At 69.8% G+C, this 230,686-nt stretch carries 199 protein-coding genes and 1 riboswitch (2 of these 200 only partly in view); of the genes, 127 read left to right on the top strand and 72 right to left on the bottom strand.

All coding sequences use genetic code 11. From position 1 onward, the window contains the following. Window positions 1-361, bottom strand: the 5' portion of a protein-coding gene (locus AB0O65_RS09555) for an HhH-GPD-type base excision DNA repair protein (RefSeq protein ID WP_313479478.1). It extends 215 nt beyond the left edge of the window; only the first 361 of its 576 coding nucleotides appear in the window; it begins with the start codon at window positions 359-361; its stop codon lies off the left edge, out of view. 107 nt (window positions 362-468) lie between these two features. Between AB0O65_RS09555 and AB0O65_RS09560 the strand changes: the two genes are divergently transcribed. Next, window positions 469-1,131 (top strand): hypothetical protein, encoded by a 663-nt coding sequence (locus AB0O65_RS09560; protein ID WP_191712536.1) that lies wholly within the window; start codon window positions 469-471, stop codon window positions 1,129-1,131. On the opposite strand, the gene AB0O65_RS09565 is transcribed toward AB0O65_RS09560, so the two are convergent. Together AB0O65_RS09565 and AB0O65_RS09570 are read right to left on the bottom strand one after the other, a co-directional pair. Then, entirely contained in the window at window positions 1,128-2,039 is a 912-nt protein-coding gene (locus AB0O65_RS09565) for an oxygenase MpaB family protein (protein WP_363384480.1), read from the bottom strand. The two genes, AB0O65_RS09560 and AB0O65_RS09565, sit on opposite strands and share 4 nt — an antisense overlap. A 39-nt stretch (window positions 2,040-2,078) precedes the next feature. Beyond that, a complete protein-coding gene (locus AB0O65_RS09570) occupies window positions 2,079-3,341 on the bottom strand; it encodes a glutamyl-tRNA reductase (protein WP_363384483.1) in 1,263 nt (420 codons plus the stop codon). Between the two features lie 102 nt (window positions 3,342-3,443). On the opposite strand from AB0O65_RS09570, the gene hemE reads away from it, so the two are divergent. The 11 genes from hemE (at window position 3,444) to AB0O65_RS09625 (ending at window position 12,851) form a co-directional block, all read left to right on the top strand. Continuing rightward, entirely contained in the window at window positions 3,444-4,457 is a 1,014-nt protein-coding gene (hemE, locus tag AB0O65_RS09575; protein ID WP_363384486.1) for a uroporphyrinogen decarboxylase, read from the top strand. A 189-nt stretch (window positions 4,458-4,646) separates the two neighbouring features. Next, complete coding sequence (hemG, locus tag AB0O65_RS09580) at window positions 4,647-6,113, top strand: protoporphyrinogen oxidase (RefSeq protein WP_363384489.1); 1,467 nt, start codon at window positions 4,647-4,649, stop codon at window positions 6,111-6,113. Between the two features lie 128 nt (window positions 6,114-6,241). Continuing rightward, window positions 6,242-6,637 (top strand): hypothetical protein, encoded by a 396-nt coding sequence (locus AB0O65_RS09585; RefSeq protein ID WP_313479494.1) that lies wholly within the window; start codon window positions 6,242-6,244, stop codon window positions 6,635-6,637. A 3-nt stretch (window positions 6,638-6,640) separates the two neighbouring features. Next, the gene (locus AB0O65_RS09590; protein WP_071642080.1) at window positions 6,641-7,051 is read left to right on the top strand and encodes a phage holin family protein; all 411 of its coding nucleotides are present in this window, start codon (window positions 6,641-6,643) and stop codon (window positions 7,049-7,051) included. Next, complete coding sequence (locus AB0O65_RS09595) at window positions 7,038-7,346, top strand: hypothetical protein (protein WP_313479498.1); 309 nt, start codon at window positions 7,038-7,040, stop codon at window positions 7,344-7,346. The genes AB0O65_RS09590 and AB0O65_RS09595 overlap by 14 nt, the downstream gene beginning before the upstream one ends. A gap of 60 nt (window positions 7,347-7,406) precedes the next feature. Further along, window positions 7,407-8,084, top strand: coding sequence for a hydrogen peroxide-dependent heme synthase (hemQ, locus tag AB0O65_RS09600; RefSeq protein WP_071642084.1), 678 nt, complete (start codon window positions 7,407-7,409; stop codon window positions 8,082-8,084). Then, entirely contained in the window at window positions 8,081-9,067 is a 987-nt protein-coding gene (gene hemC / locus AB0O65_RS09605) for a hydroxymethylbilane synthase (RefSeq protein WP_313479502.1), read from the top strand. The genes hemQ and hemC overlap by 4 nt, the downstream gene beginning before the upstream one ends. A gap of 11 nt (window positions 9,068-9,078) precedes the next feature. Then, on the top strand, window positions 9,079-9,876 hold the full coding sequence (locus AB0O65_RS09610; protein WP_071642103.1) for a uroporphyrinogen-III synthase: 798 nt from the start codon (window positions 9,079-9,081) through the stop codon (window positions 9,874-9,876). Continuing rightward, window positions 9,873-10,856, top strand: coding sequence for a porphobilinogen synthase (gene hemB / locus AB0O65_RS09615; RefSeq protein ID WP_071642088.1), 984 nt, complete (start codon window positions 9,873-9,875; stop codon window positions 10,854-10,856). The genes AB0O65_RS09610 and hemB overlap by 4 nt, the downstream gene beginning before the upstream one ends. A 106-nt stretch (window positions 10,857-10,962) precedes the next feature. Beyond that, window positions 10,963-12,279 (top strand): glutamate-1-semialdehyde 2,1-aminomutase, encoded by a 1,317-nt coding sequence (locus AB0O65_RS09620; protein WP_363384497.1) that lies wholly within the window; start codon window positions 10,963-10,965, stop codon window positions 12,277-12,279. Window positions 12,280-12,398: 119 nt separating this feature from the next. Continuing rightward, complete coding sequence (locus AB0O65_RS09625; protein ID WP_191712545.1) at window positions 12,399-12,851, top strand: hypothetical protein; 453 nt, start codon at window positions 12,399-12,401, stop codon at window positions 12,849-12,851. Window positions 12,852-12,916: 65 nt separating this feature from the next. Here AB0O65_RS09625 and AB0O65_RS09630 read toward each other — a convergent pair whose 3' ends face one another. Beyond that, window positions 12,917-15,175, bottom strand: coding sequence for an ATP-binding cassette domain-containing protein (locus tag AB0O65_RS09630; protein WP_363384501.1), 2,259 nt, complete (start codon window positions 15,173-15,175; stop codon window positions 12,917-12,919). Window positions 15,176-15,338: 163 nt separating this feature from the next. Between AB0O65_RS09630 and AB0O65_RS09635 the strand changes: the two genes are divergently transcribed. Then, window positions 15,339-16,397, top strand: a complete 1,059-nt coding sequence (locus tag AB0O65_RS09635; RefSeq protein ID WP_363384504.1) for an enoyl-CoA hydratase/isomerase family protein — start codon at window positions 15,339-15,341, stop codon at window positions 16,395-16,397. A 149-nt stretch (window positions 16,398-16,546) separates the two neighbouring features. On the opposite strand, the gene AB0O65_RS09640 is transcribed toward AB0O65_RS09635, so the two are convergent. Beyond that, entirely contained in the window at window positions 16,547-17,710 is a 1,164-nt protein-coding gene (locus AB0O65_RS09640; RefSeq protein WP_313479516.1) for a glycosyltransferase family 4 protein, read from the bottom strand. A gap of 70 nt (window positions 17,711-17,780) precedes the next feature. Between AB0O65_RS09640 and AB0O65_RS09645 the strand changes: the two genes are divergently transcribed. From AB0O65_RS09645 to AB0O65_RS09655, 3 genes are all read left to right on the top strand, one after another. Then, window positions 17,781-18,062, top strand: a complete 282-nt coding sequence (locus AB0O65_RS09645; protein ID WP_363384507.1) for a hypothetical protein — start codon at window positions 17,781-17,783, stop codon at window positions 18,060-18,062. A gap of 140 nt (window positions 18,063-18,202) precedes the next feature. After that, a complete protein-coding gene (locus AB0O65_RS09650) occupies window positions 18,203-19,930 on the top strand; it encodes an ABC transporter ATP-binding protein (RefSeq protein ID WP_363384510.1) in 1,728 nt (575 codons plus the stop codon). Between the two features lie 26 nt (window positions 19,931-19,956). Next, on the top strand, window positions 19,957-22,119 hold the full coding sequence (locus tag AB0O65_RS09655; RefSeq protein WP_083428818.1) for an ABC transporter ATP-binding protein: 2,163 nt from the start codon (window positions 19,957-19,959) through the stop codon (window positions 22,117-22,119). Window positions 22,120-22,166: 47 nt separating this feature from the next. On the opposite strand, the gene AB0O65_RS09660 is transcribed toward AB0O65_RS09655, so the two are convergent. After that, window positions 22,167-23,774, bottom strand: a complete 1,608-nt coding sequence (locus AB0O65_RS09660) for a D-alanyl-D-alanine carboxypeptidase (protein ID WP_363384513.1) — start codon at window positions 23,772-23,774, stop codon at window positions 22,167-22,169. 74 nt (window positions 23,775-23,848) lie between these two features. Next, window positions 23,849-23,958, top strand: a riboswitch (TPP riboswitch). Window positions 23,959-23,962: 4 nt separating this feature from the next. Between AB0O65_RS09660 and AB0O65_RS09665 the strand changes: the two genes are divergently transcribed. The 5 genes from AB0O65_RS09665 (at window position 23,963) to AB0O65_RS09685 (ending at window position 28,790) form a co-directional block, all read left to right on the top strand. Beyond that, entirely contained in the window at window positions 23,963-24,595 is a 633-nt protein-coding gene (locus tag AB0O65_RS09665; protein ID WP_071644823.1) for an ECF transporter S component, read from the top strand. Window positions 24,596-24,597: 2 nt separating this feature from the next. After that, entirely contained in the window at window positions 24,598-26,097 is a 1,500-nt protein-coding gene (locus AB0O65_RS09670) for an ABC transporter ATP-binding protein (RefSeq protein ID WP_363384516.1), read from the top strand. Further along, window positions 26,094-26,912, top strand: coding sequence for an energy-coupling factor transporter transmembrane component T (locus AB0O65_RS09675; protein ID WP_363384519.1), 819 nt, complete (start codon window positions 26,094-26,096; stop codon window positions 26,910-26,912). The genes AB0O65_RS09670 and AB0O65_RS09675 overlap by 4 nt, the downstream gene beginning before the upstream one ends. A 184-nt stretch (window positions 26,913-27,096) precedes the next feature. Beyond that, complete coding sequence (locus AB0O65_RS09680; protein ID WP_363384522.1) at window positions 27,097-27,858, top strand: 3-hydroxyacyl-CoA dehydrogenase; 762 nt, start codon at window positions 27,097-27,099, stop codon at window positions 27,856-27,858. 101 nt (window positions 27,859-27,959) lie between these two features. After that, on the top strand, window positions 27,960-28,790 hold the full coding sequence (locus AB0O65_RS09685; RefSeq protein ID WP_363384525.1) for an NAD(P)-dependent oxidoreductase: 831 nt from the start codon (window positions 27,960-27,962) through the stop codon (window positions 28,788-28,790). A 55-nt stretch (window positions 28,791-28,845) separates the two neighbouring features. Here the strand turns inward: AB0O65_RS09685 and AB0O65_RS09690 are convergent, their stop codons facing one another. Next, window positions 28,846-29,607 (bottom strand): sulfite exporter TauE/SafE family protein, encoded by a 762-nt coding sequence (locus tag AB0O65_RS09690; RefSeq protein ID WP_363384528.1) that lies wholly within the window; start codon window positions 29,605-29,607, stop codon window positions 28,846-28,848. 24 nt (window positions 29,608-29,631) lie between these two features. Further along, entirely contained in the window at window positions 29,632-30,282 is a 651-nt protein-coding gene (locus AB0O65_RS09695) for a bifunctional 4-hydroxy-2-oxoglutarate aldolase/2-dehydro-3-deoxy-phosphogluconate aldolase (protein WP_191712557.1), read from the bottom strand. A 127-nt stretch (window positions 30,283-30,409) separates the two neighbouring features. On the opposite strand from AB0O65_RS09695, the gene rlmN reads away from it, so the two are divergent. Beyond that, entirely contained in the window at window positions 30,410-31,681 is a 1,272-nt protein-coding gene (gene rlmN / locus AB0O65_RS09700; RefSeq protein WP_071644808.1) for a 23S rRNA (adenine(2503)-C(2))-methyltransferase RlmN, read from the top strand. Window positions 31,682-31,707: 26 nt separating this feature from the next. On the opposite strand, the gene AB0O65_RS09705 is transcribed toward rlmN, so the two are convergent. Further along, a complete protein-coding gene (locus tag AB0O65_RS09705; protein ID WP_363384533.1) occupies window positions 31,708-32,181 on the bottom strand; it encodes a histidine phosphatase family protein in 474 nt (157 codons plus the stop codon). A gap of 104 nt (window positions 32,182-32,285) precedes the next feature. Here AB0O65_RS09705 and AB0O65_RS09710 point away from each other — a divergent pair, with 104 nt between their 5' ends. Both AB0O65_RS09710 and AB0O65_RS09715 read left to right on the top strand, forming a co-directional pair. Beyond that, window positions 32,286-33,878, top strand: coding sequence for a DUF4407 domain-containing protein (locus AB0O65_RS09710; protein ID WP_363384536.1), 1,593 nt, complete (start codon window positions 32,286-32,288; stop codon window positions 33,876-33,878). Window positions 33,879-34,030: 152 nt separating this feature from the next. Then, window positions 34,031-35,044 (top strand): aldo/keto reductase family protein, encoded by a 1,014-nt coding sequence (locus AB0O65_RS09715; RefSeq protein WP_071644806.1) that lies wholly within the window; start codon window positions 34,031-34,033, stop codon window positions 35,042-35,044. 79 nt (window positions 35,045-35,123) lie between these two features. Here AB0O65_RS09715 and AB0O65_RS09720 read toward each other — a convergent pair whose 3' ends face one another. The 4 genes from AB0O65_RS09720 to AB0O65_RS09735 are packed head-to-tail and all read right to left on the bottom strand — an operon-like array spanning window position 35,124 to window position 39,593. Then, window positions 35,124-36,047, bottom strand: a complete 924-nt coding sequence (locus tag AB0O65_RS09720; protein WP_256221165.1) for a carbohydrate ABC transporter permease — start codon at window positions 36,045-36,047, stop codon at window positions 35,124-35,126. Beyond that, the gene (locus AB0O65_RS09725; protein ID WP_363384540.1) at window positions 36,044-36,997 is read right to left on the bottom strand and encodes a sugar ABC transporter permease; all 954 of its coding nucleotides are present in this window, start codon (window positions 36,995-36,997) and stop codon (window positions 36,044-36,046) included. Before AB0O65_RS09725 ends, AB0O65_RS09720 begins: the two co-directional genes overlap by 4 nt. Window positions 36,998-37,002: 5 nt before the next feature. Further along, complete coding sequence (locus tag AB0O65_RS09730; protein WP_071644805.1) at window positions 37,003-38,310, bottom strand: sugar ABC transporter substrate-binding protein; 1,308 nt, start codon at window positions 38,308-38,310, stop codon at window positions 37,003-37,005. Between the two features lie 47 nt (window positions 38,311-38,357). Further along, a complete protein-coding gene (locus AB0O65_RS09735) occupies window positions 38,358-39,593 on the bottom strand; it encodes an aminotransferase class V-fold PLP-dependent enzyme (RefSeq protein ID WP_071644804.1) in 1,236 nt (411 codons plus the stop codon). Window positions 39,594-39,764: 171 nt separating this feature from the next. Here AB0O65_RS09735 and AB0O65_RS09740 point away from each other — a divergent pair, with 171 nt between their 5' ends. Next, a complete protein-coding gene (locus AB0O65_RS09740; protein WP_071644803.1) occupies window positions 39,765-40,460 on the top strand; it encodes an FCD domain-containing protein in 696 nt (231 codons plus the stop codon). Window positions 40,461-40,477: 17 nt separating this feature from the next. Here AB0O65_RS09740 and AB0O65_RS09745 read toward each other — a convergent pair whose 3' ends face one another. The 5 genes from AB0O65_RS09745 to AB0O65_RS09765 are packed head-to-tail and all read right to left on the bottom strand — an operon-like array spanning window position 40,478 to window position 44,316. Continuing rightward, window positions 40,478-40,987, bottom strand: a complete 510-nt coding sequence (locus AB0O65_RS09745; protein WP_071644802.1) for an ACT domain-containing protein — start codon at window positions 40,985-40,987, stop codon at window positions 40,478-40,480. An 18-nt stretch (window positions 40,988-41,005) separates the two neighbouring features. Next, window positions 41,006-42,055 carry a PLP-dependent cysteine synthase family protein gene (locus AB0O65_RS09750; RefSeq protein ID WP_363384546.1) on the bottom strand — a complete coding sequence of 350 codons (1,050 nt, stop codon included), beginning with the start codon at window positions 42,053-42,055 and terminating at the stop codon, window positions 41,006-41,008. Window positions 42,056-42,105: 50 nt separating this feature from the next. Further along, the gene (locus AB0O65_RS09755) at window positions 42,106-42,909 is read right to left on the bottom strand and encodes a GntR family transcriptional regulator (RefSeq protein ID WP_363384549.1); all 804 of its coding nucleotides are present in this window, start codon (window positions 42,907-42,909) and stop codon (window positions 42,106-42,108) included. Between the two features lie 7 nt (window positions 42,910-42,916). Beyond that, window positions 42,917-43,315, bottom strand: a complete 399-nt coding sequence (rbsD, locus tag AB0O65_RS09760) for a D-ribose pyranase (RefSeq protein WP_071644799.1) — start codon at window positions 43,313-43,315, stop codon at window positions 42,917-42,919. A gap of 26 nt (window positions 43,316-43,341) precedes the next feature. Continuing rightward, complete coding sequence (locus tag AB0O65_RS09765) at window positions 43,342-44,316, bottom strand: ribokinase (protein WP_363384553.1); 975 nt, start codon at window positions 44,314-44,316, stop codon at window positions 43,342-43,344. A gap of 113 nt (window positions 44,317-44,429) precedes the next feature. Between AB0O65_RS09765 and AB0O65_RS09770 the strand changes: the two genes are divergently transcribed. Then, window positions 44,430-45,086, top strand: coding sequence for a transaldolase family protein (locus tag AB0O65_RS09770; RefSeq protein WP_071644797.1), 657 nt, complete (start codon window positions 44,430-44,432; stop codon window positions 45,084-45,086). Window positions 45,087-45,301: 215 nt separating this feature from the next. Here the strand turns inward: AB0O65_RS09770 and AB0O65_RS09775 are convergent, their stop codons facing one another. Beyond that, window positions 45,302-45,982, bottom strand: a complete 681-nt coding sequence (locus tag AB0O65_RS09775) for a FadR/GntR family transcriptional regulator (RefSeq protein ID WP_191712564.1) — start codon at window positions 45,980-45,982, stop codon at window positions 45,302-45,304. Window positions 45,983-46,037: 55 nt separating this feature from the next. On the opposite strand from AB0O65_RS09775, the gene AB0O65_RS09780 reads away from it, so the two are divergent. Then, a complete protein-coding gene (locus AB0O65_RS09780; RefSeq protein WP_363384558.1) occupies window positions 46,038-46,916 on the top strand; it encodes an amidohydrolase family protein in 879 nt (292 codons plus the stop codon). A gap of 105 nt (window positions 46,917-47,021) precedes the next feature. Here the strand turns inward: AB0O65_RS09780 and AB0O65_RS09785 are convergent, their stop codons facing one another. From AB0O65_RS09785 to AB0O65_RS09795, 3 genes are all read right to left on the bottom strand, one after another. Beyond that, window positions 47,022-48,062, bottom strand: coding sequence for a hypothetical protein (locus AB0O65_RS09785; protein ID WP_363384561.1), 1,041 nt, complete (start codon window positions 48,060-48,062; stop codon window positions 47,022-47,024). Window positions 48,063-48,212: 150 nt separating this feature from the next. Next, entirely contained in the window at window positions 48,213-48,965 is a 753-nt protein-coding gene (locus tag AB0O65_RS09790; RefSeq protein WP_363384564.1) for an SDR family oxidoreductase, read from the bottom strand. Further along, window positions 48,962-49,822, bottom strand: a complete 861-nt coding sequence (locus tag AB0O65_RS09795; protein WP_363384567.1) for a fumarylacetoacetate hydrolase family protein — start codon at window positions 49,820-49,822, stop codon at window positions 48,962-48,964. The genes AB0O65_RS09790 and AB0O65_RS09795 overlap by 4 nt, the downstream gene beginning before the upstream one ends. Window positions 49,823-49,944: 122 nt before the next feature. Here AB0O65_RS09795 and AB0O65_RS09800 point away from each other — a divergent pair, with 122 nt between their 5' ends. Genes AB0O65_RS09800 through AB0O65_RS09810 form a run of 3 tightly spaced genes read left to right on the top strand, consistent with a single transcriptional unit; the run spans window position 49,945 to window position 52,630 of the window. Continuing rightward, a complete protein-coding gene (locus tag AB0O65_RS09800) occupies window positions 49,945-51,240 on the top strand; it encodes an L-fuconate dehydratase (RefSeq protein WP_191712569.1) in 1,296 nt (431 codons plus the stop codon). Beyond that, window positions 51,227-52,192 (top strand): aldo/keto reductase, encoded by a 966-nt coding sequence (locus tag AB0O65_RS09805; RefSeq protein WP_363384571.1) that lies wholly within the window; start codon window positions 51,227-51,229, stop codon window positions 52,190-52,192. Before AB0O65_RS09800 ends, AB0O65_RS09805 begins: the two co-directional genes overlap by 14 nt. Before the next feature lie 18 nt (window positions 52,193-52,210). After that, the gene (locus AB0O65_RS09810; RefSeq protein WP_363384574.1) at window positions 52,211-52,630 is read left to right on the top strand and encodes an RbsD/FucU domain-containing protein; all 420 of its coding nucleotides are present in this window, start codon (window positions 52,211-52,213) and stop codon (window positions 52,628-52,630) included. 187 nt (window positions 52,631-52,817) lie between these two features. On the opposite strand, the gene AB0O65_RS09815 is transcribed toward AB0O65_RS09810, so the two are convergent. Then, on the bottom strand, window positions 52,818-53,693 hold the full coding sequence (locus AB0O65_RS09815) for a sugar phosphate isomerase/epimerase family protein (RefSeq protein WP_363384577.1): 876 nt from the start codon (window positions 53,691-53,693) through the stop codon (window positions 52,818-52,820). A gap of 217 nt (window positions 53,694-53,910) precedes the next feature. On the opposite strand from AB0O65_RS09815, the gene AB0O65_RS09820 reads away from it, so the two are divergent. The 3 genes from AB0O65_RS09820 to AB0O65_RS09830 all read left to right on the top strand — a co-directional run bounded on the left by AB0O65_RS09820 (window position 53,911) and on the right by AB0O65_RS09830 (window position 57,518). Beyond that, the gene (locus tag AB0O65_RS09820; RefSeq protein ID WP_363384580.1) at window positions 53,911-55,416 is read left to right on the top strand and encodes a sugar ABC transporter ATP-binding protein; all 1,506 of its coding nucleotides are present in this window, start codon (window positions 53,911-53,913) and stop codon (window positions 55,414-55,416) included. After that, window positions 55,413-56,444 (top strand): ABC transporter permease, encoded by a 1,032-nt coding sequence (locus AB0O65_RS09825; RefSeq protein WP_363384583.1) that lies wholly within the window; start codon window positions 55,413-55,415, stop codon window positions 56,442-56,444. Before AB0O65_RS09820 ends, AB0O65_RS09825 begins: the two co-directional genes overlap by 4 nt. 72 nt (window positions 56,445-56,516) lie before the next feature. Then, window positions 56,517-57,518, top strand: a complete 1,002-nt coding sequence (locus AB0O65_RS09830; protein WP_071641892.1) for an ABC transporter substrate-binding protein — start codon at window positions 56,517-56,519, stop codon at window positions 57,516-57,518. A 195-nt stretch (window positions 57,519-57,713) separates the two neighbouring features. On the opposite strand, the gene AB0O65_RS09835 is transcribed toward AB0O65_RS09830, so the two are convergent. Genes AB0O65_RS09835 through xylB (AB0O65_RS09850) form a run of 4 tightly spaced genes read right to left on the bottom strand, consistent with a single transcriptional unit; the run spans window position 57,714 to window position 62,189 of the window. Then, entirely contained in the window at window positions 57,714-58,811 is a 1,098-nt protein-coding gene (locus AB0O65_RS09835; protein WP_363384586.1) for an aryldialkylphosphatase, read from the bottom strand. Further along, window positions 58,811-59,740 carry a shikimate dehydrogenase gene (locus AB0O65_RS09840; protein ID WP_071640531.1) on the bottom strand — a complete coding sequence of 310 codons (930 nt, stop codon included), beginning with the start codon at window positions 59,738-59,740 and terminating at the stop codon, window positions 58,811-58,813. Before AB0O65_RS09840 ends, AB0O65_RS09835 begins: the two co-directional genes overlap by 1 nt. A gap of 8 nt (window positions 59,741-59,748) precedes the next feature. Further along, complete coding sequence (locus AB0O65_RS09845; protein WP_363384589.1) at window positions 59,749-60,723, bottom strand: phosphoglycerate dehydrogenase; 975 nt, start codon at window positions 60,721-60,723, stop codon at window positions 59,749-59,751. After that, the gene (xylB, locus tag AB0O65_RS09850) at window positions 60,699-62,189 is read right to left on the bottom strand and encodes a xylulokinase (protein ID WP_363384592.1); all 1,491 of its coding nucleotides are present in this window, start codon (window positions 62,187-62,189) and stop codon (window positions 60,699-60,701) included. Before xylB (AB0O65_RS09850) ends, AB0O65_RS09845 begins: the two co-directional genes overlap by 25 nt. A gap of 77 nt (window positions 62,190-62,266) precedes the next feature. On the opposite strand from xylB (AB0O65_RS09850), the gene AB0O65_RS09855 reads away from it, so the two are divergent. Next, window positions 62,267-62,884: a glucose-6-phosphate isomerase family protein gene (locus AB0O65_RS09855; protein WP_363384595.1), complete on the top strand. Its 618-nt coding sequence runs from the start codon at window positions 62,267-62,269 to the stop codon at window positions 62,882-62,884. Between the two features lie 103 nt (window positions 62,885-62,987). Here the strand turns inward: AB0O65_RS09855 and AB0O65_RS09860 are convergent, their stop codons facing one another. Continuing rightward, window positions 62,988-64,952 carry a DUF2264 domain-containing protein gene (locus AB0O65_RS09860; protein ID WP_363384598.1) on the bottom strand — a complete coding sequence of 655 codons (1,965 nt, stop codon included), beginning with the start codon at window positions 64,950-64,952 and terminating at the stop codon, window positions 62,988-62,990. Window positions 64,953-65,033: 81 nt separating this feature from the next. On the opposite strand from AB0O65_RS09860, the gene AB0O65_RS09865 reads away from it, so the two are divergent. Further along, on the top strand, window positions 65,034-66,455 hold the full coding sequence (locus AB0O65_RS09865; RefSeq protein WP_363384601.1) for a sulfatase: 1,422 nt from the start codon (window positions 65,034-65,036) through the stop codon (window positions 66,453-66,455). Here AB0O65_RS09865 and AB0O65_RS09870 read toward each other — a convergent pair. Next, on the bottom strand, window positions 66,439-67,884 hold the full coding sequence (locus tag AB0O65_RS09870) for a sulfatase-like hydrolase/transferase (RefSeq protein ID WP_363384604.1): 1,446 nt from the start codon (window positions 67,882-67,884) through the stop codon (window positions 66,439-66,441). The genes AB0O65_RS09865 and AB0O65_RS09870 overlap by 17 nt on opposite strands. Further along, complete coding sequence (locus AB0O65_RS09875) at window positions 67,881-69,296, bottom strand: sulfatase-like hydrolase/transferase (RefSeq protein ID WP_363384607.1); 1,416 nt, start codon at window positions 69,294-69,296, stop codon at window positions 67,881-67,883. Before AB0O65_RS09875 ends, AB0O65_RS09870 begins: the two co-directional genes overlap by 4 nt. A 169-nt stretch (window positions 69,297-69,465) precedes the next feature. Here AB0O65_RS09875 and AB0O65_RS09880 point away from each other — a divergent pair, with 169 nt between their 5' ends. The 9 genes from AB0O65_RS09880 (at window position 69,466) to AB0O65_RS09920 (ending at window position 78,619) form a co-directional block, all read left to right on the top strand. After that, the gene (locus AB0O65_RS09880) at window positions 69,466-70,275 is read left to right on the top strand and encodes a sugar ABC transporter permease (protein WP_363384610.1); all 810 of its coding nucleotides are present in this window, start codon (window positions 69,466-69,468) and stop codon (window positions 70,273-70,275) included. Between the two features lie 8 nt (window positions 70,276-70,283). Next, window positions 70,284-71,207, top strand: a complete 924-nt coding sequence (locus AB0O65_RS09885) for a carbohydrate ABC transporter permease (protein ID WP_363384613.1) — start codon at window positions 70,284-70,286, stop codon at window positions 71,205-71,207. Further along, window positions 71,207-72,595 carry a sulfatase-like hydrolase/transferase gene (locus AB0O65_RS09890; RefSeq protein WP_363384616.1) on the top strand — a complete coding sequence of 463 codons (1,389 nt, stop codon included), beginning with the start codon at window positions 71,207-71,209 and terminating at the stop codon, window positions 72,593-72,595. Before AB0O65_RS09885 ends, AB0O65_RS09890 begins: the two co-directional genes overlap by 1 nt. Before the next feature lie 107 nt (window positions 72,596-72,702). Beyond that, window positions 72,703-73,059: a VOC family protein gene (locus AB0O65_RS09895; RefSeq protein ID WP_363384619.1), complete on the top strand. Its 357-nt coding sequence runs from the start codon at window positions 72,703-72,705 to the stop codon at window positions 73,057-73,059. A 127-nt stretch (window positions 73,060-73,186) separates the two neighbouring features. Next, entirely contained in the window at window positions 73,187-74,152 is a 966-nt protein-coding gene (locus AB0O65_RS09900) for an EamA family transporter (protein ID WP_363384622.1), read from the top strand. Window positions 74,153-74,245: 93 nt separating this feature from the next. Beyond that, entirely contained in the window at window positions 74,246-74,905 is a 660-nt protein-coding gene (locus AB0O65_RS09905; RefSeq protein ID WP_191712583.1) for a GntR family transcriptional regulator, read from the top strand. After that, a complete protein-coding gene (locus AB0O65_RS09910) occupies window positions 74,902-76,428 on the top strand; it encodes an MmgE/PrpD family protein (RefSeq protein ID WP_363384626.1) in 1,527 nt (508 codons plus the stop codon). Before AB0O65_RS09905 ends, AB0O65_RS09910 begins: the two co-directional genes overlap by 4 nt. 92 nt (window positions 76,429-76,520) lie before the next feature. Further along, window positions 76,521-77,432, top strand: coding sequence for a methylisocitrate lyase (gene prpB, locus AB0O65_RS09915; protein ID WP_363384629.1), 912 nt, complete (start codon window positions 76,521-76,523; stop codon window positions 77,430-77,432). Beyond that, window positions 77,429-78,619 (top strand): bifunctional 2-methylcitrate synthase/citrate synthase, encoded by a 1,191-nt coding sequence (locus AB0O65_RS09920; protein WP_363384632.1) that lies wholly within the window; start codon window positions 77,429-77,431, stop codon window positions 78,617-78,619. The genes prpB and AB0O65_RS09920 overlap by 4 nt, the downstream gene beginning before the upstream one ends. Window positions 78,620-78,659: 40 nt before the next feature. On the opposite strand, the gene AB0O65_RS09925 is transcribed toward AB0O65_RS09920, so the two are convergent. Both AB0O65_RS09925 and AB0O65_RS09930 read right to left on the bottom strand, forming a co-directional pair. Next, window positions 78,660-79,505: an NAD(P)-dependent oxidoreductase gene (locus tag AB0O65_RS09925; RefSeq protein ID WP_363384635.1), complete on the bottom strand. Its 846-nt coding sequence runs from the start codon at window positions 79,503-79,505 to the stop codon at window positions 78,660-78,662. A 79-nt stretch (window positions 79,506-79,584) separates the two neighbouring features. Continuing rightward, on the bottom strand, window positions 79,585-80,403 hold the full coding sequence (locus tag AB0O65_RS09930) for an aldo/keto reductase (RefSeq protein ID WP_313479609.1): 819 nt from the start codon (window positions 80,401-80,403) through the stop codon (window positions 79,585-79,587). A 189-nt stretch (window positions 80,404-80,592) separates the two neighbouring features. On the opposite strand from AB0O65_RS09930, the gene AB0O65_RS09935 reads away from it, so the two are divergent. From AB0O65_RS09935 to AB0O65_RS10030, 20 genes are all read left to right on the top strand, one after another. Then, entirely contained in the window at window positions 80,593-81,603 is a 1,011-nt protein-coding gene (locus AB0O65_RS09935; RefSeq protein WP_071642180.1) for a LacI family DNA-binding transcriptional regulator, read from the top strand. A gap of 130 nt (window positions 81,604-81,733) precedes the next feature. Continuing rightward, window positions 81,734-83,053 (top strand): sugar ABC transporter substrate-binding protein, encoded by a 1,320-nt coding sequence (locus tag AB0O65_RS09940; RefSeq protein WP_313356757.1) that lies wholly within the window; start codon window positions 81,734-81,736, stop codon window positions 83,051-83,053. A gap of 67 nt (window positions 83,054-83,120) precedes the next feature. After that, a complete protein-coding gene (locus AB0O65_RS09945; protein ID WP_313479613.1) occupies window positions 83,121-84,026 on the top strand; it encodes a sugar ABC transporter permease in 906 nt (301 codons plus the stop codon). Between the two features lie 7 nt (window positions 84,027-84,033). After that, complete coding sequence (locus tag AB0O65_RS09950; protein ID WP_363384640.1) at window positions 84,034-84,999, top strand: carbohydrate ABC transporter permease; 966 nt, start codon at window positions 84,034-84,036, stop codon at window positions 84,997-84,999. 2 nt (window positions 85,000-85,001) lie between these two features. Beyond that, window positions 85,002-86,375, top strand: a complete 1,374-nt coding sequence (locus AB0O65_RS09955; protein WP_363384643.1) for an arabinan endo-1,5-alpha-L-arabinosidase — start codon at window positions 85,002-85,004, stop codon at window positions 86,373-86,375. Next, window positions 86,372-87,052 (top strand): DUF624 domain-containing protein, encoded by a 681-nt coding sequence (locus AB0O65_RS09960; protein ID WP_071644661.1) that lies wholly within the window; start codon window positions 86,372-86,374, stop codon window positions 87,050-87,052. Before AB0O65_RS09955 ends, AB0O65_RS09960 begins: the two co-directional genes overlap by 4 nt. Next, window positions 87,049-88,548: an alpha-N-arabinofuranosidase gene (locus AB0O65_RS09965; RefSeq protein WP_071644660.1), complete on the top strand. Its 1,500-nt coding sequence runs from the start codon at window positions 87,049-87,051 to the stop codon at window positions 88,546-88,548. The genes AB0O65_RS09960 and AB0O65_RS09965 overlap by 4 nt, the downstream gene beginning before the upstream one ends. Beyond that, complete coding sequence (locus AB0O65_RS09970; RefSeq protein ID WP_313355941.1) at window positions 88,545-89,531, top strand: arabinan endo-1,5-alpha-L-arabinosidase; 987 nt, start codon at window positions 88,545-88,547, stop codon at window positions 89,529-89,531. The genes AB0O65_RS09965 and AB0O65_RS09970 overlap by 4 nt, the downstream gene beginning before the upstream one ends. Window positions 89,532-89,596: 65 nt before the next feature. Beyond that, window positions 89,597-90,856 carry an FAD-binding protein gene (locus AB0O65_RS09975; protein WP_363384648.1) on the top strand — a complete coding sequence of 420 codons (1,260 nt, stop codon included), beginning with the start codon at window positions 89,597-89,599 and terminating at the stop codon, window positions 90,854-90,856. Window positions 90,857-90,971: 115 nt separating this feature from the next. Then, window positions 90,972-91,991: a LacI family DNA-binding transcriptional regulator gene (locus AB0O65_RS09980; protein ID WP_071644658.1), complete on the top strand. Its 1,020-nt coding sequence runs from the start codon at window positions 90,972-90,974 to the stop codon at window positions 91,989-91,991. Beyond that, window positions 91,988-93,529: a sugar ABC transporter ATP-binding protein gene (locus tag AB0O65_RS09985; RefSeq protein WP_071644657.1), complete on the top strand. Its 1,542-nt coding sequence runs from the start codon at window positions 91,988-91,990 to the stop codon at window positions 93,527-93,529. The genes AB0O65_RS09980 and AB0O65_RS09985 overlap by 4 nt, the downstream gene beginning before the upstream one ends. Before the next feature lie 214 nt (window positions 93,530-93,743). Then, window positions 93,744-94,745, top strand: a complete 1,002-nt coding sequence (locus tag AB0O65_RS09990; protein ID WP_363384653.1) for a substrate-binding domain-containing protein — start codon at window positions 93,744-93,746, stop codon at window positions 94,743-94,745. A 64-nt stretch (window positions 94,746-94,809) separates the two neighbouring features. After that, window positions 94,810-96,417 (top strand): sugar ABC transporter ATP-binding protein, encoded by a 1,608-nt coding sequence (locus AB0O65_RS09995; RefSeq protein ID WP_363384656.1) that lies wholly within the window; start codon window positions 94,810-94,812, stop codon window positions 96,415-96,417. Continuing rightward, on the top strand, window positions 96,414-97,484 hold the full coding sequence (locus AB0O65_RS10000; RefSeq protein WP_191712613.1) for an ABC transporter permease: 1,071 nt from the start codon (window positions 96,414-96,416) through the stop codon (window positions 97,482-97,484). The genes AB0O65_RS09995 and AB0O65_RS10000 overlap by 4 nt, the downstream gene beginning before the upstream one ends. Continuing rightward, window positions 97,481-98,518: a sugar ABC transporter permease gene (locus AB0O65_RS10005; RefSeq protein ID WP_363384659.1), complete on the top strand. Its 1,038-nt coding sequence runs from the start codon at window positions 97,481-97,483 to the stop codon at window positions 98,516-98,518. The genes AB0O65_RS10000 and AB0O65_RS10005 overlap by 4 nt, the downstream gene beginning before the upstream one ends. A 151-nt stretch (window positions 98,519-98,669) precedes the next feature. Then, window positions 98,670-99,686, top strand: a complete 1,017-nt coding sequence (locus AB0O65_RS10010) for a LacI family DNA-binding transcriptional regulator (protein WP_313479637.1) — start codon at window positions 98,670-98,672, stop codon at window positions 99,684-99,686. 108 nt (window positions 99,687-99,794) lie between these two features. Beyond that, entirely contained in the window at window positions 99,795-100,511 is a 717-nt protein-coding gene (locus AB0O65_RS10015) for an L-ribulose-5-phosphate 4-epimerase (protein WP_313479639.1), read from the top strand. Further along, window positions 100,508-102,076, top strand: a complete 1,569-nt coding sequence (locus tag AB0O65_RS10020; protein WP_313479642.1) for an FGGY-family carbohydrate kinase — start codon at window positions 100,508-100,510, stop codon at window positions 102,074-102,076. Before AB0O65_RS10015 ends, AB0O65_RS10020 begins: the two co-directional genes overlap by 4 nt. Window positions 102,077-102,127: 51 nt before the next feature. Continuing rightward, complete coding sequence (gene araA, locus AB0O65_RS10025) at window positions 102,128-103,651, top strand: L-arabinose isomerase (RefSeq protein ID WP_313357853.1); 1,524 nt, start codon at window positions 102,128-102,130, stop codon at window positions 103,649-103,651. Beyond that, window positions 103,651-104,574 (top strand): aldose 1-epimerase family protein, encoded by a 924-nt coding sequence (locus AB0O65_RS10030; protein WP_191712618.1) that lies wholly within the window; start codon window positions 103,651-103,653, stop codon window positions 104,572-104,574. The genes araA and AB0O65_RS10030 overlap by 1 nt, the downstream gene beginning before the upstream one ends. Before the next feature lie 158 nt (window positions 104,575-104,732). Here AB0O65_RS10030 and xylB (AB0O65_RS10035) read toward each other — a convergent pair whose 3' ends face one another. The 3 genes from xylB (AB0O65_RS10035) to AB0O65_RS10045 all read right to left on the bottom strand — a co-directional run bounded on the left by xylB (AB0O65_RS10035) (window position 104,733) and on the right by AB0O65_RS10045 (window position 108,467). Next, complete coding sequence (gene xylB, locus AB0O65_RS10035) at window positions 104,733-106,130, bottom strand: xylulokinase (protein WP_363384665.1); 1,398 nt, start codon at window positions 106,128-106,130, stop codon at window positions 104,733-104,735. Window positions 106,131-106,176: 46 nt separating this feature from the next. Beyond that, window positions 106,177-107,367, bottom strand: coding sequence for a xylose isomerase (gene xylA / locus AB0O65_RS10040; protein WP_363384668.1), 1,191 nt, complete (start codon window positions 107,365-107,367; stop codon window positions 106,177-106,179). 101 nt (window positions 107,368-107,468) lie between these two features. Continuing rightward, window positions 107,469-108,467: a LacI family DNA-binding transcriptional regulator gene (locus AB0O65_RS10045; RefSeq protein ID WP_363384671.1), complete on the bottom strand. Its 999-nt coding sequence runs from the start codon at window positions 108,465-108,467 to the stop codon at window positions 107,469-107,471. 139 nt (window positions 108,468-108,606) lie between these two features. On the opposite strand from AB0O65_RS10045, the gene AB0O65_RS10050 reads away from it, so the two are divergent. The 9 genes from AB0O65_RS10050 to pulA all read left to right on the top strand — a co-directional run bounded on the left by AB0O65_RS10050 (window position 108,607) and on the right by pulA (window position 125,788). Continuing rightward, window positions 108,607-109,893, top strand: coding sequence for an extracellular solute-binding protein (locus tag AB0O65_RS10050; RefSeq protein ID WP_363384674.1), 1,287 nt, complete (start codon window positions 108,607-108,609; stop codon window positions 109,891-109,893). Window positions 109,894-109,900: 7 nt separating this feature from the next. Further along, on the top strand, window positions 109,901-110,914 hold the full coding sequence (locus AB0O65_RS10055; RefSeq protein WP_099196162.1) for a sugar ABC transporter permease: 1,014 nt from the start codon (window positions 109,901-109,903) through the stop codon (window positions 110,912-110,914). A gap of 29 nt (window positions 110,915-110,943) precedes the next feature. Further along, window positions 110,944-111,807, top strand: coding sequence for a carbohydrate ABC transporter permease (locus tag AB0O65_RS10060; RefSeq protein ID WP_363384965.1), 864 nt, complete (start codon window positions 110,944-110,946; stop codon window positions 111,805-111,807). Between the two features lies 1 nt (window position 111,808). Beyond that, a complete protein-coding gene (locus AB0O65_RS10065) occupies window positions 111,809-114,235 on the top strand; it encodes a glycoside hydrolase family 3 N-terminal domain-containing protein (RefSeq protein ID WP_363384677.1) in 2,427 nt (808 codons plus the stop codon). Next, window positions 114,232-115,788: a family 43 glycosylhydrolase gene (locus AB0O65_RS10070; protein ID WP_363384680.1), complete on the top strand. Its 1,557-nt coding sequence runs from the start codon at window positions 114,232-114,234 to the stop codon at window positions 115,786-115,788. The genes AB0O65_RS10065 and AB0O65_RS10070 overlap by 4 nt, the downstream gene beginning before the upstream one ends. A gap of 58 nt (window positions 115,789-115,846) precedes the next feature. Next, a complete protein-coding gene (locus AB0O65_RS10075; RefSeq protein ID WP_099196159.1) occupies window positions 115,847-117,025 on the top strand; it encodes an ROK family transcriptional regulator in 1,179 nt (392 codons plus the stop codon). A gap of 47 nt (window positions 117,026-117,072) precedes the next feature. Continuing rightward, window positions 117,073-118,251: a thiolase family protein gene (locus AB0O65_RS10080; protein ID WP_363384685.1), complete on the top strand. Its 1,179-nt coding sequence runs from the start codon at window positions 117,073-117,075 to the stop codon at window positions 118,249-118,251. Between the two features lie 162 nt (window positions 118,252-118,413). Continuing rightward, window positions 118,414-119,490, top strand: coding sequence for a ScyD/ScyE family protein (locus tag AB0O65_RS10085; protein ID WP_363384688.1), 1,077 nt, complete (start codon window positions 118,414-118,416; stop codon window positions 119,488-119,490). A gap of 571 nt (window positions 119,491-120,061) precedes the next feature. Then, entirely contained in the window at window positions 120,062-125,788 is a 5,727-nt protein-coding gene (pulA, locus tag AB0O65_RS10090; protein ID WP_363384691.1) for a pullulanase-type alpha-1,6-glucosidase, read from the top strand. A gap of 314 nt (window positions 125,789-126,102) precedes the next feature. On the opposite strand, the gene AB0O65_RS10095 is transcribed toward pulA, so the two are convergent. Then, on the bottom strand, window positions 126,103-128,880 hold the full coding sequence (locus AB0O65_RS10095) for an immune inhibitor A domain-containing protein (RefSeq protein WP_363384694.1): 2,778 nt from the start codon (window positions 128,878-128,880) through the stop codon (window positions 126,103-126,105). A gap of 284 nt (window positions 128,881-129,164) precedes the next feature. Here AB0O65_RS10095 and AB0O65_RS10100 point away from each other — a divergent pair, with 284 nt between their 5' ends. From AB0O65_RS10100 to AB0O65_RS10120, 5 genes are all read left to right on the top strand, one after another. Further along, entirely contained in the window at window positions 129,165-130,667 is a 1,503-nt protein-coding gene (locus AB0O65_RS10100) for a CoA-acylating methylmalonate-semialdehyde dehydrogenase (protein ID WP_363384697.1), read from the top strand. Window positions 130,668-130,678: 11 nt separating this feature from the next. Beyond that, window positions 130,679-131,869 carry an acyl-CoA dehydrogenase family protein gene (locus AB0O65_RS10105; RefSeq protein WP_363384700.1) on the top strand — a complete coding sequence of 397 codons (1,191 nt, stop codon included), beginning with the start codon at window positions 130,679-130,681 and terminating at the stop codon, window positions 131,867-131,869. Further along, a complete protein-coding gene (mmsB, locus tag AB0O65_RS10110; protein ID WP_363384703.1) occupies window positions 131,866-132,753 on the top strand; it encodes a 3-hydroxyisobutyrate dehydrogenase in 888 nt (295 codons plus the stop codon). Before AB0O65_RS10105 ends, mmsB begins: the two co-directional genes overlap by 4 nt. A 245-nt stretch (window positions 132,754-132,998) precedes the next feature. Beyond that, complete coding sequence (locus tag AB0O65_RS10115) at window positions 132,999-133,775, top strand: enoyl-CoA hydratase-related protein (protein ID WP_099195541.1); 777 nt, start codon at window positions 132,999-133,001, stop codon at window positions 133,773-133,775. Beyond that, window positions 133,772-134,221 (top strand): putative immunity protein, encoded by a 450-nt coding sequence (locus AB0O65_RS10120; protein WP_363384706.1) that lies wholly within the window; start codon window positions 133,772-133,774, stop codon window positions 134,219-134,221. Before AB0O65_RS10115 ends, AB0O65_RS10120 begins: the two co-directional genes overlap by 4 nt. A gap of 141 nt (window positions 134,222-134,362) precedes the next feature. On the opposite strand, the gene AB0O65_RS10125 is transcribed toward AB0O65_RS10120, so the two are convergent. From AB0O65_RS10125 to AB0O65_RS10135, 3 genes are read right to left on the bottom strand one after another with little or no spacing between them, the layout of a single operon-like run. Next, window positions 134,363-134,812: a YdeI/OmpD-associated family protein gene (locus AB0O65_RS10125; protein WP_363384709.1), complete on the bottom strand. Its 450-nt coding sequence runs from the start codon at window positions 134,810-134,812 to the stop codon at window positions 134,363-134,365. Window positions 134,813-134,838: 26 nt separating this feature from the next. Continuing rightward, window positions 134,839-135,285 (bottom strand): SRPBCC family protein, encoded by a 447-nt coding sequence (locus AB0O65_RS10130; protein ID WP_340085982.1) that lies wholly within the window; start codon window positions 135,283-135,285, stop codon window positions 134,839-134,841. After that, window positions 135,285-135,821 carry a MarR family transcriptional regulator gene (locus tag AB0O65_RS10135; RefSeq protein ID WP_099195537.1) on the bottom strand — a complete coding sequence of 179 codons (537 nt, stop codon included), beginning with the start codon at window positions 135,819-135,821 and terminating at the stop codon, window positions 135,285-135,287. Before AB0O65_RS10135 ends, AB0O65_RS10130 begins: the two co-directional genes overlap by 1 nt. A 117-nt stretch (window positions 135,822-135,938) precedes the next feature. On the opposite strand from AB0O65_RS10135, the gene AB0O65_RS10140 reads away from it, so the two are divergent. Genes AB0O65_RS10140 through AB0O65_RS10150 form a run of 3 tightly spaced genes read left to right on the top strand, consistent with a single transcriptional unit; the run spans window position 135,939 to window position 139,424 of the window. Then, window positions 135,939-136,715, top strand: coding sequence for an electron transfer flavoprotein subunit beta/FixA family protein (locus AB0O65_RS10140; RefSeq protein WP_099195536.1), 777 nt, complete (start codon window positions 135,939-135,941; stop codon window positions 136,713-136,715). A 1-nt stretch (window position 136,716) separates the two neighbouring features. Continuing rightward, window positions 136,717-137,688, top strand: a complete 972-nt coding sequence (locus AB0O65_RS10145; protein WP_363384714.1) for an electron transfer flavoprotein subunit alpha/FixB family protein — start codon at window positions 136,717-136,719, stop codon at window positions 137,686-137,688. A 2-nt stretch (window positions 137,689-137,690) separates the two neighbouring features. Continuing rightward, complete coding sequence (locus AB0O65_RS10150; protein ID WP_363384717.1) at window positions 137,691-139,424, top strand: cytochrome b/b6 domain-containing protein; 1,734 nt, start codon at window positions 137,691-137,693, stop codon at window positions 139,422-139,424. A 73-nt stretch (window positions 139,425-139,497) separates the two neighbouring features. Here AB0O65_RS10150 and AB0O65_RS10155 read toward each other — a convergent pair whose 3' ends face one another. Next, complete coding sequence (locus AB0O65_RS10155; RefSeq protein WP_071643576.1) at window positions 139,498-140,007, bottom strand: GNAT family N-acetyltransferase; 510 nt, start codon at window positions 140,005-140,007, stop codon at window positions 139,498-139,500. Between the two features lie 120 nt (window positions 140,008-140,127). On the opposite strand from AB0O65_RS10155, the gene AB0O65_RS10160 reads away from it, so the two are divergent. The 3 genes from AB0O65_RS10160 to rocD all read left to right on the top strand — a co-directional run bounded on the left by AB0O65_RS10160 (window position 140,128) and on the right by rocD (window position 142,987). Further along, window positions 140,128-140,688: an acyl-CoA thioesterase gene (locus AB0O65_RS10160; protein WP_363384720.1), complete on the top strand. Its 561-nt coding sequence runs from the start codon at window positions 140,128-140,130 to the stop codon at window positions 140,686-140,688. Between the two features lie 185 nt (window positions 140,689-140,873). Then, window positions 140,874-141,770, top strand: a complete 897-nt coding sequence (gene ddaH, locus AB0O65_RS10165) for a dimethylargininase (RefSeq protein ID WP_363384723.1) — start codon at window positions 140,874-140,876, stop codon at window positions 141,768-141,770. Further along, window positions 141,770-142,987 carry an ornithine--oxo-acid transaminase gene (rocD, locus tag AB0O65_RS10170; RefSeq protein ID WP_071643568.1) on the top strand — a complete coding sequence of 406 codons (1,218 nt, stop codon included), beginning with the start codon at window positions 141,770-141,772 and terminating at the stop codon, window positions 142,985-142,987. Before ddaH ends, rocD begins: the two co-directional genes overlap by 1 nt. A gap of 95 nt (window positions 142,988-143,082) precedes the next feature. On the opposite strand, the gene AB0O65_RS10175 is transcribed toward rocD, so the two are convergent. The 5 genes from AB0O65_RS10175 to AB0O65_RS10195 all read right to left on the bottom strand — a co-directional run bounded on the left by AB0O65_RS10175 (window position 143,083) and on the right by AB0O65_RS10195 (window position 148,773). Beyond that, complete coding sequence (locus AB0O65_RS10175) at window positions 143,083-144,660, bottom strand: molybdopterin-dependent oxidoreductase (RefSeq protein ID WP_071640502.1); 1,578 nt, start codon at window positions 144,658-144,660, stop codon at window positions 143,083-143,085. A 94-nt stretch (window positions 144,661-144,754) separates the two neighbouring features. After that, the gene (locus AB0O65_RS10180) at window positions 144,755-146,614 is read right to left on the bottom strand and encodes a BCCT family transporter (protein WP_363384726.1); all 1,860 of its coding nucleotides are present in this window, start codon (window positions 146,612-146,614) and stop codon (window positions 144,755-144,757) included. Window positions 146,615-146,643: 29 nt separating this feature from the next. Next, the gene (locus AB0O65_RS10185; RefSeq protein ID WP_363384729.1) at window positions 146,644-146,910 is read right to left on the bottom strand and encodes a hypothetical protein; all 267 of its coding nucleotides are present in this window, start codon (window positions 146,908-146,910) and stop codon (window positions 146,644-146,646) included. Between the two features lie 79 nt (window positions 146,911-146,989). Continuing rightward, entirely contained in the window at window positions 146,990-148,345 is a 1,356-nt protein-coding gene (locus tag AB0O65_RS10190; RefSeq protein ID WP_363384732.1) for an MFS transporter, read from the bottom strand. After that, window positions 148,342-148,773 carry a MarR family transcriptional regulator gene (locus AB0O65_RS10195; protein WP_271639345.1) on the bottom strand — a complete coding sequence of 144 codons (432 nt, stop codon included), beginning with the start codon at window positions 148,771-148,773 and terminating at the stop codon, window positions 148,342-148,344. Before AB0O65_RS10195 ends, AB0O65_RS10190 begins: the two co-directional genes overlap by 4 nt. Window positions 148,774-148,872: 99 nt before the next feature. Between AB0O65_RS10195 and AB0O65_RS10200 the strand changes: the two genes are divergently transcribed. Genes AB0O65_RS10200 through AB0O65_RS10215 form a run of 4 tightly spaced genes read left to right on the top strand, consistent with a single transcriptional unit; the run spans window position 148,873 to window position 152,530 of the window. Continuing rightward, window positions 148,873-149,616 carry a copper homeostasis protein CutC gene (locus AB0O65_RS10200; RefSeq protein WP_363384736.1) on the top strand — a complete coding sequence of 248 codons (744 nt, stop codon included), beginning with the start codon at window positions 148,873-148,875 and terminating at the stop codon, window positions 149,614-149,616. Between the two features lie 47 nt (window positions 149,617-149,663). Beyond that, entirely contained in the window at window positions 149,664-150,545 is an 882-nt protein-coding gene (locus tag AB0O65_RS10205; protein WP_363384739.1) for an alpha/beta hydrolase, read from the top strand. A gap of 45 nt (window positions 150,546-150,590) precedes the next feature. Continuing rightward, a complete protein-coding gene (locus AB0O65_RS10210) occupies window positions 150,591-151,640 on the top strand; it encodes a biotin/lipoate A/B protein ligase family protein (RefSeq protein ID WP_363384742.1) in 1,050 nt (349 codons plus the stop codon). Then, window positions 151,619-152,530 (top strand): site-specific DNA-methyltransferase, encoded by a 912-nt coding sequence (locus AB0O65_RS10215; RefSeq protein ID WP_363384744.1) that lies wholly within the window; start codon window positions 151,619-151,621, stop codon window positions 152,528-152,530. The genes AB0O65_RS10210 and AB0O65_RS10215 overlap by 22 nt, the downstream gene beginning before the upstream one ends. A 1-nt stretch (window position 152,531) precedes the next feature. Here the strand turns inward: AB0O65_RS10215 and AB0O65_RS10220 are convergent, their stop codons facing one another. Both AB0O65_RS10220 and AB0O65_RS10225 read right to left on the bottom strand, forming a co-directional pair. After that, window positions 152,532-153,176 (bottom strand): DUF6226 family protein, encoded by a 645-nt coding sequence (locus AB0O65_RS10220; RefSeq protein ID WP_363384747.1) that lies wholly within the window; start codon window positions 153,174-153,176, stop codon window positions 152,532-152,534. A 32-nt stretch (window positions 153,177-153,208) separates the two neighbouring features. Continuing rightward, window positions 153,209-154,102 carry a LysR family transcriptional regulator gene (locus AB0O65_RS10225; RefSeq protein WP_363384749.1) on the bottom strand — a complete coding sequence of 298 codons (894 nt, stop codon included), beginning with the start codon at window positions 154,100-154,102 and terminating at the stop codon, window positions 153,209-153,211. A 311-nt stretch (window positions 154,103-154,413) separates the two neighbouring features. Between AB0O65_RS10225 and AB0O65_RS10230 the strand changes: the two genes are divergently transcribed. The 4 genes from AB0O65_RS10230 (at window position 154,414) to AB0O65_RS10245 (ending at window position 159,042) form a co-directional block, all read left to right on the top strand. After that, a complete protein-coding gene (locus AB0O65_RS10230; RefSeq protein WP_363384752.1) occupies window positions 154,414-154,800 on the top strand; it encodes a hypothetical protein in 387 nt (128 codons plus the stop codon). Between the two features lie 10 nt (window positions 154,801-154,810). Next, entirely contained in the window at window positions 154,811-155,113 is a 303-nt protein-coding gene (locus AB0O65_RS10235) for a hypothetical protein (RefSeq protein ID WP_363384755.1), read from the top strand. Between the two features lie 48 nt (window positions 155,114-155,161). Next, window positions 155,162-155,458, top strand: a complete 297-nt coding sequence (locus AB0O65_RS10240) for a hypothetical protein (RefSeq protein ID WP_363384758.1) — start codon at window positions 155,162-155,164, stop codon at window positions 155,456-155,458. A gap of 116 nt (window positions 155,459-155,574) precedes the next feature. Next, the gene (locus AB0O65_RS10245; RefSeq protein ID WP_363384761.1) at window positions 155,575-159,042 is read left to right on the top strand and encodes a bifunctional proline dehydrogenase/L-glutamate gamma-semialdehyde dehydrogenase; all 3,468 of its coding nucleotides are present in this window, start codon (window positions 155,575-155,577) and stop codon (window positions 159,040-159,042) included. 319 nt (window positions 159,043-159,361) lie between these two features. Here the strand turns inward: AB0O65_RS10245 and AB0O65_RS10250 are convergent, their stop codons facing one another. The 4 genes from AB0O65_RS10250 to AB0O65_RS10265 all read right to left on the bottom strand — a co-directional run bounded on the left by AB0O65_RS10250 (window position 159,362) and on the right by AB0O65_RS10265 (window position 166,574). Continuing rightward, window positions 159,362-161,776 carry a polysaccharide lyase 8 family protein gene (locus tag AB0O65_RS10250; RefSeq protein ID WP_363384764.1) on the bottom strand — a complete coding sequence of 805 codons (2,415 nt, stop codon included), beginning with the start codon at window positions 161,774-161,776 and terminating at the stop codon, window positions 159,362-159,364. Window positions 161,777-162,076: 300 nt separating this feature from the next. Next, a complete protein-coding gene (locus tag AB0O65_RS10255) occupies window positions 162,077-163,549 on the bottom strand; it encodes a carboxylesterase family protein (RefSeq protein ID WP_363384767.1) in 1,473 nt (490 codons plus the stop codon). Window positions 163,550-163,666: 117 nt separating this feature from the next. After that, a complete protein-coding gene (locus AB0O65_RS10260; RefSeq protein ID WP_363384770.1) occupies window positions 163,667-165,052 on the bottom strand; it encodes an aspartate aminotransferase family protein in 1,386 nt (461 codons plus the stop codon). A gap of 37 nt (window positions 165,053-165,089) precedes the next feature. Further along, on the bottom strand, window positions 165,090-166,574 hold the full coding sequence (locus AB0O65_RS10265) for a CoA-acylating methylmalonate-semialdehyde dehydrogenase (RefSeq protein ID WP_363384773.1): 1,485 nt from the start codon (window positions 166,572-166,574) through the stop codon (window positions 165,090-165,092). Between the two features lie 98 nt (window positions 166,575-166,672). Between AB0O65_RS10265 and AB0O65_RS10270 the strand changes: the two genes are divergently transcribed. Continuing rightward, a complete protein-coding gene (locus AB0O65_RS10270) occupies window positions 166,673-168,226 on the top strand; it encodes a PucR family transcriptional regulator ligand-binding domain-containing protein (RefSeq protein WP_363384776.1) in 1,554 nt (517 codons plus the stop codon). 35 nt (window positions 168,227-168,261) lie between these two features. Here AB0O65_RS10270 and AB0O65_RS10275 read toward each other — a convergent pair whose 3' ends face one another. The 3 genes from AB0O65_RS10275 to AB0O65_RS10285 are packed head-to-tail and all read right to left on the bottom strand — an operon-like array spanning window position 168,262 to window position 170,521. Next, the gene (locus tag AB0O65_RS10275; RefSeq protein WP_363384779.1) at window positions 168,262-168,615 is read right to left on the bottom strand and encodes a cupin domain-containing protein; all 354 of its coding nucleotides are present in this window, start codon (window positions 168,613-168,615) and stop codon (window positions 168,262-168,264) included. Further along, window positions 168,612-170,009 (bottom strand): FAD-dependent oxidoreductase, encoded by a 1,398-nt coding sequence (locus AB0O65_RS10280; protein WP_363384782.1) that lies wholly within the window; start codon window positions 170,007-170,009, stop codon window positions 168,612-168,614. Before AB0O65_RS10280 ends, AB0O65_RS10275 begins: the two co-directional genes overlap by 4 nt. Window positions 170,010-170,053: 44 nt before the next feature. Then, window positions 170,054-170,521: an Lrp/AsnC family transcriptional regulator gene (locus tag AB0O65_RS10285; RefSeq protein WP_071644783.1), complete on the bottom strand. Its 468-nt coding sequence runs from the start codon at window positions 170,519-170,521 to the stop codon at window positions 170,054-170,056. A 100-nt stretch (window positions 170,522-170,621) separates the two neighbouring features. On the opposite strand from AB0O65_RS10285, the gene AB0O65_RS10290 reads away from it, so the two are divergent. Continuing rightward, the gene (locus tag AB0O65_RS10290; protein WP_363384786.1) at window positions 170,622-172,055 is read left to right on the top strand and encodes a gamma-aminobutyraldehyde dehydrogenase; all 1,434 of its coding nucleotides are present in this window, start codon (window positions 170,622-170,624) and stop codon (window positions 172,053-172,055) included. Window positions 172,056-172,299: 244 nt separating this feature from the next. On the opposite strand, the gene galK is transcribed toward AB0O65_RS10290, so the two are convergent. Further along, a complete protein-coding gene (galK, locus tag AB0O65_RS10295; RefSeq protein WP_363384789.1) occupies window positions 172,300-173,481 on the bottom strand; it encodes a galactokinase in 1,182 nt (393 codons plus the stop codon). Then, window positions 173,478-174,656 (bottom strand): galactose-1-phosphate uridylyltransferase, encoded by a 1,179-nt coding sequence (gene galT / locus AB0O65_RS10300; protein ID WP_363384968.1) that lies wholly within the window; start codon window positions 174,654-174,656, stop codon window positions 173,478-173,480. The genes galK and galT overlap by 4 nt, the downstream gene beginning before the upstream one ends. Window positions 174,657-174,734: 78 nt before the next feature. Here galT and AB0O65_RS10305 point away from each other — a divergent pair, with 78 nt between their 5' ends. After that, window positions 174,735-175,709, top strand: coding sequence for a LacI family DNA-binding transcriptional regulator (locus AB0O65_RS10305; RefSeq protein ID WP_256220982.1), 975 nt, complete (start codon window positions 174,735-174,737; stop codon window positions 175,707-175,709). 7 nt (window positions 175,710-175,716) lie between these two features. Here the strand turns inward: AB0O65_RS10305 and AB0O65_RS10310 are convergent, their stop codons facing one another. After that, on the bottom strand, window positions 175,717-176,739 hold the full coding sequence (locus AB0O65_RS10310) for a zinc-dependent alcohol dehydrogenase family protein (protein ID WP_191712668.1): 1,023 nt from the start codon (window positions 176,737-176,739) through the stop codon (window positions 175,717-175,719). Window positions 176,740-176,801: 62 nt separating this feature from the next. On the opposite strand from AB0O65_RS10310, the gene AB0O65_RS10315 reads away from it, so the two are divergent. Together AB0O65_RS10315 and AB0O65_RS10320 are read left to right on the top strand one after the other, a co-directional pair. Next, entirely contained in the window at window positions 176,802-177,170 is a 369-nt protein-coding gene (locus AB0O65_RS10315; RefSeq protein WP_071641806.1) for a DUF202 domain-containing protein, read from the top strand. Further along, complete coding sequence (locus AB0O65_RS10320) at window positions 177,167-177,544, top strand: DUF202 domain-containing protein (RefSeq protein WP_363384794.1); 378 nt, start codon at window positions 177,167-177,169, stop codon at window positions 177,542-177,544. The genes AB0O65_RS10315 and AB0O65_RS10320 overlap by 4 nt, the downstream gene beginning before the upstream one ends. A gap of 9 nt (window positions 177,545-177,553) precedes the next feature. Here AB0O65_RS10320 and AB0O65_RS10325 read toward each other — a convergent pair whose 3' ends face one another. After that, window positions 177,554-178,444, bottom strand: a complete 891-nt coding sequence (locus tag AB0O65_RS10325; protein ID WP_225211313.1) for a formylglycine-generating enzyme family protein — start codon at window positions 178,442-178,444, stop codon at window positions 177,554-177,556. 230 nt (window positions 178,445-178,674) lie between these two features. Between AB0O65_RS10325 and AB0O65_RS10330 the strand changes: the two genes are divergently transcribed. The 9 genes from AB0O65_RS10330 to AB0O65_RS10370 all read left to right on the top strand — a co-directional run bounded on the left by AB0O65_RS10330 (window position 178,675) and on the right by AB0O65_RS10370 (window position 187,822). Then, complete coding sequence (locus tag AB0O65_RS10330; RefSeq protein ID WP_313479755.1) at window positions 178,675-180,342, top strand: MDR family MFS transporter; 1,668 nt, start codon at window positions 178,675-178,677, stop codon at window positions 180,340-180,342. 1 nt (window position 180,343) lies between these two features. Further along, window positions 180,344-180,781, top strand: a complete 438-nt coding sequence (locus AB0O65_RS10335) for a MarR family transcriptional regulator (protein ID WP_071641798.1) — start codon at window positions 180,344-180,346, stop codon at window positions 180,779-180,781. A 266-nt stretch (window positions 180,782-181,047) separates the two neighbouring features. Next, window positions 181,048-181,521 (top strand): MarR family transcriptional regulator, encoded by a 474-nt coding sequence (locus AB0O65_RS10340; RefSeq protein ID WP_363384798.1) that lies wholly within the window; start codon window positions 181,048-181,050, stop codon window positions 181,519-181,521. A 111-nt stretch (window positions 181,522-181,632) separates the two neighbouring features. Further along, window positions 181,633-182,787 (top strand): Gfo/Idh/MocA family oxidoreductase, encoded by a 1,155-nt coding sequence (locus AB0O65_RS10345; RefSeq protein ID WP_071641793.1) that lies wholly within the window; start codon window positions 181,633-181,635, stop codon window positions 182,785-182,787. Then, the gene (locus AB0O65_RS10350) at window positions 182,784-183,977 is read left to right on the top strand and encodes a dihydrodipicolinate synthase family protein (RefSeq protein ID WP_071641791.1); all 1,194 of its coding nucleotides are present in this window, start codon (window positions 182,784-182,786) and stop codon (window positions 183,975-183,977) included. Before AB0O65_RS10345 ends, AB0O65_RS10350 begins: the two co-directional genes overlap by 4 nt. Continuing rightward, window positions 183,974-184,837: a sugar phosphate isomerase/epimerase family protein gene (locus AB0O65_RS10355; RefSeq protein WP_363384803.1), complete on the top strand. Its 864-nt coding sequence runs from the start codon at window positions 183,974-183,976 to the stop codon at window positions 184,835-184,837. The genes AB0O65_RS10350 and AB0O65_RS10355 overlap by 4 nt, the downstream gene beginning before the upstream one ends. A gap of 22 nt (window positions 184,838-184,859) precedes the next feature. Continuing rightward, window positions 184,860-185,660, top strand: coding sequence for a TIM barrel protein (locus AB0O65_RS10360; RefSeq protein WP_313479769.1), 801 nt, complete (start codon window positions 184,860-184,862; stop codon window positions 185,658-185,660). A gap of 9 nt (window positions 185,661-185,669) precedes the next feature. After that, window positions 185,670-186,695, top strand: a complete 1,026-nt coding sequence (locus AB0O65_RS10365; protein WP_363384806.1) for a LacI family DNA-binding transcriptional regulator — start codon at window positions 185,670-185,672, stop codon at window positions 186,693-186,695. After that, window positions 186,692-187,822 carry a glycerate kinase gene (locus tag AB0O65_RS10370; RefSeq protein WP_363384809.1) on the top strand — a complete coding sequence of 377 codons (1,131 nt, stop codon included), beginning with the start codon at window positions 186,692-186,694 and terminating at the stop codon, window positions 187,820-187,822. Before AB0O65_RS10365 ends, AB0O65_RS10370 begins: the two co-directional genes overlap by 4 nt. Before the next feature lie 69 nt (window positions 187,823-187,891). On the opposite strand, the gene pgm is transcribed toward AB0O65_RS10370, so the two are convergent. Beyond that, window positions 187,892-189,535, bottom strand: coding sequence for a phosphoglucomutase (alpha-D-glucose-1,6-bisphosphate-dependent) (gene pgm / locus AB0O65_RS10375; RefSeq protein ID WP_363384812.1), 1,644 nt, complete (start codon window positions 189,533-189,535; stop codon window positions 187,892-187,894). Window positions 189,536-189,659: 124 nt separating this feature from the next. Between pgm and pheA the strand changes: the two genes are divergently transcribed. Next, the gene (gene pheA, locus AB0O65_RS10380; RefSeq protein ID WP_313479778.1) at window positions 189,660-190,601 is read left to right on the top strand and encodes a prephenate dehydratase; all 942 of its coding nucleotides are present in this window, start codon (window positions 189,660-189,662) and stop codon (window positions 190,599-190,601) included. A gap of 395 nt (window positions 190,602-190,996) precedes the next feature. Here the strand turns inward: pheA and AB0O65_RS10385 are convergent, their stop codons facing one another. Continuing rightward, a complete protein-coding gene (locus AB0O65_RS10385) occupies window positions 190,997-192,037 on the bottom strand; it encodes a DUF559 domain-containing protein (protein WP_363384815.1) in 1,041 nt (346 codons plus the stop codon). Window positions 192,038-192,144: 107 nt separating this feature from the next. Next, complete coding sequence (locus AB0O65_RS10390) at window positions 192,145-193,188, bottom strand: LLM class flavin-dependent oxidoreductase (protein ID WP_177243794.1); 1,044 nt, start codon at window positions 193,186-193,188, stop codon at window positions 192,145-192,147. 71 nt (window positions 193,189-193,259) lie between these two features. On the opposite strand from AB0O65_RS10390, the gene AB0O65_RS10395 reads away from it, so the two are divergent. Next, window positions 193,260-194,969, top strand: a complete 1,710-nt coding sequence (locus AB0O65_RS10395; protein ID WP_363384819.1) for a cation:proton antiporter — start codon at window positions 193,260-193,262, stop codon at window positions 194,967-194,969. Window positions 194,970-195,018: 49 nt separating this feature from the next. Here the strand turns inward: AB0O65_RS10395 and AB0O65_RS10400 are convergent, their stop codons facing one another. Beyond that, window positions 195,019-195,234, bottom strand: a complete 216-nt coding sequence (locus AB0O65_RS10400) for a DUF2795 domain-containing protein (protein WP_191712682.1) — start codon at window positions 195,232-195,234, stop codon at window positions 195,019-195,021. Window positions 195,235-195,293: 59 nt separating this feature from the next. Continuing rightward, on the bottom strand, window positions 195,294-195,716 hold the full coding sequence (locus AB0O65_RS10405; RefSeq protein ID WP_071641774.1) for an Hsp20/alpha crystallin family protein: 423 nt from the start codon (window positions 195,714-195,716) through the stop codon (window positions 195,294-195,296). Window positions 195,717-195,841: 125 nt separating this feature from the next. On the opposite strand from AB0O65_RS10405, the gene AB0O65_RS10410 reads away from it, so the two are divergent. Next, window positions 195,842-196,132, top strand: a complete 291-nt coding sequence (locus AB0O65_RS10410; RefSeq protein ID WP_071641773.1) for a MerR family transcriptional regulator — start codon at window positions 195,842-195,844, stop codon at window positions 196,130-196,132. 48 nt (window positions 196,133-196,180) lie between these two features. On the opposite strand, the gene AB0O65_RS10415 is transcribed toward AB0O65_RS10410, so the two are convergent. Together AB0O65_RS10415 and AB0O65_RS10420 are read right to left on the bottom strand one after the other, a co-directional pair. Further along, on the bottom strand, window positions 196,181-197,608 hold the full coding sequence (locus AB0O65_RS10415) for a dicarboxylate/amino acid:cation symporter (protein WP_313479792.1): 1,428 nt from the start codon (window positions 197,606-197,608) through the stop codon (window positions 196,181-196,183). A gap of 185 nt (window positions 197,609-197,793) precedes the next feature. Beyond that, window positions 197,794-198,066: a helix-turn-helix transcriptional regulator gene (locus tag AB0O65_RS10420; RefSeq protein WP_071641771.1), complete on the bottom strand. Its 273-nt coding sequence runs from the start codon at window positions 198,064-198,066 to the stop codon at window positions 197,794-197,796. Between the two features lie 96 nt (window positions 198,067-198,162). Between AB0O65_RS10420 and AB0O65_RS10425 the strand changes: the two genes are divergently transcribed. The 9 genes from AB0O65_RS10425 to AB0O65_RS10465 all read left to right on the top strand — a co-directional run bounded on the left by AB0O65_RS10425 (window position 198,163) and on the right by AB0O65_RS10465 (window position 212,740). Then, on the top strand, window positions 198,163-198,792 hold the full coding sequence (locus tag AB0O65_RS10425; RefSeq protein ID WP_313479796.1) for an N-6 DNA methylase: 630 nt from the start codon (window positions 198,163-198,165) through the stop codon (window positions 198,790-198,792). Beyond that, the gene (locus AB0O65_RS10430) at window positions 198,789-200,465 is read left to right on the top strand and encodes an Eco57I restriction-modification methylase domain-containing protein (protein ID WP_313479799.1); all 1,677 of its coding nucleotides are present in this window, start codon (window positions 198,789-198,791) and stop codon (window positions 200,463-200,465) included. The genes AB0O65_RS10425 and AB0O65_RS10430 overlap by 4 nt, the downstream gene beginning before the upstream one ends. Next, on the top strand, window positions 200,458-203,010 hold the full coding sequence (locus tag AB0O65_RS10435) for a GIY-YIG nuclease family protein (RefSeq protein WP_363384826.1): 2,553 nt from the start codon (window positions 200,458-200,460) through the stop codon (window positions 203,008-203,010). Before AB0O65_RS10430 ends, AB0O65_RS10435 begins: the two co-directional genes overlap by 8 nt. Before the next feature lie 235 nt (window positions 203,011-203,245). Continuing rightward, complete coding sequence (locus AB0O65_RS10440; RefSeq protein WP_071641763.1) at window positions 203,246-204,475, top strand: hypothetical protein; 1,230 nt, start codon at window positions 203,246-203,248, stop codon at window positions 204,473-204,475. A gap of 116 nt (window positions 204,476-204,591) precedes the next feature. Then, complete coding sequence (locus AB0O65_RS10445) at window positions 204,592-206,040, top strand: DUF3375 domain-containing protein (protein WP_071641761.1); 1,449 nt, start codon at window positions 204,592-204,594, stop codon at window positions 206,038-206,040. Further along, window positions 206,037-206,735 (top strand): DUF4194 domain-containing protein, encoded by a 699-nt coding sequence (locus AB0O65_RS10450; protein WP_256221020.1) that lies wholly within the window; start codon window positions 206,037-206,039, stop codon window positions 206,733-206,735. Before AB0O65_RS10445 ends, AB0O65_RS10450 begins: the two co-directional genes overlap by 4 nt. Further along, a complete protein-coding gene (locus AB0O65_RS10455) occupies window positions 206,722-210,045 on the top strand; it encodes an SbcC/MukB-like Walker B domain-containing protein (RefSeq protein WP_071641759.1) in 3,324 nt (1,107 codons plus the stop codon). The genes AB0O65_RS10450 and AB0O65_RS10455 overlap by 14 nt, the downstream gene beginning before the upstream one ends. Beyond that, window positions 210,045-211,193 carry a Wadjet anti-phage system protein JetD domain-containing protein gene (locus AB0O65_RS10460; protein ID WP_071641757.1) on the top strand — a complete coding sequence of 383 codons (1,149 nt, stop codon included), beginning with the start codon at window positions 210,045-210,047 and terminating at the stop codon, window positions 211,191-211,193. Before AB0O65_RS10455 ends, AB0O65_RS10460 begins: the two co-directional genes overlap by 1 nt. Window positions 211,194-211,228: 35 nt before the next feature. Next, window positions 211,229-212,740: an HNH endonuclease signature motif containing protein gene (locus tag AB0O65_RS10465; protein WP_363384832.1), complete on the top strand. Its 1,512-nt coding sequence runs from the start codon at window positions 211,229-211,231 to the stop codon at window positions 212,738-212,740. A 59-nt stretch (window positions 212,741-212,799) separates the two neighbouring features. Here the strand turns inward: AB0O65_RS10465 and AB0O65_RS10470 are convergent, their stop codons facing one another. Genes AB0O65_RS10470 through AB0O65_RS10480 form a run of 3 tightly spaced genes read right to left on the bottom strand, consistent with a single transcriptional unit; the run spans window position 212,800 to window position 214,411 of the window. Beyond that, window positions 212,800-213,039 carry a helix-turn-helix transcriptional regulator gene (locus tag AB0O65_RS10470; protein ID WP_313479807.1) on the bottom strand — a complete coding sequence of 80 codons (240 nt, stop codon included), beginning with the start codon at window positions 213,037-213,039 and terminating at the stop codon, window positions 212,800-212,802. Further along, window positions 213,036-213,788: a hypothetical protein gene (locus AB0O65_RS10475; protein WP_363384835.1), complete on the bottom strand. Its 753-nt coding sequence runs from the start codon at window positions 213,786-213,788 to the stop codon at window positions 213,036-213,038. The genes AB0O65_RS10470 and AB0O65_RS10475 overlap by 4 nt, the downstream gene beginning before the upstream one ends. After that, window positions 213,788-214,411, bottom strand: a complete 624-nt coding sequence (locus tag AB0O65_RS10480; protein ID WP_313479811.1) for a DUF2975 domain-containing protein — start codon at window positions 214,409-214,411, stop codon at window positions 213,788-213,790. Before AB0O65_RS10480 ends, AB0O65_RS10475 begins: the two co-directional genes overlap by 1 nt. Window positions 214,412-214,627: 216 nt before the next feature. Here AB0O65_RS10480 and AB0O65_RS10485 point away from each other — a divergent pair, with 216 nt between their 5' ends. After that, window positions 214,628-217,147 carry an ATP-dependent Clp protease ATP-binding subunit gene (locus AB0O65_RS10485; RefSeq protein WP_071641747.1) on the top strand — a complete coding sequence of 840 codons (2,520 nt, stop codon included), beginning with the start codon at window positions 214,628-214,630 and terminating at the stop codon, window positions 217,145-217,147. A gap of 70 nt (window positions 217,148-217,217) precedes the next feature. On the opposite strand, the gene AB0O65_RS10490 is transcribed toward AB0O65_RS10485, so the two are convergent. Together AB0O65_RS10490 and AB0O65_RS10495 are read right to left on the bottom strand one after the other, a co-directional pair. Continuing rightward, window positions 217,218-218,018: an SDR family oxidoreductase gene (locus AB0O65_RS10490; protein ID WP_363384839.1), complete on the bottom strand. Its 801-nt coding sequence runs from the start codon at window positions 218,016-218,018 to the stop codon at window positions 217,218-217,220. After that, the gene (locus AB0O65_RS10495; RefSeq protein ID WP_363384842.1) at window positions 218,015-218,539 is read right to left on the bottom strand and encodes a MarR family transcriptional regulator; all 525 of its coding nucleotides are present in this window, start codon (window positions 218,537-218,539) and stop codon (window positions 218,015-218,017) included. The genes AB0O65_RS10490 and AB0O65_RS10495 overlap by 4 nt, the downstream gene beginning before the upstream one ends. 101 nt (window positions 218,540-218,640) lie before the next feature. Between AB0O65_RS10495 and AB0O65_RS10500 the strand changes: the two genes are divergently transcribed. The 3 genes from AB0O65_RS10500 to AB0O65_RS10510 all read left to right on the top strand — a co-directional run bounded on the left by AB0O65_RS10500 (window position 218,641) and on the right by AB0O65_RS10510 (window position 220,435). Further along, window positions 218,641-219,144: an amino-acid N-acetyltransferase gene (locus AB0O65_RS10500; protein WP_363384845.1), complete on the top strand. Its 504-nt coding sequence runs from the start codon at window positions 218,641-218,643 to the stop codon at window positions 219,142-219,144. A gap of 9 nt (window positions 219,145-219,153) precedes the next feature. After that, a complete protein-coding gene (locus AB0O65_RS10505; protein ID WP_363384848.1) occupies window positions 219,154-219,789 on the top strand; it encodes a hypothetical protein in 636 nt (211 codons plus the stop codon). A gap of 235 nt (window positions 219,790-220,024) precedes the next feature. Continuing rightward, complete coding sequence (locus tag AB0O65_RS10510; protein WP_071641737.1) at window positions 220,025-220,435, top strand: dehydrogenase; 411 nt, start codon at window positions 220,025-220,027, stop codon at window positions 220,433-220,435. Window positions 220,436-220,441: 6 nt separating this feature from the next. Here AB0O65_RS10510 and radA read toward each other — a convergent pair whose 3' ends face one another. Beyond that, window positions 220,442-221,809 (bottom strand): DNA repair protein RadA, encoded by a 1,368-nt coding sequence (gene radA / locus AB0O65_RS10515; RefSeq protein WP_071641735.1) that lies wholly within the window; start codon window positions 221,807-221,809, stop codon window positions 220,442-220,444. A gap of 115 nt (window positions 221,810-221,924) precedes the next feature. Between radA and AB0O65_RS10520 the strand changes: the two genes are divergently transcribed. Continuing rightward, complete coding sequence (locus AB0O65_RS10520; RefSeq protein WP_363384853.1) at window positions 221,925-222,995, top strand: cytochrome P450; 1,071 nt, start codon at window positions 221,925-221,927, stop codon at window positions 222,993-222,995. 15 nt (window positions 222,996-223,010) lie between these two features. Here the strand turns inward: AB0O65_RS10520 and AB0O65_RS10525 are convergent, their stop codons facing one another. Beyond that, complete coding sequence (locus AB0O65_RS10525) at window positions 223,011-224,237, bottom strand: MFS transporter (RefSeq protein WP_083428628.1); 1,227 nt, start codon at window positions 224,235-224,237, stop codon at window positions 223,011-223,013. Window positions 224,238-224,418: 181 nt separating this feature from the next. Between AB0O65_RS10525 and AB0O65_RS10530 the strand changes: the two genes are divergently transcribed. The 4 genes in view from AB0O65_RS10530 to narI are tightly spaced (at most 2 nt apart) and all read left to right on the top strand, a layout consistent with a single transcriptional unit that may run on beyond the window. Next, window positions 224,419-228,141 carry a nitrate reductase subunit alpha gene (locus tag AB0O65_RS10530; protein ID WP_071641731.1) on the top strand — a complete coding sequence of 1,241 codons (3,723 nt, stop codon included), beginning with the start codon at window positions 224,419-224,421 and terminating at the stop codon, window positions 228,139-228,141. Next, a complete protein-coding gene (gene narH / locus AB0O65_RS10535) occupies window positions 228,138-229,811 on the top strand; it encodes a nitrate reductase subunit beta (protein WP_363384857.1) in 1,674 nt (557 codons plus the stop codon). The genes AB0O65_RS10530 and narH overlap by 4 nt, the downstream gene beginning before the upstream one ends. After that, window positions 229,808-230,497: a nitrate reductase molybdenum cofactor assembly chaperone gene (gene narJ / locus AB0O65_RS10540; RefSeq protein WP_071641727.1), complete on the top strand. Its 690-nt coding sequence runs from the start codon at window positions 229,808-229,810 to the stop codon at window positions 230,495-230,497. The genes narH and narJ overlap by 4 nt, the downstream gene beginning before the upstream one ends. 2 nt (window positions 230,498-230,499) lie before the next feature. Next, window positions 230,500-230,686, top strand: the 5' end (the start) of a protein-coding gene (narI, locus tag AB0O65_RS10545) for a respiratory nitrate reductase subunit gamma (RefSeq protein ID WP_071641725.1). The gene runs 572 nt beyond the window's last position; 187 of the gene's 759 nt are visible here — the first part of the coding sequence; its start codon is at window positions 230,500-230,502; its stop codon lies off the right edge, out of view.

Raw genomic sequence — 230,686 nt, forward strand, 5'->3', positions numbered from 1 at the left:
GCTTCTTGAGCCGCTTGAGCACCTCGGGCCCGTCGGGGTCGCCGTCGGTCCAGAGCGCCGAGGCGTCTCCGCCCCACTCGTCCACGAGCGTCTGGCAGAGCGCCTGCACGCGCGCGGCCATGGAGCCCGGGAAACGGTGCACGGCCGGCGTCTGCTTGAACGCCTCGAGGAAGGCATCCGGATCCATCCCCGCGATCGCGGCGGCGTCGGCGGCTCCGGTGCGCTGCTCTATCTTCAGCGGCCCGGCGAATGCCGTTTCCATCGGCACCTGCTGGTCGAGCAGCATCCCGACCAGCAGCGCCAGCGGGTTGTTCGTGAGCAGATCGTCGGCGGCGGTGTCTCCGGTGATGTGAAGGGCCATGCCCCCAGTGTTGCATCCCCGCACTGCCCGCATGGATCGGCTGTCCCAGCCTTGCGCATGTAAACCATAGGTTGACGCGCATGCGAACTGTCTCTATGGTCTGAGAGATGGCCGATCAGTCCCCGGGTGATGAGATTCCGTTGTCCGCACTCGCGGCAACGGTCGAGGAGGCACGAGCGGTTGGCGTCCCGGTCGATGACGCCGCTGCGATCCGGCAAGCCGATCAACTGGTGCGTCGGTCGCAGGCACGGCTGGTCGATCTCGTCGTCGCGACGCGTGCCGCCGGGGTCTCGTGGCAGGCGATCGGCGATGCGCTCGGCGTGAGCCGACAAGCCGCGTTCAAGCGGTTCGGAGGTGCGGTTGCGCGCCCCCAGAAGGAGATGGAGATGGGTGAGCAGATGATCGACCTCATGGATCGAACTCGCGCGGTGTTCGAACGCCTGGATGCGGGCGACTACGAAGCAGTGCGAACGCAGATGACCTACACCTGCGCCCGCACGCTCAGCAAGCGGAAGATCCAGGGAGTGTGGAATCAGGTCGTCGCCGAGACAGGACGGCTCGAGTCGCCCAGTGACCTCACGGTGCAGACTCCCGACGGCGCGAACGCGCTCAGCAAGTTCGCCAACAGGGTGCTCGCGAGCGGCGCGATCGTACAGGCGACGCTGCGTCACGAGGCGGGCGAATGGATCGGCCGGGTCGCCTACAACGGTTCTGGCAAGATCACTGGTCTCTTGATCGCCCCTCCGGGATCCCGCAACCTGCCGTTCTAGGCGGCCTCGCCGGCACGGCGCGAGGCAGCGAGGCCGGCGAGCCGGCGCCGCGCGAAATCCTGCGCACGAGGTCCGGAGCCTAGCGATCTCTCGGCCACGGCGAGCACGATTCGAGTCGCGGTCACAACCGGGAGAACACTGCGACGAACACCCAGCATGCGGCGGTAGTGACGGGGGATCGTGGCCACGGCCGCGGCGAACAGCACGCGGTAGGCGATGCCCATGGTGCCGGTGAACGGCGGGCGTCGCAGGAACGCCACGATGTCGCGGGTGCGTTCGTCTGCGCGCAGCTCGCCGCGCTCGAGGAATCCGCGCAGTCGCTTCCGCAGCTCCGCCTCGCTCGTGGGCGGATCGGGCACCCGCATCAGGCGCCCGGCGATCGCCCATTCGGCGACATACGCGTCTGCCCCGCCCGGAATCGGCCCTCCCCACACCTCATGCGCCGTGAGGAACGCGTCGGCGAAAGCGAGGTGCACCCATTCGACGAGGTCCGCGGAGGAGGCGCTGTACTCTCGCTCCGTGCCGTCTCCCGCGGTGTACTCGCCGGTGACTCTGCGGTGCAGTCGAGCCACCCGTCCCGTCTCGCGCTCCGCCTGCTCGCGCGACCCGTAGGTCACGCTCAGCACCCACCGCACCGTGCCGTTGAGGCGGGAGATGGGGTCTTCACGGTAGCGCGAGAAGTCGTGGACCCCCGCCATCGCGCCGGGATGCAGAGCTTGGATCAGCAGCGCCCGGATGCCGGCGACGAGCGTTCCCATGCCCGCGTGCACCGTCCACGCGGCACCGCCGTCGGCGAACCAGCCCTCGTCATCGCCTTCGGCGAGCTCGCGGACCCACCTCGGGGTCCCGTCCGGGTCACCGCTGAGCGCGGTGAGCAGTCGCGCTCGCAGGGGTGTGCGCTGCGTCATGCTCTCAGCGTCGCACGTCTCAGGCGGTGAGGCGCGCGATCAGGCGGTGGCCGATGCCGATGCCGCGTCGGAATCGGCGCTCAGCCCGTACAGCGTCTCGAGCGCCGCGTGGAACTCGTCGGCACGGCCCTCGGCGGCGAGCTCGTGAGCGCGCGTGGTCGGGGTGTGCAGCAGCACACCGGCGAGGTGGCGCATGGCCTGTTCGACGCGGCCGTTCTCGTCGCCGCGGCGTCGGGCACGGTCGATCTCCGCCTCGAGCAGACCGAAGATGTGGGTGCGCAGCGCCACGACCGCGGGGGTCACGCTCTGACGCGAGCCGTCGAGGTGGAAGCTCTCCGCAGCCTCGCGCACGACGTGACGCGCGGCATCGGTCGCGTGCAGCTCCTCGAGCGGGGCGTGCAGGCGGATGGTCTCGAGGTCGAGCAGCGCGACGCCTTCGAGCTGCGCGACGGCGGGGTCGACGTTGCGCGGCATGCCGAGGTCGATGACGAGCTGCGAGTGGGTGCCGACCGGGCATCCGGCAGCGGCATCCGGGCGACGCTCGAACTGCGCAGGCCCCAGCACCATCTCGGCGGAGGTGCAGGTGATCAGCAGCGACGCGTGCTGCGCGACGCTCGCGTAATCGGCGATGGCGACCGGACGGATGCCGTGCTTCTGGGCGAACGGCACAGCGCGGCCCGACGGCGAGTAGACCGAGATGTCGACGGCGCCGCGCTCGCGCAGCGAGGCGAGCGTGACGGCGGCGTACGAACCGGTGCCGACGAGCAGCACGCGCTGGGTGCTCCAGTCGGCGATGCGGCTGTCGGCGAGTTCGAGCGAAAGGCGCACGAGCGAGCGGCCGGCACGGTGCAGAGCGGTGACGTTCTTCACCTTGCGCTGGGCCTGGCTGGCCCGCTGGAACAGACGCTCGAGCTGGGGGGAGGTGGTGCCCTGCTCACGCGCACCGCTGAGGGCGCGGCGCACCTGACCGGCGATCTCACCCTCGCCCGACACGACCGACTCGAGACCGGAGGCGACGGCGAACAGGTGCTCTGCCACGTGGGAGTCTTCGACCACCTGGTACGAGCCGTCGAGGTCTGCCGAGGGGATGCCGGTGGCCTGCGCGACCGTCTCGATGACCGCCTCCGAGTCCACCTCCTCGGCCTCGACGTAGGCTTCGAATCGGTTGCAGGTGGCGAGCACGACGGCTCCCTGCACACCCGCAGCCATCAGGCTGGGGGCGACGGTCTCGGGCTGGCGGCTGAGGCGTTCGAGCAGTTCGAAAGAGGCGGTCTTGTGACTCGCCGTCACGCAGAGCAGCACCCGACAAGTCTACGTCGCGTTGCTGTGGGAGGCATCCAAGGGCGACCTAACCCGACATCCGACCCCACCGCACGCATAGGCACGCGGTGCGAGGATGGCGGCATGAGTGATCTGCTGCGCGCGCTCGCCGACGAGGCCCCCGAGCGCACCCCCGTCTGGTTCATGCGTCAGGCCGGGCGGTCGCTGCCCGAGTACCGCGAGCTGCGGGTCGGCACCCGGATGCTGGATGCCTGCCTCACCCCCGACCTGGCATCCGAGATCACCCTGCAGCCGGTGCGCCGGCACAAGGTGGACGCCGCGGTGTTCTTCAGCGACATCGTGATCCCGCTGCGCCTGGCAGGAGTCGAGGTCGAGATCGAACCCGGCCGCGGTCCGGTGTTCGCCAACCCGGTGCGCACCGCTGACGATGTCGCACGCATCACGCAGATCGACCCCGCCGACCTCGACGGCACCGCCGTGGCCGAGGCCGTGCGCCTGACCGTCGCCGAGCTGGGCGACACCCCGCTGATCGGCTTCGCCGGTGCGCCGTTCACCCTCGCCGCGTACCTGATCGAGGGCGGTCCCTCGAAGGAGCACCTGCGCGCTCGCGCCATGATGCACGCCGACCCCGAGGCGTGGAACGCGCTGGCCGGATGGCTCTCGCGCATCTCGCGTCGCTTCCTCGAGATCCAGCGCGACGCGGGCGCCTCGGTCGTGCAGCTGTTCGACTCGTGGGCCGGCTCGCTGAGCACGGCCGACTACCGCGCGCACATCGCCCCTCATTCGAAGGCGGCACTCGAGGGGATCGGGCTGCCGAGCATCCACTTCGGCGTCGGCACCGGCCCCTTCCTCGCCGACATGCGGCTGGACGGCGTTGCGGATGCCGTGGGCGTCGACTGGCGGATGCCGCTCGACGAGGCGATCCGCATCGTCGGCCCCGACACGGCTGTGCAGGGCAACATCGATCCCGCGATGCTGCAGGCGCCGTGGCCGGTGCTCGAGGCACACGTCCGCGATGTCGTCGCTCGCGGACGCGGGGCGAAGGGGCACATCCTGAACCTCGGACACGGTGTCCCGCCCGAGACCGACCCCGATCAGCTCACCCGCATCGTGCAGCTCGCGCACGGCGAGCTCTGACCCGGATCGAGTCCGACCCGCCGGGCCCGCTCGGTCCCGCCGGTGCCGCCGGTCCCGCCGGTCTCGCCGGGGCCCGGTCGGGTGCTCGCAAGCCCTCCGGCCCGGCCTTCGCAGCCCGCGCGGCTCCCTCGGGTCATGCACGGCGGCGTCGGGCATCCGGTGCATAGCCCCCGGTGGAAGAATCGGGGCATGACCTCCGAGCATTCCCCCGAACTCGCCGCGCGAGCGGCGCAGCAGCACGTCGTCGTCGTCGGCGGCGGGATCGGCGGCCTGGTCGCCGCCCGCGAATGCGCGAAGGTCGGCATGCGCGTGACCCTGCTGGAAGCCGCTGACGCGCTGGGCGGCAGCATCCGCACCGCCGATCTCGACGGCATCCTCGTCGACGCCGGTGCCGAGAGCTTCGCCACCCGCGGTGGACACGTGAAGGCGCTGGTCGACGAGCTCGGCCTCGCCGACCAGGTCGTGCCGCCGCAAGGCGGCGGAGCATGGCTGAGCGGCATCCCGGATGCCCCGGACGCACCCCTTCCCAAGGGGAGCCTGCTCGGCATCCCGGCGAACCCCTTCCAGGACGACGTGCGTCGCATCATCGGGTGGCGCGGCGCGTGGCGGGCATACGTCGACCGGTTGCGGCCGCCGCTGACCATCGGGCACGAGCGCAGCCTCGGCAAGCTGGTCAGCACGCGGATGGGCGATCGGGTCCGCGACCGTCTCGTCGCCCCGGTGACGGCGGGCGTGTACTCGGCCGATCCCGACGAGGTCGACACCGACGTCGCGGCGCCCGGTCTCAACGCCGCGCTCACCCGCATCGGGTCGCTGACCGGAGCGGTCGGCCTGCTCGCGGCCGAGCGCAAGGGCACCGCGCCGGGGTCTGCGGTGCTCGGGCTGGTCGGTGGCATGGGCCGTCTGGTCGAGGCGCTGCGCGCCGACCTCGTCGCGTACGGGGCCGACATCCGCACCGGCACAAGCGTGATTCGCCTCGAGCGCGACGGCGCGGACTGGACGGTCGCGATCGAGTCGGCGCAGGGCGAGCATCCGGATGCCGAGGGTGAGGCGTCGCTGCGCGCCACCGGCGTCATCGTGGCCACCGCCGAGCCCTCCGCGCGTGAGCTCGTCGACACGCACGTCGCCGGCCTCGGCGATGCCGGCGACGCTCCGGAGATCGAGATCGTCACGCTGCTGCTGGACGCCCCCGAGCTCGACTCCGCCCCCCGCGGCAGCGGTGTGCTCACCGTGCCGGGCAGTCACACGGCCAAGGCGCTCACTCACTCCACCGCGAAGTGGGGCTGGCTGCGCGAGGCCGCCGCGGGCCGCCACCTCGTGCGGGTGTCGTTCGGCAGCCAGGGCGAGCCGGCGGCGACGGCCGACCTCGACGACGACGCGGCCGCCGCGCTGGCGCTGTCCGAGGCATCCGCTCTGCTCGGCGTCACTCTGCACCCCACCCAGCTGCTCGCCGCTCACCGCGCACGGTACGTGCAGGCTCAGCCGACTTCGCTGATCGGGGCCACCGAGCGGCGAGCGGCGGTCCGCCAGGCGGTGACCGCCACACGCGGCCTGGGAGTGGTGGGTGCGTGGGTGGCCGGCACCGGGCTCGCGCAGGTGGTTCCGGATGCCGTGGCCGAGGCCGATCGGCTGCGCGCGAGCCTGCTCTGGGACTGATCGGATGCCCGCTCCGCGGCCGACCCGTTACATCCAACCCGCCTTCGGCGCAAGGGTAGATGCCGAACGAGGAATATGTGGTTACCCTGGAACGCGAAAGAGGCCGTAACCAACGTCAGGAGGCCCTCATGAAGGGAAAGATCGGACTCGTCATCGGACTCGGCGCGGGCTACGTCCTCGGCAGCCGAGCAGGACGCGAGCGCTACGAGCAGATCCGGACGCAGTGGATGAAGGTCTGGAACCTCGATCCCGTGCAGGAGCAGGTCTCCCGCGTGCAGGACTTCGCGAAGTCGCAGGCCGCTGCTGTTCCCGGTGCTGTCTGGACCGGTGCGGTGAAGGTCGTCAAGGCCGTCTCTAAGTCGGGCACTCCCGGCGAGAAGCTCGACGGCGCGATCGACGCGACGAAGGACGCGGCCGAGAAGGTGGCCGACGCCAAGGAGTCGCACGATTCCACCTCGGGCGGCACGATGGCGCCCGCCAAGCCGGTCGGCTCCGAGGGCGTCGCGCCGAAGAACAAGGGCTGACGCATGCTCCGCGGATACCGCGACCGCGCTGACGACAGCCTGCTGACCCTGCTCGGGGACCTCCCCGAGCTGGTGCGCAACCTCGTCACCGCCGAGATCAACGCTGCCAAGGCGTGGGTCTCGCGCACGGCGAAGGATGCCGGCATGGGCGGGCTGTGGTTCGTCATCGTGCTGTTCCTGCTGTTCTGGGCGATCCCGGTGCTGCTGGCTTTCGGCATCATCGGGTTGAGCTCGTGGTGGCCCGCCTGGCTCTCGGCCCTCGCCGTGTTCGGCTTGCTGCTCGTGTTCATCGTGATCTTCGCTCTGCTCGGTCTGGCGCGGTTCCGCAAGGTGATGAAGCGCCAGAACCCGGGTCAGGCCGTCGCCACCGATGTGCGCATCATCAAGGGAGACTCCGCCAATGACCGATCTTGAGAAGACGGCGCTGCCCAACGCCGCCCTGACCACCACCGAGGTTCCCCGCACGGTCGTGCCGGCGGGGATCACCGATCCCGTCGCCTCGGCTCGCGCCGAACTGCGTGCGGCGCTCGCGGCGATCGAGGTGCGGGGCAACTTCCCTCGTCGCATCGAGAAGGCGACCGCGCGGGGTGTCGTGCGCGCCCGCGCGTTCGCCCATCGCAATCCGCCCGCGGCAGCTGCGGCCGTGGTCGTGGCCGCAGCTGCCGTCGGCGGCCTCGTGTGGGTGCTCGCGCGCGCGATCTCGCGCTGACGACGCCGACGGCCCGCCGTCGAGTTCGCCGCCTTCGCTGAGAAGGGGCAGACTGGAAGCATGTCCGAAACGCGCGATGACAACCCGTCCGGATTCACCCTGTGGGCCGTCTGGCGTCGAAACCCCGACGCGCCGACGATCGAGACCGACGAGAGCGAGCTCGAGGTGCTCGTCGGCCACATCGAGAGCTCTGGGGTGAGCGTCCGCGGCTTCTACGACGTCAGCGGCCTGAAGGCCGACGCCGACCTGATGGTGTGGCTGCACGGCGACACCGTCGAGGAGCTGCAGCGTGCGCTGCGCCGCCTGCGCCGCACCGAGCTGCTGCGCAACCTGCTGCCCGTGTGGAACGTGATGGGCGTGCACCGCGACGCGGAGTTCAACCGCGCGCACGTCCCCGGCTTCCTGCGCGGCGTCGAGCCCAAGCAGTGGCTCTGCCTCTACCCGTTCGTGCGCACCCCCGAGTGGTACCTGATCGAGGAGTCCGAGCGCCGCAAGATGCTCGCCGATCACGGACGCAAGGGCGCAGCCTTCACCGGGGTGATCGCCAACACCGTCGCGGCCTTCGCACTCGGCGACTACGAGTGGCTGCTGCCTCTCGAGTCCGATTCGCCGACCGAACTCGTCGATCTGATGCGCGATCTGCGCTACACCGAGGCCCGTCGCTACGTGAAGGAGGAGGTGCCCTTCTATACGGGGCGCCGCCTGCGTCTCGACGAGATCGCCGAAGTGCTTCAGTGACCGCGCTCGCCCCGATCCGTCTCGGCACCCGCCGCAGCGCGCTCGCACAGGCGCAGTCCGGGCACGTCGCCGACGCGCTCGCCGCGATCGCCGGGCGTCCGGTCGAACTCGTTCCGATCGTCTCGGAGGGAGACACGAACCGGGCATCCCTGTCGGAGATCGGCGGCACCGGCATCTTCGCGAACCGTCTGCGGGAGGCGCTGATCGGGGGCGAGTGCGACATCCTCGTGCACTCCCTGAAGGATCTGCCGACCGCCGTGCCCGCCGAGCTGGTCATCGCGGCGACCCCGCGGCGAGCGGATGCCAGGGACGTCGTCATCACGCGGGGCGGCACACCCCTGCACGAGCTGCGTCACGGCAGCACGGTGGGCACCGGCTCGCCGCGCCGCATCGCGCAGGTGCGCCGCCGCGCGCCGCACGCCCAGGTGGTCGACATCCGCGGCAACGTGGACTCCCGCCTCGAGCGCGTGTCGTCGGGTGAGCTGGATGCCGTGATCCTCGCCGCCGCGGGTCTCACGCGTCTCGGCTCGGAGACGACCCTGCGCCGCGAAGAGCTGGGTCTCACCGAATGGCCGACAGCGCCGGGGCAGGGCGCACTCGCCGTGGAGACGACGGCGGATGCACCGGCGGAGCTGCTCGATGCGCTCAGCCGCCTCGACGACCTCGACACCCGCATCGCGGTGACGGTGGAGCGAGCCGTGCTGGCGGGACTCGAGGCCGGCTGCCAGGCTCCGATGGGGGCACACGCGGTCGTCACGGGAGACAGCATCCGTCTGCGAGCCGTCGTGTACGAGCCCGGTGGCGGCCGCCGAATCGGACTCGACGTCTCCGAGCCCCTGAACAGGGGGTATATTCGACGGAACGGCAGCGGCAACGGAGCGGATGCTGCCGATGGTGCAGACCCGGTGCGCACGGCTCGTGAGCTCGGCGACTCTGCGGCCCATCGGCTGCTCGAACAGGGAGCGGCCGACCTCCTCCCCTGAGAGTGATCGAGATGACTGCTTCCGAAACCAAGACCGCCAGGCCGCTCGACGGCTGGCGCGTTCTCGTGCCGCGGGGTGGCCCCTGGGGTGATAGCGTCGCCGCCAGTCTTCGCGCGATGGGTGCGGTGCCGGTGGTGGCGCCTCTCATCAACTTCGCCCCGACCACCGACCAGGACGCCCTCGACGCGGCGCTCGCTCGTCTGCAGGCCGGCGAGTACGACTGGCTGACCATCACCAGCGCCACGACGGTCGACGTGCTGTACGCGCATCGCGTCGCGATACCGTCGAAGACGAAGGTCGCCGCCGTCGGTGAGACGACCGCGGCGGCTCTGCAGGCCGTGGGGTACGACGTCGCGCTGATGCCCGAGCTCGACAACTCCGCGGCCGGGATGGCCGAGAAGATCATCTCGATCGAACCCGACGCGCAGCGCGTCCTCACCCTGCGCAGCGAGATCGCGAAGCCCGTCCTCTCGGTCATGCTCACGGAGGCGGGGCACGACGTCGACAGCGTGGTCGCCTACCGCACCGTCGGCGTGCCGGTCACCGAGCGCATCCGCCGCGACGTGGAGAACGGCCGCATCAACGCGATCCTGATCACCAGCGGCTCGGTGGCCAAGCAGGTGCGCGAGCAGTTCCCCGAGATCCCCGACACGACGATGCTCGCCGCGATCGGCCCCCGTACCGCGAAGGATGCCGAGAAGGCCGGCCTTCCCGTCACGGCCATCGCCGACAAGCAGACGGTCGACGCGCTGATCGACACGGTCTCGCGGTTCACTCTTCCGCACGCGGCAGACGAGTTCGCGCCGTGAGTCGCTTCCCCGACGCGCGGCTGCGCCGCCTTCGCCAGTCGGCTCCCGTGCGCGACCTCGTGCGCGAGACGTCGCTCGAGCCGCGACAGCTGGTGCTGCCCATGTTCGTGCGCGAGGGTCTCACCGACGCCGCGCCGATCGGCTCCATGCCGGGGGTCGTGCAGCACTCCCTCGATTCGCTGAAGGCGGCCGCGGCGGACGCCGCTGAGGCCGGTCTCGGCGGGGTGATGCTGTTCGGGGTGCCGGCTGAGCGCGACGCGATCGGATCGGGCGCCGACGATCCCGACGGCATCCTGAACGTCGCCACGACGGCGCTGGCCGCCGAGGTCGGCGACGCCCTGGTCGTGCAGACCGACCTGTGTCTCGACGAGTTCACCGACCACGGCCACTGCGGTGTGCTGACCCCGGCGGGAGCGGTGGATAACGACGCGACACTCGAGCGCTACGCGTCGATGGCGCTCGCGCAGGCCCGCGCGGGATCTCAGCTGCTGGGCCTCAGCGGCATGATGGACGGGCAGGTCGCGGTCATCCGCGAAGCGCTCGACGACGAGGGCTTCCACGACACGCTCCTGCTCGCCTATTCGGCCAAGTACGCCAGCGCCTTCTACGGTCCGTTCCGCGAGGCGGTGGACTCCCAGCTGCAGGGTGACCGGCGAACGTACCAGATGGATCCGGGCAACCGCCGCGAAGGCGTGCGCGAGGCGCTGTTCGATCAGGACGAGGGCGCCGACATCGTGATGGTCAAGCCGGCGATGGCGTTCCTGGACGTGCTGCGCGAGGTGCGCGATGCGGTCGACGTGCCGGTGTGGGCGTACCAGGTCTCGGGCGAGTACGCGATGATCGAGGCCGCCGCGGCGAACCGCTGGATCGACCGCCGCGCCGCCGTGCTCGAGTCGCTCATGTCGATCCGCCGGGCCGGCGCCGACGCCGTCCTCAGCTACTGGGCCGTCGAGGCGGCCCGCTGGCTCCGCACCCCCTGACCCCCACCGCCACTCGCTCCGGTATGAGTTCGTGCCGTCTGCATCGCCGCGACGCGGCACGAACTCACACCGGAGCGATGGGCGGGTCGAGAAGTAGAGGAATCCGATGACCGACCGCAACGACTCCCTGTTCGACACCGCCCGCTCCGTGATCCCGGGCGGCGTGAACTCGCCGGTGCGCGCGTACGGCTCGGTCGGCGGGACCCCGCGGTTCCTGGCATCCGCCTCCGGCGCCCGGGTGACGGATGCCGCGGGACGCGAGTACATCGACCTCGTCGCATCGTGGGGCCCCGCGCTGCTCGGTCACGCGCAGCCCGAGGTGGTGCGGGCGGTTCAGGATGCCGCGACCCGCGGCCTCTCGTTCGGAGCACCCACCGAGGGCGAGGTCGAGCTCGCGCAGCTGATCGCCGAGCGGGTGCGCCACGGCGACGTCCGCCCGGTGGAGCGGGTGCGCCTGGTCTCGACGGGCACCGAGGCGACCATGACGGCGATCCGCCTCGCCCGCGGTGCCACCGGACGCGACCTGCTGGTGAAGTTCGCCGGCCACTACCACGGCCACTCCGACGGGCTGCTCGCCGCGGCAGGATCCGGCGTCGCCACGCTCGCGCTGCCGGGATCGGCCGGCGTGCCCGCGCCGATCGCCGCGCAGACTCTCGTGATCGACTACAACGACCCGGACGCCCTGGCCGCTGTGTTCGCCGAGCACGGCGACCGCATCGCCGCGGTGATCGTCGAGGCGGCCTCGGCGAACATGGGCGTGGTCGCACCGCTGCCCGGCTTCAACAGGCTCATCGCCGACACCGCCCACGCGCACGGCGCGCTGATGATCCTCGACGAGGTGCTCACCGGCTTCCGGGTGCACCCTGCGGGATACTGGGGGCTGCAGCAGGAGTCGGGCGAGCAGTACGTTCCCGACATCATCACGTTCGGCAAGGTCGTCGGTGGCGGGATGCCGCTCGCGGCCCTGGGTGGCAGCTCCGCGGTCATGGACATGCTGGCCCCGGTCGGTCCCGTCTACCAGGCGGGCACGCTGTCGGGGAATCCGCTGTCGGTGGCCGCGGGGATCGCGACGCTGCGGCTCGCGACGCCCGAGGTCTACGCACACATCGACGCCGCGGCCGGGCGGCTGTCTGCGTCGCTGGACGCGGCCCTCACCGACGCCGGCGTCGTGCACTCGGTGCCCAGGGCCGGCAGCCTGTTCGGTGTCGCCTTCCTGCCCGAGGCTCCGCGCGACTACGCGACCGCCCAGACGCAGGAGTCGTTCCGGTACGCCCCGTTCTTCCACTCCATGCGCGAGCAGGGCGTGGCGCTGCCGCCCAGCGTGTTCGAAGCGTGGTTCCTCACGGCCGCGCACGGCGACGATGAGCTCGCCGCCATCGAGGCTGCACTGCCCGCGGCGGCTGCGGCCGCGGCATCCGCCTGACCCGACCGTCGCGGTCTGCGCATCCCGGTTCGGGGTTGCCGGTTCAGCACAAGAGGATCGTTGCGCTCCTGTCAGCAAGTCGCGTGCGCGTCGCTCGCGCGGTTTGGCAGACTGGACGCATGGTGACCCTGCTGCTGGATCAGACGCGACTTGAGATCGTGCTCTCGCCGATCGAGCGGGCCTCGACCTTCCACCGCCAGAACGTGCGGGTCGAGCGCGAGCACATCACCAAGGTGCAGCTGACTCAGGATGCCTGGACCTGGCTCCGCGGTGTGCCGGGACCCGGCACGTACATCCCGGGCGTCCTCGCCGCCGGCACGTGGAAGGCCGCCGAGACCACCGACTTCGTGCTGATCCGGCGCAGAAAGCCCAGCGTCGTGATCGACCTCGAAGGCGACGCGCAGTTCCAGAGGCTCATCCTCACCACCCGGCACGGGCTCGCGCTGACCCAGGCGCTCCGGCTCGAGGTCAGCGACCAGCCCGAGGATGTCGTCGACATCGCGACCGGCTCGGTGCCGGTGCAGAAGCAGCGCCCGCGTCCGGTCATCCGTCCGCGGCCGCGCACCGTCTGACCGAAGCGGCGTGTGCCGCGCCCGCCGACCGCGAGATCTCGGACCGTACGAGGCGGAGCGAGCCGTCAGCGATCCTGGTGGCCCTGGTCGTCGTCGTACGAAGCGGGGCCGGTGCTCGGGTCTACGTCAGAGCCCTCTGTCGCGGCATCGGCATCCGCCTCAGCAGACTCCTCGCGGCGCTGGGCACGCGAGCTGTACGGGTAGTCGGGAGCCGGGCCGTCGAAGAAGCGGCTGGCCGCGGCCGACAGCGAGGTGCGCATGGCGGCGAGCCGCGGGTCGTCGTCGCCGTCGTCGACCGTGTCATCGTCGTCGTCGCCTGAGAGCGAGGGTGTCGCGATCGAGATGGCCTCGGTAGCGGGAGCCGCGTTCTCGGACCCTTCGGTGGTGACCGACGCGGGCAGGCCCGTGATCAGCTCGGTGAAGGTCGGCTCGACGGATGCCGACGGCAGCGTCACCGCCTCGGTCGCGAGCGGCAGGATGAGCGGCCGCGTCTCGTCCGAGTGAGTGGTCTCGTCGTCGGCGACAGTGTCGTCCGCGTCGGTGCCGTCAGTGCCGGCGTCGATGTCGGCGTCGTCGTCGATGTCTGCGTCGGCGTCGATGTCGGCGTCGTCGGCTGCGGCTGCGTCTGAATCCGTGTCTGCGTCGGCGCCGTCGGTCTCGGTGCTGGTGGCGGCACCTGCGTCTGTGGCGTCTTCCGCGCCGGTGCCAGCGCCTGAAGCGGACTCGTCGACGTGGTCGCGGGTGGCATCCTCGTCCGCCGCCGACGAGGCGTCTGCCTCGACATCGGTCGCCGTCGCGGCGTCCAGGTCGGTCGCCGTCGCGGCGTCCAGATCGGTCGTCTGCGCGGCATCGGCGTCCGTGTCCGTGACCGTGTCCGAGTCCGTATCGGCATCCGAGCCCATGTCGGCGTCGTCCACCGCGCCCGAGTCGGCGTCCGCGCCCGCGTCGGCCTGGGTGTCCGCGTCGGCATCCGCATCCGCGCCCTCGGCCTCGGCCTCGGCGTCGGCCGCGGCGTTGGCCTCCGGGCCGGAATTCGTGTCCGCGTCCGCATCCGCGCCCGAGTCGGGATCGGTGCCGGAGTCCTCCGACACGGCCTCATCCGCCTCATCCGCGTCATCCGTGTCGGCTGGGGCCGCCCCGTATCCGGCACCGGCTGCTGCGACGGCGCCGCCATCGGCGACGAGAGCGGCCGCGCCCGAGAACGGCACGCCGCCCGCGACGAGGGCCGCGTCGGCAGCGCCGGCGTCCCCGGTGTCGGCGTGCTCCGCAGCAGCGTCGGCATCCGCGGCATCCGTCTCGGCCGGGGCGGCCGGGGCGGCCGGGGCGTCGGGAGCGGTGCCCGGCGCAGCGTCGGCAGCGGCGGTCGCATTCACCGGATCCGACGCGTGCGCCACCCGGTTCGCGGAGGTGTCGAGGCGCGGGCTGTCGGCGCGGCGGCCGTAGACGAGGTCGAGGAAGACCTCCTCGAGGCTGGGGCCGCGCTGCTGCAGCATGGTCAGCGCGACACCGGCTTCGGCGGCGACGGCGCCGACGGCGGCCGAGTCGGAATCGCGCACGGTGACGCCCGAGCGCAGCACGTCGAAGTCGAGCTTCGCAGCCGACAGCGCGGTGATCAGGGGTGCGCGGTTCTCGGCATCCACCACGACCGCGCCGCCCGAGGCATCCGCGAGCTCCGAGATCGGACCGGCGTGCACCGCACGGCCCTTCGAGAGCACGACGACGTCGTCGGCGACCTGCTCGATCTCGCTCAGCACGTGAGACGAGACCAGCACGGTGCGACCCTCATCCGCCAGCCGGCGCATCAGCAGACGCATCCATCGGATGCCCTCGGGGTCGAGTCCGTTGGCCGGCTCATCGAGCACGAGCACGCCCGGGTCGCCGAGCAGCGCCGACGCGACGGCGAGACGCTGCCGCATACCCAGTGAATAGCTGCCGAGGCGGGTGTCGCCGTCGTCCTGCAGGCCGACCAGGTGCAGCACCTCGGCGACCCGAGCGGACGGGATGCCGTTCGCCTTGGCGGCGAGCATCAGCTGGCGACTCGCGGTGCGGCGAGGGCGGTACGCCGACTCCTCGAGGACGGCGCCGATGGTGCGCAGCGGGTGCCGCAGGTCGGAGTAGCTTGCACCGCCGATGGTCGCGGTGCCCGAGGTCGGACGGATCTGGCCGAGCAGGATGCGCAGCGACGTGGTCTTCCCTGCGCCGTTCGGCCCGAGGAATCCGGTGACAGCGCCCGGCTCGACGCGGACGGAGAGGTCGGAAACGGCGGTCACCGCGCCGAAGCGCTTTGTGACCTGGGTGAACTCGAGCACCTGTCCTTCGGGCATGGCGACCTCTCCTGTTCGGGACAATCTCTTCCATCTTCGCGGAAACCTGGGAGAATCCGCGCTTCACCTGCCGGAAACGGGCATCCTCGTGCGCAGATCGGGGCAGATATGCGCAGATCGGAGCAGATCGGAGCAGATCGGGAAGCGGAGTAGCCTGACAGGCGTGACCGACACCGAAGCCGCCACCGTCCTCGTTCGCACCGACAGCTCGCTCGGACGCATCACGCTCAATCGTCCCCGCGCGATCAACGCACTGGATCTCGGGATGATCGACCAGATCACCGCAGCGCTCACCGCGTGGGTCGACGACACCGACGTGCAGACCGTCCTGATCGACGGTGCCGGCGATCGAGGCCTCTGCGCGGGCGGCGACGTGCGTGCCCTGTACGACTCGATCACCGCGGGCCATCCCGATCACATCGCGGAGTTCTTCCGCGCCGAGTACGCGATGAACGCGCTGATCGCCGAGTACCCCAAGCCGATCGTCGTCTTCGCAGACGGCATCACGATGGGCGGTGGCATCGGCCTCGCCGGCCACGCCGCCGTGCGCATCGTGACCGAGCGCTCGCGTCTGGCGATGCCCGAGACGCGCATCGGCTTCACCCCCGACGTCGGCGGCACCTGGCTGCTCGGCCGGGCGCCGGGACGGCTGGGCGAGTACTTCGGCCTCACGGGCCAGAGCATGAGCGCGGCGGATGCCCTGTACCTGGGCTTCGCCGATCACCACGTGCCGTCCGAGAACCTCGACGGCCTGCGCGACGCGCTCGCCACCCGCGCTGATCCGAGCACTCCGAACGAGCTCACCCTGCTGTTCGATGAGACACCGGAGCCGTCTCGGCTTCCCGCCGCGCGTGCGTGGATCGACGAGGCCTTCTCCGCCGACACCGTGGGTGAGATCATGCAGCGGCTGCGGCAGTCGGATGCCCCGGATGCGGCGTCTGCGCTGGCGACGCTGGAGGAGCTCTCACCCACCGCCCTCGCCGTCACCCTCGACGCCGTGCGCGAGGCGCGGGCGATGAGCGGCGTCCGCGAGGCGCTGGAGGGGGAGTACCGCCGCGTCATGTGGTTCGGGCACAACCATCCGGACCTGGTCGAGGGCATCCGGGCACAGCTGGTCGACAAGGACCGCAGCCCGAAGTGGTACCCCGCGACCGTGGCTGAGCTGCCGTCGGATGCCGGTGCGCCGGCGCGGAGCTACGTTCCCGAGCCGCCGCTGTTCTGAGGTAGGTGCTGTTATGAGGGCTGCCGGTCCCGCACCTGGACGGATGTCGGCGGAATGAACGGATGTCGGCGCGGAGCCGCCGATTCGACCTGCACCCGTGCAATCTGCCGACATCCGTGCGAGCACGGTCGCCCGCGGGAGGCGATCGGTCAGATTGAGGCGATGAGCTCGAGCAGACGTCCGACATGCGACGAAGCGACCCGCTCGCTCGCGTACGCCACCGCCGCGTCGCGCGGCGCGGCGAGCAGCGAGCGGTCGGCCTCGAGCCGCTCGATCAGGTCGGCCAGTCCCTCGGCATCCGGCGTCGGGGTGCCGAGCGCGGCCGCCCCGAACTCCGTCGCGAGCACGGGGTCGCTGACGATCACCGGGCGTCCGTGTGCGAAGGCCTCGAGAGCGACCATCGGCTGGTTGTCGAAGCCGAGCGAGGTGATGAGCGCGGCGTCAACGGCATCCATCAGCTCGCCGACCTGCTCACCCGGAACAGGTCCGTGGAACGTCACCCCGGGCACGGGCCGGTGCGTGCCGCCGGCGACGTCGAGGTGCACGCGGCCCTCGCCCAGCCGGCCCGTGACGAGACGCATCGCGTCGAGGGCGACGTCGACGCGCTTCTCGGGCGCGAAGCGCGCCACCCAGAGCAGGCGCAGCGGCCCGTCGTCGGGCGCCGCAGTGACGCGCAGCGGCTGCGCGACGTTCGAGAAGGCCTCCACGCGTCCCGCCCCCGCCTCGCGGAGAGCTGTGGCCTGATGCGTCGAGGGGGAGAGCACGATGTCGGCCCGCTCGGCGACCCGCAGCGTCATGGTGCGAAGAGCGTTGTCGAGCGGGTGGCTGCCGGTGAAGCGGGCGCCGTCGCGGATGCCGGTGAGCCCACGGTGCACGCGAGAGACGAGCGGCGCGAACGGGGCGAGTGCGGCCGGCGAGCGCCAGAAGAAGGTGTGCACGGTGTGCAGCGACGGGATGCCCAGCTGCCGCGCCACGTCGATCGCCGCCGCCGCGAGGGCGAACTCGGAGTGCAGGACGACCGCACCGACACCGTGCCGACGGATCGTCGCGGCGACGAGCGGCTCGAGATCGCGGGCCCGTCCGAGCAGCGGCAGGTCGAGCACCGGGATCGTGCCACGCCTCGGCGGGGAGACCGTGGTGATGCCGTCTGACGTCAGAGCGTCCGCATCCGGTGCCAGGACGACAACCCTCACACCTTCGCCGGCGAGAGCCTGCGCCTGACGGATGAAAGCCGTCTGCGCACCGCCGAGGTACTTCAGCGAGTAGTCGCACACCATCAGCACGGCAGGGCGGGCGGCGTTCTCAGAGGGCATGACAGCGAGTCTATTCAGGGTCGTGCGGCCCGACGCTGTGCGCTACCGTGAGCTGTGACGAGGAGGTCTCATGAGCACGTCGATCGAGCGTCGAGATGGGCGCATGGCCGTGGCCGGGGCATTGCTCGCGGGCGCGGGCGTCGTCAGTGCGGCCATCGCCGCTGTGTTGATGTTCGCCGTCGATGATGCGGATGCGGCACGCGGGTTCGCGTTCGTCGGTATGGTCGGCGTCATCGGCGCCGTCACTGCGGCTGTGAATTCGACAACGAGCGAGCGCAAGGCCGTGTTCGCCACCGGAGGAGTGCTGCTGTTCGTCGCGTCATCCACGATGTTCGGGATGAGCTTCTCCTGAAGCGCAATCGGGCCGCCGGCTGATCCTGTTCCGCTGACAGCGAAGGTCAGCCTTCAGGGGGATACGGATGTCGGCGGATGGTGGCACGATGTGTGATGGCCGCGTCTCGGCCCTCCGAATCCTCACAAGGAAGTCCGCCTGTGCTCGGAAAACTCCTCACCCGCTATCTGAAGCGCTACTGGCCGCTGCTGGTCACGATCGTCGTGCTGCAGTTCGCCAGCGTCATGGCATCCCTCAACCTGCCCGAGATCAACGCCGACATCATCAACAACGGCGTCGCCAAGGCCGACATCGGCTACATCTGGAACCGCGGCGGCTTCATGCTGCTCGTGTCGCTCGGACAGATCCTCGCCTCGATCCTCGCCACCTTCTTCGCCGCGCGCATGGCGATGAGCGCCGGGCGTGACATCCGCGCCGACGTCTTCGCCCGGGTGAGCGGATTCTCCGAGCGGGAGGTGTCGCAGTTCGGCGCGGGCTCGCTGATCACCCGCAACACGAACGACGTGCAGCAGGTGCAGATGCTGGCGATGATGGGCGCGACGATGTTCGTCACCGCCCCGCTGCTGGCGATCGGCGGCATCATCAAGGCCATCCAGACCGACGTCGGGCTCAGCTGGCTGATCGCCGTGTCGGTGCCCCTGCTGCTGATCATCGCGGTCGTGATCATCGGTCGCATGGTGCCGTTGTTCCGTCGCAACCAGGCCAAGCTCGACGACGTCAACCGCATCATGCGCGAGCAGCTGACCGGCGTGCGCGTGGTGCGCGCCTTCGTACGCGAGCGCATCGAAGAGCGTCGGTTCCGTGAGGTCAACACCGACCTCATGGTGCTGGGCCGCAACATCGGCTCGCTGTTCGTGCTGATGTTCCCGCTGTTCATGCTCGTGCTCAACGTCACGATCGTCGCGGTGGTGTGGTTCGGCGGCGTGGAGATCAACGCGGGCAACGCAGAGATCGGCACGATCTTCGCGTTCATGCAGTACATCGGCCAGATCATGATGGGCGTCATCATGTCGAGCTTCATGGCGATGATGATTCCGCGCGCCGCGGTCTCGGCCGAGCGCGTCACCGAGGTGCTCGACGCGGAGTCGTCGATGACCCGTCCCGAGAACGGCGTCACCGCGTTCCCCGAGCCGGGGGCGGTCGCCTTCCGCAACGTCGAGTTCACTTACCCCGGTGCCGAGGTGCCGGTGCTGAACGACATCACCTTCGAGGCCCGGCCTGGTGAGACGGTGGCGATCATCGGATCGACCGGCTCGGGAAAGACCACGCTCGTCTCGCTGATCCCGCGACTCTTCGACGCGACCGGCGGTGTCGTGCAGGTCGGCGGGGTCGACGTGCGCGAGGCCGACCTCGACGCGCTGTGGCAGGGCATCGGACTCGTGCCGCAGCGACCCTTCCTGTTCTCCGGCACCGTGGCATCCAACCTGCGCTACGGGCGGGCGGACGCCACCGACGACGAGCTGTGGGCGGCGCTCGAGATCGCCCAGGGGCGGGACTTCGTCGAGGCGATGCCCGACGGGCTCGAGTCGCGCATCGCCCAGGGCGGCACGAACGTCTCGGGCGGCCAGCGGCAGCGTCTGGCGATCGCCAGGGCGATCGTGCACCGGCCGCGCATCCTCGTGTTCGACGACTCGTTCTCGGCTCTCGACCTGACGACGGATGCCCGGCTGCGCCAGGCGCTGTGGCGAGAGCTTCCCGACGTCACCAAGATCGTCGTCGCGCAGCGCGTCTCGACCATCACGGATGCCGACCGCATCATCGTCCTCGACGACGGTGCCGTGGTGGGCGTGGGCAGGCACGACGAGCTGCTCGTCGCCAGCCCCACGTACCGGGAGATCGTCGAATCGCAGCTGGGGGTGGACGCGTGAGCGGGCAGAGCACGGCGCAGGTCGAGATGACCGCCGCCGAGAAGGAAGAAGCCGAGCTCGCCGAGAAGGCGCGCCTCGAGGGCGGCAGCATGTGGGACGGCCCGGCACCGGGCAAGGCCGACAACTTCGGGCCCAGCTTCAGGCGCATGATCGGGCTGCTCAAGCCCTCCGCCTGGTGGTTCGTGCTGGTGTCGTTCTTCGGCGCCATCGGCGTCGTGCTCGCCGTCGCCGCGCCGAAGGTGCTCGGCGAGGCGACCAACGTCGTCTACGAGGGATTCATCTCGAGCGTGCTCGGCCGGGGCTTCGGCGGTGCGCCCGGTTTCCCGCAGGGCACCAGCCGCGATCAGGTCGTCGAGGCGCTGCGCGGCACCGGACAGGACGAGTTCGCCAACATGATCTCGGCGATGGACGACTTCGCGGTCGGCGACGGAGTCGACTTCGAGCGCCTGCGCTGGATCATCATCGCCGTGCTGGCCATCTACGTCGTCTCCTCGATCCTCAGCTGGCTGCAGGGGTACGTGATCAACGTCATCATGGTGCGCACCATGTGGCGTCTGCGTGAGGACGTCGAGGCGAAGATCAACCGGCTGCCGCTGTCGTACTTCGACAAGGTGCAGCGCGGTGAGCTGATCTCACGCGTCACCAACGACATCGACAACATCACCCAGACCATGCAGCAGTCGCTCTCGGGCGCGCTCACCAGCGTGCTCACGGTGGTCGGCGTGCTGGTCATGATGTTCTCGATCTCGTGGCAGCTGGCGCTGGTCGCCCTCGTCTCGCTGCCGCTCATGGGCGTCATCTTCGGCATCCTCGGTCCGCGCTCGCAGAAGGCCTTCGGCACGCAGTGGCGCAAGGTCGGTCGTCTGAACGCGCGGGTGGAGGAGGCGTTCTCCGGTCACGCACTGGTGAAGGTGTTCGGCCGTGAGAAGGACGCCCTCGAGAGCTTCCAGGTCGAGAACGAGGAGCTGTTCCAGGCGGCGTTCAAGGCGCAGTTCCTCTCGGGCATCATCATGCCCGCGATGATGTTCGTCGGAAACCTGCAGTACGTCGGCATCGCGGTGCTCGGTGGACTGCTCGTCGCGGGCGGCAACCTGCGCCTCGGTGACGTGCAGGCGTTCATCCAGTACTCGCAGCAGTTCAGCCAGCCGCTCAGCGAGCTGGGCGGCATGGCCGCCGTCGTGCAGTCGGGCACCGCCTCGGCCGAGCGGGTGTTCGACCTGCTCGACGCCGAGGAGCAGGATCCGGATGCCGAAGACGCACCCTCCGCGCCGGAGGGCAAGGGCGTCATCGAGTTCGAGCACGTCGCGTTCTCGTACACCTCCGATCGTCCGCTGATCACCGACCTGTCGTTCCGGGTGGAGCCGGGGCAGACCGTCGCGATCGTGGGACCGACCGGCGCGGGCAAGACGACGCTCGTGAACCTCATCATGCGGTTCTACGAGCTCGACTCGGGCCGTATCCTGCTCGACGGTCAGGACATCTCCGAGCTGCGCCGCGACGACCTCCGTGCGCGCACGGGCATGGTCCTGCAGGATCCGTGGCTGTTCGCCGGCAGCATCCGCGAGAACATCCGCTACGGCAACGACGCGGCCACCGACGAGCAGATCGTCGCCGCGGCCGAGGCGACCTACGTCGACCGGTTCGTGCACTCGCTGCCCGAGGGCTACGAGACCGTGCTCGACGAAGACGCCTCGAACGTCTCGGCGGGTGAGCGTCAGCTGATCACCATCGCCCGCGCCTTCGTGTCGCAGCCGTCGATCCTCATCCTCGACGAGGCGACGAGCGCGGTCGACACCCGCACCGAGCTGCTGCTGCAGCAGGCGATGGCGGCGCTTCGCGAGGGGCGCACGTCGTTCGTGATCGCCCATCGCCTGTCGACCATCCGCGACGCCGACCTCATCCTGGTGATGGAGCACGGTGACATCGTCGAGCAGGGCGACCACGACGAGCTGATCGCCCGCCGCGGCGCGTACTGGCGGCTGTACCAGTCGCAGTTCGAGCAGGCGGCGACCGACATCGACGCCGAGGAGGCGATCACAGGCTCTGTGCCCGTGATCGTCGCCGAAGACGCGCACGATGAGCGCGAGGCGATCGTCGAGCAGAAGGTCATCGCCGCCCCTGACACCCGCCAGCTCGGCGAAGCGGTGAAGGAGGCCGAGTCCACGGCATCCGACCCCGAACGCGGCTGATCCCGCGGGGTGCTCGGCTGTCCGTCGGCGCCCCGTCGGAGGGGCGGTCAGTCGTTGTCGAGGCCGAGGAGCGCGAGCGGGTGGGTCAGTCGCCACCAGGCACTCGGCTGGGTGATGTCGTCGGCGAGCGAGACCGAGGCGGTCGCGGTGCCGATGGGGCCCTCGACGGTGAGGGTGCCGACCTCGGCGCCCGCTGACCTCTTGTCGCCGAGCGAGAACGAGGTCGTGGCCGACGCGTCGGAGCCGTTCCAGAGCAGCACGCGCGCGTCGGCATCCGTCACCACGTCGACGCGATCGCCCCACTCGGTGCTGACTCGGCCGACCACGGTTCGCGAGGGAACGGACGGCGGCTGCTCGGCGAGCGTCGTCTCCATCTCGGACAGAAGCTGACGGGTCGCATCCAACCGCTCAGTGTTCCCGACCTGCCCGAGCACCGAGGTGTACAGGCGCACGGTGGTGTCGCCGAACGCGACGTCCTTCGCGGTGAGCAGGTGCCAGCGCGTCAGCGTCCCCGTCTTCACCCCGACCACACCCGGGTCGTCGAGCATCTGGTTGGTGTTGGTGACCACCCCCGCACCGGGGATGTCGGCCGAGCGGGTGGCGACGATCTCGGCGAAGACGGGATTCGCCATCGCGAGCTCGGCGATCTGGATCAGCGCTGCGGGCGGCGCCACATTCGCTTCGCTGAAACCCGAGGGGGAGGCGAGGGTGACGCCCTCGATGCCGCGGTCGCTGAGCCACTTCGCCGACGCCTCGGCGAACCCGCGCTGCGAGCCCCAGATCTCCTTCGCGAGGCGGTCGATGTAGTTGTTCGCCGAGCCCAGCATGACGCCCTGCAGCATCTGATACTCGGTCAGGCTGCCGCCGACCGGCACATCGAGCGACGACTGGTCCATGCTGCGGTAGCGCCAGAACTCGCGGGCGTCCGCGAGGGTGAAGGCGAAGCTCGGGCCCTGCTCGCCGACCTTCAGCGGCAGCTCGTCGAGCACCATCATCACGCTGACCACCTTCGAGATGCTCGCGATCTCGCCGGCCGACGCGGTGGACGCGACCGGTGTCATGCCCTGGATGCCCACGGCCGCACTGCCCGTGGTGGGCCACGTCATGGTCGCGGCCGGAGCGGGAGCGATCTCGATGGTGGATGCCTCGACCACCGGCGCCACCTCGTCCAGCGGCCACAGCAGCATGGTCGAGACGTACGCGCCGCACAGCGCGAGGACGAAGCCGAGCGGCAGGAGCACGCGAGGACGACGCCACTCCGGGGTGAGCCGGGCGCCGGCGAAGAGGTCGCGCGGCTGCGCCCCCCGGGCGTGCTCGTCGAGCAGGTCGGACGGCTCCAACCAGGTCAGTGCTGTGGGCGGGCGGGTGGCGTCCGCCCACTCCGTCTGAGACTCACCGCCCGTGTGCGACTCCTCGGCTGCGCGGGGCTCCTCGGCTGCGCGGGAGCGGGTTCCCGCGGGCTCCGCGGTCGGCAGCGCCGCGTCGGGGGCATCCGCAGCCGCAGCATCCTCGACGGCGAACCGCTCCGGTCCGAGGCTCTCGCCGAACGCGGGAAGCGCCGCCGCACCGGCGGAGGGATGCTCGGCACGTGCGCGAGTGCGCTCGCGCACGGCACGGCGCGTCGCCGGCGTCGTCGACTTGGGGGGAGGTGTCACGCGACCACGCTACAGCCCGGTGTTTCACGGAACGAAACGCCCGCCCCGGATGGTGGCGACCGGGGCTATGATCGTGCCATCACCACGGGAGTCCGGACAGCCGGGCTGAGAGGAAGCGATCCGCGCTTCGACCGTCGAACCTGATCCGGATCATGCCGGCGCAGGGAGGAGTTCAGATGAGCACGTCCATGTCCGCGTCCACCGCGCAGACCACCCCCGCACCCGCCGCTCGCAACCTGCGCTGGCGCGTCGTCGACATCGTCGTCGCCGCCGTGCTCGGCGTCGCGATCGGCCTGCTGTTCTGGGGCTGGAACATCATCGGCGGCGCCTGGTTCGGGGCCGCCGACGCCCTGACCCCCGGATTCGGCGGCATCGCCGTCGGCATCTGGCTGATCGGCGGCGTCATCGGCGGACTCGTGATCCGCAAGCCCGGCGCCGCTCTCGTCGTCGAGCTGATCGCCGCGATCATCTCCATGCTCATCGGCAACGTGTGGGGCGTGTCGACGGTGCTCTCCGGGCTCGTGCAGGGTCTCGGCGCCGAACTGATCTTCGCGCTGTTCCTCTACCGCCGGTTCGGCATCGTCGTCGCCGCCCTCTCGGGCGTGGGTGCGGCGGTGGCCGCGTGGGTCTTCGAGATGTTCTATGGCTCGTCGCCGAACTTCCTCAAGAGCATCGAGTTCAACGCGATCTACCTCGGTGCGCTCGTCATCTCGGGTGCGCTGCTGGCCGGCGTGGTCGGCTGGCTGCTCGTGCGCGCGCTCGCCTCGACGGGGGCGCTGAGCCGGTTCGCGGCCGGCCGGGAAGTGCGCCAGGAGGTCTGAGCGTGTCGTCTCCGGCTCGCGTCACCGCGAACGGGTGGGGCTGGCGCTACGCCGGCCGACGGCTGCCCGCGGTCAGCGACGTCTCGTTCACCATCGAGCCCGGCGAGCGGGTGCTGCTGCTGGGTGCCTCGGGCGCCGGCAAGTCGACGCTGCTCGCCGGCCTCGCCGGCGTGCTCGGCGACGCTGATGAGGGCGAGCGCACCGGTGCGCTGCTCGTCGACGGGGCCGCGCCCGAGTCGCAGCGAGGGCGGATCGGCCTGGTGCTGCAGGACCCGGATGCCGGGGTCGTGCTGTCGAAGGTCGGCGATGACGTGGCCTTCGGCTGCGAGAACCTCGGCGTGCCGGCAGACGAGATCCCCGGCCGCGTCGCATCGGCGCTCGAGTCCGTCGGTCTCGATGTGCCGCTGGATCGTCCCACGAAAGCCCTCTCGGGTGGCCAGAAGCAGCGCCTCGCGCTGGCCGGCGTCCTCGCGATGCAGCCCGGTCTGCTGCTGCTCGACGAGCCGACCGCGAACCTCGACCCGGCCGGGGTGCGGGAGGTGCGCGACAGCGTCGGCAGGGCGCTGGAGGCCACCGGCGCCACGTTCGTCGTCGTCGAGCACCGCACCGAGGTCTGGCTCGATCTGCTGACCCGCGTCATCGTGCTCGCCGCCGACGGCGGCCTGCTCGCAGACGGTCCGCCCGCGGTCGTGTTCGCGCAGCACGGCGATGCGCTCGCCGATGCGGGAGTGTGGGTGCCCCACCACGACATCGATGTGCCGGTGCTCCCGTCCGCCGATCCCGTGACGGGCGCGGTGCTCGAGACGGCCGATCTCGCCGTGTCGCGTGACGGTCGCACCGCCGTGCAGAGCAGGCTCGAGCTGCGGATACCGCGCGCGGCGGCGACGGTCGTCACCGGACCCAACGGTGCCGGCAAGTCCACGCTCGCGCTCACCCTCGCGGGTCTGCTGCCGGAACTGCAGGGAACGGTGCTCGCCGCACCCGACCTGGCCGGCCGATCCGGCCGCCGGCCCTCGCGCTGGAGGTCACGTGAGCTGCTGACCCGGATCGGAACCGTCTTCCAGGAGCCGGAGCACCAGTTCCTCGCCCGGACTCTGCGCGACGAGCTGGCCGTCGGTCCCCGGGCGCTCCGGCTGTCTGACACGCAGGTCGATGCGGTCGTCGACGACCTTCTCGAGCGCCTGCACCTCGCTCCGCTCGCGCTCGCGAATCCGTTCACGCTCAGCGGCGGACAGAAGCGGCGGCTGTCGGTGGCGACCGTGCTGGCGGCCGCTCCGCAGGTGCTCGTGCTCGACGAGCCCACCTTCGGTCAGGATCGACGCGGATGGATCGGGCTCGTGGAGCTGCTGCAGGCGGAGGTTCACGCGGGTCGGACGGTGATCGCCGTCAGTCACGATGACGCGGTGGTGCGCCACCTCGGCGGGCATCGCATCCAGCTCGATCCGGCGCCGGGAGACGGCCATCGACCATCGCCGGCTGACGTCCGAAGGGGGCGGCGATGACGACCACGACGACCCGTTCGACGCCGACGCGGTCCACTCCTCCCGGCGCAGCCGATCGCCCGGCATGGCTCGACGAGGTGAATCCCGTCACGAAGATCGTGCTCGCGCTGCTGCTGTCGGTGCCGCTATTCGCGTCGATCGACCCGGTGAGCGCCCTGGTGGCCATCGCCCTGCAGCTGCTCTGCCTGCCGTTGACCGGCCTGCCCGTGCGCACCGTGCTGCTGCGGCTGCTGCCCATCGCCCTGTTCTCGCCGATCGCCGGACTCAGCATGCTGCTCTACGCCGAGCCGGAGGGGGAGGTGTTCTTCCGCTTCGGCTTCGCCGCCATCAGCGAGGGGTCGATCGCGCTCGCCGTGGCGGTGACGCTGCGCGTGATCGCCCTCGGTCTGCCGACCATCCTGCTGTTCGCACGCACGGATCCGACCGAGCTCGGCGATGCCCTCGCGCAGGTCGCGCACCTGCCGAGCCGGTTCGTGCTCGGGGCGCTGGCCGGAGCGAGGATGCTGGGGCTCTTCATCGACGACTGGCGCACCATGTCGCTGGCCCGACGTGCGCGGGGTGTGGGTGATCACGGCGCGCTGCGTCGCTTCTTCTCGATGGCCTTCGTCCTGCTCGTCTTCGCGGTGCGCCGCGGCACCAAGCTGGCGATGGCGATGGAGGCGCGGGGGTTCGGCTCGAGAATCGAGCGCACGTGGTCGCGTCCCTCGCGCCTGCACGCCCGCGACGGTGCGGCGCTGCTCGGCGGCATCGCGATCATGGCACTCGCCATCGCCGCGGCGGTCGTGACAGGGGTCTTCCGGTTCGTGTGGAGCTGACTCGGTACCCGTCGTCGGGCGAGGCGCTGTCGTAGGCTCGTTCGCGACGAGGGTCCATGGTCTCAGCATCCATCCGCCCGCATCCGCCGGGGCACTCATCCGTCGGGACACTCGGGGCCACGTATGCTGAGACTCAGTCGCATTCGGCGTCCGACCGAGGCCGAGCCGTTCGAAGGAGAACACGATGCAGATCACGGGACAGGGCGCGCTCATCACGGGCGGCGCCAGCGGACTCGGGCTCGCCACGGCGCGCAGGCTCTCGGCCGCCGGAGCGCGGGTCGCGATCATCGACCTGCCGTCCTCCGCGGGTGAGGAGATCGCCGCCGAGCTCGGCGGGCTGTTCCTGCCTGCCGACGTGACCAGTTCCGAGCAGATCGCCGCCGCCGTGGCATCCGCGCACACCGTCGCACCGCTGCGCATCGTCGTCAGTTGCGCGGGCATCGCCCCGCCGGCGAAGGTTCTCGACCGGGACGGCAACCCCGCCGACCTCGACGCGTTCGAGCGCATCGTGCGCATCAACCTCGTGGGCACCTTCAATGTCATCTCGCAGGCCGCCGCCGTCATCGCCCAGACCGAGCCGACCGACGGCGGCGATCGAGGCGTCATCGTGAACACCGCCAGTGTCGCCGCGTTCGACGGGCAGATCGGCCAGCCCGCCTACTCGGCGTCGAAGGGCGGAGTGCACGCCATGACCCTGCCGATCGCACGAGAGCTCGCGCGTCACGGCATCCGGGTCTGCACGATCGCTCCCGGCATCATGGAGACCCCGATGCTCGCCGGCCTCCCGCAGGCCGCCCAGGACTCCCTGGGTCAGCAGGTGCCGTATCCGTCGCGCCTCGGCAGGCCCGACGAGTACGCGGCGCTCGTCGAGCACATCGTCACCAACGGCTACCTCAACGGCGAGACCATCCGTCTCGACGGCGCCATCCGCATGGCCCCGAAGTAACCCCCCCCCGCCGGCCCTTCGAATCGCTCATATTGCCTCGAAACCCTCCGGGTTCGAGCAATATGAGCGATTCGAAGCCAGAGACCTCCAGGAGAGAAACCATGTCCCTTGCAGGCAAGACCATTCTGATGTCGGGCGGCAGCCGCGGCATCGGCCTCGCCATCGCGCTGCGCGCTGCGGCCGACGGCGCCAACATCGCGATGCTCGCCAAGACCGACACCCCGCATCCGAAGCTCGAGGGCACGGTGCATTCCGCGGCCGACGCGATCCGCGCGGCCGGCGGGCAGGCTCTGCCGATCGTGGGCGATGTGCGCGACGATGCCCAGGTCACCGAGGCCGTCCTGAAGACGCAGGGCGAGTTCGGCGGCATCGACGTCGTCATCAACAACGCCAGCGTCATCGACCTGTCGCGCTCGCTCGACCTGTCCGCCAAGAAGTACGACCTCATGCAGGACGTGAACGTGCGCGGCACGTTCATGCTCTCCCGCGCGGCCGTGCCCGTGCTGCGCGACTCGGCGAACCCGCACATCCTGTCGCTGTCGCCCCCGCTGAACCTCTCGCCCAAGTGGCTGGGCGCGCACACCGGGTACACGCTGGCGAAGTACGGCATGACGATGGCGACGCTGGGTCTGGCTGCCGAGTTCGCGGATGCCGGCATCGCAGCGAACACGCTGTGGCCGCGCACCACGATCGCCACCGCGGCCGTGCAGAACCTGCTGGGCGGCGACCGGGTGATGGCGGCCAGCCGCACCGCCGACATCTACGCCGACGCCGCGTATTCGGTGATCACCAAGCCCGCCTCGTCGTACACCGGTCAGACCCTGATCGTCGAGGACGTGCTCGAGGCCGACGGGGTCACCGACTTCTCGTCGTACGCCGCGGTGCCGGGCACGCCGGACGACCGCCTGTTCCCGGACATCTTCCTCGACTGACCGGCCGGCCGGCCGACTGACCGGCCGCGCGATTGACCGACTGATCGGCCGCGTCTCAGAGCAGCAGGTAGACCGATCCGGCGATCGTGAGCCCGATCACGAGCCGGTCGAACAGCCGCTGGGGGATCCGTCGGGCGATGCGGATGCCGATCAGCGCGCCGATCACGACCATCGGCGCGAGCGCGAGGTCGAGCAGCAGCAGCTCGGGAGTGAGCAGCCCGATGCCGGCGAGGAACGGCACCTTGGTGAGGTTGACGATCGCGAAGAACCACGCCGAGGTGCCCAGGAACACCTTCACCGGGGCGCGGGTCGCGAGGAAGTACATCGACATGACCGGTCCGCCCGAGTTGGCGACCATGGTCGTGAACCCGGCCAGCGTCCCGTACCCGGCTGCGGCGATGCGGGCGGATGCCCGGGGGCCGACACCGTCAGCGTCGACCGCCGACCCGGCGGCGTGCCGTCGCCGCCACAGCGTGAGCGCGATCATCGCGAGCAGGATCACGCCGATCGTGCGACGCACGATGCCGTCGGTGCTGAGCGCCAGGAAGACCGCGCCCACGAGCAGCCCGGCCACGACCGCCGGCGCGAGCCTCAGCAGGGTTCGCCAGTCGGCGTGCCGCCGGTAGGCGATGAGCGCGAAGACGTCGCCGACGATGAACAGCAGCAGCATCGCCGCGGTCGAGGTGCGGGCGGGCAGCACGGATGCCAGGATCACCACCGCGATGGTCGAGCTGCCCGGCAGCGCGGTCTTGCCGAGGCCGGCGATGAGCGCCGCCAGGCCGAGCAGCGCCCACGCGCCGGGCTCCAGAGCGATCATGTCGTGACGCCGGGCACGGCGTGCTCAGCGCGCGGTGGCGAGAGCGGCGGCGAAGCCGGTGGCCCTGGCCTCGAGGTCGGCCCAGTCGGATGCCGCGATCGCGGCGGCGTTGGCCAGATCGCCGCCCGCCCCGACGGCGACGGCGCCCGCGGCGAACCAGGCGGCGAGGTTCTGCGGGGTCACGCCGCCGGTCGGCATCAGGGGAGCGTCGGGGAACGGGCCGCGCAGGGCGCCCAGGTAGCCCGGACCGCCGAGGGAGGCGGGGAAGATCTTGACGACGTCGACGCCCAGGTCGAGGGCGGTCATGACCTCGGTCGGCGTGAGCGCCCCGGTCATCACCACTCGACCGGTCTCGCACATGGCGCGGGTGAGCTCGGGGACGGTGCCGGGGCTGACGAGGAACTCGGCGCCGGCATCCGCGGCCTCAGCCGCCTGGTCGAGGGTGGTCACGGTGCCTGCGCCGACATGCGCGCGCTCGCCGTGCCGACGGATCAGCTCGCGGATGACGGCTGCCGCATCGGGTGTGGAGTAGGTCACCTCGATGCCGGTGATCCCCCCGCGGATGATCGCCTCGGCGGCCTCCAGCGCGGATTCGGGGGACGGTGCGCGCAGAACGGCGAGCACGCCGGCCTCGCGGGTGCGGGTCAGGCGGTCGCTCAGCGGTGCTCGGTTCATGGCGTCTCCTGCGCTCGGTGTGTCGGGCGTCGTGCTGACGGCCGTTCCTCATTCTGCGCTGGCAGCACCTGTAATGACAAGTTGACGCTCGGAGATATCCGAGCCGGCAGCCCGTACCCTGGATGATATGCCCGCATCCGACAAGACGCCGCCCGCCCGCAGCACCCCCGTGCGCAAGACGGGGTCCGCTCGCGGCCCTCAGGTGCGCCCGGCGACGGAGGGCTGGACGCAGCAGAAGGATGCCGAGGGTCGCCCGCTCCTGCAGTTCGCGAGCCCCAAGCGGGGCAAGCCGCCGGTGCACCTGGCCGACCTCACCCCCGCCGAGCGCGTCGAGAAGGTGAAGGAGCTGGGGCTGCCGGGCTTCCGCGCCAAGCAGCTGTCGACCCACTACTTCACCCACTACACGTCCGACCCGGCGCACATGACCGACCTCCCGGCCGCGCAGCGCGACGAGCTGGTCGCAGGCATGATGCCGCCGCTGATGACCGAGGTGAAGCGCCTCGAGACCGACAAGGGCGACACGATCAAGTTCCTCTGGCGGCTGCACGACGGTGCCCTCGTCGAGTCGGTGCTCATGCGCTACCCAGGCCGGATCACCCTGTGCGTGTCGTCGCAGGCCGGCTGCGGCATGAACTGCCCGTTCTGCGCCACCGGCCAGGCGGGACTCACGCGCAACATGTCGACGGCAGAGATCATCGAGCAGATCGTGCGCGCCAACCGGGCCATCGCCGACGGCGAGCTCGGCGGCAAGAAGGCGAACGACCATTCGATGGAGCGGGTGTCGAACATCGTCTTCATGGGCATGGGCGAGCCGCTCGCCAACTACAAGCGCGTGATGGACGCCGTGCGCATCATGGTCGCCCCGCAGCCGGACGGACTCGGCATGAGCGCCCGCGGCATCACCGTCTCGACCGTCGGCCTCGTCCCGGCGATCAGGAAGCTCGCCGACGAGGACATCCCCGTCACCTTCGCGCTGTCGCTGCACGCGCCGGACGATGAGCTGCGCGACGAGCTGATCCCGGTCAACTCCCGCTGGAAGGTGGGGGAGGCGCTGGATGCCGCTCGCGAGTACTTCGACAAGACCGGCAGGCGCGTGTCGATCGAGTACGCCCTGATCAAGGACATGAACGACCACCCGTGGCGCGCGGATCTGCTCGCGTCGAAGCTGAACTCCCGCGGGCGGGGCTGGGTGCACGTGAACCCGATTCCGCTGAATCCGACGCCCGGGTCGATCTGGACCGCGTCGGAGGTGCACGTGCAGAACGAGTTCGTGCGCCGACTCAACGACGCCGGCATCCCGACCACCCTGCGCGACACCCGTGGCAAGGAGATCGACGGGGCCTGCGGCCAGCTGGTCGCGACCAGCGAAGACGAGGCCGAGGCCGCAGCGCTGGTCTGATCCCCGCCGCGCTGGTCTGATCCCGGCTACCGCGGTGTGCGCCGACGGAGCAGCCGACCGGATCCCTCGATCAGCTCCGCCCACGCGTCGACGTCGACCGCGCATTCCACGACGGCGCAGGTCGGGAGGTCCGCGAACTCGCCGGTGAGGTCGGCCACGGCATCCGCCATTCCGGGGTTGTGCCCGACGAGCATCGCGACGTCGACATCGTCGGGCAGCGCAGCGGCGACCGACAGGATGGTGCGCGCCGACGCGGCGTAGAGCGCGGGCTCGTCGGCCACCTCCATGCGGAACATGGCGGCGTACTCGTCGGCCGTCGTGCGCGCGCGCAGCGCCGTGCTCGCGACGATGTGCTGCACCCGCACGCCCTCCGCGAGAAGCTGCCGTGCCATGGCCGGCGCGTCGCGCGTGCCCCGCGCGTTGAGGGGACGGTCGTGGTCGCGCACCGACGGATCGCCCCAGTCCGACTTGGCGTGCCGGGCGAGCAGGAGGGTCTTCATGGCGTCCAGCCTGGCATCCGCGATCGCTCGCCGCACCCCATTCTGGGAGCGGCTCGCAGGGAGCATCCGGCGGTCGCACAGCCACGATTTCCTAGTCTGGAGGGATGTCCTATTCCGCACATCGCCCTGGCCGGATGGATTCCCAGGGGCGGATCTCGTTCGAGTCCGACGCTCCCCAAGGCGCGGTCACCGACGAAGACCTCGATTTCCTGCGTCAGTACGAGCCGACCGGCGCAGAGCCGGAGCGCGCGCACGACGACGCCCCCGAGACGCACCCGACCGCGGTGATCGACGACGCCGCGCCCGCGGCATCCGACGACCGCCCGATCGAGCCGCGCCGGCCGCGCCAGCCGAAGCGCGCACCGCGCCCGACCCGCGAGCGTCGCCCGCGAACCCCCGGATCGCGCCTGCGCACGATGGCCATCCTCGGCGGCGCCGAGGGTGAGATCCTCGATCGCGTGCCCGGCGAGACGCCTCGTTTCGTGCAGATGTTCTTCGTGCTGGTGGGCACCGCGCTGGTCTCGGCCATCTCGATGATGTTCGCGCTGACCACCGGAGTGCAGGTCGCGATCTGGGTGGCCGTGCCGCTCGCGCTCGTGTGGGCGGCCATCATCTTCAACCTCGACCGCTTCCTCACGTCGACGATGTCCTCGACCCGCAACGTGGGCAAGATGCTCGCTCTGGCCCTGCCGCGTGTGGCGATGGCGGCGCTGATCGGGTTCCTCGTCGCCGAGCCGCTCGTGCTGCAGGTGTTCCACAACGACATCGCTCGCGAGGTGGCATCCACCAACATCACCCAGTCGCAGTCCGATCAGGACGCCCTCGAGAAGGGGCCCGAGAAGAAGGCCCTGGACGCGGCGACCGAGCGCGTCGCCGCTCTCGAGAACCAGGCTGCGACCGGTGTCGTCGCCGGCACCGACTCCGGCTCGGCCACCACCGCAGCGGCGCAGGCGACGGTCGATGAGCTCACCGCCAAGATCGCCGAGCAGCAGAAGGTCATCGACTCCGCCCGTGCGCTGTACCAGTGCGAGCTGACCGGAGAGGGCGCGGGCACCGTGCCCGGCTGCACCGGGGTGAACGGTCAGGGCTCGAGCTCCGACGCCGCGAAGGCGCAGCTCGCTCAGGCCCAGCAGACCTACGACGCGCTCGCCGCCCAGCTTCGTTCGGCCAACGACGACCTCTCGGCAGCCGAGACGGGAGCGCAGGCGAACACCGCGGCCTCCGAGGCCACCAACCGCGAGCAGGCGAAGGATCAGCTGCCCGCTGCGAAGAAGACCTATGAGCAGGCGCTCGATGCATACAACACCCGGGCCGACGCGATCGCGCAGGGCAACGCCGGTGCCGTCGGCCTGCTCAGCCAGATCACCGGGCTCAACCGCCTCGGCGAGAAGGAGCCCACCATCTTCTGGGCACATTGGCTCATCGCGGCCCTATTCTTCATGATCGAACTGCTGCCCGTGCTCGTGAAGGTGCTCACCAGCTGGGGCGACCCCTCGCTGTACGAGAAGGCCCGCTCGATCCGCAGGCAGGTCGAGCTCGATCGCGTGACCGCAGAGGGGTTCCGAGACAGGGCGGCGATCGTGACCGCAGCGGATGCCACTGCGGGCCGATCCCCGGCATCCGGAGTCCCGTCTGCGGATCCGGCGCCCACCGCGCCGATCACCCGCGCCGACATCCGCGAGACCGCCTCCGTCTGACATGATGGCGCCATGGCGGGCACCAGGGCGACCCTCGGTGCGGCCGCCGCGACGGTGGTGCTCTCGCTGAGGATGACGGGGCCTCACCCGGCTGCTGTCAAGGTTTGACGCTTGGATCTGCAGCGCGCCCGATCACGGATAGCGTTGTATTCATGGTCAACTATCGCTATCTCGGAAACAGTGGTCTCAAGGTATCTGAGATCACCTACGGCAACTGGGTGACGCACGCGTCGCAGGTCGATGACGACGCCGCCGTCGCCACCGTCCATGCCGCGCTGGATGCCGGGATCACCACCTTCGACACCGCCGACACCTATGCGAACACGGCAGCAGAGGTCGTGCTCGGTAAGGCGCTCGCAGGTCAGCGTCGCGCCGGTCTCGAGATCTTCACCAAGGTGTACTTCCCGACCGGCCCGATGGGGCCCAACGACACCGGGCTGAGCCGCAAGCACATCTTCGAGTCGATCGACGGCTCCCTGCAGCGGCTCGGCACCGACTACGTCGACCTCTACCAGGCGCACCGCTTCGACTACGAGACCCCGCTCGAGGAGACGATGCAGGCGTTCGCCGACGTCGTCCGCCAGGGCAAGGCGCTCTACATCGGCGTCTCGGAGTGGACCGCGGAGCAGCTGCGCGAGGGTCACGCGCTGTCGCGTCAGCTCGGCTTCCAGCTGATCTCGAACCAGCCGCAGTACTCGATGCTGCACCGCGTGATCGAGGGCAAGGTGGTGCCCACATCCGAGAGCCTCGGCATCTCGCAGATCGTGTGGTCGCCGATGGCGCAGGGTGTGCTCAGCGGCAAGTACCTGCCCGGCCAGCCCGTGCCCGACGGCTCGCGCGCGACCGACCCGCACTCCGGTGCCGACTTCATCAAGCGCCTGCTGCAGGACGACATCCTCGAGGCCGTGCAGAAGCTCAAGCCGATCGCGGCGGATGCGGGTCTGTCGATGCCGCAGCTCGCGATCGCGTGGGTGCTGCAGAACCCGAACGTCGCCGCCGCCCTGGTGGGCGCGTCGCGCCCCGAGCAGCTGGCCGAGACCGTCAAGGCCTCCGGTGTGCGCCTCGGCGCCGACGTGATGTCGGCGATCGACGAGGCCCTGGGCGACGTCGCGAACACCGACCCGCTGGACACCTACGACGTGTCGCCGAAGACCCGCCTGGTCTGACCCGCACGCTCTCACGAAAAGGGCCCCGGCTCCCGCACACGATCGCGTGCGGGAGCCGGGGCTCTCTTCGCAGGCGGGTCTACTCCTTTACGGCGCCGGAGGTCAGCCCCTGCACGATCCAGCGGCTCGCGAGGGCGAACATCAGCATCGTGGGGAGGATCGTCAGCACCGCAGCGGCCGACATGGATCCCCAGTCGATGTTGAACGTCGAGATGAACCCGTTCAGCGCGGAGGGCACGGTGCGGTTCTCGTCGGTGTTCATCAGCACGACCGAGAGGAACAGCTCGTTCCAGCAGTTGACGAAGTTGAAGATGAACGCGGCGATGATCCCTGGGGTCATCACGGGCACGAGCACACGGAACAGCGCGCCGAGGCGCGAGCATCCGTCGATCTGCGCCGCCTCCTCGAGCGCGTCCGGGACGTTCTCGAAGAACCCGCGCAGCATGACCGTCGAGAAGGGGATGCAGATCGCGATGTAGACCAGGATGAGGCCGGGTTTGGTGTCGACGAGACCCAGGTCGCTCATCATCGAGTACAGCGGTCCGAGCGCGATGAACGCCGGGATCATCTGCGTCAGCAGGAACGCGATGAGCACCGGCCCCTTGCCGCGGAACTCGAAGCGCGCGAGCACGTACGCGCTGAGCAGCGCGATCAGTGTCGCGACCGCACCCGCGGTGACCGCCACGAGCGCGGAGTTGCCCAGGAACACGCCGAACGAGCTCTTCTCGAAGAGGCTGACGTAGTTCTCGAGCGACGGCTCGCTGGGCCAGTACTCGATCGGGTAGGAGTTGATCGTGCCGGGCGACTTGAACGACGTCAGGGCGATCCAGTACAGCGGGAACAGCGTGATGATCAGCCACAGCGCCAAGCCGACCACTCGGATCACGCCGCCGACCGTCACCCGGCGCGGACCGCGGGGTGCGGCTGCGGGGTCGGGGACGGTCACGCGGCGCGTGTCGGTGATCGCGGTGCGGGCCGAGGTGGGTCCGGTCAGGGTGGTCATCGCTGCGCCCTCCGCATCGCCATGAGATAGAACGCGCAGAAGACGAACAGGAACGCGACCACGATGAGGCCGATCGCGCTGGCGATGCCGTAGTTGCCCTGCTGCGTGTAGTTGATCATCCACGTCGTGATGATGTGCGTCTGGTTCGCCGGTCCGCCGCTCGTCATCGCCCAGATGATGTCGGGGAAGTTGAAGATCCAGATCACGCGCAGCAGCACGGTCAGGAACAGCGTCACCGAGATGTACGGGATGATGATCGAGAAGAGCTGGCGAGCCTTGCCGGCGCCGTCGAGGCTGGCAGCCTCGAGCACGTCATCGGGCACCGACTGCAGCGCGGCGAGGATCATGATCGCGAAGAAAGTCACCCCGTACCAGATGTTCGCCACGATGACGGCGAACATCGCCAGCTTCGGGTCGGCCAGCCACGGCAGCGGTGCGTCGATCAGCCCGGCTTTCATGAGCAGATCGTTCACGACGCCGAACTCGGCGTTGAACATCCAGCGGAACAGCATCCCGATGAGGAACCCGGAGACGGCCCAGGGGAAGAACACGAGCGCCTGATACAGGCCCCGGAAGCGGAACCTTCTGCGCAGTGCGAGGGCGATCAGGAAGCCGATGACGAGCTGCGGCACGAGCGAGCCGACCACCCAGAGCACGGAGTTCCAGGCGACCGTCGGGAACGCCGGATCCTGGAAGACGGTGACGAAGTTGTCGAACCCGACGAACGGGGTCGAGGTGAGATCCCACAGGTTCCAGTCGTGGAACGCCATGCGGGCGCCCTGCAGCATCGGCGCGTAGGTGAACCAGCTCACGAACACGATCGCCGGCGCCATGAAGGCGAGCAGAGTCAGGGCGTGGCGTGCGCGGAACGGACGACGGGCGCGGGAGGCCCCGCCGGTGGTGCCGGCGGAGCCCCTCTCGCGAGTGCTGCGAATGGTCGGAGCCGACAAGACGATCAGCCCTTCTCCGCGGCGTACTTCTCCGTCCAGAACTCGTCCCAGGACTTCAGCAGCTCTTCGGTGGTCATGCTGCCGAGGAGCACCTTCTGCACGTCCTGATCGGACTTCTGGATCCACTCCGTCCACCAGCTCACGCCGCGCGGCTGACGCACGTTGATGTAGGTGTCCGGGTTCTCGGTCATCGTGACGTAGCTCGTCCACGGGCCGGTCTTGTAGAAGTCGTCATCGGCGGCCGAGCTGACGATCGGCACGAGGCTGTTCGCCTGGGCGAACTGCGTCGCCGGCTCCTCCGACGCGAGGAATTCGACGAGCTTCACAGCCTCCTCGCTGTGGGTGCTCTTCTCCGCGACGCCCCAGCCGGCCACCGCGAGCGGCTGCGCGGCCTTGCCGGTGGGGCCGGTGAGCAGAGGAGCGGTGTCCCACTGATCGGGCTTCAGCGACGAATCCTGCACGGTCGCGATGACCTCGGGGTCCTGCAGCAGGAATGCGGTCGAGCCGTTGGTGAAGCCGGCGACCATCTCCGGGTAGCCCCACGACACGGCCGAGGGCGGGGACGCCTTCTCGAACAGGGCGAAGTAGTCGTCGACCGCGTCCTGCGCCTCGGGGGCCGAGAACATGGTGTCGCCGTTCTTCAGCAGGAAGGCGTCGTCGACGTTGAGATCGTCGATCGTGTAGGCCTCGATGGCCGCCACGACGTTGCTGTTCGCGTTCTGACCGCCGCGGAAGGCGTAGCCGTAGATGTTCTTGGACGGGTCCTGGATCGCGGACGCCTGCTCGAGCAGATCCTTCCAACTGCTCGGCGGCCCGTCGAAGCCCGCCTGCTCGACGAGGTCCTTGCGGTAGAACAGCGACAGGCCGTAGAAGCCGTAGGGCAGGAAGTAGCTCTTGCCGTCATCGGCGACTGATGCCGACTGCGCGTTCTCGGTGAGCGCGTCCCAGCCGTCCCACTTCTCGACATCGGCGCTGAGGTCGCGCAGCCAGCCGTTGTTCGCGAACGGTCCTACGGTGATGTCGCGCACCTCGAGCACGTCGACGCCCTTGCCCGACTGCAGCATCTGCTGGATCTTTTGGTCGGCCTGCTCGGTCGGAGGTGAGACCAGGTTGACCTTGATGTCGGGGTTCTGCTTCTCGAAGTCGTCGAGCAGCCCGCGGATCAGCTCAGTGCGCGCGGGGTTGGTCAGGCTCTCGACCATCTGCAGCGTGACGGTACCGTCGGCGGGGCCGGCCGACGGCGAGCATCCGGTGAGGGCGAGAACGGCGACGGTGCCGATTCCTGCGACGGTCGTCAAGATCTTGTGCTTCACGATGTGCCTCTCTGTGGTGGGTTGCGGGGTGTTCTCGGGGGGAGTGCTCAGGCGATGACGGTCGTGAGGGGGATGCGGATGCCGGCGCGGCGCAGGATCTGCGGCACGCATCGCTCGGCGAAGGTCTCGAAGTCGGCTGCCTCGGTGTACAGGTGCGCCGACAGGCGGAAGTAGCCGATGCCGCGGAAGCTGGTGAAGGCGGTCTCCACGCCCTCCTCGTCGAAGAGATCCATGCGCAGCGCGTCGGCCTCCTCACGGGTCGCTCCGAGTCCGTCGGGCAGCCGCACCAGCCGCATCGACGGGACCGGTGAGGGCAGCGGGGTGAGCGGCTCGTGCGTGCCGAACGGGCGCAGCGCCTCGGCGATCATCTCGGCGCCGGCGTCGGCGAGTGTCGCGAGGGCGCTGCGCGCGGCATCCCAGCCGAACTCGCTCTCGACGAAGTCGATCGCCGCCGGCGTCGCGATGTACGTGGTCGCGTCGATGGTGCCCTGCGTGTCGAAGCGGTGCGGGTACGGCTCGGGCGCGCCCCACGAGTCGATCAGCGGCCACAGTTCCTGGCGGTCGGCGGCGCTGGTCACGAGCAGTGCTGACCCGCGCGGCGCGCACGGCCACTTGTGCATGTTGCCGAACCACCAGTCACCGCCGGCCTGCTCTGCCGCCGAGGCCACGAGCCCCGGCGCGTGAGCGCCGTCGACGAGGGTGCGCACGCCGCTCTCGGCCGCGATGTCGGCGATGCGGCGAGTGGGCAGCATCCGCGCGGTGGGGGAGGTGATCTGGTCGATCACGATGAGTCGCGTGCGCGGGCTCAGCGCGTCCGAGAAGCGCTGCACGACCTCGTCGTCGGATGCCAGCAGGGGCAGCTCGACGACGCGCACGGCGGCGCCGAAGCGGCGGGCCAGGCGCTGCGCGCCCATCGTGACGGCGCCGTAGCCGTGATCGGTGACGAGGATCTCGTCGCCGGCCTCGAGGCGCAGAGAGTTGTAGACCACGGTGGCGGCGGCCGAGGCGTTGGGCACGAAGGCGCTGTCGTCGGGGCGGGCGCCGACGAACGGTGCGGTTCGCTCGACGGCTTCGCGCACCTGCTCGGCGATGCGCGGGAACCACCCGACGGGTGTGAGATCGGCCTGACGACGCAGCGCGTCCTGGTGCTCGACGACCACGGTCGGCACGGCGCCGAACGAGCCGTGGTTCAGATGGACGACCTCGCGATCCAGCGGCCAGGCATCTCGTGCACGCGGGTAGGACTTCAGCCGGATCGGCAGTGGCGGCGTCGCCGTGGTCATGCATCCTCACAAAGTGTCGCGACGAGCTTCGGGAACTTGTCGCACAACTTTGGCATAAAGCTCGCGATTTGGCGAGTCCTCGGACGGATAATGGTGAGAGTTGTTATACGAATTGGCCGCGCGAACGACATCCGACAGACTCGCACCAGCGGGTCGCAACGGGGAGGCTGGATGAGCGCACTGGACACGGCGGTGCACGGGCTGCGTGCGCTGATCGCCGACGGCTCGCTGCGACCAGGGGACCGCCTGCCCAGCGAGGGCGAGCTGTGCGAGCGGCTCGGCGTGTCTCGTGGCTCGCTGCGCGAAGGCATCCGGATGCTGGCGGCGCTCGGCGTCCTGGAGACGCGGCACGGATCGGGCAGCTACGTCGGTGACCTCAACGCGGGCGACCTCATCGGCAGCCTGTCGCTCACGGTCGGGCTGCTGCCGCTGGATGCGATCCTCGAGCTGTACGAGCTGCGCCGCGCACTCGAGGCGCACGCCGCCTCACTCGCCGCAGCCCGGATGGATGCGGAGTCGCTCGCCGAGCTCGACACCCTGCTCACCCGACTGGAGGCGACCGAGGACGACGACGAGCTGTCGAGCCTCGACCACCGATTCCACATGCGCATCGCCGAGGTGGCCGGAAACTCGGCTCTCTCGAGCCTGCTCGCCGTGTTCCGCGCTCGCTCGCGCGCCTACCGGATCTTCAGCACCGACAGCGCGGCCGAGATCAAGACGATGTCGGATGCCGGGCATCGCGCAATTCTGCGCGCACTCGCATCGCGGGATCCGGTGGCCGCCTCCGCTGCCGCCGCGGGACACGTCGCTCAGACCGAGTACTGGCTGCGCAAGCTGCAGCCGGACGCCACGGGCCTCGTCGACTGATCCCGGCTCGGATCGGGTCAGAGCGTGGTGATGTCGACCTGCAGGTCGTGCGTGAGCCGCTCGATGTCGGCGCGCAGCGCCTCGAGATCGGCGGATACCGGCAGTGTGGCGGTGACGGATGACTCGAACAGCCGGCCCCCGGCCATCGCGGCGTCCCGGGTCTGCGTGGTCATGCTCTCGATGCTCAGTGCGTGAGCGCTCAGCACACCGGAGATCTCCCGCACGATGCCTGCGCGGTCGTTGCCGAGCACGCTGATCGAGATGCGCTGCGCGGGGCCGGATGCCGGGGCGTCGGCGCCCGCGTGGACGGTGATCGCGAGCATCCCCTCGAGCGCGTCGAGATCGCTTCGCAGGGCAGCGACGCGATCGTCGGCGACCGAGATCTCGATCACCCCCGCGAAGGTGCCGGCGAGCTCTGCGAGCTGGCTGTTCTCCCAGTTTCCGCCGTGCGCGGCGACGACGTCGGCGACCGTCGAGACGAGCCCGGGCCGATCCGCTCCCGCGACCGTGAGGATGAGCGTGGTCATGCGCTCAGCGTAGCGCTCTCACCAGGCGCCGCCATCGAGGAAGCGCTGCATCCTCTCGAGATGCGGCGTCAGATCCCAGCCCTGCGCGGCGACCCAATCGTCGTCGTAGTAGGTCTGGGTGTAGCGGATGCCGCTGTCGCAGATGAGCGTGACGACGCTGCCGGTCTCGCCGGCATCGCGCATGCGGCTGATCAGCTCGAACGCGCCGTACAGGTTGGTGCCGGTGGATCCGCCGGTCAGGTGCAGCGTGCGCTCGCGCAGCAGGCGGATCGCGGCAACGGATGCCGCGTCGGGGACGACGATCATCTCGTCGATGACGCTCGGCACGAACGACGGCTCCATGCGGGGGCGGCCGATGCCCTCGATCATCGAGGGCGTGCCGACGGCATCCCGGTCGCCGCGCCAGGCGGCGTAGAACGCCGAGCCCTCGGGGTCGACCACGGCGACCTCGGTCGCGTGACGGCGGTATCGCACGTAGCGGCCGAAGGTGGCGCTCGTGCCGCCGGTGCCGGCGCCGACGACGATCCAGCGGGGGATGGGATGCCGCTCCTGCGACAGCTGGCTGAAGACGCTCTCGGCGATGTTGTTGTTGCCGCGCCAGTCGGTCGCGCGCTCGGCGAAGGTGAACTGGTCGAGGTAGTGGCCGTGGCATCCGGCCGCGAGGCGCCGCGCCTCAGGTGAGATCTGCTCGGCATGCTCGACGAAGTGGCACCGGCCCCCGTGGAACTCGATGAGGTCGATCTTCTCCTGGCTGGTCGACCGCGGAACGACGGTGATGAAGTTCAGTCCGAGCATCCGGGCGAAATAGGCCTCGGAGACCGCCGTCGACCCGCTCGAGGACTCGACGAGCGTCGTGTCCTCGTCGATCAGGCCGTTGACCAGCCCGTAGAGGATCAGCGAGCGGGCGAGACGGTGCTTGAGCGAGCCGGTCGGATGCACGGACTCGTCCTTCAGATACAGGTCGATGCCCCAGTCGGCCGGAAGGGGGAACAGATGCAGGTGCGTGTCGGCCGAGCGGTTGGCGTCCGCCTCGAGCACATGGATGGCGGAACTGACCCAATCGCTCATGATCCGAGGGTAGCGGTGCGCGCGGGCGAAGCCGGAGGAACCGGATGCCGTCAGGGCACGTGCACCAGCGCGCCCTGCGAGCTGTCGGTGCCGAGGCGGAACTCGAAGCGCGAGCGATCGCCGCGGTGGTAGGCGATGAAGAACTCGATCGGCCGGCCCGACGCGTCGCGGCTGACGCTGCGCAGACGCAGCAGCGCCGAGCCGGCGCTCACGCCCAGCTGCGTCGCCTGCTCATGCGTGGCCACCGTGGCCTCGGCGGAGCGGACGCCGTGCGTCGCCACCACGCCGTTCGCGGCCAGCAGGGCGTACAGCGAGGAATCTTGCAGGTCCACTCCGAGCGTCGGCTCGCCGACGGCGAGGGGCATCCACGTCGTCGACAGCGACCACGCCTGGCCGTCGACATGGCGCAGTCGGGTGAGTATGACCACGGGCTCGCCCGGCTCCAGCTCCAGGGCGGCCGCGACCTCGGCATCCGCGTCGATCACCTTGTGCCGCAGCACCTCGCTGCGCACGTGGCCCCCGCGGCGCTGCACCTCGTCGAAAAGCCCGACCAGCGTGTGCACGAGCGACTCGCTCGTGCGCGGGCGGGCGACGAAGGTGCCCTTGCCCTTGATCCGCTCGACCACACCCTCGTGTTCGAGCTGCGCCAGCGCCTGACGCACCACCGTGCGCGAGATGCCGTACTGCTCGCACAGGCGGTGCTCTCCGGGCAGGGGGTCGCCCGGCTGCAGGCCGTCGCGGGTGATGCCGTCGAGGATCAGCTGGCGCAGCTGGTCGTACATCGGGGCGGTCGCGTCGCGATCGATGCCGTCGACGACGACGCCGGGCGTGGCGGAGGAAGGGACGGTGCTCATGCGCGGCTCAGTACGCGACACCGGCGTGCAGGATCACGTTGGCGTACGGGGTGAACTCGCCCGAGCGCACGAAGGCGCGGGCGGCGCGGGTGCGGGTCTTGAACTCGACATGCGGCACGAGCTCGATCTCGATGCCGGGAAGACGCTCTCGCAGCGCCTCGAGCACATGCGGGCTGATCTCGGCGACCTCGGCCGAGACGGTCGCGCCCTCGACGACCAGCTCCGCCAGCACCGTGTCGAGCACGTCGAGGAAGGCGGGAGCGCCGGGGCGGTAGGCCAGATCGATGCGCTCGGCGTCCGGAGGGATGGGCAGGCCCGCGTCGGTGACGACGATGAGGTCGGTGTGCCCGGTCTCGCTGATCACCCGGGACAGGGCGGGGTTGATGGTGGTGTTCGTCTTGCGCATCGTCTTTCCTCCGGCGTCGGGTGCGGTCAGTTCGACGCCGGGACGGGCGCCGGCGCTGCCTCGGGGTGTGCGGCGAGCAGCGCGTCGACCTCGCCGCGGTGCGGCAGGCTCGGCGACGCTCCCTGCCGGGTCACGGTGATCGCCCCGGCGGCACTGGCCAGGCGGGTGGCCTCGGTCAGGCTCCAGCCCTCGGCGAGTGCTGCGCCCAGGTAGCCGGCGTAGGCGTCGCCCGCTGCCGTGGTGTCGACCGGCGAGACCGGGATCGGCGCGATGAATGCGACGCCCTCGGCGGTCACGACGCACGACCCCTTCTCGGCCATGGTGATCACCGCGGCGCCGACACCCTGCTCGAGGAACCAGCGTCCGGCCCGCTCGGCCGATGCCGCGTCGGTGACCTCGATGCCGCTGAGCAGCGTCGCCTCGGTCTCGTTCGGAGTGACGATGTCGATGTTGCGCCACACCGCGGCATCCAGCGGGGCCGCCGGCGCCGGGTCGAGCACGACGGTCATGCCGTGCTCGCGCGCGCGCGAGGTGATGTGCAGAGTCAGCGAGGCCGGAGTCTCGAGCTGGGTGAGCAGCACCGACGTCGTGGGGGCGAGCGCGGCGAGGGCGGCGTCGATCTGCTCCTCCGACAGTTGCGCGTTGGCGAGCGGCACCATCACGATGTCGTTCTGCGCCGACGCGTCGACGCGGATGTGGGCGATGCCGGTCGGCCCCGGCACGGTGCGCAGGTGCGTGAGGTCGACGCCGGCGCTGCTGAGTCCGTCGACGACGAGGTCGTGGAAGAGATCGTCGCCCACGCATCCGACGAAGCTGGTGCGGGCTCCCGCGAGACCCGCGGCGACCGCCTGGTTCGCGCCCTTGCCGCCCAGCAGCAGAGTGAACTGATCGCCGAGGATGGTCTCTCCGCGCGCGGGGAGGCGCTGCGAGAAGGTGGTCACGTCAGCGGTGACGCTGCCGACGATCACGACGCCGGTGCGGGAGGTCGGGGCGGGGGTCATGGTGGTCCGATCGTCGTCGTCTCGGCGTCCGGCTGTCTTTGGACGCCGACGGATGCTGTCATAACATTAGCCGAGTGCAAACCTGTAACGACAGGTTGGCGGGAGGAGAACCGATGACAGCTCCGCGGCTGTACGTGGACAGTGCCGATGTCGATCGCGTCGGCAGGCTGCTCGCCGCCGGAGTGGTGCACGGCGTCACCACGAATCCCACGATCCTCGAGCGTGGCGGGCGGGATGCCGCTGCCATCCCCGAGCTCTACCGACGCTGGGTCGACGAGGGCGCCGACGAGGTGTTCTTCCAGACCTGGGGCGGCGACGCGGCATCCTTCCTGCGCAACGCCGACGGCATCCGCGCGCTGGGAGACCGCGTCGCTGTGAAGGTGCCGGCGACCGCCGAGGGCTTCGCCGCAGCATCCGCCCTGGTACGCGACGGTGCTTCGGTGCTCGTCACGGCGGTGTACTCGGTCGCCCAGGCACTCGCGTGCGCGAGCATCGGCGTGCGCTACATCGCGCCTTACCTCGGACGGATGCGCGATGCCGGCCTGGACGGCGCGGATCTGATCCGGCGGATGCAGGCGGTGTGCGAGGGCAGCGGCACGGATGTGCTGGCCGCGAGCCTGCGCAGCGCCGATGACATCGTCGGACTGCGCGAGCTGGGCGTGCCGTATTTCACCGCCGCGCCCGACGTGCTCGACGAACTGCTGTTCCACGAGGTCAGCGAATCCTCGGCGGCCGAGTTCGACGCCGCGATGGTGCGCCTCGGCGCCTGACCCCGCCCCCCTGGACCGCCGGCCCTGCCCGCTTCTCGACCGCCGGCCCGCTTCTCGCTCCGTCGACCCGCTTCTCGCTCGCCGACCCGCTTCTCGCTCGCCGACCCGCTTCTCGCTCCGGTATGAGTTTCGGTCGCCTAAAGCGGAATCGGGCGGCACCAACTCATACCGGAGCGAGTGGCGGGGGTGTTCGCCGGAGGGGACGGGCCGCCGGGTCAGGCGTTGGCCGCCTGGCGCAGCCAGCGCTCGACGCCGGCGACGTGCGCCGTCGCCAGAGACGTGGCCAAGGCCGAGTCGTGCGCGGCGATGGCCTCGGCGATCGCGCGGTGCTCTGAGAGCGTGCGATCGACCGCGCCCTGCTCGGTGACCCCGCGCCACACCCGGGCGCGGATCGTCTGGCTGCTGAGGCTGTCGATCAGGCTCGCGAGATAGCCGTTGCGGGTGAGCCTGACGATCTCGCGGTGGAAGCGGATGTCATGCGCGACCAGGTCATCGATCGACACGGTGCCCGGATCGATCGAAGAGATCTCGTCGATCAGTCCCTGCGCTTCCTCGGCGGTGGCGTTGCCGGCGGCGAGACCGGTGGCCTGCGATTCCAGCATCCGGCGCACGGCGAACAGCTCCAGCAGCGAGTCATCGTCGTGCATGTCGACGACGAAGCTGATCGCTTCGAGCAGCAGGTGCGGTTCGAGGCTGGTGACGTAGGTGCCGTCTCCGCGGCGCACGTCGAGAACACGGATCACCTCGAGGGCCTTCACCGCCTCGCGCATCGAATTGCGCGAGAGGCCCAGACGCTCGGAGAGCTCCTTCTCGGGCGGGAGCCGGTCGCCGGGGGCGAGCTCGCCCGAGACGATCATCGCCTTGATCTTCTGGATCGCCTCATCGGTGACTGCCATGCGCTCATCCTAATCATTGATCGGATGTCTGAAGCGGGCGTGTGAGGATGGGAGCATGCGCGTCGTCGACAGCCATCTGCATCTCTGGGATCCGACTGTTCTCCACTATTCCTGGCTCGCCGGCGCCCTCGACGCGCGCTATGCCACGGCGGAGCTGCTCGCCGCGCCCATCGCGGATGCCGGAGAGCAGATCGCCGTGTTCGTCCAAGCCGCCGCCGTGGAAGAGCAGGCGCTGGACGAGGTGCGCTGGGTGGACTCGATCGCGCCCGCCACAGGGGTGGTCGGCATCGTCGCCGACGCCCGTCTGCACCGGCCGCAGGGGCTCGGCGACCACCTCGATGCGCTGGCGGAGTTCGACCGCGTCGTCGGGGTGCGGCACCTGCTGCAGGGCGAGCCCGACGGATTCGCCCGCACAGATGCTTTCATCGCGGGTGCCCGTGAACTGGCCGACCGGGGGCTCACCTTCGACGCCTGCGTGCGCGCCCACCAGATCCCCGACGTCATCGCGCTGGCCGAAGCGGTTCCGGGGCTGCCCATCGTGCTCGATCACCTCGGCAAGCCGGCGCTCGGCACAGCGGCGGAGTCGCTGCGCCCGGCCGCGGACTGGGCGCGCGACCTGCGCCGTCTGGCGGAGCACCCGAACATGCACGTCAAGCTGTCGGGGCTGCCGGCCGAGGCCGACGGTGTGATCGACGCGGCCCGGATGGTGCCGTTCCTCGATGCGGCCGCTGAGGTGTTCGGCGAGGACCGACTGATGTGGGGCAGCGACTGGCCGGTGTCCTCGGTGGATGCCGGCGATCCCACCGGCGCGCGCTACGTCTCCGGCGGACGCGACGCGTGGTTCCGCACCGCGCGCGACTGGGCTGCTGCGCGCGGCCTCGACACCGACCGGGTCTTCTGGTCGAACGCGCTCGCGTTCTACCGCATCCACTGACCCGCTCTTCGCTCCGGTATGAGTTCGTGCCGCGTCGGCGCCGTTCAGGCGGCACAAACTCATACCGGAGCGAGAAGCGGGTTGCGGGGGCGCCGACGAGCGGCGTCAGGGGCGGGCGCGCAGCGCCGCGCGGACGCGTTCGACGAGCATCCGAGGGTCGGCGAGCAGCGTCGCCGTGACCTCGATCACCACCCACCCCGCGGCCCGTAGGCGGGCGAGGCGCTCGACATCGGCGGCGTAGCTGTTCGCGTGCAGCACGCCCTGGTACTCGATCGCTACCTTCCGCTCGGGGTATGCCAGATCGGCGCAGGCGACGAACCGGCCGTGCTCGTCGTAGACATCCTGATTCAGCACCGGCTCGGGCAGGCCGGCGAACACGAGATGGCAGCGCACAGCCGACTCGCGAGGAGACCACGAATCCTCACGGATGAGTTCGACCGCCTCCCGAAGCCGACGGATGCCCGTCCTGCGGCCGGCATCGATCGCCGCCTGCAGGCGTGCGACGGTCGACAACGGGGGCGTGCCCGCGCGCGGCCGACCGTACCCGGCACGCCAGACCCGACAGAAGTAGTCGCCCAGGGCGACCAGATCGACCAGCGGAAGATGCCCGAGGCTGGCCCACGTCGTCGCGGGATCGGCGACCGGGATGCGCTCGACGTGCGTGTAGCGCGAGGTGCGATGCCGCGCGCGGTGGGCGCTGACACCCTCCGCGCGGATCAGGTGGCCGCGTCCGAACGTGCTCACGTGCACCGTCAGGTCGGATGACGACGCCGGCGCACCGGCATCCGTCCACGTCAACGGGAGCGGGGCGTGCCACATCGCGGCCGCTGACTCGTGACTGATGAACTGCGATCCCTCGAGGCGGGGCGCATAGCGGCGCACCAGGTCACGTCGCGCCTCGGCCTGGAGCGTGAACGGATCCGGTTCGGCGGTCGCGGGCGGGTCATCTGGGTCGGCCTCGTCGTCGGCCTCTGCTGCGGTGCCGGCGGCGGTCGCGGACAGGAGAGCCGGCACGGCACGGATGCCGCGGAACGGGCGCTCGAGATCCCCGCGGCGAAGGCGCGAGCGAGCGACCCCCACCTGCGCAGCTTCCCGCACGCTGAAGATCGCACCCAGCTGGGCGGGGAGAGGTCGTGGTTTCGGCATCCGCCGACCTTCGCAGATCCGCGGCCGGCGCGCGCGAGCTATCCACAGCGCCCCGGAGCCGCCCGCAACCACCGCGCTCCGGTATGAGTTCGTGCCGCCTGAATGCGATCCAGGCGGCACGAACTCATACCGGAGCGAGAAGCGGGTGGGTTATTCGGGGCGCAGGCGCAGGGCGGCCATGCCCCCGTCGACCTCGATAAAGGTGCCGGTGGTCGATCCGGAGGCGGGACTGACCAGGTACAGCACCGCACCGGCGACCTCATCGGCGGACACCAGCCGGCCATGCGGCTGACGGGCGTTGAGCGCCGCGCGCTCGGCCGCCGGGTCGGCCGCCGAGTCGAGCAGACGCCCCACCCACGGGGTGTCGGCGGTGCCCGGATTGACGGCGTTCACCCGGATGCCCTCGCGCAGATGGTCGGCGGCCATCGCCCGGGTCAGGGCCGAGACCGCGCCCTTCGACGCCGAGTACAGCGCGCGCTGCGGCAGCCCGGTCGTCGAGGCGATGGATGCCGTGTTGGACACCGCCGCAGCCGGTGACCGGCGCAGCCACGGCAGGGCCGCCGAGGTCACCCGGGCGATGCCGGTGACGTTGATCGAGAGCACGCGAGCCCACTCGTCGTCGTCGTTCGCGGCGACGTCGCCCTGGGCGCCGATGCCGGCGTTGTTGATCACGATGTCGATGCGCCCGAACCGCTCGGCGACGCCGGCGACGGCGGCATCCACCGATGCCCGGTCGGAGACATCCGCGGTGAACGCCGCGAAGTGCTCGTCCGCTCCCGACGGGTCGCGGTCGAGCACCGCCACCTGCGCCCCTTCTTCGTACAGCCGGCGCGCGATCGCCGCCCCGATGCCGGATGCTCCGCCGGTCACGATCGCGACGAGACCCTCCACCTGCCCGCTCATCGCTGCGCCTGCCACGCCACGAACTCCTGACGCTGACGGCCCAGGCCCTCGATCTCGATCTCGACCACGTCGCCCGCCGTGAGGTACGGGAACTTGCCGCCGAACGCGACACCCTGCGGGGTTCCGGTGAGGATGAGGTCACCGGGCTCGAGGGTCACGTACTGCGAGAGGTGGTGCACGATGGTGCGCACGTCGAAGATCATGTCGTTCGTGTTCGAGTCCTGTCGTGCCTCGCCGTTCACGAAGCTCTTCAGGTTCAGGTTGTCGACATCCACCTCGTCGGGGGTGACCAGCCACGGGCCGGTGGGGTTGAAGCCGAAGGCGATCTTGCCCTTCGACCACTGCCCGCCCGACACCTCCATCTGGAACGCGCGCTCGGAGACGTCGTTCGCGACGACGTAGCCCGCGATGTGCTGTGCGGCCTCGTCGACCGAATCGAGATAGGCGGCACGTCGGCCGATGACGATGCCGAGCTCGACCTCCCAGTCGGTCTTCTCGCTGCCGCGGGGGATGGTCACGGTGTCGTCGGGGCCGACGACGGTGTTCGGCGTCTTCAGGAAGATGATCGGCACCGTGGGCGGTTCGGAGCCCGACTCCCGGGCGTGGGCGGCGTAGTTCTGCCCGATGCAGATGACCGCGCTGGGGCGGGCGATCGGCGCGCCGATGCGCAGGGCCGAGGTGTCGGTCACCTCGGGCAGCGAGCCCCCGTTCAGGGCTGCGCGGGTGCGGCCGACCGGGTCGTCGGCGAGGAAGTCGCCGTTCACATCGGATGTCACGGGGCGCAGATCGTAGGTGCGGTCACCGTCGATGACGACCGGGATCTCTCTTCCGGACTCGCCGAGTCGTGCGAACTTCATGATTCTCCTTCGTCTCAGACGGGCGGATGCTGAGACGGCACCCGCACGTTGACAGTATAGACATCCGATGTTTACACTCCAAGGGTCTGCGTCGGACTTTCCCACGCACCCGAAGGAGCACTGTGAGCCGTATCGTCGCGCTGGACACCAGCGACATCCGCTTTCCCACGTCGCTGAGCCTGGACGGCTCGGATGCGATGAATCCCGACCCCGACTACTCCGCGGCCTACGTGATCATCCGCACCGACGCCGGCGACGACATCGACGGGCACTCCTTCGTGTTCACGATCGGCCGCGGCAACGATGTGCAGGTCGCCGCGATCGACGCGCTCGCCGGCCACCTCGTGGGCCGCGAGATCGAGCCGCTGCTCGACGACATGGGCGGCACCTTCCGCGACATCATCGGCGACTCGCAGCTTCGCTGGCTCGGGCCCGAGAAGGGCGTGATGCACATGGCCATCGGCGCCGTCATCAACGCCCTGTGGGACATCAAGGCCAAGCGCGCCGGGCTGCCGCTCTGGCAGCTGCTGGCGCGCATGACGCCCGAGCAGATCGTCGATCTCGTCGACTTCCGCTATCTCACCAACGCGCTCACCCGCGACGAGGCGCTCGAGATCCTCCGCGCCGCCGTGCCCGGACGCGCCGAGCGCGAAGCCGAGCTGCTCGCGACCGGCTATCCCGGATACACCACCAGCCCGGGATGGCTCGGCTACTCCGACGAGAAGCTCGAGCGCCTCGCACGCGAGGCGATGGCCGACGGCTTCACCCAGATCAAGCTCAAGGTCGGCGCCGACCTCGACGACGACATCCGCCGCTTCCGCAAGGCCCGCGAGGTCGTCGGTCCCGACTTCCCGATCGCGATCGACGCCAACCAGCGCTGGGAGGTGTCCGAGGCGATCGAATGGGTGAACGCGCTCGCCGAGTTCAACCCCGCCTGGATCGAGGAGCCCACCAGCCCGGACGACATCCTCGGCCACGCCGAGATCGCCCGCGGCGTCGCCCCCATCCGGGTCGCCACCGGCGAGCACGCCCAGAACCGGATGATCTTCAAGCAGCTGCTGCAGGCCGACGCCATCAAGGTCATGCAGATCGACGCGGTGCGGGTCGGGGGCGTGAACGAGAACATCGCCAACCTGCTGCTGGCCGCCAAGTTCGGCGTGCCGGTGTGCCCGCACGCCGGCGGCGTGGGACTGTGCGAAGCCGTGCAGCACCTGTCGATGTTCGACTTCGTCGCCGTCAGCGGCAGCCGTGAAGGTCGTCTGATCGAATTCGTCGACCACCTGCACGAGCACTTCGTGGTGCCCACCGACATCCAGGGCGGGTCGTACATGGCCCCCACGGCGCCGGGCACGAGCATGGAGATGCACGCCGCCAGCATCGCCAAGTACACCTGGACGGGCCAGCATGTCATCGACTGACCTCGCCCTGCCCGCTCTGGGCTACGGGGCGGCGAACGTGGGCAATCTGTTCCGCGAGCTCAACGACGATGAGGCGTGGGCGGTGCTCGAGGCGGCCTGGGATGCCGGCATCCGCTACTTCGACACCGCACCGCACTACGGGCTGGGGCTCAGCGAGCGCCGTCTCGGCGCCTTCCTGCAGACCAAGCCGCGCGACGAGTTCGTGCTCTCGACCAAGGTGGGGCGGCTGCTGCGCCCGAACCCCGCGCACGCTCCCGGCGGCCTCGACACGGCCAACGACTTCCACGTGCCCGACGACCAGCAGCGGGTGTGGGACTTCAGCGAGGCGGGCATCCGGGCCAGCATCGCCGAGTCGCAGGAGCGTCTCGGTCTCGACCGCATCGATCTGCTGTATCTGCACGACCCCGAGCGCCACGACCTCGATCTGGCGCTCGCCGAGGCCTTCCCCGCCCTGGAGGCGGTGCGCGCCGACGGGATCGTGCGCGCGATCGGCGTCGGATCGATGGTCTCGGAGGCCCTCGCGCGGTCGGTGCTCGAGGCCGATCTCGACCTGATCATGGTCGCGGGCCGGTACACGCTGCTCGAGCAGCCCGCGGCGGCTGAGGTGCTGCCCGCGTGCGCGGCGCGCGGGACCGGGGTCGTCGCGGCATCCGTCTTCAACTCCGGGCTGCTCGCGCAGAGCGAGCCGCGGCGCGACGGCCGGTACGAGTACGGTCAGCTGCCGGAGGAGCTCTGGCAGCGCCTCGTGCGGATCGCCGCCGTCTGCGCGGCGCACGACGTGCCGCTGCCTGCCGCGGCGATCCAGTTTCCGCTGCGGGCGCCCGAGGTGCGCTCGGTCGTCGTCGGCGGCAGCCGCCCCGCGCAGCTGCGCCAGAACGCCGAGTACGCCGCGCTCGACATCCCCGACGCGCTGTGGGCCGAGCTCGCCGCCGAGGGACTCATCCCCGCCTGAACCTCGAAGGAGATCCGGATGCTCGAAGGAATCAACCCTCTGCTCACCGGCGAGCTGCTGCTGCACCTCGACAGGATGGGCCACTCCGACGCGGTGGTCGTCGCCGACGCGCACTTCCCGGCCTGGGCGCTGGGGGAGCGGGTGGTGGACCTGCCGGGCACGACGACCCCCGAGGTGGTCGCGGCGATCCGTTCGGTGCTGCCGCTGGACGACGCCCCCGGTATGGACCTCATGGAGTCGGCGGACGGGGAGGTGCTCGACGTGCAGCGCGAGCTGATGACCGCGGCCGGCACGACGCTGCAGACGACGGGTTTCGTCGAGCGCTTCGCCTACTACGACCTCGCGAAGGACGCGTATCTGATGGTGCGCACCGGCGAGACCCGCAAGTACGGCAACGCCCTGCTGCGCAAGGGCGTGGTCGGCCATCCGTCCGCCTGACCCGGCCCCCGCCCCCGCCGCGGCCGCCGTCGCCCGCCTGGCGGCCGCCGCCGTTGCCCGCCTGGCGGCCGCCGCCGCTCACGCCGCCGCTGACACCGAACCCGCCCCTCGCTCCGGTATGAGTTCGTGCCGCGTCGGCGCCGATCAGGCGGCACGAACTCATACCGGAGCGAGAAGCGGTGGCCGGTCAGTGGAGGTCGATCGTGCGCACGGCGTGCAGGCCGTCGCGGATGAAGCGGTTCGCGTGCGCGGCAAGGTCATCGGAGTCCTGCCAGAGGTTGCGCCAGATGCCGAGCGTGTTGCTCAGCTCGGCGCTGACCACTGCCGACGAGAACGATTCGAACACCACCGGGCCGTCGTAGCGCACGTCGTGCAGGGCGCGGAAGAACGCGCCGAAGTCGACCGAGCCGGTGCCGAGGTACCCGCGGTGGCTCTCGCCGATGTGCACGTAGCCGAGCCGACCGGCGGCGGCGACGTCGTGCACGGGCTGGAAGAGATCGGACTCCTCGATGTTCATGTGGTACGTGTCGAGGTGCACCGACACCCCGTCGAGCCCGGCGCCATCGAGGTAGGCGAGCGCTCCCCGTCCGGTGTTGAAGACATTGGACTCGTAGCGGTTCACGACCTCGAGCGAGAGGCGGATGCCGCGCTGCGCGGCCTTCTCTGCGAGGCGCGCGATCGCGGCGCGGCTGTTCGCCACCCCGCGCTCGGTGGTCGGAGCGCCGTACTTCTGCATGGCGGAGTAGATCACGCCGCACAGCACGTCGCCGCCCATGGCGGCGACGTGATCGAGGCAGCGCTCCAGCATCCGCTCGCCGGCGGCGACGACGGCCTGGTCCTCGCTGGTCAGGTCGGTGTCGGCGGTCAGCCCGAGGGATGCCGTGACCGCCAGCTCGTTGTCACGCAGCAGGCGTCCGGCCAGGTCGGCGTCGAACCCCGCGACATCCATCAGCGGGATCTCGACGAGGTCGAAGCCGGCCCGTTTGGTCCCCTCGATCGCCCGACGCAGCCCCTGCTCGTCGAAGGTGCCGGTGAAGACCAGGGCGTGCGCGCCGATGAGCATGACTCTCCTTCCGGGCGCACGCACCTCGCACGCCGTCGTGACCAAGATGTTATTACATGTCTGTCAAGATGTCATTACAGGTCTTCCGCACGACGATCTGGTCACGTACTGTCAGATGCACTTGCGCGAGCGGTGAGACCGACGCACAATTGATCCGATGTTTGAAATGGATTCCACAACCGTGGGATCCGCAAGACCTTCAAGGGAGCAGGTGCCCATGAGTGATCCCATCCTCCGGGTGGAGGGAATCAGCAAGGGATTCCCCGGCGTGCAGGCGCTCCAGGACGTGCACCTCGAGGTGCACCCCGGTGAGGTGCTCGTGCTCGTCGGCGAGAACGGTGCCGGCAAGTCCACCCTCATGAAGATCCTCTCGGGTATCTACACCCGCGACGCGGGCACGATCACCTTCGAGGGCGAGCAGATCGAGCTCACCGGTCCGCTGCAGGCGCAGCAGCTGGGCATCACGATCATCCACCAGGAGCTGAACATGATGCCCGACCTCACGGTCGCGCAGAACATCTACATCGGCCGCGAGCCGAAGACCGGCCCCTTCCTGTCGGAGCGCGCGCTGAACCGCCGCACCGAGGAGCTGCTGCAGCGCCTGGACATCAAGCTCGACCCGCGCAGGAAGGTCGGCGATCTCACGGTGGCCGAGCAGCAGATGGTCGAGATCGCCAAGGCTTTGTCGTTCAACGCCAAGGTGCTCATCATGGATGAGCCCACCTCGGCTCTCACCGACGCGGAGGTGGAGACCCTCTTCGTGCTCATCGAGCAGCTCAAGCAGCGCGGCACCGGCATCGTCTACATCTCGCACCGCATGGACGAGCTGCGCCGGCTGGCAGACCGGGTGAGTGTGCTGCGCGACGGCGCCTACATCGGATCACTGGAGAAGTCCGAGATCAGCATCCCGAGGATCATCGAGATGATGGTGGGCCGCGCGATCGACGAGGGCACCCGCCCCGAGGCACGCGAGCACGCCGGCGATCCCGTGGTGCTCGACGTGCAGGGCCTGTCGACGAAGACGCTGCTGAAGGATGTCTCGTTCCAGCTGCACAAGGGCGAGATCCTCGGTTTCGCCGGGCTGATGGGGGCCGGTCGCACCGAGACCGCCCGCGCCATCATCGGCGCCGACCGCAAGGACGCCGGCACGATCAACGTCGGCGGCAAGCCGGCGCGCATCCGCCAGCCCGAGGACGCCGTCAAGCGGGGCATCGGCTACCTCTCCGAGGACCGCAAGCTGCTCGGTCTCATGCTCGAGCAGGATGTGACGTTCAACACCGTGCTGGCCTCGCTGGACTCCTACGCCAACGCGATCGGCTGGATGGGCGACCGCAAGGCGAAGAACCAGACCAAGGACTACGTGCAGCAGCTGCGGGTGAAGACCCCGTCGGTCAACCAGATCGTGAAGCTGCTGTCGGGAGGAAACCAGCAGAAGGTCGTCATCGCCCGGTGGCTGATGCGCGACTGCGACATCCTCATCTTCGACGAGCCCACCCGCGGCATCGACGTCGGAGCCAAAGAGGAGATCTACCGCCTGATGCAGCAGCTCGCGGCATCCGGCAAATCCATCATCGTCATCTCATCGGAGCTGCCGGAGATCCTCCGCGTCGCGAACCGCATCGCCGTGTTCGCGAACGGCCGGATCACCGGCACCCTCCGCAACGAGGAAGCCAGCCAGGAGAAGATCATGCAGCTCGCCGCCCATGGGGAGGAAGAAGAATGAGCACGCCGCAGCAGTCCGGATCGACGACCACCGTCGTCCAGCAGGCCGTCGCCGAGAACACCGACAAGCGCGACATCAGCGGGATGCTGAAGCGCCAGCTGCAGCAGTCGCTGGCCTTCGGCACGCTCGTCGTGCTGGTCATCTTCTTCGCGATCGCCAGCCCCGCGTTCTTCACGGTGAGCAACCTCACCACCGTGCTCCTGTCGACCGCGGTGATCGCGATCCTCGCGCTCGGCACCACGTTCGTGATCATCACCGGCGGCATCGACCTGTCGCTGGGCACCGGCATGGCGCTGTGCGCGGTGATGACCGGTGTGTTCATCACGAACTGGGGCCTGCCCATCTGGGTGGGCGTGCTCGGCGGCATCGCGACAGGCGTGCTGATGGGCCTGGTCAACGGCGTGAACATCACCTTCCTGCGTCTGCCTCCGTTCATCGCCACCCTCGCGATGATGATGATCGCGGGCGGTCTCGCCCTGGTCATCTCGAACGTGCGCCCGATCTACTTCTCGACCTCGGCGCCCGACTTCAAGCGCATCGCGCTCGGTGTGCTGATCCCCGGCATCCCGAACGCAGTTCTCATCACGATCGTGCTCGCGATCGTCGCCGCCCTCGTGCTGTCGAAGACCCTGCTCGGGCGGTACACCTTCGCGATCGGCTCGAACGAGGAGGCCACCCGCCTCTCGGGTGTCAACACCCGCCGCTGGACGATCTTCGTCTACATGTTCGCCGGCGCGTTCGTCGGTGTGGCCGGAGTCGTCATCGCGGCCCGCCTCGACTCGGCGCAGCCGCAGATCGGCATGGGCTACGAGCTGCAGGCGATCGCCGCGGTGATCATCGGCGGCACCTCGCTGCTCGGTGGTCGCGGCTCGATCATCGGCACCGTGATCGGCGCGCTCATCATGAGCGTGCTCGTCAACGGCCTCAGCATCCTGTCGATCCAGACCGAGTGGCGCAACATCGTCGTCGGCGTGGTCGTGCTGCTCGCCGTGTTCTTCGACTCGCTGCGCAACCGCCAGCGCAACTGAACGTCTCTTCCCGCACCATCACCCGCGGCTGATCACCCGATCAGCCCACACACAGAGAACAATGGAGTTTCCATGCGATTCAGCAAGAAGAAGACTGCCTTCGCAGCTCTCCTGGCGGCATCCGCGATCGCCCTCGCCGGCTGCGGCGGCGGCGACGTCGTCAGCGAGAACCCCGGCGGCGACGCAGGATCCTCGGACGGCGAGATGTATGTCGCGCTCGTGTCGAAGGGCTTCCAGCACCAGTTCTGGCAGGCCGTGAAGACGGGCGCCGAGGAGAAGGCGAAGGAGCTCGGCGTGCGCGTCACGTTCGAGGGCCCCGCTGCCGAGACCGAGATCGCCCAGCAGCTCGACATGCTCACCACGGCGATCAACGCCAACCCGGATGCGATCGGCTACGCCGCCCTCGACCCCGAGGCCTGTGTCGCCCCGCTCGAGCAGGCCAAGTCCAAGGACATCCCGGTCGTGTACTTCGACGCGCCGTGCAACGGCGACGTCGGACTCAGCCTGGCCGCGACCGACAGCAAGGCCGCCGGAGCGCTGGCAGCCGAGCACATGGCGAAGCTCATCGGCGGCAAGGGCGAGGTCGCGATCGTCGGCCACTCGCAGATCAACTCGACCGGTGTCGAGCGTCGCGACGGCTTCGTCGAGAAGATCGAGGCGGACTTCCCCGACATCAAGATCGTCGACATCCAGTACGGCGACGGCGACCACCTGAAGTCGGCCGACATCGCCAAGAGCATGATCGCCGCTCACCCCGACCTCAAGGGCATCTACGGCACCAACGAGGGTTCGGCGATCGGTGTGGTCAACGCGGTCAACGAGCTCGGCATCGAGAAGGGCAAGCTGACCATCATCGGCTTCGACTCGGGTGCGGCACAGGTCAACGCGATCAAGGACGGCATCATGGCCGGCGCGATCACGCAGGACCCGATCGGCATCGGCGCCCGCACCGTGGAGTCGGCTGTCGCCGCCGCCAAGGGCGAGAAGCTCGACGAGTTCTACGACACCGGTTCGTACTGGTACGACGCCGAGAACATCGACGACCCGAAGATCGCCGCGGTCCTCTACGAGTGATCCGCTGACGCTCTGATCCGGAAGGGCCCCTCACCGACGGTGAGGGGCCCTTCCTGCATCCGCCCCCGTCTGCATCCGCCCCCGTCTGCAAAGAACCGCCCCTCGCTCCGGTATCAGTTCGTGCCGCTGCCGCGCGGAGCAGGCGGCACAAACTGATACCGGAGCGAGAAGCGGTTGCGGGGGAGGGGAGGGGAGTCAGTGGGAGAGGGGGAGGAGTCGGGCGGGGTTGTCGATCAGCATCCGCTCGACTGCCGCCTCGCCGATGAGGGCGGTGAGTCGCGGCAGGTAGCGGTCGCCGAGGTATCCCAGGCCCGGCATCCCGCCGTAGGAGATGTACCGGGTGCGGCGCGCGACGTCGCCGCCGAGCACGATCCGCTCGCCACCGCCCGCCTCGACCACGGATGCCGTGAGAGCCAGCAGCTCGGCATCCGAGCGCGTGCGGGGGCGGGCGAAGCCGTCGTAGCCCAGGTAGGCGCCGCGCTCCGACAGTGAGGCATGCAGCCCGGCATCCGGGTCGCGGTCAGCGTGCGCGAGCACGACGCGGTGCTCGGCGACGCCGGCAGCGGCGAGCAGATCGAGCACCTCGTGCGCTGCCGTGCAGAACTCCAGGTGCACCATCACCGGGGCGCCGGTGGCACGATGCGCGATCGCGATGGCATCGAGCGTCGCACGCTCGAACGCACTGATCGACCAGTAGCCGATGCCGCCCTTCAGCATCCCGGCGCGCACGGGGGCGCCCTCGGCGGTGCGGGCGAGAGCGACGTCGGGGCGTTCGAAGGTCTGCGCGTCGTCGGCCGCCATACCCGTCTGCACCTCGGCGGTGAACAGCGCCGCCCGGCGCTCGACATCCCACACCTGCAGCGGGTGGTCGTCGCCGTAGTGCGCCTCTCGGTGCAGGCCGGTGGTCGCGACGACGGCGAGGCCGGTCGCGCCACTGATGCGCGCCACCGCCTCGGGGTCGCGCCCCAGGCCGAACGGCGTCGCGTCGACCATCGCGGCGAAGCCGCTGCGCTGCAGCAGCGTCGCCTCGGCGCGGGAGGCGCTCTCGTCGTCGAGCTCGTCACCGGGAAGAAGCGGGCTGACCTGGAACAGGTGCTCGTGGTAGTTCACCCGGCCGAGCGCCTCCGACGGGATGTCGCCGAGAACGGTGCGAACCGGACCGCCCGCAGAAACCGCACCGACAGCACCGCCCGCAGAAACCGCACCGAGAGCACCGCCCGCAGAAACCGCACCGACAGCACCGCCCGCAGAAACCGCACCGACCGCACCAGCCGCGCCACCCGGCCTCGGCATCAGCGCACCGACTCCGCGGCCTGCGCGAGCTGCTCGACGACGTCAGGGGTGAGGGTCAGCTCGAAGACGTCGGCGACCACCTGCGACCAGCCGTGGATGAAGTAGCGCCACCCGTCGACGACGTGCAGTCCGCGGGAGTCCTGCTGCGCGCGCGCCTGGTGCAGGAACTCCAGCGAGCCGCGGTAGTTGAACTCCCACGCCCAGGCGCCCTCGGGGTACACCACCGCATCGGTCAGCGGTGAGCCGGGGCGGTCCTTGCCGAGTCCGGTGGCATTGGCGATGACTGAGCCGGCGGGCGCGGCCGCGACGAGGGCGTCGGCCTGCTCTGCCGTCTCGGTGAGGACGTAGCGGATCAGACCCTCGTCGGTGCCGTGCTGACGGTGCACCTCACGCAGATGGTCGAGCTTGTCCTGCGAGCGCGCGGTCACGGTGATCCGCGCGGGCGCGTCGGCTCGCTCGGCGAGCGCCCAGCTCAGCGCGGTGCCCGAGCCTCCGGCGCCGAGGATGATCACCTCAGCACCGGTGCGGGCGAAATGATCGGCCGGCAGGAAGTCGTTCAGCGCCAGATCGACGGTCACCGGGTCCTTCGCCCGTCCGATCAGCCGGTCGCCGCGCTTGGAGATGCTCGAGATCTCCGAGCACGACACCGCGAACGGGTCGAGTTCGTCGAACAGGTCGGATGCCGCGGCGTAGAGGTTCATCTTGTGCGTCGTCACCAGGGCGCCGCGGTGGTGCGGATCGTCGCGGATCTGCTCGACCATCGCCCGATACGCCGCAGGCTCGGCGTCCATCGGCAGGTCGTGGCCGACCAGGGTGCGCGTGGGCAGGCCGAGGATGTCGGCCCACAGCGGGAACACCTTCATGATCGATGACGATCCGGTGGTGACGCCGACGAATCCCATGCAGTCGGCGGGGGCGGTCTCGGTCATGGGGTCTCCTAGCGGGTGACGGGGTGGGCCGGAGCGTCGCCGCGCAGCACGGCGATCGCGTCGTCGAGCGACATGCGGCCCATGTTGTCGACGGCCTGGGTGGTCTGTGCACCGAGGTGCGGGGTCACGATCACGCGCGCGGCGAGCTCGGGGGCCAGCAGCGGACTCGCGCTCGCGGCCGTGTCGCCGTCGAGCGTGTCGGCGGCGTACCCGGCGAGGATGCCGTCGGCGAGCGCCTGCGCGACAGCCTGCTCGTCGATGAGGTCAGGGCGGGCGGTGTTCACCAGGACAGTCCCCGGCCGCATCCCGGCGAGGCGCTCGGCGTCGACCAGGCGCTGCCCGCCGGGGGCGTGCAGGGTGATCACGTCGGCGGTGCCGAACAGGTCGTCGAGCGCGAGGGGCTCCGCCCCCGCCGCACGCACGAGCTCCTCGGGGAGGAACGGATCGGATGCCACGACGCGCGGACCGAAGCCGCTCAGGCGGGCGGCCACCCCCTGGCCGATGCGGCCGAAGCCGACGATGCCGACGGTCGCGGCTCCCAGCTCGCGTCCGCGGCGCACCGACCAGTCGCCGGCGCGCACGCGACGGTCGCCGTCGGGAATGGTGCGCAGGGCGGCGAGCATCAGACCGACCGCGTGGTCGGCGACGGCGTCGGCGTTGGCGCCCGGGGTGTTGGTCACGACGACGCCGCGCCGCACGGCCGCTGCGACGTCGACCGCCTCGGTGCCCACGCCGTACCGGGCCACCACGCGCAGCCGCGGCGCGGCAGCCAGGTGCTCGTCGGTCACCGGGCCGGTGCCTGCGATCCAGGCATCCGCGTCGAGGAGCAGGGGGCGCAGCTCAGCGAGGTCGTGATGCGCCGGTCCGCGCAGGATGCTGTGCCCGGCCTCATTGGCACGGGCGACCAGATCGAGATCGCCGTCCGAGAACGAGCGGCTCGTGACGAGGATGACGCCCATCAGCGCGGCCTTCCTGCGAACCACGGCGCGAGGGCCGTGTAGGCGTCGGTGAAGCGAGCGTGCCGCTCGGCGTAGACCGCGTGGCGCGCGGCATCCGGGGTGAACTCCGCGGTCACCTCGCTGAGCGCCCGCGCGGCCGAGAAGTCGGCGAGACCGAGTCCGACGGCGCCGGTCACCGCAGCGCCGAGGCTGTTCGCCTCCTCCACGATGCTGCGGCGGCGCACCGGCACGCCCCAGACGTCGGCGAGCACCGCCAGGTAGGCATCGCTCTGCGCCCCGCCGCCGACGGCGTCGATGCGGTCGATCCTCGCGCCGGACTCGCGGAACGCGTGGATGCAGGTGAGCAGGTTGAACGCGGTGCCCTCGAGCACGGCGCGCATCAGGTGCGCGCGGGTGTGATGCCGGCCGAGTCCGATGAAGGCGCCCCGCGCGTCGGGGTCCCAGATCGGGGCGCGCTCGCCGAGCAGGTAGGGCAGGAAGTAGAGGTCTTCGGTGTCGACGTCGGCGGCGGCCTCGGCCGTGAGCCGACCCGTCTCGGGGCGCGACGGGTCGGGGGAGAGCGCCTCGGCGATCCACTGCACCGAGGCGCCGCCGGCCTGCATGGTGGCGGTGGGCACGAAGCCGCCGGGCACGACGTTGTCGAAGGTGAAGGTGCGCATCTGCGGGTCGAGCAGCGGCCGTTCGGCGGCGAACGAGATCCACGAGCTGGTGCCGAGGCAGACGTAGGCGCCGTCCTCGGGGGCGACCACTCCCGAGCCGACGGCGGCCATCGGGCCGTCGCCGCCGCCCATCACGACCTGCACGCCGGTGTGCAGTCCCAGCGCGTCGGCGGCCGAGGCGGTGAGCGCCCCGGCGATCGCGGTGGAGTCGAGGATCTCGGGGAACAGTGCGCGGTCGAGTCCCGCCGCGGCGAGCACCTCGTCCGACCAGTCGCCGGCCTGCTGGTCGTAGGCGTTCGTGCCCGACGCGTCGGAGCGGTCGGTGGCCAGGCGGCCGGTGAGACGCAGGACGATGTAGTCCTTCGCGACGCAGACCCGGCGCACCCGCTCCCAGATGCGCGGCTCGTTGTCGCGCACCCACATGATCTTCTCGATCGAGTAGGTGGGGTTGAGGCGGTGCCCGAGCACGCGATACGCGTGCTCGGCGCCGAGCGCGCTCTCGAGTCGGCGCTGCTGCGCACCGGCGCGCGTGTCGGCCCAGATGATGGCGGGGCGGGCGGGTGCACCGTCGGTGTCCAGCAGCACGGCGCCCATCATCTGCCCGCTCACCACCAGGCCGGTGACCGCGGAGAGCGCGGTTCCGGTGCGCTCCAGCAGATCGCGCGTCGCCGAGACGACCGCACCCCACCAGTCGTGCGGATCCTGTTCGGCCACCCCGCCCGCCGCGAACCGCGCGGGGTAGGGCACGGTGACGGATGCCACCGGGCGGCCGTCGTCGTGGTGCAGCGAGGCCTTGTCGCCGGTGGTGCCGAGGTCATGGGCGATGATCACAGTCGGTGCCTGCTCCTGTTGGGGTTTCGGGACGTTTCGGAGTATACCTGTAATTACAAGCTGTCAGGAGGACGAACTTGAGCACCGCCACCACCGCCGCCGACACGGTCGACACCCCCGTGCCGCTGACCATCTCGCCGCTGGGCGGCATCGAAGGCCGCTCCCGCCGATACGAGAAGACCCTGGGCGAGATGTCCGGCGTCTACCGCGACGACGCGGCATGGCGTGCCGCTGTCACCGAGCGCGGCGCCGACGAACTGGTCTACTGGGTCGACGACCACCGCTACCAGGAGGGGCCGGGGGCGCTCATCGTGGGCACCAGCACCCTGCTGCCCGGGCGCATCGGCGACGAGTTCGCGGTGACCCGCGGGCATCTGCACGCCGTCGCCGATCGCGCCGAGCTGTACCACTGCCTGAGCGGCCGAGGAGTCATGCTCCTGGAGACCCTCGACGGCCAGTCGGCGGCCATCGAGCTCACCCCGGGCAAGGCCGTCAACGTGCCCGGGCACTGGATCCACCGCAGCGTGAACGTCGGCGACGAGCCGTTCGTCACGCTGTTCTGCTACGCCGCCGACGCGGGGCAGGACTACGCCGTGATCTCGGATGCCGGCGGCATGCAGAACCTCGTCGTGGCCGACGGTGACGGTTGGACGCTGACGGCCAACCCCGATCACACCGGCTACCCGCGCCCCTGACGCGGCCCCACCGCCTCTCGCTCCGGTATGAGTATGTGCCGCATCGGCGCCGTTCAGGCGACGCGAACTCATACCGGAGCGAGAAGTGGTCGCTGGCCCGTGCTTACGGTCGGCGGATGAGCTGCGCCTCGACGTCGGCGGGGAGGAACTCGGCCAGCGACCAGCGGAACACGCACCGCTCGCCGTCGACGGTCAGGGCGACGTGATCGTCGTGCACGACCACGTCGCTGATCTCGAGCGCGGCGATCGATGCCCGTGACAGGGCGGTCTGCCAGACGATGACCACCTCGGCGGGCAGCGGACCGAGCCGCACCGTCGGGCAGAGCAGGACGTCGGCGCCATCGGCGACCCGTTCCACGATGCCGACGGGCGCCAGCGGGACGGCCGCCGGCTCCGCCGACGGTGATGCCGTCCATGCACCGAGGAAGCGGACGACGCTGACCAGTCCGGCGCTTCGCGCCACCGCCTCGCCCTGATCCCGCACCTCGCCTCGGTCCACCACCTCGCCCTGACCTTGCGGGGCGATCCCGACCGGCCTGTCGTCGTCGGCGACGAGGGCGGCACCGCTCACCCGACCCGGGAGTCCGACGCAGCCGGTCAGGCGCGCCACGTGCACGACGCCGGCGCCGACGATCTTGGTCGCCACGCGGGAGACCACGTGCCGCCCGCCGGCGTCGAGGGCGCGGGTCACCGCACCGCCGCGCGCCCCGACCGTGGCGCGGGTCGCCGGGCGGTGCACGGCCCCGTCGATGGTGAGGTCGCTGTCGCGCACGGTGCCGCCGGGGACGGGCCGGGTGACGGAGGAGAACTGCAGACGGCGGTACAGCGGGTCATCGCGGGTCGGGTGCCCGTCGCTGCCGAAGTTGTGCAGTCGCACGATGCCGTCGTCCGCGCGACCTTCGATCAGCCAGCGCGGCCCGTCGAGCACACGGCGCACGTCCGTCCGCTCGATCTGCAGCGGGGCCTCCGCCGCGCTCCACACCGGATCGTCGGCGGGCAGCGCCAGGCCCAGGAAGCCCTTCGCGGCCCAGTACGGCGATCCCGGCCCGCTGTACGACTGCACCATGCTCGGGATCGGACCTCGCTGCCAGCCCAGCGAGAGCACCCCGGTGTCGAGGCTGCCGCCGTCGACGAAGTGCCTCAGGATGCCGCTGGTCAGCCGCCGTGTCATCCCGGGGCCGAGCACGTCCAGGCCCTCCCGGCGCGCCATCCAGAACGGCGCCGCCGTCGCCCACCGGTAGATCAGCGAGCGACCCTGGAAGACCGGCGCGCAGCGGGCGTCGAACAGGAGCTGATAGCCGTCGACGAACGCCGCGAGACGCTCGCGGTGCAGGGCGCGCCGGTCGTCGAAGCCGGCGCCCATCAGCTCGTCGATGAAGAACGGATACCAGTGGAATGCGAAGGCGTTGTAGTGGTCGAAGCGTCTCCCGTCGCCGTCGGTGTACCAGCCGTCGGCCCGGTGCCAGTCGTCCATCCGGTCGAGCGCGTTCTCGACCGTGTCCCGTCCGTCGGCGAAGCCGCCGGCATGGTTGAACGCCGCCAGGGTGGCACCCAGCAGCACGTGGTTGTTGTCGGCGCACCAGGTGCCCCTGGCCTGCGCGAACCAGGCGTGCACGCCGTCACGTGTCGCGTCGTCCAGTGCCGCCCACACCGTGTCGCGCGTCAGGTGCAGGGCGATCGCGATGGATGCCGCCTCGACGGTGGCCTGGCTGTGATCGGTGAGCGCCGGCCATATCCGCTGCGCGATCGCGTGCTGCACGGCCTCGGCGTAATGCGCGATCAGCGGCGCCGCGCCCTCGGTGCCGGCCGGATCACCGGAGATGCGCAGAGCCGCAAGCAGAAAAGTGCGCGCGAACCCCTCGAGCCGGTCCATCGGCGGCCCCGCTCCGGCATCCGCCGTGCCCGGGGCGGCTGAGAAGTCGACCAGCGCCCCGCCGTTCGTCGACCGCTGTCGTGCCGCGTCGAGGATCCGGTCGGCCGCGGCCACCCAGTGCGCGCGGGTGTACCCGGTGTACGGGGCGGAGAGCGGGTCGTCGGGTGGCATCCACGCGGGGGCGATCGTCGGCATACCCCGATCGTCGCCGTGGCGAACAGGAGGATTCAAGACGAGAACGTGTTGAATCCTCTCCTTCCGATCGCGTTGACTGGCGTGACCCCGAGCCAGGAGACCGCCGTGCCGCACCGCCCGAACATCCTCGTCGTGATGGCCGATCAGTTCCGCGCCGCATCGCTCGGCGTCGTCGGGGAGGACCCGGTGCACACCCCGCATCTCGACGCGCTGGCCGAGAGCGGGCGGGTCATGCGCCAGGCGGTGAGCGGGTACCCGGTGTGCAGCCCGCACCGGGCGATGTTCCTCACCGGGATGCGTCCGCATGTGAACGGCGTGACCCTGAACGTGAATTCCGAGAGCGCGCAGGATGGTGTCGGTCTGCGCGACGATCTGCCGACGTGGGCGAGTGCGCTGCGGCAGAGCGGATGGCGGACCGGCTACATCGGCAAGTGGCATCTCGAGCCGCCGGTCGACGACGACGAGCGGTTCGGCGAGGGGCGCCGCGACGACGGCAAGGTGTGGGATGCCTGGTCGCCGCCGCATCGACGCTTCGGCTTCGACTACTGGTACTCGTACGGTGCGGCCGACCGGCACCTCGCGCCCCACTACTGGACGACCGACGCGGGCCGGGAGGACCGGGTGGACGTGGACCAGTGGTCGGCCGAGCACGAGATCGACGTCGCGATCGACTTCGTGCGGGATGCCGGCGACGAGCCCTACGCGCTGATGGTCTCGCTCAACCCGCCCCACCAGCCGTTCGACCAGGTCCCCGACCGCTATCGCGCGCACTACGCCGACCTCGACCCGCGTGCGCTGCTGAACCGGCCCAACGTGCCGCACGGCACCCCCATCGCCGACGAGGCGGCGGTGATCGCCCGCGACTACTTCGCCGCGATCACCGGTGTCGACGAGCAGGTCGGCCGTCTGGCATCCGCCGTCGCCGAGCAGAACACGACGCGACCCACGGTGATCCTGTTCACCTCGGACCACGGGATGCAGCTCGGCAGCCACGGCCTGATGTACAAGAACGTCCCCTTCGAGGAGTCGATGCGCCTGCCGCTCATCGTGCACGCGCCCGACCTCGTCCCGGCAGGGGAGTGCCACACCGTGCTGGACTCCCTCGACTTCGCACCGACCATCCTCGGCCTGGCCGGCGTCGACGCGCGCGATGAGCGGATGGTGGGACGCGACCGCTCCGGCGTGCTGCGCGGCGCCGCCGAGGTCCCCGCCACCGACGATGACGACGCCACCGTCTACACGCGGTACGCGTCGCGCTCCGACCCCGGCAGCGTGCGCGGGCTGCGCACACGCACCGCGAAGGTCGTCGCGACCTGGCATCCGGCGTCGGGTCTGAGAGTGCAGTTCTTCGACCTCGCCGCCGATCCCTACGAGATGGACGACAGCCCGCAGCATCCGCGCGCGGCCGGCCTGATCGGCCGCCTGCGCGACGAGCTGGAGCGCGCCGGGGATGAGTGGGAGGGCGCCGCCGCGCTCGCCGGAATGCTCAGTCCCCTGACGTAGGCGCGGGCGGCAGCCCGACCCGCTGCCGCCAGCGCTCGTGTGCGCGGGTGAGCTGGGCGACCAGCCGCGGACGACGGGATGCGAGATTGTCGCGCTCGCCGGGGTCGCCGGCCAGGTCCGTGAGGATGAGGCCCTCGCCGGTGCTCGTGTGCTCGACCGCGCGCACGTACTCGGCGGTCGGGCTGTTGCCGTCCACCCAGAGCAGCTTCCAGTCGCCGCGACGCACCGCCCACTGCCAGCCGCAGTCCCAGTGCAGCTCGCGGTCGCCGTGCCGCTCGTCCGCGAGCGTCTCGGCATCGGACATCTCGGCGTCGGGCGTCTCCGCGTCGGTCGTCTCGGCGAGCACCGGGCGCAGATCGCGCCCGTCACCGTCCGGGTAGGCTTCGAGCCCCGCGGCGGCCGCGAACGTGGGGGCGAGATCCAGCGCGCTCACCGGCTCGCTCACCACCGTGCTCGCCGCGGCGACGCCGGGCCAGCGCACGAGGAACGGCACCCGGATGCCGCCCTCCCACAGCGTGTACTTGGTGCCGCGCAGCGCACCGTTGTCACCGTAGTTGCACTGCGACCCGCCGTTGTCGGTGAGGTAGACGACGATGGTGTCCTCGGCGACGCCCCCGGCGTCGAGGGTGTCGAGCAGGCGGCCGATCGCGCGATCCATCAGCTCGAGCTGCGCGAGATAGAAGGCGCGCCCGTCCGGCAGATTCGGGCTGATCGCCCCGTCGTACCAGTCGAGGTACTCCGCGGCTCCCGGATGCCAGTCGTCTGGCTTCTCGAGGCCGCGTGCGGCCAGCTCGTCGTCGGGCAGCTGCCAGCAGAAGTTGTGCACGGCGTTGAAGGCGACCATGGCGAAGAACGGCTGCTCGCCGGCGCGGCTCTCGATGAACGCGCCCGCGCGGTCGGCGATCTCGTCGGTCGTGAAGCCGTCGAACTCGACGGGCTCCTCGCCCGACCAGAACGGCTGCACCCCCATCGCCTCCGCGGCCTCGCCGTACTCGGCGACCGCGTCGTCGCTGTGGTGCAGGTAGTGCAGGCGCCCCATCGACTGACCGGCCAGGCCGTAGAAGGACTCGTCGAATCCGTGGTGCGGCGGCGCGCCGCGGTCGGCGGCGGTCTCGTGTCCGTAGTGCACCTTGCCGAAGTACCCGGTCGCGTAGCCGGCGTCGCGAAGACGCTCGGCGATGGTCGGGGCGTCGCCGATGTGCGCCGAGTCGAACCACAGTCCGCCCCAGCGCTGCTGGTACTGCCCGGTGATGAGCCCGGCGCGCGACGGCGAGCAGATCGGCGCGGTCACGTAGGCGTCGGTGCACGTCGCGCCCTCGGCCGCCAGGCGGTCGAGCACCGGGGTGCGCACCCCGGGCGTGCCCATGGCGGAGCGGTCGGCGTGACCGTGGTCGTCGGAGACGATCAGGAGGATGTTCGGGCGGTTCATGGGGCTCCATCCCATCCAGGCGGTGCGAAGGCGCCGAGCGGGTCGTCGTCGAGGGGGCGCGTCTGTCCGGCGCCGACGACGGGCAGACCGCGGCCGTCCGCCTGCGCGTCGGCATGCTCAGTGAACCAGGCGTCCAGCATCCCGCGCATCCGCGCGAGATCTGCGGCGTGCGCAGGGTCGTCGGCGAGATTCACCCGCTCGCGCGGATCGGCCTCGAGGTCGTACAGCTCGTGAGGGCCGTACGGATGCCGGTGCACGTACTTGCGGTCTGTCGTGCGGATCATGCGGACGGGGCCGTATTCGCTGTGCACGACCACGGGTCGCGGCTCACGCTCCGCGCGCTCGCCGCGCAGCGCGGCGGCGAAGCTGCGCCCCGGGCCCTGCTCGAACGGCGCCGGGTCGAGTCCGAGCAGCTCGAGGAGCGTCGCGGGCAGGTCGTAGGCGCTGCGCAGATCGTCGTGCACGTCGCCCTCGGGCAGCGCTCCGGGCTGCGCGACGATGAACGGCACCATCACGGACTCGTCGTACATGTTCATCGGGAAGGTGCCGTTGCCCTTGCCCCAGAAGCCGTGCTGGCCGCAGCTGAACCCGTTGTCGCTGAGGAACACCACCAGGGTGTCGTCGAGGATGTCGTGCGCGCGCAGCCGGTCGAGAACACGCCCGATCGCGGCATCCATCGCCGTCACTGCGGCGAAATAGCCGATCAGGGCCTCTCGGGTGTCGGCCTCGCCGCCGATCGGCGCGCCGTCGAGGGTCTGCAGCCACGGGTGGGGCTGCTCCTGCGGGCACGTCTCGAACGCGCAGTCGCGATAGAGGTCGGTGAACTCCGCGGGATGCTGACCGGCGAACGGCTTGTGCGGCGCGGTGAAGTTCAGGGCGAGGAAGAACGGTGCGTCGTGCTGCTGCTCGGCGTCGAGGAACGCGATCGCATCGTCGGCGATCGCATCGGTGAGGTATTCGGTGACATGCTCGGTCCGGCCGTCTCCGGTGTGCATCACCGCATCGTGGTACGCGCTGCCGCCGCCGTCGAGGGCGAACCAGTGCACGAAGCCGCGCCGCGGAACATCGCTGGCGCCCAGATGCCACTTGCCCGACAGGCCGAGGCGGTAGCCTGCGTCGGCGAGCGCGTCGGTGAGGGTCGGCATCCCCGCCAGGTAGTCACGACTGGCCGCGCCGGCGTGCGCGCCGTCGAGGTAGTCGTGCACGCCGTGCGCCGACGGGATCCGTCCGGTGAGCAGGCTGGCCCGGGCCGGTGAGCACACGGGCGAGGCGCAGAAGAAGCGGTCGAGACGGATGCCGCGCTCGGCCAGCTCATCGAGGACCGGCGTGCGGATCTCGTGGTTCCCCGCCGCGCCCAGCGCCCACGGGCCCTGGTCGTCGCTGACGATCAGGACGAGGTTCGGGTGGGTCATCTCAGCGCATCCGCCTCGGCGAACAGCAGTGCCGACCCCTCTTCCGCGGAGCGGTACGCCGCGAGGATCAGCTCGACCACGTGTCGGGCGTGCGCGATCGGCACGGTGGGAGTGCCGCCCTGCACCACACGCTGGAAGTCCTCCAGCTGCGCGGTGAAGGCTGTTCGTCGTGCCCTCGGTGTACGCGATCTGGATCAGCTTCAACAAGTGGGCCGGTGCCGGTCCCATGGAGTTCGTCGGCCTCGGCAACTACGTGCGGCTGTTCAACGACAAGCTCTTCCTGCGCTCGTTCGGCAACACGCTGCTCCTGCTGTTCGTCGTCGGACTCGCAATCTTCGTGATCGCCTTCGCGCTCACCCTCGTGCTTCGCGACATGGCGGGCAAGAAGATCGCGCGCTCGGTGATCTTCTTCCCCCATCTGGTCAACGCGATGATCTTCGGCGTCCTCGCCGGGTTCATCTTCAACCCGGGCGGCCTGGTCAACACGCTGCTCGGCGCCTTCGGCGTCACCGATCCGCCCGCCTGGCTCTCGCAGGACAACCTGTTCCCGCTGATCATGGTCATGATGACGTGGATCACCACGGGATACTTCACGACGATCCTGATGGCGGGCGTCGACCGCATCCCGCCGTACTACTACGAGGACTGCGCCCTCGCCGGGGCGAACGCCTGGCAGCGTCTGCGCCACGTCATCCTGCCGCTGACCTGGGACGTGTTCGGCACGTGCGCCGTGCTGTGGACGATCTCGTCGGTCAAGATCTTCGAGATCATCTGGATCTTCGGCGGCTCGACCGGGGCGGGCATGCCGCCGACGCAGACCTGGACCACGGCGGTGTACACCTACGTCACCGCCTTCTCCGGCGAATCCGTGCCCGCGTACGGCGCGGCATCCGCCTCGGCCGTGCTGTCGCTCGCCCTCGTGTCTGTGCTCGTGCTGCTGCTGCGTCGCGTGATGAAGCGCGAAGCGATCGAATTCTAGGAGACATCGTGACTGCGACACTCACCGAAGACACCACCCGCACCATCGTGGTGCCCCCCGAGCACCGACGCCCCCGCCGCCGGAGCGGAGCCGCGATCGGCAACGACCGCAGCGTGATCCGCGCGATCGGCATCGTGCTGCTGTGGGCCTTCGTCGTGCTGAACGTGGCGTGGATGGTGTGGATGGTCATCCAGGCCTTCCGGGACACCCGCTCGATCCTCGCCGATCCCTGGGGACTGCCCACCTCGCTCGACCCGGTGAACTTCGTCACCGCGTGGACGGTCGGGGACTTCGCGACGGCGACGATGAACAGCGTCGTGACCACGCTCGTCTCGTCGTTCCTGACCGTGGCGCTCGCCGCACCCGCGGCGTACCACCTGAGTCGTGTCGAGAACCGGCTCACGAACTCGCTGACGATGTACTTCGTGCTCGGGCTCGGCATCCCCGCCCAGGTGATCGTCATCCCGCTGTTCGTCATGCTGAACGAGGTGTACCTCACCGACAGCCTGATCGGGCTCAACCTCGTGTACATCGGTGTCTCGATGCCGTTCACCGTGTTCCTGCTCACCGCCTTCTTCCGCTCGCTGCCGCTGGAGATGGAGGAGGCCGCGGCGCTGGACGGCACGACCGCCTTCGGCACCTTCTGGCGCATCACGCTGCCGCTGGCGAAGGGAGGCATCCTCACCGCCTTCGTGCTGCAGGTCATCTCGCACTGGAACGAGACCCTCCTCGCTCTGACGCTGCTGCAGTCCACCGAGAAGTACACCCTGCCCGTCGCGCTGATCTCCTTCATCCAGCAGCAGACGTACTCGGGTGCGGACTGGGGCGGCCTGTTCGCCGGACTCTGCATCGTCGTGCTGCCGATGCTGGCCATCTACCTTTGGCTGGGCCGCCGCCTCACGGAGGGACTGACCCTCGGCATGGGCAAGTGATGACGGCCGAGGGGCGCCCGAACCTGCTCGTGGTGATGGCCGACCAGCTCGGCGCGCACGTCATCGACCGCGATGAGGGATGGGTCGACACTCCGCACCTCGACCGGCTGCGCCGATCGGGGGCGGAGTTCACCCGCGCCGCGGTGACCTTCCCGCTGTGCGTGCCGTCACGTGCCTCGCTTCTCACGGGGCGGATGCCGCACGAGCTCGGCGTCGGCGGCAACCGACACGGGGCGGCGGACGCGGAGCCGGGGGCTCGGCCCGACAGCATGGGGCACCTGCTCACCGCGGCCGGCTACGACTGCGCCTACGCCGGGAAGTGGCACGCGATCTCGCCCAGCGCACCGCCGGATGCCGGATTCGAGGTGCTGCATCCCTTCGGCGATCGCGGTCTCGCCGACGCGGCCGTCGCGTGGCTGCGCGGCCGCGCCGATGCGCAGCGGCCCTTCCTGCTGTTCGCGTCGTTCGATGATCCGCACAGCGTGTGCGAGTACGCGCGGCGGCAGCCGATGCCTTACGGCGACGTCGACCCGGGCGCGGTGCGCGACGCACCGCCGCTGCCGGCGAACTTCGAGCCCGCCCCGTTCGAACCCGAGGCGGTGCGCTTCGAGAAGCACGCCGCCCAGCAGACCTACGGCACCGCCGAGTACACACCCGAGGAGTGGCGACTGTACCGCGCGGCCTACCGGCGGCTCGTCGAACGCACCGACGCGGCGCTCGGCCGCATCCTCGACGCACTCGACGAGACCGGACTGGCGGCGTCGACGCTGATCGTGTTCACCAGCGACCACGGTGACGGCGACGCGGCGCACCGGTGGAACCAGAAGACGGCGCTGTTCGAGGAGTGCGTGCGCGTGCCGCTGATCGTGTCGGGGCCTGGCGTGGTGCCGGGGCCCCGGACCGGGCCGGTATCGGCGGGACTCGACGTGCTGCCCACCCTGCTCGAGGCAGCCGGGGCGCCTGTGCCTGCCGCGCTGCATGGGCGGGCGCTGCCGTACGCCGACCCCGCGGACGCCGGCTCGGCCGACGGCGATTCGATCGACGGCAGCGGGCATCCGCCTTCCGGGCGCATTGTCGGCGTCGAGACCCGGTTCGAGCGCGCAGACCCGCCACTCACCCGCGGCCGCGCGGTCTACCGCGGCCGGTACAAGTACACGGCGTACAGCTGGGGCCGTCATCGCGAGCAGCTGCACGACGTGGTCGCCGACCCGGGGGAACGCCGCAATCTCGCCGTCGAATCGACCTTCGACGCGGTGCGCGAGCAGATGCGGGCGAGCCTGCTGCAGTGGTGCATCGACACCGACGACCAGGAGTTCCTCAAGCTGGTTCCGCTGCCTGCCGCGGCCGAACCGGGCACGCAGGAGCGGATCTTCGCCGTCCCCTATTGAGCCGCTGCATCCCGAGAGGCGCTTGGTGCGCCTGACTCGGGCAAGCCCTTGAACCGACGGCCACTCGGGCGCACAATGGCCCCGTCGACGGATGAGAGGACGAGGCAATGGCGCACGGAGACATCACGCACATCGACATCCCGGTGACCGACATGCGACGCGCGAGCGACTTCTACGGAACCCTGTTCGCCTGGAGCATCGCCGAGATGCCCGGTTTCGAGGGCTACCCGATGTGGCAGGCCCCGAACGGGATCTCCGGCGGCGGTCTGGCGCCGCGCTCGGAGGGCTTCACGCAACCCCGCTCGTACGTCGAGGTCGACTCGATCGACGACACGATCGCCGCGGCGACGCAGGCGGGTGCGACGGTGGCGCTGGACAAGAGCCCGATCACCGACACCAGCTCCTGGGCCGTGATCGTCGACCCCGACGGCAACCACATCGGCCTCTACGAGGGCACGACCTGACCCCTCCGCTACTGCTTCCGGTATGAGTTCGTGCCGCTCCAGCGCGATTGATGCGGCACGAACTCATACCGGAGCGAAAGGCGGTGCGCGGGGGAGGGGCGGTTCGGGGGCGATAGCCTCGGGGGTCATGGGATCAGGGAGGTACAAAGCACGGCGCACCGGGGTCGGGCTCGCCGTCGCGCTCGGGGCGGCGCTGTCGTTCGGCATGTCGGGGGCGTGGGCGCGCGGCCTGATCGACGCGGGATGGACGCCGGGCGCGGCCGTCACCGCCCGCATCTGGGTGGCCGCCCTGGTGCTGCTGGTGCCCGCCGTGCTGGCGCTGCGCGGGCGGTGGGGTCTGCTGCGCCGCAACGCCGGCATGATCGTCGCGTACGGCCTGCTCGCTGTCACCGCCACGCAGCTGTGCTACTTCCAGGCCGTCGCGGTGATGGACGTCGGCATCGCCCTGCTGATCGAGTACACCGCACCGGTCGCGGTGGTGCTCTGGCTGTGGCTGCGCCGCGGAGAGCAGCCCACACGGCGCAGCATTCTGGGCGCGGTCGTCGCCTTCCTCGGCCTGGTGCTGATGCTCGATGTGCTCACCGGGGCGCGGGTGGATGTCGGCGGCATCTTCTGGGCGCTCGCCGCGATGGTCGGGGCGGCGACGTATTTCGTGCTCTCCGCACGCGAAGACACCGGGCTGCCGCCGATCGTGCTCGCCGCCGCCGGTCTGCTGCTCGGCGGCGTCGGGCTGACGCTCGCCGGCATCGTGGGCGTGCTGCCCATGGCGTGGAGCTTCGCCGACGTCGGGTACCGATTCGGCACCCTGCCGTGGTTCGTCCCCGTGCTCGCGATCGGGGTGCTCGCCACCGCCCTCGCGTATGTGCTGGGCATCGCCTCGACGCGCATGCTGGGCTCGCGCCTGGCCTCGTTCATCGCGCTCGCCGAGGTGGTCGCGGCGCTGCTGTTCGGGTGGCTGCTGCTGGGCCAGCTGCCCGCTCCGGTGCAGCTCGTCGGCGGTGTGCTGGTGCTGGCCGGCGTGGTGATCGTCAAGCTCGGCGAGCCCGCCGCCGCGGCTGAGCTCGTGGAGCCGCTTCCCGAATCGGCGCGCTGAGGACAGCACGCCAAGGGTGCTGTTTGTATACGCACGCGGCATCCGTGGCGCCAGAAGCTGGCATCCGGTCGTCGTTGTGTATACGCTGGCGTCATGAGCACTGTCGTCGATCGTCTCCGCGCGAGCGACCGCGCCTACGCCACGCTGCTCGAGGAGATCCAGTCGGGTGCCCTCGCCGCCGGCACCGTGCTCGCCGAGGTCGAGCAGGCCGCGCGACTCGGTGTCAGTCGTACGCCGATGCGCGAGGCGCTTCGCCGCCTCGCCGCCGACGGTCTGGTCGTGCAGCAGTCGCCGCGCGTCACCGTGGTCGCGGGCCTGGACGCCGACGACATCCGCTCCCTGTTCGAGATCCGCCGGGCCCTCGAGGAGACCTCCGCCCGCCTCGCCGCGCAGCGGGGGGATGCCCAGGTCTTCGGCGCCCTGGCGGACGAGTTCAGCCGCGTCGATCTCGCCGAGGTCGAGGGTCGGGATGCCTATTACGCCCTCATCGCGCGTCTCGACGCCGGGCTCGACGCGGCCGTCGCCAACGACTATCTCAGCTCTGCGCTGCGCACCGTCCGCACGCACCTCGTGCGGGTGCGGCGCATGGCCCGCGACAAGCCCGACCGGCTCGCCGCCTCAGCGCGCGAGCATCTGCTGATCGCCCGCGCCCTGGCATCCCGCGACGCCGACCTCGCCGCGCACGCGACCCACATCCACCTCCACAACGCTCTCGAGAGCATCCTGCAGTCCCTCAGGGAAGGAACCCCATGACCGTCAACCACCACGTCCGCGTCTACCGCTCCGAAGAGGAGCTGCCCCGCGACGAGCAGCTTGCGTGGAAGATCGCCCAGGTCGCCGTCGACCCCGTCGAGGTCGAGCCAGAGGTCGTCGACATGATCATCAACCGCGTGATCGACAATGCGGCCGTCGCCGCGGCATCCCTCACCCGCGCCCCGATCAACGCGGCGCGCGCGCAGGCGTTCAGCCACCCGGTCTCGACCGGCGGCAAGGGCGCCACCGTCTTCGGATGCCCGCTCGACCAGCGCACCAGCCCCGAGTGGGCGGCGTGGGCGAACGGCGTCGCCGTGCGCGAGCTCGACTACCACGACACCTTCCTCGCAGCCGAGTATTCGCACCCCGGCGACAACATCCCGCCGATCGTCGCCGTCGCGCAGCACGTCGGATCCGACGGGCACGCCCTGGTGCGTGCGCTCGCCACCGGCTACGAGATCCAGGTCGACCTGGTGAAGGCGATCTCGCTGCACAAGCACAAGATCGACCACGTCGCGCACCTCGGGCCGTCGGCCGCCGCCGGCATCGGCACGCTGCTCGGGCTCGACGCCGAGACGATCTACCAGGCCATCGGCCAGGCGCTGCACACCACCACCGCCACCCGCCAGAGCCGCAAGGGCGAGATCTCGACCTGGAAGGCGCACGCGCCGGCCTTCGCCGGGAAGATGGCCGTCGAGGCGGTCGACCGGGCGATGCGCGGTCAGACGTCTCCGTCTCCCATCTACGAAGGCGAGGACGGGGTGATCGCCTGGATGCTCGACGGCAAGGACGCCTCCTACGAGGTGCCGCTGCCCGCGCCCGGTGAGCCCAAGCGCGCGATCCTCGACACGTACACCAAGGAGCACTCGGCCGAGTACCAGGCCCAGGCGATCATCGACCTCGCCCGCCGCCTCGGCACCGACAACCCCGCGCTGCGCGACCCCGCCAACATCGCGTCGATCGTGCTCCACACCAGCCACCACACCCACAACGTGATCGGCTCGGGTGCGGGCGACCCGCAGAAGTACGACCCCACCGCATCGCGCGAGACGCTCGATCACTCCGTGCCGTACATCTTCGCCGTCGCCCTGCAGGACGGCACCTGGCATCACGTCGACTCGTATGCCCCCGAGCGCGCGCAACGCCCCGACAGCGTTGAGCTGTGGCACAAGATCACCACGGTCGAGGATCCCGAGTGGACCCGCCGCTACCACTCCACCGACATCACCGAGAAGGCGTTCGGCGGTCGCGTCGAGATCACCCTGACCGACGGAAGCACCGTCGTCGACGAGATCGCCGTCGCCGACGCGCACCCGCTCGGTGCTCGTCCGTTCGCCCGGGAGAACTACATCCGCAAGTTCCGCGTCCTCGCGCAGCCCGTGCTCGACGCGGCCGAGATCGAGCGGTTCCTCGAGCTCGTGCAGCGCCTTCCCGAGCTCACCGCAGACGAGGTGCAGGAGCTCTCGATCGTCGCGAAGAAGGGCGTCCTGGCATCCGCCGACGCCCCGAAGGGGCTGTTCTGACCGTTCTGACCCGCTTTCGAATCGCTCAACTGGCCGGCGTTCAGCTGGTTCGGGTGCCAGTTGAGCGATTCGAAAGCTGAAGGAGGACCCTGATGCTGTACGCCACCACCCCCGCGCACGAGAAGCGCCGCGCGTTCCGGGAGCGGCTCGCCGGCGGTGAGCTGCTGCGCTTCCCCGGCGCGTTCAATCCGCTCAGCGCCCGCCTCATCGAGCAGAAGGGCTTCGAGGGCGTCTACATCTCCGGCGCGGTGCTGTCGGCCGATCTCGGGCTGCCCGACATCGGTCTGACGACGCTCACCGAGGTCGCCGGTCGCGGGCAGCAGATCGCGCGCATGACCGAGCTGCCCGCCATCATCGATGCCGATACCGGATTCGGCGAGCCGATGAACGTCGCCCGCACGATCCAGACCCTCGAAGACGCCGGCCTCGCCGGCGCCCACATCGAAGACCAGATCAACCCGAAGCGCTGCGGTCACCTCGACGGCAAGGCGGTGGTCGACGCGGATACGGCGATCAAACGCATCCGGTCCGCGGTCGACGCGCGTCGTGACGAGAACTTCCTCATCATGGCGCGCACCGATATCGCCGCCGTCGACGGGCTGCAGGCGGCGAAGGACCGCGCCAAGGCGCTGGTGGATGCCGGTGCCGACGCGATCTTCCCCGAGGCGATGCGGTCGCTGGACGAGTTCGCCGCGATCCGGGATGCCGTGGACGTGCCGATCCTCGCCAACATGACCGAGTTCGGCAAGTCCGACCTCTTCTCGGTGGATCAGCTGCGCGATGTGGGCGTGAACATCGTGATCTGGCCGGTGTCGCTGCTGCGCATCGCCATGGGCGCCGCGGGCCGCGCGCTCGACACGCTGAACGACGAGGGGCACCTGACCTCGAAGCTGGGCGAGATGCAGCACCGCGCCGATCTCTATGATCTGATCGACTACGAGTCGTACAACCACTTCGACTCGGGAGTCTTCAACTTCACCATCGAGCGAGGAGTGACCGAATGAGCGAATCCGAGATCAGGAAGGGCCTCGCGGGCGTGGTCGCCGATGTGACGGCGATCAGCAAGGTCAACCCCGAGACCAACAGCCTGCTCTATCGCGGGTACCCCGTGCAGGAGCTCGCGGCGACGCAGCCGTTCGAGGCCGTCGCGTACCTGCTGTGGCACGGTGAGCTGCCGACCGCAGCGCAGCTGGCCGAGTTCCGCACCACCGAGCGCAGGCACCGCGCTCTGACCCCCGAGGTGAAGGCCGCTGTCGACGCGCTGCCGCTCGACTCGCACCCGATGGACGAGGTGCGCACGGCCGTCAGCGTGATCGGCGCGTTCGAGACCGCGGGCACCGGCAGCGTGCTCGACGCGGTCGGCACACCCGAGCAGAACCTGCAGCGCAGCCTGCAGCTGTTCGCGGTGCTGCCGGCCGTCGTCTCGTACGGTCAGCGCCGACGCCGCGGGCAGGAGCTGATCGAGTCGCGCGACGACCTCGACTACGCCGCGAACTTCCTGTGGCTGACCTTCGGCGAAGAGCCCCACCAGGCGGTCGTCGACGCGTTCAACCGCTCGATGATCCTGTACGCCGAGCACTCGTTCAACGCCTCCACGTTCACCGCCCGGGTGATCACCTCGACGCTCAGCGACCTGTACTCGGCGGTCGTGGGCGCGATCGGCGCGCTCAAGGGACCGCTGCACGGCGGTGCCAACGAGGCCGTCATGCACATCTTCGACGAGATCGGCTCGGCCGACCGTGTCGAGGAATGGCTCGACGCCGCGCTCACCGAGAAGCGCAAGATCATGGGCTTCGGGCACCGGGTCTACAAGCGCGGCGACTCGCGCGTGCCCACGATGAAGGCCGCGCTCGACACCCTCGTCGAGCACTACGACAGGCCCGACGTCGCCGAGCTGTACGAGAAGCTCGAGACCGAGTTCGTCGAGCGCAAGGGCATCTACCCGAACCTCGACTACCCCTCCGGTCCGGCGTACAACCTGATCGGGTACGACACGCTGACGTTCACGCCACTGTTCATCGCCGCGCGGATCGTGGGCTGGACCGCCCACATTCTCGAGCAGCAGGCCTCGAACGCCCTGATCCGCCCGCTGTCGGCGTACAACGGTGTCGACGAGCGGCACATCGAGCAGTACGAGCCCGACACCGCCGCGATCGAGGTGCAGGAGCGTCCGGAGGAAGCCGCCGGCTGACGGCATCCGTCCTGCCGTTTCTCACGCGTGAGCGCCGGTCTCAGACCTGGTCGCGCCAGGAGTGCTCAGGCTCGAAGCCGAGCACGTCCCTGGCGTGGTCGATCGAGAGCAGCGTCTCGTTCGGCGCCACGTCGCGGGTCACCGGCACATCGGGGAAGACCTCGGCGATCAGCTCGGCGTTGGGCCGCGACATGACGGTGTCGGCAGCGGCGATGATGAAGCGGTCGAACCCGGGCTTCGCCACCTGCAGTGCGCGCTCGACAGCCTGGGCGCCGTCGCGCGCGTCGATGTAGCCCCACAGGTTCCACTTGCGCGTCATGGCGTCGTCGTCGAAGGAGGGGAACTCGGCGTAGTCCTCGGGCACCATCACGTTCGAGAACCGCAGCGCCGTGACCGACAGGTCGGGATGCCACCGCACCAGCTCGCGCGCCAGCTGCTCTTCCAGGGTCTTCACCAGGGAGTACACCGATTCCGGGCGCGCGGGATACTCCTCGTCGACGGGGATGTACGGCGGCGGCACGTCGAACGGCAGCCCCAGCACCGTCTCGCTGGAGGCGTACACGATGCGCCGGATGCCCAGTCGCACGGCTGCCCAGAAGACGTTGAACGTCGCCGGCATGTTGTTGTGGAAGGTGGCCACGTCGCTGCGGACGCCCGGCGCGGGAATCGCGCCGAGGTGCACGACCGCGTCGATGCCGTCATGGCGGTCGCCCACCGCGGTGAGCGCGTCCACGACCTGACCGTAGTCGGTGAGGTCGACCTGCACGAAGTCGTCGGCGCGGGTGCCGACGACGTCCATTCCGATGACGTCCCAGCCGTTCGCGCGCAGTTCGCGAGCGACGACGGTGCCGAGTTTGCCGGATGCTCCGGTCAGGGCGATGCGCATGGTCGCTGTCCTTCCGTCGGGTTCTGTCCTGCAACGCTATACGCGCGAAACCGACCGGTCTCGCGCGGCGCGCCTCGGCCTATTGCCGGTCGCGCGGGTGGGTGCCGGTGCGCTCGCCGCTCTCCATGCCGGCGATGACCGCCATGTCGTCGTCGTCGAGCGCGACGTCGTCGAGGTCGAGGTTCTGACGCAGGCGCTCGGGATGCGTCGACTTGACGACGGCGGCTCCGCCGAGCTGCAGATGCCAGCGCAGCACCACCTGCGCGACCGTGACGGAGTGCTTCGCCGCGACGGCGAGAAGGGTCGGGTCATCGAGCAGGCGGCCGCGGCCGAGCGGGCTCCACGCCTGCGTCACGATGCCGAGCCGGGCGTGCAGGGCACGCAGCTCGTGCTGGGGCAGCCACGGGTGCGACTCGACCTGGTTCAGCGCGGGCGCGACGCCGGTCTCGTCGACGAGGCGGTGCAGATCGTCCGGTTCGAAGTTGGCGACGCCGATCGTGCGCACGCGTCCCTCCTGCTGCAGCTCGATGAGCCCGCGCCACACGTCGACGAAGACGCCTCGCGATGAGCGCGGCCAGTGGATCATGTAGAGATCGAGCGGACCCACGCCCAGCTCGCGTTCGGAATCCGCGAAGTCGGCGATGGCCTGCTCGCGGCTCTGCACCGGATCGCCCCAGAACTTCGAGGCCACCATCAGATCGTCGCGTCGCCCCGACGATCGGATCGCCTCGCCGAGCTCGCGCTCGTTGCCGTAGAACCGCGCTCCGTCGACCAGCCGGTAGCCCGCGTCGATGCCGGCGAGGGTGACCTCGGCGGTCTGCTCGATCGGCACCTTGTACAGCCCGAACCCGAGGGCGGGAAGCCGACTGCCGTCGTTGAGGGCGAGCGTTCCTGGCATGCCCACATCCTCACACGGCGGCGACGCCCGGGGCGCCGATGTCCCGGGGGCGACGCCCGGCGGGTCGGCCGAGCGGCGCCCGGGGTGACGCGTGCGGTGCACCGCGGCCGTGCACCGATCCTGTGCAACGTTGTAACCTGGGGCTGAGCGGCATCACCCCGATGCCAGGCGACACGCGGGAGGATGCCGATGGCTGTCACGCTGCACGACGTGGCGAGGCTGGCGGGGGTCTCGATCAAGACCGTGTCGAACGTCATCAACGACTACGAGCACATCCGCCCGGCCACGCGCGCGAAGGTGGAGAAGGCGATCGGCGAGCTCGGGTACACGCCCAATCTCACCGCACGGAACCTGCGGTCGGGGCGCACGGGCGCGATCGCTCTCGCCCTGCCCGACCTGAGCCTGGCGTACTTCGCCGAGCTGGCCGCGCAGGTCATCCACGAGGCCGAAGCCGCCGGCGTCGTCGTTCTCGTCGAGCAAACCGGCGCAGATCGCGAGCGCGAGCTCGACCTGCTGCGCAGCTCGCGACTCAAGCTCACCGACGGGCTGATCTTCAGCCCACTCGGCATGGGGCCCGATGACGTGGCCGCTCTGGACGTGCCCTATCCGCTCGTGCTGCTCGGCGAGCGCATCTTCGACGGCCCGACTGACCACGTGACCATGCGCAACGTCGACGCGGCGCGCGCGGCCACTGAGCACCTGATCGCACAGGGGCGACGCCGCATCGCCGTCGTCGGCGCCCACGAGGGCGAGATCGTCGGATCCGCGGCGCTGCGCCTGCAGGGGTACCGCGAGGCGCTGGACGCGGCCGGCATCGAGTACGACGACTCCATCGTCGGATACACGACGCTGTGGCATCGGGCGAACGGCGCCGATTCGATGCGCGACATCCTCGCCAGGGGAGCGGAATTCGATGCCGTCTTCGGGTTGAACGACACCCTCGCGCTGGGCGCCATGCGGGTACTGCAGGAGGCGGGTCTGCGGGTGCCGCACGACGTCTCGGTGATCGGCTTCGACGGTCTCGACGAGGCGGCGTACTCGATCCCGTCGCTCACGACGGTCGATCCCGGCCGCGGCTGGATCGCGAAGACGGCCGTCTCGACGCTGCTGGCCCGCATCGGCGGCAAGGCGGATGCTGCGCCGCAGACCCTCTTCGCCGACTACCGCATCCTCGAACGCGAGTCGTCCGCTTCCAGTTGACAGCGGCGGCCGGTGGGGTCACAATGTTTCTACAACGTTTACTACAACGTTGTAAATTCTGTGAGGATCGCTGGGCGGCATGGCGCTGGGCGATGACATCGAAGTCAGCTCTGAGAGGAAGACCCGCACAATGAAGTCACGGATCCTGGCCATCGCCGGCGTGATCACGCTCGCCGGCATCACCGCAACCGGCTGCTCCGCATCCGGAGCGGCGAGCGACGACGGCACGCTCACCTTCATGTTCCGAGGCAGCGACGCCGAGAAGGCCGCCTACACCAAGGCGATCGAGGAGTTCGAGAAGGCCAACGACGTCGACGTGAAGATCATCATGACCACGGCCGACGAGTACAGCACCAAGCTCAAGGCGGCCATCGCCGGCAAGAAGGTCCCCGACGTCTTCTACGTCGACCCTGGCAGCGTGCAGGCGTACGTGCGCTCCGGGATCATCAAGGACATCACCGCCGCCGTCGAGAAGGAGGTCGACCTCGACAACGTGTGGGCGTACGGGGTCGACAGCTACCGCTTCGACGGCGCGCTCATGGGCAAGGGCGACATCTACGCCATGCCGAAGGACGTCGGGCCGTTCTCGTTCGGCTACAACAAGACAATGTTCGAAGAGGCCGGCATCCCGCTGCCCGACGTCGATCAGCCCTACACCTGGGCGGAGTTCATCGATGTCGCCAAGAAGCTGACGAAGGACAACGACGGCGACGGCAAGCTCGACCAGTGGGGCACCGGGCTGAACGTGCAGTGGAACCTGCAGTCGTTCGTGTGGTCGAACGGCGGGGACTGGCTCAACGACGACCGCACCCGGGTGACTGTCGACAGCCCCGAGTTCGTCGAGGCGCTGCAGTTCTTCGCCGACATGAGCACGAAGGACGCCGTCACCCCCTCGAGCTCCGACTCGCAGACGCTCGACACCTATCAGCGCTGGATGCAGGGCGAGATCGGCTTCTTCCCGGTCGGCCCGTGGGATGTGCCCACGTACCAGAAGCTCGACTTCGAGTGGGACCTCATCCCGTACCCGGTCGGCAAGACCGGTGAGACGGCCACCTGGACCGGAACCCTCGGCATCGCCGTCAGCGAGAGCACGAAGAACGCCGACCTCGCCACGAAGCTCGCGATCTACCTCTCGACGAACGAGACCGCGCAGCAGTCGCTCGTCGACGACGGCGTGCAGATCCCGAACCTCATCGACATGGCCGACACGTGGGTCGCCGACTCCACCACGCCGCCGGCGAACAAGCAGGAGTTCCTCGACATCGTGCAGGACTACGGCCGCGCACTGCCCGCCAACACCACCTACAGCGCCGAGTGGTACGACGAGCTGTGGAAGAACATCCAGCCCGTGCTCGACGGCAAGCAGAGCGCGAAGGACTACCTCGATGAGGTGCAGCCGCGCATGCAGGAGCTGCTCGACAAGGCCAACGCCGACGCCGGCATCGGCTGATCGTCCGCCGGGGGCGCACGCGCGCCCCCGGCACCCGCATCCGGTACCCGAAAGGAGGTGAGCCGTGATGGGCTCTCCGACCACCATCCGACGTTCCCGACTCCACCGCCGAGAGCACCTCGCCGCAGCCGCCTTCATCGCGGCTCCGGTCATCGGCTTCCTCATCTTCATCGGCTATCCCATGCTGTACGCGGTGTACGCCTCGTTCACCAAGTGGAACGGCCTGAGCGAGCCGACGTTCAACGGTCTCGACAACTACGTCGAGATGATCGGCGACCCGTACTTCTGGAAGGCGATGGGCAACACCGTCTTCATGATGATCGGCATTCCCATCGGCCTGATCATCTCGCTCCTGCTTGCCCTCGCGCTGAACCGGCGCATGCGCGGCACGACGTTCTTCCGCACCGTCTACTACGTGCCGGTCATCTCGTCGCTCGCGGCCGTGGCGATCCTGTGGCAGTGGGCCTACAACGGCGACTTCGGCCTCATCAACCAGGTGCTCGCGATGCTCGGCATCGACGGCCCGAACTGGCTGCAGGACGCGTCCACCGCGAAGCCCGCGATCATCATCATGGCGGTGTGGAAGGGCGTCGGCTTCTCGATGCTGCTGTATCTGGCCGCCCTGCAGTCGGTGCCGAGGCACCTGTACGAGGCGGCGGCGATCGACGGTGCGAACGCCCTGCAGCAGTTCCGCCACATCACGATTCCCATGCTGCGGCCGGTCACCTTCTTCCTCGTCGTGACGAGCATCATCGGCGGCGCGCAGATCTTCATCGAGATCAACATCATGACCCCCACCGGGGGGCCCGAGTTCTCGACGGCGTCCATCGTCTGGTACATCTGGCAGAAAGCCTTCAACTACCTCCAGATGGGCTACGCCACCTCGATGTCCGTGGTTCTCGGGCTGCTGGTCTTCGTCATCACCGCGATCCAGTTCCGGATGAACCGACGCTCCCAGTTCTCGATCGAGTGAGGCAGCCATGACTTTCACGACCTCGACCTCGCCGTCGCCCGCCCCCGCGACCGCCGTGGCAGTGCTCCCTCAGGACCCCGGCGGCCGCCGCCGTCGACGCGCCCCGATCGGCGATTCGTCGACCACGGTCGGCATGCGCTCGCGCTCCTACCGCTCGATGAACGTCATCGTCACGATCGTGCTCGCGGTCGGCGGGATCATCATGATCGCGCCGCTGCTGTGGACCTTCACGACGTCGCTGAAGACCCGTGAGGCGGTGTTCGCGCTGCCGCCGCAGTGGATCCCCGACCCCGTGCAGTGGGAGAACTATCTGCGCGTGTGGTCGGCGGGTCCGCTGGCCAGCGGCATCTGGAACAGCATCGTCGTCTCGGTGAGCGTGACGGTGGTGGGCACCGCGACCAGCGCACTCGCCGCCTTCGCGTTCGCGAAGATGCGGCTGCCCTTCAAGAACGTCGTCTTCCTCACCCTGCTCGTGGCGATCATGATCCCGTTCCCGACGATCATGATCCCGCAGTTCAAGATGTTCGGCGATCTGGGCATGGTCGACACCCTGTGGCCGCTCATCCTGCCCGGCCTGTTCGGCAACATCGTGATGATCTTCTTCCTGCGTCAGTTCCTGGACTCGGTGCCCGACTCGATCATCGAGGCCGCCAAACTCGACGGCGCCGGGTATCTGCGCATCTTCTGGACGCTGATCTTCCCCGCCATCCGCCCCGCGGTGGCTGCGCAGTTCATCCTGTGGTTCATGGCGGTGTGGAACGACTACCTGGCACCGATCATCTACCTGAACTCGCCGGAGAGGCAGACGCTGCAGCTCGTGATCGCGAGCTTCAATGCCACCTACGCGAGCCAGACGGACTACCCGCTGATCATGGCAGCATCGTTCATCGCGCTCATCCCCGTGCTCGTGGTGTTCGTGATCTTCCAGCGGCAGATCATCGAATCCGTCGCGCTGACCGGGGCCAAGGGCTGAGCATGATCGACACCGCAGACACCGCAGACACCGCAGACACCGCAGACACCGCAGACACCGCAGACACCGCGACCTGGGGTGCGCGCAACGCGCACGACCCGACCGTCGTGCGCGGCGACGACGGCCTCTGGTACATGTTCTCGACCGACGCCGCGTCGGGGCTCGACCGGGTGCCGGCCGGCGTGCACGTGCGCACCTCGCCGGATCTGGTCACGTGGACCTACCGCGGCACCGCGCTGGAGGGGGTGCCGGCTCCCGCCGGCTCGTGGTCGGGGGCGGTGGGCCTGTGGGCGCCGGAGGTGGTGCGCTGGCCGACCGCCGATGCCGATGCCGAGGGCGACGTACCGCGGGAGACGCGGTGGCACATGTACTACTCCGCGTCGACGTTCGGCTCGCGCACCTCGGCGATCGGACTGGCCACGGCGGCCGAGCCCGTCGGTCCCTGGCGCGACGAGGGCATCGTGATCGCGACGGACCACGCGCGCGACACGATCAACGCGATCGACGCGGCAGTCGGGTACGACCGCGACGGCACACCGTGGATGCTGTACGGATCGTTCTTCGGCGGCATCCACGCGGTAGAGCTCGCGCTCGAGACCGGCCGGCGCCGACGTGACGAACCGGGCACGCTGATCGCCCGACGACCCGCCGGCGTCGACGGCGCGATCGAGGGCGCCTACGTCGTGCAGCGCGACGGTCGCCACGTGCTCTTCGTGTCGTACGACTCGCTGGTCGACACGTACAGCGTGCGGGTGGGCATCTCGGACTCGATCACGGGGCCGTACCTCGACCACCAGGGGCGCGACCTCACCTCGCCGACCGACGAGCACGCCGTCTCGACCGGCACCAAGGTGCTCGGCGGTCTTCGCTTTCCCGGCGGCGCGGGGCTGATCGCTCCGGGGCACAACTCGATCTTCCACGACGGCACCGACACCTTCATGGTGCACCACGTGCGCTTCGCGGACGCCCCGACCGAGCACGAGGCGCAGATCCGTCGCGTGCACTGGACCGCCACGGGCTGGCCCGTCGTGTCGCCGCACCCGTACGCGGGCGACGGCACCGAGCGCCTCGCCGCTGCCGAGCCCGTCGCAGGGGACTGGGATGCCGTGCGCTTCGCGCCGGAGACCGCCGGCGTCGTCGACGCCGAGCGCGTGCGCATCGAGTCGGATCTGATGAGCGCAGGCGAGCCGGTCACGACCCATCTGACAGTGATCCCGGACGCGTCGTCCGGCTCGGCCGGATCGGGAGCCGCCGCCGGGCTGGATGCCGTGGTCTTCGGCGCATGGGATCCCGTCGCGGGATGCCCGGTGCTCGCGTTCAGCGGCATCGATGCCGACGGGGTGGTCTGGAGTGGCTCGAAGACGGTGCGCTCATGAGCGCCGAGACGTACGCCGCTGCAGGGTGGACGGGCCGGGTCATGCAGATGCTCGACGCCGTGTGGACCCTGGTGCTCGTCAACCTGCTGTTCATCGGCGGCGTGCTCGCGGGCGGCGTGGTGGCCGGGCTCATGCCGGCCGGGGTCGCCGCGGCATCCGTCCTGCTTCCCGGCGGGCGCCCCGCCGATGACGGCATCGTGCGCGCGTTCGTGCGGCACTACCGTGCCGCGTTCCGCCGGGCGAACCTCACCGGCATCCCGTTCCTGATCGCGGGTCTGCTGCTGGCTGCGGATGCGGCGGCGCTGGCCCGGCTCGCCGGACCGGCCGCCGCGGTGCTCTCCGGCCTCACGGCGATCGTCGCTCTCATCGTCGTGGTGACCCTCGCGGTCACGCTGACCCTGCTCGCCCGGCACGGCGACCGGCCCTCCGCGGTGCTGCGCGTCGCCGTCGCCGTCGCGCTCTCCGCCCCCGCGACGGGCCTGGGCGTGCTCATCGCTCTGCTCGCCATGGCCGTCATCGCCGGGGTGTTCCCCGTGACGATCCCGCTGGTCGGTATCTCCGTTCCTCTCGCTGTCGCCGTGCGCCTGATCGACCGCCGTCTCGCCCGGCTTCCGATCGGCCCCGCGCAGCCGACCCTCGACTCCGCCACCCCCAACCCAGACAAGGACATCCTGTGACCAAGGCACGCATCTCCATCGACCGGACCGCGGTCGTCGCTCCGATCGATCGGCGCATCTTCGGCTCGTTCGTCGAGCACCTCGGCCGCTGCGTCTACGACGGCATCTACGAGCCCGGCCACCCCACCGCGAACGAGGACGGCTTCCGTCTCGACGTCGTCGACCTGGTGCGCGAGCTCGGCTCGACCACCATCCGCTACCCCGGCGGCAACTTCGTCTCCGGCTTCCGGTGGGAGGACTCGGTCGGACCGCGCGACAAGCGCCCGGTGCGTCGTGATCTCGCCTGGCACTCGCTCGAGACCAACCAGGTCGGCGTCGACGAGTTCTCGCGCTGGCTCAAGCTCACCGGCTCCGAGCTGATGATGGCCGTCAACCTGGGCACGCGCGGCATCGAGGCGGCGCTCGACCTGCTGGAGTACTGCAACCACCCGTCGGGCACGGCACTCAGCGATCAGCGCATCGCCAACGGCACCGTCGAACCGCACGACATCCGCATGTGGTGCCTGGGCAACGAGATGGACGGCCCCTGGCAGACCGGTTACATGACGGCCGACGACTACGGCAAGATCGCGGCCCGCACCGCCCAGGCGATGAAGGCGGCCGACCGCACGCTCGAGCTGGTGGTGTGCGGGTCATCGGGTTCCGGCATGCCGACCTTCGGCGACTGGGAGCGCACGGTGCTCGAGCACACCTACGAGCACGTCGACTTCATCTCGTGCCACGCGTACTACCAGGAGCGCGGCGGTGACCTCGCCTCGTACCTCGCGTCGTCCATCGACATGCAGTACTTCATCGAGACGGTCGTCGCCACCGCCGATCACGTGGGGCACAAGCTGAAGTCGAGCAAGAAGATCAAGCTCTCGTTCGACGAGTGGAACATCTGGTACCTCGATGAGCACCGGGAGTCGGACGAGGTGAACGACGAGTGGCGCTACGCGCCGCGCCAGCTGGAGGACGTCTACTCGGTGGCGGATGCCGTGGTGCTCGGCAACCTGCTGATCACGCTGCTGAAGAACCACGACCGCGTCGCGTCGGCCTCGCTCGCGCAGCTCGTGAACGTGATCGCCCCGATCATGACCGAGCCGGGCGGCGACGCGTGGCGGCAGACCACCTTCTTCCCCTTCTCGATCACGTCGCGTCTGGCGAAGGGCGAGGTGATCGCGCCTCGCATCGAGGTCGGGACCTACGACACCGCCGTCTACGGTCAGGCGCCCCTGGTCGACTCGGTGGTCACCGTCGATGAGGGCTCCGCGGCCGTGTTCCTCGTCAACCGCAGCCAGACCGAGTCGATCGAGGTGAGCATCGCCGTGGACGGGCTGGGCATCACGACCATCGACGAGGCCGTGACGCTGTGGGACGACGACGTGTACGCGAAGAACACGCTCGCCGAGCAGGACCGGGTCGGGCTGAAGGCCCTCGAGGGCGCGGTGATCCGCGACGGCGTGCTCACCGTCACCCTGCCGCCGGTCTCGTGGTCGGCGCTGTCGCTGTCGTGACCCGGAACCTGCGCCCGGTCGGCGCCGCCGCTGCTCTGATCGCAGCGGCGGCGCTCGCCGGGTGCGCGCCGGCGAGCGCCGTCGCACCCGTGCTGACCGGCGACGTGTTCGTGCACGACCCGGCCTACGTGCAGGTCGGCGACGATCGCTTCGTCTACTCGACGGGCAACGGTCAGATCGCCGACGGGAACATCCAGATCCGCCGTTCCGACGACGGCGTCGACTGGGAGTATGCGGGCGAGGTGTGGGACGAGAAGCCGGCGTGGCTCGACGACGCGGTGCCCGGTGTCGACAACCTCTGGGCGCCCGAGCTCTACCAGCACGACGGCACCTGGTACCTCTACTACTCGGTGTCGACGTTCGGCAGCGGCGACTCGGTCATCGCCCTGGCGACGAACACGACCCTCGACCCCGACGATCCCGACTTCGAGTGGGTCGACCGCGGTGAGGTCATCGCGTCGGAGGGAACCGACTTCAACGCGATCGACGCCGGCATCGTCGAAGACGCGGACGGCACACCGTGGATGTCGTTCGGGTCGTTCTCATCGGGCATCCGGATGGTCGAACTCGAGTGGCCCAGCGGCCTGCGCGCGGACTCCGCCGCGCCGCTTCGCCTCGCCGATCGCGGTCTCGTCGAGAACGCGATCGAGGCGCCGTACATCGTCGCGCGCGACGGCTGGTTCTACCTGTTCGTCTCGCGCGGATTCTGCTGCCGGGGAGTGGACAGCACGTACGAGATCGTCGTCGGGCGGTCGAAGGACGTCGCCGGCCCCTACCTGGATGCCGACGGGACCTCGCTGCTCGACGACGGCGGCACGGTCGTGCTCTCCGGCGACGGCGCCGATCGCATCGGGCCGGGCGGACAGTCGGTGTTCGGCGACACGCTGGCGTTCCACTACTACGACGGTGCGGCCGACGGCGTCCCCACGCTCGGCCTGCTGCCCCTGCAGTGGCAGGACGGCTGGCCGAGGGCGAGCTGGTGAGCGGGCGGGCATCCGGGCGTCACGCCGCGGCCGGCCCGATGCCGCCACCGTGGGATCATGACGGCATGAGCACCGAGCGCAATTGGGCAGGGAACGTCGTCTACGGGGCGGCTGGGCTCGTTCATCCCGGATCGATCGACGAGGTGCGCACGGCGCTCGCCTCGAGCGAGCGGGTGCGGATGCTGGGCACCAGGCACTCGTTCAACGACATCGCCGACACCGATGGAGTGCTCATCGCGCTCGATCGGATGCCGCGTGTCGTCGAGGTCAGCGACGCGCGCGACGCTGTGCGCGTCAGCGGCGCACTGCGTTACGGCGACGTCGCGCCTCAGCTCGAGGCCTCCGGTCTCGCGCTCGCCAACCTCGCCTCGCTGCCGCACATCTCGATCGCCGGCGCTGTGGCCACCGGCACGCACGGATCGGGCGACCGCTCCGGTTCGCTCGCGACCGCGGTGCGGGCGCTCACGATCGTGAGCGCCGACGGCGAGGTGCACGGACTGCGCCGCGGTGACCCCGACTTCGACGGCGCTGTCGTCTCGCTCGGTGCGCTCGGCGCCGTGATCGACCTCACGCTCGACGTGGAGCCCACGTACGCCGTCGCGCAGCACGTCTACGAGGGGCCGAACTGGGACGCGATCCTCGCCGACCTCGACGCGGTCACGGGCGCCGGCACCAGCGTGAGCATCTTCTCGACCTGGCAGCGCACCGACGCCGCCGATCAGCTGTGGGTGAAGCAGCGTCAGCCCGACGACCGCGTCGACCAGCGCACGGACGTCGCCGCATCGCTCGGGGCGGTGCCCGCCGCGGGCAAGCGTCACCCGATCCTCGGCGCCGATCCGCAGGCGTGCAGCGAGCAGGGCGGTGTGGCGGGGGAGTGGTTCGAGCGGCTGCCGCACTTCCGGCTCGCGTTCACTCCGTCAGCCGGCGTCGAGCTGCAGAGCGAGTACCTCGTGCCGCGTCGCGATGCGATCGATGCGATCGAGGCGGTTCGCGGGCTGGCGTCGCGCATCGCGCCGCTGCTGCTCGTGAACGAGATCCGCACGGTGCGAGCCGACGAGTTGTGGTTGAGCTCGTCGTTCGAGACGGATGCCGTCGGCATCCACTTCACGTGGCGACCCGACGAGTCCGCGGTGCGGGCGCTGCTGCCGGAGATCGAGGCCGCTCTGCCGCGTTCGGCGCGACCGCACTGGGGCAAGATCTCGACCCTGGATGCCGCTGAGGTGCGCGCGCGCTTCCCGCGCTGGGCCGACTTCGCGGCGCTCGCCGCGTCGTACGACCCGGAGCGACGACTCGTGAACCGGCGCCTGGAGCTGCTCGGCCTCTGAGCTGCCCGCGGCGGTTGGGCCCGCGCTGTTCGCCGGCCTCTGCCGGCCGCGATCCGTTGCGATGACGATGCTGTGCTCGGTAACATCACGAGAGGCAAGCCGACGGAGGAGACGCATGGCCAACGTCGGCTCCGACAAACCGAACATCAGGCAGGTCGCGTCGATAGCCGGCGTCTCGCACATGACCGTGTCTCGGGTGCTCAACGACTACCCGAACATCAGACCCGAGACCCGTCGCCGGGTTCTCGAGGCGATCGAAGAGCTCGACTACCGGCCGAACCTGGTCGCTCGTGCGCTGGCGACGCAGCGCAGCCAGCGCATCGGGGTTATCGTCGAGAGCCCGGTGGCGCACGGTCCGACCAGCATCCTGCGTGCGGTCGAGCTCGCGGCGCGCGAGGCCGGTTACTCGGTCACACCCATCGCCTTGTACGAGGGCGACACGATGACCCCCCATGACGCGGTCGACAGCCTCACCACGCAGGGCGTCGATGCGATCTGCGTCGTCGCGCCGCGGTCGTCGTCGGTGGCGGCGCTGCGCCGCGTGACGATGAGCGTGCCGCTGCTGGTGGTCAAGGCCGACCCCGATCCGACCTTCCTCACCGTCTCCATCGACCAGCACGCGGGTGCGACCCTCGTGGTCGACCACCTCGTCTCCCTCGGCCACCGCGACATCCTGCACATCTCCGGCCCGCTCGACTGGCTGGACGCCAGGGCGCGGGAGCGGGCGTTCCACACCAGGGCGAAGTCGTGGGGCATCCGGGAGCGGCCGATCGTGGTCGGCGACTGGAGCGCCGATTTCGCTTACGACTTCGCGATGGGACTGCAGCGACTTCCTGAGGCGACCGCCATCTTCGCGGCCAACGACGACACCGCGATCGGCCTCATCCACGGGCTGCACGAGCGGGGCTTCGACGTGCCGGGCGAGATCAGCGTCGTCGGATTCGACGACGTGCCGCTCTCGCGGCACTTCCTCCCCCCGCTCACGACCGTGCGACAGGATTTCCACGCACTGGGCGGGGCCGTCGTCGAGATGCTGCGTGCGGCGATCGAGCAGCGCGAGCTGCCGTCGTTCACGCGCATCCCGACCGAGCTCGTGGTGCGAGATTCGACCGCCAAGCCGCGGGAGTCACGATGAGCGGCGCGGCCGCCGCTCCCGTGATCGAGCTGCGGGGGATCACGGTCGAGCTGCCGGGCGTGCGGGCACTGGATGCTCTGGACTTCCGCCTCTTCCCCGGCGAGGTGCATGCGGTGATGGGCGAGAATGGCGCAGGCAAGTCGACGCTCATCGGCGTGATCACCGGAACCCGCCGTCCGACGTCGGGAACGGTGCTCGTGGACGGCGAGGAGCGCTCGTTCGGCGGTGTCGGCGACAGCAGGGCGGCCGGGATCGCGACGGTGTTCCAGGACATGCAGCTGAGTCCCAACCTCACGGTCACCGAGGCGGTGATGCTCGGGCGCGAACGTCGCGGGCGCTGGGGTATCGACTGGCGACGCAACAGAGCCGATGCCGCGCAGGCGCTTGCTCGGCTCGGCGTCGACGACCTCGACCCGCGCACACCGCTCGCGTTCCTCTCGCCCGCCCAGAAGCAGCTCGTCGCCCTCGCGCGCTCCGTGGTCGACGAGCCGCGAGTGCTGGTGCTCGACGAGCCGACCTCCAGCCTCGATCGCGGCGAGGTTGCCGCGCTGATGCGGGTGATTCGCGGACTGCGCGACCGCGGTGTCGCCATCCTGTTCGTGTCGCACTTCCTCGAGCAGGCCTTCGCCATCAGCGACCGCATGAGCGTGCTGCGCGGCGGCCGCAAGGTGGCCGAGACGCTCACGCGGCAGCTCGAGCGGGCCGAGGTCATCTCGCAGATGCTCGGCAAGGACATCGAGGGGCTGCGGGCGCTGGGGTCCGAACGCAAGGCGCATCACTACGTGTCGGAGGGAGAGCCGGCGTTTCGCGCCGACGCTCTGGGGCGCAGAGGCGAGCTTCGCCCGACGGACATCGAGGTGCATCGAGGCGAGATCGTGGGGTTCGCCGGACTTCGCGGTGCCGGACGCACCGAGCTCGGTGCGCTCATGGCGGGCGCGCTGCGCTCGGACTCGGGTGAGCTGTGGGTCGACGGCGAGCGGGTGCGGCTGCACAGCCCCTCGGCGGCCCTGCGCCGCCGTGTCGCGGCCTCGAGCGAGAACCGGCGCACCGACGGCATCGTCGCCGGGCTCACCGCACGCGAGAACATCCTGCTCTCGCTGCAGGCGCTGCGCGGGTGGACGCGCCCCATCCCGCAGGCCGAGCAGCGGGTGCTGCTGGACATCTACGTCGAGGTGCTGAATCTGCGTGCGGCCGATCTCGCCCGCCCGGTCGAGCAGCTGTCCGGCGGGACGCAGCAGAAGGTGCTGCTCGCCAGGGCGCTGGCTGTTCGTCCGCACGTGCTCATCCTCGACGAGCCCACGCGCGGCATCGACATCGCCGCGAAACTCCAGATCCAGCGCAGCATCAGCGCTCTGGCCGGGCAGGGTGTCGCCGTGATCTTCATCTCGTCCGAGCTGCAGGAGGTCGTGCGGCTCAGCGACAGGATCGTCGTGCTGAAGGACCGCGAGAAGATCGGCGAGCTCAGCAACGGGCCCGGGGTCACCGTCGACACGATCGTGGAGATGATCGCCGCGGAATCCGCCGGCGACGCCGACTGAGCCGCCGCGGCTCGCGCAGACGCGCGCCTCACGATGGCGCACACGCGCGGCGTCGAGAGTCCGTCGTCGAGTCGCGAACGTTATGCAACACGCTTGTGCCGCCGCGAATGTTCCCGGTAACATCCAGACGCAGGACGCAACGCATCCCGCAATCACCCGAGGGCCGCACGGCCCACCCTCCGGGCAGCGCCCCGGTCTCTCAAGGAGGAGAACTATGTCTGCAAAGAAGCACATCCGCGCGGTACTCGGCTTTGCGGCCGTCGGTGCGCTCGCGCTCGGCCTGACCGCCTGCGGCGGCGCCGACGAGAACGGCACGTCCGACGCAGGCGCATCGGGCGACCTCGTGGAGGTCGGCTTCGTGGCGGTCGGCCCCGAGGGCGGCTGGCGTCAGGCGAACGAGCAGGACATCAAGGACACGTTCACCGAGGATGCCGGCTACAAGCTCAGCTACGCGCCCGCAGCCAACCTCGATCAGAAGTCGCAGATCGACAGCTTCACCGCTTTCGTCGACCAGGGCGTCGACGTCATCCTGCTCTCGGCCACCGAGGCCACGGGCTGGGAGGACTCGCTCAAGCTGGCGCAGGAGGCCGAGATCCCGGTCATCCTGCTCGACCGCGGCATCGAGCCCGAGGACGACAGCCTGTACGTCACCCGCATCGCGCCCGACAACGTCGAGGTCGCCAAGGAGGTCGGCGAGTGGGCTGCCTCGGCCTTCCCCGACGGCGGAAACTACGTCGTCCTCGAGGGCCCGGCCGGTGTCGGCGTGGTCAACGAGCGCAACGAGGGCTTCGAAGAGGGCCTCGGCGACTCCGCGCTGAACAAGGTCGACGCGCAGACCGCGAACTGGTCGACCGAAGAGGGCAAGAGCGTGCTCGAGACGATGCTCAAGGCCAACGGCAACGACATCCAGTTCGTCTTCGCGCAGAACGACGAGATGGGCCTCGGCGCCGCACAGGCCGCTGAGGAGGCGGGCCTCGTCGTCGGTCAGGACATCAAGATCGCCACGATCGACGGCACCAAGAACGCCATCCAGGCGCTCGCAGACGGAAAGCTCAGCTACGTGCACGAGTACAACCCGCTCTTCGGCGAGACCGCTCTGGACGTCGTGAAGAAGGCACTCGACGGCGAGGACGTGGACTCGTACATCATCGTCCCCAGCGAGGCCTTCGACTCGGCAGACGCGGCCAAGGCCGTGCTCGCCGACCGCAAGTACTGATCGGAGAGCCGGGTGGCGCGCAGCGCGCCACCCGGCATCCGTCACCACAGACTGAGAGACAGCGATGACCGAAGAACTGCCCATCGTGCAGATGCGCGGCATCTCGATCGAGTTCCCGGGTGTGAAAGCCCTGGACGACGTCGAGTTCCGGCTCTTCCCCGGCGAGGTGCACGCCCTGATGGGCGAGAACGGCGCCGGCAAGTCCACCCTCATCAAGGCGCTCACCGGCGTCTACCGGATCGACTCCGGCTCGATCGTGGTCGCAGGCCAGGAACGGCAGTTCAGCGGCACCGGCGACGCGCAGAGCGCGGGGATCTCGACGGTGTACCAGGAGGTGAACCTGACGCCCAACCTCAGCATCGGCGAGAACGTCATGCTCGGCCACGAGATCCGCGGGCCGTTCGGAGTGGACTGGCGCGCGACGCATCGCGCGGCCACCGAGGCGCTCGGCAGGCTGGGACTGTCGCACCTCGACACCCACAAGCCGCTCTCCACCCTCTCGATCGCCGTGCAGCAGCTCGTCGCGATCAGTCGTGCGATGGCGGTCAAGGCCAAGGTGCTCATCCTCGACGAGCCGACCTCCAGCCTCGACGCGGCCGAGGTCGAGGGCCTGTTCACCGTGATGCGCACGCTGCGCGATCAGGGAGTCGCGATCCTCTTCGTGTCGCACTTCCTCGACCAGATCTACGCCATCAGCGACCGCCTCACGGTGCTGCGCAACGGACGGTACGAGGGCGAGTACCTCACGCGCGACCTGAACCGCCACGCGCTGATCTCGAAGATGATCGGCAAGGACCTCGACGCGCTCACATCGCTCGGCGGCAACCGCCGCACCGAAGCGCGCCATGCCGACGAGAAGCCGCTGCTGTCGGCATCCGGCATCGCCCGCCGCGGCTCCGTCGAGCCGACCGACCTCGACATCCGCCCCGGTGAGGTGGTCGGCTTCGCCGGCCTGCTCGGCTCGGGTCGCACCGAACTCGCCCGCCTGCTCTACGGCGCCGACCGGGCCGACCAGGGCACCATCCAGCTGCACGGTCGCGACATCGAGCTCCGCTCGCCCGCGGACGGACTCGACGCGCGCATCGCGTTCTCGACCGAGAACCGGCGCGACGAGGGAATCATCGGCGACCTCACCGTGCGCGAGAACATCATCCTGGCCGTGCAGGCCGAGCGCGGGTGGGCTCGACCGCTGCCGCGGAAGGAGCAGGATGCCATCGTCGAGAAGTACATCGCCGAGCTGAACGTGCGTCCCGCAGATCCGAACCGCATGATCAAGAACCTCTCCGGCGGCAACCAGCAGAAGGTGCTGCTCGGGCGGTGGCTCGCCACCAAGCCGGAGCTGCTGATCCTCGACGAGCCGACCCGCGGAATCGATGTGGGCGCGAAAGCCGAGATCCAGGAGGCCGTCGCCGCTCTCGCGGAGGACGGGGTGGCGGTCGTGTTCGTCTCGTCGGAGCTGGAGGAGGTCGTCCGCCTCTCCGAGCGCATCGTCGTGCTGAAGGACCACGAGAAGATCGGGGAGATCCAGAACGGCCCCGAGGTCAACGCCCAGCAGATCGTGGACGTCATCGCCGCGCACGGAACCGACGTCGCGGCTGCCACACTCGACGAGGCCGAGGGCGCCCTGCCCGACAGCATCCCCGCATCGACCGCAGAGGAGGGGGCGCGATGAAGAACGCGACCACCGTCTGGCGAGACCTGATCCACAAGCCGTTCTTCTGGGGCATCATCGCGATCGTCGCGCTGCTGCTGCTGAACGTGCTGAAGGATCCCGGCTATCTCGCCCTGACCGTCAACCCGAACAACGGCCACCTCGTGGGCAACGTGATCGACATCCTGCGCCAGGCCGCGCCGATCATGATGATCGCCATCGGCATGTCGCTTGTGATCGCCACGGCGGGCATCGACCTGTCGGTCGGCTCGCTCATGGCGGTCGCCGGGGCCGTGTCGATGGAGTTCCTGCGCAGCACCGACGGCACCTCGGCCGGCTCCGCCCTGGCGGCGGTCGGGCTGTCGCTGGCGATCACCGCGCTGCTGGGTGCCGTGAACGGCGTGCTCGTCGCCTACGTCGGGCTGCAGCCGTTCATCGCCACACTCGTGCTGATGCTCGCCGGGCGCGGAATCGCGAAGGTCATCACCGGCGGCCAGAACACCGCGGCCAGCAACGACACCTACCGCTGGATCGCCAACGGCTACGTCGTCGGCATCCCCGTCGTGTTCCTGCTCGCCGTCGCGATCGTGATCGCCGTCGCCTGGGTGGTGCGCCGCAGCGCCCTGGGACTGATGATCGAGGCGATCGGCATCAACCCGCGAGCCAGCCGCATGGCGGGCATCAAGCCGAAGGGCCTGCTGCTGACCGCGTACATCCTCAGCGGCGTCCTCGCCGGCATCGCCGGCGTGATGTCGGTGGGAAGCGTGATGACCGTCGACATCTCGCGGACCGGCTACCAGCTCGAGCTCGACGCCATCCTCGCCGTCGTCATCGGCGGCGCCTCCCTGATGGGCGGGAAGTTCTCGCTGTCAGGGGCGTTCGTGGGCGCCCTGCTCATCGCCACGCTCGACAAGACGGTGCTCTTCCTCGGCGTCTCGTCGTCGGCGACCCCCGCCTTCAAGGCGACGGTGATCATCGTCATCTGCCTGCTGCAGTCCGAGCGCGTGCGCGCCTGGTTCCGGCGCCGTCGCACCCCGGCCTCCCCTCCGAGCGCCGAGACGTCCGAGATGAAGGAGGTGGCGGCATGAGCACCATGACCGCGACACCCGCCGCGCCCGCCCGCGCGAGCCTCGCCGCGCGCGTGGGACGCACGATCACCGCGAACCCGTCGATCCTGCCGACCATCGCCTCGGTCGTCATCTTCGTCGCCATGATCGTCTACGGCGAGATCGCCTACGGGCGCATCGTGCAGGCGAGCACCCTGTCGAACCTGCTCATCAACAACGCGCACCTGATCGTGCTGGCCGTCGCGCTGACCTTCGTGATCCTCACCGGCGGCATCGACCTGTCGGTCGGGTCGATCATCGCGTTCTCGTCGGTCGCCGGCGTCATGCTCGCGGGTGCGGGATGGCCTCCGCTGCTCGTGGTGGTCGCGATGATCGCCATGGGCGCGGCCTTCGGGCTGTGCTCGGGGCTGCTCATCAGGTACTTCAACGTGCAGCCGTTCATCGCGACGCTCGCGATGATGTTCCTCGGCCGCGGCCTGGCATCCCTGCTGAGCACGAAGCCTCAGCGCCTCGCCGAGGACTCCCCGATCCGGTGGATCGGCGAGAAGATCAAGGTCATCGACGGACCGAAGGTCAACGACCTCACCATCACGCCTGCGGTGATCGTCGCCGTCGTCGTGGTCGCCGCCGCGTTCTTCGTGCTGCACCGCACCCGGACCGGTCGCACCGTGTACGCGATCGGAGGATCCGAGAGCTCCGCGCTGCTGATGGGCCTGCCCGTGCACCGCAGCAAGGTTCTGGTGTACGTGATCAGCGGCACGCTCGCCGGCGTCGCTGCCGTGCTCTACACGGCGCGCCTGGGCACGGCTCAGAACATCACCGGCATCGGGTGGGAGCTCGACGCGATCGCCGCAGCCGTCATCGGCGGCACGGTGCTCACCGGCGCGTACGGATACGTGCTCGGCTCAGTGGTCGGTGCGCTCGTGCTCGGACTGATGACCGTGCTGATCACCCGCGACGGCGGCATCCCGCCCGAGATGACCACGATCATCACCGGCGGCATCCTGCTCGTCTTCGTCCTGCTGCAGCGCGCGGTGATCCGAAAGAAGGAGTGAGAGATCTGAGCCGCGAGGGCCGCCCCCTGGGGCGGATGTCGGCGCAACGGACGGTTGTCGGCAGAATCGGGAGATCCGCGCCGGCATCCGTCCACCGTGCCGACATCCGTTCGGGGGAGGAGTTCGCCGGCCGAGCCGTACACTCGGGACGGTGAGCGACGTGGATGCGATGGGCAGGCGGCCGGTCGGCGTCCGCGAGGTCGCGGCTCGTGCCGGTGTCTCCCGCCAGACGGTGTCGCGGGTGCTCAACGAGCATCCGGAGGTCGCCGCAGACACCCGCGAGCGCGTGCTCGCCGCGATGGCCGAGCTGGGCTATCGCGTCAACAATGCGGCCAGGGCACTCGGCACCCGGCGCTCGCGCACACTCGGCGTGCTGGCATCCGACGCGCTGCAGTACGGCCCGTCACGCAGCCTGGCGGCGATCGAGGCGAGGGCTCGCGGTGCCGGGTACTGGGTCAGTGCGGCCTTCGCGGATGCCGGTGACGCGGCCGCGGTGGTCGCCGCGGTGCAGCATCTCGTGTCGCAGGGCGTCGAGGGCATCGTCGTCGTCGCGCCGCACGCGCGGACGCTGGACGCGCTGGATGCCCTGCAGATCGGCGTGCCGATCGTCACGCTGCACGCCTCGGGGCGAGGCATGCGAGGGCTCTCGGTCGACCAGGCGGCCGGCGCGCGTCTCGCCGTCGCCGCACTCGCCGATGCGGGCCACACGCGCATCGCGCACCTGGCCGGTCCTGCGGACTGGCTCGAGGCCGAGTCGCGGGCTGAGGGCTACGCGCAGGAGCTCGCCGCCCGCGGAATGCCGGACGGGCCGGTGATCGTGGGGGACTGGTCCGCCGCCTCCGGACGCGCGGCCGCGGCGGCGGTGCGCGAGCTCGGCGTGACGGCCGTCTTCAGCGCGAACGACCAGATGGCCCTCGGCCTGATCACCGGCCTGCGCGAAGCCGGGCTCGACGTGCCGCGCGACGTGAGCGTGGTGGGCTTCGACGACGTGCCGGATGCAGAGCACTACTGGCCGCCGCTGACCACCGTTCGGCAGGACTTCGACGAACTCGCTCGTCGTGCGGTGGCCGCGGTGATCGGCGAGGCGGCGGCGCCGCGCGACCCCGTGCGGCCCGTGCTGTGCGCGAGGGCGTCGATCGCGCCCGTCCGGGCCGGGCGTCCGCACTGACCGTCGCGCGTGGCCATCGGTGCTGTTGACCGAAGCGGCACGGTCGTGACAGACTTTCCGTGACCGGTCACAGTGGCCGGTACTCCCCGTCGACCCGCCGAGGTACCCGTGAGCAACGAAGCCCCCTTCACCCCCGAGGTGGAAGCCGCCATCCAGCTGGTGCGCGCTGACGTCGCGCGACTGCATGCAGAACTCGTCCGCTACGGGCTCGTGGTGTGGACCGGCGGCAACGTCTCGGGCCGGGTGCCCGGTGCCGACCTGTTCGTGATCAAGCCGAGCGGCGTCTCGTACGACGACCTGGCCCCCGAGAACATGATCCTCTGCGACCTCGACGGCAACGTCATCCCCGGCAGCGAGGGCAGCGACCGGTCGCCGTCGAGCGACACCGCCGCGCACGCCTACGTGTACCGGAACATGCCCGAGGTGGGGGGTGTGGTGCACACGCACTCGACCTATGCTGTCGCCTGGGCCGCGCGCGGCGAGGAGATCCCCTGCGTGATCACGGCCATGGCCGACGAGTTCGGCGGTCCGATCCCGGTCGGCCCGTTCGCGATCATCGGCGACGACTCGATCGGCCGCGGCATCGTCGACACCCTCACCGGTCACCGCTCGCGCGCCGTGCTGATGCAGAACCACGGGCCGTTCACGATCGGTGTCGACGCGAAGGATGCCGTGAAGGCGGCCGTCATGGTCGAGGACGTGGCCCGCACGGTGCACCACGCACGCGAGGCGGGACCGCTGATCCCTATCCCGCAGGAGGCGATCGACGCCCTCTTCGACCGATACCAGAACGTGTACGGCCAGAGCTCGGACGCACGTCGATGAGCGCCACGGCAGAGACCATCCGCTCCGGCCGAACGGCTCTGGGCATCGAGCTCGGATCGACGCGCATCAAGGCGTGCCTCATCGACGCCGACACCCACGAGGTGCTCGCCACCGGATTCCACGACTGGGAGAACAGGTTCGAAGACCGGCTGTGGACCTACTCGCTCGACGCCGTGTGGACGGGGCTGCAGGAGGCCTATGCGGGCCTCGTCGCCGACGCGCACGACCGCTACGGCATCCGGCCAGACACCTTCGGCGCGATCGGCGTCTCGGCCATGATGCACGGGTATCTGCCGTTCGACCGCTCCGGCGAGCTGCTCGTGCCGTTCCGCACGTGGCGCAACACGAACACGGGCGTCGCGGCGCAGGAGCTGACCGACCTGCTCGGCGTGAACATCCCGCTGCGCTGGTCGATCGCCCACCTTCGCCAGGCGCAGCTCGACGCCGAGCCGCACGTCGGCGACGTGCGCTTCTTCACCACGCTCGCCGGATACGTGCACTGGCAGCTCACCGGCCGACGCGTGCTGGGCGTGGGCGATGCGTCGGGAATGTTCCCGATCGACTCGACCACGCGCGACTACGACCAGGCGCTCATCGAGCGCTACGACGCGCACACCGGCGGTGACCTGCGCGCGATGCTGCCCGAGGCGCTCGTGGCCGGTCATGAGGCCGGGTCGCTGACGGCCGCGGGCGCGGCACTGCTCGATCCCACGGGGACGCTGCAGCCTGGCATCCCGTTCTGCCCGCCGGAAGGCGACGCCGGCACGGGCATGGTCGCGACGAACGCCGTCTCGCCGCGCACGGGCAACGTGAGCGCCGGCACCTCCATCTTCGCGATGGTGGTTCTCGAGCGCCCGCTCGCCGAGGTGCACCACGAACTCGACCTGGTGACCACCCCGGCGGGTGACGCGGTCGCGATGGTGCACTGCAACAACGGCGCCAGCGAGCTGGCGGCCTGGGTGGGCATGTTCGCCCGGTTCGCCGAGGCATCCGGCATGCCTCGATCGGCGGACGCCGTCTTCGAGACGCTGTTCCGGGAGGCGCTCGACGGCGAACCCGACGCCGGGGGCCTGCTCGCGTACAACCATCTCGCCGGCGAGCCGATCGCCGGCACCGACGAAGGTCGGCCGCTGTTCGTGCGCACGCCCGACAGCCGGTTCACGCTCGCCAACGTCATGCGCGCCCAGCTCTACGGCGTGTTCGGCACGCTCGCCCTCGGCATGCAGGTGCTCGCGGACGAGGGCGTGACGATCGAGCGGATGTTCGCGCACGGCGGCATCTTCCGCACCGCCGGGGTCGCGCAGCGCTTCCTCGCCGGAGCGCTGAACGCGCCGGTCGCCGTCGGAGACACCGCCTCCGAAGGCGGCGCCTGGGGCATCGCCGTGCTCGCGGCCTTCCTCACAGCCGACCGATCGCTGGCCGACCACCTCGCCGACCGGGTCTTCGCCGACGCCGGCGTCCGCATCGCCGAGCCGCTGCCCGACGACGTCGCCGGGTACGCCGCGTACCTCGACCGCTACCGGGCCGGCCTCGCTGTCGAAGCCGCCGCGGTCGCCGCCCTCTGAACCCACGATCAGCCTGAACCGCCCGACCGGGCCGACACGCAAGGAACTCCCATGACCCGCACCCCGCTCACCACCACCCTCGACGAGTACGAGGTCTGGTTCCTGACCGGCAGCCAGCACCTCTACGGCCCCGAGACGCTCGCGCAGGTCGCCGAGCAGTCGCAGCAGATCGCCCGCACGCTCGACGAGTCCGCCGAGGTGCCCGTGAAGATCGTCTGGAAGCCGGTGCTCACCGACTCGGCGTCGATCCGCCGCATCGCGCTCGAGGCCAACGCCGATGACCGGGTGATCGGCCTGGTGGCCTGGATGCACACGTTCAGCCCCGCCAAGATGTGGATCGCGGGTCTCGACGCGCTGCAGAAGCCGCTCGCGCACCTGCACACGCAGGCGAACGTCGAGCTGCCGTGGGCCGACATCGACTTCGACTTCATGAACCTCAACCAGGCCGCGCACGGCGACCGCGAGTTCGGGTACATCCAGACCCGTCTGGGCGTGCCGCGCAAGACGATCGTCGGGCACGCCTCCGACCCGCGCCTGCGTCAGGAGCTCGCGACCTGGCAGCGCGCGGCCGCCGGCCTCGCCGCCGCCCGCTCGCTGAAGCTCGCCCGGTTCGGCGACAACATGCGCTTCGTCGCCGTCACCGAGGGCGACAAGACCGAGGCCGAGCTGCGCTTCGGCGTGCAGGTGAACACGTGGGGCGTGAACGACCTGGCGGATGCCGTGGCCGCCGCCTCGCCGAGCGACGTCGACGCCCTGGTCGCCGAGTACGAGGAGCTGTACGAGGTCGCGCCCGAGCTGCGTCGCGGCGGCGAGCGCCACCAGTCGCTGCGCGACGGGGCCGCCATCGAGATCGGGCTGCGCTCGTTCCTCGAGGAGGGCGGCTTCGGCGCCTTCACCACGTCGTTCGAAGACCTCGGCGAGCTGAAGCAGCTGCCCGGCCTCGCCGTGCAGCGCCTGATGGCCGAGGGCTACGGGTTCGGCGCCGAGGGCGACTGGAAGACCGCGATCCTCGTGCGCGTGGCGAACGTGATGGGCGCCGGTCTGCCCGGCGGTGCCAGCCTCATGGAGGACTACACCTACGACATGACGCCCGGCGACGAGCTGATCCTCGGCGCGCACATGCTCGAGGTCTCGCCCTCGCTGACCACCGCCAAGCCGACGCTCGAGATCCACCCGCTCGGGATCGGCGGCAAGGACGACCCGGTGCGCCTGGTCTTCACGGCCGACCCCGGCCCCGCCGTGGTCGTCGCGCTGAGCGACATGCGCGACCGTTTCCGTCTCACCGCGAACGTCGTCGAGAACGTCGAGCCGCGCGCCGCCCTGCCGAACCTCCCGGTGGGGCGTGCGGTGTGGAAGCCGGCACCCGACTTCACCACCAGCGCCGCCGCCTGGCTGACCGCCGGTGCCGCCCACCACACGGTCATGTCGACCGCGGTCGGCATCGAGGCGTTCCGCGACTTCGCCGAGATGGCCGAGGTCGAGCTGCTCGTCATCGACGAGTCGACGACGCTGCCCGCATTCCAGAACCAGGTGCGCTGGAACGCGGCGTACCACCGCCTGGCGCAGGGCCTGTGATGCTGCCGGCATCCGGCCGTCAGCTCGCGATCGCCGGCCACGGCTACGAGGCGACGATCGCGAGCGTCGGCGCCACCCTGCGCACGCTCACGCACGAAGGACGCGACCTCGTCGTGCCGTTCGACGCCGACCAGGTGCGACCGAACTACCGCGGCGCGACGCTGGCGCCGTGGCCGAACCGGGTCGTCGACGGCCGGTACTCGTTCGCCGGCGCACCGCACCAGCTGTCGCTCACCGAGCCGTCTCGCGGGCACGCCCTGCACGGTCTGGCGGCCTGGCTGGAGTTCGCCGATCAGGTCGTCGAGCCCGACCGGGTCGTACTGACCGCGGTGATCGAGCCGCAGCTCGGCTACCCGTTCCGTGTGCAGGTCGACGTGGAGTACCGCGTCGCCGCAGACGGGCTCACCCAGGTCGTCACTGGGCGCAACCTCGGGGCGGATGCCGCACCCTGGGGCACCGGACCGCACCCGTACCTGGTCGCCGATCGGTCGTCGCGCTCTGCCGTCGATTCGTGGACGCTGGCGCTGCCGGCATCCGAGGTGCTCACCGTGACCGACGACCGACTGAACCCGATCGCCGTCGAGTCGGTCGATCGGCATCCGCAGTGGGACTTCCGCACGCCGCGCACGATCGGCGACACGTTCATCGATCACGCCTTCACGGGCCTGCGCCGCGCAGACGGGCTGACCGCCGTCGAGCTGCGCTCACCCGACGGCGGCGGCACGGCCATGGTCTGGGACGACGCGTGCCCCTGGGTGCAGATCCACACCGCCGACACCCCCGCCGACGAGACGACGCATCGGATCGGCCTGGCGGTCGAGCCGATGACGTGCGCGCCTGACGCCTTCAACTCCGGCGCCGGCCTCGTGGTGATCGCCCCGGGCGACGAGCACACGGCCTCCTGGACGATTCGCGCCCTCTGACCGTTCGGCCGACGCCGTGCGGCCGACGCCGTGCGGCCGACGCCGTGCGGCCGACGCCGTGCGGCGGATGCCGTGAGAAACCACATCCGGCATGAGACACCACGCGCGAACGTGAGTCTCATGCCGGATCTGGTTTGTCGGCGCGCCGGCTCCGCCGACTAGGGCAGCCGGGCGGCATATTGGGAGCGGATGCCCGAGATCGGCCCGCCCGCGATCGCGGGGGCGTCGGCGTCGGCCGCCCACTCCGGACGGGAGCCGGTCAGGGCCCAGGCGGCCTGCGCGCAGGCGCCGAGCGCGACGTACTCCTGAGGCTCGGGCACGACCACGGGCACGTCGAAGACCTCGGCGGCGATCCGCTGCACCGCGGTGCTCTGGGCCGCGCCGCCGGTCAGCAGCACGCGGTCGACCTCGACGCCCTGCCGGCGGATCGCGTCGAGCCCCTCTGCCAGACCGCACAGCACGCCCTCGATCGCCGCGCGCGCGAGGTTCTCGCGAGTCGTGCTCGCCAAGGTCATGCCGAAGAGAGTGGCGGTGGCATCCGGACGGTTGGGGGTGCGTTCACCCTCGAACCAGGGCTGCAGCACGAGCCCGCCCGCGCCGGGGACGGCGGCGAGAGCCAGGTCGCTGAGCTCGTCGTGGTTCACGCCGAGCAGGGCCGCTGTGGCATCCATCACCCGCGCGGCGTTCAGCGTCGCGATCAGCGGCAGCCACCCGCCCGCGGCGTCGGCGAACCCGGCGACCGCGCCCGACGCATCGCGCACCGGGGTGTCGGTCACGGCGAAGACGGTGCCCGACGTGCCGATCGAGACCACCGCGTCGCCCTGCCGTGCACCGACCCCGAGGGCGGCACCCGCGTTGTCGCCGGCTCCCGGCGCGACGCGGCGCCCGTCGGGGTCGGAGACGTGCTCGTGCGGCTGCAGCACGCGCGGAAGCACGATCTGTGCGGCGTCGCGGCGCAGCGCGTGCGCAAGGATCTCGCGGTCGTAGCCGTCCGCACCCCAGTACCCCGTCCCGCTGGCGTCGGAGCGGTCGGTGATCAGCTCGTCGAGCCGAGCGTCCTGCCCCTCCGTCACGGGGCCGAAGCCCCGCAGCCGCCAGGTCAGCCAATCATGGGGGAGCGCAACGGCCGCGATGCGCGCCGCCGCGCTCGGCTCGTGGTCGGCCATCCAGCGCAGCTTCGTCACGGTGAACGACGCCACCGGCACGACTCCGGTGCGCTGCGCGAGATGCTCGGACCCCAGCTCGGCCACGAGATCGGCGGCGGCGCCTGCGGATCTCGTGTCGTTCCACAGCAGCGCGGCCCGGATCACCTCGCCGCCCGAGTCGAGGGCGACGAGCCCGTGCTGCTGGCCGGCGATCGACCAGGCGCTGATGTCATCCATTCCACCGGCGTCTGCGAGGGCCCGCTGCAGGGCATCCCACCACGCCTCGGGATCGACCTCGGTGCCGTCGGGGTGGGACGCGCGGCCGGTGCGCAGCACGGCGCCCGTCACGGCATCCCGCACCACGACCTTGCAGGACTGGGTCGACGAGTCGACCCCCAACACGAGTGCCATCACGGCATCCTTCCGTCAGATCCCTCGGCGCGGGGGAGGAGTCGGCTCAGCGGGCGCCCATCAGGTGCTCGGTGGCCAGCTGCTGCAGGCGCACGAACCCGAAGCCGTGACCGCCCAGGTACGCCGCCGAGTCGAAGTCCTCGAACGCGCTGCGGTCGGCGAGCAGGTCGTCGTACGACTCGCCCTCGCCGAGGGTGGGCTGCGCGAGCTCGGCGACCTTCGCGGCGGCAAGGGCCTCCTGCACCTCCGGGTCGGCGCGGAAGGCCTCTGCACGCTGCTTGAGCAGCAGGTACATGCGCATGTTCGCGGCGGCCGAATCCCACACGCCCGTCTCGTCTTCGGTGCGGCTCGGCTTGTAGTCGAAGTGGCGGGGGCCGTCGTAGGCGGCACCGCCGTTCGGGCCGCCGTGCTCGAGCAGGTCGACGAGCGAGAACGCGTTGTTCAGGTCGCCGTGCCCGAAGACGAGGTCCTGGTCGTACTTGATGCCGCGCTGGCCGTTCAGGTCGATGTGGAAGAGCTTGCCGTGGTACAGCGCCTGGGCGATACCGGCCGTGAAGTTCAGGCCCGCCATCTGCTCGTGACCGACCTCGGGGTTCAGGCCCACCAGCTCGGGGCGCTCGAGCGAGTCGATGAAGGCGATCGCGTGGCCGAGCGTGGGCAGCAGGATGTCGCCGCGGGGCTCGTTGGGCTTCGGCTCGATCGCGAAGCGGATGTCGTAGCCCTTGTCGGTGACGTAGTCGCCGAGCAGGTTGACGGCCTCGCGGTAGCGCTCGAGCGCGGCCTGGATGTCCTTCGCGGAGTCGTACTCGGCGCCCTCGCGGCCGCCCCACATGACGAAGGTCGATGCCCCCAGCTCGGCGGCGAGATCGATGTTGCGCAGCACCTTGCGCAGGGCGAAGCGACGCACCTGACGGTCGTTGGAGGTGAACCCGCCGTCCTTGAACACGGGGGCGCTGAACAGGTTGGTGGTGACCATCGGCACGATGAGGCCGGTCGCGTCCAGCGCGCCCTTCAGCCGGTCGATCTGCTTCTGCCGCTCGGCGTCGGTCGATCCGAAGGCGAACAGGTCGTCGTCGTGGAAGGTGAGGCCGTACGCGCCGAGCTCGTCGAGCTTCTCGACCGCGTGCACGACGTCGAGCGCCGGTCGGGTCGGCCCGCCGAACGGGTCGGTGCCGTTGTAGCCGATGGTCCAGAGCCCGAACGAGAATCGGTCGGCCTTGGTGGGGGAGAGAGACATGTGATCCGCCTTCAGCGACGTCGGTAAAATGTTGTAGTGGCGAACATATCAACGGGATGCCGAAGAAGCAATGCCGCGTCCGGTTCGGCGCGCGACGGATCTCAGCGCGCCGGAGTGGCGGTGGATGCTCGCACGACGAGCTCGGCCGGCAGCCGCACGTCCTCCTGGGCGTCGCCGTCGAGCATCGCGAGCAGCACGCGCACGGCGATCGCGCCCATCTCGTGCAGCGGCTGGCGCACCGTGGTGAGCTGCGGCTCGTGCGAGGCGGCTTCGGGCACGTCGTCGAATCCCACCACCGACAGATCGTGCGGCACGCGCACGCCGCGCTCGGCGGCGACGCGCATCATCTCGATCGCGGACTGATCGTTGGCCGCGAAGACGCCTGTCGGCGGATCGGCGAGGTCGAGCAGCTGGTGGGCGCCGGCGGTGGAGTCGGCGGTGCGGTAGCCGCCGTCGACGACGAGAGCCGGATCGAATCGGATGCCGGCGTCGTGCAGAGCGCGCCGGTACCCCTCCTCGCGCTGGTGTGCGGACTCGAGGTCGGTGCGCCCGCGCAGATGCCCGATGCGCCGATGCCCGAGGTGGATCAGGTGCTCGACCGCAGCCCGGGCGCCATCGTGGTTGTGCACGCTCACCGTCGACGTGCCCTGGGCTCCTGTGTGCGGGTCCACCGCCACGATCGGCACCGAGGCGTGGGCGGGTGTCGTGGTCGGGGTGACGATGATGGCCCCGTCGATGAGTGTTCCCCCGAGCCGGGAAAGCGACCGCCGCTCCCAGCCCAGATGCTCGCCGGCCGATACGCTGCCGGCGTAGGCGAGAACGTCGTAGCGGGTGTTCTGCAGGGCGGTCGACACTCCCTGCAGCAGCTGCACGGCGAACGGCTCGAACTCGGCGACCAGCACCCCGATCACGTTCGTCTGCTGCCGCCGCATCGAAGTCGCCACGAGAGAGCTCGCGTAGCCCAGCTCCTCGACGACGCTCATCACGTGGGTGAGCGTCGCGGAGCTGACGCCGTCGCGACCGTTGATCGCCTTCGAGACGGTGGCCACCGACACGCCGGCGGCCTTCGCGACATCGTGGATCGTGGTGCGTGCGGCCATGGGTCGAGCCTACCGAGCGAAAACGATATCGATAACGATTGACATGACCGATCGCAGGTGTCAGAGTGATGCAGACGAGATTGGGTGCCGTTGGCAACAAATCGCCTCGCCCCGCCACTCAACGATGAGGAGACACAGCATGAAGATCCGGAAGACCTGGCTCGCGGCGGCGGCCGTCGTGGCCGTAGGAGCGCTCGGCCTGAGCGGCTGCTCGGGCGCGAGCGGCGGCGACGGCAGCGGCGAGACGCTGACCATGTGGCACAACTCCACCACCGGCGACGGCAAGCAGTACTGGGAGGATGCCGCGGCCGCGTTCGAGAAGGAGAACAAGGGCGTGACGATCAAGGTCACGTCGATCCAGAACGAGGACATGGACGGCAAGCTGCAGACCGCCGTCAACTCCGGTGACATGCCCGACATCTTCATGGCTCGCGGTGGTGGCAAGCTGGCCGACATCGTCAGCGCCGACAAGGTGAAGGACCTCACCGACCTCATCGACGACGACGTCAAGAAGGCCATGGGAGAAGCCCCGTTCGGAGCGTTCACCATCGACGGCAAGATCTACGGCATGCCCAGCGCCGTTCTCCCCGGCGGCATGTTCTACAGCAAGGACCTCTTCGAGCAGGCGGGCATCACGTCCGAGCCCACCACCTTCGACGAGCTGAACGACGCCGTGACGAAGCTCAAGGGCGCGGGCATCGAGCCGATCGCCCTCGGCGCCAAGGCGGCGTGGCCGGCAGCGCACTGGTACTACTTCTTCGCGGTGCGCGCCTGCGACCAGGGCGTGATCGAGAACCTCGTGACCGACGCCGACTTCGCCAACCCGTGCTGGCTGGAGGCGGCGAAGAACCTTCAGGAATTCGCCGGCACCGAGCCGTTCAACCGCGGGTTCCTGACCACCTCGCCCCAGGAGGGCGCGAACTCGTCGGCCGGTCTGCTGGCCAACCACAAGGCGGCCATGGAGCTCATGGGCGCATGGGACGTGGGCGTGATCGCCAGCCTTACGCCCGACGAGAAGCCGCTGCCCGATCTCGGCTGGTTCCCCTTCCCCGAGGTCGAGGGCGGAGACGGCGGAGCCGGCGCCATGATGGGCGGCGTCGACGGCTACTCCTGCGCCAAGGACTCGCCTGCCTCGTGCGAGAAGTTCCTGAACTTCGTCTCGTCGAAGGAGTGGCAGGAGAAGTACGCCGTCGCGTTCCAGACCGTCCCCGCTTCGCAGGAGGCCACCGGCGCGGTCACCGATCCCTCGCTGAAGCCGCTCATGGAGGCGTATCAGAACGCCCCGTACGTCGCTCTCTGGCTCGACACCGCGCTCGGCCAGAACGTCGGCAACGCGCTGAACACCAGCGTCGTCGAGATGCTGGCGGGTCAGGGCAGCCCCGAGAAGCTCGTCGACACAGTCGCCAAGGCGCAGGCGCGAGGCTGACCGGACCATGCACGACACCCAGGCACTGCAGCGCACCACGGTGCCTGAGAAGGACGCGGTCTCCGGGGCGGGCTCGACGCCCGCCCCGGAGCGGCGACCGCGGAGGGCCGATTGGCGCAAGCGCGGCGAGATAGCGCTCCTCTCGGGCCCCGCTCTGATCATGTTCCTCGGCTTCGTCATCCTGCCGGTGGCGATGGCCGCGTTCTACGGCTTCTTCAAGTGGAACGGCTTCGGCTGGCCCACCGAGTTCATCGGGCTCGACAACTACGTCATGATCTGGCAGGACGACACGTTCCGCCAGGCCGTCCTGCACAACGGGATCATCCTGGTGCTCTCGCTGGTGCTGCAGGGCCCCATCGCGATCCTGTTCGCGCTGCTGATGAACCAGAAGATCCGCGGACGCTCGATCATCCGCATCCTGATCTTCGTCCCCTACGTCATCTCCGAGGTGATCGTCGGCATCGGCTGGAGCCTGATGCTGCAGGATGCCGGAGCCCTGAACTCCCTGCTCGAGAAGTGGGGCCTGGGCGACTTCCAGCAGTCATGGATCGCCGACCCGGCGATCGCGATGACGTCGCTGATGATCATCATCACCTGGAAGTACCTCGGGTTCGCCGTCATCCTCATGCTGGCGGGGATGCAGTCCATCCCCGAGGAGCTCTACGAGGCGGCCGCCATCGACGGCGCCGGCTTCTGGAAGACCCAGTGGGCGATCACCGTCCCGCTGCTGGGACCGACGATCCGGATCTGGGCGTTCCTGTCGATCATCGGGTCGCTGCAGCTCTTCGACCTGGTCAACATCATCTGGGGCCAGTACATCGCCGCCACCGCGGGCACGTCCACGATGGCCACCTACATGTACCAGAACGGCCATCTGGCCGGCAGCTACGGCTTCGGGAACGCCGTCGCCGTGATGCTGTTCATCATCACGCTCATCGTCGCGCTCCTCTATCAGCGCTTCGTCCTGCGCCGCGACACCGAGGGCGCACTGACCGGCGACGGCGGAAGGAAGCGCAAGTGAGTGCCGACAGCCTGAACACACGGGTCGCCATCCAGGCGATCACGTCCAAGGGTCCGCGCCGCGTGCGCGAGTCCGGCGTCAAGTGGGGCAGCCCCGCGGTCTACCTGGTCGCGCTGGTGCTGATTGCCATCTGCATCACCCCGGTGCTGTACATCATCATCGGCGGGTTCCGCACGAACTCGCAGATCACCCTCGACCCGTCCGGTCTCCCCGCGCCCTGGCAGTTCGCCAACTACGGCGACGTGCTGGCCAGTTCGGAGTTCTGGGTCGCGATGATGAACTCCACCATCTCGGCGGTGGGCACCACCGCGGGCGCGGTGCTTCTCGGTCTCATGGCCAGCTACGTGATCGCCCGCTACGACTTCGGCGGACGCGGGCTGATGTACTCGCTGTTCGCCGCCGGGCTGATGTTCCCGGTGACCGTCGCGATCACCCCGCTGTACATCCTCATCCGCAACCTCGGACTGGTGAACAGCCTGGCCGGCATCATCCTGCCGCAGATCGCCTTCGCCCTGCCGATGACCATCATCATCCTCGTCCCGTTCCTGCGCGCCATCCCGAAGGAGCTCGAGGAGGCCGCGTCGATCGACGGCGCGTCGCGGCTGGGCTTCTTCTGGCGCATGGTGCTGCCGCTGAGCCTTCCGGGCGTCATCACCGTCGGCATCCTGGCCTTCGTGGGCGCGTGGAACGGCTACATGCTGCCGCTGTTCATCCTCAGCGACCAGAGCCTGTTCACCCTGCCGCTGGGTGTGCAGAACTTCGCCTCCCAGTACTCGGTCGACACCGCCCGGGTACTGGCCTACACCTCGCTGTCGATGCTGCCCGCACTGGTCTTCTTCAGCCTGTTCGAGCGCCGCATCGTCGGCGGACTGACCGGAGCCGTGAAGGGCTGACATGTTCGATCGCACCTCGGGCACGCCGACCACCGTGCCCGCCTTCCCCACCGCCTCGCCGCGCGTCGCCGAGCTGCTCGCGCAGATGACCCTCGATGAGAAGGCCGCGCAGCTCGTCGGCTACTGGCTCGACCAGGGCGGCGACGTGGTGGCGCCGATGCAGAACGAGATGGCCTCGGCCGGCTCGTCGAGCACCCTGAGCGAGATCACCCGCGACGGGATCGGGCACTACACCCGGGTGTACGGCACCCGCCCCGTCGATCCCGCGGAACGGGCGGCGTGGCTGTGGGACGAGCAGCGCCGGCTGCGGCGCGAGACGCGCCTGGGCATCCCCGCGATCGTGCACGAGGAGTGCCTCACGGGCCTTGCGGCGTGGAAGGCCGCGACGTTCCCCACGCCGCTCGCCTGGGGCGCCTCGTTCGACCCCGAGGCGGTCGCCGAGATGGGCGCGCTGATCGGGCGGTCGATGCGCGAGCTCGGCATCCACCAGGGGCTCGCGCCGGTGCTCGACGTCGTGCGCGATGCGAGATGGGGGCGCGTCGACGAGTGCATCGGCGAGGACCCGTACCTCGTCGGTACCATCGGCACCGCCTACGTGCAGGGGCTGCAGTCGCAGGGAGTGCACGCCACGCTGAAGCACTTCCTCGGGTACTCGGGTTCGCGCGCCGGGCGCAACCATGCCCCTGTCTCGGCCGGGCCGCGCGAGGTCGCCGACGTCTTCCTGCCGCCGTTCGAGATGGCGATCCGCGACGGTGGTGCGCGCGGGGTCATGAACAGCTACTCCGAGATCGACGGCGTACCGGTTGCATCCGACCCCGCACTGCTCACCGACCTCCTTCGCGACGAGCTCGGCTTCGACGGGGTGGTCGTCGCCGACTACTTCGCCGTCGCTTTCCTGGAGGTCATGCACGCCGTCGCGCGTGACCGGGGCGAGGCGGCCGAGCTGGCGCTGAAGGCCGGCATCGACGTCGAACTGCCGTCCGGCGACGCCTACCTCGCCCCGCTGATCGAGCGCGTGCGCGCAGGAGAGCTCGACGAGGCCTACCTCGATCGGGCGGTCATCCGCGTCCTGTCGCAGAAGGAGGAGCTCGGACTGCTCGATCCAGCCGCCTTCGACGACGACCCGCCCGCAGTCGTCGACCTCGACACAGCCGAGCACCGAGCGGTCGCGCTGCGCCTGGCCGCCGAGTCGATCGTGCTGCTGTCGAACGACGGCGTCCTCCCGCTGGCCGATCGCCGCGCCCGGATCGCGCTGATCGGGCCCAACGCCGACCGCACCGACGCGCTGCAGGGCTGCTACTCCTTCGCCAACCACGTGCTCGCCCACCACCCCGACCACGAGATCGGGTTCGAGATCCCTACGGTCCGCGAGGCGCTCGACGCGGCGATGCCGGATGCCGAGATCGTGCACTCCGCGGGATGCGAGGTGGAGGGCGCCGACCGCTCCGGATTCGACGATGCCGCGCGGGCCGCGGCCGACGCCGATCTGGCCATCGTCGTGGTCGGCGATCAGGCGGGTCTGTTCGGGCGGGGCACCGTCGGCGAGGGCAACGACGTGCAGTCGCTCGACCTCCCGGGCGTGCAGCGCGAGCTCGTCGAACGGGTCGTCCAGACCGGCACGCCGGTCATCATGGTGCTGCTCACCGGCCGTCCCTACGCGATCGAGTGGGCGCTGGAAGGCGCCGTGCGACCGGCCGCGGTGCTGCAGTCGTTCTTCCCTGGCGAAGCCGGAGGGACGGCGCTGGCACAGGTGCTGACGGGAGACGTGACGCCGTCGGGGCGGATGCCGGTGAGCCTGCCCCGCTTCTCGGGCGCGCAGCCGTACAGCTACCTGCATCCCATCCTCGGCGGCCCCTCGGAGGTGACCGCCACCGACCCCACGCCGCTGCGGCCGTTCGGGTTCGGCCTGTCGTACACGACCTTCGTCTACGACGACCTGAAGGTGCCCGCCGAGGCGAGTACCGACGGCCGCTTCACCGCGTCGGTCACCGTGACCAACACGGGCGACCTGCCCGGCGACGAGATCGTTCAGCTGTACGGCCGAGACGTCGCGGCATCCGTCACCCGCCCTGTCACGCAGCTGCTCGGCTACGTGCGGGTGGCGCTCGATCCGGGCGAGAGCCGTCGGGTGAGCTTCGACGTGCCCGCCGGTCGCTTCGCCTTCACCGACCGCACCCTCACCCGCGTCGTCGAACCGGGGGAGGTGCTGGTCTGGGCGGCGGCCCATGCCGCGGCAACCGCTCCCGCAGCCGATCTCGCCGGCACGACCGGCGGCGCGATCTCGAACGAGCGCACCCGCGAGCAGGTGGTGCTGCCCGGCGCGGCCACGACGCCGAGCCGCATGGTGCTCACCGGAGACGTGCACCGGGTGACTGGCGCGGACCGCCGTGTCGTGACCGTCGAGATGTCGCCGGGCGTGCTGGCATGACCGCCACCAACCCCGTGCTGCCCGGCTGCCATCCCGACCCGTCGGTGTGCCGGGTGGGGGAGTGGTACTATCTCGTCACCTCGACGTTCGAGTACCTTCCCGGCCTGCCGGTTATGCGCTCGCGCGATCTGGTGCGGTGGGAGACGATCGGCCACGTCATCGACCGCCCAGGGATGCTCGACTTCGATGGGATCCGTTCGTCGGGTGGTCTGTACGCGCCCACGATCCGTCACGGTCTCGGCCTGTTCTGGGTGGTGTGCACACTCGTCGACCCTGCCGATCCGAGCCGAGGAGGCAACTTCGTCGTCACCGCCGAGCATCCGCAGGGCCCGTGGAGCGACCCGGTGATGCTGGATGTCGACGGGATCGACCCGTCTCTGGCCTTCGACGACGACGGACGCGTGTGGATGCACGGCACGCGCCTCGCGCGCGATCCGGAGTGGTACCACCAGACCGAGGTCTGGGTGCGGGAGTACTCTCCCGCGCAGCACGCGCTGATCGGTGACGAGCACGTGATCTGGCGAGGGGCCGTGCACGGTGCGGTGTGGGCGGAGGGCCCGCACCTGTACCCGATCGACGGCGAGTGGTATCTCGTCGCAGCCGAGGGCGGCACCGAATTCCATCACGCAGTGAGTGTGGCCAGGGCCGCCGCGGCGACCGGTCCCTATCACGGCAATAAGGCGAATCCCGTCTTCACGCACCGTCATCTCGGCCGCCGTACGGACGTGATCGGGGCGGGGCACGCCGACCTCGTGCAGGCGCCGGACGGCTCGTGGCAGGCGTTGATGCTCGCGATGCGCGCGGCCGACGGGCACCACTACCCGCTGGGGCGCGAGACGTTCCTCTGCCCGGTCGAATGGCAGGACGGCTGGCCCGTCTTCGCCCCCGGGGAGGGGCGGCTGCCGCACGCGATCGCGGCGCCCTGGGCGACGGGGACCGCCCTCGATGGAAGCTGGCAGCCGGACGATCGTCGAGCGGGCGCCGTGCTCCCGCAGGATTCGCGATGGACGGCGCTGCGCGCGCTGCCGGCTGAGATCGCCAGGGCCGACGGCGACATCTGGCGGATGCCGGTGCGATCGGCGACGCTGCGGGACGCGACGAAGGTGGCGTTCCTGGGCATCCGGCAGCAGCACGCCGACGCCGACGTGCGGTGCGTGCTGGATGTCGGAGGGCTGGCCGACGGCGAGAGCGGTGCGCTGGTTGTGCGTCAGTCCGAGCAGGACCATGCCGCCGCCGTCGTCACGCGAACGCCGGCGGGCACAGTGCTGAGCGTCGTGCACGTGCGCGGCGGCGACGAGCACGTGCTCGCCGAGAAGAGGCTGCCCGACCGCGTGCAGATCGAGTTGCGCCTTCGTGCCCGCGGATACGATCTCGAGTTCGTGCATGACGGCCTTGCGGTCGCGACCGTCGATGCGCGGCAGCTCGACGCCTCGTCGACCGGCGGCTTCCTGGGACTGTGGCTGGGCGCGTGCGCGAGCAGCGGGGCCAGTGATCCCCGGGGAGAGCTGGCGATCATGACCTTCGAATACGCGCCGGTCGGCGACGAGGAGTGAAGGTGCAGCGCGCTCCTCGGTAGCCTGGGGATCCACGGCGGCAGAAAGCGAACCAAGCATGAGCGAACGCGCCACAACGGTCGAAGGCGTTCGGCGCACCAACCTCGGCGAGGTGCTGCGACTGGTGCACCACAGCGGACCCCGTTCTCGCGCGGTGATCACCGCAGAGACCGGCCTCAACCGATCGACTGTCTCCGACCTCGTCGCGCGTCTCGCCGAGGCTGGGCTCGTCGACGAGCACGATCCCGATCCCACTCGACGGGTCGGGCGTCCCTCGCCGATCGTCGCGCCGAGCCGTGATGTGGTGGCCATCGGGATCAACCCCGAGATCGACGCGATCGAGATCGGGGCGGTGTCGCTCGGAGGCGCGGTGCGCCGGCGTGAGCGCATCGCGGTCACGCGTCCCGACGTCGACGGGGTGATCGATGTGGTCACCGCCGTGATCGACGCATGGCGTGCCGACCTGGCCGGATGCCGTGTCGTGGGAGCGGGCGTCGCCGTGCCCGGTCTGGTGCGCATCGCCGATGGCATCGTGCGCCTCGCTCCGCACCTCGACTGGAGGGATGCCGAGATCGCCGGCCCTCTCGCCGATGCGCTGCGGCTGCCCGTCGCCGTCGGCAACGACGCGTCGTACGGAGCACGGGCCGAGCGGCTGTTCGGAGCGGCTCGCGAACACGCTGACGTGGTGTACCTCAACGGCGGCGCCAGCGGCATCGGCGGCGGGCTGATCCTGCACGGTCAGCTGATCGGCGGTGCGGGCGGATACGCCGGGGAGTGGGGCCAGACGGCTGCGTGCATCGCGGATGCCAGAGATCGACGCGTCGACGACGGCGTGCTCGAGGACGAGGTCAACCGCGCGCGTCTGCTGGCGTCGACAGGCCTGGGCTGGGCCGACGACGACGAGCTCGCCCGCGCGCTCGGCGACAGCGCCGGAGTGCAGGCGCGCGAGGAGGCGGCGAGGCAGCGCCGGATCCTGGCCGCTACGCTCCGCAATGCCGTCAACGTGCTCAACCCGTCGATGATCGTCCTGGGCGGTTTCCTCGCCGTGCTCCGGGACCTCGATCGCGAATCCTTCGACGACGCCGTGCGGGCGCAGGCGCTCGCCGCCTCCGCGGAGAACCTGCAGCTGGCATCCGCCGCGCTCGGTGCAGACCGCCTGCTCATCGGCGCCGCGGACGCCGCCTTCGATCGGCTGCTCGCCGACCCGCTGGCACCCGACCCCGTGCTCACCGAGTGAAGAGCTTGTTCGGTGACCCCCGGCCCTCGAGGGGGCAGGATGGACGCATGAGCAGCGAAGCCGTGATCGTCGATGTCGTCCGCACCCCTGTCGGGCGCGGCAAGCCGGGCGGGATGCTGTCCGGCGTGCACCCGGTCGATCTCGCCGCCGGCGTGCTGCAGGCGATCCTCGACCGCAGCGGCCTCGAATCCGGGCAGATCGACGACGTGATGCTCGGCTGCGTGAGCCAGGTCGGTGATCAGGCCATGAACATCGCCCGGCAGGCTGTGCTCGCCGCAGGCTTCGACGAGACGGTGCCGGCGACCACCATCGACCGGCAGTGCGGCTCGAGCCAGCAGGCGGTGCAGTTCGCCGCCGCCGGAATCGCTGCGGGCGAGAGCGACATCGTCATCGTCGGCGGGGTGGAGTCGATGAGCCGCGTGCCGCTGGGTGCATCCGCGGTCGGCGGCTCGCCCATGTCGCCGCGACTGCGTGCACGCTACCCCGAGGGGCTCGTGAATCAGGGCGTCAGTGCCGAGCTCATCGCGCGGCGCTGGGCGCTCGACCGCGATCGGCTCGACGCGTTCGCGGCCGAGTCGCACGCGCGCGCCGCAAGCGCCTGGCGCGACGGCTTCTTCGACCGCACCGTGGTCGCCGTGCCGGAGGCTCCGGATGCCCGGTTCGATGAGACCGTGCGTGAGGGGACGACTGCCGAGAAGCTGGCGGGGCTGCCGGCCTCCTTCCGCACCGACGCGCTCGCCGCGCGGTTTCCGGACCTGGACTGGTCGATCACGCCGGGCAACTCCTCACCCCTCACCGACGGGGCATCCGCGGCGCTGATGATGAGCGCCGATCGTGCCGAGCAGCTCGGTCTCACCCCGCGTGCCCGCTTCCGGGCCTTCGACGTGATCGGCGACGACCCGATGCTCATGCTCACCGGACCGATCCCCGCCACGCGTCGGGTTCTCGAGCGTGCCGACCTCACGATCGACGACCTCGACGCCTACGAGGTCAACGAGGCCTTCGCCTCGGTGCCGCTCGCCTGGGCCGCCGAACTGGGTGCCGACCCGGCCAAGCTCAACCCGCGCGGTGGTGCGATCGCCCTCGGGCACGCGCTCGGCTCCTCGGGCACCCGCCTGCTCGGCACGCTGCTCGACCACCTGGAGGCCACCGGGGGACGCCTCGGGCTGCAGACCATGTGTGAGGGCGGCGGCATGGCGAACGCTCTCATCCTCGAGCGCCTCTGATCGGGGATGGCCCCCGACCTTCCCCCCGACTTCGGCCGCGGCTCTTGAGAAGGCGTGCGGGCCTCTCCACAATCGGGATCAGCCGCCGCTGGGGTGGCGCCGGGGGCGGTTCGCCGCGCTCGGCACGACGATCCGCTCGCGGATCGGGAATCGGAGGCAGATATGCGCACTTCTCGCGCGCTCGCCGCGGTCGGGGCCGCGGCAGCGCTCATCCTCGTGGTGCCGACAGCGGCGTCGGCGGCCGATCGGACGCCGGTGCTGGAGGAATGGTCCTCGCAGCTCGCGGCACCGTTCAGCCTGGCGGTGGAGGGGCACCGGGTGCTCGTCGCGGACGGCGGCACCGGAACGGTCGGGCAGCTGCAGCCCGATGGCGACATCGCGCCGATCGTCGAAGGCGTCCCGGGGCTGGCAGGTCTCGCCGTGCGCGGGGCGTGGCTCGCGTACGGATCATCCGTCGAGGACGGTTCGTCAGAACCGCCGGTGATCACCGAGAGCGGATTGAACGTGCGCAGCCCGGGCGGTCAGACCACGTATATCGACCTGCGCGCCTACGAGATGACGAACAATCCGGATTCCGCCAGCAGCTACGGCGTGACCGACCCCGCGAGCTGCGCGGCGGGCACCGCCTACAGCGGGCTGCTGGATTCGCACGTCTACGGAGTGGCCTCGTGGCGCAACGGGTGGCTGGTGGCGGATGCCGCAGCCAACGCAGTGTACGAGGTGACCGCGAAGGGAGCGATCCGCACCGTCGCTGTGCTGCCGCCGGTGCCCGTGACACTGACCGCTGAGACGGCGGGGATGCTGGGCCTGGGCGATTGCGCCGTCGGCGACGTGTACTACGCCGAGCCGGTGCCGACGGGCGTCGCAGTCGGCCCTGGCGGCGCCATCTACGTCACCACGCTTCCCGGTTTTCCCGGCGAGTCCGCGTCGCTCGGAGCGCTGTGGCGGATCGACAGCCGCACCGATGCGGTGATGCAGGTCGCCTCTGGCTTCTCCGGACCCACCAGCCTGTCCATCGCCGCGAACCGGGTGTACATCGCGGAGCTGTTCGGCGGGCAGATCTCGGTGGTCGATCGCGGCACGGTCGCCCCGTTCGCCGCCCTGCCCGGCGCAGTCGGAGTCGCGGCATCCGGCAACGGCACGGTCTGGGCGTCCACGCTCGACTTCGCCGGTGGGCCGGGGACGCTGGTGAGCATCGCCAAGGGCAAGGTGAAGGTGCAGGCCCACATCCGCCGCTGACGATCGCATCACGTTGCGCCGCCACGCTGCGCAGCGCGTACGGCAATGCACGAAGAGACCCCCGCCGACCCGATTCGGCGGGGGTCTCGCGGTCTGCGACCGCGGTGGGAGCGGCTCGCTCACCACGGCGCGGCGGTGGCAGGCACCCGATCCGGTCACGCTCTGTCGCCGCGCACAGTCAGTTGTACGCGGCGCAGGTGACATCGAGGTGAACGGCGCCCCAATCCTCGGGGCGCACCCGCCCTCTCGCCCTGCCCCCGCTCTTTTGTCCCCGCCCCCCTTGCCCCCGCCCCCCGGCGAGACTTGCGTTCCCGCACGAGACAGGGCTTCAGAACGCCGGTCTCATGCTGGAAGACAAGTCTCGCGGGGTGGGTCGGGGTGACCGGGAGGCGTCGGGTACCGGCACCAGGTCGCCGCTGAAAGCGCTTGCGTTTCGAAGGGGAGGCGGCGGTCGAGCGCGCCGGATTCCCGGCATCCGGACACTGGAAGCGCTTGCACAACCACGCGGAGGGCTGTTACCTTCGCAGCACAGCCACCGGCGCGCCGCCGCGCCCTTCCTGACGGAGTCCCTGTGTCGAAGAAGACCTCCCTACGCCGTACCGCCCTGCTCGCGACCGCCGCTCTCGTGGCATCCGGTCTGTCCTCCTTCGGTGCGCTCGCGGCGCCGGCCGTGGCAGCCGACCGCACCGTCGCCCTCGTCGGCGACCTGCAGTCGGAGCTCGGCTGCGCAGCCGACTGGGCGCCCGACTGCGCGGCGACCGAGCTCACCCCGACCGGCGCCGAGGGCATCTACTCGGCGTCGTTCGAGGTGCCCGCCGGCAGCTACGAGTACAAGGTCGCGCTCAATGACGCGTGGGACGAGGCGTACGGGCTCGACGGCACCGGCGACAACATCCCGCTCACCGTGGGCGGCCCCTCGACGCTGCGTTTCACGTTCGACGACAACATCAAGCGGGTCGGCGTCGAGGTCGAGAGCCTGAAGAAGGGCTACACGGCAGACGACGACGCCCTGATCTCGAAGCCCGTGCGTCAGGCCGGATCCGATGAGCAGTTCTACTTCGTGATGACCGACCGCTTCGCCAACGGCGACACGTCGAACGACACCGGCGGCATCGACGGCGACCGCCTCGCGACCGGATTCGACCCGACGAACAAGGGCTTCTACCAGGGCGGCGACATCGCAGGCCTTCGCGAGAACCTCGACTACATCGACGGCCTCGGCACCACCGCCATCTGGCTGACCCCCAGCTTCGCCAACAAGCCGGTGCAGGGCACCGGGGCCGACGCCAGCGCCGGCTACCACGGCTACTGGATCACCGACTTCACGCGCATCGACCCGCACCTGGGCACGAACGCCGAGCTCGAGTCGCTCATCGCCGAGGCGCACGACCGCGGCATCAAGGTGTACTTCGACATCATCACCAACCACACCGCCGACGTCATCGACTACAGCGAGAAGCAGTACTCGTACATCGATCAGGCGACCAAGCCCTACAAGACGGCAGACGGCACGGCGTTCGACCCCGCCGAGTACGCAGGCACCGACGGCTTCCCGACCCTCGACGCCAAGACGAGCTTCCCGTACACGCCGGTCGTCGCCGACGCCGAGAAGGACGCGAAGACGCCCTCCTGGCTCAACGACCCGACTCTGTACCACAACCGCGGAAACTCGACCTGGTCTGGCGAATCGGTCACCTACGGCGACTTCGACGGCCTCGACGACCTGATGACCGAGCACCCGACCGTGGTGAACGGATTCGTGAAGGTCTACCAGGACTGGATCGACCTCGGCATCGACGGCTTCCGCATCGACACCGTCAAGCACGTCAACTTCGAGTTCTGGCAGAAGTGGACGAAGGGCGTGCTCGACTACGCGCACGGCAAGGGCAAGGACGACTTCTTCATGTTCGGCGAGGTCTACGACGCCGACCCGGTCAAGCTCGCGCCCTACGTGCGCGACACCGACATGAACTCGGTGCTCGACTTCACCTTCCAGTCGTCGGCTGTCAGCTACGCCTCGGGCAACTCCGCCAAGGGCCTGCAGACGCTGTTCGCCGGCGACGACCGCTACACGACCCCCGACTCGAGCGCGACGGCGCTGCCGACGTTCCTCGGCAACCATGACATGGGTCGCGTCGGATCATTCCTGCAGCGGACGGATGCCCCGCTGCAGCGCACCGAGCTGGCGAACGAGCTCATGTTCCTCACTCGCGGTCAGCCGGTGGTCTACTACGGCGACGAGCAGGGCTTCGCGGGTGCAGGCGGCGACAAGGACGCCCGTCAGACGCTCTTCGCCACCCAGGTCGACGAGTACGCGAACCAGAACCTGATCACGGGCGAGAAGGCTGGTTCGGCCGACCGCTACGGCACGGACGCCCCGCTGTACGAGCACATCGCCGCTCTCTCGGCGCTGCGCGAGGCGCACCCCGCGCTGCGCGACGGCGCTCAGATCGAGCGGCACGCGGCCTCGGGCGCCGGGGTCTACGCCTTCTCGCGCGTCGACGCCGACGAGAAGGTCGAACACCTGGTCGCCGTGAACAATGCGACGTCGGCGCAGACCGTCGACCTCACGACCCTCACCGCCGACGCCTCGTACAGCGTGCTGTACGGCGACGGCACGGCGGTGACGACGGATGCCGGCGCGGCGACGACCATCACCGTGCCGGCGCTCTCAGCAGTGGTGTGGAAGGCGGATGGCACGGTCAGCGCTCCGGCCGAGGCCGCGCCGGTGACCATCGCGGCCCCTGCGGCGGGTGCCGGACTCAGCGGACAGTCGCCCGTGCAGGCCGACATCGCCGACCAGTGGGCGCAGACGAGCTTCTCGTGGCGCGTCGCCGGATCCGACGAATGGCACGCACTCGGCACGGCCGAAGACACCGAGCCGCGCGTCTACCACGACATCCGCGGCCTGAAGAAGGGCACGCTGGTCGAGTACCGCGCCGTCACGACGGATGCCGCAGGCAACCACTCCGCAGCATCCACCTACGCCTCGGTGGGCAACCAGGTCTCTCTCGCGGTCGACGAGCAGCCCGAGTCGCCCATCGAGATGGTGACGGTGCCGGGCAGCCTGAACTCCGAGATGGGCTGCGCGGGCGACTGGGACCCGGCGTGCGAGAAGGCGAAGCTGACGCTGCGCTCCGACGGTATCTGGGCCGGCACGTTCGACCTGCCTGCCGGTGACTACGAGTACAAGGCCGCGATCGACGGCAGCTGGGCGGTCAACTACGGCGCGAACGGCGTGCTCGACGGCCCCAACGTCACCGCCTCGCACAAGGGCGGCAAGATCTCGTTCTACTTCGACCCGCGCACGAACATCGTGCAGTCCAGCGCCGAGGGCCCGATCGTGACCCTGCCCGGCTCGCTGCAGGATGAGCTCGGCTGCTCGGGCGACTGGATGCCCGACTGCCTGGCTACCCTCATGGCCGACGGCGACCGCGACGGCGTGTACGAGTTCTCGACCTCCGAGCTGCCCACCGGCGCCTACGAGCTGAAGGTCGCGCACGGTCTCAGCTGGGACGAGAACTACGGTGCCGACGGCGCTGCGGGCGGTGCGAACATCTCGTTCAGCGCCACCGAGGGCAAGGTCACATCGTTCCGCTACACCCTCGACACGCACGTGCTCGAGGTGACCAGCGACGACCCGCCGCTGCCCGGCACCGGCGAGCAGCGCGCGCAGTGGATCGACGAGCGCACCATCGCCTGGCCGGCGAAGCTCGGCTCGCCCGACCGTGCCGCCTACCAGCTGTACGCGTCGGCTGACGCTTCGGTGAAGGTCGCCGACGGCGACGTGACCGGCGCCGAGCCGATCGCGCTGAACGTGATCGACGGCGGACTCACCGACGCGCAGAAGAAGCGCTTCCCCGCGCTGGCCGGCTATCTCGCGCTGCAGGTTCCGGATGCTGATGCAGCCGCCCTGCTGAAGGGCCAGCTGGCCGTCGCGCAGCGCGACACCTCTGGCGCTCTCACCGCGTTCACCGGTGTGCAGATCGCCGGCGTGCTCGACGACCTCTACGCCGACGAGGTCGACGACCAGCGTCTCGGCGTGACCTTCAAGGGAGTCAACCCGACCTTCCGCCTGTGGGCGCCGACCGCGCAGAGCGCGACGCTGCTCACCTGGCCGGCCGGTGCCGCCGCTGATGCCGAGCCGACGCGCCATAAGGCGTCGTACGACGAGGCGTCGGGTGTGTGGACGGTCAAGGGCAAGAAGGCGCTCGACGGCGCGGAGTACCTGTGGGAGGTCGTCGTGTACGCGCCGACCACCGGCAAGATCGAGACCAACCGGGTCACCGACCCGTATTCGGTCGCACTCACCGAGAACTCCGAGCGCTCTGTCGCCATCAGCCTCGACGACAAGGCGTTCCAGCCGAAGGCGTGGCGCAAGACGAAGGCTCCGGTCGTGGCACGCTCGGTCGACCGCGCGATCTACGAGCTGCACATCCGCGACTTCTCGATCGGCGACAAGAGCGTGCCCGAGGCCGAGCGCGGCACCTACCTCGCGTTCACGCGCGACGGGGCCGGTGCGAAGCAGCTGCGCCAGCTCGCAGATGCGGGCATCAACACAGTGCACCTGCTGCCGTCGTTCGACATCGCGACGATCGAAGAGAACCGGAAGAAGCAGGCGCAGCCTGACTGCGATCTGCGCTCGTACGGTCCGGCCGACACCGCGCAGCAGGAGTGCGTGGCGGCGATCGCAGCCGAGGACGGCTTCAACTGGGGCTACGACCCGTACCACTACTCGACCCCCGAGGGCTCGTACGCGGTCAACCCCGACGGCGGCGCGCGCGTGGCCGAGTTCCGCTCGATGGTCGGCGGACTGCACGGCATGGGCCTGCAGGTCGTGCTCGACCAGGTGTTCAACCACACCGCCGAGTCGGGCCAGGCAGACCGCTCGGTGCTCGATCGAGTTGTTCCCGGCTACTTCCACCGTCTGAACGCGGCGGGTGCGGTCGAGACCTCCACGTGCTGCGAGAACGTCGCCACCGAGCACTCGGTGGCCCAGAAGCTGATGGTCGACTCGGTCGTCACCTGGGCGCGTGACTACAAGGTCGACGGCTTCCGCTTCGACCTGATGGGGCACCACTCGACGGCCAACATGCGCGCTGTGCGCAAGGCGCTCGACGCCCTCACCGTGAAGGAAGACGGGGTCGACGGCAAGTCGATCCTCCTCTACGGCGAAGGCTGGAACTTCGGCGAGGTCGCTGACAACGCGCTGTTCGAGCAGGCCACGCAGGGCCAGCTCGGCGGCACGGGGATCGGCACGTTCAACGACCGGCTGCGCGACGCCGTGCACGGCGGCAGCCCGGTCGACGGCTCGTCTACCTTCCGTCAGGGCTTCGGCACCGGTCTCGGCACCGACCCGAACGGCAACGCCATCAACGGCAGCGCCGAGCAGGCGCTCGCCGACCTCGGCCACGAGACCGACCTGGTCAAGCTGGGCCTGGCGGGCAACCTGCGCGACTACTCGTTCGTCACCAGCGACGGCAAGACCACTGCCGGCGATGACATCGACTACCGCGGCGCTCGCGCCGGGTACGCCGATCAGCCCGACGAGGTGATCAACTACGTCGACGCGCACGACAACGAGACGCTGTACGACCTGTCGGTGCTCAAGCTGCCGGTCGACACGTCGATGGCCGACCGGGTGCGCATGAACACGCTCTCGCTCGCCACGGTCACGCTGTCGCAGGCGCCGTCGTTCTGGCACGCCGGCACCGAGCTGCTTCGCTCGAAGTCGCTCGACCGCAACAGCTACGACTCGGGCGACTGGTTCAACCGCATCGACTGGACCGGCAAGGAGTCGACGTTCGGGTCGGGGCTGCCGATGGCCGCCGACAACGAAGAGAAGTGGGGCATCATGCGCCCGCTGCTCGAGAACGCGGCGCTCAAGCCGAAGCCTGCCGACATCGCCGCTGCAGAGGCGAGTGCCCTCGATCTGCTGCGCGTGCGCAGCGAGGTCGACCTGCTCCGTCTCGGCTCGGCGAAGCTGATCGAGCAGAAGGTCACCTTCCCGAACGGGGGAGCGGATGCCGCACCCGGCGTCATCGTCATGCAGATCGACGACCTCGTGGGTGCTGACGTCGATCCGGCTCTCGACGGCGCGCTGGTCGTGTTCAACGCCTCGCCCGAGTCGGTCACGCAGACCGTCGACGGGCTCGCCGGCCGCTCGTTCGCACTGACGCGTGCGCAGGCGAAGGGTGCGGATGCGGTCGTGAAGAAGACGACGTGGGATGCCAGGACCGGCACCGTCACCGTGCCGGCCCGCACGGTCGCCGTGCTGGTCGACGCCCAGGGGCGCTGACGCCCCCCATCCCGCCGCCCGGCCCCGCCCCGCCCGGCCCCGCCCGGCCCCGCCCTCGCCCGGCCCCGGCCCCGGCCCCGCCCGCGCCCGCCCCGCCTGCAGCGAGACTTGCGTTCCAGCACGAGACAGGGCTTCAGAAGGCATGTCTCGTGCTGGAACCCAAGTCTCGCGGGGAGGGGCCGGGGATCAGGGAGTCGGCGGGAGCCGGCAGGGGCCGGGGATCAGGGCATCCGGTCATCCGGGCATCCGCACGCGAAAGCGCCGGTCACCCGAGGGTGACCGGCGCTCTCGGTGCGGCGATCAGCTCTTGATCGTCACTCCGCCGAAGGCGGCGTGACCGAGATGAGCGCTGCGGTGTTGCTCTGCATCGCCTTCTTCACGGTGATCACGGTGCCGTAGCCGACGCCCGCATCCGCCGGGTTGCCCGATCCGAGGATCGTGTTGCCCAGGTCGAGACCGTACAGGTCGGTCGCCGGGGAGCCATCTGCATTCACGACGCGAGTGGTGTACGGCGCATCGCCGACCGACGGCACGACGACGGAGGCGTCACGCAGGCGGTAGTACAGGTCGTCACCACGGACCTCGATGCCGGGCACCCAGCCCTTGTCATCGGTGAAGGTGCTCACCGGCGACTGCGGGGCGATCGTGGTGCACGCCTCCTTGTAGTTCTCGTCGACGGAGCAGTCCTTGAACGCGTACGTCGGCTGGAGGCCGAACGCGGCGTTCGACGACTGCGCGCGGCTGGAGATGTTCTTCAGCGGCGACGGATCCATCGCGGCCTGCGCACCGGTGCGGCGCAGCGGGTCGAAGTGGCTGTCGACGAGCAGCAGCCCGCCCTTCGCGCCCCAGCTCGGCAGGGCCGTGTGGTTGGAGGCGACGTGGTTGGTGTCGCCGTAGGTGGTGTCGCGGTACCAGACCAGCGCGCCCGGTGCGTTGTACGGCACCTTCTCGACCTTCCAGGCCTCGTCGCTGTACACCGTGGTGTACCCGTACTTCAGGCCCTCGTCGAAGCCGTCGAGGTTGCGCCACTCGACCAGGTAGTACTGCGCCTTGATCTGCGTGCCGCTGTCGTGATGCCATCCCGCGCCGGTGGTGTCGGTCCAGGTGCCGACGGTGGCGGTCCATCCGTTGTCGCCGTTCTCGACGTCGTCCGTCCAGACCGCGGTGTCACCGCTGGTCAGGGCGAAGTCGTCGGCGAACCAGCCGCGCTCCTCGAAGGCCGCGTCGGTCGCCTGACGCAGTCGCACCTGGATGCTCTTGCCGGCGAACGACGACAGGTCGATGTAGTCGTGACGCCATCCGTCGCTGGATCCGGTCAGACCGTACTTCTTCCCGCCGAAGTCCTTCAAGCGGCCGTTCGGGTCGGAGTAGCCGTCGTCGGTCGAGACCAGCGTGCCTGCCTCGTCGTAGACCTTCTGCTCGCCCCACGTCTTGCCGCCGTCGGTCGACACCTCGACGAAGCCGAAGTCCCAGTCCTCCTCGATCACGTAGTCGTTCCACATCCAGAACTTCGCGTTCGCGGGAACGCTGTCGATCGAGCGGCTCAGCGTGACGTCGGCCCAGCTCTGGTCGGCGCCGGAGTACCACATGTCGTCGCCGCTGTGCGGGGTGGTGAGCACGATCTTCTTGTCGGGCAGGTTCACCTTGATGCCGTCCTCGGTGCCCTTCTTCGGGCGCGAGGTCTGGCCGACCTTGATCGTGCGGGACCTCTCGCCCGGGTTCACGACCTCGGGGTCGGCCCAGCCGAGCACCCACTTGTCCCAGAGGCCCATGTGGGTCGGCATCGACTGGAAGATGGGGCCGGAATGCGATCCCGAGCTCATCAGATCCCAGAAGTCGATGTCGGAGTTCCCGGCGTTCGACGTGTCGTAGAGGTCGGGAAGACCCAGGTCGTGGCCGTACTCGTGCGCGAACACGCCGACACCCGAGTCCTCGGGCTGCACGATGTAGTTCGAGATCTTCAGGTCGGTGCCGGGGATCGTCGCGCCGCCGGCGACAGCGGAGGAGTGCGCCCAGATGGCGTAGGTGCCCTCTTCGCCCCCACCGCCGGACTTGTCGGCACCGGCGTGCACGAGCACGACGTGGTCGATCACGCCGTCGGGCTCGTTCACGTTGCCGTCGCCGTCGCGGTCGCCCTGGTCTTCGATGTCGTAGTCCGCCCAGGGGAAGTCCGGGTTCTGTGCGGCCACGGCCGCGACCGCGTCGATCGGCAGCTGACCCGGTCCGAGCGGGTTGTCGGGGTGGCCCTGCATGTCCTGCATCGGACCTGCCTCCCACTCGCCCGCATCGTTCTTGTGGCAGACGGTCGCACCGTAGTAGCCCTCCGAGTGCGGCACGCTGACCCACTCGGTGGCAGAGCCGCTGAGCGAGTACGCCCCACGCGACATCTCCTCGTACATGTTCTTCATGGTGTAGCCCGAGATGTCGAAGCCGGGCTTGCCGTCGGGGCCGGTGAGGTCGGTGCGCACCCGCTCGGTGATGCCCTCCTCGGTGAAGAGCATCTTGTTGAAGTGCTCGCTCGAGAAGTCGGGCACCCACATCGAGTTGTTGTCGAGGTGCTCGGTGGCAGCCGGGTCGGGGATGTTGTTGTGCAGGGTGGGGCCCTGCACACTGCCCGGCTTGCAGTCCGTGGCGCCGAACTCGGTCGGCACGTACAGGTCGCTGAAGTCGTCGGTGCCGTCGAACTCGACGAGGATGGTGAGGAGCTTCGCCTGCTGCGTCGTCTTCGACTTCTTCAGCTGCTTCGGGCTCTTCCCGGTCTTCAGCGCCTTCGCCTCGGTCTTGGCCAGCTGCTTCGCGGCCTTGGGGTTTCCCTGGGCGAACTTCTGGTCGTGCTCGGCGGCCTTCTCGAGAGCCTTGCCGCTCACGGAGCGCTTCATCTGTCCGGTGGTGTTCGCGATCGGGGCATCCGCCGGCACCTCGACCATGTTGTCGGCTCGCGGCGCGACGTAATTCATGTAGTACTCGTCAGATCCGATCTGGGGCGCCGCCTGTGGCGCCTCAGTGTCGGGCGACGCAGCCGCGGTCGCGGTCGCCCCGCCGAAGGCCGTGAGGCCGGCGGCTGCGATCACGAAGGCGGACGTCGCGGCCACGGCGCGTCGTCGCGCTGGGGCAGTCCGATGTGACATTGCTTCTCCCTTCGGACACCGTCGTCGAAGGGGTCCCGCGACGGTGCGAAATGAACCACCCCGATCGGGGCGGACCTATACGGGTTTACCTGTAGAAAGGCTGAGAGGGAAGAGGAAACGCGAGAAAACCTCGACTGGTGCGCGGAAGAAGGTGTCCGCCACTCGGGTACTAGGGAGTCCTAGCAATTGCTCTGTGTCCCGCGTATCGTGGTCACTGTGCCAAAGACGGTGCAGAGGAGCGTCACACAATGACTCGTATGATCCCCCATTTCGTAGGCGGAAAGCACGTCGAACCGACCGGCGGTCGCATGGCCGACGTCTTCGAACCGAGCACGGGAGCCGTGCAGGCACGTGTTCCCCTCGCCACGACCGACGAGGTCCGCGCCGCGATCGACGTCGCCGAGGCGGCGCAGCCCGAGTGGGCCGCGACCAACCCGCAGAAGCGCGCCCGCGTGCTCATGCGCTTCGTCGACCTCGTGAACCGCGACATGGACGAGATCGCCCGTCTGCTCTCCAGCGAGCACGGCAAGACGTTCGAAGACGCCAAGGGCGACGTGCAGCGTGGGCTGGAGGTCATCGAGTTCTGCATCGGGGCTCCGCACCTGCTCAAGGGCGAGTACTCGACGGGGGTCGGCACCGGCATCGACGTCTACTCGATGCGGCAGCCGCTGGGCGTGGTCGCAGGCATCACGCCGTTCAACTTCCCCGCCATGATCCCGCTGTGGAAGGCGGGTCCTGCCATCGCCTCCGGCAACACCTACATCCTCAAGCCGAGCGAGCGCGACCCCTCCGTGCCGGTGAAGCTCGCCGAGCTGTTCCTGGAGGCGGGTCTGCCCGCCGGCGTCTTCAACGTCGTGCACGGCGACAAGGAGGCGGTGGACGCGCTGATCACCGACCCGCGCATCCAGGCGGTCGGCTTCGTCGGGTCCACCCCGATCGCCGAGTACATCTACACGACCGCCATCGCGAACGGCAAGCGCGCGCAGTGCTTCGGCGGAGCGAAGAATCACCTCATCGTCATGCCCGACGCCGACCTCGATCAGGTCGCCGACGCCCTGATGGGCGCCGGCTTCGGGTCGGCGGGGGAGCGCTGCATGGCGATCTCGGTCGCCGTGCCGGTGGGGGAGGAGACGGCGGATGCCCTGGCAGCCAAGCTCACCGAGCGCGTCGCCGAACTGAAGGTCGGACCCTCGCTCGAGGAGGGGATGGACTACGGCCCGCTCGTCACGAGGGATGCCGTGAACCGCGTCACCGGGTACATCCAGCAGGGCCTCGACGAGGGCGCCACGCTGCTCGCCGACGGTCGTGGCTTCTCGGTCGAGGGTCACGAGGAGGGCTTCTACCTCGGCCCGACGCTGTTCGATCACGTCACCACCGACATGGCGATCTACCGCGAGGAGATCTTCGGCCCGGTGCTCGTCATCGCGCGCGCCGCCGATTACGAAGAGGCGCTGGCGATGGCATCCGACCACGAATACGGCAACGGCGTGTCGATCTTCACCCGCGACGGCGACGCCGCGCGCGACTTCACCGCCCGTGTGAACGTCGGCATGGTCGGCGTGAACGTGCCCATCCCGGTGCCCATCGCGTACTTCACCTTCGGGGGCTGGAAGCGCAGCGGATTCGGCGACCTCAACCAGCACGGCACCGACGCCTTCCGCTTCTACACGAAGACCAAGACGGTGACGAGCCGGTGGCCCTCGCACGGCGTGCGCGACGGCGCCAGCTTCGTCATCCCCACGATGTCCTAGGAGCCGGAGCCATGACCATGATCGAACCCACCACCGTCACGGCCGAGGAGCGCGAGGCCATCCTCGGCGCCGTACGCGAATTCGCCGAGAGCGAGCTCGCCCCGCACGCCGCCGAGCGCGACGAGAAGCACATCTTCCCGCGCGAATCGCTGCAGCGCGCAGGTGAGCTCGGCCTCGGCGGCATCTACGTCGGCGAGGAGTTCGGCGGCACGGCCCTGGGAAGGGTCGACACCGTCGCCATCTTCGAAGAGCTCGCCAAGGGCGACCCGGCGGTCGCCGCGTACATCTCGATCCACAACATGGTCGCCTGGATGATCGACACCTACGGCGACGAGACGCAGCGCGGCCGGTGGCTGCCCGCGCTCACCGCCATGGAGCAGTTCGGCGGCTACTGCCTCACCGAGCCGGGCGTCGGCTCCGACGCCGCGAATCTGGCCACGAGCGCGACGCGCGACGGGGATGACTACCTGCTCACCGGGGTGAAGCAGTTCATCTCCGGTGCGGGCGAGGCAGGGGTCTACGTCGTCATGGCGCGCACCGGCGAGCCCGGCTCGGGAGCGAAGGGCATCTCGGCGTTCCTCGTGCCGGGTGACGCCGAGAACCTCAGCTTCGGCGTCAACGAGAAGAAGATGGGCTGGCACGCCCAGCCCACCCGTCAGGTGATCTTCGACGGGGTGCGGGTTCCGGCATCCGCCATGCTCGGGGAGGAGGGGCGCGGCTTCGCGATCGCCATGTCGGCGCTCAACGGGGGCCGCCTGAACATCGCCGCCTGCTCGCTCGGGGGTGCGCAGTGGGCGATCGAGAAGGCCGTGCAGTACGTGCACGAGCGGGTCGCCTTCGGCGAGCCGCTCGCCGAGAAGCAGTCGATCCTGTTCGCTATCGCCGACATGCGCACGGAGCTGCAGGCCGCGCGCCTGATGGTGCGCGACGGCGCGCAGGCGGTCGACGAGAAGGCCCCGGATGCCACCATGCGCTGCGCGATGGCCAAGCGCTTCGCCACCGACGCCGGCTTCGAGGTGGCCAACAGGGCCCTTCAGCTGCACGGCGGCTACGGCTACCTTCAGGACTACGGAGTCGAGAGGGTCGTGCGCGACCTGCGCGTGCACCAGATCCTGGAAGGGACGAACGAGATCATGCGACTCATCGTCGGACGAGAGATGCTGCGCCCCGCGGGCTCGGTCTCGATGCGGAGCGCATCATGACCCGCATCGCCTTCCTCGGGCTCGGGCACATGGGGCTGCCCATGGCCGTGAATCTGGTGAGGGCGGGGCACGATGTGCACGGGTTCGACCTCGTGCCCGCCGCGATCGACGCGGCGCGCGCGGCGGGCATCCCGGTCGCCTCCAGCGGTGCGGATGCGGTCGCGGATGCCGAGGTCGTCATCACCATGTTCCCGGCGGGGAAGCACGTGATCACCGCGTATTCCGACGAGCTGCTCGCCGCAGCTCCATCAGGAACCCTGTTCATCGAGTCGTCGACGATCGCCGTCGACGAGGCGCGCACGGCGCACGAGATGGCCGTCGCCGCCGGTCATCGCAACGTCGACGCGCCTGTCTCGGGCGGAGTGGTCGGCGCCGAGAACGGCACCCTCGCCTTCATGGTCGGCGGCTCCGACGAGGACTTCGCGGCGGCGCTGCCGCTGCTCGAGGCGATGGGAAAGCGCATCGTGCACTGCGGCGGACCGGGTCTGGGTCAGGCGGCGAAGGTGTGCAACAACATGATCCTTGCGGTGTCGCAGATCGCCGTCGCCGAGGCTTTCGTGCTCGGCGAGCGGCTCGGCCTCGAGCATCAGGCGCTGTTCGACGTTGTCTCACAGGCATCCGGCCAGTGCTGGTCGATCACGACCAACTGCCCCGTGCCGGGTCCCGTGCCGACGAGCCCGGCCAACCGCGACTACCAGCCGGGGTTCGCCGGCGCACTGATGGCGAAGGATCTCGGCCTCGCGCTGCAGGCGATAGACCAGACCGGAACGGATGCCAGGATGGGCCGTCTCGCGCAGCAGCTGTACGCCGCGTTCGCCGAGGGGGACGGTGCGGCGCGGGACTTCTCGGGGATCATCACCGACATCCGGGAGGGCACGGTCTGACGCGGCTTCACTGGTCCCGAATGGCCGCCTCGTCCGCGAGGAGGCGACCATATGGGACCAGTCGCCGGCAGGCGAGGCTGGGGCGGACCCGGGCGCCCAGCCCGAAGGTGTCGGCTGGGCCCGAATGGTCTCCTCGCGCGTGCGGAGGCGGCCGGATGGGACCTGCGACGCGCGCGGGCAGCGGCGACGTCGGGCCGACCTGAGATACTGGAGGCGCCGCGACGTGGCGGCGGGAGGGGAGCGACATGTCCGAGTACGAGACGATTCTTGTCGAACAGCGAGGACGGGTGGGCTGGATCACCCTCAACCGGCCGGAGGCGCTGAACGCCCTGAACGGCCGGGTCTCAGAGGAGGTCGCGGCTGCGGCATCCGTCTTCGATGCGGACGACGGCGTCGGCGCCATCGTCGTGACCGGCTCCGAGCGGGCGTTCGCCGCGGGCGCCGACATCAAGGAGATGGAGTCGAAGACCGGTGCCGAGATGCTCGACACCGACCACTTCGGCGCGTGGACCCGCTTCGCCGCTGTGCGGACCCCGGTCATCGCCGCCGTGTCGGGCTACGCGCTCGGCGGCGGCTGCGAGCTGGCGATGATGTGCGACATCATCCTCGCCGCCGACACCGCCACGTTCGGGCAGCCCGAGATCAACCTCGGCGTGGTGCCCGGGATGGGCGGCACGCAGCGGCTCATCCGGGCGGTCGGCTACTACAAGGCCGCCGAGCTCATCCTGTCGGGGCGGCTGATCAAGGCCGATGAGGCCGAGCGCATCGGACTCGTCTCGCGCGTGGTCCCCGCGGCCGACCTGCTCGACGAGGCGACCTCGCTCGCCGAGACGATCGCGTCGAAGTCGCTGCCGTCGCTGTATGCGGCCAAGGCGACGCTGGATGCCGCGATGGAGACCACCCTCGAAGCCGGCCTCGCCGTCGAGAAGCAGCAGTTCGCCGCGCTGTTCGACACCGCAGACCAGAAGGAGGGTATGGCCGCGTTCCGCGAGAAGCGCCCCCCTCATTTCCAGCACCGGTGAGCGCCGCCATGGACACGCTGCCCGATGACGCCGACCTGACCCTCTCCGAGGACGACCGCCGCGAGCTCGTGCAGTGGACGGTGGCGTGCGCGGAGCGGATGCTGCCGTTCTTCCTGGCCGAACGCCCCCACGACTCCCGCCCGCAGGAGGCGCTGGAGGCCGCCCATGCGTTCCTCCGCGGCGAGCTCAGCATCGACGAGGTACGCGAGCGGGCGTTCGCCTGCCATGCCGCGGCTCGCGAGTCGACGGATCCGAACGCCATCGCTGCGGCTCGGGTCTGCGGTCAGGCGGCGGCTGTCGCGCACATGGCCGGGCACGCCAGGCAGGTGCCGCGGTACACGGCGAAGGCGTTTCCGGGCGATCGCTCTCGTCGCGACGAGGAGCTCGCCTGGCAGCGGATGCGTGTGCCCGAGCGCTTCGATCACTACGTCTACGACGGGGACTGACCCGCCCGCCGATCGCTCGCCGGGCGATCGCTCGCCGGGCGATTCTCGCGAGACTTGCGTTCCAGCATGAGACGGACCTTCTGTAGCACTGTCTCGTGCTGCAGTGGAAGTCTCGCGGGAAGTGCGTGTCGAGGGGCGACGTCAGAGGGCGGTGCGGAGGTCGGCGAGGGCCTTCTCGAGGCGACGCTGGCGCGTGGCATCCTGCTTCGCCTCGGCGATCGAGCGGGCGATCTCCTTCCGCCGCGTGTACGACATGCCGTCGAAGGCGGCCCGCGCGACGGGGTCGGCATCCAGCGCGGCGGCCAGCACGTCCGGCACGTCGACCGTTCGCTCATCGGCGTCCGGCGCGATGATCACGTCGAACTCATCGCCGAGCTCGACCCCCAAGTCGGCGCGCGCCGCCTTGCTGAAGCCGATCAGGTTCTTCCCGCCCATGCGGGCGAGGCGCAGCCGCGCCGTACGGTCGCCGATGGTGACGACGACCGGGAACGCCTTGGCATCGCTCAGCGCGGCGACCTGCTCGTCGTCGAGCACGATGGCTCCCGCCGGACCCATCGGCTCCAGCACCGTGTGCAGTCGCAGTTCGCTCATGCCGGTCATCCTAGAGAAGATGCCGGTCAGGAGAAATGCTCGCTGATCGCGTCGTTGCGCTCGGTTATCACACCGATCAGGTGACGACGCATCACCGAGACGTCGACCATCCGGCCGATCGGCCCGAAGGGCGAGCGGAAATCGATCGTGTCGCGCATCAGCGTGCCGCCGTCGAGCGGCTCGAACTCATGGGTGTGCAGGAATGACCCGAAGGGCCCGCGCACCTGACGGTCGCGGAAGCGTCGAGGGCGCTCGACGTCGAAGACGAGCGAGGTCATCCGGAACCGCAGGCCGAAGTGCCGGGCGCTCCAGGTGACCTGCTCGCCCTCCGCGAGTCGGCCCGAGGTGCGACCGGATGCCACGCGCTCGCCGTGTGAGCGCTGCGACATGAGATGCAGTCCGACGTCGAGCGAGACGTCGAAGACATCCCCCGGCGGAGCGGGGATCACGCGCTCGAGAGTGAAGGACGGCATCAGAGCGGGTCGGGCAGCGGGCGCGGGTCGGTGAAGTCGCCGGCGTTCTTGCGCAGACGCGCGACGATGCCGACCAGCGACGTCGCATCGTCGGCGTCGAGCCCGGGGGAGGAGAACACCTCGGTGTTCAAGGCGGCGGTGGCCCGCTCGACGAGGTCGCGGCCGGAGTCGGTGAGGGTGAGGAGCGCGGCGCGACCATCGTGCGGGTGCGGGTCGCGGCGAACGAGACCGTCGCGCACCAGACGCTCGGCGGTGCTGGTCACGCTGGTGGCGTGCACCTGCAGGCGAGCGACGACGCTCGACAGCGGCAGCGTGCCGGTGCGGCTGAACGCGAGAAGACGCAGCACCTCGTAGCGGGCGAAGGTCACCTGGAACGGCTTGAGAGCGGCATCCACCCGCGACAGCAGCAGCTGCTGCGCCCGCATCACCGACGTCACCACGGCCATGCCCTCGGCTGCGTCCGTCCAGCCGTGCGCGAGCCACTGCCGTTTCGCCTCGGCGAGGGGATCGATGGGGAGGGGGCGGGGTCGGGCCATGACTCCACGGTATCTGCCCGGCGCCCCTCACCCGAGCGAGACTGAGTATCATTTGATGTGACACCTGATTCCAGAAGTTCGCGCGGGTAGGATCGGTACCGGCGAGAGGGAGGTTCGATGAAGATCTACGTCCTGGTGAAGGAAGTGCCCGACACCTACGGTGACCGCAAGCTCGACCTCGAGACCGGTCTGGCGGATCGGACTGCGGGTGACGTGGTGCTCGATGAGATCACCGAGCGTGCACTCGAGGTGGCCCTGTCTTACGCCGACAAGAATCCGGGAACCGAGGTCGTGAGCCTGTCGATGGCGCCCGAATCCGCCACCGCGTCCGTGCGACGCTCCCTCGCGATCGGCGCCGCCTCCGCCGTCCACGTCGTCGACGAAGAGCTGCGCGGTGCAGACCTCACCCTCACCGCAGAGGTGCTCGCGGCCGCGATCCGCCGCGGCGAGCCCGACCTGGTCATCACCGGCAACCTGTCGACCGACGGAGTCGGAGGCGTCATCCCCGCGATGCTCGCCGAGCACCTCGGCTGGGCGCAGGCGACCGCGCTGAGTGCGGTCGAGATCGGCGACGGTCAGCTCACCGGCATCCGCAACGGCGACGCAGGCACGCAGGACGTGACGGTGCCGCTCCCGGCGGTCATCTCGATCACCGAGGCGCTTCCGGATGCCCGCTTCCCCAACTTCAAGGGCATCATGGCCGCGAAGAAGAAGCCCCTCGAGGTGCTCTCGCTGGCGGACCTCGGCGTCTCGGCCGACCCGGCCGTCGCTCCCCGCACGATCATGACGAGCGTCGCCGAGAAGCCGGCGCGAGCCGCCGGCGTCAAGATCACCGACGAGGGCGATGCCGCGGCGCAGCTCGTCGAGTTCCTCGCGCAGAACAGGCTGGTGTGACATGGCGTACCCCGAGAAGTCGATCCTCGTCCTCGTCGACGTCGACCCGTCCGGTGACGCCGCCAGCAGCACGGCGGCGCTGATCGGCGCCGCCTCGACGATCGGAGCGCCGGTGGCGCTGCTCGTCGGCGGCGGCCAGGCGGCGACCGACACGGCGGTTGCAGCCGGCGCACAGGTCGTGCTCACGGCGGCTGGAGATGCCTCATCGCTCACCGTGCCCGCCGTCGACGCGCTGCAGACGGCGTACCGACAGGTGCGGCCGGATGCCGTGCTCATCTCGAACTCGATCGCCGGTCGGGATGTCGCCGGGCGCTTCGCCGTGCGCGAGAAGCTGGCGCTCTCGGTGGATGCGATCGGCGTCTCCCGTGACGATGAGGGCGTGACGGCCCAGCACTCGGTCTACGGAGGCTCGTACCTCACCGACTCGGCGCCCACCTTCGGCACCCCGGTGATCACCATCCGCCAGGGTGCGGTCGACGCGCGTGCCGAGGCGGTCGCCTCGCCCGTGGTCGAGGAGCTGTCGGTCACGGCATCCGGCGCGGTCGCCGCCACCGCAGGCGAGATCGCCGCCGAGGAGAAGACGTCGTCGCGACCCGAGCTGCGCGGAGCCACCCGAGTCGTCTCGGGCGGGCGCGGCCTGGGCTCGAAGGAGAAGTTCGTCCTCGTCGAGCAGCTCGCCGACGCCCTCGGTGCCGCTGTCGGCGCGTCGCGCGCGGCGGTGGATGCCGGGTACATCCCGTACGCGCACCAGGTCGGGCAGACCGGCGTTTCGGTCTCGCCCCAGCTGTACGTCGCGCTCGGGATCTCGGGCGCGATCCAGCACCGTGCTGGCATGCAGACCGCGAAGACGATCGTCGCGATCAATAAGGACGGTGACGCGCCGATCTTCGACGTCGCCGACTTCGGCATCGTCGGTGACGTGTTCACCGTCGTGCCGCAGCTGATCGAGGCGCTCGAAGCCCGGAAGAAGTGACCATGGCCGGATCCATCCGCCGCGGCCTCCCGCGGGCGAAGGGCGGCGAGCCGTGGCCTCCCGCGACCGAGGTCGAGGCCGCCGACGCTGTCGAATCCGCCCAGCCCGCCGAGCTCCCCACCTCGACGTCGACAGCACGGGACCTCGCCGAGAGCACGGCTCCTTCGCGTGAACAACCCGTGCCGTCGCCGACGTCCCGTGCTCTCGACGAGGGGGTTCCGGATGCCTCTGTGCCGGCCGGCGTGAGCCTGCGGCGCGGGCTCCCCCGGGTGCCGGGCGGGGAGCCCTGGCCCCCCGCGGACGCCACGGCCGTGGCGTCCGTCGCGGCTGCCGCCCCCGAGCCCGCTGCCGGTGCGTCCAGTGAGCGGGACCTCGGCGAGCGCACGGCTCCTTCGCGTGAACAGGCCGTGCAGTCGGCGACATCCCGTGCTGTCGACGCAGAAGCGGACGCGGAGGCGGGCGCGAGGATTGCGCACGCTGAGGCGGGGGTGGATGCCGGTGTCGCGGTGCGACGCGGGCTTCCGCGCGTCGCAGGAGGGGAGCAGTGGCCTCCGGCCGGCACCGTGCCCGTGACCGCACACGTCGGGGCAGCGGCTGCGACCCACGAGGCGGCGACCCACGAGGGTGCGACCACTGCGGCCGTCGCGAGCGAGGCCGTTTCGGCGGCGGACGTCGCCGCAACCACCGGCGCCCCCGCAGCCAGGGAAGTGGCCACCGCGGCATCCCGGCCCGATGTCTCCACCCCTCTGCCATACCCGCGCACCGTCTGGCAGGGGCGCGCTCCGCGGCACGCTGCCGAGCCGCTGCCCGAGCCCTCGCCTCTGCGCCCGACCTGGCCACAGGCCATCGGCGGTCTTCTGGGGCTCGCAGCGCTCGGCCTGCTCGCGGTCGCGGCGGTCTTCCTCGTCCGCACCTTCCTCAGTTTCCCGGTGATGCAGGACTTCCTCGCCACCTACCCGGGCGAGTACCACCCGGCCGTCGACGTCGAGCCGGGCTTCGCCCCGTGGGCGAACTGGGCGCACTTCTTCAACATGTTCCTCATGGTGCTGATCATCCGCTCCGGCCTGCGCGTGCGCAGCGAGAAGCGGCCGACGGTGTTCTGGACGCCGCGACGCAACGCCAAGGGCAAGATCAGCCTCACGCTCTGGTTCCACCAGGCACTCGACCTGCTGTGGATCATCAACGGCGTCGTCTTCGTCGTGCTGCTGGTCACCACCGGCCACTGGGCGCGTATCGTGCCGACGAGCTGGGAGGTGTTCCCGAACGCGCTGTCGGCGGGGCTGCAGTACCTCTCGTTCGACTGGCCGACCGACAACGGCTGGGTGAACTACAACAGCCTGCAGCAGCTGGCCTACTTCGTCACGGTGTTCATCGCCGCGCCGCTCGCGATCGTCACCGGGTTCCGGATGTCGGGGCTGTGGCCGAAGAAGGCCGAGGGGCTGTCGAAGGCGTACCCGGTCGAGTGGGCTCGTGCGCTGCACTTCCCGGTGATGCTGTACTTCGTCGCGTTCATCATCGTGCACGTCGCGCTCGTGTTCCTCACCGGGGCGCTGCGCAACCTCAATCACATGTTCGCCGCTCAAGGGTCGGTCGACGGCGCCGCGTACGCCGCGAACTGGACGGGGTTCTGGGTCTTCGTGCTCGCGATGGCCGTGATCGCCGGGGGCTGGTTCGCCGCTCGCCCGCTCGTGCTCGCACCGATCGCGAAGCTGTTCGGGCAGGTGTCCGGCCGCTGATCCGGCCTCCGTGTGATCAGCGTCGCCCCCTCCGATCTGCGGAGGGGGCGACGCTGGCGAAGAAGACGCGGCGTCAGGCTCGCACGAAGCGGACCTCGGTGAGCGTCTCGCCGAGGAACGGCTCGGTGTGGCTCTCGCCGTCGAGCGAGAAGCCGTTGCGCTGGTAGAAGCGGTGCGCGCGGGGGTTGTCGTCGGCCACCCACAGGTAGCAGGGCTCGCCCTCGTAGACGGCGGCGTCGAAGAGCTTCTGTCCGATGCCGGTGCCGTGGTGCGCGTCGAGCAGGTAGATGAAGTACAGCTCGCGCAGCGCCGGTGCGTCCTTGTCGCGGGCGGGGCCCGAGCCCACGAAGCCGACGATCTCACCGTCGACGAGTGCGGCGCTCATGCGGAAGTCGTCGCCCTGGCGCGCCCAGTTCGTCCACAGCTCCGCCATGCGGCGAGGGGAGATCCGCTCGAGGGCGGCCTTGCTGATGAGGTGGTCGTAGGTCTCGTGCCAGCACTGCGCGTGCACGCGGCCGAGGGCCTCCGCATCGACATCGCGGACGGGACGGACGATGATCTCGGTATGGGCTTCGGTGCTCATGTGCGTGACTCTACGCGCCGCCGTCGCGGGTGTGAAATCGGCGGGTGACACGCGCGGGCCCCTGTGGTGATCAGCCAATGAAGTTGGGCGATCCATCGTGGATCACTACTATCGCCCCTTGTGAACGTGATCTGGCGCACCCTCCTCGTCATCCTCCGGGCCCGGCTGCGCACTCGGCGCGGCGGCACGCTCGAGCCGTCTGCGGTCAGCCGCATCCGACTGACGACCCTGCCCACCGACATCGACATCCTCCGGCACATGAACAACGGCCGCTACCTGTCGCTGTTCGACCTCGGCCGGTGGGATCTGCTGATCCGCACCGGTCTGTTCGACGCGATGAACTCGCGCGGCTGGTACGCCGTCGTCTCGAGCGAGACCGTCACCTTCCGCAAGTCGCTGCAGCTGTGGCAGCGCTTCGACGTCGAGTCGCGCTTCGTCGGTCACGACGACAAGGCGGTCTTCCTCGAGCATCGCGCCGTGGTCGACGGCGAGGTGTACGCGCGCGTGATCGTGAGATCCCGGATGCTGCGCCGCGGCGGCGGCACCGTGAGCAACGAGGAGCTGTTCGCGGCCGTCGGCAAGCCCGCCGGTCTGCCCGAGGTCGAGCCGTGGATCCACGAGTGGGCCTCGGCCTCGGCACTGCCGTCGACAAGGAAGCCCGCGCCCAGCGTCTGGCGCTGACCGGCGACCGCGGGTGCGGATCGCTCCCACTTCGGGCGGCGGATGGTGGCGCCACTCAGCATCCGGATGCAAAAATGGCTGTGGCGTGCCTGTGTCGCATCTTCCCCGTGCTCCCGCCGAGGAGCGGGTCGAACTTCCGCCAGGCCCCTGGACAGCGTCCGCCGCACCTTCCCCGAGGAGCACTCATGTCCACGCCTGAAACCGCTACCCTTCGACAGGCTCAGGGGCCCAGTGATGTGGCCACCCGCACCGCCCACCGCCGCCGCTACCTGATGTGCCGGCCCGAGCACTTCACGGTCAACTACTCCATCAACCCGTGGATGGAGCCCGCCCGCCCCACCGACACGGCCAAGGCCGTCGCGCAGTGGCAGAAGCTGTACGACCTGTACCTCGAGCTGGGCCACGAGGTCGAGCTCATCGAGCCGCTCGCCGGCTACCCCGACATGGTCTACACCGCCAACGGCGGATTCGTCATCGGCGGACGCGCCTACGTGCCCGAGTTCCGGTTCGTCGAGCGCCAGGGCGAGGCGCCCGCCTTCGCCGACTGGTTCCGCGCCAACGGCTTCGACACCGTCATGCCGGAAGAGGTCAACGAGGGCGAGGGCGACTTCCTGCTCGTCGGCGACGTGATCCTGGCCGGCACCGGCTTCCGCTCGACCGGCGACAGCCACCGCGAGGTGGGCGAGGTGTTCGGCCGCGAGGTCGTCTCGCTCAACCTCATCGACCCCCGTTTCTACCACCTCGACACCGCCATCGCGGTGCTCGACCCGGTGCAGGGCGTCGAGAACGGCGGACCCGAGCGGGCCAACATCGCGTACCTCCCCGGCGCGTTCGACGACGCCAGCCGCGCGATCCTCGAAGAGCGCTTCCCCGATGCCATCCTCGTCTCCGATGAGGACGGCGCAGTGTTCGGGCTCAACTCCGCCAGCGACGGGTACAACGTGATCATCTCGCCGCGCGCGAAGGGCTTCGAGAGGCAGCTGCGCGAGCGCGGCTACAACCCGATCACCGTCGACCTGTCCGAGCTGCTGCTCGGCGGGGGCGGCATCAAGTGCTGCACGCTCGAACTGCGAGGTGCATGATGTCGACCACCGAGACCGAGACCGTGCTGCACGAATCGGCGAATCCTGAGCCGCACGTCGCCGAGAACTACCACCCGCTTCCCGTCGTCGTCGCCGAAGGCGACGGCGTGTGGGTGACGGATGCCGACGGCAAGCGCTACCTCGACCTGCTCGCGGCGTACTCGGCCGTGAACTTCGGCCACCGGCATCCGGCCATCGTCGAGGCGCTCGTCGCGCAGCTGGGTCGGGTCACGCTCACCAGCCGCGCGTTCATGAACGACCAGCTCGAGCCGTTCGCCGCCGCCCTCGCCGAGCTGTGCGGCAAAGACCTCGTGCTGCCGATGAACACCGGCGCCGAGGCGGTCGAGACCGGCATCAAGGTCGCCCGCGCGTGGGGATACCGGGTCAAGGGCATCCCTTCGGGCCGGGCGCGGATCATCGTCGCGGCCGGCAATTTCCACGGCCGCACGACCACGATCATCAGCTTCAGCGACGACGAGCAGGCCCGCGACGACTTCGGTCCGTACACGCCCGGCTTCGACACCGTGCCGTACGGCGATGCGGACGCGATCGCCGCGGCGATCACCGACGACACCGCCGCGGTGCTCATCGAGCCGATCCAGGGCGAGGGCGGCGTGATCATCCCGCCCGAGGGGTACCTGCGTCGTGTGCGCGAGATCTGCGACGAGCGCAACGTGCTGTTCATCGCCGACGAGATCCAGTCCGGTCTCGGCCGGGTCGGCGAGACCTTCGCGTGCGACCGCGAGGGCGTCGTGCCCGACCTCTACCTGCTCGGCAAGGCGCTCGGCGGCGGCATCCTGCCCGTCTCGGCCGTCGTCGGCGATCGGGACGTGCTGGGCGTCATCCGCCCCGGTGAGCACGGCTCGACCTTCGGTGGCAACCCGCTGGCGGCCGCGGTCGGCCGGAAGGTCGTCGACATGCTCAGCACCGGCGAGTTCCAGGAGCGCGCCCGTCAGCTCGGCGCTCACCTGGCGGCCGCGCTCGAGTCGCTCGTCGGTCACGGCGTCACCACCGTGCGCATCGCCGGACTGTGGGCGGGTGTCGACATCGACCCGACCTACGGCACCGGTCGTGACATCGCCGAGAAGCTGCGCGAGCGCGGCGTGCTCGTCAAGGACACGCACGGTCAGACCATCCGCATCGCTCCGCCGCTGGTGATCCGCGCGACCGAGCTCGACTGGGCCGTCGAGCAGCTGCGCCTCGTGCTCGAGGGCTGACCCGACGCGACGGCGCGCGCCGCGCTGAGAAACCACTGTCGGCATGACGAACCACGCTCGCGCGGGTTTCTCACGCTGACAGTGGTTTCTCGGCGTCAGGAGACGGTGACGTCGATCGTGTGCCACCCGCTGGCGCCATCCGGCGCGGGCGCGGCCACGGCGTCGGTCTGCACGGTGCCGTCGGCGGCGATCGCACGGCAGCGGATGCTGTGCTCGCCGGCTTCGGCGCGCCAGGGCATCCGCCACTGCACCCAGGTGTCGGCGGAGAGAGCGGATGCCAGCTCGGCGCCCTCCCACAGCCCGTCGTCGATCTGCACCTCGACGCCGGAGATCCCGGTGCCAGGCTGCCAGGCGACGCCGGCGATCACCGCATCGCCGGCGTCGACGGCACGACCCGCTCGCGGAACGTCGATGCGGGACTGCAGTTTGATCGGCCCCCGCTCCGACCAGCCGCGATCGGTCCAGTAGGCGCGTGCACGGTCGAAGCGCGTCACCTCGAGGTCGGTGACCCACTTCGTCGCCGACACATAGCCGTACAGCCCCGGCACGACCATCCGGACGGGGAAGCCGTGCGCCAGCGGCAGCGGCTCGCCGTTCATCCCGATCGCCAGCAGGGCATCCCGGTCGTCGGTGAGCGCCTCCAGCGGCGTACCCGCGGTGAATCCGTCGGCCGACGTCGAGAGCACCATGTCGGCGTCCGCGTCGACACCGGCGCGCTGCAGCAGCTCCCTGATCGGATACCCGAGCCAGACGGCCGTGCCGACCAGGTCGCCGCCGACCGGGTTCGACACGCACGACAGCGTCACCGCGCGCTCGGTCAGCGGGAGCGCCAGCAGCTCGTCCCAGGTGAGGGTGACCTCGTCCGCGACCATGCCGTGGATGCGCAGTCGCCAGTCGGCCGGGTCGACGGTCGGCACGATCAGCGCGGTGTCGATGCGGTAGAAGTCGCGGTTCGGGGTGATCAGGGGCGCCAGGCCCGGCACCTCGAGGGCCGCTCCCGACGGCACGGCAGGCGCCGGCGTCGCCGGGCGGGGCAGCCGGATCGCCTCGCGCACGGTCGAGACCGCGGCCGACCCCGCCTTCGTCAGGGCACCGGCGACACCCACGGCCACGCCGACGAGAGCGGTGCCGCCCGCCCACGCCAGGAAGCGTCGTCGCGACGGGTCGGTCGCCGCGTCGGGAGCCCTGACCTCGGCGCGATCGGCCGAGGCCGGCGGCGACGCGGTCGCTCCCGCGAACGCCGCACTGCGCAGCAGCATCCGCAGCGCGACCGCGGCGATCGCGCCGGCGAGCACCGACGGCAGCCAGCTCAGCAGCCCCGCATCCGCCCGGGTGAGCGCCAGCGCGCCCGCGGCGACGCCGATCACCGCGAGCGCGATCACCCCGGAGCGCGACCAGCGGGCCTCGGCGATCCCGGCTGCGGCGGCCAGGGCGAGCAGGACGATGCCGATGCCGACGAGCAGCGCGGTCTTGTCGGCGGTGCCGAACCACGCGATGGCGGTGTCCTTCGCCCAGGTCGGGGCGGCGTCGATCAGTGTGCCGCCGATCACGGCGAACGGGCTGGCGGAGGGGGCGAACAGGGCGGCGAGCAGCTCACCTGCGCCCGCACCGAGGGCCGCTGCGCCCACGCCGGCGGCTGCGGCCATGCCGCGCCGCCCGGGTGATGCATCCATCCCTCCAGGCTACGCGCGCCGCGCGGCGGCAGGCCCTCCGCGAGGCTCCGTTGCGTCATGCGGCCCGACGGAACGGAGCCTCGCGGAAACGGCGTCAGTCCTTCAGGAACTGGCCGGTGTCCTGCTGTCGGGCGTCCGGATCGTCCAGGCCCGACAGCTCGTCCTGGGCGATGAGCTGGTCGACGTCGAGCGTCGACGGCGTGGCGTCGACATGGCTCTCGGCCGACAGCGCCCCCGGCGTCGCGCGCGCGGGGTCGGCCGGCGCCACCGGCAGCCCGAACGTGCGCTGCACGCGACGCATCCATCGCGGCTGCGCCCCGAACACCCCGGTGGCGTCGTGCGCCTCGACCTCGAGCCCGTAATAGTCGCCGATCTTGTCGATGAACTGCGCTCGCTCGGTCTTCGCATACGCGCGACGCTCGCGGCTGAATGCCACCACGGTCGACCAGCACATCAGCAGCATGACGACGCTGAACGGCAGCGCGATCGTGATGGCCGCCGTCTGCAGGGCGGTCAGCCCGCCCGAGAGCAGCAGGGCGATGGCGAGAAGCGCGGTGACGGCGACGAAGAACACGCGGATCCAGCGCTTGGGCTCCGGCTCGCCGCCCGTCGCGATCATCCCCATCACCAGCGCGCCGGAGTCGGCGGAGGTGATGAAGAAGATCGCGAGAAGCAGGATGGCGCCGATGCTCACGACCGTCGATCCCGGCACGTTCTGCAGCAGGCTGAACAGGGCTCCCTGCAGGTCGACTGCGCCGTCGGCGCCGGTGAGCGTCCCGGGCTCCCGAAGCTCGAGGGCGAGGGCCGAGCCGCCGAGCACGGCGAACCACAGGATGCCGAGCAGCGTCGGCACGAGGATCACGCCGACCACGAACTCCCGCACCGTGCGGCCCTTCGAGACGCGCGCGATGAAGATGCCCACGAACGGCGCCCACGAGATCCACCAGCCCCAGTAGAACGAGGTCCACGACGCCTGCCACTGCTCGCCCGCCGTGCCCTGGAAGGCGCTGACGTTGAACGAGAGCCCGACGAAGTTCTGGATGTAGTACCCGATCGACTGCACGAAGTCGCGCAGCAGGAACTCGGTGGGTCCCATCACCAGCAGGTAGACGACGAGGATGCCGGCGAGGACGAGGTTGGCGTTCGAGAGCCACTTCATGCCCTTGGTCACGCCAGACAGCACCGACATGAGCACGAACACCGAGATGACCAGGATGAGGATGACCTGGGTCGTCTCGTCGGGGTCGGCGATGCCGGCCGAGTGCAGGCCAGCGCTCATCTGCAGCACACCGAGACCGAGCGAGGTGGCGACACCGAACAGGGTGCCCACCAGCGCGATGACGTCGATCGCGTGGCCCCACCCGCCTTCGACCTTCTTGCCGAGCAGAGGCTCGAGGGTCCACCGGATCGAGATCGGGCGGCGCCGGCGGTGGATCGCGTAGGCGAGGGCGAGGCCGATCACCACGTAGATCGACCAGGCGTGCACGCCCCAGTGCAGATAGGTCTGTCCCAGCGCCGCCTGCGCGAGCTGGGAGGGCGTGCCCTCGACGCCGGGCCGCGGGCTCGTGAAGTGCGACAGCGGCTCGCTCACGCCGTAGAAGACGAGCCCGATGCCCATTCCCGCCGCGAACAGCAGCGCGAACCAGCTCATCGCCGAGAACTCCGGCTCCTCATCGTCGCGCCCGAGCTTGATGTCGCCGAAGCGACTGAACCCGAGGAACAGGCAGAACGCCACGAAGAACGCGGCGATCAGTACGTAGTACCAGTTGAACGCGTTGACGATGCTCGTCTGCACCGCCTGGAACGCCGTCTCGGCGACGCCGGGCAGCAGCAGCGCGAACAGCGCGAATGCCAGCACGATCGTGGCCGCCGGCCAGAAGACCCACCGCAGCACCTGCGGCTCGCGCTTCGTCGGGGTGACGGTCGGATCCGACACGTCTGTGCTCTCGCTCATGCCGCCCACCGTACCGGGATCCTGCGCCGTCACGCGGGCGGGTCGTCGGGGTCGAGCGACTTCAGTGCGTCGCGCTCGACGGCCGTGTCGGCGGTCAGCTGGTCTTCGGTGTTCTCGTCGCCGCCGAGCGGGGCGTCGTCGTCGACCGGCCCGGACGAGGTGTCGTCTGCGGGTGCGGCGGGCTCGGCCTGCCCGGCCTCCCGCTGGCGCGGCAGGCCACTGCCCTGCGGGTCGTGCCCGGGAACGTGCGGGTGCTGTCCGTCAGGGGATCCGTACATCGGAGTCTGCTCGTTCATGCCCGAGAAGGTATGCGTCCCGGCGTCGAGGGGCCACCCCCTTGACAGTGCGCGGCCGGCGACGGACCGGCCGCGCCGATCAGCGCTCGTCGTCGTGCGGGTCGGTCAGCCGGATCGGGGTGGCAGCCGTGGGCCGCTCGTCGAACGAGCCCGGGTTCATCGACCGGATCACCGACAGCGGACGCGTCTCATCGAGGGTCAGCCGGAATCTCCGTCCCTCGTGGCGATGCAGCCTGCCCGACCACAGCATCCACCCGACGCCGATCCCGAAGGCGACGATGCCCGCGATGCCGCCGACCGCGATGGCGGTGCGAGCGGAGAACGTGTCGACGATCCATCCGGCGATCGGCGCGCCGACCGGGGTGGAGCCCATGATCACCGCCATGTACAGCGCCAGCACGCGCCCGCGCAGGGCCGCGTCGGTGGTGGTCTGCACGTATCCGTTGGCGGTGGTGAGCATCGAGACCGTCGAGAAGCCGACCAGAACCAGCACCGCCGCGTAGGTCACGTAGCTGGGCATCGCGGCCGAGACGAGGGATGCCACGCCGAACCCTCCCGCCGCCATCACCAGCACGCGTACGCGGGCGCGATCGCGGCGCGCGGCGAGCAGGGCGCCGGCCAGCGAGCCGATCGCGAGCACCGAGCTGAGCAGGCCGTAGCCGTCTGCGTCACGGCCGAACTCGAGCGCCATGGTCGAGGCGAAGATGGGGAAGTTCATGCCGAAGGCGCCGATGAGGAACACCATCACGAACACGACCATGAGGTCGGGGCGGCGCCACACGTAGCGGAAGCCCTCGCCGAGGCCTCCGCCGCGTCTGCCCTTCACACGCGGTGTCAGCTCGTTGACGCGGATCAGCGTCAGGGCGACGATCATCGCGAGGAAGGTGACCGCGTTGGCGACGAACACCCAGCCCGAGCCGAGCAGCACGATGAGGATGCCGCCGACCGCGGGTCCGACCAGGCGCGCCATGTTGAAGGCCGCCGAGTTCAGGGCCACGGCGTTGGAGGTGTCCTCCAGGCTGACCATGTCGGACACGAACGCCTGCCTCGCGGGGGCGTCGAACGCGTTGGCGACGCCGAACGCGGCGGCGAACACGAACATCAGCGGCAGGGTCATCACGCCGGTCAGCAGCAGCGCCGCCACCCCGAGGGCGAGCAGCATGAGCGCGGTCTGCGTGCACAGCAGCACCTTGCGCCGGTCGAAGCGATCGGCCACCCATCCGGTCATGCTGACGAGCACCAGGGGAGGCCCGAACTGCAGGGCCATGGTGACGCCCATGGCCGTGGCGTCGTTGTCGGTGAGCTCGGTCAGCACCACCCAGTCCTGGGCAGTGGCCTGCATCCACCCGCCGATGTTCGAGATGACACCGCCGAGGAACCAGGTGCGGTAGTTGACGTTGCGGAACGAGCGGAACATGCCGGACGAGGTGTTCATGCGTCGGCCATCCTCTTCAGCAGAGCCGACGCGGCATCCAGCACCGCGAGCTCGTCGTCGTCGAACCGCTGCGCGTCGATGAGATCGGCCATCAGGCGGTTCCGCTTGCGGATCGTCTCGGCCACGACGCTCTCTCCCTGAGGGGTGAGCTCGACGTACACGCGACGACGGTCGTCGTCGTCGGGGACGCGGACCACGAGCCCGAGGTCGGCGAGACCGTTCACGGTGGCGCTCATCGTCGGCGCGGTGACGTGCTCATGCTCGGCGAGAGAGGACAGGGTGCGGCGTCCATGCGCACGCAGCGCGCCGAGTGCGGCCAGCTGCGCATCGCTCATCGCGTCGAGTGCGCGGGCGGATCGAAGGCGGCGAGTGAGACGGAACAGTGCGTAGCGCAGCTCGGCGGCGGAGTCGTCGGAATCGGCAGTCATTACTTAGATAGTCTAACTAATATTCAGCGCGCGAGGGTCGGATGAAAATCTTGTTCTCGGCACTGTGCTCGAACCGCGTGGAATGCGAGAATAATTCTCATGTCCGTCGATCTCGAAGTGGCCGTCCAGAACACCGCCGGCATGCGCATCGCGCGCGAGATCGGGGCGGCCCGGGTCGAGCTGACCCAGGCGCTCAGCCTCGGCGGGCTCACCCCGTCTCGCGGCACGATCGAACTGGTGCGTGAAGCGGGCGGCGAGAGCGGCCCCGAGGTGCACGTGCTCATCCGGCCCCGTGCCGGCGGCTTCCATTACGACCGCGAGGAGTTCGCCGTCATGGAGCGTGACGTGCGCGACGCGCTCGCCGCAGGCGCGCATGGCGTGGTGGTCGGATGCCAGGACGCGACCGGTGAACTCGACCGCGACGGTCTCGAGCGGCTGCGTGATGCGGCCGGGGGCGCATCGGTCACCCTGCACCGCGTGATCGACACCACACCCGATCCGCTCGGGGCGCTGCGCATCGCGCGCGAGCTCGGCCTTCGCCGCGTGCTCACCTCGGGAGGCGCCTCGCGCGCGGTCGATGGCCTCGACGTGCTGCTCGCCCTCGTGCGCGAAGCGGCCGGCGAGATCGAGGTGATGGCAGGCAGCGGCATCACCGCGGCCGACGTCGCCACCGTCGCCGGCGCCGGCGTCGACGCTGTGCACTTCTCGGCCAAGCGCACCGTGACCGTCGACGTCGGCGTGCGGCTGGGCTCGGCCAGCGACGGCGTCGGGGGGCACGAGGTCACTGACCTCGACGCGGCACGCTCGATCGTCGACGCGCTGGAGAAGGCGCACGCGGCCTGAGAGCCGGGCGGCCGGAGCGCAGTGCGCCGCTCCGTAGACTCGACGGTATGCCCTCCCCTCGCACAGCTGAGTTCGCCGATGCATACGGCATCGCCATCGTCTACGACGTATACGAGGCCGCAGGCACCCCCAGGGGAGTGGTCCAGCTGCTGCACGGCGTGGGCGAGCACGCCGGTCGGTACGCCCGCACCATCGAGGTGCTCGTCGAGGCGGGGTTCCACGTCTACGCCGACGACCACCGCGGGCACGGCCGCACGGGCATCCGGCAGCATGGTGGTCCGGCGGGGCTCGGTCGCCTGGGCCCCGGCGGCCTGCGCGCCGCCGTCGACGCGTGCTGGCAGCTCACCGAGATCATCCGCGCCGAGCATCCAGGCCTGCCGCTCGTCCTGCTCGGCCATTCCTGGGGGTCGTTCCTGGCGCAGATGCTGCTGAACAGGCATCCCGAGGCGTACGACGCGGTCGTGCTCACCGGATCCGCGCTGCGGACGCCGACCGATCTCAACCCTCGCCCGCTCAACGCGCGGTGGAAGGCGCCCGACGCGCACGGGCTCGAGTGGCTCTCGCGTGACGAGGCGGTCTGGGCGGCGTTCCGTGACGACCCGCTGACGACCGAGGCGCCGCTGCTCACTCTCTTCGGGCCGATCGAGGCGGCGAAGCTGTACGGGCTGCCCAAGAAGAACCTTCTCGGGTCGCTGAGCCCGTCGAGGACGCTTCCGGTGCTGCTGATGGTCGGCCGTGACGACCCGGTCGGCGGCCCGCGGAGCGTGCACAAGCTCGCCGACGCGTACCGCAACCGGTCGGGGCTGACCGACGTGACGACGCTCGTCTACCCCGACGCGCGCCACGAGCTGTTCAACGAGCTGCAGCAGGACGACGTGCGCGCCGACCTGGTCGCGTGGCTCGACGCGCGCCTCCCGGCGCAGGCCTGAGTCGCCGGCCCGACCGTGCGCGGCGGGCGCGGTTAGGCTGGACGCGTGCATGGTGAGTACAAGGTTCCCGGTGGAAAGCTCGTCGTCGTCGACCTCGAGGTCGCAGACGGACTGATCCGCGACTTCCGCCTCGCGGGCGACTTCTTCCTCGAGCCCGACACGGCGCTCGACGCCATCAACGGCGCCGTCGAGGGCATGCCCGTCGAGGCCGACGCGGCCACGATCGCCGCCGCCGTGCGCGCCGCCCTGCCCGAGGGGGCCCAGCTGCTGGGATTCTCGCCCGAGGCCGTCGGCACCGCGGTGCGCAGGGCGCTCGTGACCGCACCGGGCTGGCGTGACTTCGACTGGGAGATCGTGCACGAGAAGGCGGTCTCGCCGCGCATGAACCTCGCCCTCGACGAGGTGCTCACATCGCGCGTGGGGGAGGGGCGTCGCCGCCCGACCCTGCGCATCTGGGAATGGGACGAGTCGGCGGTCGTGATCGGATCGTTCCAGTCGTACCGCAACGAGGTCGACCCGGAGGGCGCGGCTCGCCACGGCTTCGACGTCGTGCGCCGCATCTCGGGCGGTGGCGCGATGATGATGGCCGCGGGGCAGATCATCACCTACTCGCTGTACGTGCCCGCATCGCTCGTGCAGGGCATGACCTTCGCCGACTCGTATGCCTTCCTCGATGACTGGGTGCTGCAGGCGCTGCGCTCGGTCGGCATCGACGCGACCTACCAGCCGCTCAACGACATCGCATCGCCCACCGGAAAGATCGGCGGCGCCGCGCAGAAGCGGCTCGCGAACGGCGGCGTGCTGCACCACGCGACGATCTCGTACGACATCGACGGCCAGGTGATGACCGAGGTGCTGCGCATCGGCCGCGAGAAGCTCAGCGACAAGGGCACCACGTCTGCAGCCAAGCGCGTCGACCCGCTGCGCACGCAGACAGGCATGGAGCGCGCCGAGATCATCGAGCGCTTCACGGCGACCTTCCGCACGCTCACCGGCGCTGAAGACGGCGCGATCTCCGCCGACGAGTACGCGGCCGCCGAGGCTCTCGTCGAGAGCAAGTTCGCGACCGACGCGTGGCTGCACCGCGTGCCGTGACCGGCACGCCCCACCCCGGCGCCGTCGACATCATCGAGGGTGACAACCTCGAGGTCGCCGCGTCGCTGGCATCCGGATCCTTCACCCTCGTCTACCTCGACCCGCCCTTCAACACCGGCCGCACCCGCGGCCGTGAGGTCGTGACCGCGCGCCGCAGCGTGCCCTCCGATGCGCAGGCCCCGGAGGGAGAACCGCTCGAGGTGGCGAAAGAGATCCGCTACGGGTTCCACGGGCACTCGTACGAGCGGGTGCGCGGCATGCTGCGCACGTTTGACGACCGCTTTGACGACTACGGCGACTTCCTCATGCCGCGGCTGGAGGAGGCGTGGCGGCTGCTGGCCGACGACGGCACGCTGTACCTGCACCTCGACTACCGCGAGGCGCACTACGCCAAGGTGATGATGGATGCCGTGTTCGGGCGCGACTGCTTCCTCAACGAGCTCATCTGGGCGTACGACTACGGCGCGAAGTCGCGCAGCCGCTGGCCCACCAAGCACGACACGATCCTGGTGTACGCGAAGAACCCCGGCAGGCACGTGTTCAACGCAGACGACATCGACCGCGAGCCGTACATGGCCCCGGGCCTGGTCACCGCCGAGAAGGCCGCGCGCGGGAAGCTGCCCACCGACGTGTGGTGGCACACGATCGTGCCGACCACCGGGCGCGAGAAGACCGGCTATCCGACCCAGAAGCCGGAGGGCATCCTGCGCCGCATCGTGCAGGCCTCCTCGCGACCCGGCGACCGGGTGCTCGATCTGTTCGCCGGCTCCGGCACGACGGGGGCGGTCGCCTCGGCGCTGGGCCGCGATGCCGTGCTCGTCGACGACAACCCCGAGGCGATCCGGGTGATGCGAGAGCGGATGCCCCAGGCCGTCGTCCGCACTGTGTGAGTCAGGGCCGCGGCGGCCACGGCGCCCACGCCCCCGCGCGGCCGGCGAGCATTGGCATCGCCGCGGCGAGCCTGTCGGCGGGGAAGTCCTCGGCACGGGACTCGCCGGCCGACGAGCCGTTCGGGTAGGTCGTCGACACCTCGACCCGCGGCCGGACGCCGCAGGTGATGCTCTCCCGGTACTCGCCGCCGGCGACGGCGAGCACCTGCTGCTCGAGCCCGTCGGCCTCGGTCGTCCACTCCAAGTCGCAGGCCTCGCATCCGCAGGAAGGGTAGGCGAAGTCGTGCAGCAGGCCGGCGTGCAGCAGGATGCCCGGGTAGTCCGTGAACACGAAGGTCAGCGCGGCGCACTCCGGGTCGTTCGGCCTCACCCGCACCGCGCGCTTCACCTGTGGGTGCGGGTGCGGGTGCATCAGATCGTCGGCGACCTCGATGCCCTCCTGCACGGTGACGTCGAACGTCGCGCGCAGGTGCGCGATGAGCGCGTCGGCGATCCGGTGCAGGGGCGCGAAGCGCTCGGGATGGCGGTCGACGGAGTAGGCGTCGTCGGGCGGTGAGTCCGGCCACCGGCTTCCGTAGTCGATCACCTGGTTGTCGTCGTCGCGGAACACGGGGGAGTCGATCGCGGGTCGCAGGTACGAGGGCACGGGCTCATCCTCGCGCAGCGGCGGCCGATCGGCTACGGGGCGACGCGTCGGTGGGCGGTGAACGCGTCGTGCAGCGCGGTGCGCACGAGATCGACCGCCTCATGGCTGCGCGACGCCCCGCGCACCGCGGTGAACACCTCGCGCACGGGCGATCCGGGCAGGTCTGCCACGGTGAGCGGGCTCGGCTCGTCACCCCAGATCAGGTCGGGCAGCATGCCGACGGCATGGCCGGATGCCACCAGGCGCACGTGCGCGGTGAGATCGGCGGCCTCGAATCGCACGTCGGGCTCGAACCCTGCGGCCCGGCACTGCTGCACCGTCCACTGCCGCACGGCCGTTCCCTCGGGCTCCATCACCCAGGCGCGATCGCGCAGTTCGTGCAGGGGTGCCTGATGCTCGGCGGGTGGCAGCACGATGCGGATCGGATCCTGGCCCAGCAGCTCGTGCACGACACCGTCGCGCTGCTCGCGCGTGTGGCCCGGATACTGCTCGGCGATCACCAGGTCGAAGCGGCGCGCCCACAGCTCGAACAGGCTCTCCTCCGGCGGCAGCTCGGCGAGCTCGACCCGCAGCTCGGGCTGGCGCCGAGCCAGCAGGGTCAGCGCCGCGGGGACGATGGTCTGCGCGGCGGTGGGCATCGCCGCGATGCGCACCGGCTCCCATCCCGCGTGGGCGGTCAGCGCCGCGCGGGCCTCTTCGTCGAGCTCGAGCGCCCTCGCGGCGTGCTCGGCGAGCATCCGGCCCTGCGGCGTCAGCCGCAACCGGCGGCCGTCGGGCTCGAGCAGCGACACTCCGGCCTCCTTCTCGAGCGCTGCCAGCTGCTGCGAGACGGTGGAGGGGGAGTAGGAGAGGGATGCCGCGACCTCGGCGATCGTGCCACGCAGTGCCAGCTCGTGCAGCAGCCGGAGGCGACGCAGTTCGAACACCTGAGCCTGCTTTCTGCGGGGGACGTGACAGGTTCATCCTAGGTTCGGCACCTGCGGCGACGCGGCCGCATGGGCAGTCCTCCCCATCGCAGCATCCACACGGCACCCCCTAGGGTTTCTGCAGGAGGTGTGCCGTGACGATGGTCGCGCTCGTCGCCATGCTCACCAACCCCATCTCGGCGGTGGGCGCGGGCCCGATGCTCATCATCAAGAAGAAGCTGCTGAACGCCGCGGTCGACATCGCCGTCGAGTAGCTGCTGAACCAGCTGGCTCCGGCGGTCATCGAGCCGATGGCGCAGCAGCTGCCGGTCGTGATCGACGCCATCCTCGATGCGCCCCTGGTGGAGGCATCCGTCGGTGATTCGGACGAGTTCCAGGCCGATCTGAACGCCCTCGAGGAGGCCCAGTCGACCATGAAGGTGCACGGGTCCGACATCCAGATGCTCATCGAGTCGCGCGGTATCGATATGCCTGAGTGGGATGCGGACAACCCTGCCTCCGTGGCGACGTGGACCCAGGTAGCAGAGGCATACGCCGCAGGTGCATCCGGAACGGTGCGGGCTGTGCTCGGCGATAACATCCGGCCTGAAGCCGTATGGTGGACTGAACTCGATCGGCTCATCAAGAACGACAATGTGACTCGGGTTGTCCGAGTGCACCCGGACACACTCGCCGAATCTGTGATCTGGCCCGACTGAAGGTGACGGAGTGGACGTGGTCGACGAAACACTGAGCCAAGCGATTATCGAGTACCTGGCCAAGGGACGTTCGCCTTTTCCGAAGTCGGATGAAGACGCCGTGGTAGCGCTCGCAGGAGATGACGCCGGCGCCATGCTCGCTCGAGTGAGGGGCATCGTCGACGAGATGATGGCGATCGAGACCGACTGGTCCGCAAACACTCTCTCCGAGGGCGGGCGCAAGGCTGAGGCAGTGATGGCTTCACGCCACCCAGAACTCAGCGAGGATGCTCTCGCTGCGCTGTACTGGATGTTCACCTACAACTGGCGGTGAGCAGCGAGTCGGTTCTGAGGCTGGGGACGTGATCGGGGAGGTGCCGTGATGGACGTCAGCGAGCTCATGACGATCGTCGCCGCCGAGGATCTCGACATGCCTGTGATCGAAGGGGCCGGTCGCCTGCACCTCGACGCCGTGGTCGTGAATCGCGACGGCTCGTCTTGGAAGGTGTTCCTCGTCGACGAGAGGCATCAGCCGATCGCGCCGACCGTGCGTTCGTTCGACAGCGAGTCGGAGGCTTTGGAGCACGCGCTGCGCAAGCTGCGGCAGGTGCAGAAGTCGCGACGCTCGATGGCGGCGCTGAACGCGCGTGACGCCGTCGACCCCGACCACGAAACGTGATTTCGGGGAGGCCGCGTCGCGCGCTGACCGCACTTCCCGATCCGTCGGCGAAACCGAATGGTGGTCATCGTGAATGATCGCTTTTCTTGCACGGTCGATGGGGGCATCCTGAATGAATGAGCACCCCTGCGTCCACCTCAGAAGCATCCGTGTCCGACCTTGCCGCCCTCGGCGACGACGCCGTCGCGCTGGTGCGCCAGTGGCTCGTCGACAGCCGTCAGGTGACGGTGGATGCCGCCGGCCAGCGTCTGGCCGGAGTGCTGCGCGACCCGAACGGCCTCGACTTCACCGTCGGGTTCGTCGACGGCGTCGTGCGGCCCGAAGACCTCAAGGTCGCCGCGACCAAGCTCAAGGAGCTCGTGCCGCTGACCCCCGGCTTCCTTCCCGCACCGATGCGCGCCGCGATCGGCCTGGGTGGCGCGACCGCGGGCATCCTGCCCGGTGTGGTCGTGCCGTCGGCGCGAGCCGTGCTGCGCCAGATGGTGCGTCACCTCATCGTCGACGCCCGCGACGAGAAGCTCGGCGCGGCCATCAAGCACATCCGCGAGTCGCAGGGCGTGAAGCTCAACATCAACCTGCTCGGCGAGGCGATCCTCGGCCGCGAAGAGGCGAAGCGCCGCCTCGAGGGCACCCGCCGCCTGCTCGAGCGCGACGACGTCGACTACGTCTCGATCAAGGTCTCGTCGACGGTCGCGCCGCACAGCCCCTGGGCGTTCGACGAGGCCGTGGCCGACGCGGCCGAGGCGCTGCTGCCGCTCTACCGGATCGCCGCGAAGGGCGGCCCGGGCGGCCAGAAGTTCATCAACCTCGACATGGAGGAGTACAAGGACCTCGACCTCACCATCGCGGTCTTCACCAGCATCCTCGACCGTCCCGAGTTCCAGGGCCTCGAGGCCGGCATCGTGCTGCAGGCCTACCTGCCCGACGCGCTCGCCGCGATGATGCGCCTGCAGGAGTGGGCCGCCGACCGCGTCGCCTCGGGCGGTGCGCCGATCAAGGTGCGCGTCGTCAAGGGCGCCAACCTCCCGATGGAGACGGTCGACGCCGAGACCCACGGCTGGCCGCTCGCGACCTGGTCGAGCAAGCAGGAGTCCGACTCGTCGTACAAGGCGGTGCTCGAGTACTCGCTGCGGCCCGAGCACATCGGCAACGTGCGCATCGGCGTTGCCGGACACAACCTGTTCGACATCGCTCTGGCATGGCTGCTCGCGAACAAGCGCGGCGTCGCCGAGGGGGTCGAGTTCGAGATGCTGCTCGGCATGGCCACTGCTCAAGCCGAGGTCGTCAAGCGCACCGTCGGCTCGCTGCTGCTCTACACGCCGGTCGTGCACCCCGACGAGTTCGACGTGGCTATCGCCTACCTGATCCGCCGCCTCGAAGAGGGCGCGTCGCACGAGAACTTCATGTCGGCGGTCTTCGACCTCGACACCGACCCGGCGCTGTTCGAACGCGAGAAGCAGCGCTTCCTGGCATCCATCCAGACCATCCCGACCGAGGTGCCGGCAGCCAACCGCACGCAGAACCGTCAGCTGCCAGACCCTTCGGCAGGCTCAGGGACCCAGGAGGGGTACGTCTTCCAGAACACCCCCGACACCGACCCGTCGCTGGCCGGCAACCGCGCCTGGGCCGACGGGATCCGCGCGCGGATGGTCGGCTCGACCCTCGGTGACGACACCGTCGCGGCCAACACTCTCAGCACTCCGGAGCAGGTCTCCGAGCGCATCGCCACGGCCGTGGCATCCGGTGAGGCCTGGCGCGCGCTCGGCGCCGCCGGCCGCGCCGAGATCCTGCACCGCGCGGGCGACATCCTCGAAGCTCGCCGTGCCGAGCTGCTCGAGGTCATGGGCTCCGAGGCCGGCAAGGTGATCGAGCAGGGCGACCCCGAGGTCTCCGAGGCGATCGACTTCGCGCACTACTACGCCGAGAGCGCCAATAAGCTCTCCGACGTCGACGGCGCGGTCATGCAGCCCGTCGGCCTCACGGTCGTCACCCCGCCGTGGAACTTCCCGGTCGCGATCCCGGCCGGCTCCACCCTGTCGGCCCTCGCCACCGGCTCGCCGGTGATCATCAAGCCCGCCCGCCAGGCGCGCCGCTCGGGCGCGGTCATGGTCGAGGCGCTCTGGGAAGCGGGCGTTCCCCGCGACGTGCTGCAGTACGTGCAGCTCGAGGGTCGGTCGCTGGGCGAGCAGCTCGTCAGCGACCCGGCGGTCGGCCGGGTCATCCTCACCGGCGGGTTCGAGACGGCCGAGCTGTTCCGCGGCTTCCGCGCCGACCTGCCGCTGCTCGCCGAGACCAGCGGGAAGAACGCCATCATCGTCACCCCGTCGGCCGACCTCGACCTCGCCGCGAAGGATGTCGCGTACTCGGCGTTCGGCCACGCCGGCCAGAAGTGCTCGGCGGCATCGCTGGTCGTGCTCGTCGGCTCGGTCGCGAAGTCGGAGCGCTTCCGCCGCCAGCTGGTCGACGCCGTGCGCGCGTACCAGGTCGGCACGCCGGAAGACGGCTCGAACCGCATCGGCCCGCTGATCGGGCCGGCCGAGGGCAAGCTGCTCGGCGCACTGACCGAGCTGCACCCTGGGCAGTCCTGGATGCTGGAGCCGAAGAAGCTCGACGACGCGGGCCAGCTCTGGACTCCCGGCATCCGTGACGGCGTGCAGCGCGGCAGCGAGTTCCACAGGGTCGAGTACTTCGGCCCCGTGCTCGGCGTGATGACCGCCGAGTCACTGACCGAGGCGATCGACATCGTCAACGACATCGACTACGGCCTCACCAGCGGCATCCACTCCCTCGACGTCGACGAGGTGCAGCAGTGGCTGGCTTCGGTCGAAGCCGGAAACGTGTACGTCAATCGCGGCACCACAGGCGCGATCGTGCAGCGGCAGCCGTTCGGCGGCTGGAAGAAGGCCGCCGTCGGCGCCGGCTCCAAGGCGGGCGGCCCGAACTACCTCGTCGGGCTGGCGGAGTGGACGGATGCCACGGTGCAGACGAGCACCTCGCTCGACGCGCTCGCGTCGTCGGCCGTCGCACTCGTCGACGGTGCCGACGCCGAGTGGCTGCGCGGCGCGCTGGCCACCGACATCGACGCGCTGGCCGCCGAGTTCGGCATCGTGCGGGATGCCACGGGTCTGGTCACCGAGCAGAACGCGCTGCGCTACCAGGCGCTGCCCGTCACGATCCGCTACGAGGGCGGCCGTGTCGCCGAGCTGCTGCGCGTCGCCGCCGCCGGCGCGCGGCTGCGCGCACGGGTGACGGTGAGCACGGCACCCGCTCTGCCCGCGCCGGTCGTCACCTGGCTGGGTGCGCACGATGTCGTCGTGGTGACCGAGGACGCCCAGGCCTGGGCCGGGCACGCCCGTCGCCTCGCCGCCGCGGGCGGACGCGTGCGCCTGATCGGCGCCGACGCGCTCGAGACCGCGACGGCCGTCGAGGGCTCGCCGAGCCTGGCGATCTACGCGAACCTGGTGGTCTCGGCCGGCCGCGTCGAGATGCTCACCTTCGTGCGCGAGCAGGCCGTGTCGATCACCGCGCACCGGTTCGGCACGCCACACCGTTACGAGATCCCACTGCTCGACCCGGTGCGCTGAGTCGCGGATCGGACTGCGTGGGATCGCTCGCTCTTCGCGCCGGCTGGGCCCATATGGTCGCCTCCTCTCGGGTGAGGCGACCATTCGAGCCCGGCCGACGGCGTGCGGGCGGGGATGCTCGTGCTCGGTGGTCCCGAATGGTCGCTTTCCTTCGAGAGAGGCAGCCATCTGGGCCCAGCGGACGGGTGAGGGCGGGGATGCCCGAGCTCGTGCGCGGAGTCGATGGCCGGCTCTCTCTTTTGCTGGCTGGGCCCGTATGGTCGCCTCCTCTCGGGTGAGGCGACCATCCGGGCCCAGCGGATGCCGGAGGGCGGCCCGATCAGCGGTGCAGGGAGAACTCCAGGGTCGTGCCCGCCGTGCCGGTGGTGTCGATGGTGAGCCGGATGCCGTCGCCGCGGCGGGCCAACCTGACGCGGTCCGCGTCGTCGCCCTTGACCCTCGTCGCGCGGCTTCCGGCGACGTCGATCACGAGAGTTGCGCCGCTCTGCGTCGGGTCGCTGACCGACATCCGCGTCATGCCCGGCGTGATGCGCGCGATCACGCAGGCCGCACGGTCGGAGGTGAGCGCACCGGCGCTGCCGGCCGCCCAGAAGGCTGCGGCGGTGACGTGCGTCGACAGCTGAACCGCCTGCGCGACGCCGTCGTTGCGGATCACCTGGAAGCGCCGATCGCGCGCGGCGGCGGCGGTGGCATCGGCATCCGCTCCGGGATGCACGGCATATGCGTACCCGCCGCTCGCCTCGGCGCCCACGCCGTGGGACAGGCTCAGCGTTCCGTACCAGCGGCGCTGCAGCACATCGGTGCCGGCGGCGGCGTTGGTGCTGTTGCGCCGCCAGGTGCCCTCGCGCTCCTCGATCCCGGCCACGAGATCGGCAGGGCCGTCGAGAAGCACATAGCCGCCGACGCCCTCCAGGTGCGCCCACCGCGCCCCTTCGACCGTCTGCCGAGCCGTCACCGCCGTGCCGTCGACGAGCAGCCGGCGCGCGGAGGTGCCGAGGTTGCGATGCTCGATGATCGTGCGCACCTCGCCGTCGCTGCGCGTGGAGATGTCCGCGCCCAGGGCGATGTAGGCATCCGGAAGCGTTACCCACATCTTGCGCGCCACCAAGCCCGTCCCTCCGGGAGCGACGAGATGCATGGCGGCGAGGGCGGTGTCTTCGAAGGTGACCCCGCCCGTCCACTCGTTGTCGGGCGTGCGCTCGCCCCACTCGCCCTCGGGGTTGCGCGGCAGCGGGGTCAGATCGACCGTGGTGCCGGGAGGTGCCGCCAGATCGGAGGTCGACCAGAATTCGTCGTCGAAGTGATCTTCGTCGCCGCGCAGGTACAGGTAGGTCATTCCCTGGCTGGTCTTCACGCCCTCGAAGTTCTCCGCGCCCGTGCCCTCGTGCCAGGCGATCCGGTTCGAGCACATCGCCACGGCGAGAGCCCACGAGCCGTCGGCGGCGCGGTGCACGAGCCTGTCCATCGCCGGGAACAGCCGGGGACCGGTCGGGTCCGCGACCGCCTGCGCATCCGAGCTGAGCAGCTCGGTGACCAGCGACAGGCGCACGATGCTCGTCGTCACGGTGATGTTCGCCGCCGAGTTGCTCTCGATCCACTGGCGGCACAGGCCGCGCCAGCGTGCCGCGGTCTCGGCGTCGGCGGACTGGGCCAGCCGCAGGGTGTGCTCGATCAGGTCGTTGCCGTTGGTGATGCTGCGCTCGGCGTATCGCGCGACGGCCCGGCCGCGCACCGCATCCATCATCTGACCGCGGAACATGAGCGGCGCGAAGGAGCTCTCCACGAATCCGTTGACGTTGGCCCGGCTGGGGTCGGTGACGTCGAAGCCGGTGCCGGCGAGCAGGGCGAAGAGCTTGGCCAGCCCGCCCAGCAGCACGAGCCCGTACGTGCCGGTGTATCCGATCGTGGAGTGCTGCACGAACGAGCCGTCGCGGAAGAACCCGTTGCCCGCGGTGATGTACTGCCAGGTGTCGCTGAGCGCGGCCACCGCGGTGCGCAGCAGCTCCGGGTCGGGCTGGGCGATCGCCCGCACGATGATCGCCTGGCAGATGTCCACCCGGTTTGCGCCGTCCGACGCCTGCGGCCCCGTCGGGTGCAGCTGCATCCGCGGGTCCCGGTTGGGGAGGAAATGGTCGATGGATGCGCAGTACGCGTCGATCTCGGCCTGGTCGAGCTCGTCGTGCAGCAGGGCCATCGTGTTCGCCAGCGGCTGGGCGGCACCGATGTTCCACGACCACCAGTTGCCCCACCATTCGGTGTCGGGGTTGTAGACGCGCTCGTGCATGTGGGCGAGTCCGCGCAGCGCCGCCTGAAGAACGACGTCCGAGCCCTCGTGCTTCGACCCCGGCGTCGCCCACGAGACGGCCAGGTTCTGGATGCCCGAGTAGTTCATGCGCATCGAGTTGGACTTGGCGATCTCGGTGGCGCCGATCGACCAGTCCTGGTCGGAGAAGTAGCGGGTGGCTGTGGGGCTCACCTTCGCGAGCAGCGCGTCGGTGCCTCGATCCTGCCGAGCGATCGCGGCGGCGAAGGTCGCCGGCGACCCGGTGATGACGCTGCGTCCGGTGAGCGTCTCCACCCACCGGGCGCGCAGCGCCTCGATCTCGGGGGCGCCGACTCCGAGAGGCCGCAGAGAGGCGGTGGCCGTCAGCGGGCGGGCGATATCCATGAGCAGTGCCGATGCCACGGCGACGCCGCCCAGCTGGAGGACGGTGCGACGGGTGGGGGTGAACATGCGAACTCCTCCGGTCGTTGGCAGTGACCGTAGGAGCCGGGCAGATGAGGAATCAATGCGGATTGCGCATCTTCGTCGCGCCGATGCGCAGTTCCGCTGCGCGAGCCGGCGCCCTCGTGGCCCTCTGCTGGTCCCGAAGGGCCGCCTCCCGCGAGGTGAGGCGGCCACATGGGCCCAGTCAGTGCGCGGTGGCGCCCCGCCTGGCATCCGCTGGTCCCGAAGGGTCGGGTCGCGGCGGGTGAGGCGGCCACTTGGGCCCACCGGGCGGGGCGGGGAAGACCGGATGCCGGAGCCGGGCCCTCAGACCAGCGGCAGGGCGTCGTCGTAGGCCGCGCGCGACAGTTCGGGGTGGTCGCCGAACACTCGCGTGGTGCCGGGCTCGGTGCGCCAGGTCGGCCAGCCGGGGTCGCCGTCGCGGATGAACGCCACCGCAGCGGCGTGCATCTCGTCGGCGAGGTGCTGCGGAGGATCTTCGCCGGCGATGCGCGCGACGTGCGGGTCGTCGAGGCAGTCGAACCAGAACGGCACGTCCAGGCAGTGGTACGACCATCCGTTCGTCGGTGACGCCCAGGCGAACCGGTACACCCAGGTGCGCGCATCCCGTCGGGTCTCGGCGATCCGCACCACGAGGGAGCGGAACACCCGGTCGGTGACGAAACGGCCGAGAGCCGAACCCGCGTCGCGTCGCGTCCGGTTCGCCCGGCGCCAGCCGCGGCGCAGCGCGCGCGTCTGCTCGACGATCAGCAGCGCGAGCGGCACCGGCACCCAGCGCAGGATGCGCGGGGCGCGATCGAACACCATCGTGAACTCGTCGTCGGTCGCGCCCAGCAGCAGCGGCTTGTCGGCGCCCACGCCGGCGGCGTACGAATCGACGGTGGGTCGGGTGAGCAGCTCGCCGTCGATCACCGGCCCCCACGGCAGACCGTCGGTGAGCGTGGCGGTCGTCGCTGCGAGGCCGGTCTTGCCGAGCAGGGATGCTTCGTACTGGTGCCGTGTGAGCGCGCGCTCCTTCACGCCGCGGAAGCCGTCGAGCGTCGGCTCGCAGCCGACCATAGATGCCAGGAGCTCGCTGCGCCGACGCGCCCGGTCGCGCGGGAGGTCGCCGAGGGCGCCGCTGATCGAGATGCCCGCGCGGAACAGGTGCTGCGCCTCGGGCATCCCGAGCAGGGTGAGCACCGCCCCGCCACCGGCGGACTGCCCTGCGATCGTCACGCGTGCGGGGTCGCCGCCGAATGCGGCGATGTTGCGCTGCACCCACTCGAGTGCGGCGAGCCAGTCGCGCACCCCGCGGTTGTCGGGTGCCCCGTCGATCACCCCGAAGCCGTCGAAGCCCAGCCGGTACGAGATCGTGACCACGACGATCCCGTCGCGCACGAAGGTGCGGCCGTCGTACCACGGGCTCGCCGAGGAGCCCGACGAGTACCCGCCGCCGTGGGTCCACACCAGTACGGGTCGAGCTCCGCTGGAGGACGCGGTGAAGACGTTGAGATTCAGCGTCGCCGTGCCGGGGACGCTCGGCTCGGGGATGATCGCATTCGGCTCCTCGCGGCGCTGCGGCGTCGGACCGTATCGGGTTGCGTCGAGCGGTTCGGTCCACGGTACGACCGACTGCGGGGGCTGGAAGCGTCGACGGCCGGTCGGCGGGGCGGCGTACGGGATGCCGAGGAACGCCAGCGATCCGGCGGGTCGGCGGATGCCGCGCACGGGCCCCTCGACTGTCTGCGTCACATCTGTCTGCGCCTCGTCCTCCACGGCATCAGCGTATCGAGCCACGCCCCGTCTTCCCGGGGCGCGGGGTCAGTTGGGTACGGAATCCCACGACGGGGCGTACGTTTCTGACCTCGCACCCCGACCGAGCTGAGCCGGCGGACTGGGCGGACGAGGCCCGCGTCAGTCCGTGAACCCGTCGGCCACCGTGAGAGCCTCGTCTATCGCCGACAGCCCGCGCACCAGCTCGTCTTCGGTGATCACCAGCGGCGGCGCGATGTGCGTGCGATTGAAGTGCACGAACGGCCAGACGCCGGCCTTCTTCGCCGCCGCGGCGAACGCGCCCATCGGCGCGGCATCCGCCCCCGACGCGTTGAACGGCACGAGCGGCTCACGGGTCTCGCGGTCGCGCACCAGCTCGACGGCCCAGAACAGTCCGCGCCCGCGCACCTCCCCCACACTCGGATGCCTCGACGCCCACGAGCGCAGCGTCGGCTCGACGACGCGCTCTGCGAGGTCGCGCACCCGCTCGAGGATCCCGTCGCGCGCGAACACCTCGAACGTCGCCACTCCGGCGGCGCACGCGAGCGGATGCCCAGAGTAGGTGAGTCCACCCGCGAACGGCGTCGTGTCGAAGTGCGCGGCGATGCGGTCGGAGATGACCACGCCGCCCAGCGGCACGTAGCCCGAGTTCACGCCCTTCGCGAAGGTGATCAGGTCGGGCTGCCCGCCGTACGCCTGGAGCGCGAACCACTCGCCCATGCGCCCGAAGCCGACCATGACCTCGTCGGCGATGTACACGATGCCGTGCCGGTCGCACAGCTCGCGCACCCCCTGCAGGTATCCGGGCGGCGGCACGAGCACGCCGTTCGTGCCGACCACCGATTCGATGATGATCGCGGCGATCGTCGCGGGGCCCTCGAGCAGGATCGTCTGCTCGAGGTGCTCGAGAGCCCGCTGCAACTCCTCCTGCGGGGTCGACGCGTGGAACGGCGAGCGGTACAGGTACGGCCCGAAGAAGCGCACGGCGCCGGTGTCGCTGACATCGTTCGCCCACCGCCGCGGATCGCCGGTGAGTGAGATCGCCGTCGACGTCGACCCGTGATAGCTGCGGTACATCGAGAGCACCTTGCGGCGCCCCGTCGACTGGCGCGCGAGGCGCACCGCGTACTCGTTGGCCTCGGCGCCGCCGTTGGTGAAGAACACCTTCTCCAGGCCGTCCGGCGCGACGTCGGCGATCAGCCGGGCGAGCTCGCCGCGCACGTCGTTCGCGATCGACGGCTGGATGGTCGCCAGGCGTCCGGCCTGCTGCTGGATCGCCGCGACGAGATCCGGATGCTGGTGCCCGAGGTTCAGGTTCACCAGCTGGCTCCCGAAGTCGAGGTACCCGGTGCCGGCGTAGTCCCAGAACGTCGATCCCGCCCCGGCCGCGACCGGAACCGGGTCGATGAGCGCCTGGGCGCTCCAGGAGTGGAAGACGTGCGCGCGGTCATCGGCGCGCACCTGCGCGTCGGCCTCGGCATCCGGCAGGGTGTGCGTCGCTCCGTGCCGATCGGTGTACCGACTCATGGTCATGATCGTCCTCGCTCAGTGGTTGTTCGGGAACTCAGTGGTTGCTCGGGAAGCCGAGGTCGACCTGCGCGGGGGTGTGGTCGGGCCAGCGCGTGGTGACCACCTTCGAGCGCGTGTAGAAGCTGATCGACTCGGGGCCGTAGATGTGCGAGTCGCCGAACAGCGAGCTCTTCCAGCCGCCGAACGAGAACGCGCCGACCGGCACGGGGATCGGCACGTTCACGCCGACCATGCCGACCTCGATGTCGAACTCGAACTGACGCGCGGTGCCGCCGTCGCGGGTGAAGATCGCGGTGCCGTTGCCGAACGCGTTCGCGTTGATCAGCTCGACTGCGTCGGCATAGCTGTCGACGCGCACGACCGAGAGCACGGGGCCGAAGATCTCGTCTTCGTACACCTTCATGCCGGGGCGCACGTTGTCGAGCAGGGTCACGCCGGTGAAGAACCCGTCGCCGTCGAACCGCTTCTGCGTGCCGTCGACGACGACGGTCGCGCCCTCGGCCGCCGCGCCGGCGACGTAGGACTCGACCTTGTCGCGGTGCTCGCGGGTGATCAGCGGGCCCATCTCGCTCGAGGGGTCGGTCCCGTCGCCGATGCGCAGATCGGCGATGCGGGTGCGGATGCCGTCGATCAGGTCGTCTGCGATGTCGCCGACGGCGACCAGCACCGAGACGGCCATGCAGCGCTCGCCGGCCGATCCGTAGGCGGCCGAGATGGCGGCCGTGGCCGCGCCGTCGATGTCGGCGTCGGGCATGACGACCATGTGGTTCTTCGCGCCGCCCAGTGCCTGCACGCGCTTGCCGCTCGCCGCCGCGCGCTGGTAGATGGACTTCGCGATCGGGGTGGAGCCGACGAAGCTCACCGCGCCGACGTCGGTCGAGTCGAGCAGCGCGTCGACGGCGACCTTGTCGCCGTTGACGACGTTGAGCACGCCGTCGGGCAGGCCCGCCTCCTGGAAGGCCTTGGCCAGCCAGTTCGCGGCTGACGGGTCCTTCTCGCTGGGCTTGAGCACGACGGTGTTGCCGCACGCGATCGCCGAGGCGACCATCCACAGCGGCACCATCACCGGGAAGTTGAACGGGGTGATGCAGGCCACCACCCCGACGGGCTGCTTGACCGAGTGCACGTCGACGCCGCGCGACACCTGCTCGGCGCGCTCGCCCTTGAGGTGGTGCAGAAGGCCGGCCGCGAACTCGACGTTCTCGATGCCGCGCGACACCTCGCCGGCCGCATCCGAGAGCACCTTGCCGTGCTCACTGGTGACGATCGCGGCGAGCTCGTCGGTGCGCTCCGCGAGGATCTGGCGGAGGCGGAAGAAGACATCGGCGCGCTTGATGAGGCTGGATGCCCGCCACGCGGGCTGCGCGGCCTTGGCGGCGGCGATCGCCGCCTCGACCTCCTGTGTGCTGGCGGCCGCGACCTGGCGGTGCGCCACCCCGGTCGCAGGGTTGTATACCGGAAGGGTGCGGTCGACGGCGCCGGTCTCGGCGCCGTCGATGTAGTGACGGATCGTGGTCACGGAGATGCTCCTCATCGAGATTCACGGGCTGGTCGCACAGAATGACCGGAACGGCCGTCTGGCTCGTTTTCCATGTTCCCGGGAGCGAGAATGGGGGGATGCCCGCAGAGCGTGTGGAAGATGGTCGGCTTCGGACAGATCGTCCGGATGACGTGGCGCTGCCCCGGGTGCGCGATGTGCTCGACACCCGTGTGCTGATGGCGGGGGATCCGCAGGTGCTCGTCGGCGGGCCTGCCCTCGACGCCCGCGTGCGCTGGGTGCACGTCTCGGACAGCGCCGAGGTCGCCGGTCTGCTCGACGGCGGCGAGCTGCTGCTGACGACGGCGGCCGGGTGGAGCGGGACGGATGCGTCGCTGCGCGCCGTGGCGGCGAGCCTCGCCGCTGCCGGGGTGGCCGGCGTCGTGCTCGAGCTCGGCGCACGGTTCCCCGTCGCGCCGCCCGCTCTGATCGTCGCGTGCCGCGCGCACGGTCTCGCTCTGATCGCGCTGGAGCGGGTGGTCAAGTTCGTGGCGGTGACAGAGGCGGTGCACCGGCGCATCATCGCGGGTCAGCTGGAGGCGCTGCAGGAACGGCAGCGCCTGCACGAGCTGTTCACCGGCCTGACGCTGCGCGGCACCCCGGCCGACACGGTCGTGCACGCGGCCGCGCAGACACTGGGGGCGCCGGTCGTGCTGGAGACGCTGAGCCGTGAGGTGGTCACGGCAGAGCTCTGGGCCCAGACGCCGAGTGACGTGCTCGCCGACTGGGCCGCACGCTCTCGGGCCGGAGCAGGACTGCTCACCGTACCGGTCGAGGCACGCGGCGTGCGGTGGGGCACCCTCGTCGCGCTGCCGGGCCCCGAGCATCCGGCCGGGCGGATGACCGTGCTCGAGCTCGCCGCGACCGCCCTCGCGCTCGCGCGTCTCGCTGACGGGCCCTCCGAATGGGCCATGCTGCCCGCCCGCGACCTGGTCGATGCGGTGCTCAGCGGCAGGCATGCGGGGGAGGCGGACGTCGCCGCCCGTCTGCAGGCGGCGGGCCTGCCGGTGCGGGGTCGGGTGCTCGGTGTGCTGCTCGCGGAGGGCGCCGATGCCGCGGCCCTGGATGCCGTGTTGGCCGTGCTCGCCGCGGACGGCGGCTCCGATCGCGCCGCCGTCCACGTGCGTGGTGCGGTGCACGACGGGGCTGCGGTGGTGCTCGTGTCGTCGGCCGCGGCGCTGCGGTCGGGTGCGGTGAACCGTGCGGCGCGGGAGGCCGGGGTGGGGCTGGCCGTGGGGCCGGAGGTCGCCACGGTCGCCCAGCTGCTGGCATCCGTCCGCCCCACTCGCCTGCTCGCCACTCGCCTGCGGGCGGGCGAGGTGCGCCGTGTCGATGACCGGCCGCTCACCCGTCTGGTCGCCGAGCTCGGCGCCGACCACCGGCTGCAGGAGCACAGCGAGCGGCTGCTCGCGCCGCTGATCCGACACGACGAGCAGCACCAGGGCGACCTGCTGCGGGTGCTCGCGGCCGTGGTGGCGCACCCCGGCAGCCGAACGGCCGCGGCCTCGGCATCCCACCTGTCGCGCTCGGTGTTCTACCAGCGTCTCGCCGTGATCTCCGACCTGCTCGGCGCCGACCTCGATGACGGCGAGACCGTGGCCGCCCTGCACCTCGCCCTGCTGGCGCGCCGCTGAGTGGGGCACGCGCGTACAGAACGGGGGCCGGGCGATCAGGCGATGTACACCTTGCGAAGGGTCTCGTGCACGGTCCAGAGGGTCTGCATCCCCGCGGCCAGACGCACCACCGAGCCCGCTCGCACCTCGATCGACGGCAGCGACGGGTCGATGAACTCCACCCGCGCACGGCCCGCGAGCACGATGAACACCTCGTCGATCTCCGTGTCGACCGCGGCGCCCTCGGTCATCTCCCAGATGCCCACCTCGACCCCGGCGAACGGTCCGAGCTCCCGGATGCCCGTGCTCGGCGCCCCCGCCCGGACGACCTCCGCGGGCAGCGCGTCGAGGGAGAGGGGCTCGTGCAGGGCATCCGTCACGACACCCGCCGCGTCGAGTGGCGGGGTCACGAGTCGAACCCCATGCCGACGGCGTCGAGCGCCCTCAGCAGCAGATCGCGCTTCCCCTCGTTGTGGTCGGCCCGATCCATCGACCTGCGCACGAGGTTCACGCCGATGGATGCGGCGGGCTCGGGCGGGAAGGGGATGGGCTTGGTGCGCACCATCTCGAGTCGCGTGCGCTCGGTGTCGAGTCCGGCGAGCTCATCGAGCATGACGTCGGCGGCGAAGCGGCTGGCGCCGACGCCGAGGCCGGTGAACCCCGTCGCGTAGGCGACGCGACCACCGCGGGCCGTGCCGAAGAACGCGCAGAAGCGGCTGCACGAGTCGATCGCGCCGGCCCACCGGTGCGTGAACGTCAGCCCCTCCAGCTGCGGGAACGTCGTGAAGAAGTGCGACGCGAGCCTGCGGAAGCTCTCGGGGCGTTCCTCGTACTCGGCGCGCACCCTGCCGCCGAAGTGGTAGATCGCGTCGTACCCGCCGAACAGGATCCTGTTGTCGGCGCTCAGGCGGTAGTAGTGGAACTGGTTCGCGCTATCGGCCAGGCCCTGCCGGTTCCGCCAGCCGATCGACTGCAGCTGCTCGCTCGTGAGCGGCTCGGTCATCAGCACGTAGTCGTACACCGGCACGGTCATCAGGCGATTGCGCTTGAGCAGCGAGGGGAAGACGTTGGTGGCGAGCACGACGTGGTCGGCGCTCACGGTCGCCCCGCCCGCGACGGTGACCGTCTGCCGGCCCGATCCGCGGATGTCGGTGACCCGGCTGCGCTCGTGGATGACCACACCGAGCTCGGTGGCGACCCTCGCGAGCTCGACGACGAGCTTGGCCGGATGGATCATCGCGCAGCCGTCCCGATCCCAGCTGCCGGCGAGATACGTGGGGGAGTGCACCTCGGCGCGCACGGCATCCCGATCCAGGAAGTCGTCACCGGCCATCCATTCGACCTGGTGCGGCTCGACGGCGACGGCCAGCTGCCCGGTGCGCTCCCAGTCGACGTCCATGCCGTAGCGCTCGACCGACTCCTGGATGCCGTCGAGGTTCTCCAGACCGAGGCGCTCGAGCTGCGCCATCTCGTCCGGCCACCGGTTCATCCCGTTCTCGTAGCCGTGGGTCAGGCTGGCCTCGCAGAAGCCTCCGTTGCGACCGGATGCCGCCCAGCCGACGCGGGCGGCCTCGAGCAGGATGACAGAACGCTGCGGGTCGCGCTCCTTGGCGCGCACGGCCGTCCACAGACCGGCGTATCCGCCGCCGACGATGACGAGGTCGGCCCGGGTGCTCGAGGTGAGCGCGGGATATCCGGGGCGCTCGATGTCGTCGAGCCAGTAGGCGGCGTGTCTGGTGTCGCTGAGGGCGGCGTCGATCAGGCTGTCGTGCGGGCGCGAGCGCTCGAACACTGTGGTGCCCATGGATCACGTTCTCTCTCGAAGGGGGAGGGCGGTGCGGCTGCGGGTCAGCGCGTGCCCCAGTTGTAGAAGTCCTTGTGCAGACCGGCGTAGATGAGGCTCTCGGTGTGCTCGACGCCGGGGATGGCGCGCACGCGCATCGACACCAGCTCGAGCAGATCTTCGTCGGTCTCGCAGATGGCTTCGGCGAGCACGTCGAAGGTGCCGAGGGTGACGACGACGTAGGCGATCTCGTCGAATGCCTTGACCGCCTCGGCGACCTCGCGGGGATCACCCGAGGTACGGATGCCGATCATCGCCATCCGCGCGAAGCCGAGCTGCCGGGGGTCGGTGACCGCGACGATCTGCATGACGCCCGAGTCGGTGAGGCGCTGCACACGCTGACGCACCGCCGCCTCGCTGAGTCCGACCGCACGGCCGATATCCGCGTACGGGCGTCGTCCGTCCTGCTGCAGCAGCTCGATGATCCGCTTCGAGACGTCGTCCAGCGTGACGGTCTTTGACTTGTCGGCCATGCGCCGATCCTGACATGAGAATGTCACAAATGCAACCGTATTCGTAGCAGAATCGGTTCAAAACCTCTGAATCCGCAGTATCTCTGGATAGAGTGACCCCATGGCAACGACGACGCTGCAGAACCACATCGGCGGCTCCCTGCGGAGCGCCCACGGCACCGGCACCCTCGACCTCATCGACCCGGCCACGGAGGAGGTGTACGGCCGCATCCCCCTGTCCGATGCGCACGACCTCGACGCAGCCTACGCCGCCGCAGCGTCCGCCTTCCCGATCTGGCGCAAGAGGACGCCGGCCGAGCGGCAGCTGGCGCTGTTCCGGATCGCGGATGCCATGGCATCCCGCGCCGAGGAATTCGCCGACCTCGAATCGCAGGACACCGGCAAGCCGCGGGCCACCCTGGTGGCCGACGAGATCGAGCAGTCGATCGACCAGCTGCGCTTCTTCGCCGGTGCCGCCCGCAGTCTCGAGGGGCGCGCGGCGGGGGAGTACGCCGCCGGGCACACCTCATACGTGCGTCGTGAGCCGATCGGCGTGATCGGCCAGGTGACACCCTGGAACTATCCGCTCAACATGGCGGTGTGGAAGATCGCTCCCGCGCTCGCCGCCGGCAACACCGTCGTGCTCAAGCCCGCCGAGTCGACCCCGCTGTCGACGCTGCTTCTCGCCGAGATCGTCGCCGAGCACACTCCCGCCGGCACGATGAACGTCGTGCTGGGTGGGCGTGAGACCGGAGCGGCCCTCATCGCGCACCCGGTGCCGCAGATGGTCGCCATCACCGGCTCGGTGCGCGCGGGCATGGCGGTCGCGTCGTCTGCCGCGAGCGACCTGAAGCGCGTGCACCTCGAGCTCGGCGGCAAGGCGCCGGCCATCGTGTTCGACGACGCGTCGATCGAGAAGGCGGTGGATGCCATCGTCACCGCCGCGTTCTTCAACGCCGGACAGGACTGCACCGCAGCGACCCGCGTGATCGCGCACTCGTCCGTGCACGACGAGGTGGTGAGGGCACTGGTGGCGCGCACGAAGACCCACGCCCGCACCGGCGCACCGCACGAGGACGGCGTGCTGTTCGGTCCGCTCTCCAGCGCGGCGCAGCTCGCACAGGTGCAGGGCTTCATCGACCGGCTGCCCGCGCACGCCACGATCGAGACCGGCGGACGCCGCCACGGCGAGAAGGGGTACTTCTTCGAGCCGACGATCATCTCCGGCATGCGGCAGGACGACGAGGCGGTGCAGAACGAGATCTTCGGACCGGTGCTCACCGTGCAGTCGTTCGACACCGACGACGAAGCCCTCACCATGGCGAACGGGGTGCGCTACGCGCTCGCCGCGTCGATCTTCACCCGCGATCACGGCAGGGCGATGCGCTTCACCCGCGACCTCGACTTCGGCTGCGTGTGGGTGAACACGCACATCCCGTTCGTGTCGGACATGCCCCACGGCGGCTTCAAGCACTCCGGCTACGGCAAGGACCTCTCGCAGTACGGCTTCGACGATTACACGCGCATCAAGCACGTGATGACCGCGCTCGACTGACGCCGGCCTCACCGTTGCTTCGAATCGCTTGACTGGCAAGGTTCTGCCCGCCAGACCGACAATCTGAGCGATTTCAACCCAGACGCGGCACCCCGGCACCAGAGCCCCGGCCGCCGTCCGTCGACGTCCCCGACCTCACCGGTTCCCCGGTCTTTCGAATCGCTCAGATGGCAGGATTCCGCCCCGCGGGCCGACAATGTGAGCGATTCGAAGTCGGGATCGGGGCTCTGGAGTCGCGGGCGGGTCAGGCGTCGCGGCGCGGGCCGTCCGACGGTCGCACGGTGAACACGTGCGGCGCGCCGAATCCGGCCTCGGCGAAGGCCCGGGTCACGGCATCGGCGATCCGGTCGACGGCGTCGCGCTCGACGAGGGCGATCGCGGCGCCGCCGAAGCCTCCGCCGGTCATCCGCGCCCCGACCGCGCCCTGCTCGAGAGCCGTCTCGACCGCGAGGTCGAGCTCCGGCACCGAGATCTCGAAGTCGTCGCGCATCGACGCGTGCGACGCGACGAGCAGGTCGCCGATCGCCCGCGGGCCCTGATCGGCGAGGATGCGCACGGTGTCGAGCACGCGCTGATTCTCGGTGATCACGTGGCGCACGCGGCGCAGGGTCACGTCGTCCATCAGCTCGGCGGCACGCGGCAGGTCGGCTTCGTCCGCGTCGCGCAGCGACGGGATGCCCAGCAGAGCGGCTCCGCGCTCGCACGCGTCGCGCCGTTCGCGGTACCCGCCGGTGGAGTGCGAGTGCGACACCTGTGTGTCGATGACCAGCACCTCGAGTCCCTCGCCGGTGAACCCGGTGGGCACCGACTCCGCCGCCAGTGACCGGCAGTCGAGGAAGGTCGCCGCGTCGGGCCGGCCGAGCATCGACGCCATCTGATCCATGATGCCCGTGGGTGCGCCGACCGCCTCGTTCTCGGCGCGCCGGCCCACCTGGGCGAGTGCGACCGGGTCGAGCTCGAGCGCCCAGAGATCGTTGAGGGCGGATGCCACGGCGCCCTCGATCGCGGCGGACGACGACAGGCCCGCACCGACCGGCACGTCCGATGCGATCGCGATGTCGGCGCCGCGGCCGGGTGCCCCGGTGCTCGCGAGCCGCAGGGCCCAGGCGACGCCGAGCACGTATGCAGACCACTCCGGCACGGCGGGCTCTGCGCCGGCGGCGGTCGGGAAGAGCGTGTCGAGGTCGGTGAGCGCGACCTCCACCGGCTCCGCGGCGAAGGTCGACGTCACCCGCACGCGGTCGTCGTCGCGCAGCGCCGCGGCGGCGTAGGTGCGGTGCGGGATCGCGAACGGCAGCACGAAGCCCTCGTTGTAATCGGTGTGCTCGCCGATGAGGTTCACGCGTCCTGGCGCCGACCAGACACCATCGGGCTCGCGTCCGGCGAGCCGGGTGAACAGGGTGCGGGCGTCGTCGAGCGCGCTCATGCGGTCACCTCCGGGACAGACGCGATGGCGGCGCGCAGACGCTCGGCCGCAACCTCGGGGAGGATCTCGGCGGTCCACGCGCCCATGGCGGCTTCGGAGCCGGCGAGGAACTTCAGCTTGTCCTCGGCGCGGCGCGGGCTGGTCAGCTCGAGGCGCATGCGCACGATGTCGCGACCGATGTTCACGGGCGCCTGGTGCCATCCGGCGATGTATGCGGTGGGGGTGGAGTACAGGGCATCCACCCCGCGCAGCAGACGCAGGTAGAGCGGGGCGAGCTCGTCGCGCTCGGCGTCGGTGAGCGCCGCGAAGTCGGGGGCGTGCCGATGCGGCATGAGGTGCACCTCGAGCGGCCAGCGGGCGGCGAATGGCACGAACGCCGTCCAGTGCTCGCCCTGCAGCACGACGCGGTCCGAGTCGCGCTCGGAGTCGAGCACGCGCGTCATCAGGTCGGGAGCGATGCGGTCGATGCTGTCTAGCAGCCGCTGCGTGCGCGGGGTGACGTACGGGTAGGCGTAGATCTGCCCGTGCGGGTGCGGCAGTGTGACGCCGATCGCCTCGCCGCGGTTCTCGAACGGGAAGACCTGCTGGATGCCGGGGAGGGCCGACAGCGCCGCCGTGCGGTCTGCCCATGCCTCGATCACCGTGCGTGCGCGGGTGACCGACTGCGTGCCGAACGACCCTTCGTGGTCGGGGCTGAAGCACACGACCTCGCAGCGGCCGATGCTCGTGCGCGTGCGGCCGATGCCGAGCTCGGCGAGATCGTCGAGCCCGCGCGGGGCGTTGCGGGCCGCCGGCACACCGCCGACGGCCTCGATCAGCGCCGGACCGAAGGCGGGGGAGCGGTTCTCGAAGACGGCGACGTCGTATTGCGCCGGAACCTCGGACGGGTTGCTCGGCGTCTGGGGGGCCAGCGGATCCGCGTCGGCGCTGGGCATCATGACCCGGTTCTGACGTGCGGTGGCGAAGGTGATCCAGTCGCCCGTGAGCACGTCCTGCCGCATCGTCGCGGTCTCGGGGCGCCCGTCGAGCGTGCGCGCGTCGACGCCTCGCTCGGATCCGAGGCTCGTGCCGGGGTCGTCGTAGTAGAGCAGCTCGCGACCGTCGGCGAGGCGGGTGGCGCGCCGGACGACGCCGGCGCCGAGTTCGGACGTTCGCAGCTCGGGGGATTCTGACATGTTCACGTCAACACGGTACCGCGGCCGCTGTGATAACGTCAACATTCCGGAGTTGCGAGCGCTCGAGAGGAAGACCGGATGCCGACATCCGCACGCGTGTCCATGGCGATGGTCGCCCAGCGCGCCGGGGTCTCCGGTCAGACCGTCTCGCGGGTGGCGAACGGAAGCCCCAGGGTCGACCCCGAGACGAGGGCGCGCGTCGAACGGGCGATGGCCGAGCTCGGCTACCGCCCGAACCGCGCCGCCCGCGCCCTGCGCACCGGTCGCAGTCAGACCCTCGGCCTCGTCGCGCAGACCCTCGCCACCGTGGGCAACTCCCGCATGCTGCAGGCCGTCGCCGACGCCGCGGCGTCGCGCGGCTATGCGCTGACCGTGCTCACCCTCGGCGCGGATGCCGACATCGCCGACGCTTTCGATCGCCTCCGCGACCAGGGGGTCGACGGCGCCATCGTGCTGAACGAGGCCACCGCGCTGGCGCGCGACGCGGCCTCGGGCGGACTGCGCCTCGTGGTCGTCGACTCGCCGCCCGACGAGCGCTTCACCGTCATCGGCACCGACCACGCGTCGGGCGCTCGCGCGGCCACCGAGCACCTCCTGCGCGCCGGGCACCGTGCGGTGCACCACCTCGCCGGGCCGGTCGGGTCGTTCGCCTCCGCCGAGCGCGAGCGCGGCTGGCGCGACGCGCTCGCCGCGGCGGGCATCGATCCGCCCGAGCCCGTGCGCGGCGACTGGAGTGCGGCATCCGGATTCGAATCGGTGGCGCGGATGCCGGCATCCGGCGTCACCGCGATCTTCGCCGCGAACGATCAGATGGCGCTCGGTGCCTTGCGCGCTCTGGCGGAGTCCGGACGCCGTGTGCCGGACGACGTCGCGGTGATGGGGTTCGACGACATCGCCGACGCCGCGGACTTCCAGCCTCCGCTGACCACCGTCCGGCAGGACTTCGACGCGCTCGGCGAGCACGCCGTCGGCGCTCTCGTCGCATGGATCGAGGGCGAGCGGCCCGCCGACCTGCTGCTGCCGCCCGCGCTGATCGGCCGCGCCAGCGCCTGAGCCCCGCTCAGAACTCGAGCATCACCTTGATCGCGCGACGCTCGTCCATGGCTCGATACCCGTCTGCGGCGTCGTCGATCGACAGCGTCTGATCGAACACGACGCCCGGGTCGATCTCGTCGGTCATGATCCGGTCGATCAGATCGGGCAGGAAGCGGCGCACGGGTGCAGGACCGCCGTGCAGGTGGACGCCGGAGAGGAACAGCTCCTGCCCGTCGAGGCTCACGCCGTGCGAGACGCCGACGAATCCGACGTGCCCGCCGGCGCGGGTCGAGCGGATCGCCTGCTGCATCGCCTCCTGCGTGCCGACCGCCTCGATGGTGGAGTGCGCCCCGTAGCCGCCCGTCATCTCCTTGATCGCCGCGACGCCGGCATCCCCTCGCGCCTCGACGATGTCGGTGGCGCCGAAGCGACGGGCGAGCGCCTGGCGGTCGGCGTGCCGCGACATCGCGATGATGCGCTCGGCCCCCAGCTGCGACGCCGCGAGGACGCCGAGCAGCCCGACCGCCCCGTCGCCGACCACGGCGACCGTCTTGCCGGGCCCGGCCTCGGCCGCGACGGCCGCGAACCACCCGGTGCCGAGCACGTCGGAGGCGGCGAGCAGGCTGCGGCGCCGTTCGGGGGTGATGTCGCCCGTGACCTTCACGAGCGTCCCGTCCGCCCAGGGGATCCGGGCGTACTCGGCCTGCGTGCCGATCGATCCCATCCCGACGACGTGGATGCATCGCGACTGGTACCCCGCTCGGCAGATCTCGCAGGTGTTGTCGGATGCCATGAACGAGCCGACCACGAAGTCTCCGACCCGGATGTCGCGGACCGCCGACCCGACCTGCTCGACGACGCCGATGTACTCATGACCCATCCGCGACGGCCGCTTCACCGGCGAGATGCCGCGATACGGCCACAGGTCGGAGCCGCAGATGCAGGCCGCGTCGACGCGGATGATCGCGTCGGTCGGCTCCACGAGCTCGGGGGTCGGGACATCCTCGACCCGGACGTCGCCGGGTCCGTGCATGATGACTGCGCGCATGTGTCTACTCCATCACTCCGACGGGCGGATTGCGAGAGGCTCGACGCCGGTATCCTGAACGGGTGAGCGAGCATCCCGATCGTCGGTTCCCGCGTTCGGTGTTCCGGCAGGGCAGCGAGCCGGACGTGCGCTTCTCGCTCGCGAACGAGCGCACCTTCCTCGCCTGGACGCGCACGGCGCTCGCCCTGATCGCGGGTGGCGTGGCGCTCGAGGCGCTCGCGCTCGACATGTACGCCCCGCTGCGCCTGGCCGCGTCCCTCGTGCTCATCATCACGGGCATCCTGCTGCCGATCATCGCCTGGGTGGAGTGGTCGCGGGTCGAGCGCGCCATGCGGCTGGGCCGGCCCCTGCCGCACCCGCCCACGGGAATCGTGCTCGCACTGGCCGTGGTCGCCTCGGGCGTGCTGGTGCTGCTCGCCGTGCTGCGATGAGCGGCCGCGCCGGAGGGCCGGCGACCGCACCCTCGTGGCCGGGTTCCTTCGACGCCGGCCTGCAGCTCGAGCGCACGTCGCTGTCGTGGCGCCGCACCGCACTGTCGCTCGCGGTCGGCTCGCTCGTCTCGCTGCGGCTGCTTCCGCTGTGGCTGGGCGGCGCGCAGTGGGTGCTGCCGGGAATGGCGGGTCTGCTGGCGGCATCCCTGCTCTGGCGGGTGTCGCGCCGACGGCATCGCGCATTCATGGCGGACGTCGAGCAGGATCGCCCTCCGCGTGCGGCCGGTGCAGGAGCGCTGCTCGTGCTCGCCGCCGGGGTGGCGGCGGCGGGGATGCTGGGACTGGCGGCCGTGCTGATCGTGTCGATCCGGTAGCGGCGCCCGCTACCGGCCGACCGTGCGGAACCCGGCGTTGCCCATCGACGAGTCGGGGGTGTTCTGCGACCGTGCCGAGTTGCGGTATCGGTTGCAGTACGACGAGTGACACAAGTAGCTGCCGCCGCGCAGCACGCGCGACTGCCCGCGTTCCGGCCCGGTCGGAGCGTGCGACGGCGAGACGCGGTAGTACCCGGGCGAGAACCAGTCCGACGCCCACTCCCACACGTTGCCGACCATCTGCCACAGTCCGTAGCCGTTGGGTTCGAACGAGCGCACCGGCGCGGTGGTCAGGAAGCCGTCCTCGAGCGTGTTGGTGCGCGGGAACTCGCCCTGCCAGATGTTCGTGCGCCAGCCGCCGTCGTCGACCTCGTCATCGCCCCACGGGTACTTCCGCTGCTCGAGACCGCCGCGCGCCGCGTACTCCCACTCGGCCTCGGTGGGCAGTCGGCGCCCCGCCCATTCGCAATAGGCCTGAGCGTCGTTCCAGCTGATGTGCACCACCGGGTGATCGCCCAGTCCGTCGATGCTCGAGTGCTGTCCGCCGGGATGCCGCCAGTCGGCGCCGCGCACACCGATCCACCACGGGGTCTGCGGCGGCCGGCCCAGCACGTCGGCCTCGTCGGCCGCGAGGGCGAGATGGAACACGGCCGAGAAGCCGAACTCCTCGGCCTCGGTGCGGTATCCGGTGTCGTCGACGAAGCGCGCGAAGTCGTCGTTGGTCACGCTCGTGGCATCCATCGAGAATGCGTCGAGGCTCACCCGGTGCAGCGGCACCTCGCCGTCGGCCGCGTTGCGGTCGCCAGACGAGTCGCCCATGACGAACGAGCCTGCCGGGACGACCACCTGCGGCACGGCGTGCTGCGAGGAGCCTGCTGTCGGGGAGGCGCCGGGGCGCAGCGAGACGGTCGCGAAAGCCGATCGAGACGGCGTGCCGCAGCCGCACGAGCATTCAGCATCCACAGCGCATCCTTCCGGCGGGCGTCCGGCGGGGCGGATGCCGCGAGACGAGCCTATCCGGGCCGTCGGGCGGGTTCCGCGGAATAGTTGATGTCCAGCCATAGTTGATGACTGTCAACGATTAGTGATACGGTTGAGAAAGATCAACCATCTTCCAGGAGCCGCACCTTTTGACCTCTCTTTCCTCCCCTCCCTCTTCGACCGCCCGCTCGGCGCGTGAGGTGTTCACCGCCATCTCCGGCCTCATCGTCGGCATGTTCGTCGCCGTGCTCTCGGGCACCGTCGTCTCGACATCGCTGCCGGTCATCATCGCCGACCTGGGTGGCACGCAGGCCCAGTACACCTGGGTGATCACCGCCAGCCTGCTGGCGACGGCCGTCTCCACCCCGATCTGGGGCAAGCTCGCCGATCTGCTCGACCGCAAGGTGCTCGTGCAGGTGTCACTCGTGCTGTTCACGGTCGGCACGGTGATCGCGGGCTTCTCGACCGACACGAACATGCTCATCGCCGTGCGCGTCGTGCAGGGGATCGGCGTGGGCGGGCTGATGTCGCTGGTGATGGTCGCCGTCGCCCTGATCATCTCGCCGCGCGAGCGCGGCAAGTACATGGGTGTGGTCGGCGGCATCATGGCCTTCGCCACGATCGGCGGCCCGCTGCTGGGCGGATTCATCACCGACGTGTGGGGGTGGCGCGCGAACTTCTTCGTCGGCGTGCCGTTCGCCGTGCTCGCGCTCGTGCTGCTGCAGCTCACCCTGCACCTACCCAAGCCGCAGAATGCGAAGGTCTCGATCGACTACCTCGGCATCGTGCTGCTCGCCGTCGGCGTCTCGGCGCTGCTGATCTGGGTCTCGATGGGCGGCTCGCAGTTCGACTGGGACTCCTCGACCAGCTACGCGCTCGGCATCGGAGCCGCGGTCGTGATCCTCGCCTTCGTCGCGGTCGAGTTCGTCGTCGCCGAGCCGATCGTGCCGATGACGCTGTTCAAGAACCGCACCTTCACGCTCTCGGTGATCGCCTCGATCGCGATCGGCGTCTCGATGTTCGCCACCTCGGTGTTCCTCGCGCAGTACTTCCAGCTCGCCCGCGGCGCCACCCCGACGGAGTCGGGCCTGATGACCATCCCGATGATCGTCGGCCAGATGGGCGCGTCGATCATCATCGGCCAGCTCGTGAGCCGCTTCGGCAAGTGGAAGGGCTGGATGATGCTGGGCTCGGTGCTCGCCCTCGTCGGCGTGTCTCTGATGTCCACGCTGCGCTGGGACACCCCGTTCCCCCTGGTCGCGATCTACATGTTCGTGCTGGGCGCGGGGCTCGGCATGGTGATGCAGAACCTCACCCTCATCGTGCAGAACGACACCCCGGCACGTCAGCTGGGCGCCGCGTCGTCAGGCGTCAACTTCTTCCGCACCATCGCGGGAACCATCGGCGTGACCATCATGGGCTCCATCCTCGCCACCAACGTCGGCGCGTACATCAAGGACGACCTCGCGACGTTCGTGCCGAAGTCGCCGGAGGAGGTGAGCGCTCTGACGTCGCTCGGCTCGGGCAACGTGCCCGACATGTCGAGCCTGCCGGAGAGCATCCGCCGCGTGGTCGAGTCTGCCTACGGACTGGGCATCGCCGACGCGTTCATCGTCGCCGTGCCGCTGGCCGTGATCGGCGTGATCGCGATCGCGTTCATCCGTAACAAGCCGCTGTCGACGAAGAACTCGGCCGAGCAGCTGCGCGAGCAGGCCGAAGGGTCGGCGATCGAGGTCGCCGAGGCCGAGGTGGGCGGGTCGACCGGCAGCATCCGCGTGGTCGCGAACGACGGCCGCGTGCCGGAGCAGGTGCGCTGAGGTGCAGACGCAGAGCGTCGACGAGGCACTCGCCGACTTCCAGGGGCAGCTGAACCTCATCTTCTCGCGGGCGAAGACCCTCTGGCGCGAGTCCGCGGCGCGGATGCACCCCGACCTGCAGCCCTCCGGATACAAGCTGCTGTCGTACATCGCCCGCACGGGCGGCGCGAACGCCCACCAGCTCGCCGAGCTGTTCGAGATGGACAAGTCGATGGTGAGTCGTCAGATCCGGATGCTGGAGGACTTCGGGCTGCTCGAGTCCCGCCCGGACGAGCGCGACGGCAGGCTGCGGGCGCTCACCGCCACCGCCGCGGCGCAGGAGACGCTCGCCCAGCTGCGGGTGGAGAACGCCGAGCGGATGCGGGCCGTGCTCGCCGAGCTGACGCCGGAAGAGGTGCAGGCCGCGTCGAAGGCGTTCCGCCTGCTCGCGGAGGTCTGAGCCCCGGGGGCGTCGCCCCCCCCGATCGCGTGCGGGGTCGGTTGTGCACGATTTCGGCGCTGGATGCGTACGCAAGTGACCTCGCACCGCTGCTCTCGGGCGCGGGCGCGGGCGCGGTCGCGCGCCCGGCGCGGCGGCAACCGGATGCGGGGTCAGCTGTGCACGGTTTCGGCCGCGGATGCGTACCGAACTGACCTTGCACGGCGATCGCACGGCGATCGCACGGCGATCGCGGGCCCGAAACGGCCGCGGTTTAGGCTGGCGAGGTGAGCGATGCCCCCCACGATGCGCCCGTCCCCGACGACACCCTCGACGGCGCGGCGCTCGACGATGCCGTGCACCGCGTCGAGCGGGAGCTCGGCCGGCTGTTCGCGCGGATCCGCGTGGGGTGGCGCGACGCGGCGGCGACCGTGCATACGGAGCTGCAGCCGTTGGGCTACCAGGTGCTCGTGTCGATCGTGAACGGCCACGGCAGCGCCGGCGAGATCATCGATCGCCTGCAGACCGACAAGTCGGCGGTGAGCCGCCAGGTGAGTCGGCTCACCGAGCTCGGGCTGGTCGAGAGCATCCGGGATGCCGATGATCGGCGCGCCCGTCGTCTGGTCGCCACGCCCCTGGCCGTCGATCGCGTCACCGCGGCGCGCGCGGCGTACGAGAGCCGCCTCGCCGAGCGCCTGCGGCGCTGGTCGGCCGAGGATCTCGACCACTTCGCGGACCTGCTCGACGACCTCGCGGACTGACCGGGCTTGCGGTGGGCGACGGAAGGTGCTTTTATATCGGAAAGCGTTTACCCATCACTTCCCGACGGGACTCCCTCCCACCGGGCACAGACCTCGACAGAACGGACCACCATGACCGACGTGCGTGAGATCGGCATCATCATGAACGGCGTCTCCGGACGCATGGGCTACCGGCAGCACCTCGTGCGCTCGATCCTCGCGATCCGCGATCAGGGCGGCGTCGAGCTGCCCGACGGCTCGAAGGTCACGGTCAGGCCGATGCTCGTCGGGCGCAGCGAGGCGAAGCTCGCCGAGCTCGCCGCCAAGCACGGCATCGACGACTACACGACCGACCTCGACGCCGCGCTCGCCGACCCGAAGTGGGAGATCTACGCCGACTTCCTGGTGACCAAGGCGCGCGCCACCGCGATCCGCAAGGCCATCGCCGCCGGCAAGGCGATCTACACCGAGAAGCCCACCGCCGAGTCGCTGGAAGAGGCCCTCGAGCTGGCGAAGCTCGCGCAGGATGCCGGCGTCAAGACCGGGGTCGTGCACGACAAGCTCTACCTGCCCGGGCTGCAGAAGCTCAAGCGCCTGATCGACTCGGGCTTCTTCGGCCGCATCCTCTCGGTGCGCGGCGAGTTCGGCTACTGGGTGTTCGAGGGCGACTGGCAGCCGGCGCAGCGCCCCAGCTGGAACTACCGCACCGAAGACGGCGGCGGCATCATCACCGACATGTTCCCGCACTGGAACTACGTGCTCGAGAACCTCTTCGGTGAGGTGAAGAGCGTCTACGCCCAGGCGGCCGTGCACATCGCCGACCGCTGGGACGAGAAGGGCGAGCACTACACCGCCACCGCCGAAGACGCCGCGTACGGCATCTTCGAGATCGAGGGCGGCGTGATCGCCGAGATCAACTCCTCGTGGACCGTGCGCGTGAACCGCGACGAGCTGGTCGAGTTCCAGGTCGACGGCACGCACGGCTCGGCCGTGGTCGGCCTGTTCGGCTGCAAGATCCAGCCGCGCAACGCCACCCCGAAGCCGGTCTGGAACCCCGACCTCGAAGACACCCACGACTACGACGGCGACTGGCAGAACGTGCCGACGAACGACGTCTTCCTCAACGGCTTCCGCCAGCAGTGGGAGGAGTATCTCACCTCGTACGTGCTCGGCACCGACTACCCGTTCGACCTGCTCGCGGGCGCCCGCGGGGTGCAGTTCGCCGAGGCCGGCCTGACCTCGAGCGCCGAGGGCCGCAAGGTCGCCATCGAGAGGCTGTCGCTGTGACGACGCTTCGCCTGCTCTCGGCATCCGGAGATCTCTCCGATGCCACGCTCAACGACTCGGGCGCGTACGCGCGCCCGACCTCGCCGCTGCGCTCGCGCGTGGCCTACGCCGCGGCGCACGTCGTGCCGCGGCCGCACGCCGACAACACCCCCGGCCAGCCCGCCGACATCGACTGGGATGCGACACTCGCGTTCCGCCGCAACGTCTATTCGTGGGGGCTGGGGGTGGCGGATGCCATGGACACCGCCCAGCGCAACATGGGCCTCGATGCCGCGGCGACGCGCGAGCTGATCGCCCGCAGCGCCGAGGTGGCGCGCGAGGAGGGCGGGTCGGTCGTGGTCGGGGTCAACACCGATCACGTCGCCGAGACGCACATCTCGCTGGATGCCGTCATCGACGCGTACGTGTCGCAGCTCGAGTTCACCGAGGAGCAGGGGGCGGGGCCGGTGCTGATGGCATCCCGCCACCTCGCCCGCGTCGCCGAATCGCCCGACGACTACCGCCGTGTCTACCGCGCGGTGCTCGAACGGGCGACCACGCCGGTGGTGCTGCACTGGCTGGGCCCGGCGTTCGACCCCGAGCTGGAGGGCTACTTCACGTCGACCTCGCTCAGTACGGGCGGCGGGAGCGACTGGCAGGCGGCGGCGGAGGTGCTGCTCGAGATCATCGGGGAGAACCCGTCGAAGATCGCCGGTGTCAAGATGAGCCTGCTCAACGCCGAGAGTGAGATCTCGGTGCGTGAGCGCCTTCCCGAAGGTGTGCGCATGTTCACCGGCGACGACTTCAACTACGTGTCGCTGATCGGCGACTCGCAGGTCGGGCGACGGTCGTACTCCGACGCGCTGCTGGGTGCGTTCGCCGCCATCACCCCGGTCGCCTCGGCGGCGATCCAGGCGCTCGACGCCGACGACCACGAGGCGTACCGGCGCATCCTCGGTCCGACCGAAGAGCTCAGCCGCCAGGTGTTCGCCGCGCCGACGTTCTACTACAAGACCGGCGTCGCGTTCCTGTCGTGGCTGAACGGGCACCAGCCCGCGTTCCAGATGGTGGGCGGTCTGCACTCCGCGCGCAGCCTGCCGCATCTGTCGCGCATCGTCGAGCTGGCCAACGCGTCGCTCGCGCTCGAGAACCCCGAGCTCGCGCGCGAGCGCTGGCACGGCATGCTGAAGCTGAACGGACTGGACGCGTGATCACTCCCGACCCCCGCCTGTCGATCAACCAGGCGACCATCAAGTACGCCGATCTCGCCACGGCTCTGCGGGTGACCGCCGACGCGGGCGTGCAGTCGATCGGACTGTGGCGCGAGCCGGTGAACGAGGTCGGCCTCGACACCGCGGCGACGATGCTCGCCGACTCGGGGCTGCGCTTCTCGACCCACTGCCGAGGAGGGTTCTTCACCCTCCCGGCCGGGCCCGCGCGCGACGCCGCGCTCGACGACAACCGACGAGCGATCGACGAGACCGCGGCCCTCGCCGCCGCGGGCGCCGAGGGATCGACGGCCGTCCTCGTGCTGGTCGCCGGCGGCCTGCCCGAGGGGTCGCGCGACCTGAACGGCGCGCGCGAGCGGGTTCGGGATGCCCTGGGCGTGCTCGCCCCGTACGCGCAGAGCGCCGGGGTCACCCTGGCGATCGAGCCCCTGCATCCGATGTTCGGCTCGGACCGCTGCGTGGTGACCACGCTCGGCCAGGCGCTGGACATCGCCGCCGACTTCGACGCCGCGACGGTCGGCGCTGCGGTCGACACCTTCCACATCTGGTGGGATCCGCAGGTGCACGAGCAGATCGCCCGTGCGGGTCGCGAGGGCCGCATCTCGACGTATCAGGTGTGCGATTGGAAGACGCCGTTCCCCGCCGACGTGCTGCTGTCGCGGCACTACATGGGCGACGGGATCATCGACTTCGCCTCGCTCACCCGCGCGGTCGTCGAGACCGGCTACGACCGCGACATCGAGGTGGAGATCTTCAACGCCGACATCTGGTCGGACGCGCCGGAGAAGGTCGTCGCGCGCACCGCCGAGGCGTTCTCGGCGACGGTCTCGCCGTACCTGTGATGTGCTGGTGCGGGAGGCGCGCATGATCAGAGCGGGACTGTGCTCGGTGACGTTTCGGCAGCTGGCCGCCGAGGAGGTGGCCGCGCGGGCCGCGGCGGCCGGGCTCGAGGTGATCGAGTGGGGTGGCGACGTGCACGTGCCGCCCGGCGATGTCGAGCGCGCCGCGGAGGTCGCGGCGGCGACGACGGATGCAGGCCTTGCGGTGTGCTCGTACGGCTCGTACTTCCGCGCCGGAGCAGACGAGTCGCTCACGCCGATCCTCGACAGCGCGACCGCGCTGGCCGCGGACCGCGTGCGCATCTGGGCCGGCCGCACGGGTTCGGCCGACGCGAGCCCCGAGCAGTACGCGCAGGTCGTCTCGCGGCTGCGGGATGCCGTCGCCGAGGCGTCCGAGCGGCGCGTCGCCCTGGCGCTGGAGTTCCACCGGCGCACGCTCGCCGACACCCCGGCGGCGACGCTGCGACTGCTGGCGGACGTGCCTGGGCTCTCGACGTACTGGCAGCCCACCGTGGACGCCCCCGACGATGTCGCCCTGCACGAGTTCGCGCAGATCGCCGAGCACACCAGCGCCGTGCACGTGTTCTCATGGTGGCCGTTCGACACGAGGCTGCGCCTCAGCGCGCGCGACAGCCTCTGGCATCCGCTCTTCGTCGCGGCGTCGGCGCAGCCGGTGCCGCCGCGCGACGCGCTGCTCGAGTTCGTCGTCGACGACGACCCGGCGCTGCTGGCAGCGGAGGCGGCGACTCTACTCGACCTCCTCGATCGTGGTGCCGCGTCCGAGTCGCCCCGCCCTGAGCCGGGTCGGGATGCCGGCACTCGGTAGGCTGTGGCCATGACCGCCGACGCCGCGTCCGCGCGCACCTCGCCGCCCACGCTGCACGACGTGGCACGCACGGCGGGGGTCTCGCTCGCCACCGCATCCCGGGTGCTGAACGGCTCTGAGCGCAAGGTCGCCGAGTCGTTCCGAGAGCGCGTCGAGAAGGCGGCCGAAGAGCTCGGCTACACGGCGAACGCCTCGGCGCAGGCCACGGCGAGGGGCACCTCGGCGGCCATCGCGCTGCTCGTCGCCGACATCGCCGACCCCTACTTCGGGCTGATCGCCTCGGGCGTGGCCCGCGGCGCCGACGAGGAGGGGCTGATCGTCACCATCGCGATCACCGAGCGCGACCCGCAGCGGGAGACGAAGATCCTGCGGGCGCTGCGCGGGCAGCGTCCGCGTGGCGTGATCCTCGCCGCCTCGCGGGGCAACGACGGTGAAGACGACACGCACGGCGAACTCTCCGCATTCTCCGGTCTGGGCGGGCGCACCGTCACGTTCGGCCCCGGCGGCGACCGCAGCATCCGCATCGACAACCGCGGCGGCGCCGAGCGCCTGGGCCGCGCGATGGCGGCCCTCGGCTACCGCCGCGCGATCGCGATCGGCGCCACGGAGGGCGTGCGCACATCCGATGACCGACTGGCCGGCTTCACCGCCGGGTTCGGCGCCGAGGGCGGCGTCATCGAACGCACCTATCGCGGCACGTTCGAGCGCGAGTCCGGGGCCGCGTCCATGAGGCAGGCGCTCGCCGACGGCGTCGACCCCGGCACCCTCGTCTTCGCGCTCAGCGACGTGATCGCCATCGGCGCCATGACCGCCATCCGCGAGGGCGGGCGACGCGTGGGCGCGGACATCGCGGTCTGCGGATTCGACGACGTGCCCGTCAGCCGCGACGTCACCCCGCGGCTGAGCACCGTGCGGGTGCCGCTGATCGAGCTCGGGTATCAGGCGTTCCGGGCGACCGTCGACGACGAGTGGCACCCGCCCACGGCCGATCTCGATGTGATCGTGCGCGAGAGCACGCCCGGAGTCGACCGGTGACGCGCATCGTCTTCGCCCCCGACAGCTTCAAGGGCACGATCGCCGCCGCCGACGCGGCGCGGGTCCTCGCGGAAGCATGGGCGTCGGTCGATCCTGGCGTCTCGCCGGTGCTGCGCCCGATGGCCGACGGGGGAGAGGGCACCGTCGCGGCCTTCGCCGCCGCAGTGCCGGGAGCGCGCCGGATGCCGATCACCGTCGACGGCCCCGCCGGGCATCCCGTCGATACCGCGTGGCTGCTGCTGCCGGCCTCCGACGATGCGCCCGACGGCACCGCCGTGATCGACATGGCCTCGACGTCGGGCATCGAGCTGCTCGACGAGCTGCGCCCGTGGGACGCCGATTCGCGCGGCTTCGGCCAGACCATCGCCGCGGCTCTCGACCACGGCGTCTCTCGTCTCGTGCTCGGCATCGGCTCGAGCGCGTCGACCGACGGCGGCACGGGCATGCTGCGCGCGCTCGGCGCGCGGTTCCTCGACGCGCGCGGAGCGGAGACGGCGCCCGGTGCCCGTGGGCTGGGCGATATCGTCTCGGCGGATCTGAGCGGGCTCCGCCCGGCTCCCGAGGTGCGGGTGCTCACCGACGTCACCAACCCGCTCACCGGCGCCCGGGGCGCCGCGGCGGTGTTCGGCCCGCAGAAGGGGCTGACCGATCCCTCGGATCAGCAGCAGACGGATGCCGCACTCGAGCGCCTCGCCCGAGTGCTCGCCCTCGATCCGGCCGTGCCCGGTTCCGGCGCGGCGGGCGGTGTCGGGGCGGCGCTGATCGCCTGGGGTGGCACGCTGCTGCCCGGGGCGGCCGAGGTGGCGCACCTGATCGGACTCGCCGATGCCATCGCCGCCGCCGATGCGGTCGTGACCGGTGAGGGCGCCTACGACGGACAGTCCGGCGACGGCAAGGTGCCGTCGTTCGTGGCATCCCTCGCCGCCGCCTCCGGCGTCGACGCGGTGCTCGTGGCCGGTCTGATAGCGCCGGATGCCGATCTCGCGCCGTTCACGGCATCCGCCTCGCTCACCGAGGTGGCCGGCTCGTCGGCGTCCGCGCTGGCGGATACGCACCGGTGGCTGCACGAGGCCGGTCGCCGGCTTGCGCTCGCGACGCGCGGCTCCGGGCCGGCATCCGGCTCCTGACCTCGCTCAGCGGGCGACCGCGCAGAGCCGCCGGCGGCGCTCGCGCTCAGCCCCCGAGGGCGCTCGCGCTCAGCCCCCGAGGGCGGCGGACACGACGACCCGCGCCTCCTCCTGCACCTGCGCGAGGTGCTCCGGACCCTTGAGGCTCTCGGCGTACAGCTTGTAGACGTCCTCCGTGCCCGACGGACGCGCGGCGAACCACGCGTGCTCGGTCTGCACCTTCAGCCCGCCGATCGCCGCGCCGTTGCCCGGTGCGTGCGACAGCTTCGCGGTGATGGGCTCGCCAGCCAGATCGGTCGCGGTCACGGCATCCGGAGCCAACCTGCCCAGCGCCGCCTTCTGCTCGGGCGTCGCCGGGGCGTCCACCCGCTGGTACGCCGACGAGCCGAAGGCCTGCTCGAGCTCGCGGTAGCGCTCCGACGGCGTCTTGCCGGTCACGGCGATGATCTCGGCGGCGAGCAGGCAGAGCAGGATGCCGTCCTTGTCGGTCGACCAGACCGTGCCGTCCTTGCGCAGGAACGACGCACCGGCCGACTCCTCCCCGCCGAACGCGACCGAGCCGTCGAGCAGACCCGGCACGAACCACTTGAATCCGACCGGCACCTCGAGCAGGCGGCGGCCGAGCGACTCGGCGACGCGGTCGATGATCATCGACGACACGAGCGTCTTGCCGATCGCCGCGTCGCGAGGCCACTCGGTGCGGTGCGAGAACAGGTAGTCGATCGCGACGGCGAGGTAGTGGTTCGGGTTCATCAGCCCCGCATCCGGGGTGACGATGCCGTGCCGGTCGGCGTCGGCGTCGTTGCCGGTGAGCACGTCGTAGTCGTCTCGCTTGGCGACGAGGGATGCCATGGCGCTCGGCGACGACGGATCCATCCGGATCTTCTCGTCCCAGTCGAGGGTCATGAAGCGCCAGGTCGGATCGACCTCGGGGTTCACGACAGTCAACTCGATGCCGTGCATCTCCTTGATGAGCTGCCAGTACTCGACCGATGCCCCGCCCATGGGGTCGGCGCCGATGCGCACGCCCGCGCGCGTGATCGCGTCGATGTCGATGATCGAGGGCAGGTCGCGCACATACGCGTCACGGAAGTCGTATTGGCCGATCGAGTCGTCGTCGATGTCGGCATCCGGAATCCGTTCGACGCCCTCCAGGCCCGCCTCGATCAGCGCGTTCGCCCGCTGCGCGATCCACGACGTGGCGTCGGTGTCGGCCGGGCCGCCGTGCGGCGGGTTGTACTTGAAACCGCCGTCGCGGGGCGGGTTGTGGCTCGGAGTGATGACGATGCCGTCGGCGCGGTCGGGGTCGCCCGCCGCACGACCGCGGTTGTGGGTGAGGATCGCGTGGCTGAGCGCGGGGGTGGGTACCCACGAGTCGCGGGAGTCCACGCGCACGTCGACGCCGTTGCCGATCAGCACCTCGATCGCGGTGCGCTCGGCCGGCAGCGACAGGGCGTGGGTGTCGCGGCCGAGGAACAGCGGGCCCGTGATGCCCTGCTCGCGCCGGTAGTCGACGATGGCCTGGGTCGTGGCGACGATGTGCTGCTCGTTGAAGCTGGTGCTGAGGGACGAGCCGCGGTGCCCGCTCGTGCCGAACGCCACGCGCTGAGCCGGGTCGGACGGATCGGGGATGCGGTCGTAGTAGGCGGCGATCAACTCGTCGACGTCGATCAGATCCTTTTCCTCCGCAGGGAGGCCAGCTCGGCTCGTCATGGGGATAGTCTGCCCCTCCTCGGGGCGCTCGCGCACCTCAGCCGGTGACGGATGTCGTCACAGGCGCGTTCGTGGTAGTGAAACGGCTCGAAGGGCCGCCGAGCCGCGGGGCTAGGCTGACGTGGTGACCGAACGCCGCACCTACAGCTACCTGGGCCCCGCAGGCACCTTCACCGAGGCAGCGCTCGACCAGGTGCCCGAGGCCAGGGGCCACGACTGGAAGCCCGTGCACAACGTCGGCGAGGCGCTCGCCGACGTGCTCGAGGGACGCAGCCACGCGGCGATGATCGCGATCGAGAACTCCGTCGAGGGCGGGGTGTCGACCACGCTCGACGCGCTCGCCACGCTGCCGGGCCTGCGCATCATCGGCGAGTACCTGGTGAAGGTGAACTTCGTGCTGGTCGGCAAGCCGGGCGTGCGGCTGGCGGACGTCGAGGTCATCGCCGCGCATCCCGTCGCCTACGCGCAGTGCCACAGCTGGCTGGGCGAGCATCTGCCGAGGCACGCTCATGTTCCGGCGGCCAGCAATGTGGCATCCATCCTGGGTGTGCTCGACGGCTCGTCGCCGGCCCAGGCCGCCATCGCGGCGCCCGGCATCGTGCAGCACCACGACGTCGAGGTGCTCGCCGAGCAGATCGGCGACAACGACAACGCCGTCACGCGCTTCGTGCTCGTGTCGAGGCCGACCCCGCCGGGCGAGCCGACCGGAGCCGACAAGACCTCGCTGATCGTCGAGCTCCCCGACGACCGCCCCGGCGCGCTGCTCGACATGCTCGAGCAGTTCTCGACCCGCGGCATCAACCTGTCGCTGCTGCAGTCGCGTCCTGTCGGCGATGCCCTCGGCCGGTACCGGTTCGTGGTGGATGCCGACGGTCACGCGTACGACGAGCGCATGGCCGACGCGCTGCTCGGCATCCGGCGGTTCAGCCCCCGCGTCGTCTTCCTCGGCTCGTACCCGCGCGCTGACCGCCGGATCGTGCACTACCCCGAGCGATACGCCGACGGCGTGTTCGTCGAGGCCCGCGACTGGCTGCGCGCGCTGCTGCACGGCGAACCCGAGGCGTAGCCCGCGGGCCCCTGCTCGCCGGGGTACGGGGTCATCCGCTCGCGTGCGGGCCCGCGCCGCCGGCGTGCGGGGTCGATTGTGCACGCAGATCCGCCCGGAAGTGTACGTATCTGACCCCGCAGCGGCGCGCCGGCCCTTCGCGGCGCGTGGTCCGCCGCGGCGCGCCGGCCCTTCGCGGCGCCTGGTCCGCCGCGGCGCCCGGTCCACCCGTGTGCCGGGTCAGTTGTGTACGCGGATCTGCCCGAAAGCGTACGTTACTGACCCCGCAGGCGGACATGGGTGCGTCGGCGTGCGCACACGACCCGCTCCGCTCGTGTGCGGGGTCAGTTGTGCACGCGGATCTGGCCGAAAGCGTACGAGACTGACCTCGCAAGGGATGGGACCCGCCGGGCGGGTCAGGCCGAGCGGGATGCTATGGCGCCGCGGATTCGTCTGATCAGCGCGTCGGCATCGTTGAGGTCGTCCTGGGTGAGGCGGATCACGATCCAGCCGAGCGCTTCCAGCTCTCGCTGACGCCGGATGTCTCGCCGCCACTGCTCGGCACTCGTACGATGCCCATCGCCTTCATACTCGATCGCGATCTTCAGTTCGGGGTACGCGAGATCGGTGCGCGCGACGAGCATGAGGCCGTTCAGAACTCTGTACTGAACCACCGGCTCTGACAGCCCGCACGTCCGCATGAGCAGTCGGGTCTCGGTCTCCTTCGGCGATTCGACGTCGTAGGAGGCGAGTGCCAGAGCCTCGCGGATCGTGCCACATCCCGGAAAGCGGTTCCAGACATTGAGGCGCTCCGCAATGTCGTCGATCGTCACGTGCGGACGGCTCAGGCGGAGCCCCGGATAGTTCGTCGCGGTGGTGAGGATCGAGTCGATCAGGGTCACCGCTTCGAGCTTGGTGAGCCCTTTCGCACAGGAGAAGAGCGTCGCGACAGGATCGAGTACAGGCACATCGTCGATCCGATGGAGGGTGAGCCGCTCCGGGGCAAGACGAAGCCCGGTGACACCGGCAGTGCGCGGGCGGGAACCGCTTGTGGGCACGAACACATGGAGTGTCTCGTCCTTCTCCCACGTCGAAGGCACAGGCATCCGCCAGATGCGCGCCGCCGTCCTACCGCCGAAGCGCTGATCCGCAGCAAGACGCGGAGCGTAGGCCGTCACTCGGTCGTCGAACGTCTCGGGTTCCGTCGTGACTCGGATGCCGCGATACGGCCGGGCGAGGTCCGGAGCGTCCCGGCGCCGCCGCGGGACGCCCGCGCCGGACGCCTCTTTGACCGTGAACCGCTCACCGAGTGTTGGGGGAAGAGGCGTCCTGGCTCGCATCTCTCCATGGTCGACCTGCGACCGACCGCGGACCCGTGCATGGCCCAGCTGCTGTGGGCAACGTTCGGATCCGCGCAATCTGTGGACAAGCAAGGCGCCATCGTGCGCGGTGACCACAGGAGTCATTGTGGGCGCCGACGCGCGCCTCCGCGGGTCACAAACGTACGGTTCCGTCCCCGAAAACGTACGCAACTGACCCCGCACCCCGTGAAGAGCGGCGCGGCCTACGCCACCAGCAGGTCGAGAGTCTGCGCGCGCCCGGTGGCCGCATCGAGCGGCTCGCCGTCGTAGGCGCCGGCGACCGGCGACACCATGATCTCGTCGACGCCGTGCTGCGCGGCGAATGCGGCCAGAGACGACCGAACCTCGGCACCCTCGCCGATCAGCCAGCGCTGACGCATCGCGTCGATGAGGGTCTGCTCCTGGGCATCCGGATGCTCAGCCGCGCCGCGCTGCGCCTCGTCGACCGTCTCGAGCGGCCTCATCGGCTTGTTGCCGCGCAAGCGCGCCATCGCGCGCAGCTGCGGCAGGGCGCGGGCCTCCGCTTCCTCCGCCGACGGCGCGGCGACCACGTTCGCGGTGAGAAAGGTGAGCGGCGCGTCGAGCGTCTCGGACGGGCGGAACTGCGAGCGGTACAGGTCGAGGGCGCGCTCCAGGCCGACTCCCGCGAAGTGGTTCGCGAACACGTACGGCAGCCCCTGCGCGGCGGCGAGCTGGGCGGAGTAGTCGCTCGAGCCCAGCAGCCAGATCGTGGGGGATCCGGATGCCGCGGGCGTCGCCTTCACGCCGTATTCGCCGCCGCTGGTGAAGCGCACCGTCGCGCCGTCGGACTGCACCATCGCGGCGATGTCCTGCACGTGCGCGGGGAAGCGGTCGACGTCTCCGGTGGTGCCCGACTGGCGCAGCAGATGCGTGATCACGGGGTCGCTGCCCGGTGCCCGGCCGATGCCGAGGTCGATGCGTCCCGGTGCGAGCGCCTCGAGGGCGGCGAACTGCTCGGCCACGATCAGGGGCGCGTGGTTGGGCAGCATGACGCCGCCCGAGCCGACGCGGATCCGCTGCGTGCGCGCGGCCGCGGCGGCGATCAGGACCGGCGGTGTGGTCGATGCCACCGACGGCATGTTGTGGTGCTCGGCGAACCAGTACCGGGTGAGCCCGAGCGCATCGGCGTGCTGGGCGAGCTGCATCGACGACGCGATGGCTTGCGCGCTGGTCTGGCCGGTGCGGACGGGAACGAGATCGAGGACGGAGAGCGCGGGAGTAGTCATCGTCAGAGGACAACGTCGGTCGCCGCGCGCGCATTCCTCGTCGCGCGCATCGCAGGCGTACCCTTCCTGGAATGGAGTCCAGCATCTTCTTCATCGTCGTCGGCGCCGTGGCGGTCGCAGCCGTAGCCCGCCGAAGAGGATGGCCCGCACCGCTGCTGGTCACGGTCGTCGCGCTGCTGGCATCCTTCCTCCCGTTCGTGCCGGATATCGCGATCGACGGACACCTGCTGCTGAACGTCGTGCTGCCGCCGCTGCTGTACTCGGCGGCGCTCGACGTGTCGTTCCTCAGCTTCCACCGGGCGATGCCGCAGATCCGACGGCTGGGTGTCGGTCTCGTCGTCGTCACCGCTGTCGTCGTGGGCTTGCTGGCGTGGTGGGTGATGCCCGAGCTGACCCTGCCGGGAGCCCTGCTGATGGGGGCGATCGTCGCCCCTCCGGATGCCGTGTCTGCGGCGTCCATCGGCCGCCGGCTCGGCCTGCCGCGGCGGGTGATGACGGTGCTGTCGGGGGAGAGCCTGATCAACGACGCCACGTCGCTGACCATGTTCCGGGTGTTCGCGGCGATCGTCGCCGGCGCCACGGTGTCGATCTGGGACGGGATCTGGCAGTTCGCGCTCGCCGTGGTGATCGGGGTCGCGGTCGGGCTGGTGTTCGGTATCGCGCTGCACCAGCTGCGGATGCGCGTCGACGATCCGGTCGTGAACGGCACCTTCGGTCTGCTCGCGCCGTTCGGCGCGTACGCGATCGCCGAGCAGCTGCTCGGGTCGGGCGTGCTGGCGGTGGTCGCGATGGGCCTGTTCGTCGGCTTCAGCGCTCCGAAGACCAGTTACGCGACCAGGCAGCAGGAGGCGCCGCTGTGGCTCTCGGCCGATTTCCTGCTCGAGTCGTTCGTGTTCGCGTACATCGGGCTGCAGCTGCCGCGCGTGATCGGCGAGCTGGAAGACGGCGAGGCAGGCACGATTCTGCTGCTGGCGGTGATCGTCCTGCTGGCGGTGCTCGTCGTGCGGCCGCTCTTCGTGTACCCGGCGGGCGCGTGGGGCCAGCGCTGGACGAAGCTGCGTCTGCGCCGGTGGGAGAAGATGTCGGCGGCGAAGAAGGCGCTTCCGCTCGCGAACAGGCGTCGTCGTCGGCGCCCGCTCACCGAGGAGCAGCTGCGGCGCCGGCTGACCGAGACCACGCTCTCGTGGCGCGACAACGCGGTGATCTCGTGGGCCGGCATGCGCGGAGTGGTCACGTTGGCTACCGCGCTCGCCGCGGCCGATCTTGCGGGTCTCGATGCGCGGGCGGCCGACGCGATCGTCGTGGTCGCCTTCGTCGTGACCGTCGGCACCCTGCTGCTGCAGGGGCTCACCCTGCCGTGGCTGATCGGCGCGCTGGGGGTCGTGGACGACGAGGAGGCGCGGGAGGATGCCAGACAGCTGGCATCCGTGCGCGAACGCAGCCGCGACGTCGGCAAGGCCTACCTGCGCGAGGCGAGGCGCGCGTGGGCGAAGGAGCACGGCGAGGAGCGGCTGCCGGCGTTCGACGCGTATGCCGAGCGTCTCGTGCGCATGCAGGCGGGCGCCGACCAGGCCGGCGAGGAGCCGGCGGAAGAGCGGCCGGTGCGGCCGTCGCCGGAGCAGTTCGCGGCGATGGCGAAGGGCTGGCTGTCGGTGCGCCGCGACCTGCTGCTGGAGGAGCGGCGCGCCGGCAACCTCAGCGAGGAGGTCATGCACGAGCTGATCGCGGCGATGGATGCCGAAGAGCTCGCGCTCGACACGAGGATGTCGCTGCGCACCTGAGCGCCGGGTGCCCGGCGCTCAGGTGCCACGCGGCCAGGGCGCTGCGAGCTCAGGCAGGCACGAGGGCGTCAGCGGACGGGCGGCCCAGGCGCAGCGCGGTGAGGATCTGCCACCGGGCGCTGTAGCTGTACCCGCGGAGCTGCTCGATGGCGGCGATGTCGTCGCGGTCGAGCCCGTCGCGGATGGCTTCGCGCACCAGGTCGTCCTTCGTGGCGGGGAACTCCATCTCGGCGAGGAACCGGCGGAGGTCGGGGGAGGGGGACATGAGACATTCCTTTCCGGATCAGGGCGGGGAGCGCCCGGGCGGGCGCTCCCCGCTGCGGATCAGGCGCTGATCGCCTCGCGGGTGTCGGTCGACTCGACCTGGATGCGGCGCGGCTTCGCGCGCTCGCTGACCGGGATGATCACCGAGAGCACGCCGCTGTCGTACGACGCGCTGATGCGCTCGAGGTCGACGCCGTCGCCGAGCGTGAACTGCCGGAAGTAGCTTCCGGTGCCGCGCTCGCGGGCGATCCAGCGCATGCCCTCGCCGGTGTCGGCGGTGCGCTGGGCGCGGATCGACAGCTGCGAGCCGTCGAGATCGACGTCGATCGAGCCGGGGTCGGCGCCCGGGATGTCGGCATGCAGGACATAGCGGTCGCCGTCGCGGCAGAGGTCGACGGGCATCACGCGCGGGGCGCGTACGGAGTCCAGCACGCTCGCAGCGAAACGATCGAGCTGACTGATCGGGTCGAGGGTCATGGCCATGGTGTTCTCCTCTCACTATGGGCCGCCGGCCGGCGGCGCTGTTGCGGATGCAGGAAATCTGCATCTGGTGATGTATATTTATAGCTCCAGTTCGAACAGATTTCAAGTACGAGGATGGATGCCGAATGGCCGACCGCGACGGTGCAACTCCGGTGTACGGGATCGCCGTCGCGGCCGATCTCGCCGATGTCCCCGAGGCGACGCTGCGGCTGTACGAGCGACGAGGGCTGCTGACTCCGTTCCGCAGCGACGGAGGAACGAGGCGGTACAGCGACGACGACATCGACCGCCTGCGCCGGGTCGCCGAGCTGCGGGATGCCGGGGTGAACCTCGCCGGCATCGGCCGTGTGCTCGATCTGGAAGACGAGAACGGCGACCTGCGGCGCGAGCTGGAGGAGGAGCGCCGCTCGCGCTGACGTCACCGGCGCGGGTCGGGGGATGCCAGGGCATCCGGGTGAGCGAGGTCAGCGAGCGCCGGCCGGCTCCTTCGTGGCATCCGGCTCCACGGCATCCGCGTCGTCGATGTCTTCCGCGAACGGCAGGCCGTTGCGAGGAGCGTTGTAGAGCTCCTCGTCGAGGATGCCCTCGCGCTTGGCGACGATAGTCGGAACCAGCGCCTGGCCCGCGACGTTCACCGCGGTGCGGCCCATGTCGAGGATCGGGTCGATGGCGAGCAGCAGTCCGACGCCCTCGAGCGGCAGGCCCAGGGTCGACAGGGTGAGGGTCAGCATCACGATGGCGCCGGTGGTGCCCGCGGTCGCGGCCGAACCCACGACCGAGACGATCACGATCAGCAGGTACTGGATGAAGCTCAGCTGGATGTCGAAGAACTGCGCGACGAAGATCGCGGAGATGGCCGGGTAGATCGCGGCGCAGCCGTCCATCTTGGTGGTCGCGCCGAGCGGCACGGCGAACGACGCGTAGCCGCGGGGCACGCCGAGGTTGCGCTCGGTGACGCGCTCGGTGAGCGGCAGGGTGCCGATCGACGAGCGGCTGACGAAGGCCAGCTGCACGGCGGGCCAGACGCCCGAGAAGTACTGCTTGATCGACAGGCCGTGGGTCTTCACGAGGATCGGGTAGACCACGAAGATCACGAGGGCGAGGCCGATGTAGATCGCGCCGGCGAACCAGGCGAGCGAGGTCAGCTTGTCCCAGCCGTACTTGACGACGGCGGCGCCGATGAGGCCGAAGGTGCCGATCGGGGCGATGCGGATGATCCACCACAGCACGCGCTGGATGACCTTCAGCAGCGACTCGGTGAAGGCGAGGAACGGCTCGGCCTTGCGGCCGGCCTTCAGAGCGGCGATGCCGACGACCGCGGCCACGACGATGACCTGCAGGATGTTGAAGTTCACGTTCGACACCAGCGTGCCCTCGACGGGGCCGGGGTTGGTCGAGACGGTGAGTCCGAGGAAGTTCTGCGGGATGAGCCCGAGCAGGAAGTTCCACCAGGTGCCGACCGTGTACGGGTCGCCGGTCTCGAGGCCGGCGCCGGCCTTCGAGCCGGGCTGGATGACCAGACCGAGGGCGATGCCGATGATCACGGCGATGAACGCGGTGATGCCGAACCAGAGGATCGTCTGACCCGCGAGGCGGGCCGCGTTCTGCACGCGGCGCAGGTTGGAGATGCTCGCCACGATCGCCGTGAAGATCAGCGGGACCACGGCCGCACGCAACAGCGTGACGTACGAGCTGCCGATGCGGTCGAGCGTGTCGGACAGCGGGGTCGGGTTCTCGGCTGAGGCGCCGAGCGAGACGGCGATCAGTCCGACGCCGATGCCCAGGATGAGGGCGGCGATGATCTGGAAACCGAACGAGGTCAGCAGCTTGCGGACCGGGCCTCGGGTGTCGGGCGCCTTCTGGGCGCGCGCGGTGGATGAAGAGGTGCTCAAGGGGACTCCAATTGTCTGCGCGGAGTGCGCTTCACGTGGACTAAACGCTAAGCGGATCGTCGTATTCCTGCGAATGGATGTGACGAAGCGTGACGCCCTCGGCGGAGCGCCCACCCCACCCCGGTCGTTGAGCGAGCACCCCCGGTCGTTGAGCGAGCGAAGCGAGTCGAAACGCAGCGACCCGCCTACGCCCGCCGACGTCCGTCCTCGGCGGGCAGAGCGAACATGTCCACCGTGACGCCGTCCAGCAGCATCCCCGGTTCGACCTTGAGTGCATCCGCGATGCGCACCAGCGTCGGGATGCCCATCAGTGCGCGGCCCTTCTCGTAGCCGCGGATGTTCGACGAATCGATCTGTGTCAGCACGGCCAACTCGTCCTGCGTGATGCCGCGACGCCTGCGTTCGTCCGCGATCAGCTCGCCGATGCGAGCGGCAGCAGGGGAAGGGACGCGGGGCACTCGTCAAGCGTGAGGAATGTCTGCCACTTGTGCCAGGGTTAAGGCACCCGGGTACAAGTACCGATCCGGGGTTGAGGGAACCCGGGGAGGGTGGCGATGGTCGGCGAGAAGCTGGTCAAGTCAAAGCAGCGCGTCAGCGATCACGGAGAGGTGTTTACGCCTCGCTGGCTGGTCGAGGACATGCTCGATCTCGTCAAGAGCGAGACGGAGCGGATCGACTCGCGATTTCTCGAGCCTGCATGTGGATCGGGCAACTTCCTCGTGCCCGTCCTCGAGCGCAAGCTCGCCACGGTGCAGGCGAAGTACGGCAAGAGCGATTTCGAGAAGCGCCACTACGCACTGCTCGGGCTCATGTGCATCTACGGCATCGAGCTGCTGGCAGACAACGCGGAGGAGTGCCGTGAGAACCTCGCGGGTACTTTCGCCCGGTATCTGAAACTCAACTCCGACGACGTCTGGCTCGATGCCGCCACCGCGGTCCTGGCCGTCAACATCGTGCAGGGCGATGCGCTGAAGATGACGACCGCAGCGGGGGCGCCGATCACCTTCCCGGAGTGGGGATACCTCGGTCTCGGGAAGTTCCAGCGACGTGATTTCCGCTACGACAGCCTCACGCAGCGCGCGGCGGCGTCGGAAGGCTTGTTCGCGCACTTCGAAGAGCACGAAATCTTCACGCCGGTGCAGACCTACCCGGCGATGACCGTGAAGGAGATTGCTGCGCCATGACCCTCCAGGCATCCTTCAACCTCCAGGGCCATAACCCCGACGTCCTCACCTGCATCGCCAATCTCTCGAACGACGAGGTCTTCACCCCGCCCGAATTCGCGAATCAGATGCTCGACACCCTCGAGCGGGCATGGGCTGAATCGAACGGTGGCAAGTCGATCTGGGCCGATTCAACCGTGACGTTCCTCGACCCGTTCACGAAGTCGGGGGTCTTCCTGCGTGAGATCACCCGGCGCCTGACCAAGGGACTGGCATCGCAGATCCCCGACCTCGAGGAACGCGTCGACCATATCCTTACAAAGCAGGTGTACGGGATAGGCATCACCCGGCTCACTTCCCTGCTCGCGCGACGGAGCGTGTACTGCTCGAAAGATGCGACTGGTGAGCACTCGATCGCAAGATCGTTCGACCGCGACTGGGGCAACATCTGGTTCGAGCGGACTGAGCACACCTGGACCGGTCGCAAGAAGGAGCGTCGCGCGAACCCGCTGACGGGGGACGAAGAGCTCGTCGAGCAGGTCGGAACCGGAAAGTGCAGGTTCTGCGGAGCCTCCGAGGCGGAGTACGCGCGCGACGAGTTCCTTGAGACCCACGCCTACGCCTTCATCCACACTGACAACATCAAGGCTCGCGTCAACGAGCTGTTCGGAGCCGACATGCAGTTCGACGTCATCATCGGGAACCCGCCGTACCAGCTGAGTGATGGTGGTGGGTCTGGCACTAGCGCCGCACCGCTTTATCACTTGTTCGTTGAGCAAGCCAAGCGCCTCGAACCGCGGCTCTTGACTCTTGTGACGCCGGCCCGCTGGTTCTCCGGGGGCAAGGGTTTGGACGAGTTCCGCGAGTCGATGCTCAGCGATGATCGGCTTCGCGTGATTGAAGACTTCCCAGACTCCAATGACGTGTTCCCGGGGACGCAGATCAAGGGTGGCATCGCGTTCTGGGTATGGAACCGGGACCAGCCAGGCCAAGTCACTGTGACGACTCACGACAAGGGATCTGTTATCTCAACCGTGACTCGGCCGCTCCTCGAGCCCGGATCTGACGTTTTCATCCGATATAACGAGGCGCTTCCAATCCTCCGCAAGATCGCTGCGGCTGAACAGGGGGTGAGTCCAGCAACCGTACAGTCGCTCTTTCCACCGCGAGATCGTCGGTTCGCGAGCCTCGTTAGCGCCCGTCGGCCATTTGGCATCGAGAGCACGTACCGAGGTGGCGATACGGGGGACGTTGCCATCTATCAAGCGGGTGGAACGTCGTGGGCTCCGCGAACAGCGATCACTCGCGGAGAAGACCTCATCGATAAATGGAAGGTCTTCATTGCATTTCTGGCAAGCGGTAGCGATGCGTTCCCTCATGTCATCCTCGGGCGGCCCTTTGTTGGCGCGCCGGGATCGGCGTCAACAGAGACATATCTCGCGATTGGTCCTTTCGCATCGGAAGCCGAATGCACGAACGTCATCTCATACATCGCTACCCGCATGTTCCGATTCATCGTTCTTCAGAAAAAACCTTCCCAGAACGCGACTAAGAAGGTTTACGACTTCGTTCCAATGCAGGACTTCTCACGTCCGTGGACAGACGAGGCGCTGTACGCGAAGTACGGCATCACCGATGATGAGATTGCGTTTATCGAGAGCATGGTCCGACCCATGGAGGTGGACGATGTCTAAGGCCATGGATGTGCTCCTCCCAGAAAAGCCCGAGGCTCGCCTCCGCATCTACGCGTGGTCGTCTGGCGAGGTCGCAGAGCGCTGGCGTGACTGCCTTAAGATCGGCCAGACGACGCGTCCCGACGTGAACGACCGCATCAAGCAGTCACAGGGTCAAGCCCGCGTCGACTACATACTCGAGATCGACGAGCCGGCCGACCGTGAAGAAGGCAGCGTCTTTACGGATCGCGACGTCCGTGAACGTCTGATCGCGAAAGGCTTCGAGAACGTCGTCTTCGAGTCCAGTCGTGAGTGGATGCGCTGCACATCCGACGACGTCCGCACCGCGATCGCCGAGCTCCGTGCGAACAAGAGCTACTCCGGTTCCCACCACGCTACATTCGCGATGCGTGCGGAGCAGCAGGCTGCTGTCGATAAGACCTACTGGTATTACCAGGACCGCTGGTCGAAGGACGCGGACGCAGTCCCGGAGTTCCTCTGGAACGCGAAGATGCGCTTCGGCAAGACCTTCACGACGTACCAGCTGGCGAAGAAGCTGGAAGCGAAGCGCATCCTCGTCGTGACATTCAAGCCGGCCGTCGAAGACGCGTGGGACACCGATCTCAAGACGCACGTCGATTTCAACGGGTGGCAGTACCTCTCTCGCAAGAGCGAAGGCGATCCGTCAACTGTCGACCCGGAGCATCCGCTCGTCTTCTTCGGGTCGTTCCAGGATCTCATGGGTCGTGACGCGGCGGGCAACTTTAAGCCAAAGCACAAGTGGCTCACCGAGCTCACTTGGGACCTCGTCGTGTTCGACGAGTACCACTTCGGCGCCTGGCGCGATGCGGCCAAGGAGCTGTTCGAGGGCGAGGACGACGCGAAGAAGGAGGAGAAGATCGAGTTCTCCGCCGCGGAAGAGACATTCGCCGAGGAACTCGAGGAGCGCGGCAGCGATGAGGACGCGTTTGTCCCGATCAAGGCGTCCGCGTACCTCTACCTTTCGGGCACCCCGTTCAAGGTGCTAAACGAGGGGCGCTTCATCGAGGAGCAGATCTTCAACTGGACGTACACGGACGAGCAGCGTGCGAAGGCGCAGTTCGCGGCGGAGCATCCTGGCGAGCCGAACCCGTACGCGTCGCTGCCTGAGATGCGGTTGCTCACGTACCAGATGCCGGAAGAGCTCGTCGCGATCGCGCACCAGGGGGAGTTCGATGAGTTTGATCTGAATGCCTTTTTCGAAGCGAAGGGCGCTGGCGCTGACGCTGAGTTCGTGCATAAGGACGACGTGCAGAAGTGGCTCGACATCATCCGTGGTTCGTACCTGCCGACGCAGGTCGATGCGCTGAGAGCCGGCACCCGTCCGCCGTTCCCCTACTCCGATACCCGGCTGCTGCCGTACATGCAGCATTCACTGTGGATGCTGCCGCGTACGGCATCCTGCGCGGCCATGGCCAACCTGCTCGCCGAACCGCAGAACGCGTTCTGGCACGACTACACGGTCATCAATGTCTCCGCTCCCGGAATCGGCGTCGGGCTCGCGGCGTTGCCGCCGGTCCGCGACGCGATCGGCAACGGGCACGACACGAAGACGATCACCCTCACCGTCGGCAAGCTGACGACCGGCGTCACGGTGCCACAGTGGTCGTCGATCCTGATGTTGCGCAACTTGCAGGCGCCGGAGACGTACTTCCAGGCGGCGTTCCGAGTGCAGTCGCCCTGGAGCATCCGCAACCCGAACGGCGACGACCCGCACGAGGAGGCGATCCTGAAGCCGGTCTGCTTCGTGTTCGACTTCGCGCCCACGCGGGCGCTGCGGCAGATCAGCGAGTACGGCCGCGGGCTGGCGCCCGAGAACCCGAACCCCGAGAAAGCCGTCGAGGAGCTGGTGAGCTTCTTGCCGGTTCTCGCGTATGACGGGTCGAACATGACGCAGGTGGACGCCGCCGGCATCCTCGACATCGCCATGTCGGGCACCTCGGCGACGCTCCTCGCGCGCAAATGGGAGTCGGCAGTTCTCGTCAACGTCGACAACGGGACGCTCAAGAAGATCATGGACTCGAAGGAGGCCATGGACGCCGTCATGAACATCGAGGGCTTCCGCGCGCTCGGGTCGAACGTCTTCGAGACAGTCGTGAACAAGAGTGAGGCGGTGTCGAAGGCCAAGAAGGAGAAGGGCGACGACATCACACCCGGCGAGAAGAAGCAACTGACTGCGGAGGAGAAGGAGTACAAGTCCAAGCGGAAGCAGATCCAGGAGAAGCTGATCAAGTTCGCCACCCGGATCCCCGCGTTCATGTATCTGACGGACTACCGCGAAAACACGCTGTACGACGTCATCACGAAGATCGAGCCGGACCTGTTCAAGGCGGTAACTGGTCTGTCGGTTGCGGACTTCAACCTGCTCGTCTCGCTCGGCGTCTTCAACGCTGGACACATGAATCAGGCCGTGTTCGCATTCCGCAGGTACGAAGACGCGTCCCTGTCGTACACGGGCATCGAATCGCACGAAGGGCTACGGCGATACGGGCTCTACGACACTGTGGTGGCTGTAGATAAGCCGTGAGCCGGTTCGCCGCCTCCATCCCGGAGTGGCTCACATTCGCCGCTTCGGCCTTGGCGCCGGAACCACAGGATTGGCAGAGCGGACGCGTTTTGCCACTTGCCGGGATGTCATCAGAGATGTGCACCGAACGAGCTCCGAGGGTGCCTGGGCACTCTTGACGCTCGAGACTTGACACCCGCAACTGCAGACATGTCCCTGCCCTCCAATACACTCGCCCTGACGCGAGGAGAACCCCATGACTGAACCCGCAGGTAACCCGGCCGCAGACGAGACTGCAACTCCGGCGTCGGGCATCGCGCCCGATGTCGTCGTCGGGAAGGCCCGCGAAGCAGCGCAGACCGAGGGCTTCCAGGCCCAGATGTACAAAGCCATCTCCGTGCAGCGTCCGGTCGTCCTGGAGTATTTGCGTTCGGTCCGACGTGCCAAGCCGCAGGCGACACCGACCGAAATGCTCAAGGAACTCGACAGCCGGTACGTCGCGACGGTGACTATCACGAGCAGCGGGGTCGGAGCATCCGCCGCGATCCCGGGCCTCGGCGTTCCGATCGCCCTCGGGCTCGGCGTTGCTGACGTGCTGTTCTTCTACGAGACGAGCGCCCTCTACGTCCTTGCAGTGGCCGAGCTGCACGGGATCCCCGTTGACGATCCTGAGCGCGCCAAGCCGCTCGTGTTGGGGATGCTTCTCGGGCAGAAGTCGCAGAGCCAGGTGAACAAGATGGTCATGAACGCTGTCGGTATCGGCGGCGTAAGCGCCGCGAAGTCGTCAGCCTCCGGCGTCGTCGGCAAGGCGCTGCCCAAGGGCTGGGGCGAGGTGCTGACCGAGCAGCTTCCCGAATCGGCTCTCGCGCCCTTGACGATCGCGCTGGGACGCGAGTCCATCAAGCTCGGTGGCAAGCTCAGCGCCGGCGCGGTCGGCAAGGCGATCCCGTTCGGCGTCGGGGCCGTCATCGGAGGCGTCGGCAGCTTCACCTTCGGGCGCGACGTCGTCAAGGCCGCGCGCATGGCCTTTCCGGAGCCGCCGGTGGGCTTCCCGGAGTGGCTGGAAGACTACGAGAAGCCGACGGACGCCGAGCCGTCACGCGCCATGCTCGCCTTCGACTCTGCAGCGGGCAACGTCAAGGACTTCGGCGAAAGCGTGTGGGGCGTGCTGAGCACCGCGACCGAAGCCTTCCGATCCGTGGACCTGGATGGCGACGGCATCCCCGATGAAGCCCGCGCCCTCACGGCAGTGAAACGCGCTGGAGTCGGAGTCGCCGGCACGGTGAGCAAGAGTGCTGAGGTGTTCCGTTCGGTCGACCTCGACGGCGATGGCGTGCCGGACGAGGCCCGTGCGGTGACCGCCGTGAAGGACGCCGGAGCGGCGATTTCCGGCGCCGCCGACAGCATCCGCGGGAAGGCGGCTGCGCTGTTCGGCGCTCGGAAGCGCGGGGTGGATCCGTCCTCGGACGGGTCGGCTTCCGACTAACACCTTCCCCTCCCGCGCGGACATTACCCAGTATCAGACGGTGGCCCAGCAGGACCGCGTCGGCCACTGTCGGTAGCATCCCTCAAGATGGGCGAGATCCCATCTGAGGAGACCCCATGACCGCACTGGCACAGGCGCACGCGCTGACGCGACTGCTCGACGAGCACGTCGCGTGGCGCATGCTGCGCGCCGACAATGCGCCGGTGATGGTCTCGGTACTCGCTGCCCACCTCGGCGGCGAAGAGCGCCGCATCGAGAGCGAAGACCTCTACGAACGCATCGACGCCGACCTCGACGAACTGCGCGCACACGGCTTCGACCTGCCCGGCACCGCGAAGGCGTACTGCGCCGACTGGCGCACCGCCGGCTACCTCGTGCGGCGACCCGCCGAGACAAGCCGAGGCGAGACCTTCGAGCTGTCGCCGGCCGCGCTGACGGCGAGCCGGTTTCTCGCACAGCTCGCGCAGCCGCGGCAGGCGGCGACCGAATCGCGGCTGGCCAGCATCGCATCCCAGCTGCACCGCCTGGCCGTCGATTCCGACCCCGACGCGCGCACCCGCATCGCACGGCTCGAAGAGCAGCGCGCGCAGATCGACGCAGAGATCGACGCGATCAACCGCGGCGAGTCACCACCGGTCGACCACGAGCGCGCCGTCGAGCGCGTGCGTGACATCCTCGCCATGGCAGAAGACATCCCCAGCGATTTTGCACGGGTCCGCGCAGAATTCGAGCAGCTCAATCGCGACCTGCGCGCGCGGGTGCTGGAATCGGATGCCGCCCAGCGCACCGTGCTCGACGACATCTTCCGCGGCGTGAACATGATCGACGAATCCGACGCGGGGCGCAGCTTCACCGGATTCGCCGGACTCGTGCTCGACCCCGAGCGCGGCCAGGAGTTCGAGGACGACATCCGGCGCGTGCTCGAGCGCGACTTCGCCGGCGCGCTGAGCGCCGCCGAACGCCGCTTTCTGCGCCAGCTGCTGCGCACGCTGAAAGAGCGCAGCGGCGAGATACACGACGTCATCACGACGTTTGCGAGGGGACTGCGCCGCTACGTGCAGTCGCAAGAGTACGAGCGCGATCGCGTGCTGCGCCGAGAGCTGCGCGGCGCGCTCGCCGCGGGCCACGCCGCAAGCATCCGGATCAAGCCGTACAAGGCGACCGAGATCAGCCTGTCGCTCTCTGCCGTGCCGATGCGCAGCGCCGGCGCGCTTCGGTTGCACGACCCCGCCGCATACGACGCACCTGAGGCAGTCATCACCCATGAGGCAGCTCCGGTCAGCATCGAAGAGCTGCGCGCACTCGCGCGCGAGACTGAGATCGACTTCGACGAGCTCACCGGCAACGTGAACCAGATGTTGAAAGACGTCGACGCGGTCACGGTCGGCGGGGTGTTCGAGCGCTTCCCGGCGACGCAGGGGGTCGCGAGTGTCGTCGGACTGCTGGCCATCGGCGCCGCGCAAGGGGTGGCGAGCGGCCCGGAACGCGTCACCTGGGTCGGCGCGGATGCCGTGACCAGGGCCGCGCGGATACCCAGCTATCGCTTCACGGGGAGGGTTCTGTGACCGAGACGGATGCAACGACAGCGGCCCACGAGATGGCCGCCAGCGCCAGGTGGCCTGGCGACACCGGCACGCTCAGCATCGACGCCCGACGTGCGCTGTTGAAGCTGATCCAGGGGCCGTACCTCTCAGCCGCCCGCGCGCCGGGCCCGTGGTCGGCGCTGCTCGCCGACGAAGCGAGCATCCGATCTCGGCTGCACGACCTCTTCCTCGATCTGGTGCTCGACCGCGACGCCGGCTTCGCCTTCGTGCGCAACGCCGACACCGGCGAACAGGACGCCCCCGTCGCCGTGAGATCCGAGCAGCTCACCTTCATCGACACCGCGATGCTGCTGGTGCTGCGGCAGATGCTGCTCAGCGGCGAGCACGACGGGCGCGTCATCGTCGGAAGAGACGACGTCTTCGAGCAACTCGTGCCCTTCCGCACCGAAGACCGCGACGAGACGGACTTCGCCAAGAGACTGAACGCCTCGTGGCTGAAGATGCGCAACAAGCTGCGGGTCGTCCACGCGCTCACCGACGAGCGCGTCGAGATCTCGCCCGTGCTGCGGATGCTGGTCGATGCCGATCAGGTGCGCATCATCGCCGCCGAGTACGCGCGGATTCGCTCGGGCGAACGCGACAGCAGCGGCGTGGTCGCCGAACTGGAGATCGCGACGCCCGATGACGACGAGGGGGCCGAAGATGACGTTGCTTGAGATGCATCCAGAAGCCGCCGCGGAAGACGACCTGCGCCCGGGGCAATGGCGCCTCGCGCGACTCGAAGTGGTCAACTGGGGCACCTTCGACGGAGCCCACCGCATCGACGTCTCCCGCAAGGGGCACCTGATCACCGGGGCATCCGGGTCCGGCAAATCGTCGCTGCTGGATGCGATCGCCGCCGTGCTGACACCGGAACGGTGGCTGCGCTTCAACGCAGCCGCGCAGGACGCCTCGTCACGTGCCGATGACCGCGGCCTCGTCAGCTACGTGCGCGGGGCGTGGAGCAAAGAGGCCGACGAGCTCGAAGACCGGGCCGTCAGCACCTACCTTCGCCCGCGAGCGACCTGGAGCGCGATTCTGCTGCGCTTCGAGAACCAGAACGATGCGCCGGTGAGCCTCGTTCGGCTCTTCCACCTGCCCGGCACGCAGACGGCGCGCGCCGACCTCAAAGACGCATTCCTGCTGCTGCGCACGGAAGTCGCGCTGACCGAGCTCGCGCCGTTCGTCGCGAAGGGGATCGAAGCGCGTCGTCTCAAGGCCGCGTTCCCCGACGCGTTCGTCTCGACGGGCAGTCACGGCGGCTTCTTCACCCGGATGCGGCGGGTGTTCGGCATCAGCGGCGACAACGCCCTGCACCTGCTGCACAAGACGCAGTCGGCCAAGAACCTGGGCAACCTCGACACTCTGTTTCGTGCGTTCATGCTCGATCGGCCCGGCACCTTCGATCAGGCGCGCAACGCCACCGAGCAGTTCCGCGAACTCAATGCGGCGCACGAGCATGTGGTCGAGTTGCGTCGTCAGGCCGAGCATCTCGAACGCCTCGAAGAGGCGACGGCCGAGTACGAACGCCAGTCGCGAGAAGTAGCCGAGCTGCAGCATCTCATCGAGATGCAGGAGCCGTTTCAGGATCGCCTCCATCTGAGGCTCGCGCAGGGCGAGCGTGAAGATCAGGTGGCGGAACTCGCCCGCGCGCGAGACAGAGCGACCGCTGCCGACGCGGTGCGACAACAGGCCGAGCGTGCGCTCAGCGAGGCGCGGATGCACGAGGCGAAACTCGGCGGAGCGGATGCCGGGCTCTTGCGGCGCGGCATCGACGACGCCCGGCGCGAGGGCGAGCGCATCCGCGCGCACGTCGAGCGCTTCGCATCCGAGCTGCGTTCTGCGGGAATAGGACACGCGCCGTCGGATGCCGCAGAGTTCGCCGCTCTGCAGGAATCGGCGCGCGCACATCTCGACCGCACCCAGGACGACGAGGGCAGTCACGCCGCCCACGAGCGGTACGCCGATGCGCGCCGCCACCTGAACGAGCTCGATGCCGAGCTCGAGTCGCTGAAGCACAGCCGCAGCAACCTCGAACCGCGGCTGCGCGCCGTGCGGGAGTGGCTGGTCGGCGAGCTCGGGGTCAGCGAGAAGAGCCTGCCGTTCGGCGGCGAACTGATCGACGTGGCTCCCGAGTACGCCGAATGGACCGGCGCGATCGAGCGCGTGCTTCGTCCGCTCGCCTCGGCCCTGCTGGTGCGTGACGCTGATCTGGTTCGCGTGAGGCGTCTCATCGAGGAGCGCTCGCTCGGAACGCGTCTCGTGATCGAGGCGGTGCCCGCGGATGCCGGCGCTCCGCGCCCGGTGCAGGCGCGCGACTCGCTGCTGCACCGCATTGCGGTCACCGAGGGCCCGTTCGCGAGCTGGATGCACTCTCGGTTGTCGGAGTCGTACGACATCTCGTGCGTCGCGGGGCCGGATGACCTCGATGACGTGGAGCGGGGCGTCACCCGGGGCGGGCAGATCAAGACCTCGGCACGCCGGTACGAGAAGAACGATCGTGTGTCGATCGACGACCGGAGCCACTGGATTCTCGGATCCGACAATCAGGCCAAGATCGACCACCTTCTCGAGCGTCGTGCGGTCGCGCAGCGCGAAACCGATCTCGCGAGAGCGGAGCTTGACGAGCACCTCGCGGCGACCGAGGCCGCTCTGGCCAGACGCCTGGTGCTGAAACGCGTGCTCGAGCGCACCTGGACCGAGTTCGACGCTGCATCCGCCGACGCCACGCTCGCAGACAGAGAGGCGGAGCTCGCTCGCCTCACCGCTCGAAGCAGCGAGCTCGACGACGCATCGAAGGCGGTGGCGGATGCCGAGCAGCAGCAGAAGCGCGCAAGCGCCGAAGCCGACACGGCGAAGGCGGCCCAGGCGCTCGCGGCCGAAGCGCTGCGGCAATCCGACGCGCTGATCGCTCGTCTGACCGGCCACATCCAGGGGGTGACGCTGGAGGATGCCGATGCAGCACTGCTCGAGAAGAGGTACCGCACCGTGCAGCGGCGGATCGACACCTCCAACATCGGCGAGATCGGGCTGAAGGTCGCGAACGCGCTGCATGTGGCAGCGAAGGAGGCGGACTCGGCGCGGGCCCGCTCGATGATGGCGTTCGCGCGACTGGCATCCGAGTTCCGGGGCGCATGGCCTGCAACCGCGCCCGACCTCACGTCGGACGTCGACGATCGCAGCGGATATCGGGCTCTGCTCGACGGCATCCGCACCCGCGGCCTTCCGGAGTATGAAGAGAAGTTCCGGCGACTGCTGCGCGAGAAGTCGCGAGACCTGATCGGGCATCTGCTCAGCGAGATCCGCGACGCGCCCAAGCAGATCGAGGAGCGCATCGATCCGGTGAACGCGTCTCTGGGGCGGTCGCTGTTCGACGCCGACCGCTTCCTGCGGATCCGGGTGAAGACGAGGAGATCGCCGGACGCGACGGAGTTCATGGCCGATCTGAAGGGCATCGTCGACGGGTCATGGGATCAGAACGACCTGCGAGCCGAGCAGCGGTTCGCGGCGCTGAAACGCATCATGGATCGCCTCGAATCAGCTGAGAACGGCGACCGCGCCGATCACGCCTGGCGTCAGCGCTGCCTCGACACGCGCGAACACGTGACGTTCCAGGCGCAAGAGGTCGACCGCGCGGGCCGCGTGCTGAGCGTGCATGATTCGAGCGCCGGACTCTCGGGCGGGCAGAGGCAGAAGCTCGTGATCTTCTGCTTGGCGGCAGCCCTGCGCTACCAGTTGACCGACGACGAACAGGACGTTCCCGCGTACGGCACGATCGTGCTCGATGAGGCGTTCGACAAAGCCGACAGCCAGTACACCCGGATGGCGATGGACGTGTTCCGCGAGTTCGGGTTCCACATGATCCTCGCCACACCGCAGAAGCTGCTCCAGACGATCGAGAGCTACGTCGGAGCCGTCACGTCGGTGTCGAACCCGACCCGCAAGCAATCGCTGCTGTCGAACGTGCCGTTCGAGCAGGTCGAGTGATGCCGGTCACCGTGACGGAGGCTCGTGCACGCGCAGCGCGAGCCGTCGAGAAGGGGCGTCGGGAATGGGCGGCGCGGGGTGGTGCGGCGGTCGCGCTCGATATTCCGTTGAAACCGCCTACCGAGCGGGAGGTGCTGGCCGACCCGCGCGCGGCGAGCGAGTGGGCGGCGTCGTGGCGGAGTGTTCAGGGTGCTGATCTGCAGATCGGCTGGGCGACCAAGAACTGGCCCAGCGCGGGCAGGCAAGAACTGCCCGAACGACTGTCTCTGCATACGACTGACGCCCTCGCGCGATTCGCCGGCGCTGTCGTGTACCGCGATTGGGCGCGGATCCGCGACCGCGCGGGGGAACTCCGCGAGCGTTTCGGTGACGGCGAAGAGATCGTGGGGGCGATCCAGCGTCGGGGTGGAGCGATAGACAGGCAGACGGACCTCGACTTCACGCTGCTTCTCGAGGTGCTGACGTGGCTGCGCCGGCATCCGTCTTCCGGGTATCGACTGCGCCAGGTGCCCATCCCCGGCATGCACACCAAGTGGCTGGGCACGCACCGCGCACTGGTCGAGGCGATGTACTCCGCCATCACCGGAGAACAGGATCTCGGCCTCGTGCCATCGCCGGAGACGCTGCGGATCCGCTTTCTCGACCCCGACGATCGGCCCGGCGGATTGAGCGACGTCACCGCGCCGATCCACGAACTCGCGGCCCTGCCGATCAATCCCGCCATCGTCATCGTCTGCGAGAACCTCGAGTCGGTGCTTGCGCTGCCCGACTGGTCCGTCGCAGTCGCCGTGCACGGTGGGGGATACGCCGTGCCGATTCACCGCCTGCCGTGGGCGCTTTCGTCGAGGGTGCTCTATTGGGGGGATCTGGATGCCGATGGCTTCGCCATCCTGCACCGGCTGCGATCGAACGGCGTCGACGCGCTCAGCGTGCTTATGGACGAAGCGACGCTCCTCGCCCACCGAGAGCTGTGGGTGCCCGACCCGAACGGCGCCGCCGTGCGTGTGCTGCCGGCGCTCACCCCGTCTGAGCAGGCGACGCTCGACCGCATCCGTTCGGAGGGCGGGGTGCGTCTCGAGCAGGAGCGCCTGCCTTGGCCGATGGCACTCGAGGCGCTGCGGGTCGCGGCCGAGTTTTCGACAGTGTAATCTTCGAATGTCGGTGGCCTCTGTCACTATGAAGTATGGCAACTTTCACCGAGGTCGCGGCGCTCGTCCCGACCCTGCGCGAGCGGGGCGACGCGTGCGCGTCGCTCACGCAGGCGCAGCACGCGGTGACCGCCATGACGGATGCCGAGGTCGTCGCCGTCCTGCGTGAAGCGAACGAAGCGCTGCAGCACGCCGAGCAGTTGCGACTGATCGCAGTCGGCGTCATCGCGACCCGCTCGCACCGCGACGCCGGCCACTCCGGAGCCGCACAGAAGGAGGGGCATCGCAACGCCGCTTCGCTCGTGCAGAAGATCACTGGATCGAGCAAGGCCGACGCCTCCCGACAGGTTCGCGTCGGTGAGGCGATGCTCGGCGGCGAAGCGGATTTCCCGAAGCTGGATCCGCAGCATCCGGATGCCCCCGACGAGACCGCTGACGGTCCGGATGCCACCTGGCGACCGATCGATTGGCGCGAGCCGCTGCGCGCTGCGCGCCGCGACGGCCGCATCAGCACAACCGAGTTCGACGTCATCGAACGCGGACTCGCCGAGCCACCCGCGGCCGACGGGATCGTCGACGAGCAGCAGCGACGAGACGCCGACGATGCCATCCGAGCCGCGTGGGCGCAGGCAGCCGAACAGCTGGTCGCCGAAGCGCCAGAGCGCACGGCCGAAGAGCTCGGCGCTGCGGCCCGCGCGATCCGCGACCTGCTCGACCCTGAAGGCGCCGAGCAGCGATTCCTCGACCGGCACGAGAAGCGCTCGTACCGGGAGTGGATCGACCAGTACGGCGTGCGCCGCGCGAGCATCGCCTACGACGACCATGGCGCGGCGCTCGTCAGCACGCTCATCCACGCGGCCCTTCGACCACGTCGAGGCGGTCCGCGCTTCGTCGACTCCGACGAGCAGAGCAAGGCGAAGGCGCTCGTCGACGATCCGCGCACCAACGAACAGCTGCAGTACGACCTCATCATCGACCTCCTCCGGGCGGGCGCGCTCGCCGATGCGAAGAACGTGTTCGGCACCCGACAGGCCGGGGTGCGGCTCGTGCAGGTGATCGACCAGGACGGCACGCGCGTCGGCTACGCGGAAGACGGACTCGACGTACTCCCCGCCGCCGCCATCGATCAGCACATCTGCGACTCCGGAATCGTGCCCGTCCGCGTCGACGCATGCGGCAATCCGCTCGACGTCGGCCGAGAACAGCGCCTCTTCACACCCACGCAGCGCATCGCCCTCGCCATGCGCGACGGAGGCTGCCGGTGGACGGGATGCGACCGCCCCGCCTCGTACTGCGAATCGCACCACATCGACGAATGGCATCGCGACGGCGGGCGCACCGACATCGACCGCGGGATCCTGCTCTGCCGCTTCCACCACATGGAACTCCACCACGGGGGATGGCGCATCACGCGCGACGGTAAGGACGACTTCCAGCTTCACGACCCCGGGGGAGAAGTGCGCGCTTTGCGCGCGAGAGCATTCCTCTCCTACGCGTGGGGTGCGCTCGGGCCACCGTCGTTGCGCTTCCGGCCGGCCATCGCCTGACCCGCGGAGCTCGAGGACTGGTTCCGGCCGGTGCGCCAGCGCCCCCGCAGCGCGCCGAGTCAGTCGCGATGCGCCAGCACGAGCAGGTCACCCACCTCGCACTCGAGCGCGTCGCACACCGCACGCAGCGTCGAATACCTGATCGCCCGCGCCCGATCGTTCTTCAGCACCGACAGGTTCACGATGCTCACGCCCACCCGAGCGCTCAACTCGGTCAGCGTCATCCCGCGCTCGGCGAGCAGCTCATCCAGACGACAGTGGATGCCCGTGACCTCGTCATCCGCCTCCGCCGGCGTCATACCAGCCCCTCCGTATCCCGCTGCAGCCGCGTCCCGTTGCGCAGGATCACCGCAAGAGCGGCGAACGCCAGCCCGGCCGCGATCGGCCAGAACGGAAGGGTGACGCTGAACATCGGGTCGGGCCACCAGGCATCCAGCACGTCGTCGATACCGGCGACCTCTTCGAAGCCGCCACCGGAGTACGCGAGGAGCTCGGTCGACGCCATGCTTCCCGCGATGTCCGACAGCACCTGCGCCCCGATGCCGCCGAGGCAGACCACGACCGCCGTCACCATGGACATCCGCGACAGCACCGGCGCGAAGGCGCGCCCGCGCAGCAGCTGATAGCACGACATGGCGACCAGGGCCCCGACGGCGCCCGGCACCAGCCACCACAGCGTCTGGCCTATCGCCCAGCACAGCCGCGCGCCCAGGCTCAGCCCCTCGATCATCACGTCGGCAGTGGTGAAGCCACCGCCGGCGCGCGTCGCGCTCGTTCCCTCGACGAACGCGCCGTCCGGCAGCATCGGCCAGTAGTCCGCCGTTGGGACGGTGATCTGCACAGCGGCCTGAGCGAGCGTCGCCACAGCCGTCACGAGCGCTCCGATCATCGCGCCGCCCGCCCACAGAAGCGCGACCCAGAAGGTCACGCGAATGACCGCGGGCTCCCCGTCGTGCGAAGCGCCCGCGCTGCTCCGGACGAAGAAGACGACCGCGATCCCCAACCCGACGACGAGCGCGGCAGCCAGCACCCACAGCAGGACGCCCATCAGACCAGGCCCTCCGTCTCGCGCTGCAGCCGGTCGCCGACCACGAACACCGAACCGACCACCGCCAGAGCGAAAGCGGCCAGCACGAAGGTGAACGGCTCCACCGTGATCACAGCGGTGTCGAACGGGCCGTCGATCGCGTGCGCCATCGCCGCGTTCGCGAGCATGTTGTCGAAGAAGTGCGACGCGGCGGCACCGACCAGGCCGACTATGCCGCCGACCGCCACGAGCCGGGTGTTCGCCTTGCCGAACACGCGCCCGCGGAGGATGTTGCGGCTCAGCGCGATCAGACACGCCACCACGACGACGATCGTGACACCGAACGCGATCTGCCCCAGTACCCCCGCGACCACGCCTATCGCGTCGAGACCCTCGACGCTGATGACCGCTCGATCGAGCTCGACCGGGAGGGTCGTGCCGCCGACCTTCGCATCGGCCCTCGTGTCGACGAACTCCACCAGAACCTGGAGCGGGCCGCCGCCGACCAATTCGGCGATGCGGGCGGCGACGTTCCACACCGTCCACAGCGCGATAGCCACCCCCGCGATGACGAACAGCGCGAGGCTGACCGTGTCGCCCCTGCTCAGCGCGCGCTCCGCCCGAGCGCCGTCGGTGGTCCTCATATCTGCCTCCGCATATCGATATTCGTTGTTATCGTCTTTCGTTAACTTAATGACAGTCGATAAGCGTGTCAACAGGCGAGAGGCATCCCGATCCCTTCCGGGCGGCAGGGGAGCGTATGCCGACGGCGAACACGGGCACTCCTCGCCGCCACGGTCGTTACTCTCGATGTACACGGCGCCACCGCCGCTTCGCCCCGCGCGAAAAGGAGTCACAGCATGTTCGAGAGATTCACCGACCGAGCCCGCCGGGTCGTCGTCCTCGCCCAAGAAGAGGCGAAGATGCTCAACCACAACTACATCGGCACCGAGCACATCCTCCTCGGCCTCATCCACGAGGGTGAGGGCGTCGCCGCCAAAGCGCTCGAGAGCCTCGGCATCTCTCTCGACGCCGTGCGCGAGCAGGTGCAGGACATCATCGGCCAGGGTCAGCAGCAGCCGACCGGCCACATCCCCTTCACGCCGCGCGCGAAGAAGGTGCTCGAGCTGAGCCTGCGCGAAGCGCTGCAGCTCGGCCACAACTACATCGGCACCGAGCACATCCTGCTCGGCCTCATCCGCGAGGGCGAGGGCGTCGCCGCTCAGGTGCTCGTCAAGCTCGGCGCCGACCTCAACAAGGTGCGCCAGCAGGTCATCCAGCTGCTCTCCGGTGCCCCCGGTCGCGAGACCGCGTCGGTCGGAGCCACCACCAACGAGAGCCAGCAGGCGGCCCAGGGCGGCTCGCAAGTGCTCGACCAGTTCGGCCGCAACCTCACCCAGGCTGCGCGCGACGGCAAGCTCGACCCGGTGATCGGCCGCGAGAAGGAGGCCGAGCGGGTCATGCAGATCCTCTCGCGCCGCTCGAAGAACAACCCCGTCCTCATCGGCGAGCCCGGCGTCGGCAAGACCGCCGTCGTCGAGGGCCTCGCCCAGGCGATCGTCAAGGGCAACGTTCCCGAGACGCTCAAGGACAAGCAGCTCTACTCGCTCGACCTCGGCTCGCTCATCGCCGGCTCCCGCTACCGCGGAGACTTCGAAGAGCGCCTGAAGAAGGTCACGAAGGAGATCCGCACCCGCGGTGACATCATCGTCTTCATCGACGAGATCCACACTCTCGTCGGCGCGGGCGCTGCCGAGGGCGCGATCGACGCCGCATCCATCCTCAAGCCGCTGCTCGCCCGCGGCGAGCTGCAGACCATCGGCGCCACCACCCTCGACGAGTACCGCAAGTACTTCGAGAAGGATGCCGCGCTCGAGCGTCGTTTCCAGCCCGTCCAGGTGAACGAGCCGACGCTGCCGCACGCGATCAACATCCTCAAGGGGCTGCGCGACCGCTACGAGGCGCACCACAAGGTGCAGATCACCGACGGCGCCATCGTCGCCGCGGCGAACCTCGCCGACCGCTACGTGTCCGACCGCTTCCTGCCCGACAAGGCGATCGATCTGATCGATGAGGCGGGCGCGCGCCTGCGCCTCAGCATCCTCTCCTCGCCGCCCGAGCTCCGCGAGTTCGACGAGAAGATCGCCAAGGTCCGCCAGGACAAGGAGGCGGCATCCGAGGAGCAGGACTTCGAGAAGGCCGCATCGCTGCGCGACCAGGAGAAGGAGCTGCTCGGCGAGCGGCTGCGTCTCGAGAAGCAGTGGCGCTCCGGTGACGTCGCGACCCAGGCGGTCGTCGACGAGGGCCTGATCGCCGAGGTGCTCGCCCAGGCCACCGGCATCCCGGTGTTCAAGCTCACCGAAGAGGAGTCGAGCCGACTCGTCTTCATGGAGAAGGCGCTGCACCAGCGCGTCATCGGCCAGGAAGAGGCGATCGCCGCGCTCAGCCGCACGATCCGCCGCCAGCGCGCCGGCCTCAAGGACCCGAAGCGCCCCAGCGGCTCGTTCATCTTCGCCGGCCCGACCGGTGTGGGAAAGACCGAGCTCGCCAAGGCCCTCGCCGAGTTCCTGTTCGACGACGAGGCCGCGCTGATCTCCCTCGACATGAGCGAGTTCGGTGAGAAGCACACCGTGTCGCGTCTGTTCGGAGCCCCTCCCGGATTCGTCGGATTCGAAGAGGGCGGCCAGCTCACCGAGAAGGTGCGCCGCAAGCCGTTCTCGGTCGTGCTGTTCGACGAGATCGAGAAGGCGCACCCCGACATCTTCAACTCGCTGCTGCAGATCCTCGAAGAGGGTCGTCTGACCGACGGTCAGGGACGCATCGTCGACTTCAAGAACACCGTGATCATCATGACGACGAACCTCGGCTCGTCGGCGATCGCCGGTGGCCCGGTCGGCTTCCAGATCGAGGGCAACTCGCAGACGACGTACGAGCGGATGAAGGGCAAGGTCGACGAAGAGCTCAAGCGCCACTTCAAGCCCGAGTTCCTCAACCGTCTCGACGACATCATCGTCTTCCCGCAGCTGAACAAGGACGAACTGCGCCAGATCGTGGGTCTGTTCACCAAGCAGCTCGGCGACCGCCTGCTCGACCGCGACATGACCGTCGAGCTGTCGGATGCCGCGAAGGACAAGCTCATCGACATCGGGTTCGACCCCGCCCTGGGTGCGCGTCCGCTGCGTCGTGCCATGCAGCGCGAGATCGAGGACCAGCTCTCCGAGCGCATCCTGCACGGTCAGCTGAACACCGGCGACCACGTGAAGGTCGACGTCGTCGACGGCAAGTTCGCCTTCGAGCACGCGCCGCGCGGCGAGAAGGTGTCGGTCGGCATCAACACCGGGGGCGGCATCTCGACCACCCCCGAGATCGCGGCCGGCTGACCCGACCGGTCAGACAGCGAAGAAGAGGCCGGATGCCATGGCATTCGGCCTCTTCGGCGTCTTCAGTGGATCAGCGCGGGTCGTTCCACGACCAGATGTCGTCGCCGCGCAGCGTGGCATCCGCCCCGCCGTCGTCGTAGATCACCTGACCGGCCAGGTGCGTGTTCTCGACCCCGGTCAGCCAGATCAGCAGGTTCGCGATCGACTCGGGCGGCTGGTGGCTGTTCAGCGGCATCGGCACCGCCGCGTCGACCATCGCGCGCCCCTCCTCGGTGGCGAGCAGCTGCTCGGTCATCGGGGTGAGCACGGTGCCGGGGGCGACCGCGTTGAGCGGGATGCCGGCGCCCGCCCACTCCGGCGAGATGGAGCGGCGACGCACCCAGCGCGAGAGCGCGCGCTTCGACGCCGGGTACACCTGGTACGCCTCGCGCGGACCCTGCGCGCTCAGCTGCTCGGCGATCGTGAGCGTCGCCGCCTCGTCGCCCGACAGCGCCGCCTCGACCAGCTCGGGCGGGCTCTGCTGCAGCGAGGCCATCGACGAGACCACGGCCGCGCGCGGAGCCGACGAGCGCACCAGCGCGGGACGCAGGGCTTCGAGCAGCTCGACGACGCCGAAGTAGTTCACCGAGAGCGTCTTCGCGATGGGGGCCGAGATGCCGGCGCAGGCGATCACGGCATCCACCGTGCCGCCGGCGAGCTCGATCGCGGCGGCGGCCGCCGACTGACGACCCTCCGCCGTGCTGAGGTCGGCCTCGACGTCGGCGTCGCGCAGATCGATGCCGATCACCCGGGCGCCGCGCTCGCGCAGCAGCCGCGCGGTGGTCTCGCCGATGCCGGATGCCGATCCGGTGACGACATAGGTGCGGTTCATGACTGATCCTCCTCAGATCTGCGCTCCGGGTGGGGGCGCGGCGTGTCCCCGGCGGAGTCGCCGGGGAAGTCGGTGACGCCCAGCCGGGCGACGAGTTCGGCGACCTGGGCGGCCAAGGCGGCGGCGTCGTCGCGTGACGTGTCGCGCAGTGCGTGACGCATCATCCGGATGCCCTGCGCGAGCAGCCGCCGGTGGGCGGCGGCGCCTTCGGCGGAGAGGCCGACGATGGTCGCCCGACCGTCGACGGGATCGGATTCGCGACGGATCATCCCCGCCCGCTCGAGCCGCGACAGCTGCTTGCTGACGGTGGGCCGGCTGATGTGCATCGCCTCCGCGAGATCGCCGGCGCGCAGCGGCCCGTGCAGCCCCAGCACGTACAGCGCCGACACGTCCGCGGCGTCGACGGTGACACCGGCGCTCTGCGCGACGGCGCGCTGCACGTTCGGCGACGACCATCGTGCGACGAGAAGAGTGAGCGCCTGCAGCAGCACGTTCTCGGGGGCTGGGGCGTCGGCGGGCATGCTCTCACTCTACATGTAGTTGCCTCAGGCAATCAGATGAGGATGCCGACTCCCAGCGGTCATGCGGATTCGCTGCGGGTCGGTCGATCTAGGGTGGAGCCGTGACAGACTTCCTCGTCCGCCCCGCCCGCAGCACAGACGTCATCGGCATCCACGCGCTGCTGGAGCCGCTCGTCGACCAGCGCATCCTGCTCGGCAAGGATCTCGCCGTGCTCTACGGCGCCGTTCAGGAGTTCGTCATCGCCGAGGCCGACGGCCAGCTGATCGGCTGCGGCGCCCTGCACGTGATGTGGGAGGACCTCGGCGAGGTGCGCACCCTGCTCGTGCGCGACGACTACCTGCGCCACGGCGTCGGCCGCGCGATCGTCACCGACCTCGAGCATCGCGCGCGACAGCTCGGGCTGACCCGGCTGTTCTGTCTCACCTTCGAGACCGAGTTCTTCTCGCGCCGCGGCTTCGAGCCGATCGGCGAGCAGGTGGTCGGCGCCGACGTGTACTCGCAGCTGCTGCGCAGCGGGGATGCGGGCGTGGAGGAGTTCCTGGATCTCGCTCACGTCAAGCCGAACACGCTCGGCAACACGAGGATGATCAAGCACCTGAATTAGCCTGGAGTCATGCCCCGCCAGTCCGTCGCCGTCTACCGTCGCCGCCGACTCGCGGTGCTGGTGCTTCTCGTTCTCGTGCTCGCCACCGTCGGCGGTGGGGTGTGGCTGGCGATCGCACAGCCGTGGTCGGCCGCCGCGCCCGCCGACCCGACGCTCGACCCTGAGGCCACGACCACCCCGACCCCCGAGAGCTCCAGCGCGACGCCGTCGCCGGAGCCCACCGAGACCCCGGGCATCGCGGCGTGCACCGCGGAAGACGTGGTCGTGACCGCCGTCACCGATGCCGACACCTATCCGGCCGAGGCGCTGCCGCAGCTGTCGATCTCGCTGACGAACCGCGGCGCAGCCGACTGCACGCTGAACGTGGGCTCGAGCACGCAGACGTTCACGGTCAGCAGCGGAGACGATGTGTGGTGGCGCTCGACCGACTGCCAGTCGGAATCGAGCGACATGATCGTGACCCTCGAAGCCGGCTCATCGGTCACCAGCGCGACGCCGGTCGTCTGGGATCGCACGCGCTCATCGACCGAGACCTGTGCAGAGCAGAATCGTCCTCGCGCACCGGGAGGCGGAGCCTCGTATCATGTCGCCGTGTCGATCGGCGGTTTCAGCAGCGAGACGCCCAAGCAGATCATGCTGCGCTGAGCGAAACGCCACTGCGGACTCGAACTCTTTCTCGATCTGTGGCTGACACGAACGATATTTTGGGATACCATGGAGGTCAGGTTCTCAGTTCTGTCGCAGCAAGCCATCCCCAGTGGTGTCGAGACCAGCGTCCCCAGCGCTTCGACAATCGCCGCGACCGAGAACCGGAGGGCCCTCTCGAGTTCCCCAGTCCCCAATGGAGGACTCGAGAGGGCCCCACTCTTAGGCTGGTGTCATGGCGAAGAAGAAGTCAGGCAGCAAGCGCCCCGCACCCGAGGACTTCCGCTCTGAGGCTCTGGCCCAGGCCCTCGAGAAGCAGGACATGGCGGCTGTCGCCCTCGCGCTCCGCAACGGCAACACGGTCGTCCCGCTGATCAAGCCCGGGGCCCGTGACAATCCGCTCGACAGCGGCGAGGTGTGGACGTACCGCGACGCGAACACCGGCGACGTCGCGCTGCTGCTGTTCAGCGATGCCAAGCACAAGCCCGCCAACCTGCCACCCGGGGTCGGCATCTACTCGCCGACGTGGCTGAGGTCGTTCCTGAACACGCACCGCGACACCATCACCACGGTGTTCCTCGACATCGCCGGCCCGCACCCGATGCAGGCGCCGCCCGCGGAGCTGCTCAAGGCGCTCGACGCCTGACCCCCGTCAGAACGGCGGGATCGACGCCTCCGGCCGTCGATCGGTGGCGCGGGCGCGGATGTCGGTCAGCGCGGAGCGCAGCGTCTTCGATCGGTCATCGACGACCTGCTGGTAGCCGAGTCGCGCGGCCTCCCCACGCCGCTGGGGTGCCTGCGTCACGGGGCGGATCTCGCCGGCCAGCGACAGCTCGCCCACCGCCGCGACGGTGCGCGGCACCGACCACTGCCGGATCGACCCCGCCACGGCGACGGCGATGGCCAGGTCGGCTGCCGGCTCGGTGAAGCGCACCCCGCCCACGGTCGACACGTACACGTCGAGCTTCGAGGTCGGGATGCCGGCACGCCGCTCGAGGATCGCCAGCACCATCGCCACCCGCGACGCGTCGAGACCGTGCACCACGCGGCGCGGGTTCGGGGCGTTCGACTCGATGGTCAGCGCCTGCACCTCGACCGGCAGAGCGCGTCGCCCCTCCAGCGCGATCGCCACGCACGTGCCGGGCTCTGCCGCACCCTGCGAGAGGAACAGCCCGCTCGGATCCGGCACCTCGGAGATGCCCGCACCGGTCATCTCGAAGCATCCGACCTCGTCGGTCGGCCCGAAGCGGTTCTTCAGCGCGCGGATGAAGCGCAGCGCCGTCTGCCGGTCGCCCTCGAAGTGGCACACCACGTCGACCAGGTGCTCGAGCACCCGAGGGCCGGCGACCTGCCCGTCTTTGGTCACGTGCCCGACGATGATCACCGGCAGGCCGCGGTCTTTCGCGACCCTGATCAGCGTCGCGGCGACCTCGCGCACCTGGCTCGGCTGACCGGCGGCTCCGTCGATGAGACCGGATGCCACGGTCTGCACCGAGTCGACGATCACCAGATCCGGCTTCACGTCGTCGATGTGACCGAGGATGGTGGCCAGATCGGTCTCGCTGGCGAGATAGAGCTCGTCGTGCAGCGCGTTCGTGCGCTCGGCGCGCAGCCGCACCTGGGCCGGTGACTCCTCGGCGCTGGCGTAGAGCACGCGGCGGCCGGTGCGGGCGGTGGATGCCGCGACCTCGAGCAGCAGCGTGGACTTGCCGACACCCGGCTCGCCGCTCAGAAGGATCGCCGCGCCGGGCACGATGCCGCCGCCCAGCACGCGGTCGAACTCGCCGACCCCGCTGCTGCGCCGTGGCGCGTCGGCGGTCGTGATCTGCGTGATCGGCCGAGCGGCGCGGCTCGCGGACGGCGCGACGGCCTCGGTCTGCCGTGCCAGCCCCGTCTTCGCGCCCTGCTCCTGCACCGTGCCCCACTGCTGGCACTCGCCGCACCGGCCGACCCACTTCGCCGTCGTCCAGCCGCATTCCGAGCACACGAAAGCGGGAGGGGCGGGTCTGCGGGTGGCCATGCAGCAAGGCTATCCCCGGCATCCGACACGATGGCATCCGAGACCGCGAACCCGGTTTCTCACGGTCGTGCTCTCCGCCCCCGCCGTTAGCCTGAAGGCGGCCGAAGGAGACACGATGACCGAACCCGTCCGACTGACAAGGCACGCCGATGTGATCGCGGCTGCGCGGGATCCCGAGCGATTCTCGAGCCGCACCTCCCACCACCTGCACGTGCCGAACGGCATGGACGGCGCCGAGCATCGCGCGTTCCGCGACGTCGTGGAGCGGCAGATGACTCCCGAGCTCGTCGCCTCCCTCGAGCAGATGCTGCAGACGACGGCCCGAGAGGTCGTCGCCGCGCTGCCGAGGAACGAGCCGATCGACGCGGTCGCAGACCTCGGCGAGGTGTTCGCGGTGCGCGCGCAGTGCCGCTGGCTGGGCTGGCCCGACTCCCTCGAGAGCGAGCTGCGCGAGTGGATGGCCGAGAACTACGCCGCTGCGCGCGCGGGCGACAGCTCACGCAACGCCGCCGTGGCCGCGTGGTTCGACGAGATCGTGACCCGACAGGTCACCGCGCATCGCGAGGCGACGACGCCCGGCGGCGCCGCCGACGACGCCACCCATCGACTGCTCGCCGAGCGCGTGCACGGGCGGCCGCTCTCCGACGACGAGATCGTCTCGATCCTGCGCAACTGGACGGCGGGCGACCTCGGCTCCCTGGCTCGCTGCGTGGGGGTGGTGGTGCACCGGCTGGCCGAGCGTCCGCGCTGGCAGCAGCGCGTGCGGACCCTGGCTCAGCAGGCACCGCACGCCACCGCCGAGCTCGACGCGATCCTCGGCGAGTGCCTGCGCCTCGACGACCCGTTCGTGGCGAACAAGCGGGTCACCACCTGCCCGGTGACGACGCCGTCGGGCGTGACGCTCGACGCCGACTCGCCCGTGCTGCTGGATTGGACGGCGGCGAACCGCGACGCTGACGTGTTCTCGCCCGGCTTCGACCCCGAGGCGCACGCCGAGCACAACCTCGTCTTCGGCGCCGGTCCGCACGTCTGCCCCGGTCGCGACCTCTCGTACGCCGAGCTGCGCGCGATCACCGTCGCCCTGCTGGCGGGCACCGACGGCGTCGACTTCGCGCATGACCGGACGCCCACCCGGCATCTGCCGCCGCTGGCGGGGTGGGCGACGCTTCCCGTCATCCTGCGCTGAGCCGGTCACCCGCGCTCAGGCGCCCTTGCGACCCACATCCCGCAGCATGCCGGCGACGACCAGCGCGAACGCTCCGACCAGCACCAGCAGCCACAGGCCCAGGTGGTACGAGTTGGTCGACGCGTCGTAGGTCGCGCCCATCACGAGCGGCGGGAAGTATCCGCCGAGGCCTCCGGCGGCCGCGACCACACCGCTCACCGCTCCCACCTTCTCCTTCGGCGTCGAGGGCCCGATCCAGGCGAACACGGCACCCATGCCGAGGCCCATCGCCGCCGCCATCAGGATGAACGTGACGCCCGTGACGATGCCCTCGGCCGGCTGCTGGCCGACGATGTACGCGAGGCTCACGATCCCGCCCAGAGACACGAGCGAGATCACCTTCGGTCCGAACCGGTCGGCGAGCACACCTCCGATCGGGCGCGCCACCACCGCCGCCGCGGCGAAGAGCGCGGTGCGCATGCCCGCGCCGAGCGCGTCGACGTCGTCGGGGTAGATCGTCGTGAGGTACTTGGGCAGGAACGTCGAGAACGCCACGAACCCGCCGAACACGATGCCGTACAGGAACGCCATCTCCCAGGTCACCGCCAGCTTGAGCGCGCCGATCACCTTCGGCACGAGCTTCTCGTGGTTGGGCTGCCACTGGGGGGATTCGCGCATGAAGAACCACACCAGCACCGCCATCACCACCAGCGCCCCCGCGATCAGCAGGTGGGTGGGCAGGTAGCCGATGTCCTGCGCGAGCCGCGGGGTGAACATCGCCGACACGGCGGTGCCGATCATGCCCATGCCGAACACGCCGGTGGCGAAGCCGCGCCTCTCGGGCGGGAACCAGGCGCCCGAGAACGGAACCCCGGCGGCGAAGATCGTGCCGGCCACGCCGAGGTAGAAACCGGCGAGCATCAGCAGCGGGAAGCTGCGGATGCTGCCGGCCAGGGCGACCAGCAGCACGGCCGGTGCCGAGAGCAGCAGCACGACCGTGAACATCTTGCGCCCACCGAAGCGGTCGGTCATCGCACCGACGACGATGCGGCCCAGCGCGCCGACGAGCACGGGCGTCGCCAGCATGAGGGAGATCTGCCCCTCATCCAGTCCCATCTCGGTGGCGTAGGTCTTCTGCAGCGGCGAGATCGACATCCATGCCCAGAACGCGATGGTCGAGGCGAGGGTGGCGAGCAGCACCTGGCCGAGGCCGCCCCGGAGCTCGGTCGAGGTGCCTGCGGGGGAAGTGGTGGCGGCAGTCATCGTGCATCCCTTCGATACCGGCGACGGTAGCGCGCTTCGGGCGACTTGGCTACGTTGCGGGCCGGAGAAAAGCGGTGCGGAAGTTGCCGGTCGGAAATGAATAAAAACGGTGAACCCTTGTAACGGGCCGGGCATCCGGACAGGATGCTGGAGTACCAGCCGTCCTCCGGAAGGAACAGAGATGACCCCCGGAACCCGTACTCACCGCGACGCCGCGACCGATGGTCCGCTCGCCGACGCGCTTCTCAACATGGGCCGCTTCGTGCGGCCGGGCGAGACCTCCGACGACCTGCGCGCGGTGTTCCTGCAGGGCGGCAGATCGGGCGATTCGTTCTACCGGGACCGCTGGTCGCACGACAAGGTGGTGCGCTCCACGCACGGGGTGAACTGCACCGGATCGTGCTCGTGGAAGGTGTACGTCAAGGACGGCATCATCACCTGGGAGGCGCAGCAGACCGACTACCCGAGCGTCGGTCCGGACTCGCCGGAGTACGAGCCCCGCGGCTGCCCGCGTGGTGCCGCGTTCAGCTGGTACACGTACTCGCCGACCCGGGTGCGGTACCCGTACATCCGCGACACGCTCGCCCGCCTCTACCGTGAGGCGAAGGCGCAGCATCCCGATCCCGTCGACGCGTGGGCGTCGATCGTCGAAGACCCCGAGAAGGCCCGGTCGTACAAGCGCGTCCGCGGCAAGGGCGGCCTGGTGCGCACGACGTGGGACGAGGTGATGGAGATCGCCGCGGCGGCGCACGTGCACACGGTGAAGGTGTACGGCCCCGACCGCGTGGCCGGCTTCTCGCCCATCCCGGCGATGTCGATGGTGTCGCACGGCGCCGGCTCCCGGTTCATGAACCTCATCGGCGGCACGATGCTGTCGTTCTACGACTGGTACGCCGACCTCCCCGTCGCGAGCCCGCAGGTGTTCGGCGACCAGACCGACGTGCCCGAGTCGGCGGACTGGTTCAACGCCGGCTACCTGATCATGTGGGGCTCGAACGTGCCGGTCACCCGCACTCCCGACGCGCACTTCATGGCCGAGGCGCGCTATCGCGGTCAGAAGGTCATCACCGTCTCGCCCGACTACACCGACAACACGAAGTTCGCCGACGAGTGGGTCGCCCCGCACCCCGGGACGGATGCCGCGCTTGCGCTGTCGATGGGGCACGTGATCCTGCGCGAGCACTTCGTCGAGAAGCGCACCGCGCGCTTCGAGGACTACATGCGCCGCTTCACCGACGCGCCGTTCCTCGTCGAGCTCGAACAGCGCGACGGCGGTCTCGTACCCGGCAAGTTCGTCACCGCGTCCGACCTCGACGGCGCCGCCGCCGCACAGCCGCGCGCGGACTTCAAGCCGGTGCTGATGGATGCCGACGGCAGCGCCGTCGTGCCGAACGGCTCGCTCGGGCATCGCTTCACCCCCGAGGACGAGGGCCGCTGGAACCTCGACCTCGGCGACGTCGTGCCGCCGCTGTCGGTCGCCGATCTGGCCGACTGGGCGGGCGAGGCGGCCGAGGTGCGCCTGCCGCGCTTCGACCTCGATCCCGAGCCCGGGCAGGAGCACGCCGGCGGCTCGGGTGCGGTCACCCGCGGCGTGCCGGTGCGCACGATCGCAGGCAAGACCGTCACCACCGTGTTCGACCTGATGCTCGCGCAGTACGGCGTCGGCCGCGACGGCCTGCCCGGGCAGTGGGCCAGCGGGTACGACGACGCGTCGAGCCCCGGGACCCCAGCCTGGCAGGAGGAGCACACCTCGGTGCCCGCGCCGCAGGCGATCCGCATCGCGCGCGAGTTCGCCGACAACGCCGACCGCTCGGGCGGACGCTCGATGATCCTGATGGGGGCGGGCACCAACCACTGGTTCCACTCCGACACGATCTACCGCACCTTCCTCGCCCTGACGACGATGACCGGATGCCAGGGCGTGAACGGCGGCGGATGGGCGCACTACGTCGGGCAGGAGAAGGTGCGCCCGATCACCGGCTACCAGCAGTACGCGGCCGCCGCCGACTGGGGGCGTCCGCCGCGGCACACGATCGGCACGGCGTTCTTCTACCTCGCCACCGACCAGTGGCGCTACGACGGGCTGCCGGCCGACCAGCTGGCCTCCCCGCTGGGTCTGGGCAGGTTCGAGGGCCGCACCACCGCCGACTGCCTGGTCGAGTCCGTGCAGCGCGGATGGATGCCGAGCTACCCGACCTTCGACCGCAACCCGCTCGATCTCGCCGACGAGGCCGAAGCTGCGGGCAAGGATGCGGCGCAGCACATCGTCGACAGCCTGGACGAGGGCTCGCTGCGCTTCGCGGTGGAGGACCCGGACGCCCCCGAGAACTTCCCGCGCGTGATGAACATCTGGCGAGCGAACGTGCTCGGCTCGTCGGGCAAGGGCAACGAGTACTTCCTGAAGCACCTGCTGGGCACCGACGCGTCGGTGCGCGCGCACGAGGCGCCGGAGGACTCGCGTCCCGTGTCGATGACCTGGCGCGACACGGCGCCCGAGGGCAAGCTCGACCTGCTCATGACGGCCGACTTCCGAATGACGAGCACCACGCTGTTCAGCGACATCGTGCTGCCCGCGGCGACCTGGTACGAGAAGCACGATCTGTCGTCGACCGACATGCACCCCTTCATCCACGCCTTCAACCCGGCCATCGCGCCGCCGTGGCAGACGAAGACCGACTTCGACACGTTCCGCATCCTGGCCGAGAAGTTCAGCGACATGGCGCGCACGCACCTCGGCGTGCGCCGCGACGTCGTCGCGACGCCGCTGCAGCACGACACCCCCGACGTCATGGCGACTCCGCACGGACGCGTGCAGGATCTGCCCCGCGTTCCCGGGGTCACCATGCCGAAGCTCACCGTCGTCGAGCGCGACTATCCGAACCTCGCCGAGCGCTGGAAGTCGCTCGGCCCGCTGACCGCGAAGCTCGGACTCACGACCAAGGGCATCACCTACCGGGCCGAGCCCGAGATCGAGCGCCTCAAGCGCCTCAACGGCACCGTCACCACCGGCCCGTACGCGGGCAGCGTGCGCCTGGACAGCGACAAGCGGGCCTGCGAGATGATCCTGGCGATGTCGGGAACGAGCAACGGACGCCTCGCGGTGCAGGGATTCGAGAAGCTCGAGAAGCACACCGGCCAGAAGATGACGTTCCTCGCCGACGAGCACGAGGGCACGCACCTCAGCTTCCAGGACGTCTCGGTGCAGCCGCGCAGCGTCATCACCTCGCCGGAGTGGTCGGGATCGGAGCACGGCGGCCGCCGGTACACGGCCTTCGCGATCAACGTCGAGCACCTCAAGCCGTGGCACACCCTCACCGGGCGTCAGCACTTCTACCTCGACCACGACTGGATGGACGAGCTCGGCGAGGCGCTGCCGATCTACCGGCCGCCGCTCGACATGCACCGGCTGTTCGGCGATGTCGTGCCAGGCAAGAGCACCCACACCGAGGTGCACGTGCGCTACCTGACCCCGCACTCGAAGTGGTCGATCCACTCCGAGTACCAGGACAACCTGTTCATGCTCTCGCTCTCGCGCGGCGGCCCCACGATCTGGATGAGCCCGCAGGACGCGGCGAAGATCGGAGTGCGCGACAACGACTGGATCGAGTCGTACAACCGCAACGGCGTCGTCGTCGCCCGGGCGAACGTCTCGCACCGGATGCCCGAGGGCACGGTGTACATGTATCACGCGAAGGACCGCACGGTCGATGTGCCGCTGAGCGAGATGAGCGGTCAGCGCGGCGGCATCCACAACTCCCTCACCCGCATCCTGCTCAAGCCCAGCCACCTGATCGGCGGCTACGCGCAGCTGGCGTGGGCGTTCAACTACCTCGGACCCACCGGCAACCAGCGCGACGAGGTCACCACGATCCGCCGCCGCAACCAGGAGGTGCAGTACCGATGAAGGTGATGGCGCAGATGTCGATGGTGATGAACCTCGACAAGTGCATCGGGTGTCACACGTGCTCGGTGACGTGCAAGCAGGCGTGGACCAACCGGACCGGCGTGGAGTACGTCTGGTTCAACAACGTCGAGACGCGACCGGGCGTCGGCTACCCGCGCGGCTACGAGGATCAGGAGAAGTGGGGCGGCGGCTGGGTGCGCGACAAGCGCGGTCGGCTGCGGCTGCGCTCGGGGGGACGCCTGGCGAAGCTGGCGCGCATCTTCTCGAACCCGAAGCTGCCCGAGATCGACGACTACTACGAACCGTGGACCTACGACTACGACATGCTCGTGAACGCGCCCAGCGGTGCGCACACCCCTGTCGCACGCCCGAAGAGCCTGATCACCGGCAAGGACATGAAGGTCGAGTGGTCGGCGAACTGGGACGACGATCTGGGCGGCTCGATCGAGACCATGCAGGACGACCCGATCCTGCAGAAGATGAGCGAGGAGGTGAAGGCCGAGTTCGAGAAGGCCTTCATGTTCTACCTGCCGCGCATCTGCGAGCACTGCCTCAACCCGTCGTGCGTGGCATCGTGCCCATCCGGCGCGATGTACAAGCGCGCCGAGGACGGCATCGTGCTCGTCGACCAGGACGCCTGCCGCGGCTGGCGGATGTGCGTCTCGGGATGCCCGTACAAGAAGGTCTACTTCAACCACAAGACCGGCAAGGCCGAGAAGTGCACCATGTGCTATCCGCGCATCGAGGTCGGCCTGCCGACCGTGTGCTCGGAGACCTGCGTGGGCCGGCTGCGCTACCTGGGACTCGTGCTGTACGACGCCGACCGGGTCGCCGAGGCGGCGTCGGTGGAAGATGAGCACGAGCTGCTCGACGCGCAGCGCTCGGTGCTGCTCGACCCGCACGACCCCGCGGTGATCGAGGCGGCGCGTCGCGACGGCATCCCCGAGGACTGGATCGAGGCGGCCCAGCGCAGCCCCGTCTGGCGCCTCATCCACGACTACGAGGTGGCGCTGCCGCTGCATCCGGAGTACCGCACCATGCCGATGGTCTGGTACATCCCGCCGCTCTCGCCGGTGGTCGACGTGGTCACCGGCTCGGGCAACGACGGGGAGGATGCCCGAACGCTGTTCGCGGCGATCGACAAGCTGCGCATCCCGATCGGCTACCTCGCCGAGCTGTTCACCGCCGGCGACATCGGGCCGGTCGACGCGTCGCTGCGCAAGCTCGCCGCCATGCGCTCGTACATGCGCGGTGTGAGCATCGACGACGAGCGGGACGAGCGGATCGCGAACGCGGTCGGCATGACCGGCGCGGAGATCGAGGAGATGTACCGGCTGCTCGCGATCGCGAAGTATGAGGAGCGCTACGTCATCCCCACCGCGCACTCCGAGCGCGCACACGAGCTCGAGGAGATGGCCTGCTCGCTCGACTACGACGGCGGGCCCGGCATGGGCGGCGCCGGCGGGCCGTTCGGCGCGGCCAGCGGCACGTCGGTGCCGGTCGCGGTGGAGAACTTCCACGCGCTGGCCGACCGGCAGACCGCCGATCGGCCCTCGTCGCCGGGACGGGTCAACCTGCTCAACTGGGACGGAAACGGTCGTCCGAACGGGCTGTTCCCGCCCTCCGAGCGCGCCGAGCCGCGCCATTACGACGACGAGGAAGCACCGTGAGCACCGTCCTTCCCCCTCGCGTCACCCCGCGCCGACGGCTGCCGGATGCCCTGGCGCCGGCATCCCTCACCGGCCCGCAGCGGCAGACCGTGCACATGCTCGCGTCTCTGCTGCTGGACTACCCCGACGCGCAGTGGTTCGCGCGGCTCGACGTCTTCGAGGCGCACACCGCCGCACTGCCGACGGTCATCGCCGAGCCGCTGCAGCAGTTCCTGCAGCAGGCGCGGGACGCCGGCGCGTCCGAGTGGCAGCAGCGCTACGTGAACACCTTCGACCTCAAGCGCAAGTGCTCGCTGTACCTCAGCTACTACGCGACCGGCGACACCCGCCGCCGCGGCACGGCGCTCGTCACGTTCCTCGACGCGTACCGCGCCGCGGGGTGGGAGTTCGACGCGGCCGAGCTGCCCGACTACCTGCCCGCGGTGCTGGAGTTCTCGGCGCGGTCGCAGTCGGAGGTCGCCGACGCCGTGCTCGCCGCGCACCGCGAGGGCATCGAGGTGCTGCGTGCCGCGCTCGAGGGGATGGACAGCCCGTGGGCCGAGGTCGTGCGCGCGGTCACGCTGTCGCTGCCGAAGGTCGACCAGCGCACCCGCGAGCGCGTGCTCGCACTCGTCAACGAGGGCCCGCCGACCGAGACGGTCGGGATGAGCCTGCCGATGCCCGCCTTCCGCCGAACCGGGGAGTGATCATGAACACCATGCCGTTCCTGCTCTGGGTGGCGCTGCCGTACGTGTGCGCGGCCGTGTTCATCCTCGGACACATCTGGCGCTACCGGTACGACAAGTTCGGCTGGACGACGCGCTCGTCGCAGAGCTACGAGAACCGGATGCTGCGCTGGGGATCGCCGATGTTCCACCTCGGCATCCTCATGGTCA

This window comes from Microbacterium sp. NPDC077391 (assembly GCF_040686955.1).
Classification (GTDB): Bacteria; Actinomycetota; Actinomycetes; order Actinomycetales; family Microbacteriaceae; genus Microbacterium; species Microbacterium commune.

Coding starts and splice junctions, on each gene's coding strand:
- AB0O65_RS10085 (WP_363384688.1), top strand. CDS start 118,414: ATGCGCACTTCTCGCGCGCTCGCCGCGGTCGGGGCCGCGGCAGCGCTC.
- AB0O65_RS10205 (WP_363384739.1), top strand. CDS start 149,664: ATGCCCTCCCCTCGCACAGCTGAGTTCGCCGATGCATACGGCATCGCC.
- AB0O65_RS09585 (WP_313479494.1), top strand. CDS start 6,242: ATGAAGGGAAAGATCGGACTCGTCATCGGACTCGGCGCGGGCTACGTC.
- AB0O65_RS09560 (WP_191712536.1), top strand. CDS start 469: ATGGCCGATCAGTCCCCGGGTGATGAGATTCCGTTGTCCGCACTCGCG.
- AB0O65_RS10180 (WP_363384726.1), bottom strand. CDS start 146,614: ATGAGCGAGAGCACAGACGTGTCGGATCCGACCGTCACCCCGACGAAG.
- AB0O65_RS09625 (WP_191712545.1), top strand. CDS start 12,399: ATGGTGACCCTGCTGCTGGATCAGACGCGACTTGAGATCGTGCTCTCG.
- AB0O65_RS09940 (WP_313356757.1), top strand. CDS start 81,734: ATGAAGTCACGGATCCTGGCCATCGCCGGCGTGATCACGCTCGCCGGC.
- AB0O65_RS09675 (WP_363384519.1), top strand. CDS start 26,094: ATGACGACCACGACGACCCGTTCGACGCCGACGCGGTCCACTCCTCCC.
- AB0O65_RS10100 (WP_363384697.1), top strand. CDS start 129,165: ATGACTCGTATGATCCCCCATTTCGTAGGCGGAAAGCACGTCGAACCG.
- AB0O65_RS10525 (WP_083428628.1), bottom strand. CDS start 224,237: ATGACTGCCGCCACCACTTCCCCCGCAGGCACCTCGACCGAGCTCCGG.
- rbsD (WP_071644799.1), bottom strand. CDS start 43,315: ATGCGCAAGACGAACACCACCATCAACCCCGCCCTGTCCCGGGTGATC.
- AB0O65_RS10455 (WP_071641759.1), top strand. CDS start 206,722: ATGACGTTGCTTGAGATGCATCCAGAAGCCGCCGCGGAAGACGACCTG.
- AB0O65_RS09770 (WP_071644797.1), top strand. CDS start 44,430: ATGACAGCTCCGCGGCTGTACGTGGACAGTGCCGATGTCGATCGCGTC.
- AB0O65_RS09715 (WP_071644806.1), top strand. CDS start 34,031: ATGGTCAACTATCGCTATCTCGGAAACAGTGGTCTCAAGGTATCTGAG.
- AB0O65_RS10440 (WP_071641763.1), top strand. CDS start 203,246: ATGACTGAACCCGCAGGTAACCCGGCCGCAGACGAGACTGCAACTCCG.
- AB0O65_RS10045 (WP_363384671.1), bottom strand. CDS start 108,467: ATGGCCGCACGCACCACGATCCACGATGTCGCGAAGGCCGCCGGCGTG.
- AB0O65_RS09985 (WP_071644657.1), top strand. CDS start 91,988: ATGAGCGGCGCGGCCGCCGCTCCCGTGATCGAGCTGCGGGGGATCACG.
- AB0O65_RS10285 (WP_071644783.1), bottom strand. CDS start 170,521: ATGGCCGACAAGTCAAAGACCGTCACGCTGGACGACGTCTCGAAGCGG.
- AB0O65_RS10320 (WP_363384794.1), top strand. CDS start 177,167: ATGAGCGGCCGCGCCGGAGGGCCGGCGACCGCACCCTCGTGGCCGGGT.
- AB0O65_RS10270 (WP_363384776.1), top strand. CDS start 166,673: ATGCCCGCAGAGCGTGTGGAAGATGGTCGGCTTCGGACAGATCGTCCG.
- AB0O65_RS10105 (WP_363384700.1), top strand. CDS start 130,679: ATGACCATGATCGAACCCACCACCGTCACGGCCGAGGAGCGCGAGGCC.
- AB0O65_RS09655 (WP_083428818.1), top strand. CDS start 19,957: ATGACCGCCGCCGAGAAGGAAGAAGCCGAGCTCGCCGAGAAGGCGCGC.
- AB0O65_RS09705 (WP_363384533.1), bottom strand. CDS start 32,181: ATGAAGACCCTCCTGCTCGCCCGGCACGCCAAGTCGGACTGGGGCGAT.
- AB0O65_RS09690 (WP_363384528.1), bottom strand. CDS start 29,607: ATGATCGCTCTGGAGCCCGGCGCGTGGGCGCTGCTCGGCCTGGCGGCG.
- AB0O65_RS10125 (WP_363384709.1), bottom strand. CDS start 134,812: ATGAGCGAACTGCGACTGCACACGGTGCTGGAGCCGATGGGTCCGGCG.
- AB0O65_RS09870 (WP_363384604.1), bottom strand. CDS start 67,884: ATGAACCGCCCGAACATCCTCCTGATCGTCTCCGACGACCACGGTCAC.
- AB0O65_RS09640 (WP_313479516.1), bottom strand. CDS start 17,710: ATGCCCTCTGAGAACGCCGCCCGCCCTGCCGTGCTGATGGTGTGCGAC.
- AB0O65_RS09785 (WP_363384561.1), bottom strand. CDS start 48,062: ATGCCGAAACCACGACCTCTCCCCGCCCAGCTGGGTGCGATCTTCAGC.
- AB0O65_RS10310 (WP_191712668.1), bottom strand. CDS start 176,739: ATGCGCGCAGTCATCATGCACGGACCCGGCGACGTCCGGGTCGAGGAT.
- xylA (WP_363384668.1), bottom strand. CDS start 107,367: ATGTCTCTCTCCCCCACCAAGGCCGACCGATTCTCGTTCGGGCTCTGG.
- AB0O65_RS10080 (WP_363384685.1), top strand. CDS start 117,073: ATGAGCAGCGAAGCCGTGATCGTCGATGTCGTCCGCACCCCTGTCGGG.
- AB0O65_RS10260 (WP_363384770.1), bottom strand. CDS start 165,052: ATGAGTCGGTACACCGATCGGCACGGAGCGACGCACACCCTGCCGGAT.
- AB0O65_RS09815 (WP_363384577.1), bottom strand. CDS start 53,693: ATGCTCATCGGCGCGCACGCCCTGGTCTTCACCGGCACCTTCGACGAG.
- AB0O65_RS10530 (WP_071641731.1), top strand. CDS start 224,419: ATGACCCCCGGAACCCGTACTCACCGCGACGCCGCGACCGATGGTCCG.
- AB0O65_RS10175 (WP_071640502.1), bottom strand. CDS start 144,660: ATGGATGCATCACCCGGGCGGCGCGGCATGGCCGCAGCCGCCGGCGTG.
- AB0O65_RS09980 (WP_071644658.1), top strand. CDS start 90,972: ATGGCCAACGTCGGCTCCGACAAACCGAACATCAGGCAGGTCGCGTCG.
- AB0O65_RS10185 (WP_363384729.1), bottom strand. CDS start 146,910: ATGAACGAGCAGACTCCGATGTACGGATCCCCTGACGGACAGCACCCG.
- AB0O65_RS09935 (WP_071642180.1), top strand. CDS start 80,593: ATGGCTGTCACGCTGCACGACGTGGCGAGGCTGGCGGGGGTCTCGATC.
- hemG (WP_363384489.1), top strand. CDS start 4,647: ATGACCTCCGAGCATTCCCCCGAACTCGCCGCGCGAGCGGCGCAGCAG.
- prpB (WP_363384629.1), top strand. CDS start 76,521: ATGCTGTACGCCACCACCCCCGCGCACGAGAAGCGCCGCGCGTTCCGG.
- radA (WP_071641735.1), bottom strand. CDS start 221,809: ATGGCCACCCGCAGACCCGCCCCTCCCGCTTTCGTGTGCTCGGAATGC.
- AB0O65_RS09595 (WP_313479498.1), top strand. CDS start 7,038: ATGACCGATCTTGAGAAGACGGCGCTGCCCAACGCCGCCCTGACCACC.
- AB0O65_RS10495 (WP_363384842.1), bottom strand. CDS start 218,539: ATGCCCGCCGACGCCCCAGCCCCCGAGAACGTGCTGCTGCAGGCGCTC.
- AB0O65_RS10520 (WP_363384853.1), top strand. CDS start 221,925: ATGACCGAACCCGTCCGACTGACAAGGCACGCCGATGTGATCGCGGCT.
- AB0O65_RS09955 (WP_363384643.1), top strand. CDS start 85,002: ATGATCGACACCGCAGACACCGCAGACACCGCAGACACCGCAGACACC.
- AB0O65_RS10305 (WP_256220982.1), top strand. CDS start 174,735: ATGCCGACATCCGCACGCGTGTCCATGGCGATGGTCGCCCAGCGCGCC.
- AB0O65_RS10140 (WP_099195536.1), top strand. CDS start 135,939: ATGAAGATCTACGTCCTGGTGAAGGAAGTGCCCGACACCTACGGTGAC.
- AB0O65_RS09710 (WP_363384536.1), top strand. CDS start 32,286: ATGTCCTATTCCGCACATCGCCCTGGCCGGATGGATTCCCAGGGGCGG.
- AB0O65_RS10195 (WP_271639345.1), bottom strand. CDS start 148,773: ATGACTGCCGATTCCGACGACTCCGCCGCCGAGCTGCGCTACGCACTG.
- AB0O65_RS10290 (WP_363384786.1), top strand. CDS start 170,622: ATGGCAACGACGACGCTGCAGAACCACATCGGCGGCTCCCTGCGGAGC.
- AB0O65_RS09590 (WP_071642080.1), top strand. CDS start 6,641: ATGCTCCGCGGATACCGCGACCGCGCTGACGACAGCCTGCTGACCCTG.
- AB0O65_RS10485 (WP_071641747.1), top strand. CDS start 214,628: ATGTTCGAGAGATTCACCGACCGAGCCCGCCGGGTCGTCGTCCTCGCC.
- AB0O65_RS10360 (WP_313479769.1), top strand. CDS start 184,860: ATGATCAGAGCGGGACTGTGCTCGGTGACGTTTCGGCAGCTGGCCGCC.
- AB0O65_RS10070 (WP_363384680.1), top strand. CDS start 114,232: ATGACCGCCACCAACCCCGTGCTGCCCGGCTGCCATCCCGACCCGTCG.
- AB0O65_RS09875 (WP_363384607.1), bottom strand. CDS start 69,296: ATGACCCACCCGAACCTCGTCCTGATCGTCAGCGACGACCAGGGCCCG.
- AB0O65_RS09810 (WP_363384574.1), top strand. CDS start 52,211: ATGCTCGAAGGAATCAACCCTCTGCTCACCGGCGAGCTGCTGCTGCAC.
- AB0O65_RS10075 (WP_099196159.1), top strand. CDS start 115,847: ATGAGCGAACGCGCCACAACGGTCGAAGGCGTTCGGCGCACCAACCTC.
- AB0O65_RS09920 (WP_363384632.1), top strand. CDS start 77,429: ATGAGCGAATCCGAGATCAGGAAGGGCCTCGCGGGCGTGGTCGCCGAT.
- AB0O65_RS09665 (WP_071644823.1), top strand. CDS start 23,963: ATGTCCGCGTCCACCGCGCAGACCACCCCCGCACCCGCCGCTCGCAAC.
- hemQ (WP_071642084.1), top strand. CDS start 7,407: ATGTCCGAAACGCGCGATGACAACCCGTCCGGATTCACCCTGTGGGCC.
- AB0O65_RS10005 (WP_363384659.1), top strand. CDS start 97,481: ATGAGCACCATGACCGCGACACCCGCCGCGCCCGCCCGCGCGAGCCTC.
- AB0O65_RS10115 (WP_099195541.1), top strand. CDS start 132,999: ATGTCCGAGTACGAGACGATTCTTGTCGAACAGCGAGGACGGGTGGGC.
- AB0O65_RS10190 (WP_363384732.1), bottom strand. CDS start 148,345: ATGAACACCTCGTCCGGCATGTTCCGCTCGTTCCGCAACGTCAACTAC.
- AB0O65_RS09720 (WP_256221165.1), bottom strand. CDS start 36,047: ATGACCACCCTGACCGGACCCACCTCGGCCCGCACCGCGATCACCGAC.
- AB0O65_RS10055 (WP_099196162.1), top strand. CDS start 109,901: ATGCACGACACCCAGGCACTGCAGCGCACCACGGTGCCTGAGAAGGAC.
- AB0O65_RS10135 (WP_099195537.1), bottom strand. CDS start 135,821: ATGGCCCGACCCCGCCCCCTCCCCATCGATCCCCTCGCCGAGGCGAAA.
- AB0O65_RS09925 (WP_363384635.1), bottom strand. CDS start 79,505: ATGCGCATCGCCCTGACCGGAGCATCCGGCAAACTCGGCACCGTCGTC.
- rlmN (WP_071644808.1), top strand. CDS start 30,410: ATGCCCGCATCCGACAAGACGCCGCCCGCCCGCAGCACCCCCGTGCGC.
- AB0O65_RS10430 (WP_313479799.1), top strand. CDS start 198,789: ATGACCCTCCAGGCATCCTTCAACCTCCAGGGCCATAACCCCGACGTC.
- AB0O65_RS10410 (WP_071641773.1), top strand. CDS start 195,842: ATGGCCGACCGCGACGGTGCAACTCCGGTGTACGGGATCGCCGTCGCG.
- AB0O65_RS10435 (WP_363384826.1), top strand. CDS start 200,458: ATGTCTAAGGCCATGGATGTGCTCCTCCCAGAAAAGCCCGAGGCTCGC.
- AB0O65_RS10155 (WP_071643576.1), bottom strand. CDS start 140,007: ATGAGCACCGAAGCCCATACCGAGATCATCGTCCGTCCCGTCCGCGAT.
- AB0O65_RS09750 (WP_363384546.1), bottom strand. CDS start 42,055: ATGAGCGATTGGGTCAGTTCCGCCATCCATGTGCTCGAGGCGGACGCC.
- AB0O65_RS09565 (WP_363384480.1), bottom strand. CDS start 2,039: ATGACGCAGCGCACACCCCTGCGAGCGCGACTGCTCACCGCGCTCAGC.
- ddaH (WP_363384723.1), top strand. CDS start 140,874: ATGTCCACGCCTGAAACCGCTACCCTTCGACAGGCTCAGGGGCCCAGT.
- AB0O65_RS09890 (WP_363384616.1), top strand. CDS start 71,207: ATGACGGCCGAGGGGCGCCCGAACCTGCTCGTGGTGATGGCCGACCAG.
- AB0O65_RS10480 (WP_313479811.1), bottom strand. CDS start 214,411: ATGAGGACCACCGACGGCGCTCGGGCGGAGCGCGCGCTGAGCAGGGGC.
- AB0O65_RS09790 (WP_363384564.1), bottom strand. CDS start 48,965: ATGAGCGGGCAGGTGGAGGGTCTCGTCGCGATCGTGACCGGCGGAGCA.
- AB0O65_RS09645 (WP_363384507.1), top strand. CDS start 17,781: ATGAGCACGTCGATCGAGCGTCGAGATGGGCGCATGGCCGTGGCCGGG.
- AB0O65_RS09695 (WP_191712557.1), bottom strand. CDS start 30,282: ATGAACCGAGCACCGCTGAGCGACCGCCTGACCCGCACCCGCGAGGCC.
- AB0O65_RS10240 (WP_363384758.1), top strand. CDS start 155,162: ATGGACGTCAGCGAGCTCATGACGATCGTCGCCGCCGAGGATCTCGAC.
- AB0O65_RS10000 (WP_191712613.1), top strand. CDS start 96,414: ATGAAGAACGCGACCACCGTCTGGCGAGACCTGATCCACAAGCCGTTC.
- AB0O65_RS10250 (WP_363384764.1), bottom strand. CDS start 161,776: ATGTTCACCCCCACCCGTCGCACCGTCCTCCAGCTGGGCGGCGTCGCC.
- AB0O65_RS10460 (WP_071641757.1), top strand. CDS start 210,045: ATGCCGGTCACCGTGACGGAGGCTCGTGCACGCGCAGCGCGAGCCGTC.
- AB0O65_RS10150 (WP_363384717.1), top strand. CDS start 137,691: ATGGCCGGATCCATCCGCCGCGGCCTCCCGCGGGCGAAGGGCGGCGAG.
- AB0O65_RS10490 (WP_363384839.1), bottom strand. CDS start 218,018: ATGAACCGCACCTATGTCGTCACCGGATCGGCATCCGGCATCGGCGAG.
- AB0O65_RS10425 (WP_313479796.1), top strand. CDS start 198,163: ATGGTCGGCGAGAAGCTGGTCAAGTCAAAGCAGCGCGTCAGCGATCAC.
- AB0O65_RS09740 (WP_071644803.1), top strand. CDS start 39,765: ATGAGCGCACTGGACACGGCGGTGCACGGGCTGCGTGCGCTGATCGCC.
- AB0O65_RS09835 (WP_363384586.1), bottom strand. CDS start 58,811: ATGCCGAGGCCGGGTGGCGCGGCTGGTGCGGTCGGTGCGGTTTCTGCG.
- AB0O65_RS10030 (WP_191712618.1), top strand. CDS start 103,651: ATGCTGCCGGCATCCGGCCGTCAGCTCGCGATCGCCGGCCACGGCTAC.
- AB0O65_RS09685 (WP_363384525.1), top strand. CDS start 27,960: ATGTCCCTTGCAGGCAAGACCATTCTGATGTCGGGCGGCAGCCGCGGC.
- AB0O65_RS09950 (WP_363384640.1), top strand. CDS start 84,034: ATGACTTTCACGACCTCGACCTCGCCGTCGCCCGCCCCCGCGACCGCC.
- AB0O65_RS10390 (WP_177243794.1), bottom strand. CDS start 193,188: ATGACTACTCCCGCGCTCTCCGTCCTCGATCTCGTTCCCGTCCGCACC.
- AB0O65_RS09805 (WP_363384571.1), top strand. CDS start 51,227: ATGTCATCGACTGACCTCGCCCTGCCCGCTCTGGGCTACGGGGCGGCG.
- pgm (WP_363384812.1), bottom strand. CDS start 189,535: ATGACGAGCCGAGCTGGCCTCCCTGCGGAGGAAAAGGATCTGATCGAC.
- AB0O65_RS10200 (WP_363384736.1), top strand. CDS start 148,873: ATGTCCGTCGATCTCGAAGTGGCCGTCCAGAACACCGCCGGCATGCGC.
- narH (WP_363384857.1), top strand. CDS start 228,138: ATGAAGGTGATGGCGCAGATGTCGATGGTGATGAACCTCGACAAGTGC.
- AB0O65_RS09755 (WP_363384549.1), bottom strand. CDS start 42,909: ATGAGCACCGTCCCTTCCTCCGCCACGCCCGGCGTCGTCGTCGACGGC.
- AB0O65_RS09610 (WP_071642103.1), top strand. CDS start 9,079: ATGACTGCTTCCGAAACCAAGACCGCCAGGCCGCTCGACGGCTGGCGC.
- AB0O65_RS10245 (WP_363384761.1), top strand. CDS start 155,575: ATGAGCACCCCTGCGTCCACCTCAGAAGCATCCGTGTCCGACCTTGCC.
- araA (WP_313357853.1), top strand. CDS start 102,128: ATGACCCGCACCCCGCTCACCACCACCCTCGACGAGTACGAGGTCTGG.
- AB0O65_RS09905 (WP_191712583.1), top strand. CDS start 74,246: ATGAGCACTGTCGTCGATCGTCTCCGCGCGAGCGACCGCGCCTACGCC.
- AB0O65_RS09830 (WP_071641892.1), top strand. CDS start 56,517: ATGCGATTCAGCAAGAAGAAGACTGCCTTCGCAGCTCTCCTGGCGGCA.
- AB0O65_RS10345 (WP_071641793.1), top strand. CDS start 181,633: ATGACCGACGTGCGTGAGATCGGCATCATCATGAACGGCGTCTCCGGA.
- AB0O65_RS09820 (WP_363384580.1), top strand. CDS start 53,911: ATGAGTGATCCCATCCTCCGGGTGGAGGGAATCAGCAAGGGATTCCCC.
- AB0O65_RS10130 (WP_340085982.1), bottom strand. CDS start 135,285: ATGCCGTCCTTCACTCTCGAGCGCGTGATCCCCGCTCCGCCGGGGGAT.
- hemE (WP_363384486.1), top strand. CDS start 3,444: ATGAGTGATCTGCTGCGCGCGCTCGCCGACGAGGCCCCCGAGCGCACC.
- AB0O65_RS09745 (WP_071644802.1), bottom strand. CDS start 40,987: ATGACCACGCTCATCCTCACGGTCGCGGGAGCGGATCGGCCCGGGCTC.
- AB0O65_RS10020 (WP_313479642.1), top strand. CDS start 100,508: ATGAGCGCCACGGCAGAGACCATCCGCTCCGGCCGAACGGCTCTGGGC.
- AB0O65_RS09825 (WP_363384583.1), top strand. CDS start 55,413: ATGAGCACGCCGCAGCAGTCCGGATCGACGACCACCGTCGTCCAGCAG.
- AB0O65_RS10465 (WP_363384832.1), top strand. CDS start 211,229: ATGGCAACTTTCACCGAGGTCGCGGCGCTCGTCCCGACCCTGCGCGAG.
- AB0O65_RS09860 (WP_363384598.1), bottom strand. CDS start 64,952: ATGCCGACGATCGCCCCCGCGTGGATGCCACCCGACGACCCGCTCTCC.
- AB0O65_RS10475 (WP_363384835.1), bottom strand. CDS start 213,788: ATGGGCGTCCTGCTGTGGGTGCTGGCTGCCGCGCTCGTCGTCGGGTTG.
- AB0O65_RS09735 (WP_071644804.1), bottom strand. CDS start 39,593: ATGACCACGGCGACGCCGCCACTGCCGATCCGGCTGAAGTCCTACCCG.
- AB0O65_RS10400 (WP_191712682.1), bottom strand. CDS start 195,234: ATGTCCCCCTCCCCCGACCTCCGCCGGTTCCTCGCCGAGATGGAGTTC.
- rocD (WP_071643568.1), top strand. CDS start 141,770: ATGTCGACCACCGAGACCGAGACCGTGCTGCACGAATCGGCGAATCCT.
- galT (WP_363384968.1), bottom strand. CDS start 174,656: ATGTCAGAATCCCCCGAGCTGCGAACGTCCGAACTCGGCGCCGGCGTC.
- AB0O65_RS10145 (WP_363384714.1), top strand. CDS start 136,717: ATGGCGTACCCCGAGAAGTCGATCCTCGTCCTCGTCGACGTCGACCCG.
- AB0O65_RS09775 (WP_191712564.1), bottom strand. CDS start 45,982: ATGGCAGTCACCGATGAGGCGATCCAGAAGATCAAGGCGATGATCGTC.
- AB0O65_RS09910 (WP_363384626.1), top strand. CDS start 74,902: ATGACCGTCAACCACCACGTCCGCGTCTACCGCTCCGAAGAGGAGCTG.
- galK (WP_363384789.1), bottom strand. CDS start 173,481: ATGAGCGCGCTCGACGACGCCCGCACCCTGTTCACCCGGCTCGCCGGA.
- AB0O65_RS10395 (WP_363384819.1), top strand. CDS start 193,260: ATGGAGTCCAGCATCTTCTTCATCGTCGTCGGCGCCGTGGCGGTCGCA.
- AB0O65_RS09945 (WP_313479613.1), top strand. CDS start 83,121: ATGGGCTCTCCGACCACCATCCGACGTTCCCGACTCCACCGCCGAGAG.
- AB0O65_RS09765 (WP_363384553.1), bottom strand. CDS start 44,316: ATGACCCCCGCCCCGACCTCCCGCACCGGCGTCGTGATCGTCGGCAGC.
- AB0O65_RS10050 (WP_363384674.1), top strand. CDS start 108,607: ATGAAGATCCGGAAGACCTGGCTCGCGGCGGCGGCCGTCGTGGCCGTA.
- AB0O65_RS10280 (WP_363384782.1), bottom strand. CDS start 170,009: ATGGGCACCACAGTGTTCGAGCGCTCGCGCCCGCACGACAGCCTGATC.
- AB0O65_RS09975 (WP_363384648.1), top strand. CDS start 89,597: ATGAGCACCGAGCGCAATTGGGCAGGGAACGTCGTCTACGGGGCGGCT.
- AB0O65_RS09840 (WP_071640531.1), bottom strand. CDS start 59,740: ATGACCGAGACCGCCCCCGCCGACTGCATGGGATTCGTCGGCGTCACC.
- AB0O65_RS09960 (WP_071644661.1), top strand. CDS start 86,372: ATGAGCGCCGAGACGTACGCCGCTGCAGGGTGGACGGGCCGGGTCATG.
- AB0O65_RS10505 (WP_363384848.1), top strand. CDS start 219,154: ATGCCCCGCCAGTCCGTCGCCGTCTACCGTCGCCGCCGACTCGCGGTG.
- AB0O65_RS09990 (WP_363384653.1), top strand. CDS start 93,744: ATGTCTGCAAAGAAGCACATCCGCGCGGTACTCGGCTTTGCGGCCGTC.
- AB0O65_RS09995 (WP_363384656.1), top strand. CDS start 94,810: ATGACCGAAGAACTGCCCATCGTGCAGATGCGCGGCATCTCGATCGAG.
- AB0O65_RS10405 (WP_071641774.1), bottom strand. CDS start 195,716: ATGGCCATGACCCTCGACCCGATCAGTCAGCTCGATCGTTTCGCTGCG.
- AB0O65_RS09630 (WP_363384501.1), bottom strand. CDS start 15,175: ATGCCCGAAGGACAGGTGCTCGAGTTCACCCAGGTCACAAAGCGCTTC.
- AB0O65_RS10065 (WP_363384677.1), top strand. CDS start 111,809: ATGTTCGATCGCACCTCGGGCACGCCGACCACCGTGCCCGCCTTCCCC.
- AB0O65_RS10365 (WP_363384806.1), top strand. CDS start 185,670: ATGACCGCCGACGCCGCGTCCGCGCGCACCTCGCCGCCCACGCTGCAC.
- AB0O65_RS09795 (WP_363384567.1), bottom strand. CDS start 49,822: ATGAAGTTCGCACGACTCGGCGAGTCCGGAAGAGAGATCCCGGTCGTC.
- mmsB (WP_363384703.1), top strand. CDS start 131,866: ATGACCCGCATCGCCTTCCTCGGGCTCGGGCACATGGGGCTGCCCATG.
- AB0O65_RS10445 (WP_071641761.1), top strand. CDS start 204,592: ATGACCGCACTGGCACAGGCGCACGCGCTGACGCGACTGCTCGACGAG.
- xylB (WP_363384665.1), bottom strand. CDS start 106,130: ATGGCACTCGTGTTGGGGGTCGACTCGTCGACCCAGTCCTGCAAGGTC.
- AB0O65_RS10510 (WP_071641737.1), top strand. CDS start 220,025: ATGGCGAAGAAGAAGTCAGGCAGCAAGCGCCCCGCACCCGAGGACTTC.
- AB0O65_RS10470 (WP_313479807.1), bottom strand. CDS start 213,039: ATGACGCCGGCGGAGGCGGATGACGAGGTCACGGGCATCCACTGTCGT.
- AB0O65_RS09680 (WP_363384522.1), top strand. CDS start 27,097: ATGCAGATCACGGGACAGGGCGCGCTCATCACGGGCGGCGCCAGCGGA.
- AB0O65_RS09780 (WP_363384558.1), top strand. CDS start 46,038: ATGCGCGTCGTCGACAGCCATCTGCATCTCTGGGATCCGACTGTTCTC.
- AB0O65_RS09930 (WP_313479609.1), bottom strand. CDS start 80,403: ATGCCAGGAACGCTCGCCCTCAACGACGGCAGTCGGCTTCCCGCCCTC.
- AB0O65_RS09895 (WP_363384619.1), top strand. CDS start 72,703: ATGGCGCACGGAGACATCACGCACATCGACATCCCGGTGACCGACATG.
- AB0O65_RS09620 (WP_363384497.1), top strand. CDS start 10,963: ATGACCGACCGCAACGACTCCCTGTTCGACACCGCCCGCTCCGTGATC.
- AB0O65_RS09900 (WP_363384622.1), top strand. CDS start 73,187: ATGGGATCAGGGAGGTACAAAGCACGGCGCACCGGGGTCGGGCTCGCC.